Below are 225707 nucleotides of genomic sequence, written 5' to 3' on the forward strand. Positions count from 1 at the left end.
GGGATGCGCGAAGACAGGCGCGAGGACATTTCGCCCAGCCATTTCAGGTAGGCCAGGCGCTCGCCGCCCGAAGCAAAGACCGGTCGCGTGGGCCGGTCATCGGCGATGGCGGCGGCCAGTGCGCCGCGCACGGAATCGGCCAGGTCTTCTTCCTTCTGCGCGCCGGCCTGGACGGCCGTGGCGGCCAGCGCCAGCAGCAGCCCGCCGGCAAAGCGGCGGGCAACGGCCACGGGCTGGCGCCACGCGGGGCGTCGGCCGGCGTCGGTCATCCCCGGTGCGGCGCGCATGGAGGTCAGTTCGCCAGCTGGTTGCGCACGTGGCCGACCACGTCGGCCACGCTGACCGCGGTGGCCTGCGCGTCACGCCGGCCCTGGTACTCGACCTTGCCTTCCTTCAGGCCGCGGTCGCCCACCACCACGCGGTGCGGCACGCCGATCAGTTCCCAGTCGGCGAACATCACGCCGGGGCGCTCGCCGCGGTCGTCGATGATGACGTCCACGCCGGCCGCCAGCAGCTCGGCATGGATGCGGTCGGCCTCGGCCTTGACGGCTTCGGAGCGGTCGTAGCCCACCGGGCAGATCACCACCGCGAACGGCGCGATCGCTGCCGGCCAGATAATGCCGCGCTCGTCGAAGTTCTGCTCGATCGCGGCGCCCAGGATGCGGGTGACGCCGATGCCGTAGCAGCCCATCTGCATCGGCTGAGTCTTGCCGTTCTCATCCAGGAAGGTGGCGTTCATGGACTCGGAATAGCGCGTGCCCAGCATGAACACATGGCCCACCTCGATGCCGCGGCAGATTTCCAGCGTGCCCTGGCCGTCCGGCGAGGCGTCGCCGGCGACCACGTTGCGCAGGTCGGCGACGACCGGCTCGGGCAGGTCGCGGCCCCAGTTGACGCCGGTGTAGTGGTAGTCGCGATAGTTGGCGCCGCAGACGAAGTCGCTCATGTTGGCGACGGTGCGGTCGGCCACCACCTTGACCGGCTTCCTGGCGCCGATCGGGCCGAGGTAGCCCGGCGGCGAGCCGAAGGCATCGACGATCTCGTTCTCGGTGGCGAAGCGGAAGTCGGCCAGGCCCGGCACCTTGGAGGCCTTGACCTCGTTCAGTTCATGGTCGGCGCGGATCAGCAGCAGCCAGATTTCGGCGCCGGCTTCGGTATCCTTGGCCAGCACGATCGACTTGACGTTGCGCTCCAGCGGGATGCCCAGGAACTCGGCCACGTGCTCGCACTTGGTCTTTTCCGGGGTAAAGGTCTTGACCAGGTCTTCCTTGGGCGCGGCGCGCTCGGCCAGCAGCGGCAATGCCTCGGCGGCCTCCATGTTAGCCGCGTAGGCGGAGGTCGGGCAGTAGACGATGGCGTCTTCACCCGTCTCGGCGATGACGTGGAACTCATGCGAGCCCGAGCCGCCGATGGCGCCGTTGTCGGCCGCCACGGCGCGGAATTCCAGCCCGAAGCGGCGGAAGATGCGCACGTAGGTGTCGTACATGTTCTCGTACGACTTGCGCAAGCCGTCGGTATCGCGGTCGAAGGAATAGGCGTCCTTCATGGTGAACTCGCGCCCGCGCATGATGCCGAAGCGCGGCCGGCGCTCGTCGCGGAACTTGGTCTGGATCTGGTAGAAATTGACCGGCAGCTGCTTGTAGCTGCGGATTTCGCCGCGGGCGATATCGGTCACCACCTCTTCCGAGGTCGGTTGCACCGCGAAGTCGCGCTCGTGGCGGTCCTTCAGGCGCAGCAGCTCCGGGCCCATCTTGTCCCAGCGGCCGGTTTCCTGCCACAGCTCGGCCGGCTGGATCACGGGCATGGACAGTTCCACCGCGCCGGCGCGGTTCATCTCCTCGCGCACGATGTTCTCGACCTTGCGGATCACGCGCAGCCCGATCGGCATGTAGCTGTAGATGCCGGCGCCTAGCTTCTTGATCATGCCGGCGCGCATCATCAGTTTGTGCGACACGATTTCCGCGTCGGCGGGCGCTTCCTTGAGGGTGGAAATGAAGAATTGCGAGGCTTTCATCCGTTGTTTCTCTCGAGGCCGCCAGGAATCCCGGCAAATCCGGGGGAGCTGCGGCACTGATTTGTCGCGCACGCGCCTGAAACTGCCCTTCTGCTCGGGGAAAACCACCATCCCCCCTTCTGAGCCCGGCTGCGCGCTTCCTTTATAATCAGCGTAATTCTAAAGGATTCGAGGTGCAGTCATGCTCGATCGTGAAGGCTTTCGCCCGAACGTCGGCATCATCCTCCTCAACGCACGCAACGAGGTTTTCTGGGGCAAGCGAATCGGCGAACACTCCTGGCAGTTCCCGCAAGGCGGCATCAAGTACGGCGAAACGCCGGAACAGGCCATGTACCGCGAACTGCATGAGGAAATCGGCCTGCTTCCGGAGCACGTCAGGATCGTTGGTCGCACGCGCGACTGGCTGCGTTACGAGGTGCCGGACAAGTTCATCCGCCGCGAGATCCGCGGCCACTACAAGGGCCAGAAACAAATCTGGTTCCTGCTGCGCATGGCCGGCAGGGACTGCGATATCCACCTTCGCGCCACCGACCATCCGGAGTTTGACGCCTGGCGCTGGAGCCATTATTGGGTGCCGCTGGAGGCGGTGATCGAGTTCAAGCGCGATGTCTACCAGATGGCGCTGACGGAATTGTCGCGCTTTTTGAACCGGCACCCGCGCGTGCCGCTGAGCCCCTATGGCACGCACGGCGCCCATGGTGCGCATGGCATGCACGGGCGCTACGGCGGGCCGCGCAGCCAGATGCAGGGCCGAGGTGGCCAGCCGGGGCAGCCGGCGGTGGCCGGGGCCGACTGCGATGGCGCGGCGGAACCTGAGCCTGCCCCTGCGCCCGAGCCTGAAGCCCAGCCTGTATCTGTTTCGCCGGCCGCAGCGCCGGTATCCACCTCACGGAGCACTGATGACTAGTTTCACCGGCCCGGGCCGCCACCGCGGCGGCCTGCGCGCTGCCGGACTGCTGCTTGCCGCGGCCAGCCTTGCGCTGGCCGGCTGCAAGACCACTGGCAAGCAGATGGCAGAGGAAGAGAGCACGTGGCTCAACCCGTTCGCGCCCAAGACCTTCGAGGAGGCCAAGGCGATGCTGCCGCCGCTGCCGCAGGACGCCGACCTGATCCCGTTCTCGGTATCGGGCACCGGCAGCCTCTCGTTCGCGGTGGACAGCAAGTCGGTCTCGGTCGGCAAGGACAACGTGGTGCGCTATACCGTCGTCACCACCAGCCGGAGCGGCGCGCGCAACGTGACCTTCGAAGGCATGCGTTGCGACGCGTTCGAGCGCAAGCTCTACGCCACGCTGCCGGCCGGCGCCAAGGAATGGATTCCGAACCTGAGCGAATACGGCGAGAACTGGCACCGCATGGAAACCCGGGTGAGCAACGCCTATGCCGCGACGCTGGCGACCGATTTCTTCTGTGAAGGCCGCACGGTGGCCGGCAAGCCGGATGACATGGTGCGCGAGCTGAAGTCACGGGCGCCGAGCAATCGCTGACACCGGAAGCGTCGATACGAAAACGGCGAGACTGTCATCCAGTCCCGCCGTTTTTTCTTCTTCGCTTGTTGCCTGTGCCTCAGACCAGCACCAGGTTATCGCGATGGATCAGCTCAGGCTCGTTCAGGTGGCCGAGCACGGATTCGATCTCGGAAGAGGGCTTGCGTGCGATCAGCCGCGCCTCCGCGCTGGAATAGTTGGTGATGCCGCGCGCGACCTCGCGCCCCTGCATGTCGACGCAGGCGATCACCTCGCCGCGGGCGAACTCGCCCTGGACTTCCACCACGCCGATCGGCAGCAATGACTTGCCGCCACTGGTGAGCTTCTCGACCGCGCCGTTGTCGATCACCACGCGCCCGCGCAGCTGCAGGTGGTCGGCCATCCATTGCTTGCGCGCGGTCAGCCGGCCGGTTGGCGCCAGCAACTGGGTGCCGATGGCCTCGCCGGCGGCCAGGCGCTCCAGCACGTTGGCTTCGCGCCCGGAGGCGATGGTGGTGTGGGCACCCGACTTGGCCGCGCGCTTGGCCGCCAGGATCTTGGTCAGCATGCCGCCGCGGCCGATCGACGTGCCGGCGCCACCGGCCATCGCTTCCAGCTCGGGCGTGCCGGCCAGCGCCTCGTCCACGAACTCGGCGGCCGGGTCCTTGCGCGGGTCGGCGGTGTACAGGCCGCGCTGGTCGGTCAGGATCACCAGCGCGTCGCCTTCGATCAGGTTGGTCACCAGCGCGCCCAGCGTGTCGTTGTCGCCGAACTTGATTTCGTCGGTGACGACGGTGTCGTTCTCGTTGATGATCGGCACCACGCCCAGCGACAGCAGCGTCAGCAACGTGGAGCGCGCGTTCAGGTAGCGCTCGCGGTCGGCCAGGTCGGCGTGGGTCAGCAGCACCTGCGCGGTGCGGATGCCGTAGCGGCCGAACTGGCTTTCATAGACCTGCGCCAGGCCCATCTGGCCGACGGCGGCGGCGGCCTGCAACTCGTGGATTTCCTTCGGGCGGCGCACCCAGCCCAGGCGCTGCATGCCTTCGGCGATGGCGCCAGAGCTGACCAGCACCACTTCCTTGCCCGCCACGCGCAGCTTGGCGATCTGGGCAGCCCAGCGGGCGATGGCGTCGTGGTCCAGCCCCTTGCCATCGTTGGTGACCAGGCTGGAGCCGACTTTGACGACGATGCGCTTTGCCTGCGCGATGACCGATTGCATGGCGGGAATCCTGTCTCCCGGGCAGCCGGCGGCGGGCGCCGCGCCCGAATTGTCCGTATGTAGTGTGCTGCGGTGAGGCCAGCCGTCGGCGGCCCCTTGCTTATGCCTCGCGCTCGCCCTGGTCGACGTTGTGCAAGCGCTCGTCCAGGCGGATGTCCGGCTCGGCCAGCGCCGCGGCCTCTGCGGCCTTGATCGCCAGCAGGTGGTCCTTGATCGCGTAGATCAGGTCGCGACAGTTTTCGCCGGTCAGCGCCGAGATCTGGAACACCGGGCCCTTCCACTTGTAGCGCTTGAGGAAGTCCTTCACCTTCGTGACGCGCTCTTCCTCGGGCACCATGTCGAGCTTGTTCAGCACCAGCCAGCGTGGCTTGTCGTACAGGGTCTCGTCGTATTTCTTCAGTTCGTTGACGATGGCCTTGGCTTCAGCGACCGGGTCGACCGCCTCGTCGAACGGCGCCAGGTCGACGATATGCAGCAGCAGGCCGGTACGCTGCAGGTGGCGCAGGAACTGGTGGCCCAGGCCCGCCCCTTCTGCCGCGCCTTCGATCAGGCCGGGAATATCGGCGACCACGAACGACTGCTCATGGTCCACGCGCACCACGCCCAGGTTGGGGTGCAGGGTGGTGAACGGGTAGTCCGCCACCTTCGGGCGCGCATTGGAAATATGCGAGATAAAGGTCGACTTGCCGGCGTTGGGCATGCCCAGCAGGCCGACGTCGGCCAGCACCTTCAGCTCGAGCTTGAGCATGCGGCGCTCGCCCGGCTTGCCGTCCACCTGCTGGCGCGGCGCGCGGTTGGTACTGGACTTGAAATGGAGGTTGCCCCACCCGCCCATGCCGCCTTCGGCCAGGCACACGCGCTGGCCGTGCTCGGTCAGGTCGGCGATCACCTCGCCGGTGTCCATGTCCATAATCAGCGTGCCCACCGGCATGCGCAGGGTGACGTCTTCGCCAGCCGCGCCGTAGCAGTCGGAGCCGCGGCCGTTCTCGCCGTTGCGCGCCACGTGCTTCCTGGCGTAGCGGAAGTCGATCAGCGTATTGATATTGCGGTCCGCCACGGCGAACACGCTGCCGCCCCGGCCGCCATCGCCACCATCCGGGCCGCCGAAGGGCACAAACTTCTCGCGCCGGAACGAGGCGCTGCCATTGCCGCCGTTGCCGGCGATGGCTTCGATTCGGGCTTCGTCGATGAACTTCATGATGGGTTTTCCGTGATGGAGCGGCGGGCTGGCGGCCGGATGCCGCCTGCCCTGCCGGGCGCACCGCAAAAGGCGCTATCGAAACGAGCGAAACGAGCGAGGCGAACCTCAAGACCGCGCCAGCATCGTTTTGATAGTGCCTCTAATTGTGGCCAGAAAAGAAAAAGCCCCGCAAGCGTTGCGGGGCCTTCATCCTGCAAAGGCTGTTATCAGGCCGCCGGGACGACGCTGACGTGCTGCTTCTTGGCAGGGCCCTTGACGGCGAACTGCACGTGGCCGTCCACCAGGGCAAACAGCGTGTGGTCCTTGCCCACGCCGACGTTGTCGCCGGCATGCACGCGGGTACCGCGCTGGCGGATGATGATGCCGCCGGCGTTGATGGCCTGGCCACCAAACACCTTCACGCCCAGACGCTTCGATTCGGAATCACGGCCGTTCCGCGTGGAACCGCCGCCTTTTTTCTGTGCCATGTCTTACTCCTGTCGCTTTACCTGGTTACGCTCGATCGATCAGGCAACGATCGCTTCGATGCGCAGTTCGGTGTAATTCTGACGATGGCCCTGACGCTTCTGGTAGTGCTTGCGACGGCGCATCTTGAAGATCTTCACCTTGTCGTGACGACCTTGGGAGATAACGGTAGCTTTGACGGAAGCCCCGCTAACCAGCGGCGTACCAAACTTGATTTGGTCGCCGGCGCCCACTGCGAGCACCTGGTCGAGCGTGATTTCTGCGCCAATGTCTGCCGGTATCTGTTCTACTTTCAGTTTTTCGCCAGCAGCAACCTTGTATTGCTTGCCGCCGGTTTTTACGACCGCGTACATTGTCGAACCTCTCGGATGTGAATAAAACGCCGAATGCCGGCACTGGGCGCACCCTGCGCGGCCGGTCAATGCACGGCCTGGCGCGTGGGCGGGCTCACTGCGGCCCGGTTATCTCCCGCCGGTCAGCACCCGCAAAGCGAGCGTAGCAACCGGAGGAAACCGGGAATTGTAAACGAGGTTGGGGAAAAGCGCAAAGAAAACAGGCACATAGCCTGTGGGCGGCGGCATCGCCACAAAGCGAGGGCGCCCGGCTCAGGTCAGGTCGGCGAGCAGGAATCCCGCCAGTGCGGCAAACGCCACCCACAGGGCGGTGCGGCGCAAATGGCGGCGAGATACGGGCTTGTCCATGCCCGAATTATAGATGCGCGCCACGCGAACACCCTGCGCGCATACCCTGAGCGGCCATCTTTAGAATGCGCTGCATGCGTAGAACGGCGTGGGCTTCGCATATAATCGTCCGGTTTTGCGTAACGGTGATCATCTTGTCCCAGCCTTCCGCCACTGCCTTGCTTGCCCCGGTCGCTGCAGACATGCGCGCGGTCGATGCTGTCATCCGCCAGCGGCTGTCTTCTGAAGTCCCGCTGATCGAGCAGATCGGCGAATACATCATCGGTGCCGGCGGCAAGCGCCTGCGCCCGGTGATCCTGTTGCTGACGGCGCGCGCGCTGGGCTACGACGGCCACCGCCACCATGAGCTGGCCGCCGTCGTCGAATTCATCCACACCGCCACGCTGCTGCACGACGACGTGGTCGACGAGTCCGAACTGCGGCGCGGCCGCGATACCGCCAACGCGGTGTTCGGCAACGCCGCCAGCGTGCTGGTGGGCGACTTCCTTTACTCGCGCGCATTCCAGATGATGGTCGATGCTGGCAGCATGCGTATCATGGAAATCCTGTCCAACGCGACCAACGTGATCGCCGAGGGCGAGGTCCTGCAGCTGCTGAACATGCACGACCCGGATGTCACCATCGAGCGCTACCTGCAGGTGATCCGCTACAAGACCGCCAAGCTGTTCGAGGCCGCGGCCCAGTTGGGCGCGGTGCTGGCCGGCGCCGACGCGGAGATGGAAGAAGCCGCGGCCGAGTACGGCCGCCGCATCGGCACCGCCTTCCAGCTGATCGACGACATGCTCGACTACACCGCCAGCGCGGAGCAGATGGGCAAGAACGCCGGCGACGACCTGCGCGAAGGCAAGCCCACGCTGCCGCTGCTGCACCTGCTCGAGCACGGCACCGCCGAGCAGCGCCAGCTGGCGCGCGACGCCATCGTCCAGGGCGGCACCGAGCACTTTGACGCGGTGTTCGCCGCGATCCACGCCAGCGGCGCGCTGGAGGTCACCTTCGAAGCGGCACGGCGTGAGGCCGAGGCTGCGGAAAAAGCGGCGATGCAATTCCCCGCGTCGGAGTTGAAAGAGACCCTGATCCAGCTCTGCTCGTCCTCGCTGCAGCGACTGTCTTAACGGGAACGTGGCGCAGGCAACGGAAGCGGGACGAAGTGCGATTTTGCCTGCCCCTCTTCCCTTTCAAAAAAAACGCTGCTAAACTTGCCTTCTTTGCTGCTGACGACCAAACTTAACGGTTAAGCGTTAGCCAGCAAGACTAAATCGGGGTGTAGCTTAGCCTGGTAGAGCGCTACGTTCGGGACGTAGAGGCCGGAGGTTCGAATCCTCTCACCCCGACCAGATTTAAAGAGCCGAATCGACGTGAGTTGATTCGGCTCTTTGTCTTTGTGCCGGCCATTCGGGCCACGGCGTGTCCCCCACACGCCAGATCGGCTGCGCCGCTACCGTCCGATCAACCCTTGATCGCCTCGCGCTGACGCTTGAACGCCCTCAGGTCGGCTACGCAGAAAAGCTGCCTACGTCCCACTTCGACACGAGCATTCAGCTTGCCATCCCGCACCAGGCGGCGGAAGGTGGCGATCGAGACTTCCATGTATTCGGCGGCCTCGGCGGTGGTGAAATCACCCCTTCTCCCCGCGCAAGTAGGGTTGCGCTTGTGTCGCGCAAACGCCAACACCGCGCTGTCGTCGCCTTTACAAAAAGTGACCCCGGCGGCAAACTGCCCCGATCCGGGGACGTGGGACCGTCCCGCCCCCTCCGTGGCCAGCGGCCACCGTCCAACCGCACAGCGCACCTGCCATGACACTCGGTCTTGCCCTGGCCCAGAGCCGGCGTATCGCGCCCGCCCTGCTTGCTCAGCTGGAGCAGGCCGCGCGCGAAAAGCAGTCGCAGCTGATCGACGAAATCGTCGGCAGCGGCACCATGAGCGCGCACGACCTGGCGCTGTTCGCGGCGGACAAGTACCAGCTGCCGCTGCTGGACCTGGCGCAGTACAACCTCAACAAGGTGCCGCCGGCGCTGGCCGGCAACCGTGAGTTCCATGCGCACCGCCTGCTGCCGCTGGGCCGGCGCGAGAACCGGCTGGTGCTGGCAACATCCGACCCGTCCAACCAGGCCGGGCTGGATGCGATCAAGGAAAAGTACAAACTGCCGGTCGAAGCGGTGGTGGTTGAGCACGACAAGCTGATGAAGCACGTGCGCTCCGCCGGCGAGGCGCTGGGCACGCTGAAGAACATCTCGCCGGTACAGGTCGAGCGCAAGCTGATCGAGTACGACCCGGTAGCCGCCGCCAGCGCCCAGCGCAACCGCACTGCCGCCGAGGCCATCGACGACGCCCCGGTGGTGCGCTTCCTGCAGAAGCTGCTGACCGAGGCCTTCCATCGCGGTGCGTCCGACCTGCACTTCGAGCCGTTCGAAACCTTCTACCGTATCCGCTTTCGCGTGGACGGGGTGCTGCAGGAAGTCGCGCGCCCGCCGCTGGATATCCGCGACAAGATCGCTACCCGCATCAAGGTGCTGTCGCGGCTGGATATCTCTGAAAAGCGCGTGCCGCAGGATGGCCGCATGAAGCTGCTGCTCTCGCTACCCAAGGACAAGGACGCCAAGGAGACGGTCGAGAAGGCGGTGGACTTCCGCGTGTCGACGCTGCCGACGCTGTTCGGCGAGAAGATCGTGATGCGGATTCTCGAATCGTCATCCGACAAGCTCGACATCGACCAACTCGGCTACGAGCCGGAGCAGAAGGCACTGCTGCTGGACGTGATCAAGCGCCCCTACGGCATGGTGCTGGTGACCGGCCCGACCGGCAGCGGCAAGACAGTGTCGCTGTACACCTTTCTGAACCTGCTGAACCAGGGCGATATCAATATCTCCACTGCGGAGGACCCGGCCGAAATCCAGCTGCCCGGCATCAACCAGGTCAACGTCAATGACAAGGCCGGGCTGACCTTTGCCGCGGCGCTGCGCTCGTTCCTGCGCCAGGATCCGGACATCATCATGGTCGGCGAAATCCGTGACCTGGAAACCGCCGATATCTCGATCAAGGCCGCGCAGACCGGCCACCTGGTGCTGTCCACGCTGCACACCAACGACGCGCCGACCACGCTGACGCGGCTGATGAACATGGGCGTGGCGCCCTTCAACATCGCGTCAAGCGTGCTGATGATCACCGCGCAGCGGCTGGCACGCCGGCTGTGCACCTGCAAGCGCCAGGGCGATTTGCCACACCAGGCGCTGCTCGACGCCGGGTTCCGCGAGCAGGATATCGACGGCAGCTGGCAGCCCTTCCATCCGGTCGGATGCGAGCGCTGCAACGGCAGCGGCTACAAGGGCCGCTGCGGCATCTACCAGGTCATGCCGATCACGGAGGCCATGCAGCAGATCATCCTGTCGCACGGCACGGCCTTGCAAATCGCGGAGCAGGCGCGCAAGGACGGCGTGCTATCGTTGCGCGACGCGGGGCTGCTGAAGGTAAAGCAGGGCGTCACGTCACTCGAAGAAGTGCTGGCGACCACGAATATTTAGTCGGACACGTAGGGCACAACGTAAATACAAGACGTAGAACAAACGTCATTTACATCGGGGGTCAAAATCATGGCGACGCGCGCACCAGCGGCGGGCGCCCGGACGGCAGCGCCGTCACGGGCGAAATCAGGGAAGGGGCGCAAGGCACCCACCCAGTACATCTTTGAGTGGGAAGGCAAGGACCGCAAGGGCAAGACCTTCACCGGTGAGCTGCGCGCCGAGAACCAGGCCGAGGTCACCGCCACGCTGCGCAAGCAAGGCCTGACCATCGTCAAGCTGAAGAAGCGCAAGGCCGCGCGCGGGCGCAAGATTACCGAGAAGGACATCGCCTATTTCACGCGGCAGTTGTCGACCATGCTCAAGGCGGGTATCCCGTTGCTGCAGTCGATCGACATCATCGCGCGCGGGCATGTCAACCCCAACTTCACCCAGCTGCTGTCGGACATCCGTTCCGACATCGAAGCCGGCAGCAGCATGGCGGCGGCGTTCCGGCGCCATCCGAAGTACTTCGACACGCTCTACTGCAACCTGATCGATGCCGGCGAACAGGGCGGTATCCTCGATGCCCTGCTGGAGCGCCTGTCGCTCTACATGGAAAAGACCATCGCGCTGAAGAGCCAGATCAAGTCGGCGATGATCTACCCGATCGCGGTGCTGACCGTGGCCTTTGCCGTCACGGTGATCCTGATGCTGTTCGTGATCCCGGCGTTCAAGGGCGTGTTCTCGAGCTTCGGCGCCAATCTGCCGGCGCCGACGCTGGTGGTGATCGCGATCTCGGACTTCTTTGTCCAGTACTGGTATCTGGTGATCGGCGTACCCGTGGGCGGCATCATCTTCTACCTGCGCGCCCTGAAGAAATCCGAGAAAGTGCAGCGCGCCACCGACCGCGTGCTGCTGAAGCTGCCGATCTTCGGCAGCCTGTTCCGCAAGGCGGTGATCGCGCGCTGGACGCGCACGCTGGCGACCATGTTCGCCGCCGGCACGCCGCTGGTGGAATCGATGGAGTCCGTCGCCGGCGCCGCCGGCAACTGGCTCTACTACGACGCCACGCGCGAGATCGAGCAATCGGTGCGCATCGGCACCAGCCTGACCAATGCGATGCAGGCGACGCATGTGTTCGACAACATGGTGTTGCAGATGACGCAGATCGGCGAGGAGTCGGGTGCGCTCGACAATATGCTGCTGAAGGTCGCCGAGTTCTACGAGCGCGAGGTCGACGATGCCGTGGCCGCGATCTCCAGCCTGATCGAGCCGCTGATTATCGTGGTGCTGGGCGTGCTGATCGGGGGCATGGTGGTGGCGATGTACCTGCCAATCTTCAAGCTGGGACAGGTGGTGTAAGGGATGGCTTTGGCATTCTCCACCTCGCCTTTCCCGACCGGCAGCGGGCAGCTGCTGCACGCGCTGGCGGCGCTGCCGCCGGCCTTCATGGTCGCGGTGGCGGCCCTGCTGGGGCTGGTGGTCGGCAGCTTCCTCAACGTGGTCATCCACCGGCTGCCGCGCATGATGGAGCGCGACGAGGCCAACTATATCGCCGAACTGCGCGGCGACCCGCTGCCCTATCCCGCCCGCTACAACCTGATGGTGCCGCGCTCGGCCTGCCCGCATTGCGGGCACGCGATCGCGCCGTGGGAAAACGTGCCGGTGCTGAGCTGGTTGCTGCTGCGCGGGCGCTGCTCGGCCTGCAAGACGCCGATCAGCGTGCGCTATCCGCTGGTGGAGCTGGCCTGCGGCCTGCTGAGCGCGCTGCTGGCGTGGCGCTTCGGGCCGGGCTGGCAGACGTTGGCCGCGCTGGTGCTGGTGTGGTCGCTGCTGGCGCTGACCATGATCGATGCCGACACGCAGCTGCTGCCCGACCAGATCACGCTGCCGCTGCTGTGGCTGGGCCTGCTGCTGAACCTGGGTGGCCTGTTCGTGCCGCTGGCCGATGCGGTGATCGGCGCCGCCGCCGGCTACCTGGTGCTGTGGGTGGCGTACTGGCTGTTCCGGCTGGTGCGCGGCAAGGAAGGCATGGGCTTCGGCGACTTCAAGCTGATGGCCGCGCTGGGCGCGTGGTTCGGCTGGCAGGCGCTGCCGGCGCTGGTGCTGTTGTCGTCGGTCGCGGGCGTGGTGTTCGGGCTGGCCAGCATCGCGCTGCGCCGGCAGGAGCGTGATACACCCTTCCCCTTTGGCCCTTTCATCGCGCTGGCGGGCGTGGTGGTGCTGGGGTTCGGCCCGGGCGTGCTGCCGCTGGCGCTGCCATGAAGCCGGCGTGGTGACCGTCCGACGCGAACGCGTGAAGCTGGTATCGTGACGGCAACATCGCCATCGAACCCTTCACAGAATCCCACATGCTGGAAATCGGACTGACCGGCGGCATCGGCAGCGGCAAGACCCGCGTGGCCGACATGTTCGCAGCGCGCGGCGCAGCGATCATCGACACCGACCTGCTCGCGCACGAGATCACCGCCCCGGGCGGGCGCGCCATCCCGGCGCTGGTCGAGGCCTTCGGCCCCGGCTGCCTTCGCCCTGACGGCGCCATGGACCGCGACGCGATGCGCGGGCTGGTATTCGCCGACCCGGCCGCCAAGGCACGGCTCGAAGGCATTACGCATCCGCTGATCCGCGCTCTGACCAACGAACGCGCCCAGGCCGTGCGCGACGCCGGCGAACATCCCTATCTGATCTATGTGGTGCCGCTGCTGGTGGAGTCGGGCTCGTGGCGCGAACGGGTGGGTCGCGTGCTGGTGGTCGACTGCAGCGAGGCCACGCAGGTGGCGCGCGTAATGTCACGCAACGGCTTCAGCCGCGAGCAGGTCCAGGCCATCATGGCAAAGCAGGCCACGCGCGGCGCGCGCCTGGCATGTGCCGACGACGTCATCGACAACGACGGCCCGGTGGAGGCGCTGGTGGACCAGGTCGACCGGCTCGACCGCTACTACCGTGAACTGTCCGCGGCCGGCGAGGTCCATCCCGAGTCCGGCGTATAACAGCAAAGTCGGCGTGCCAGCGCACCGCATCATGCACATGACATTGTCCTCGGCCCTTGTCTCGCATAGAATCCGCTGGAACATGCCGGGAAATAGCCGCATACTGCACGGATCGACACATGATGCGCCACTCGATGCGACTCGAGGCGCCCCATGTTTGGCATCTCCCCGCGTTTCCCGGGCCACATTCTGCACCGGGCGAGCTCCTGCCACGGAGCTCGCCCGACGCCCTGCACGGACATAGCACTTGATTCTGTACGAATATCCTTTCAACGAACGCATCAGGACGCTCCTGCGCCTGGAGGACCTGTTCGATCGGCTGGATTACTTCCTCGCCCAGGATCATGCCCAGCAGCACCATGTCGCGCTGACCACGCTGTTCGAGATCATCGACGTAGCGGGCCGTGCCGATCTCAAGACCGACCTGATCAAGGAACTGGAACGGCAGCGCCAGGCGCTGGCGCCGCTGCGCGCCAATCCACAGATCCATCAGGAAACGCTGGACGCCGTGATCGGCGAGATCGAGCAGGGCATCGCCATGCTCAACCAGACCGTGGGCAAGGCCGGCCAGCTGCTGACCGACAACGAGTGGCTGACCAGCATCCGCAGCCGCGCCATCATCCCCGGCGGCACCTGCGAGTTCGACCTGCCGGCCTACTACGCCTGGCAGCACCGCCCCGCAGAAGACCGCCGCGCCGATATCCTCAAATGGGCGCGCCCGCTGGTGTCGCTGCGCATGGGCACCACCATCGTGCTGCGCCTGCTGCGCGAAGCCGGCCAGAGCGGCAAGGTGATCGCCACCGGCGGCAGCTACCAGCAGATGCTGTCCGGGCGCAGCTACCAGCTGATGCAGGTCTACCTGGATGATTCGCTGCTGGCGTTCATCCCGGAAATGAGCGCCAACAAGTACATGCTGTGGGTGCGCTTCACGCAGCAGGACGGCGACCTGCGGCCGCGCTCGGTCGATGCGGATATCCCGTTTCTGCTGAAACTCTGCAATTTCTGAAGTCGATTCCTGAAGCCTGCTTTTAGCGCTATGCCTGCCGTCGTCAAATGTCCCACCTGCGGCACCAATGTACCCTGGGTGCCCGACAACAAGTTCCGCCCCTTCTGTTCCGAACGCTGCAAGCAGATCGACCTCGGCGCGTGGGCGTCCGAGAAGTACGTGATCGGCAGCAAGCCGGGCGAAACGCCGTCCGCCGACCTGAGTGAGGAAGAGGACGACTGAGCGTCCCCTCTCACCGGCCAGACGCTTCAGTGCGCCGCCGCCAGCACGCGGCGGTAGAAGCCCACGCCTACCAGCACGAACACCGCCAGGCCCAGCTACTGCGCGGTCGCTTCAAACCCCGCCCCCACCAGCGCCAGCGGCGCATCCTTGCCCGACAGGCCGATCACCGCGGCCAGCATCACGCCGACCAGCTTTCCCCGACGATCAGGCCCGAGGCCAGCAGCGTGCCGCGCCGCTCGGCGTGCTCAAGCGCCAGCTTGACGTCGTCCCCGCGCGCGGTGGCGCGGCGGCGCTCGGCCCGCAGCAGCAGCCACGACAGCATCGCCCCGACCACCAGCGCCGAGCTGATGGTCGGCGGCAGGTAGATGCCGATCCCGACCGCCAGCACCGGCAGCCGCACCCCGTCGCCGCGGCGGACCTTCAGCCCCAGGTAGATGTTCGAGGGGGTGAACACGACCGTGATGAGCGCACCGGGGATAATGCCGCGCAGGGTCAGTTCAGGCAGGGAGATGTCGTCGGCGATACGGTCGACGCGAAGCATGCAGGTTCCTTTCCTTGGACTGGCGGCGCAGAAGCGGGCGCCGCGGCAATGGCAAGGTCAGTCGTTGCGCGCTTCCTCGGCCAGCCATTCCACCACCGGGATGGTGGCGGGCAGCAGCGGCCCGACTGTCACGGGCGTTTGCTGCCAGGAAAAGGCCTGGCCTTCGCGCCCGACGGGATCGCCCCGCCAGGCCGTGACCTTGCAGAAGTACAGCCGCACATAGGCGTGCGGGTAGTCATGTTCGAGGGTATGCCAGCGCTCGCATTGCGTTACGTCAAGGCCCAGCTCTTCATGGAGTTCTCTGGCCAGCGCGGCCTCTACCGACTCACCGGGCTCCAGCTTGCCACCGGGGAATTCCCAGTAGCCTTCGTAGGGCTTGCCCGCAGGGCGTTGCGCCAGCAGGAAGCGGCCGTCGGGCTGCACCATCACGCCCACGGCGACCTCGGTGACCTTGCGCGGAGGATTATCAGCCGTTTCTGCGGGGCTTTGCATGGACACGCTCATGCCTTGGCGTCGCCGTTCACGTCGGCGATAAAAGGCTTGCCATGCTTGCCGCCCCAGTCGCGCGCGAACTGCCAGGCCACCCGGCCCGAGCGCGAGCCGCGCTCCAGCGCCCACACCAGCGCATCGCCGCGCGCCGCGGCGATGTCCTCGTCGGTGCAGCCGAAGTGCTTGAGCCAGTGGCCGACGATGGTCAGGTACTCGTCCTGCTTGGGCGGGTAGAACGACAGCCACAGCCCGAAGCGCTCGGACAGCGAGATCTTCTCCTCGACCACTTCACCGGGGTGGATCTCGCCGTCGTCGGTGTGGCGGTAGGTCTCGTTGTCCTTCATGTACTCCGGCAGCAGGTGCCGGCGGTTGGAGGTGGCGTAGATCAGCACATTGTCCGACTGCGCCGCGACCGAGCCATCCAGCGCCGACTTGAGCGACTTGTAGCCCGACTCGCCCTCCTCGAACGACAGGTCGTCGCAGAAGATCACGAAACGCTCGGGGCGCTGCGAGACCAGCTCGACGATATCGCCGAGGTCGCCCAGGTCATCCTTGTCCACCTCGACCAGGCGCAGCCCGTCCTTGACGAAGGCGTTCAGGCAGGCCTTGATCAGCGACGACTTGCCGGTGCCGCGCGCGCCGGTCAGCAGCACGTTGTTGGCCGGCAGCTGGTTCACAAACTGGCGCGTGTTGGCGACGATGGCGTCCTTCTGGCGCTCGATATTCTTCAGGTCGTCCAGGTGGATCGGCGGCAGCTGGCGCACCGGCTGCAGGTAGCCGATATTGCCGAACAGGCTCTGGCGCTTGCGCCAGCGGAACGCTACCGCCTCCTGCCAGTCCGCATCGCTCAGTTGCGGCGGCAGCCATTGTTCGAGTCGGGCGAGGAAGTTGTCGAGGCGGGAGGTGAGGTCGGACATGGCGGCGTGACGGTGTCAGTAGTTGGGGAGAGGGGTGGATTTGCGGGGCATCGCGTATCCGGAAACGCCTGCCCTCTCCTCCGGCCCCTCTCCTGCATGCGGGAGAGGGGAGCAAACCCGGGGTGCTTAAGAGCGGTAGTCGGCGTTGATCGACACGTAATCGTGCGACAGGTCGCAGGTCCATACGGTGGCTTCGGCATTGCCGCGGCCGAGCGCAATGCGCACGGTGATCTCGGCCTGCTTCATCACGCGCTGGCCGTCTTCTTCGCGGTAGTCGGGGTTGCGGCCGCCGTTGCGGGCCACCCAGACATCGTCCAGCCACAGGTTGACGCGGCCGACATCGAGGTCATCGATGCCCGCATAGCCCACCGCGGCCAGGATGCGGCCCAGGTTGGGGTCCGACGCATAGAACGCGGTCTTGACCAGCGGCGAGTGCGCGACCGCGTAGGCGATCTGGCGGCACTCGGCAACGTCCTTGCCGCTTTCGACGCGGATGGTCATCAGCTTGGTCGCGCCTTCGCCGTCGCGCACGATCATCTGCGCCAGCTCCTGCGCCAGCGCGGTCACCGCGTCGCGCAGCGCCTCGAAGGCCGGGCCTTCGGCGCGGTCAACCACGGCACCGGACTTGCCGGTGGCGATCAGCACGAACGAGTCGTTGGTCGAGGTATCGCCGTCGATGGTGATGCTGTTGAACGAGTGGTCGGCGGCGTGCGACACCAGCGCCTGCAGCACCGGCTGGGCCACCGCGGCGTCCATGGCGATAAAGCCGAGCATGGTCGCCATGTTGGGGCGGATCATGCCGGCGCCCTTGCTGATGCCCGACAGCGTCACGGTCTTGCCGTCGATCTGCGCCGTGCGCGACGCGGCCTTGGGCTGCGTGTCGGTAGTCATGATCGACTCGGCGGCGGCCAGCCAGTTGTCGGCCTTGGCGTTGGCGATGGCGGCGGGCAGGCCGGCCACCAGGCGATCCACCGGCAGCGGTTCCAGGATCACGCCGGTCGAGAACGGCAGCACCTGCTCGGCGGCGATACCCAGTTGCGCGGCGAGTGCATCGCAGGTGGCGCGGGCATTGGCCAGGCCCGGCTCGCCGGTGCCGGCGTTGGCGTTGCCGGTGTTGACCACCAGCGCGCGGATGCCCTTGCCGGCAGCCAGGTGCTCACGGCACACCTGCACCGGTGCGGCGCAGAAGCGGTTGTTGGTGAAGACGCCGGCCACGGTGCTGCCCTCGGCCACGCGCACCACCAGCACGTCCTTGCGATTGGCCTTGCGGATGCCCGCCTCGGCCCAGCCGAGCTCCACGCCGGCGACGGATTTCAGGTTCTCTGCCTGGGGCAGCGGAAGATTGACGGGCATGTGGACTCCTCTATTCCTGCTTGCGCTTTCTGCTAGCGAATTGCTTGTCTCAGACAAACATGCCCGCGGAGGGCGGGCATGTCGTTTCCTATCGCGTCATTCCCCGAGCGGCGGGAACGACGTCATACCGGTGCGCGGCTCAGCTCAGCCTGCCGTGGCACTGCTTGAACTTCTTGCCCGAGCCGCACGGGCACGGATCGTTGCGGCCGACCTTGGGCATGCCCGCCAGCGCCAGTTCGGCAGCGGCCATGGCCGCGCCGGTGCGTGGCGACGGCACTTCCTCGACCGGCTCGCGCCCTTCGGCGAACTCGTCGTGCTTGTACTGCACGTTCTCCAGGTGCGACAGGCCTTCCTCGATCTGCTCAGAAGCTTGTTCTAGTTCTTCCGGCGACTGGATCTGCACGTTGAAGGTCACGCGCGTGACTTCGCTCTTGATCACGTCCAGCAGGCGCGCGAACAGTTCGAACGATTCGCGCTTGTATTCCTGCTTGGGATCCTTCTGCGCATAGCCGCGCAGGTGGATACCCTGGCGCAGGTGGTCCAGCGCCGCCAGGTGCTCGCGCCAGTGCGTGTCGATGCTCTGCAGCATGACCGAACGCTCGAAGCCGGCGAACGACTCGCGGCCGACCATCGCGACCTTGCTGTCGTAGCGCTCCTTGGCCGCCTGCATGATCAGGTTGAGCAGCTCTTCGTCCTCGATGCTCTGCGCGCCCTCGATAGTCTTCGCCAGCGGCACTTCCAGGCCCCAGTCTTCGCGCAGGCGCGTTTCCAGGCTGGCGATGTCCCACTGCTCTTCCATGGTGTCGGCCGGCACGTGGTCGCGGAACAGTTCCACCAGCACGCTCTGGCGCAGGTTGGCCACCATGTCGCCGACGTCCTGGGCTTCGAGCACGTCGTTGCGCAGCTTGTAGATTTCCTTGCGCTGGTCGTTGGCGACGTCGTCGTACTGCAGCAGTTGCTTGCGGATATCGAAGTTGCGGCCCTCGACCTTGCGCTGCGCCGATTCGATCGAGCGCGTGACGATGCCGGCTTCGATCGGCTCGCCCTCGGGCATCTTCAGGCGTTCCATGATGGCGCGCACGCGGTCGCCGGCGAAGATGCGCAGCAGCTGGTCGTCCAGCGACAGGTAGAAGCGCGACGAGCCCGGGTCGCCCTGGCGGCCGGCACGGCCTCGCAGCTGGTTGTCGATCCGGCGCGACTCATGGCGCTCGGTGCCGACGATATGCAGGCCGCCAGCGGCCTTGACCTGCTCGTGCAGTGAATGCCACTCGTCCTCGAGCTGCTTGATGCGCGCGGCCTTCTCGGCATCGGACAGGTTCGGATCCGCCTCGATAAAGCCCGACTGCTTCTCCACATTGCCGCCCAGCACGATATCGGTACCGCGACCGGCCATGTTGGTGGCGATGGTGATCATCTTGGGACGGCCCGCCTGCGCCACGATCTCGGCTTCGCGCGCGTGCTGCTTGGCGTTGAGCACCTGGTGCGGCAGCGTTTCCCGCTCGAGCAGGCCCGACAGGTATTCCGAGGTCTCGATCGAGGTGGTGCCGACCAGCACCGGCTGGCCACGCTCGTAGCAGTCGCGGATATCGCGCACCACGGCGTCGTAGCGCTCCTTGCCGGTCTTGTAGATCTGGTCCTGCTGGTCCTTGCGCTGGGCCGGGCGGTTGGTCGGGATCACCACCACTTCCAGGCCGTAGATCTCCTGGAATTCATACGCTTCAGTGTCGGCCGTGCCGGTCATGCCGGCCAGCTTGTTGTACATCCGGAAGTAGTTCTGGAAGGTAATGGTCGCCAGCGTCTGGTTTTCCTGCTGGACGGTGACGCCTTCCTTGGCTTCGACAGCCTGGTGCAGGCCGTCGGACCAGCGCCGTCCCGTCATCAGGCGGCCGGTGAATTCGTCGACGATCACGACTTCATCGTTCTGCACCACATAGTGCTGGTCGCGATGGAACAGGCTGTGCGCGCGCAGGGCGGCGTACAGGTGGTGCATCAGCGTGATGTTCTGCGGCGCGTACACCGACTCGCCTTCACCGATCAGGCCCTGCTGCGCCAGGATCTCTTCGGCCTTCTCGTGGCCGGCTTCGGTCAGGTAGACCTGGTGGCCCTTCTCGTCGACGTAGTAGTCGCCCGGCTTCTCGACGCCGGTGCCATCGGCCTTTTCCTCGCCGATCTGGCGCTCGAGGAGCTTGGGAATGCCGTTCATGCGCTGGTACAGGTCGGTCTGGTTCTCGGCCTGGCCGGAGATGATCAGCGGCGTGCGGGCCTCGTCGATCAGGATCGAGTCCACTTCATCGACGATGGCGTAGTTCATTGGCCGCTGGACCCGCTGCGACGGGTCGTAGACCATGTTGTCGCGCAGGTAGTCGAAGCCGAACTCGTTGTTGGTGCCATAGGTGATGTCGGCGTTGTACGCGGCCTGCTTCTCGTCATGCGGCATCTGCGACAGGTTCACACCCACCGACAGGCCCAGGAAGTTGTACAGGCGGCCCATCCACTCAGCATCGCGCTGCGCCAGGTAGTCGTTGACGGTCACCACGTGCACGCCCTTGCCGGTGATGGCATTGAGGTACACGGCCAGCGTCGCGGTCAGCGTCTTGCCTTCGCCGGTGCGCATTTCGGCGATCTTGTTGTCGTTCAGCACCATGCCGCCGATCAGCTGCACGTCGAAGTGGCGCATCTTCATGACCCGCTTGCTCGCCTCGCGGCACACGGCGAAAGCCTCGGGCAGCAGCGCTTCGAGCGACTCGCCGCCGGCGTGGCGCTGCCGGAAGGTCTCGGTCATGCCGCGCAGCTCGTCGTCCGAGAGCTGCTCGTACTTCGGCTCCAGCGCATTGATCTGCACCACCGTGCGGAGATATTGTTTGATCAGCCGCTCGTTGCGGCTGCCGAAGACTTTCTTGAGAAGGCCGGTGATCATCGATTGCTTTCACCTGCGCGGAACCGGGTGGCACCCCAGGGATGCGGGCTGCTCCGGCGGCCGGGCGAGGAATGGATAGATTGGCGCAAAACGCCGAGTTTATCATGTGCCGGGGTCACGGCCGGAACGCGCCGGGCCCCGTCCGGCAAGGGCGGGCAAGCCTGCCGAATGTCGACCACGCTTATCGCCCGCACGATTGCCCGCGCGCCCCACCAGCCGCAGTTTGGGGCGGCCGCCGCAGCTTCAATCCACAGTTGGGCAAGGCGGCCCCCGCGCCCCTTGCTAGAATGCATGCATGCGCCGCTTCACCCACCACGCCCTGCAGACCCCCGCCGCCAAGCCGCTCAACGACTGGCTGGCCAAGGCCGGCCCGGTTTCGACGCTGATGCAGACCGCGCGCCAGCTGTCGGTGCTGGAGGCCGAGGTGCTGGCGCTGCTGCCCGCCGGCATGCGCGACGGTTTGGCTGTGGCCGGGGTCAAGCGTGATGCAAGCGACCCCAACGCCCAGGTGCTGCTGTTGCTTGCCGCCCACGGCGCCGCCGCGGCCCGCGTGCGCCAGGTGGTACCCACGCTGCTCACGCGGCTGCAGCAGCGCGGCTCGCAGATCACCGCGATCCGGGTGCGGGTGCAGCCGGAGGTGTCGCGCCACGCGGACTGGGAGGTGGAGCCCGTGCAGCGCCAGCGCACCGGCGGCCGCATGACGCCCACGGGGCTCGCCAACCTGGACCAGCTGGCGCGCAGCCTGCCGGATTCGCCGCTGCGCGACGCGCTCAATACGCTGCTCGCCCACCATCGCCAGGCGCCGTCCCGGTAATTCGGAAAAAACAAGAAAGCCGACCCGAGGGTCGGCTTTTCGTTGTGCGGCCGGCAGGTTGCGTGACTCAGGCAAACGCTGGCTGTGCCTGCGGCAGGAAGGCCGCGGGAGCTTCCTCGACGCGGTCGAAGGTGACCAGCTCGTAGGCTTCCTGGTCGGCCAGCAGCGCGCGCAGCAGCTGGTTGTTCAGGCCGTGGCCCGACTTGTTTGCCACATAGGCGCCGATCAGCGGATGGCCCACCACATACAGGTCGCCGATCGCATCCAGGATCTTGTGGCGCACGAACTCGTCGCCGTAGCGCAGTTCCTCGTTGTTGAGCATGCGGTGCTCGTCCAGCACGATGGCGTTGTCCAGGCTGCCGCCACGGGCCAGGCCCATCTCGCGCAGCGCCTCCACCTCGTGGGCAAAGCCGAAGGTGCGGGCACGGGCGATTTCGCGCACGTAGCTGGTGTCGCCGAAGTCGATCTCGAAGGTCTGGCCGGTCTTGTCGACCGCCGGGTGGCGGAAGTCGATGGTGAACGACAGCTTGAAGCCGAAATACGGCTCCAGGCGCGCGAGCTTGTCGCCCTCGCGCACTTCGACCGCCTTCTTCACGCGGATAAAGGTCTTCAGCGCGTTCTGCTCTTCGATGCCTGCCGACTGCAGCAGGAATACGAAGGACGCGGCGCTGCCGTCCATGATCGGGATTTCCTCGGCATCGACGTCGACATAGAGGTTGTCGATGCCCAGGCCCGCGCACGCCGACATCAGGTGCTCGACGGTCGAAACGCGCGCGCCATCCTTCTGCAGCACCGATGCCAGGCGCGTGTCGCCGATGGCCGATGCGGCCACGGGAATCTCGACGGCCTCGGGCAGGTCGACGCGGGTAAAGACGATGCCGGTATCGGCCGGCGCGGGACGCAGGGTCAGCGTGACCTTGCGACCCGAGTGCAGGCCGATGCCAACCGTCTTCACCAGGGATTTGATCGTGCGCTGTTTGAGCATGACAGCCTCAACTATTATAAAAATCTATCGGGCGGTTTTTTTGATTAAGGGATTTTACCACCACCTCAGGGGCGCTGCAGCCGGGTTTTGTTTCCGGCTGGTAACACTGCCTTAACAAGTTGCGCATTGTCCACGTTTACCCGGATGACTGTGTCAGCCGCGCAACGCTGCCAGCACTGCCTCGGCGGTGCTGACGCGGAATTCGCCGGGCGCCTCCACCTCGAGCCGGGTCACCACGCCATCGTCGATCACCATCGCGTAGCGTTTCGAGCGTAGACCCAGGCCACGGGCGCTCAGGTCCTGCTCCAGGCCGAGCGCGCGCGTCCATTCCGCACTGCCGTCTGCCATCATGCGCACCGTGCCGGCGACCTGTTGTTCGCGGCCCCACGCACCCATCACAAAAGCATCGTTGACCGACACGCACCAGACCTCGTCGATGCCGGCGTCGCGCAGCGCCGCGGCATGCTGCACATAGCCGGGCACATGCTTGGCCGAGCAGGTAGGGGTGAAGGCGCCGGGCAGGCCGAACACCACGATCTTGCGGCCGCGCACGAGGTCGGCCACCTTGAAAGCGTTGGGTCCCAGTACGCAACCTTCGCTTTCCGTTTCAATGAATTCCTGCAGCGTGGCGTCCGGGACGCGGGATCCGACAGTGATCATGGCTCGTGGTCTTCCTGGGTTTTCTGAAGAATAGGACGGATGGGCCGGATGCATGCGCACACCCTTGCGGCGGGGAACCTCAAGATCATAGGCGCCCTGGCAGCGATGCCAAAGCCGGATCACATCCGGTGACATTCGCCATGAATTCGATACAACTAGCGATACAGCTTGCTACAAAGACGTCCGCGCGACGCACCTTGTGGGTGCGCCGCGCGGACGTCGATACATCCCGACCGGGAAGGCGGGAAACCAGTCCGGGGAGGCGGCCAGCGGCACGCCTTGCCCGGCGACGGGATGTGGGTGAAGCTCGCGACCAGCAGGCGGCGCGGCGCCGCCGGCTGCCTGCCGGGTCACGTCAGTCCATGCTAGGCACGCGCGGATGGGGAGCGCACGTGCTTCGCGACAAGGCGACGCGATCCGTCAGGCGGCCGGTGGAAGCACCGATGCCGCGCCGGTCCGGGCTCAGTCTGCCTGCTTGCGCAGGAAGGCCGGGATGTCGTACGTATCCACACCCTTTTCCTGCAGCGCCGCCACGTGAGCCGACGCCGACTCGCGCGAGCTGCGCCACACCGCCGGCGTGTCCAGCCCGCTGTAGTCCGGCGAGTGGTGCGTGGCCGCGGCCGCGGTCATGCCGCTCATCATCTGTACCGGCATGTTGTCGGTACCGGTCTTGAGCAGCGTCATCGGCTGTTGCTTCTTGGCCGAGCGGCCCAGGCCCGTGGCGACCACGGTCACGCGCAGCGCATCGCTCATCGAATCGTCGTACACCGTACCGAAGATCACGGTCGCATCTTCCGCGGCATAGCTGCGGATGGTGTTCATGACTTCCTTGGTTTCCGACAGCTTCAGCGAACGGCTGGCGGTGATGTTGACCAGCACGCCGCGCGCGCCGGACAGGTCCACGCCTTCCAGCAGCGGGCTGGCCACGGCCTGTTCGGCCGCCAGGCGGGCGCGATCCACGCCCGACACGGTGGCCGTCCCCATCATGGCCTTGCCCTGCTCGCCCATCACCGTCTTCACGTCTTCGAAGTCGACGTTCACCAGGCCGTCAACATTGATGATCTCAGCAATGCCGGCCACCGCGTTGTGCAGCACGTCGTCGGCGCACTGGAAGCACGCGTCCATCTCGGCGTCGTCGCCCATCACTTCGAACAGCTTCTCGTTGAGCACAACGATCAGCGAATCGACCGACGATTCCAGCTCGCTCGAACCATGTTCGGCCACCTTGGCGCGGCGTGCGCCTTCGAACTCGAACGGCTTGCTGACCACCCCTACGGTCAGGATGCCCATTTCCTTGGCAACCTGCGCCACGATCGGCGCGGCACCGGTACCGGTACCGCCGCCCATGCCGGCAGTGATGAAGACCATGTGCGCGCCGCGCAGGGCGTCGGCGATCTGCTCCCGCGCCTGATCCGCGCAGTTGCGGCCGACTTCCGGCTTGGCGCCGGCGCCCAGACCCGTGTTGCCGAGTTGCAGCACGCGCGAAGCGCTCGAGCGCTTGAGCGCCTGAGCATCGGTGTTCATGCAGATGAATTCGACGCCTTGCACGCCGCGGCTGATCATGTGCTGCACGGCGTTACCGCCCGCACCGCCCACGCCAACCACCTTGATGATGGTGCCGTCCTGCACTTCCGTTTCGATCATGTCAAAGTCCATCACTGCCTCCGAGAAGAATCAGTCCCCAGACGATGCAGCCTCCCCGCCGCAACCCCTGGTTCCTGAACAAGAAACCATTAAAAAGAAAAGAACCAGAAACCTTCCGCTCAACGCGCCACGGCCTGTCCGGTAGACAAGACCACTGGCGCGCCGTTGCATCGACTGGCCGTCAATTTCCCTGATGCTTAGAAATTGCCGACAAACCATTCCTTCATGCGGGCCCACACCTGCTTGACCGACCCGCTCTGCACCGCGACCTTGCGTCCGCGCATGCGTTGCACGCGACCTTCCAGCAGCAGGCCCATCACCGTTGCATAGCGCGGGCTCTTCACTACCTCGTGCAGGTTGCCGCGGTACTCCGGCACGCCCACGCGCACGGGCTTGAGAAAGATGTCTTCGCCCAGCTCGACCATGCCCGGCATCATCGCGGTCCCACCGGTGATGACCACGCCGGACGACAACAGTTCTTCATAGCCGGACTCGCGCACCACCTGGTGCACCAGCGAGTACAGCTCTTCGATGCGCGGCTCGATCACCGCTGCCAGTGCCTGGCGGCTGAGCGTGCGCGTGCCGCGGTCGCCCACGCCGGGGACTTCGATCATGTCTTCCGGGTCGGCGATCGCCTGCTTGGCGATGCCGTACTGGATCTTGATGTCCTCGGCGTCGGGCGTCGGCGTGCGCAGCGCCATCGCAATATCGTTGGTGATCTGGTCGCCGGCGATGGGGATCACGGCCGTATGGCGGATCGCGCCTTCGCTGAAGATGGCGATGTCGGTGGTGCCGCCGCCGATGTCGACCAGCACCACGCCCAGTTCCTTCTCGTCCTCGGTCAGCACCGCCAGGCTCGAGGCCAGCGGCTGCAGGATCAGGTCGTGCACTTCCAGGCCACAGCGGCGCACGCACTTGACGATGTTCTGCGCGGCGCTCACCGCGCCGGTGACGATATGCACCTTCACTTCCAGGCGGATGCCGCTCATGCCGATGGGCTCGCGCACGTCCTCCTGGCCGTCGATGATGAATTCCTGCGTCAGGATGTGCAGGATCTGCTGGTCGGTCGGGATATTGACCGCCTTGGCGGTCTCGATCACGCGCGCCACGTCGGTCTGCGTGACCTCCTTGTCCTTGATCGCCACCATGCCGCTGGAGTTGAAGCTGCGGATATGGCTGCCTGCAATGCCGGTAAAGACCTCCGAAATCTTGCAGTCGGCCATCAGCTCGGCCTCTTCCAGCGCCTTCTGGATCGACTGCACGGTGGCCTCGATATTGACCACGACCCCTTTCTTCAGACCCTTGGACTCTGACTGGCCCATCCCGATCACCTCGTAGCTGCCGTCGGGGCGCAGTTCTGCCACCACCGCCGCCACCTTCGAGGTGCCGATGTCCAGACCAACCAACAGGTCCTTGTATTCCTTGCTCATCGGGTTTTCTCCGCGTTCTTACTCTTCAGTCGCGTCGGATTGTTGTTGGAAGTACCAGAAGCCGCTGCTGCCGCCTTCGCTTTCTCCGCTTTTTCCGCCCTGGCCGCCGCCGCAACCTGCGCGTCGGTCAGGAAGCGGGCATTGGCGGCACGGATGGCAAAGCCGTTGGGATAACGCAGGTCGGCGTAGTCGATCTGCTTGCCCCACTGCTCGGTGACCTGAGGCCATGCCGCCACGAAACGCCTGACCCGCTGCTCCATGGCCGCGCGCTCGTCTTCGTTCTGCTCGCGGCCAAGCTCAACCACCATGCCGTTGGACAGCTTTGCCCGCCAGGCGTAGCGGCCCGACAGCGCCACTGCCAGCGGCTCGGCCTTGAGCGGCCTGAACCACTGGCGCATGACCTCGAGCTTCTCGATCACGTCGCCTTCGCTGCCCGGCGGCCCGTCCAGCGCCAGCAGCTGTGCATCCTCTTCCGCCTCGGCGGTGTTGGCGACGAACACCTCGCCATAGGTATTGACCAGGCGCCCGCTTTCCGGCGAGCCCCAGGTGCCGAGCGCCTCGTGTTCCTCGACCTCGACCGCCAGGCCGTTGGGCCACTCGCGCCGCACGCTCGCGCGCCGCACCCAAGGCACCGACTCGAACGCCTGCCGCGCCGCGTTCAGGTCCAGCGTGAAGAAGTTGCCCGAGAGCTTGCCCAGCGCGCTGCCACGCACGCTGGGGGCGTTCACGTGGCGCAGCGCACCACCGTCCATCGGCGCGATCTCCACATGGGTGATGGCAAACACCGGTCGCTGCGCCAGCCACAGCAGGCCCGCCGCGAGCGCCATCAGCGCCACCACCGCGTACAGCGTGGAAGCGATCAGGTTGAGCAGGCGTGCGTTATGCCACATGGTCCGGGGCAGTCCTATCGGTTGCGGTGTTATTCGGGTTTCCAGTGCTCGTTCGGATGCAGGTCCAGTGCCGCGGCGGCCACCACCTGCAGCACGAAGTCCTCGTAGCTGATGCCGGCCGCGCGCGCCGCCATCGGCACCAGCGAATGGCCGGTCATCCCGGGCGAGGTATTCATCTCGAGCAGGAAAGGCTTGCCGTCGGCGCGCAGCATGACGTCGGCGCGCGCCCAGCCGCGGCAGCCCAGTACGCGGTAGGCCTGCACCGTCAGCGCCTGGACTTCCCGTTCGACCTCGGGATCCAGACCTGACGGACACAAGTATTGGGTATCGTCAGTAAAGTACTTATTTTGATAGTCGTAGTTGGCTTCGGGCGCGACGATGCGGATCACCGGCAGCGCTTCGGCGGTTTCGCCCTCGCCCACCAGCGGGCAGGTCAGCTCGGCGCCGTCGATGAAAACCTCGGCGATGACGTCGTTATCGAGCGCGGCCGCCTTCTCGAAAGCCGCGCGCATCTGGTCGGCGGCGGTCACCTTGGTCAGGCCGATCGACGAGCCCTCGCGCGCCGGCTTGACGATCAGCGGCAGGCCCAGGTCGGCGGCCACGGCGTCAAAGTCGGTGTCCGCGTGCAGCATGGCAAAGCGCGGTGTGGCCAGGTCGTGGGTCATCCACAGGCGCTTGGTGGCCTGCTTGTCCATCGCCATGGCCGAGGCCAGCACGCCGCTGCCGGTATATGGCACGCCGAGCTGCTCGAGCAGGCCCTGCATGGTGCCGTCCTCGCCGTAGCGGCCGTGCAGCGCGATAAAGACGCGATCAAACTTGGCCGCGGCCAGTTCGGCCACACCCTGCAGGCCCGGGTCGAACGGGTGCGCATCGACGCCGCGCGAACGCAGCGCGGCCAGCACGCCGTTGCCCGACATCAGCGAGATCTCGCGCTCGGCCGAGCGGCCGCCCAGCAGCACGCCGACCTTGCCCAGCGACTTGGGATCGATAGTGGGATGGGCGACGAAGCTCATTGCTGGCCTCCCGCTTGCACCGATTGCTGGTGCGACACCAGTTGTCCCGGCACGGTCCCGATCGAGCCCGCGCCCATCGTCACGACCACATCGCCGGGCCGGACGGCATTCAGGATGGCCTGCGGCATTTCTTCCATCTGCTCCACGAAAACAGGTTCGACCTTGCCGGCCACGCGCAGCGCGCGGGTCAGCGCACGACCGTCGGCCGCCACGATCGGCGTCTCGCCGGCGGCGTAGACCTCGGACAGCAGCAGCGCATCGACAGTGCCCAGGACCTTGACGAAGTCCTCGAAACAATCCCGCGTACGGGTAAAGCGGTGCGGCTGGAACGCCAGCACCAGGCGGCGATCGGGGAACGCACCGCGCGCCGCGGCCAGCGTCGCGGCCATCTCCACCGGGTGGTGGCCGTAGTCGTCCACCAGCGTGAAGGTGCCGGCGCCGTCGGGCGTGGCGACCTCGCCGTAGCGCTGGAAGCGCCGGCCCACGCCGTGGAACTCGCGCAGCGCCTTGACGATGGCGGCGTCGGGCACTTCCAGCTCGGTGGCGATGGCGATCGCCGCCAGCGCGTTCTGCACGTTGTGCAGGCCGGGCAGGTTCAGCACGATCTCCAGCGGCGGCTCGGCATGGCCATTGAGCTGGCGCAGCACGGTGAAGTGCATCTGGCCGTCGACCGCGCGCGCCTCCACGGCACGGATCTGCGCGTCTTCGGCAAACCCGTAGCGCACCACCGGCTTGGACACGAACGGCAGGATCTCGCGCACGTTGGGATCGTCCACGCACAGCACGGCGATGCCGTAGAACGGCAGCCGCTGGGTGAATTCGATGAACGCCTGCTTGAGCCGGGCAAAGTCGTGCCCGTAGGTGTCCATATGGTCGGCATCGATATTGGTGATGACCTCGATGACCGGGAACAGGTTCAGGAACGACGCGTCGGACTCATCCGCCTCGGCCACGATGAAGTCGCCGGTGCCCAGGCGCGCATTAGCGCCGGCCGAGTTCAGGCGGCCGCCGATCACGAAGGTCGGATCGAGCCCGCCTTCGGCCAGCACCGATGCCACCAGGCTGGTGGTAGTGGTCTTGCCGTGCGTGCCGGCGATGGCCACGCCCTGCTTCAGGCGCATCAGTTCGGCCAGCATCACCGCGCGCGGCACCACCGGGATGCGCTTGCTTCGGGCAGCCAGCACTTCAGGGTTGTCGCCGCTGACCGCGGTCGATACCACCACGGCGTTTGCGCCGGTAACGTTGGCCGCGTCATGCCCGTGCATGACCGTGGCGCCCAGCGAGGCCAGGCGCCGCGTGGCGGCATTGCTGCCCACGTCCGAACCCGAGACCTTGTATCCCAGGTTCAGCAGGACCTCGGCGATGCCGCTCATGCCGGCCCCGCCGATGCCCACGAAGTGGATGTTCTTGACGATATGCTTCATTCGATTGCTGCTTAAATAGGCTTCAGTCCCTGGCCAGCTGACTGCAGATCTCGGCGACGCGCCGGGTTGCCTCAGGTTTGGCCAGTCCGCGCGCCAGGCGCGCCATGTCTTTCAGCTGCGGCCGGGTCAGGCTGGCGATGGTTTGCGCCAGCCCCTCGGCCGTCAGGTCTTTCTGCTGCACCAGCAGGGCCGCGCCCTGCTTCGACAAAAATTCCGCGTTGGTGGTCTGGTGGTCGTCCACCGCGTGCGGAAACGGCACGAACAGCGCCGCCACGCCCGCGGCGGCCACTTCCGACACCGTCATCGCGCCGGCGCGGCAGATCACCAGGTCCGCATCGGCATAGGCACGCGCCATGTCGTCGATAAACGGCAGGGTCTGCGCCGGCACCTGCGCGGCCGCGTAATTGGCGCGCAGCGTGTCGATCTGCTTCGCGCCCGCCTGGTGCGTGACCACCGGGCGCTCGCCCTCGGGCAGCAGCGCGACGGCCTTGGGTACCACCTCGTTCAGTGCCGCCGCGCCCAGGCTGCCGCCCACCACCAGGATGCGCAGCGGGCCGGGGCGCTGGTCGTAGCGCGCTTCCGGCGCATCGAGATGCGCCACTTCCTCGCGCACCGGGTTGCCGGTCCACTCGCCGCCGGGCAGCGTGTCCGGGAACGCGCACAGCACGCGGTCGGCCACCTTGGCCAGCACCTTGTTGGCCAGGCCGGCGATCGAGTTCTGCTCGTGCAGCACCAGCGGCCGCCCCAGCAGCGACGCCATCATGCCCGCCGGGAAGGTGATATAGCCGCCCATGCCCAGCACCACGCTCGGGCGCACCCGGCGCAGCGCGCCGATGCTTTGCCAGAACGCGCGCAGCAAGTTCAGCGGCAGCAGGAACTTGGTCACCAGGCCCTTGCCGCGCAGCCCGCCGAACTGGATGAACTCCATCGGGATGTCGTGCTTGGGCACCAGCGTGGCTTCCATGCCGGTGCGGTTGCCCAGCCAGACCACCTTCCAGCCTTGCTCGCGCAGCGCGTGCGCGACCGCCAGCCCCGGGAACACGTGTCCCCCGGTGCCGCCGGCCATCACGAGCAGGGTGCGCGGTGCGGTCATGCCCGGCCTCCGCGCGTCGGTACGCGATTGTGGCTGCGCGCGGCGCGCATGGCTTCACCCACACGCGGCATACCGGGCATCGAGGACTGACGCGTTGCCGTCATACCTTGCCTCCACGCATCAACACACGATTCTCGTAATCAATCCGCAGCAAGATCGCCAACGCCACGCAGTTCATCAAAATCCCCGAGCCGCCGTAGCTCACCAGCGGCAGCGTCAGCCCCTTGGTCGGCAGCAGGCCCAGGTTCACGCCCATATTGATAAAGGTCTGCCAGCCGATCCACACGCCGATGCCCTTGGCCACCAGGCCGGCAAAGGTGCGATCCAGCTGCAGCGCGGTGCGGCCGATATTGAAGGCGCGCCGTACCAGCCAGTAGAACAGCACGATCACCACCAGCACGCCGATAAAGCCGAATTCCTCGCCGATCACGGCGAGGATGAAGTCGGTATGCGCCTCGGGCAGGTAGTGAAGCTTTTCGATGCTGCCGCCCAGCCCCACCCCGGCCCACTCGCCGCGGCCGAAGGCGATCAGCGAGTGCGTGAGCTGGTAGGCCTTGCCCAGCGCATTGCTCTCTTCCCACGGGTTCAGGTAGGCGAAGATCCGCTCGCGCCGCCAGGGCGAGGCCGTGATCAGCAGCGCGAACGCGCCCACCGCCACGCCGACCAGCCCGGCGAACAGCTTGCCGTTGATGCCGCCCAGGAACAGGATGCCCATGGCCACCGCGGCGATCACCAGGAACGCACCCATGTCAGGCTCGAGCAGCAGCAGCATGCCCACCACCACCACCGCCACGCCCATCGGCAAAAAGCCCTTGGACAGGGTCTGCATCCACTCCTGCTTGCGCACCGTGTAGTTGGCCGCGTACAGCACCACCGCCAGCTTCATCAGTTCGGACGGCTGGAAGTTCATCACGCCCAGCGGGATCCAGCGGCGCGCGCCGTTCACGCCCTTGCCGACGAACGGGACCAGCACGATCACCAGCAGGATCAGCGCGAAGATAAAGAGCTTGGGCGCATAGCGGTCCCAGACCTTGACCGGAACCTGGAACGCCGCCAGCCCCACCGACAGCCCGATCAGCAGTGCGAACGCGTGGCGCAGCAGGAAGTGGCTCTCGCGGTAGTTGGCGTAGCGCGGCGAATCCGGCAGCGCGATCGAGGCCGAATAGACCATCACCAGGCCGAGCGCGAGCAGTACGATCGACACCCACAGCATGGGCTGGTCGTACTCCATCATGCGGGAGCGGGTCGGCTTGACGCCCGACACCGCATCGCGCAGGCCACCCCAGGCATTGCCGATGGTGGCGCCGATGAAACCGCTGCGCTTGACCTGCGTTTCGCTCATGGCAGGATCCCCCGGGACAGTGCCAGTTCTTCCACCGCGGCGCGGAACACTTCAGCGCGGTGCACGTAGTTGCGGAACATGTCGAGGCTAGCGCACGCCGGCGACAGCAGCACCACGTCGCCTGCTTCGGCCAGCTCGGTCGACTTGGCGACCGCCTCTTCCAGCGTCGGCGCGTCGACCAGGCTGGCGCCGCTGCCCTGCAGCGCGTCGCGCAGCTCAGCCGCGGCGCGTCCGATCAGCACCACCGCGCGCGCGTACTGCGCCACCGGCGCGGCCAGCGGCGAGAAGTCCTGGCCCTTGCCTTCGCCACCGGCAATCAGCACCACGCGCTTGTCCAGCCCGGACAGCGCGGCCACGGTCGCGCCGACATTGGTGCCCTTGCTGTCGTCGAAATACTCGACGTCATCGATGGTGGCGACCCACTCCACGCGATGCGGCTCGCCGCGGTACTCGCGCAGGCCGTGCAGCAGCGCGTTCATCGGCAGGTCGATGGCACGGCACAGAGCCAGCGCGGCCATTGCGTTGGTCGCGTTGTGCATGCCGCGGATATGCAGCGCATCGGCCGGCATCAGGCGCTTGTGGCGCACCGGCACGGCTTCCCGGACCAGCTCCGCGGCCTTGCGGCGGCGCGGCTTGCCCTCCCCTTCCGCCTCCGCATCGGGTTCGGCCAGCACCAGCCAGGGCATGCCGCCCTCGCGCAGGATGCCGAAGCTGCCCGGCACTTCGGGCAGGTCGGTGCCAAAGGTCACCGGTGTGCGGCCCGGGCGCGCCATGTCCAGCGTCAAGCGGTCATTGCGGTTGAGCACCTGCACGCAGGCGCTGTCCGCCGGCCCGAAGATACGGGCCTTGGAGGCGGCATAGGCCTCCATCGAACCGTGCCAGTCCAGGTGGTCCTGCGTCACGTTGAGCACGGTGGCCGCATGCGGCGCCAGCGTGTGCGTGGTTTCGAGCTGGAAGCTCGACAGCTCCAGCACCCAGACCTCCGGCAGCGTCGCCGAGGCGATGCAGGCCGACAGCTTGTCCAGCGCCGACGGGCTGATATTGCCCGCCACTGCCACGCTCTTGCCGGTGCGCTCGACCAGCCGGCCGGTCAGCGCGGTGGTGGTGGTCTTGCCGTTGGTGCCGGTGATCGCCAGGATCTTCGGGGCGTAGCCCGACTCGGCTTCGAGATGCTTCAGCGCCCGCACGAACAGCTCGATCTCACCCCACACGGGGACACCGCGTGCCTGCGCGGCAGCCAACAGCGCACCAGTACCGGCTTCCAGCGGCGACAGGCCCGGGCTGATCGCCACCAGGCCGATGCCGTCGAGCAGGCTGTCGGCGAACGGGCCGCCGACGAATTCGGCCGAAGTCAGCTCGGCCTGCAGGAAGACAAGGTTGGCGGGGGCCTCGCGCGTGTCGGCCACGCGCACCGCGCAGCCGTTCAGGCCACACCAGCGCGCCATGGCCAGGCCCGATTCGCCAAGGCCCAGTACCAGCACATGAGGTTTTTGCAGCTCGCCAAACACTTCGATTTCCTGCCTTTGGTTTCCTGTATCTATATAGAGAGCGCCGTCAGTCCCTGATCAGCGCAACTTCAGTGTCGACAACCCGATCAGCACCAGCAGCATGGTGATGATCCAGAAGCGCACCGTGACCTGCGTTTCCTTCCAGCCGCTCAGCTCGAAATGGTGGTGCAGCGGCGCCATCCGAAACAGCCGCCGGCCCTCACCATAACGGCGCTTGGTGATCTTGAACCACGTCACCTGCAGCATCACCGACAGCGTTTCCACCACGAAGATGCCGCCCATCACGAACAGCACGATTTCCTGGCGCACGATCACCGCCACCGTGCCGAGCGCGCCGCCCAGCGCCAGCGCGCCCACGTCGCCCATGAACACCTGCGCCGGATGCGCGTTGAACCAGAGGAAGGCCAGCCCCGCCCCGCCCAGCGCCGAGCAGAAGATCAGCAGCTCGCCCGCGCCCGGGATATGCGGGAACAGCAGGTACTTGCTGTAGACCGAGCTGCCCATCACATAGGCAAACACGCCCAGCCCGCTGCCGACCAGCACCACCGGCATGATCACGAGCCCGTCCAGCCCGTCGGTCAGGTTGACCGCGTTGCTCGAGCCGACGATCACCAGGTAGGTCAGCACGATGAAGCCGGCCACGCCCAGCGGGTAGCTGATTTCCTTGAAGAAGGGCACGATCAGGTTGGACTTGTACGGCATGTCCAGCGACAGCCCGCCCTCGACCCAGCTCAGGAACAGGTCCCACACCTTCACGTTGCTGCTTTCCGACACCGAGAACGCCAGGTAGACCGCGGCCACCAGGCCGATCAGCGTCTGCCAGAAAAACTTCTCGCGGCTCGACATGCCGCGTGGGTCGCGATAGACCACCTTGCGGTAGTCGTCGACCCAGCCGATCGCGCCATAGCCGAAGGTAACCAGCATCACCACCCAGATAAAACGGTTGCCCCAGTCGCACCACAGCAGCGTCGACACCGCGATGGACACCAGCACCAGCACGCCGCCCATGGTCGGCGTGCCGGCCTTGACCAGGTGCGTCTGCGGGCCGATGGTGCGTACCGCCTGGCCGACCTTCAGCTCGGTCAGCTTGCGGATCACCCACGGACCGAACGCCAGGCCGATCAGGAGCGCGGTGAGGTTGGCCATCACCGCGCGAAAGGTCAGGTAGTTGACGACCCGGAGGAAGCTGTAGTCGTTTTGCAGCCACTGGGCCAGAGCCAATAACATCGTGTTGTCTTATTTAATATGCGGAAGTGTCTGCGACCAGCGCAGCGACCATCCGTTCCATGCGCATGAAGCGCGATCCCTTCACCAGCACGGCGCCCGCTTGCGCCACCATGCCCCTGCTGTCTTCCTCCAGCGCCTTGGCCAGTGCCTCGGCGGTGCCAAAATGGCGGGCGCCCGCGCCGAACGCCTGCACGGCGTGCACGGCCAACTCACCGGTCGCCCACAGCGTGTCGATGCCTCGCGCCCGCGCGTAGGCACCGATTTCTTCGTGGAAGGCCGGGCCCTGGTCGCCCACTTCGCCCATGTCGCCGAGCACCAGCACGCGCGGCGCGGCGAAGCCGGCCAGCACGTCGATGGCGGCGCGCATGGAGTCGGGGTTGGCGTTATATGTATCGTCGATCAGCACCGTGCCGCCCGGCGTGTACTTGACCTGCAGCCGGCCCTTGATCGCCTTGAAGCCGGCCAGGCCCGCCTGGATCACCGGCACGCGCACGCCCGCGGCCAGCGCGCAGGCGATCGCGGCCAGCGCGTTGCGCACGTTGTGCTCGCCCAGCAGCGCGAGCCTGACTTCAAATGCATGGCCCGGTGCGCGCACCTGCATCACCTGCACGCCGTCGATGAGCGCCACGGTGGCATGCACATCGGCCCGCTGCGAGGTGCCGAACGACAGCGCGCGGCGCGCGCCGGCGGCTTCGCGCCACACCGGCGCGTAGACGCCGCCGCTTTCCGCGTCGAGCGGGTACACCGCCACGCCGCCGGCGGGCAGCGCCGCGATCGCGGCCGCGTGCTCGTGCGCCACGGCTTCCACGCTGACCATGAATTCCTGGTGCTCGCGCTGCGCGTTGGTGATCACCGCCACGGTGGGCTGGGCGATGCCGGCCAGGTAGACCGTCTCGCCCGGATGGTTCATGCCGAGCTCCAGCACCGCCAGCTTGTGGGTGGCGCGCAGGCGCAGCACCGTCAGCGGCAGGCCGATATCGTTATTCAGGTTGCCGCCGGTGGCCAGGCGTTGGCCCTCGCCCACCGCCGCGGCGAAGATGGCCGCGATCATTTCCTTGACCGTGGTCTTGCCGTTGCTGCCGGTCACCGCCACCGCCGGCAGCGTGAACTGGCGGCGCCAGCCCGCGCCCAGCTCGCCCAGCGCGATGCGGGTGTCGGGTGCAACGATGGCCGGCACGCCGCCATCGACCTCGCGGCTGACCAGTACCGCGGCGGCGCCGCGCGCGACCACGTCGGCGATAAAGTCGTGCGCGTCGAAGCGCTCGCCCTTGAGCGCGACGAACAGGTCGCCGGGCTCGACGGTACGGCTGTCGGTATGCACGCGCGAGAATGCCACGGCGCCGTCGCCGGAAATGCGCGCGCCGGCGATCCAGCCGGCGGCTTGCTGCAAGGTGGTCATGTTGGACTGGCTCATGCCGATACCCCCCGTGTGCCGAGGGTCAGGCGTACGTGTTCGCGGTCGGAGAACGGCCGCTTGCGGCCCTGGATCTCCTGCGTGGCCTCATGGCCCTTGCCGGCCACCAGCACCACGTCGGCCGGGGCCGCGTGCTTGATGGCATAAAGGATTGCGGCGGCGCGGTCTTCGATCTGGCGCCCACGCGCGCGGTCCGCCATGCCGTCGGCGATGGCGTCGAGGATCTCCTGCGGATCTTCGCTGCGCGGGTTGTCGCTGGTCAGGATGACTTCGTCGGCCAGGCGCTCGGCCACCGCGCCCATCAGCGGGCGCTTGATCGGGTCGCGGTCGCCACCGCAGCCGAACACGCACCACAGGCGGCCGTTGCGCGCCTGCGCCACCGGGCGCAGCGCGGCCAGGGTCTGTTCCAGCGCGTCGGGCGTATGGGCGTAGTCGACCACGGCCAGCGGCGCCAGTGTGGCATCGTGGCCACCGCTGGCGCCAAACAGCTCCATGCGTCCTTCAACCGGCGTCAGCGCGCGCAGCGCGGCAATGGCCGCGCTCCACCCCACGCCGTTGGCGAGCGCCGCGCCCAGCACCGCGAGCAGGTTGCTGACGTTGAAGGCACCGATCATCGGCGTGGCCATCTCGGCGCTGCCGAAGCTGCCGTCGATATGGAAGGCGGTACCGGTGGGCGTGGCGCGCACGTTGGTGGCGCGCAGCCACTCGCCGCGCGGGCCACGCACCGTGGCCGCGCCGGGGCCGTCGATGCCGTATTCGATCACGTGCGGCGCGCCGATGGCGGCGGCGTCCGCCGCCATCAGGCGCTGGCCCATGACGTCGTCGCGGTTGATCACCGCGGTGCGCAGGCCGTCCCAGCAGAACAGCCGCTCCTTGGCGGCCTCGTACTCGGCCATCGAGCCGTGATAGTCGAGGTGGTCCTGGGTCAGGTTGGTCAGCACCGCCACCGAGAAATGCGTGCCCGCCACGCGCTCCTGCTCCAGGCCGTGCGAGGAAACTTCCATCGCCACCGCGCGCGCGCCGGCGTCGTGCAGCGCAGCCAGGCTTGCCTGCAACTGCACCGCGTCGGGCGTGGTGAAGCCGGTCACCTGCAGCGCGCCGGGGAAGCCGGTGCCGAGCGTGCCGATCGTCGCGCACGGCGTGCCCGTGGCCTGCAGCAATCGCGCCAGCCACTGGCTGCACGAGGTCTTGCCGTTGGTGCCGGTGATGCCGGTCACGGCCAGGCCGCGCACCGGGTTGCCGTGCCAGCCGGCCGCGATCGGGCCGGCAAGCTGGTGCAGGTTGCTGACGGCAAGGTGCGGCACGGTGTCGCCGAACGGCCAGTCAAAGCCCTCCACCTCATAAACGATGGCGCCGGCGCCGGCGGCAATCGCCTGCTGGATATAAGGCCTGCCGTCGGTGGCAAGGCGATCGTTGCCGAGCACGTAGGCGAAGAACACATCGCCGCGCGCCAGCCGCCGGGTATCGCCGGTCAGCTGCGCGGAGGCGGCCACGTTGGTACGCAGCCAGGCCAGCGCGTTGCTGGCCTGGGCGGTGACCTCGAGCGGGAGCAGGACCTTGGGCGTCATTGCGTCGCACTCCACGGTTCGCTCTCCTGCACCTTGTCGCTGACCACCAGCTGGCGGATCGGCGAATCGGGCTGGACGTTCAGCGCGCGCAACGTGCCGCCGGTGATGGCCGCGAACGCCGGGCCAGCCACCAGGCCGCCGTAGTGGCTGCCGGCGGTGGGCTCGTCCACGCTGACGGCCACAATAATGCGCGGATTCGACATCGGCGCCAGGCCGATGAAGGAGGCGCGGTACTTGCTGCGGTTATAGCCGCGGCCTTCATGCTTGTACGCAGTGCCGGTCTTGCCGCCGACGCGGTAGCCCATCACCTGCGCCTCGGGCGCGGTGCCGCCGGGCGCGGTCACGGTCTCCATCATGGCGCGCACGTCGCGCGCCACCTGCGGCGACAGGATGCGCTCGCCGGTGGCCGGGCCATTGGTGCGGAACATCGACACCGGGATCAACTCGCCGTCATGCGCGAAGATGGTGTAGGCGTGAGCCATCTGGAACAGCGACACCGACAGGCCGTAGCCGTAAGACATGGTGGCCTGCTCGATCGGGCGCCAGCTCTTGAACGGGCGCACGCGGCCGGCCACGGCGCCGGGGAAGCCGATCTTGGGCGCCTGGCCGAGGCCAATGCTGGTGAACATGTCCCACATCTCCTGCGGCTTCATCATCATCGCGATCTTGGTCGTGCCGATGTTGGACGACTTCTGGATCACGCCGCTGACGGTCAGCGCGCCGTAGTTGTGGGTATCGCTGATGGTGGCGCCTTCGAACTGGTATTTGCCGGTGGTGGCGATCACCGTTGACGGCGTCACGCGCTTGAGCTGCAGCGCCAGGCCCACCGTGATCGGCTTCATCATCGAGCCGGGCTCGAAGGTGTCGGTCAGTACGCGGTTGCGCAGCTGCTCGCCCGAGAGCCGGGTGCGGTCGTTGGGGTTGTAGGTGGGCCAGTTGGCCAGCGCCAGCACCTCGCCGGTCTGGGCGTCGAGCACCACCGCGCTGGCAGCCTTGGCCTTGTGGCGCTCGACCACCGCCTTGAGTTCGTTGTAGGCCAGGTACTGGATCTTGGCGTCGATCGAGAGCTGGATATCCTCGCCGTCGCGCGGGGTCTTCAGGATGCCGACGTCCTCGACCACGCGCCCCAGACGGTCCTTGATCACCTGGCGCGCGCCGGGACGGCCGGCCAGTCCGGGCTCGCGCGCCAGTTCCACGCCTTCCTGGCCGCGGTCTTCCACGTTGGTGAAGCCGACGATGTGCGCCATCGCCTCCCCTTCCGGGTAGAAGCGCTTGTATTCGCGGGTCTGGTGGATGCCTTCGATCTTCAGTGCGGCGATCTTGTCGGCGATGTCGGGCAGCACCTGGCGCTTCAGGTAGACGAAGCCCTTGTCCTCGGACAGCTTCTTGCCCAAGTCCTTCTCGGACATGCCGAGCAGCCTGGCGAGCTGGCGGATCTTGTCCGCCTCGACCTGGTTGGGCACGTCTTCGGGCACCGCCCAGATCGCTTTGACCGGCAGGCTGGTGGCCAGCACCAGACCGTTGCGGTCCAGAATCTTGCCGCGCGTGGCCGGCAGCTCCAGCGTGCGCTGGAAGCGCTTCTTGCCCTCGGCCTCGTAGAACTGGTTGCCCGGCCCCTGGATCCAGGCGGCGCGCACCGCCAGCGCGGCGAAGGCCGCGAACATCAGGAACACCACCAGCTTGGAGCGCCACATCGGCAGGCGCAGGCCCAGCACCGGGCTGGCCGAGAACTGGCCGCTGCGCGGGCGCGAGGCGGTGCCGTTGCGGTCGCGGCGGGGCGGATTGGGACGGGCCATGCTCATCGCCGCGCCTCCGCGTCGCTGGCCGGCGCCGGCTGCGCGGGAGGCAGCACGATGCCGGACAGGTACTGGGTCCTGCCGGGGTTGACCGGCGACATCTTCAGTTGGGCGCGCGCCGCATCGGCGATGCGCGCGCTCTTGCCGAGCGCGCTCTGCTGGTACTGCAGGCGCGACCAGTCGATATCGAGCTGCCTTTCTTCCGCCTGGGCGCGCTCCAGCGCGACGAACAGCGTGCGCGCCTGGTGCTGCGCGCTCACCAGCGACAGCGCGCACAGGATCAGCGCGGCCAGCAGGAAGAAGGTCAGGCGGTTCATGCGCGCGCGCCTCCGCCGGCGGCAGGTGCCAGCTTTTCGGCCACGCGCATCACGGCCGAGCGCGCGCGCGGGTTGGCGGCCACCTCTTCGGCGCCGGGCTTGTAGCGGCCGAGCAGGCGCAGCGTCGGTTGCGGCAGGTCAGCCGCGCGCAGCGGCGCGCGGCGCAGGGCCGGGTCGGCATCCTGCTGGGGACGGGCGTGCGCCGCCATGAACCGCTTGACGATGCGGTCCTCCAGCGAGTGGAAGCTGATCACCACCAGGCGCCCTCCGACCTGCAGCAGTTCATACGCCGCCTTCAGCCCTCTTTCGAGGTCCTCAAGCTCTTGATTGACGTGAATCCGTAGAGCCTGAAAGGTGCGGGTCGCAGGGTCCTGACCCTTCTCGCGTGTTTTGACGGCTTTCGCCACGAGCGCGGCAAGGTCGGCAGTAGTGGCGATGGGTCCGCCATCGCCGGGTTCGCTCCGGCGAGCAACAATCGCCTTTGCAATCTGTACAGCAAACCGTTCTTCCCCATAGTCTCGTATCACCCTGGCAATGTCCTGCTCATCCGCCTGCGCCAGCCACTGGGCGGCGGTGAGGCCGCGCGTGGTGTCCATGCGCATGTCCAGCGGGCCCTCGAAACGAAAGGAAAACCCCCTCGCCGCCTCGTCGATCTGGGGCGAGCTGATCCCCAGGTCGAGCAGCACGCCAGCCACGTGGCCGCGCCCGGCCAGGCGCTCGGCCATGTCCGCAAAGCTCGCGTGCTCAATGGAGAAGCGGGCATCCCCGATGGTGCCCGCTTCTGCGATTGCTGCTGGGTCCTTGTCGAACGCGACGAGGGCCCCGTCTGGCCCTAGCCGGGCCAACACCGCCCGGCTGTGCCCTCCCCTGCCGAAGGTGCCGTCCACATAGATGCCGTCCGGGCGCCAGACCAGCGCATCGACGGCTTCGTCCAGCAGCACGGTGCGATGGCGCAGGGCGGGGGTTGCCGGCGTTCCGGTAGGACTCATGACCTCGTCAGAAAGAGAAATTTTTCAATGCTTCGGGCATGCCCTGCGCCATCGCCTGCTGTTCCTTGGCGGCGTAGGTCGCGGCATCCCACACTTCGAAATGGCTGCCCATGCCAAGCAGCATGACTTCCTTGTCGAGCATGGCGGCACTGCGCAGCTCCGGGGCGATCAGCACCCGGCCTGCGCCGTCCATTTCCACGTCGGCGGCGTTGCCCAGGAAGATGCGCTTCCACCAGTGCGCATCCATCGGCAGCGCTGCAATGCGCGTGCGAAAGTTTTCCCACTCGGGCCGGGGAAACAGCAACAGGCAGCCATCCGGGTGCTTGGTAAGCGTCACCCGGCCCTCGGCCTGCTGTTGCAGCGCCTCGCGGTGCCGGGACGGAATGGACATCCGCCCCTTGGCATCCAGCGAAAGCGCCGATGCTCCCTGAAACAAGCTCGCTCCCGGTCCATGCAGGCCCGTTTCCGGCCGACATGTGCGTGAATCGTTCCGTTCCGACTATGGCGAGATGATCCCACGGTCGGTGCCCTATTTCACACAAAAATACACTTCCTCACACTATTTCCCACTTTAGAGGAAGCCATATGGGCGGTCAAGGCTGGTTGCAGAGCAGCAAACAGAGAATTTGTGAATAAGAACAATGACTTAGCGCGCACACTTCACGCACCGAAAAAGTGAATCCTTAATGAAATGAAGATCTTAGGGAGGAATGCAGAGAAACCACCTGAGAACCGCCGGGGGAGAACTGCCGTTGCGGCGCGGGAAAGACCTGTCCCGCCGCGCGAGGAAAGGATACAACAAATGCCCGCCAGCCCCGGTGAATCAAGGGCCGGCGGGCCTGACCACGAAGCGCGCATTGGGGGACGCGCGCACGCGTTCAGATCCGGTAGGCAGCGGTGGTCATCACGCGCGAGGCGCCGCGCATCAGCGCACGCACCGGCGCGGGCAGCGGGATGCCTCCGGCATCGCGCGCGGCATCGCCGTGCCGGATCTCGTCGTCGCGCATCTGTTCGAGGATGGCGCGCGAGCGGCCGTCGGCCTCGGGCAAGCGGTCCAGGTGTCCGCCCAGATGATGTTCGACCTGGCGCTCGGTCTCGGCGACGAAGCCCAGGCTGACGCGGTCGCCGGCGCGGCCGGCCACCCAGCCGATGGCGAAGGCGCCCGCGTACCACAGCGGGTTGAGCAGGCTCGGGCGCGAACCCAGTTCGCGCAGGCGCTCGGCGCACCAGGCGAGGTGGTCTTCCTCTTCGCGCGCGGCCGCATCCATCTGCGCGCGCACGGTCGGGTTGCGCGCGGTCAGTTTCTGCGCCTGGTACAGGGCCTGGGCGCACACCTCGCCGACATGGTTGATGCGCATCAGGCCGGCCACGTGGCGGCGTTCGTCGGCGCTCATCTGCTCGGTGTCCGGTGCCAGCCGATCGGCCGGGTTGTCGCGCGCGGATCGGGTTGCGCCGGCGATGGCGCGCAATGCCACGTCGAATTCTTTGATCAGGGTGTCCATGTCGCAGAAGCGGTTGGTCTTCGTTCCCCCGGGCGCCCTTCCATGGTGGGGTGCGCGGCCGCAGCGCGGCACGCGAGGCATCCATCGGGATTACCCGCATTGTAGCTTGCCTCTAATCGGCGCCAGCCCGCATCACGCCTTGCATTGATGCGCCTGGCTACTCAAAAACCCTGAGTTGTTAAAAGCAGACAAGGGGGTTGCGACCGACTGGTGAACGAAACGTTGTTTGTTACAGTACTTCGCAACTTCCGAGGAAGTTTGACGTACGGGGGATGGAGACCAAAAGGAGGTTCCCCCGCAGCGTCACCAATAATTCTTACAGTGGAGATCAACGAGCATGAAGAAATCGCTTCTGGCGCTGGCAGCGCTTGGCGCATTTGCTGGGGCGGCGCAGGCCCAATCGAGCGTGACGCTCTACGGTGTGGTGGATGCCAACATCGAGTACGTGAGCAATATGTCGAGCGTCACGCCGTCAGCGGCCAACGGCTTCGCAACGGGCCCGTCGGAGAACCTCTTCCGCATGTCGTCCGGCGGCCTGTCCGGTTCGCGTTGGGGTCTGCGCGGCGTGGAAGACCTGGGCAGCGGCCTGAAGGCGCTGTTCGTGCTGGAAAGCGGTTTCGGCCTCGACAATGGCGGCATGCAGCAAGGTGGCCGTCTCTTCGGTCGTCAGGCTTACGTCGGCCTGGAAAGCGCCCAGGCGGGCCGCGTGACCTTCGGTCGTCAGTACACCTCGCTGTTCGACATGATGGCCAACTTTTCGCCGGCCGGCTATGCCACCCAGTACGAGCCGGTGGTCGCTCAACTGGGCCTGAACTTCCGTTCGGACAACACCGCCAAGTACACCGGCAAGTTCGGCCCGGTGACCGCGGTCGCGCATTGGTCGTTCGGCAATGGCATCACCGCAGCGAACACTGGCGAAGTCCCCGGCCAGTTCCGCCGCGACACCGGCTACGGTGCCGGCGTGTCGTGGGCAGCCGGCCCGTTCGGCATCAGCGGCGCCTATGACCAGTACAACCCGACCCTGAACGCCGCCGGCGGCACCGGCGAAGTCAAGAAGGCCGCGGTCGCTGCCAGCTATGCCTTTGGCCCGGCCAAGCTGATGGCCGGCTATCGCTGGGGCATGAGCAAGGCGCCGAACGACAATACGATCCTGAAGGACAACTACTATTGGGTCGGCGGCAACTACCAGGTCACGCCGGCACTGGGCCTGACGCTCGCGTACTACTACGACGACGTCAAGAACTTCAACCCGGCCGCCACCGGCGCCACCAACAACATCAAGAACCCCTGGCAGATCTCGTTCATCGCCGACTACAACCTGTCCAAGCGCACCGACGTGTACCTGACCACGGCCTTCTCGAAGAACGCCGGCCTGAACTTCGACACCTCGGCGATCAGCTTCGCCAATGGTTACTTCCTGGGTACCGGCGAAGACAAGATGATTGGCGCCGCCATCGGCATCCGCCACAAGTTCTGATCGCCCGGTCGACGCAAGTCGCAAGGCTGATCCTGAAAGGCACCTCCGGGTGCCTTTTTTCATGGGCGCCGCATAGGGCATTACCTCATCGGCGCTCCCACGGCCGCCGACTAGAATGCACTGACCAAAACCGCCACCCGACACACGAACGGCCCCCACCAGGAGACCCCCCATGCAAGCCACTCGCCGTCGCGCCGTCGCGCTGCTGCTGTCCGCCAGCCTTGCCGCGCTCGCCAGCCCGTCGGCGCTGGCGGCCGATCCCTATCCGGCCAAGCCGATCCGGCTGGTGGTCCCGTTCGCCGCCGGCGGCACCACCGATATCCTGGCGCGGGCCGTGGCCGCGGAGCTGGCCAAGCTGCCGGGCTGGAACGTGGTGGTCGACAACAAGCCCGGCGCCGGCGGCAATATCGGCGCCGACATCGTCGCCAAGGCCGCGCCCGACGGCTACACGCTGCTGATGGGTACCGTCGGCACGCATGGCATCAACCAGTCCCTGTACGGCAAGCTGCCGTTCGACCCGATCAAGGACTTCGCGCCGATCACCGAAGTGGCGGCCGTGCCCAACGTGCTGGTGATCAACCCGGCGTTCGCGCAGCAGAACAAGATCGACAGCGTCAAGGACCTGATCAGCTACGCGCGCGCCAATCCCGGCAAGCTCAACATGGCTTCCAGCGGCAACGGCACCTCGATCCACCTGGCGGGCGAACTGTTCAAGACCCAGACCAAAACCTTTATGGTCCACTTCCCGTACAAGGGCAGCGGGCCGGCGCTGACGGACCTGACCGGCGGCACCGTGCAGGTGATGTTCGACAACCTGCCGTCGTCGATGGCACTGATCAAGGGCGGCAAGCTCAAGGCGCTGGCCGTGACCAGCGCCAAGCCGTCGCCGGCGCTGCCGGGCGTGCCGACCGTCGCGCAGGCAGCCAACCTGCCGCAATACGAGGCCAGCTCGTGGTTCGGCATGCTGGCGCCGGCCGGCACGCCGCCGGACGTCATCCACCGCATCCAGCAGGAAGTGGCGAAAGCGCTCAGCGCGCCCGCGGTGCGCGAACGCCTGCAGGCGCAGGGCGCAGAGCCCATCGGCAACACGCCGGAGCAGTTCGCCGCGTTGATCCGGTCCGAGACCTCCAAGTGGGCGAAGGTGGTCAAGGACTCGGGCGCCAAGGTCGACTAAGCGCGACTTGATCGCCCCTTCCGGCGATCAAGGCGGCGGCGCGCATCACGCATATACTTGAGGCATCAAATGTCGCCGCCGGCCCCGCAGCCTGGCGGCCCCGGCCGCACACCCGCGCACCGTCGCCCTGAAGATGCCAAACCTTTCCCCTGCCGCCGGCGCCGAGAACGCGCCGGTCGACCTTGAAACCCGTGCCGACCAGACCGAGCACGAAGCCCTGCGGCTGTGGCTGCGGCTGCTGACCTGCACCAACCTGATCGAGGCCGATATCCGTTCGCGGCTGCGCCAGGAATTTGCCTGCACTCTGCCCCGCTTCGACCTGCTGGCGCAGCTCGACCGCCATCCCGAAGGCCTGAAGATGGGCGAGTTGTCGCGCCGCATGATGGTGACCGGCGGCAACGTCACCGGCATCACTGACCAGCTGCAGCAGGAAGGGCTGGTCTCGCGCGAGGCCCTGCCCACCGACCGCCGCGCCTACCTGATCCGCCTGACGCCGGCCGGGCGCGCCGCGTTCTCGCGCATGGCGCGCGCGCACGAGGACTGGATCGAGCAACTGTTCTCCGGCCTGGCCGAAACCGACCGGCGTGCCCTGTTCCGACTGCTTGGCCGGCTCAAGTCCGGCCTGATCTCGCCATGAAAACCCTGCCCTTCCTCACCTTGTGCGGCCTGGTGCCGGTGCTGGCCGCCTGCAGCAGCACGCCGCAGCCACCGCAGGTCACGCCGGTGAATGCCACCGTCAAGCTGGGCCGCGTGACCGAGAAGACCTTCCTGACGCGCATGGACGTGGCGCAGGTGCCTTCCTACTATGGCGGCGGCACCAGCGTCGGCGTGGGCGCCGCGGGCGGCGGCGGGGGTGGCGGTGTGGGCGTCGGTTTCGCCTTCGACCTGACCCGGCTCTTCAGCCGTCCTGCGCCGGTGCAGCAGGTCGACCTGTTCCAGTACAAGGTGCGGATGATGGACGGCGCGATTGCGGCGGTCAATGCGCCGGCGGCGCCTGGGCTGGAGCCGGGGGCGTGCGTGCGGGTGATTTATGTGGATGGCAGTACGGACGCGCGGCTGGCGCCGTCGAATGAGTGCTGAGGCGCGAGCCTGTGCATGCTGCTGGTTTGCTCCCCTCTCCCGCTTGCGGGAGAGGGGCCGGGGGAGAGGGCAGGAGTGTCAACGGCTGGCGGCCGTGGGTTTAAACCGTGGGTCCCGCTTGATGTGGTTCCTTGCTAGTCCACCCCTCTCCCCAACCCTCTCCCCCTGAGGGGTCTGAGGGGAGAGGGAGAACACCTTGCCAAGGCTAGCTCAAGCGGCTTGGGTGCACGCAAAACCGTTGGCTCCGTCGGCGTGCCCGCCTCACGCCGCCTTGCGGCTGTCGCGCAATTCGCGGCGCAGGATCTTGCCCACGTTGGTCTTGGGCAGCTCGGTGCGGAACTCCACGTACTTGGGCCGCTTGTAGCCGGTGAGCCGTTCCTTGCAGAACTCGATCACGTCGGCCTCGGTCAGCGCCGGGTCCTTCCTGACCACGAACAGCTTGACCACCTCGCCCGAGTGCGTGTCGGGCACGCCCACCGCGGCCACTTCCAGCACGCCCGGGCACTCGGCGACCACGCCCTCGACCTCGTTCGGGTACACGTTGAAGCCCGATACCAGGATCATGTCCTTCTTGCGGTCGACGATCTTGGTGTAGCCGCGGTCGTCCATCACGCCGATATCGCCGGTCTTGAAGAAGCCGTCCGCGGTCATGACCTTGGCCGTCTCGTCCGGGCGGTTCCAGTAGCCTGCCATCACCTGCGGGCCGCGGATGCAGATCTCGCCCGGCTGGCCGAGCGGCACATCCTTGCCGTCGTCATCGCGGATCACCACTTCGGTCGACGGCAGCGGCATGCCGATGGTGCCGGAGAACGCGTCGGTGTCGGTCGGGTTGCAGGTAGCCGAGGGCGAGGTCTCGGACAGGCCGTAGCCTTCGATGATCGGGCAGCCGGTCTTGGCCAGCCATTTCCTGGCCACTGCCTCCTGCACCGCCATGCCGCCGCCATTGGCCACGCGCAGGCCGGAGAAATCGACCTTGCCGATTTCCGGGTTGTTGAGCAGCGCGTTGTACAGCGTGTTGACCGCCGGGAACATATTGAACTTGTACTTCTGCAGTTCCTTGATGAAGCCCGGGATATCGCGCGGATTGGGAATCAGCACGCTCATGCCGCCGCTGCGCATGCCCAGCAGGCAGCAAACCGTCAGCGCGAAGATGTGGTACAGCGGCAGCGCGGTGATGGTGATCGGCTGGTCGATATGGGCGCCCTTGGCCAGCGCCGGCTGCATCCACGCCTCGGACTGCAGCACGTTGGCGACGACATTACGGTGCAGCAGCACCGCGCCCTTGGACACGCCGGTAGTGCCGCCGGTGTACTGCAGGAAGGCGATATCGTCCGGCCCAGTGGTGGCCGGCTGCAGCGTCAGCTTGCGGCCCTCGGCCAGCGCGCTGTTGAAGCGCACGCAGTTGGGCAGCTCCCACGCCGGCACCATCTTCTTGACGTTGCGCACAACGAAATTGACGATCGCCCCCTTCAGGCCGCCGAGCATGTCGCCCATGCTGGCCACCACCACGTGCTTGACCGGGGTCTTGGCCAGCACCTGCTGCAGCGTCGCGGCAAAGTTCTCCAGGATCACGATGGCTTCGGCGCCGCTGTCCTTGAGCTGGTGCTCCAACTCGCGCGGGGTGTAGAGCGGGTTGACGTTGACCACCACGAAGCCGGCGCGCAGCACCGCGGCCAGCACCACCGGGTACTGCAGCACGTTGGGCATCATGATCGCCACGCGCGCGCCCGGACGCAGCCCGCGCGACTGCAACCACGCGGCGAAGTCGGTCGAGAGCTGGTCCAGCTCGCCGTAGGTGATCGCCTTGTCCATGCAGACGAAAGCCTTGCGGTCGGCATAGGTGCGGAAAGACGCCTCGAGCAACGCGGCGAGCGAGCGGAACTGGCTGGCATCGATCTCGGCGGAGACGCCGGCCGGGTAGTGTTTCAGCCAAATTCTTTCCATAGCACCGTCTCCTGATTTTCTGAATGGTCGTTCGATTTTTCCGAGATGCTAAACGTGCGCCCCGGTTAAAACAACAACTTAGACGAAGTCCTCGGGGCAATTGCGCGCGCATGTGGCGCCCCTGCGGGCATTATGCGCCACCGGTTGGGCACCGGCAGGGGGATAACCCTTAGCCGGACGTGCGATCACCCACCGCTGGGCAGCACCAGCTTCATCATGTTGGTCGCAAGCTCCTGCGCCAGCACCTCCGCATCCATGCGGCCGGGCTCGTGCCAGGTGTACATGAAGCCGACCACGCTGCCGATCGCGTGCGCGGTCACGCGCGCATCGCCGAAGGCGAACACGCCCTCGCGCTTGCCCTCCTCCAGCAGCGCGTACAGGTCGCGGTAGAAATCGCGCGCCATGCTGTCGAGCCAGGCCACGGTTTCCGGGCGCAGGTACTGGTTGTCGCGGAAGCTCAGCGTCGCCGGCACATGGCAGGCCACGCAGCGGCGCGCCATTTCGAGCAGGCAGGCATGCAGCCGCTCGCGCACCGGCAGCGCCGGGTCGGCGGTCTCGCGGATGACCGGCAGGCACGTCTGCGCCGACTCGCGGCACAGGATGTCGAAGATCTCGTACTTGTCGGTGAAGTAGTAGTAGACGGCCGGCTTGGTCACGCCCAGGGCGCGGCACAGGTCGTTCATGGTCATGCCGGGGTAGCCCTTGGTGTAGAAGAGCTGCGCGGCGGTGTCCAGGATCTGGCGGCGCCGCGCCTCCTGGCGCTCGGCGATATGCGGGCGCGCAGCCTGGCCTTGCGGGGCGGCGTTCTGCGAAGGGTTGGACGCGGTCGTCAGCGACGGGGTCTGCGGGGCGGATGGGATTGCGGGTCTTGGAGCGATCGACATGATGCAATTCTCGCATGACGGCATGGTTGCGCCATCCCGGTGGACCCTTGCAGACACCACGCGTGGGCCGCAGGGGCTCGGGCCGATTGACGCGAACGGCCGATCCGCCTAGGATCCTACCGCCCGGTATAAATATACCAACGAGTAGCGCCTTACGAGTACAGCCAGCCGCAATGCTGCCTGACGCGCGCCGCCGCGTCCGTGCCAGCGATTGCGCTGAACACCGCGAGGAGACCGCACGGATGGACCAGACCGCATCGCATGCCGCGCCCGCGGGCGCGCCGATCAACGAGGCGAACTATCTTGCCGACCTGCACCGGTGCTGGCAGGCGGCGTGGCCGCCCGGCGCACCGCGCGCGCCGCAATACCCGCTGGGACGCATCCCGTTGTCGGAGATGCTCTGTCACTGGGGCCGCGCGCGCCCCGGCCAGCCGGCCGTGATCTTCTACGGCCACCAGACTACCTACGCCGAACTCGATGCGCAGAGCGACCGCTGCGCGGCGCTGTTGGCCGCCAGCGGCATCGGTCCCGGCGACCGCGTCGCGGTGCTGCTGCCCAACTGCCCGCAGTTCCACGTGGTGTTCTTCGGCATCCTGAAGCTGGGCGCGGTGTACATGCCGGTGAGCCCGCTGTCGCAGCGCGCCGAACTGCTGCACGCGCTGCGCGACGCCACGCCGCGCGCGCTGGTGGCGCTGGACCAGTTGCTGCCACTGGTGGCCGATACCCGCGAAGCACTCGGCGACGCCGACCCGCTCGAACTGTTGTTCGTCACCAGCTTTGCCGACGTCGTCCCTGACGAACCCACGCTGCCGCTGCCGCCGATGGTGCAGGCACCGCGCCACGCGCCCGAGCCCGAAGACCGCGCCATCGACCTGCTGCCGGCCATGGCCGCCTGCACCGCACCCGCGCCCGCCACCGTTCCCGCCATCGACGCCCCCGCCGCGCTCAACTACACCGGCGGCACCACTGGCCTGCCCAAGGGCTGCATCCACACCCAGGGCGACATGGTCGACATGGCCGCCGCGTTCGGCGCCGTGGCGCTGCCGGTGCGGGACGACACCGTGATGCTGGGCTTCTTCCCCGAGTTCTGGATCGCCGGCGAGAACCTGTGCCTGATCTTCCCGGCGTTCTTCGGCATCCCGCTGGTGCTGCTGGCGCGCTGGGACGCGCAGACCTTCATGGGCGCGGTGCAGCGCTATCGCGTGACCAATGCGTCGATGCTGGTCGACAGCGCGGTCGAGGTGATGGAACACCCGCGCGTGGGCGAATACGACCTGCGCTCGCTGCGCCATGTCGGCGTGTCGTCCTTCGTCAAGAAGCTGAACCTGGACTACCGCCGCCGCTGGCAGGCGCTGACCGGCTCGACCATCGCCGAAAGCGCCTGGGGCATGACCGAGACCCAGACCTGCAACACCTTCACCTACGGCATGCAGGACGACGACATGGACCTGCGCGCGCAGCCGGTCTTCGTCGGCCTGCCGGTGCCGGGTACCGAGTTCAAGGTTTGCGACTTCGGCACCGGCGCGCTGCTGCCGCCGGGCAGCGAGGGCGAGCTGTGCGTGCGCACGCCGACCCTGCTCAAGGGCTACTGGAACAAACCCGATGCCACGCGCGAATCGATGCGCGACGGCTGGTTCCATACCGGCGATATCGGGCTGATCGACGAGCACGGCTACATCCACTACCTCGGGCGCCGCAAGGAGATGCTCAAGGTCAACGGCATGAGCGTATTCCCGGCCGAGATCGAGGCCATGTTCGGCCAGCATCCGGCGATCCTGGGCTCGGCCGTGGTCGGGCGCAGCGATGAGGACCGCGGGCAGGTGCCGGTGGCTTTCATCATGCTCAAACCCGAGGCCGCGGGCTCGGTCGACGAAGCCGGCCTTGCGGCGTGGTGCCGCGCCAGCATGGCGGTCTACAAGGTGCCGGAGGTGCGCATCGTCGAGGCGCTGCCGCTGACGGCTACGGGGAAGGTGCGCAAGCAGGATCTGGTGGCGTTGGCTGAGCAGGCTGACTGACGACGTCTGCCTGCGACTCGCCTGCCCTCTCCCCCGGCCCCTCTCCCGCAAGCGGGAGAGGGGAGCAAACCAAGCCTTCGGCCAACGCCTCTGCATCATGACGCTCGACAAACTCCTGATCGCCAATCGCGGCGAAATCGCCATTCGCATCGCCCGTGCCGCAGCTGCAATGGGCATGCCCACTGTTGCCGTCTACAGCGAGGACGACCGCGACGCGCTGCATGTGCGCAAGGCCGACGCAGCCATCGCGCTGCCCGGCACCGGCCCGCGCGCCTATCTCGACATCGATGCCATGGTCGACGCCGCGCGCCGCGCCGGCTGCGGCATGGTGCACCCGGGCTACGGCTTCTTGTCGGAGAACGCCGACTTCGCGCAGTCCTGCCTCGACGCCGGACTGGTCTTCGCCGGCCCGGCGCCCGACGTGCTGCGCCTGTTCGGCGACAAGGCGCGGGCCCGTGCGCTGGCGCGCGAGCATGGCGTGCCGGTCGTGCCCGGCAGCACCGGCCCGACCACGCTGGCGCAGGCGCATGCCTTCTTCAGCAGCCTGCAGGACCGCGCCGGCATGATGATCAAGGCGCTCGCCGGTGGCGGCGGGCGGGGCATGCGCGCGGTGCGCCACGCGAATGAGATCGACGAAGCCTATGCGCGCTGCGTTTCCGAGGCGAAGGCCGCATTCGGCAATGGGGCCATCTATGTAGAGCGCATCGTCAACGCGCCCCGCCATATCGAGATCCAGGTGATCGCCGACGCCGACGGGCGCGTGCTGACGCTGGGCGAGCGCGAATGCAGCCTGCAGCGGCGCCACCAGAAGCTGGTCGAGGTCGCGCCCAGCCCGTCGCTCAACCATGCGCTGCGTGCGCGCTTGGCCGAAGCCGCCGCCACGCTGGCGCGCGCCGCGGCCTATCGCGGCCTGGGTACGTTCGAGTTCCTGGTGGAGGACAGCGGCGGCGCCGAACCGTCGTGCTGGTTCATGGAAGCCAATCCGCGCTTGCAGGTCGAGCACACGGTGACCGAGATGGTGACCGGCGTCGACCTGGTCCAGACCCAGTTGGCGATCGCCGCCGGCGCCAGCCTGGCCGACCTGGGGCTGGAGCAGGCGCCCGCCCCGCGCGGCGTCGCCGTGCAACTGCGCATCAATGCCGAACACCTCGATGCGCACGGTCAGCTGCGCCCCGCCAGCGGTACGCTGACAGCGTTCGAGCCGCCCAACGGTCCTGGCGTGCGCGTGGACAGCGCCGGCTTTGCCGGCATGACGGCCAACCCGCGCTTCGACTCGCTGCTGGCCAAGCTGATCGTGCACGAGCCCGGCGGCGACTATGCGCGCGCGCTGGCGATCGCCTACCGCGCGCTGTGCGAGTTCCGCATCGAAGGCATCGACACCAACCGCCGCCTGCTGCAGGACCTGCTGCAGCTGGACGATGTGCGCCGCAACGCGGTGCATACGCAGTACCTCGACACAACGCTGGCCGCACTGGCCGGCGCCGACGGCGACCACCCGGCGCTGCACGCGCCCCCGACGCTCGCCGCCGATACGCAAATCGACGACGACAACGCGCTGGCCGACATCCCCGACGACGCCGTCGCCGTGGCCGCGCCAATGGACGGCGCACTCGCCGCCCTCCACGTGCGCGAAGGCGACGCGGTGCGGCGCGGCCAGCCGCTGGCCATCATCGAGGCGATGAAGATGGAGCATCCGCTGGAAGCGCCCGCCGCCGGCACGGTGCTGCGCGTGCTGGCCGCGGCCGGTACGACGCTGCGCGCCGGCGCTCCAGTGGTGGTGCTGGCCCCCGGCGGCGACGCCGGCCATGCCACGGAAGCCACCGCCGCGGCCGACCTCGACCATATCCGCGCCGACCTGCGCGAGACGCTGGAACGCCATGCGCTCGGCCATGACGCCGCGCGGGCGCAGGCGGTGGCCAAGCGGCGCGCCCAGGGCGGCCGCACCGCGCGCGAGAATATCGCGCAGCTGTGCGACGCCGGCTCCTTCATCGAATACGGCGCGCTCGCCATCGCCGCGCAACGGCAGCGCCGCAGCGTCGACGACCTGGTCCGCGCGACGCCCGCCGACGGCATCGTCACCGGCATCGGCACCGTCAACGCGGCGCGCTTCCCGGGCGAGGACACGCGCTGCATGGTGCTGGCCTACGATTACACCGTGCTGGCCGGCACGCAGGGCTTCTACGGCCACAAGAAGCTGGACCGCATGCTGGCGCTGGCGCGCCAGTGGCAGGTGCCGGTGGTGCTGTTTGCCGAAGGCGGCGGCGGCCGGCCCGGCGATACCGACATGCCGGTGGTGGCCGGGCTGGACTGCACCTCGTTTATCCAGTTCGCGCGGCTGTCGGGCCAGGTGCCGCTGGTGGGCATCGTGTCGGGCCGCTGCTTTGCCGGCAACGCTGCGCTGCTGGGCTGTGCCGATGTCATCATCGCCACGCGCAGCGCCACCATCGGCATGGGCGGCCCGGCGATGATCGAAGGCGGTGGGCTGGGCGCCTACGCGCCTGAGGAAGTGGGACCGGCCAGCGTGCAGGGACCCAACGGCGTGATCGACGTGCTGGTCGACGACGAACAGGCGGCGGTCGACGCCGCGCAGCGCTACCTCTCCTACTTCCAGGGCGATGCGAAGGACTGGCATTCGGAAGACCCGCGCCACCTGCGCCACGCCATTCCCGAGAACCGCCTGCGCAGCTACGACATGCGCGCAGTGATGGCGGCGCTGGCCGATACCGGATCGGTGCTGGAGCTGCGCGCGGCGTTCGGCACCGGCATCATCACCGCTCTGATCCGCATCGATGGCCGCGCCTTCGGCTGTATCGCCAACAACCCGCGCCACCTCGGCGGCGCCATCGACAGCGCCGCCGCCGACAAGGCCGCGCGCTTCATGCAGTTGTGCGATGCGCACGGGCTGCCGATCGTGTCTCTGTGCGACACCCCTGGCTTTATGGTCGGGCCGCAGGCGGAGAAGACCGCAACGGTGCGGCATGTGTCGCGCCTGTTCGTCACCGCCGGCGCGCTGCGCGTGCCGTTCTTCACGGTGGTACTGCGCAAGGGCTACGGGCTGGGCGCGCAGGCGATGGCCGGCGGCAGCTTCGCCGCGCCCTTCTTCACTGCGGCGTGGCCCAGCGGCGAGTTTGGCGCGATGGGCATCGAAGGCTCGATCCGGCTCGGCTTCCGCAAGGAACTCGAAGCGGTGGCCGATCCCGACGAGCGCGAGGCACTGTTCGCGCGCATGGTCGATGCCGCCTACCAGCGCGGTCGCGCGCTCAACATGGCGAGCCACCTGGAGATCGACGCCGTGATCGACCCGGCCGACACGCGCCGCTGGCTACTGCGCGGGCTGGCCTCGGTACCGCCCGGCAGCGTCGGCCGCCGGCAGGAATCGCAGCGACGCTTCATCGACACCTGGTAAGCGGCGCGCACGACGCCGCCCGGGCTTGACCATTCGACCCAGCATCCGACACAGGAGGAGACACCTGATGCACAGCACCGCCACTGCCCTGCCCGCACGCGCCAAACCCGGCAAGGCCCGCAAGGTTCGTCCGCTGGCCACGCTCGCGACTGCCGCACTGATTGCCCTCGCACCTGCCGCGGCATCGGCGCAGGCCACCAGCGCGCCGATCAAGGTCGCCTTTATCGACCAGCTCTCGGGGCCGCTGGCCAACGTCGGCGAGATCTTCCAGGCCAACCTGAAGTTCGCGCTCGACGACGCCAACGCGCAGGGCGGCGTGCTGGGGCGCAAGTACGAGCTGATCAGCTACGACAACAAGCTCTCGGCGCAGGACAGCCTGTCGGCGCTGCAAAGCGCGATCGATGCCGGCGCGAAGATCGTGTTCACCGGCGGCTCGGGCTCATCGGTGGTGACGGCACTGGTCGAGGCCGCTACCCGTCACAACGAGCGCAACCCCGACAAGCGCATCCTGATCGTCAATTACGCCTCGATCGACCCGGACCTGACCGGCGCGCGCTGCAGCTTCTGGCACTTCGCCACCGAGGCCAATACCACGATGAAGATGCGCGCGCTGGCGGACTTCGCGCGCGAGCAAAAGGACATCCACAAGCTCTACCTGCTGAACCAGGATTATGCGCACGGCCGCGTGTGGGCGGCGCTCGGCCAGCAGATGATCACCAACGCGCGCCCCGACACCAGGATCGTCGGCGAGACGCTGCATCCGCTGGGCAAGGTGAAGGACTTCGCGCCCTATATCGGCAAGGTCAAGGCGAGCGGTGCCGATACCGTGGTCACCGGCAACTGGGGTCAGGACCTGAGCCTGCTGATCAAGGCTGCCGGCGATATGGGCTATGACGTGCGCTACCTGAACCACAGCGGCGGCGGCGCGCCGGGCACGGTACTGGCGGTGTCGCAGGCGAAGACCGGGCGGCTTACCTGGGTCTCGGAATGGCTGCCCAATGGCGATGACGCGGTGCTGGCGCCACTGGCCGCGCGCGTGAAGCAGACCGCCGCGGGCGAGTACTTTGCGCCGCGCGTGCTGGTGTCGGTGCAGATGGTCAGCGAGGCGATGCGCCGCGCCGGCACGGACGATCCCACCAAGGTCGCGCTGGCGCTGGAGGGCCTGCAGACCCGCACCGCGCTGGGCGAGGTGGTGATGCGCAAGAGCGATCACCAGTTGCTGCTGCCGCAGGTGGTGTCGACGGTGGCGCCGGTTGATGGCAAGACGGTGAAGGTGGGCGCGGAAGGCACGCAGTACGGCTTCCGCCTCGACAGCACCACGCCGGCCAAGGCGCTGGACCTGCCGTCGGCATGCCGGATGAAGCGACCGGTCGGCGCCTGAGCCAGGCGGCTAGTCGGCTTCAGCCGCCTTGCCGCTAGCGGTCAGCGTATCGACGCGCGTGGCCGGCGGGGCCAGCCGCTGCAGCGCGGCCTCGCGCTCGGCGGCGGGCAGCGCGCCGATGCGCCCCGCCTCCATATAGAAGCGGCGCCAGTCGCCGTCGCACTGCGCCAGCAGCGCCGTAAAGGCCGGCACCCACTGCTGGTATGTCGCCACCGCCGCCAGGTGCGCGTTGGTCAGCGGCTGGTCGAACCAGCGGTCGTAGCCGGTGTAGCCGCCCCACTCCGTCTTCAGCCGCGCGTACTGCGCGCGCAGGTCGGCAAAGATCGCCGCCTTGCCCTCGCGCTTGGCGTTCTCGTCCAGCGGTGTCAGGTAAAGCGCCGCCAACCGGTCGCGGGTGGCCAGCAGCAGCGCACGGAACTGCTGGCGCCGGGCGTCGTACTGGCGATAGCTGGCGCGCGCGTCCTCGGAGGCATCCTCGGCCAGCCAGCGCTCCACGCCGGCGCCTTCCACCGCGGTGGCAAAGGACTCGTTGAAGGCGGTGTCGTTGCGCACGTAGACCACCTGGTGCGCCAGCTCATGGAAGATCAGCCGCGCCAGTTCGCCTTCGGGCAGGTAGACGAAGGTATTGAGCAGCGGGTCGTCGAAATAGCCGAGCGTCGAATACGCGGGGATGCCGGCCACATAGGCCTCATACCCGTCGCGGCGCAGGCTTTGTGCGTACTGCTCGGCATCGGACTGCGCGTAGTAGCCGCGGTAGCTGATGCAGCCGACGATGGGGAAACACCACTTGTGCAGGTCCATCGACAGCTCGGGCGTGGCGAATACGCTCCACACCACATACGGCCGATGCAGGTTGGCGTAGCGGCGGTAGCTGCCGTTGTCGGGCAGCTTCAGTTCGCGCGAGGCATAGTCGCGGATGCGGCCCGCCAGGGCCAGCCGCTGCGCCAGGCGCGCGTCGTTGGCGTCGCGCGCGCTGGCGATGGCGTCGGTCAGCGGCTGCGCCTGCGCCATCACGCCCAGATGGCCGCCGATCGACTGCGCGTAATAGCCCACGGTCTCGCACCCGGCCGTCAGCAGGGCCAGTGCCACCAGGCCCGTCGCCGCCAGGAGTACCGCCCCGCGCCGGCGGCCGGGCCGCTGCTTCATGCCTGGATTGGGGTCGGTTCCGGGCAGGCCTCCACCTGCACCAGGCAGTCATAGAACACCGGCGCGCGGCCCAGGTCGGTCAGGCGCTGGCTGGTCAGCTCGTTGGCGTTCTTGCCGTCCGAGGCGAGCTTCTTCCACCAGATCGACAGCCCCACCACCAGCCCGCGCCGGGCGCGGTCGGTGACGCGGGCGCGCGCCACCATGCTGCCGCGGTCATTGAATGCGCGCACCATGGCGCCGTGCACGATGCCGCGCTCGGCGGCGTCGGCCGGGTGGATGTCCAGGTGCGGCTCGCCTTCGGTGGCGCGCAGACTGTCGACGTTGACGAAGGAGCTGTTGAGGAAGTTGCGCGCCGGCGGCGAGATCATCGCCAGCGGGTAGCGCGCGGCCAGGTCGGGCGCGGTCGACGGCGCTTCGTACTGCGGCACGTAGTCGGGCAGCGGGTCGAGACCGTCGTCCAGCATCGGCTCCGAATAGAACTGGCACTTGCCCGACGCCGTGGGAAAGCCGCCCTCGGCGAACGGCGCCGCCGGCAGCGCCAGCTTCTGCCAGCCCTGCGCCTTCAGCGATTCCCACGTTATGCCGGCGGCACGCGCATCGCCCGGGATGATCGCTTGCGCGGCGATGTCCTCGTCGCTGTCGGCGAAGCACGGGTCATTGAAGCCCATGCGCTGCGCCAGGCGGCGGAAGATCTCGGTGTTGGGGAGCGCCTCGCCCACCGGCGAGATCGCGGCATTGTTGGCCAGGAAATAGGTGTGGCCGTAGGCCTTGTGCACGTCGGTATGCTCGAGCTGCGTGGTGGCCGGGAGCAGGATGTCGGCGTAGTCGGCGGTGTCGGTGCGGAAGTGCTCCAGCACCACCGTGAACAGGTCTTCGCGGGCGAAGCCTTCGGCCACCTTGCCGGATTCGGGCGCGACGGCGACCGGGTTGCTGTTGTAGACCACCACCGCCTCGATGCGCGGCGCGCCGTCGGTGCCCGGGTCGAGCAGCGCATCGCCGATGGTGCTCATGTTGACGATGCGCGGCAGCGTCTTGGGCCACCCCGGCAACAGGTCCGGGCGTTGCAGTGCCGCTTCGTTGACCGGGAAGAAACCCGAGGTCGACAACTGCAGCCCGCCCGCGGCCTGGCGCCATGCACCCACCAGCGACGGCAGGCACGCCACCGCGCGCACCGCCTGCCCGCCGCCGTGCACGCGCTGCATGCCGTAGTTCAGGCGGATCGCCACCGGCTGGCGCTCGCGCACGGCCAGTTGGCCGTAGAGGCCTGCGAGCCACTCGATATCCTCCACGGGAATGCCGCAGATCTCGGCCGCACGCGCCGGGGTGAAGGCCTGCGCGCGCTCGCGCAGCGCCTCGAAGCCCACGGTGTGGCGTTCGATGTAGTTATGGTCGAGCAGGTCATCGCGGATCAGCACGTGGATCATCGCCAGCGCCAGCGCGCCGTCGGTGCCTGGCATCAGCGCGATATGGCGGTGGCACTTCTCGGCGGTCAGCGAGCGGTACGGGTCGATCGCCACCAGCGTGGCGCCGCGCCGCTTGGCCTCTTGCGCGCGTGTCCAGAAGTGCAGGTTGGAGGCGATCGGGTTGCCGCCCCAGATGATCACCAGCTTCGCATCGACCACATGCTCCATGTCCATGCCAACGCTGGCGCCGTAGGTATAGCGCAACGCGGTGGCGCCGGCGTTGGCGCAGATAGTGCGATCCAGCCGCGACGCGCCCAGCTTGTGGAAGAAGCGCGCGGCCATGCTTTCGCCCTGCACCAGTCCCATGGTGCCGGCGTAGCTGTATGGCACGATGGCCTGCGGATCACGCGTGGCGATACCCTGCAGGCGGTTGGCGATGGTGTCGAGCGCCTCGTCCCAGGAGATCGGGGCGAATTTCCCCTCACCCTTCTTGCCGACGCGCTTCATCGGCGTCAGCAGGCGGTCCGGGTGGTAGGTGCGCTCGGCATAGCGCGACACCTTGGTGCACAGCACGCCCTGGGTGCCGGGATGGTCGGGATCGCCCGCCACCTTGGTGGCGCGGCCGTCCTCGACGGTGACGAGCAAGGCACAGGTGTCGGGGCAGTCATGCGGGCAGGCGGCGCGGACGATGCGGGAAGCCATGGGGTCTCCGGGCGGGCGGTCGGTGATTTTTGTTCGATTGTACGGAACAGGTGGGACTGGCGCAGGCCCGCCTGGCAGGGGGGGCTTGCGCCGCGCCGGCGGGGCGGCGCGTCCCCGTCCGTGCGGGGCGATGGCGGGGAGTATCTCGGTCCGATTGTATTCGATTATGATGTGCCGGCGCGCCGCCGGCACAGTACCGCCGGCGCGCCCTGCCGCACCACGCCGGCGCAGACCGGCCAACAGCGGCGAACGGGTAACACGGGTAACCGAACCACAATTTCGCGGGGGTTTATGTCTTTCCGATCCGGGGTCAACGGCCGGCTTGCCGGCCTGCTGGTGGCGTGCGCCATCGGCGCGGGCGGCATGGTGGGCGCTAGCGGCGCTGCCATCGCATCCAATGCGGCCGGCGCTGCCGCCACTTCTGAAATCGGCGTCACCGCCGACACCATCCTGCTGGGACAATCCGCCGCGCTGACCGGGCCCGCTGCCTCGCTCGGCAAGCAGATGAACGCGGGCGCGCGGCTGTATTTCGATCACATCAACCAGCAGGGCGGCATCTACGGCCGCAAGATCCGCATCGAGGCGCTGGACGACTACTATGAGCCCGAGCCGGCCGCCAAGAACACCAGGAAACTGATCGAGGAAGACCGCGTCTTCGCCCTGTTCGGCTACGTCGGCACGCCCACCAGCCAGGCCGCGCTGCCGCTGGCGATCCAGGCGAAGGTGCCGTTCTTTGGCCCGTACACCGGCGCACGCTCGGTGCGCGAGCCGCGCAACCGCTACGTCTTCCACGTCCGCGCCGGCTACAACGACGAGGCCACGGCGATCCTGCGCCAGATCCAGACCACCGGCCTGAAACGCGTGGCCGTGGTCTACAACGATGATGCCTATGGCAAGGCCGAGCTCGAGGAGCTCGAGCGCGCGCTAAAGCCAGCGGCCGACAGCGGCGTGCAGCTGGTTGCGCGCGAGGCCGTGGTGCGCAATACGATGGAGATCGGCGACGCCATGCAGGGCGTGATCAAGGCGACGCCGGACGCCATCGTGATGATCAGCGCGTATCGCACGGCGGGCTCTTTCGTCAAGGAAGCGCTGCGCCGCGGCTACAACGGCCAGTTTTACAACGTCTCGTTCGTTGGCACGCAGGCGCTGGCCAACGAGGTCGGCGCCAAGGGCAGCGGCGTGATCATCTCGCAGGTGATGCCGCATCCGGGCAACGCCACGCTGCCGGTGGTGCGCGAATACCTGCGGCTGCTGCAGGCCGCCGGCCGGCCCAATGAGTTCGACTACGCCAGTATCGAGGGCTTCGTCGCCGCCAAGGCTTTTACCGAAGGCTTGCGCCGCGCTGGGAAGGACCTGACGCGCGAAAAGCTGGTGACGGCGCTGGAATCGATGCGCAGCCATGACCTGGGCGGGTTTATCGTCAACTTCACGCCGGAGAACCACGTGGGGTCGAAGTTCGTGGAGATGACGATTATTAATTCGAAGGGGCAGGTGATCCGCTGAGGCGCAGCTGCATCGCCAACGCAAAGGGGGCCCGAGGGCCCCCTTACCGTTTTGGGATCGCTGACCACCGCCCCTACTTCATGTCATTCAGGTGACACGCCGAAAACCGCAACGGCGCAATCTCCTTCAACATCGGCTGCTCCTCCCGGCAACGCGGCATCGCATAAGGGCAACGCGGGTGGAAGTGGCACCCCGGCGGCGGATTCAGCGGCGACGGGATCTCGCCGCGGATCGCCACGTAGGTTTTCTTGGCGACCTCCAGCTTGGGCGCCTCGGCCAGCAGTGCCTGCGTATACGGATGGTTTGGCGCGGCAAAGACATCCTCGGTCGGCGCCGACTCCACCACCCGCCCCAGGTACATGATCACCACGCGGTCGCTGATGTGCTTGACCACGCCCAGGTCATGGCTGATGAACAGGTAGGTCAGGTTCAGCTCTTCACGCAGCCGCATGAACAGGTTCAGTACCTGGGCCTGGATCGACACATCCAGCGCCGCCACCGACTCATCGCATACCAGGAATTCCGGCTTTACCGCCAGCGCCCGCGCAATGCCGATGCGCGCGCGCTGCCCGCCGGAGAACTGGTGCGGGAAGCGCCGCAGCACGGTCGGGTCCATGCCCACGCGAACCAGCATGTCTTCGACATAGGCCTTCTGCCCGCCGCGCTCGACCATGCCATGCACCACCGGCGCCTCGCCGACGATATCGAGCACGCGCAGCCGCGGATTGAGCGAGGCGTACGGATCCTGGAAGATCATCTGGATCGCGAGTTGCTTCTCGCGGCGCTTGTCCGGCGGCAGGTGGTCAAGGTTGGTGCCCCGCCAGAAGCGCTCGCCTTCGGTCAGCGTGTGCAGGCCCACGGCCATGCGGCCCAGCGTGGACTTGCCGCAGCCGGACTCGCCAACCAAGCCGACCACCTCGCCGGCACGGATGCTCAGGTCGACGCGGTCGACCGCATGCACCACCTCTTCGTGCGCATGGGCGCCGAACAGGTTGGCGATGCGCGCCGCGACATCGAGAGACTTGACGAAGCGCTTGGACACGCCGCGCAACTCCAGGATCGGCGCAGCTGGCGTGCCCCCATCGTCAGCGACAGTGTTCGTCATCGGTCGGGATTGCAGTTCGGTTGCGCTCATGCCGCCTCCTGGTTGGCCAGCACCGGATGGAAGCAGCGCAGGCGGCGGCCGTCGGCAGCGTTTTCCAGCGGCGGCTCGATCTTGCAGGCGGCAGTCGCGTACGGGCAGCGCTCGCGGAACGAACAGCCACCGGGCAGGTTAAGCAGCGACGGCGTCATGCCCGGGATCTGCCGCAGCGGAGTGCCGCGCGGATTGCGCGAGGGCGCCGAGCCGATCAGGCCGTGCGTGTACGGGTGCTCGGGATGCTCCAGCACCTGGCGCACGTCGCCCGCCTCGACGATCTTGCCGGCGTACATCACGCAGACCGTATCGGCCAGCCCCGCCACCACCGACAAGTCGTGGGTGATCCAGATCAGCGCGGTACCCGACTCGCGGCACAGTGTCTGCATCTCGTACAGGATCTGGCCCTGGATGGTGACATCCAGCGCGGTGGTGGGCTCGTCGGCAATGATCAGGTCGGGCTTGTTCAACAGCGCGATGGCGATCGCCACGCGCTGGCGCATGCCGCCCGAGAACTGGTGTGGGTAGGCCTGCAGGCGCTCGTCCGGCGACGGGATACCGACCCGCGCCAGCGCGTTGCGCGCGCGCTCGCGCGCCACCGCCTTGCCCACGTTCTCGTGCGCCAGCACCGCCTCGATCATCTGCGTGTCGATGCGCAGGACCGGGTTCAGCGTCATCATCGGGTCCTGGAAGATCATCGCGATGCGGTTGCCGCGCACGTCGCGCTGCTGCGCGGGCGTCAGCGCGCGCAGGTCGCGCGTGACGCCGTCGCGGCTGGTCAGTGCGATGCGGCCGTCGACGATCTTGCCGGGCGGGTCGATCAGTCCCATGATTGAATAGCCGGTCATGGACTTACCCGAGCCGGACTCGCCCACCAGCCCCATGATCTCGCCGCGGCCCACGGAGAAGGAAACGTCGTCGACGGCCTTGGCAATGCCGCCGCGCGTGTAGAAATGCGTTTTCAGGTGTTCGACCACCAGCGTCGGTTGTGCCATGTTCCGCTCCCCGTGTTTGCGTCCGTTATTGCGTCTGCAGACGCGGGTTGAGGACATCGCGCAACTGGTCGGCCACCAGGTTCATCGCCACGATGGTGACCACCAGCGCGATGCCCGGGAAGAAGCTGATCCAGTATTTGCCCGACAGCATGTACTGCTGGCCGTTGGAGATCAGCGAGCCCAGCGAGGGCTCGGTGACCGGCACGCCCAGCCCGAGGAAGGACAGCGTCGCCTCCAGCGTGATCGCCGAGGCCACCTGCAGCGCCGCGATCACGATCAGCGGCGGCAGGCAGTTGGGCAGCAGGTGGCGGAACATGATGCGCATCGGCGGCAGGCCCAGGCAGGTGGCCGCCTCGATATATTCCTTGCGCCGCTCCACCAGCGCCGCGCTGCGCGTGGTGCGCGCGTAGTAGGCCCACTGCACCGCCACCAGCGCGATCACGATATTGCCCAGCCCCGGGCGCAGGAACGCCAGCAGGATCAGCGCCAGCAGGATCGGCGGGAACGACAGCTGCAGGTCGGCCACGCGCATGATGAAGGCCTCGGTGCGCCCGCCCAGGAAACCGGCCAGCAGGCCGAGCGTGGCGCCCAGCAGCAGCGCGATCACGGTGCTGACCACGCCCACGCCGATGCTGATGCGCAGGCCGTACATCACCGCCGACAGGATGTCGCGGCCCTGCTCGTCCGAGCCCAGCAGGAAGGTCATGCCATCGCCGGCTTTCTCGCCCGGTGCCAGGCGCGCGTCGAGCACGTCCAGCGTGGCCAGGTCATATGGGTTTTGCGGTGCCAGCCACGGGGCCAGGATCGCGATCAGGATGATCGTGATCAGCGTCACCAGCCCGGCCACGGCGATCTTGCTGGAGAAGAACTCCGCCGCAAAGCGCCGCCACGGCGTTTGCTCACGCGCCGCGGCGGGTGCGCCGGGCAGCCCCGGCGCGTCCTTCGGCGTTTTGCCCTCTTGTTCCACGGATACGGCAGTCATGGCTCAGCCCTTGTTGTCGGCAATGCGCACGCGCGGATCGAGCATGCTGTAGACGATGTCCACCGCCAGGTTGATCAGGATAAACAGCGTTACGATCACCATCAGGTAGGCGACGATCACCGGCCGGTCGAGCAACTGGATCGAGTCGATGATCAGCTTGCCCATGCCGGGCCAGGCAAAGATCGATTCGGTCACGATCGCAAAGGCGATGATCGAGCCGAACTGCAGCGCGATCACGGTGACGATCGGGATCAGGATGTTCTTCAGCACGTGCACGCCGACGATGCGGGTGTTCGACAAGCCCTTGGCGCGCGCGAACTTGACGTAGTCCTGCAGCATCGCCTCCTGCGTGCCGGCGCGCGTGAGCCGGATCACCATGGCGATATTCAGCAGCGACAGCGTCACTGCCGGCAGGATCAGGTGGCGGATGCCGTCGACGGTCAGGAAGCTGAGCGGGATGCCGAGCACGCGCACGGTCTCGCCGCGCCCGTTGGACGGCAGCCAGCCGAGCTGCACCGCGAACACCATGATCAGCATCAGCCCGACCCAGAAGGTGGGCAGCGAGAAGCCCAGGATCGACACCGTCATGATCGACTTGCCGGCCACGCCGTTGGGCCGCAGCCCCGCCCACAGGCCGAGCGGGATGCCCAGCACGATGGCCAGCGTGATGGCGCAGATGGCCAGTTCCATGGTGGCAGGCATGCGCTCGAAGATGAGCTTGAGCGCCGGCGTGCCGTGCGCGAACGAGGTCCCCAAGTTGCCTTGCAGCGCGTTTTGCAGGAACACCCAGTATTGCTCCCACAGCGGCTTGTCCAGGCCCAGCGCCGCGATGGTGCGCTTGATGTCCTCCTGGTCGGCCTGCGGGTTGATCAGGATGTCGACGGGATTGCCGATGGCAAAGACGCCGAGGAAAACCAGCAGCGACATGACGAAGAGCACGACCACGCTCTGCATCAGGCGCCGGATGATAAAGACCAGCATGTTGGAACCACTATCCTTTCGCGCGCAAATGCGCGCCACCGCCGGGAAGCGCAAAAACGCTCCCGGGGGGCGGCGCGGCAGCCGTACGCGGCACCGCTAACTCGGCCAGCAGGTAATCCGCAGGCCGCGGTTCATGTAAGCGCTTCTTGGTGGCGCTTACTGGGGCTTGAAGTTATGCGCGTAGGTGCGCTCGTCGGTACGCGGCACGTAGACGATGCCCTTCTGCGTGGCCCAGGTGGTCACCTGCTGGTGGATCGGGATGATACCGCCATCGTTGATCGCGATCGCGGTGGCTTCTTGCAGCAGCTTGGAGCGCTCGCCATCGTCCACGGTGGACAGCGCCTTCTCCAGCACCACATCCATCTTGGGATTGCAGTACTCGCCCCAGTTGGTGGTGCCGAAGCCCTTCTTGCTGTCCTCGCACGCCAGCAGCGCGCGCAGCGGCGAGCTGACCTCGCCGGTCTGCGCGCCCCAGCCGAGCAGGCCGAACGACCATTCATGCTTGATGCCCTTGGACGAGTACGTCGCCATCGGCATGCCTTCCACCTTGGTGGCGATGCCGATGCGGGTCAGGTTCTGGGCGATGGTCTGCGCGATCTTCTCGTCGTTGACGTAGCGATTGTTGGGCGTATGCAGCGTCACGCCGAAGCCGTTGGGGTAGCCCGCCTCGGCCAGCAGCTTCTTGGCGCCCTCGGGGTCGTACTTTACGGTCTTCAGGTTGGGGTTGTAGCCGAACAGCGTGGGCGGCACCAGGTTGTTGGTCGGCTCGGACAGGCCTTCCATCAGCCGGTCCTTGATGCCCTGCCGGTTGATGGCCATGCTGATGGCGTTGCGCACGCGCGCGTCCTTCAGCGGGTTCTTGTCCATCGGCGCGCCTTCCTTGGTGGTGACGTAAGGCGACTTGTCGCGCTTGGCATCGAAGAACACGTAGATCACGCGGTGCGAGATCTTGGAGAAGAACGACAGCTTGGGATCCTGCCGCACCTTAGGCAGGTCAGGCGTGGGCACGTTCTCGATCGCCTGCACGTCGCCCGACAGCAGCGCCGCCAGGCGCGTGGCCGGGTTGGGGATAAAGCGCAGCGTCGCCTTGTCCCAGGCGGGCTTGGCGCCCCAGTAGTCGTTGTTGCGCACCAGTTCGACCCGGTCGTCGCGCGCATAGCTGACGAACTTGAAGGGGCCGGTGCCGATCATGCCCTTGCCCTGCGCGAAATCGTCGGAACTGAGCCCCTGCGTGGCCTTCTTCTGCACGATGAAGATCGACGTCAGGTCGTTCAGCATCAGCGGGTAAGGCTGGTTGGTAGTCAGCTGGATGGTGTACTTGTCGATCACCTTCTTGTTGACGATCGCCTTGGTGTAGACGTCGAACTTGCCCGGGCTGTTCTGGATGGTGGCCGGGCGGTCCAGCGACCAGACCACGTCCTCGGTAGTCAGCTCGGAGCCGTCGTGGAACTTCACGCCCTTGCGGATCTTGAATTCCCAGGTGAGGTTGTTGACCAGTTTCCAGGACTCGGCCAGGCCCGGGATGATGCGGCTGTCCGGGTCCATCTTGACCAGCGAGTCGAACACGTGCTCCGACACGTTGATATTGGAGAACAGGTTGTAGAAGTGCGGATCCATCGAGGTCGGCGGCGAACTCATGGCCAGTTTGAGGTCCGCGGCCTGGGCGTTGCCGGCGAATGCCAGGCCAAGGGCCCCGGTCACCGCGACCACACCAATTGCCTTCTTGAAAGTGCGAAGGGACATCGCGCAATTCTCCCTGTAGGAAGTGAAGCAGACGTAAGGATCGGCAATGCGCGCACACCACGGGTCACGCGGTGGCGCTGCGTTTTGGTGCGATAGCGCAACGCAAAGCAACGGATTTGCCGGCCGGGCACTTCAAGCATGAACTGTTCCAGCAGTGCACATGCCGCGGCAATGCGGGGAAACCCACCCGCGTGGCATATTGCACCGCGCCAAAACGGCGGCGGCGCATGTTTCGCCGCATTTTGGCGCTTTGCGGGCAGGCATCGTATGATCGGGGTATCCAACGCCTTGCGCTCCATGGCACAGGCCCCTTCCGCCCCAGACTCCGGCATCATGAAGCTCATACCCGAAATCCTGCAGGCGCAAGCCGAAATCCAGGCAATCCGACGCGACATCCACGCCCACCCGGAACTCTGCTTCGAGGAACAGCGCACCGCCGACGTGGTCGCGCGCAACCTGGAATCGTGGGGCATCGAAGTCCATCGTGGCCTGGGCACCACCGGCCTGGTCGGCGTGATCCGCAACGGCAGCAGCGGGCGCACCATCGGCCTGCGCGCCGACATGGACGCGCTGCCGCTGCAGGAAGCCAATACCTTCGGCCACCGCTCGCAGCACGCCGGCAAGATGCACGCCTGCGGCCACGATGGCCACACCGCGATGCTGCTCGGCGCGGCGCGCTACCTGGCGCAGCACAAGCCCTTTGATGGCACCGTGCACCTGATCTTCCAGCCGGCCGAGGAAGGCGGCGGCGGTGCGCGCGAGATGATCAACGACGGGCTGTTCGAACGCTTTCCGTGCGACGCGGTGTTCGGCCTGCACAACTGGCCGGGCATGCCGGTCGGTGCCTTCGGCACCCGCGCGGGCCCGCTGATGGCATCGAGCAACGAGTTCCGCATCGTCGTGCGCGGCAAGGGCGCGCATGCCGCGATGCCGCACAACGGCAACGACCCGGTCTTTACCGCCGCGCAGATCGTGTCGGCGCTGCAAGGCATCATCACCCGCAACAAGCGTCCGATCGACACCGCGGTGATCTCGGTCACGCAGTTCCATGCCGGCGACGCGACCAATATCGTGCCGGACCAGGCCTGGATCGGCGGCACGGTGCGCACGTTCACGGTGCCGGTGCTCGACCTGATCGAGCGGCGCATGGAAGAGGTCGCGCGCGCGGTGGCGACGGCGTTCGATTGCACCATCGAATACGAATTCCACCGCAACTATCCGCCGACGATCAACAGCGAAGCCGAGTCTGGCTTTGCCGCCACGGTGGCGGCCGAACTGGTCGGCGCGGCCAACGTGGACAGCGACGTCGAGCCCACCATGGGCGCCGAGGACTTCTCCTTCATGCTGCAGCACAAGCCCGGCTGCTACCTGTTCCTGGGCAACGGCGACGGCGCGCACCGCGAGTCCGGGCACGGCATCGGGCCCTGCATGCTGCACAACCCGAGCTACGACTTCAACGACGAACTGCTGCCGGTCGGCGCGACCTTCTTCGTGCGGCTGGTGGAGAAATGGCTGGCACCTGCGTGACGGCAGCACATCGACAATAACAGGGGGAGCTTCAGCGATGGGCCGCTCGGCGCTGGATCGCGAGACGGCGCGCAGCTTTGCGCGCGTGGCCATGGACAATGTCCTGCGCCGCTATCCGTACAAGGTGGATCACATGATGGCCGGCGCCGGCGACGTGGCGGAGCCGGCGACCTGGCATCCTGTGTTCTGCGGCAGCTATGACTGGCACTCCAGCGTGCACATGCACTGGCTGCTGGCGCGGATGCTGGCGCTGTTCCCTGACCTCGAGGACGCGCCGCGCATCCGCGAAACGCTGGACGCGCAGTTGCGGCCGCAGGGCATCGCGGTCGAACTGGACTATTTCCATCGGCCTGGTTCGCGGAACTTCGAACGCCCTTACGGTTGGGGCTGGATGCTGAAGCTGCAGGCGGAGTTGCTTGCCTTGTCGCAACAGGACGCGCAGGCGGCCGCCTGGGCTGCGGCGTGCGCGCCGCTGGCCTCCCATCTGGCGCGGCAACTGGCGGATTTCCTGGATGCGGCGGATTTCCCGGTGCGCACCGGTACTCACTACAACAGTGCTTTCGCACTGGTGATGGCGCTGTCCTATGCACGGACTCACCAGGATCTCGCCCTGCGCCGCGCCATCGTGCGGCGCGCGCACCGCTGGTTCGCGCATGATCGGAAATATCCGGCGCGCTATGAACCCGGCGGCGACGAGTTCCTGTCGGGCGGCATGACAGAGGCCGTGTTGATGCACGCCGTGATGGACGGCAGCGCTTTCGCGGAATGGTGGGAACTGTTCGTGCCGCCACAGGCGGAACTGGCCAACTGGCTGACGCCGGTCGAGGTCGGCAATCGCAGCGATCCCAAGACCTCGCACCTGGACGGGCTCAATCTGTCGCGCGCCTGGTGCTGGCGCTTGCTGGAACCGGCGCTGCCCGAGCCACTGCGGCCCCTGGCTATCCGTGCCTGGTCAGACCATATCGACGCTTCGCTGCCCCAGGCCGTCGAGGGCCAGTATGTGTCCACGCACTGGCTGGCGTCCTTTGCGGTGCTCGCCATGGCCGAGCCGATCGGCGGTTGAGCTTGCTTGCGTCAGCGCGCCGGCCATCAGTCCAGTGCGATATCCCCGTACCAGGATTCCGCCTTGCTCTTGGTGTTGTCGGTATCGGTCATGATGCCGACCGCAATGACGCGGCCCGGGTCCGTCCCGAACGCCTTGCGGTAGTCGGCGCGCAGGTCGCGTTCATGGCATCGCCACTCATTGGTGTGCTTCATACCGCTATCTACCACGATCATGCGCACACGGTCGGTATGGGGATTTGACAGCACGGTACCTTCCACACGCCTGCCGCCCCAGATGTACATCAGCGTGGCGTAAGGCATTTCGCGGCCGGTGGTAAGCCGGGCCATCTCGTACATCAACTGGTCTTTCAGCGGCAGGCCGCCCTTGTCGCCATCGAAGGCGACGAAAAGGCGCAGCGGCGAATCCTCGCGCGGGCCATGGCTGTTGTCGGCGTTGCGGATGATGCCGCTGGTCTTCCAGGTCCAGCGCAGCATGCCGGCATCGCGGTCGCGCAGCGGCACGTAGAGGCCGGAGGCCGAGCTTTCGGCCTGCGCATGAACGACCACGCGCTGGTCGACCTCGGCCATCGAATAGCGGGTGGGGACCTTGTTGCGGTTGATGGTCCAGGGCTGCCAGCCGATCGGCAGCTGATCGCGGCGCTCTGCGGCGGAGAACAACGGCAGCGTGGCGAGGATCGGGGGCGGTGCGGCGTCGTCGGGCTCACCGTCTTCACCGGATTCCGCCTCGACCGCGCGGGTATTGGCGGCGCTCAGCGGATTGTGCGACGACACGGCGCGCGCTTCGGCTACCGCCTGCGCCGCCGCGTGTGCGGACATGCGCCTGGCGAAAGCCTGGCAATCGATCGCGGAACTGGCGGCCGTGGGGGCCTTATCGCCTGAGGGAACCGCGGAAGTTGGAGGAGTGGAAGCGCATCCTGCCAGCAGCAGCGCGCCGGCGGCGCCGGTGAAAACCAGCCGAAACACCTTGGCCGTCATGTAACCCCTCGAATCCCGAAACCGGCCTTGCTTCCTGGGCGAAGGCCTGGCTATTGCTCACTGCTTGCTGCAAAACGCTGTTGCAAACGACTTCGTGCCGAGCGTGGGCACTTGGGTGTCGAACATAGCAGAAGGTCGGCGCCGCCGGAATGCTGGACGACCCGGCATGCAGCACGAAAACAACGACCGGCAACGGCCAGAGGGTCACATGGAAGGAGCATGAGATGCGCACGCCCCCAAAGCAAAAACCCCAGCCTGTTAGGGCTGGGGTTTTGCGGTATAAGAGCCTGGCGATGACCTACTTTCACACGGGTAATCCGCACTATCATCGGCGCGGAGTCGTTTCACGGACCTGTTCGGGATGGGAAGGGGTGGTTCCAACTCGCTATGGTCACCAGGCATAAGGGGTTGCAACGCTGGGGTTGAGGCCAACGCTGCGAATAGGGATGTAGTTGGGGTTGTGCGTCTTGTGTCAACTGTTTCGGCACAGTCGCGATCACACATACCAGGTAAAACACACTGGTTATAGGATCAAGCCTTACGGGCAATTAGTACTGGTTAGCTTAACGCATTACTGCGCTTCCACACCCAGCCTATCAACGTCCTGGTCTCGAACGACCCTTCAAGGAGGTCAAGCCTCCAGGGAATCCTCATCTTCAGGCGAGTTTCCCGCTTAGATGCTTTCAGCGGTTATCTCTTCCGTACATAGCTACCCTGCGATGCCTCTGGCGAGACAACAGGTACACCAGCGGTACGTCCACTCCGGTCCTCTCGTACTAGGAGCAGCCCCCGTCAAGATTCCAACGCCCACGGCAGATAGGGACCAAACTGTCTCACGACGTTTTAAACCCAGCTCACGTACCTCTTTAAATGGCGAACAGCCATACCCTTGGGACCGGCTACAGCCCCAGGATGAGATGAGCCGACATCGAGGTGCCAAACACCGCCGTCGATATGAACTCTTGGGCGGTATCAGCCTGTTATCCCCAGAGTACCTTTTATCCGTTGAGCGATGGCCCTTCCATTCAGAACCACCGGATCACTATGTCCTGCTTTCGCACCTGCTCGACTTGTCGGTCTCGCAGTTAAGCACGCTTTTGCCATTGCACTTTAGGTACGATGTCCGACCGTACCAAGCGTACCTTCGAACTCCTCCGTTACACTTTGGGAGGAGACCGCCCCAGTCAAACTGCCTACCATGCACTGTCCCCGACCCGGATTCACGGGCCAAGGTTAGAACCTCAAACAAACCAGGGTGGTATTTCAAGGACGGCTCCACGTGAACTAGCGTCCACGCTTCAAAGCCTCCCACCTATCCTACACAGATCGGTTCAAAGTCCAATGCAAAGCTACAGTAAAGGTTCATGGGGTCTTTCCGTCTAGCCGCGGGGAGATTGCATCATCACAAACACTTCAACTTCGCTGAGTCTCGGGAGGAGACAGTGTGGCCATCGTTACGCCATTCGTGCAGGTCGGAACTTACCCGACAAGGAATTTCGCTACCTTAGGACCGTTATAGTTACGGCCGCCGTTTACCGGGACTTCAATCAAGAGCTTGCACCCCATCATTTAATCTTCCGGCACCGGGCAGGCGTCACACCCTATACGTCCACTTTCGTGTTTGCAGAGTGCTGTGTTTTTATTAAACAGTCGCAGCCACCATTTTATTGCAACCCCGTCACCCTTCTGGCGCAGGCCAGTCAAGCTACCAGGGCGTACCTTATCCCGAAGTTACGGTACCAATTTGCCGAGTTCCTTCTCCCGAGTTCTCTCAAGCGCCTTAGAATACTCATCTCGCCCACCTGTGTCGGTTTGCGGTACGGTCTCGTATGACTGAAGCTTAGAGGCTTTTCTTGGAACCACTTCCAATTGCTTCGCAGCACTAGGCCGCTCGCCCCACATCCTTGAATTCCGCGCCCGGATTTGCCTGAGCGCCTTCTCCAATGCAGGGACCGGGACTTCCAACACCCGGACAACCTTCCGCGATCCGTCCCCCCATCGCATCATACGACGGTGCAGGAATATTAACCTGCTTCCCATCAGCTACGCATCTCTGCCTCGCCTTAGGGGCCGACTCACCCTACGCCGATGAACGTTGCGTAGGAAACCTTGGGCTTACGGCGAGGGGGCCTTTCACCCCCTTTATCGCTACTCATGTCAGCATTCGCACTTCTGATACCTCCAGCATCCTTTACAAGACACCTTCACAGGCTTACAGAACGCTCTCCTACCACGCACTTGCGTGCGTCCGCAGCTTCGGTGACTGGCTTAGCCCCGTTACATCTTCCGCGCAGGACGACTCGATCAGTGAGCTATTACGCTTTCTTTAAAGGGTGGCTGCTTCTAAGCCAACCTCCTGACTGTTTTAGCCTTCCCACTTCGTTTCCCACTTAGCCAATCTTGGGGACCTTAGCTGGCGGTCTGGGTTGTTTCCCTCTTGACACCGGACGTTAGCACCCGATGTCTGTCTCCCGTGATTGCACTCTTCGGTATTCGGAGTTTGCTATGGCGGGGTAATCAGCAATAGACCCCCCAACCATGACAGTGCTCTACCCCCGAAGGTGAGACACGAGGCACTACCTAAATAGTTTTCGGAGAGAACCAGCTATTTCCAGATTTGTTTAGCCTTTCACCCCTATCCACAGCTCATCCCCTAACTTTTCAACGTTAGTGGGTTCGGTCCTCCAGTACGTGTTACCGCACCTTCAACCTGGCCATGGATAGATCATCTGGTTTCGGGTCTACACCCAGCGACTCAACGCCCTGTTCGGACTCGCTTTCGCTACGCCTTCCCTAATCGGTTAAGCTTGCCACTGAATGTAAGTCGCTGACCCATTATACAAAAGGTACGCCGTCACCCCCGAAAGGGCTCCGACTGTTTGTATGCATGCGGTTTCAGGATCTATTTCACTCCCCTCCCGGGGTTCTTTTCGCCTTTCCCTCACGGTACTGGTTCACTATCGGTCGATCACGAGTATTTAGCCTTGGAGGATGGTCCCCCCATCTTCAGACAGGATTTCACGTGTCCCGCCCTACTTGTCGTACACCTAGTTCCACAACGCTGTTTTCGCATACAGGGCTATCACCTGCTAGGGCCGGGCTTTCCATCCCGTTCTGCTAACAATGCTGCTAAAGAGTACAAGGCTGTTCCCATTTCGTTCGCCACTACTCTGGGAATCTCGGTTGATTTCTGTTCCTGCAGCTACTTAGATGTTTCAGTTCGCCGCGTTCGCTTCCCACACCTATGAATTCAGTGTGGGATGACCCATACGGGCCGGGTTTCCCCATTCGGACATCTCCGGATCAAAGCTTGTTTGCCAGCTCCCCGAAGCTTTTCGCAGGCTACCGCGTCCTTCATCGCCTGTGATCGCCAAGGCATCCACCACATGCACTTGTTCGCTTGACCCTATAACGAGTGTGTCTCGATCGCTCGAAGACCTCGCTACAGGATGAGTTCTCGCATTTGTGCCGTATTCCAAGTCATCTTTCGATCACTTAAATACATTTTGGTTGATACAATCACAACCCGGTATCGCGTTGGTACTGCAGCGTCTCATCAACGCTCGCGCGACACCTTTACTACATCCCATATTGTTAAAGAACAGCCGATCGTTAGATCGCTTGGCAATGCCAAATGAAAACACTCGCAACCTCATCGTCGCGATGCGCTTTCATTTGACAACCAATCCAAGGTACCAGGTGATGGTGGAGGATGACGGGATCGAACCGACGACCCCCTGCTTGCAAAGCAGGTGCTCTCCCAGCTGAGCTAATCCCCCGCATGGATAACTTGGTGGGTCTGGTAGGACTTGAACCTACGACCCCCGCCTTATCAAGACGGTGCTCTAACCACCTGAGCTACAGACCCTTGGCTGTAACAGCAAACAAACCGATAAGTGTGAACGCTAGGCTTGAGACACAAGCCTCTGGAAAGGAGGTGATCCAGCCGCACCTTCCGATACGGCTACCTTGTTACGACTTCACCCCAGTCATGAACCCTGCCGTGGTAATCGCCCTCCTTGCGGTTAGGCTAACTACTTCTGGCAAAACCCACTCCCATGGTGTGACGGGCGGTGTGTACAAGACCCGGGAACGTATTCACCGCGGCATGCTGATCCGCGATTACTAGCGATTCCAGCTTCACGTAGTCGAGTTGCAGACTACGATCCGGACTACGATGCGTTTTCTGGGATTGGCTCCCCCTCGCGGGTTGGCAACCCTCTGTACGCACCATTGTATGACGTGTGAAGCCCTACCCATAAGGGCCATGAGGACTTGACGTCATCCCCACCTTCCTCCGGTTTGTCACCGGCAGTCTCTCTAGAGTGCTCTTGCGTAGCAACTAAAGACAAGGGTTGCGCTCGTTGCGGGACTTAACCCAACATCTCACGACACGAGCTGACGACAGCCATGCAGCACCTGTGTCCACTTTCCCTTTCGGGCACCTAATGCATCTCTGCTTCGTTAGTGGCATGTCAAGGGTAGGTAAGGTTTTTCGCGTTGCATCGAATTAATCCACATCATCCACCGCTTGTGCGGGTCCCCGTCAATTCCTTTGAGTTTTAATCTTGCGACCGTACTCCCCAGGCGGTCAACTTCACGCGTTAGCTACGTTACTGAAGAAATGAATCCCCAACAACTAGTTGACATCGTTTAGGGCGTGGACTACCAGGGTATCTAATCCTGTTTGCTCCCCACGCTTTCGTGCATGAGCGTCAGTGACGTCCCAGGGGGCTGCCTTCGCCATCGGTATTCCTCCACATCTCTACGCATTTCACTGCTACACGTGGAATTCTACCCCCCTCTGACATACTCTAGCCTTGCAGTCACAAGCGCCATTCCCAAGTTAAGCTCGGGGATTTCACGCCTGTCTTACAAAACCGCCTGCGCACGCTTTACGCCCAGTAATTCCGATTAACGCTCGCACCCTACGTATTACCGCGGCTGCTGGCACGTAGTTAGCCGGTGCTTATTCTTCCGGTACCGTCATCGACCCGGGGTATTATCCCAGGCCATTTCTTTCCGGACAAAAGTGCTTTACAACCCGAAGGCCTTCTTCACACACGCGGCATTGCTGGATCAGGGTTGCCCCCATTGTCCAAAATTCCCCACTGCTGCCTCCCGTAGGAGTCTGGGCCGTGTCTCAGTCCCAGTGTGGCTGATCGTCCTCTCAGACCAGCTACTGATCGTCGCCTTGGTAGGCTCTTACCCCACCAACTAGCTAATCAGACATCGGCCGCTCCTGTAGCGCGAGGCCTTGCGGTCCCCCGCTTTCACCCTCAGGTCGTATGCGGTATTAGCTAATCTTTCGACTAGTTATCCCCCACTACAGGGCACGTTCCGATGTATTACTCACCCGTTCGCCACTCGCCACCAGGCCGAAGCCCGTGCTGCCGTTCGACTTGCATGTGTAAGGCATGCCGCCAGCGTTCAATCTGAGCCAGGATCAAACTCTTCAGTTCAATCTCTGTGTGGACCCTCGCGGGCCCTCGCTCTTTCGAGCGGTCGCTCACTCTCAGAAAACTGACTGACCAGATCCGAAGATCCAGTCACGTTTTACTGTGCGAGCACTGATAACTTTTGAAGCAACACTGTCCGAAGACAGCGGCGTCCGCTACCCAGCGCCCACACTTATCGGTTGTTTGGTTGTTAAAGAACCCGGTCTTTCGACCTCGCCTCCGGCTTTGCCGTTTGCGTCGCTGCGTCAGCAGCAGAGAAAGAGATTATGCAGAGCTTTCTTCGTTTCGTCAACCGTTTCAGCAATCTTTTTTTGCTGCGGTCAGCGCTGCAAACCTCGCTGCGCCAACCTCCCGGCCGACCCCGCAACCCTTGCTGCGGCTGCTTTGCAGCGCTGCGTGTTGTGTTGCGAGGGGGCGAATAGTAGGCCGGATCCGCGCACCTTGCAACACCTTTGTCACAACGTTCGGTTAAAGGGTTCCGGGATTATCTGGTAACCCTTTGAGCAATAAAGGGAATCCCGAGATTTGCAGGTGCAGGCGCGTGTTAATACCCCCTCGCTGCCCTCGGGTATTCCCCTATCAAGTTCTCAGCGATGCTGGAAATTCGGGCTGCGCTTCTCGACGAAAGCGGCCATGCCCTCCTTCTGATCTTCACTGGCGAAGGTGGCATGGAACAGCCGGCGCTCGAAATGAACGCCTTCGGCCAGCGTGGTCTCATAGGCGGCGTTGACCGACTCCTTGATCATCATCACCACCGGCAGCGAGAAGCCGGCGATGGTTTCAGCGGCAGCCAGCACCTCGTCCAGCAGCTTATCGGCCGGGACCACGCGCGACACCAGGCCCGAGCGCTCGGCTTCGGCGGCATCCATCATGCGAGAGGTCAGGCACAGGTCCATGGCCTTGGCCTTGGACACCGCGCGCGGCAGGCGCTGGGTGCCGCCGGCGCCGGGCATGGTGCCGAGCTTCACTTCCGGCTGACCGAATTTAGCCGAGTCGGCCGCGATGATGATGTCGCACATCATCGCCAGTTCGCAGCCGCCGCCCAGCGCGTAGCCAGCCACGCCGGCAATCACCGGCTTGCGGATCTTGCGGATGGTTTCCCAGTTGCGGGTGATGTAGTCCCCCTTATAGACGTCCATGAAGGAGTACTTGGCCATCATGCCGATGTCGGCGCCGGCGGCGAAGGCGCGCTCGCTGCCGGTAATGACGATGGCGCCGATGCCCTCATCCTGGTCAAAGGCCGTCAGCGCGGCCCCCAGTTCGTCCATCAGCGCGTCGTTGAGCGCGTTCAGGGCCTTCGGGCGGTTCAGCGTGACCAGGCCAACACGGCCGCGCGTCTCAACCAGGATGTTTTCGTACGACATGTCTTCTCCTCTGTGCGTAAGTGAGTCAATTTCTTATCCAGCGAGACAATACGCGTGTCGCGTGCCACCTGTCTCGAGATCTGATCCTCGAAAAATCAATGACTTATGGCGTCTCTCGCCGTCTGATTTGCAGGCTATTCTGCCACCTAACTTGAGAGTCGATGGAATTCTTGCCAGACAAGGGTCGTAGGAAACCCCGACCCGACCCATATACTTTCCTCACCGGCATTCGAGCCCATTCAAGGGGCTCCAGTGTTTGACATAGGAGGGTAAGCCATGAAGATCGTCGTCATCGGCGGGTCCGGCCTGATCGGCTCGAAGACCGTCCCAATTCTGCGCCAGGCCGGCCACGAGGTCGTCGCCGCCTCGCCCAAAAGCGGTGTCAACAGCATCACCGGCGAGGGGCTCAAGGAAGCCATGGCCGGCGCGCAGGTGGTGATCGACCTCGCCAATTCGCCGTCGTTTGAAGACAAGGCGGTGCTGGAATTCTTCGAGACCTCCGGCCGAAACCTTCACGCGGCGGAGGCCGCAGCGGGCGTCCGGCACCATGTTGCGCTTTCCATCGTCGGAATCGACCGGACGCCCGACAATGGCTATTTCCGCGCCAAGGTCGCCCAAGAGAAACTGATCGAGACCTCCGGCATTCCCTACACCATCATCCGCTCGACCCAGTTCATGGAATTCCTCGGCGGCATCGCCGATTCAAGTGCGGATGGGAACATCGTCAGGCTTTCGCCCGGTCTGTTCCAGCCCATCGCGGCGGACGACGTTGCAGCCATCGTTGCCGATGTGGCGCTCGCAGCGCCGCTAAACGGCATCGTCGAGATCGCGGGTCCGGAACCAGCGCCATTCAACGAAATCGTCGCCCGCTATCTGAAGGCGGTCGGCGACCCGCGGGAGGTCGTGCGCGACCCCGAGGCCCGATACTTTGGCGGCCGGGTCGAGGAGCATTCGCTCGTGCCGTTGGGCGAGGCGCGCCTCGGCCGCATCGGCCTCGACGAATGGCTCCGCCTCTCACAGGCAGGACCCTGATACCGCATCGCCAACCTTCGCTTTGACTTGCCCGCCCGCGCGCCACGCAGGTGGCGCGCGACAACCCCCGCATGTAAATTAGTGCTACCATTTGCCGACCGACTGGTCGGTTTATTTTAGAGGCACCAGCCCGCGCCGACCACGAGCACATATAGGCAGGAGACAGCCCAATGCCCCCGATGTCCACGCCCGCTGGCCAGCCGGTCAGCGTAGATGTCGGCCCGGTCTTGCTGCAATGGCAAGGCCCGGTCGCCGTGATCACACTCAACCGCCCCGACAAGCTCAACAGCTTCACTCGCGAGATGCACAAGGCGCTGCAGCAGGCACTCGACCACGTCGAAGCCGGCGGCGCGCGCGCCCTGCTGCTGACCGGAGCCGGCCGCGGCTTCTGCGCCGGCCAGGACCTGGCCGACCTCGACTTCACGCCCGGCCACATGACCGACCTGGGCGAACTGATCGATACCTGGTTCAACCCGCTGATCCGCCGGCTGCAGGCCCTGCCGCTGCCGGTGGTGGCGGCGGTCAACGGCACCGCGGCCGGTGCCGGCGCCAACCTGGCGCTGGCCTGCGACATGGTGCTGGCGGCGCGCTCGGCCACCTTCATCCAGGCCTTCGTCAAGATCGGGCTGGTGCCGGATTCAGGTGGCACCTGGCTGCTGCCGCGGCGCATCGGCATGGCGCGGGCGCTCGGACTGGCTATGACCGGCGAGCGCCTCTCCGCAGAAGAAGCCGAGAAGTGGGGCTTGATCTGGGAAGCCATGGACGACCCGCTGCTGCCCGAACAGGCGTTGGCAATGGCCACGCACCTGGCCGGCCAGCCGACGCGGGCGCTCGCTGCGATCAAGCGCGCCATGTACGCCAGCACCACCGCCACGCTGGACGCCCAGCTCGATATGGAACGCGACCTGCAACGCGAACTCGGCCAGTCCGCCGACTATGCCGAAGGCGTCAACGCGTTCCTCGAAAAGCGCGCCGCGCACTTCACCGGCAAGTAGGTCGCCCACCCTGCACGATATAGGAGACACGCTTGAAACAGGACCCCCAGGCCCTCGCCGAAGCGGCCGCAACCGCCATGTACGAAGCCGATACCTGCAGCCGCTGGCTGGGGATCACGATCGAAGCCGTCCGGCCCGGCTACGCCCGGCTGACCATGCCGGTGCGCAAGGAATTCCTCAACGGACACGGCATCTGCCACGGCGGCCTGATGTTCACGCTGGCCGATTCGACCTTCGCCTTCGCCTGCAACAGCCACAACATCAATACCGTGGCGGCGGGCTGCAGCATCGAGTTCCTCAAACCCGTGCACGGCGGCGACGTGCTGACCGCCGAAGCGGTCGAGCAGATCCTGTCCGGCCGGCACGGCATCTACGACATCCGCGTGACCAACGCCGCAGGCCAGGTAGTGGCGATGTTCCGCGGCAAGTCTGCGCACATCAAGGGACATGTAGTGCCGCCACCAGACGGCGCCTGACCGAATCCCGCAGACACCTACGACAAACGCCCCCTGTGCAGGAGACGACATGAGCACGCGCCTGACAGATCTGCCCCTGGATCCGATCGAGTCCGCCAGCCGCGCCGAGTTGCAGGCGTTGCAGCTGGAAAGGCTGAAGTGGTCGCTCAACCACGCCTACAGCAACTCGCCGGTGTACCGCCGCAAGTTCGACGAAGCCGGCGTCCATCCCGACCAGTTGCGCTCCCTGGCCGACCTGGCGCGCTTCCCGTTCACCAGCAAGCAGGACCTGCGTGACAACTACCCGTTCGGCATGTTTGCCGTGCCGCAGGACCGCGTGGCGCGTGTCCATGCTTCGTCCGGCACCACCGGCAAGCCGACCGTGGTCGGCTACACGCTCAAGGACATCGATAACTGGGCCACGGTGATGGCGCGCTCGATCCGCGCCTCGGGCGCGCGGCGCGGCGACAAGGTGCATATCAGCTATGGCTACGGACTCTTCACCGGCGGGCTGGGCGCGCACTATGGGGTGGAAAAGGCTGGCCTGACCGCAATCCCCTTCGGCGGCGGCCAGACCGAGCGCCAGGTGCAACTGATCCTGGACTTCAAGCCCGAGGTGATCATGGTCACCCCGAGCTACATGCTGGCGATCGCCGACGAGTTCGAGCGCCAGGGCATCGACCCGGCCAGCAGTTCGCTGCAGGTGGGCATCTTCGGCGCCGAGCCGTGGACGCCGGAGATGCGGCTGGCGATCGAGAAGCGCATGGGCATCTCGGCGGTCGATATCTACGGCCTGTCAGAGGTGATGGGCCCGGGCGTGGCCAATGAGTGCGCCGAGACCAAGGACGGCCCGACCATCTGGGAGGACCATTTCTACCCGGAAGTCATCGACCCGGATACCGGCGAAGTGCTGCCCGACGGCGAGTTCGGCGAACTGGTGTTCACCTCGCTCACCAAGGAGGCGATGCCAGTGGTGCGCTACCGGACCCGCGACCTGACCCGGCTGCTGCCCGGCACGGCGCGTGCGGCATTCCGCCGCATGGAGAAGGTCACCGGCCGCACTGACGACATGATGATCGTGCGCGGGGTCAACGTGTTCCCGTCGCAGATCGAGGAACTGATCCTCAGGCACGCCGAGTTGGCGCCCCACTACCAGTGCGTGCTGAGCAAGGACGGCCGCATGGACGCGCTGACCGTGCGCGTGGAGTGCGCCCACGGCAGCCAGCCGGCGCTGGCGCATAAGGCGCGCGAGCGGCTGGCGCACGAGATCAAGGCCTATATCGGCGTGACCGCCGGCATCGAAGTGCTGCCCGAGGGCGGTATCGAGCGTTCGGTGGGCAAGGCGCGGCGTATCGTCGACCAGCGCCCGCGCTAGGCGCCGGCGACCGCGAAAAAAGGGCGCTCGATGGCGCCCTTTCGCGTTTCCGCCTGAAGCCGTCAGCTGCGCGGCATCAGCACCCACATGCGGCCGCCCTGCTTCATGCGGCCCGCGGTCTCGCCGGCCGCATCGCCTGCGCCCCAGAAGAAGTCCGCGCGCACCCCGCCCTTGATGGCGCTGCCGGTATCCTGCGCGAACATCAGCCGCTGGATCGGCTCGGTCGACAGCGGGCGCGTGGTCGACAGGAACACTGGCACGCCGAGCGGGATGGTGGCCGGATCGACCGCGATCGAGCGCTCCGCGGTCAGCGGCACGCCCAGCGCGCCCACCGGGCCGTCGTTGTTGGGCGGCAGTTCGCGGAAGAACACGAAGCGCGGGTTGATGTTCAACATCTCCTCGACGCGCCACGGGTTGGCACGCGCCCACGCCTTGATGCCCTGCATGGTGGCCTGCGCCGGGGTGATCTCGCCACGGTCCAGCAGCCACTTGCCGATCGAGCGGAACGGCTGGTCGTTGGTGCCGCCGAAGCCGACCCGCACCATGGTGCCATCGGCCATGCGGATGCGCCCCGAACCCTGGATCTGCAGGAAGGCGGCCTCAACCGGATCGTCCACCCACACCAGCTCATTGCCACGCATGGCCGGGTTCTGCAGCAGTTCGGCGCGGCCGGGCAGCGGGCGGTTGCCGAATTGCGCCGGCTTGCGGTACAGCGGCACCTGGTATCGCCCCTGGCGCGTGCGCGAGCCGTGCAGGATGGGTTCGTAGTAGCCGGTGATCAGGCCGCTGTCGGTGCCGTCGCCATTAACGACGCGGAACGGCTGGAAATTGGACTCAAAATAGGCGCGCATGGCGTCGAGGTCGCCGGCGTCCACCATCATGCCGGCGGCGCAGGCCCGGCTCCACTCGGCGCGCTTCTTCAGCGCCTGGCAGCTGGCCTGCAGCGCGGGCCAGGCGGCGCGCACGTCGTCCTGGGTCCAGCCGCCGATTTCGTTCCAGTTGGCCGCCTGCAGCCTGCCCTTCTGGGAGGAAGCCGTCGGTGGCGGAGTGGTGCCGGCCGGGCCAGTCTCGATACGCGGCGGCGGGCCGCTCATGCAACCGGCCAACAGCGCGGCGGCGCCGGCCAGGGCAAGCCAGGCGCGGGCGGGCGCGCCAAGGCGCGAGGAGGAACCAGGAGAAATCGAAAGGGAATCCGCGTATGCCATCTTGCTTATTGTTCAGTGTCCGCCGCCGTCGCTGCGCGGGCATGGATCGCCGGGCCGATTGCCCTACAATCACCAGTCATCCTTTACTGCCTGCGCCCCGCGGGCCTTAGCCGCATCCGCCATGAGCAAGTTCTTCGAAGCCCATCCCATGCTGCTGTTCGCCCTGGAAGCCGGCGTGGCGCTGTTCCTGCTGATCTTTATCGTGGTCTGGACCATGGGCACGGCCAAGAAGAACCCGCGTCCGACGCGCGCGCCCGACAACCATCCGTCCCGCCAGGCTTCGCAGGCACCCGAAGCGCCGGCGCAGGATCAGGACAGCGCCAAGCGCCAGTAGGTTCCCCGCACTTGCCAGACGCGCCACGCGCTCAATGCAGCATGCGCGGCAGTACCAGGGCGAATTCCGGGATCGGCACCTCGAAGCGATGGCCGTCCTCGGCCACGCAGAAGTAATCACCCTTCATCGAGCCGACCGGCGTCGAGATGGTGGCCCAGCTGGTGTATTCGAAATGCTCGCCCGGCTTGAGCAGCGGCTGGTGGCCGACCACGCCGAGGCCGGCGACTTCCTGCGTGCCGTTGTCGCTGTCGGTGATGATCCAGTGGCGCGAGATCAGCTGCGCCGCCACTTCGCCGATGTTGTGGATGGTGATGGTGTAGGCGAAGGCATGGCGCCCGCGCTCAGGATCTGACTGGTCCGGCAGGTACTGGGTGCGTACCGAGACGGAGAAGGCGTACTCGCTCATCTTGGGCAGGGCCGGCGGCAGGCGGCCGGCAAGGGGAAATGGGTAGCCGCATTGTGCGGGATGGGCGCGGCACGGGCAAGAGCACCCGCAAGAGCACGGGCCCGGCGGGGCAGCGGTAGAATATAGCCCTTTCACAGCCTGGCCGTCCCGGGCAGCGCCCCGGGGCGCACGCCACGGCCCGCCGGACGTGTCCCCTCCGCCGCCAGCCCCAGGCATCGCGGCAGAGGCGCAAACAGCATTCATCCCCATCCTCGCCGCCATCGCCACCATGAGCACGCCCACTTTCCGCATCGCCCCGTCCATCCTGTCCGCCGACTTTGCCCGCCTGGGCGAGGAAGTGCGCCGCGTGACCGAGGCCGGCGCCGACTGGATCCACTTCGACGTGATGGACAACCATTACGTGCCCAACCTGACCGTGGGTCCGCTGGTGTGCGAGGCGATCCGCCCGCACGTGACCGCGCCGATCGACGTGCATCTGATGGTGCGCCCGGTGGACCGGATCATCCCGGACTTTGCCAAGGCAGGCGCCAATATCATCACCTTCCACCCGGAAGCCAGCGAGCACGTCGACCGCTCGCTCGCGCTGATCCGCGACAACGGCTGCCAGGCCGGCCTGGTGTTCAACCCGGCCACGCCGCTGCACCACCTGGATCACGTGATGGACCGCCTGGACGTAATCCTGCTGATGTCGGTCAACCCGGGCTTCGGCGGCCAGTCGTTTATCCCCGAGACCCTCAACAAGCTGCGCGCCGTGCGCCAGCGCATCGATGAATACAAGGCCCGCACCGGCCGCACCATCCTGCTGGAAGTGGACGGCGGCGTGAAGGTCGACAACATCGTCGAGATCGCCGCGGCCGGCGCGGATACCTTCGTGGCGGGCTCGGCCGTGTTCGGCAAGCCGGATGCGGACGGCGGCTACCGCGGCATCCTCTCGGCGCTGCGCGGCGAGCTGGCGAAGGTCGGTCCGCAGGTCGCCCAATGACCGCGGGCGTGGTCCTGCGCCGCACCGACTGGCGCGGCATCGAAGGCGTGATCGTCGACCTGGACGGCACCATGGTCGACACCGCGGGCGACTTCCACGCGTCGATCAACGCCATGCTGCTGGCGCTGGGCCGCCAGCACCCCAACCTGGGCCCGGTGGCGCCGATGTCCGAGCAGGAAATCATCAGCTACGTCGGCAAGGGCTCCGAGAACCTGATCCGGCGCGTGCTCGACGCGCGCTTCGCGCCGCTGCACGCCAACGGCCTGTTCGCCGATGCCTACGCGCTGTACGACCGCGAGTACATCCGCATCAACGGCCAGTTCTCGCAAGTCTACCCGGGCGTGCGCGAGGGGCTGGCGGCGATGAAGGCCGCCGGTTTGCGGCTGGCCTGCGTGACCAACAAGCCCTACAGCTTCACCGAGCCGCTGCTGGCCAAGACCGGGCTGGCGCCGTATTTCGAGCTGGTGTACGGCGGCGACGCCTTCGCGCTGCGCAAGCCGGACCCGTTCCCGCTGCTCAAGGTGGCGGAGGCATTCCGGCTGGAGCCGACGGCGATGGCGGCGCTGGGCGACTCGGAAAACGACGCCCAGGCGGCCCGCGCGGCCGGCATGGGTGTGCTGCTGGTGCCCTATGGTTACAACCATGGCAACCCTGTACAAGCCGTCGAGGCCGATGGTATAGTCGACTCCATTGCCCTCGCCGCAGAGCTGTTTGCGGCACACCGGGCAGGTCATCGATAACCGTCGATCCAGACCGGAATCCCTGAACATTCAATGTTTCTCAACCGCAAACGCATCTCTTCTGGCAGTGATCGGCAGGCTTGGCCCTGGCGTCGCTGGCGCGCCTCCCAACAGGCGTAAAGTGCGTTCGCGAGTCTGCTGACGAGCCCTCGACCCGAGGGCCTCGGCACACCGGCCCAGCTGCCGGGCATTCCCACCAAAACCCGCCGCAAGCCAGCGTAGCCGCCATATTCGTGTGCTACGTTTAGCTCAAGAACGCGCCGCACGCCCTCTCTCCGGCCGTGTGCAGTCTTGTCCGCAAGCTTCTTGCACCACGGTCCGCCACCGGGGCGGGTATCCCATACGCTCCAGCTTTATCTGCCGACAAGCGGCGCCGCGCCTGACCACCCGACGCGCAGCGCGGGCCGCACAAGAGGACCGACATGACCGAACTGGAATTCAAATCGCTGGCCGACCAGGGCTACAACCGCATCCCGCTGATCACCGAGGCCTTTGCCGACCTGGAAACGCCGCTGTCGCTGTACCTGAAGCTGGCCCAGTCGCAGACCCGCGGCGTCAACACCTTCCTGCTCGAATCGGTGGTGGGCGGCGAGCGTTTCGGACGTTTTTCGTTCATCGGCCTGCATGCCCGCACGCTGCTGCGCGCCTTCGGCAACCGCACCGAGGTGGTGACCGACGGCAAGGTGGTGGAAACCCACGAAGGCAACCCGCTCGATTTCATCGCCGAGTTCGAAAAGCGCTTCAAGGTGGCGCTGCGCCCCGGACTGCCCCGCTTCTGCGGCGGCCTGGCCGGCTACTTCGGCTACGACGCGGTGCGCTATATCGAGAAGAAGCTCGCCGGCACGCAGAAGCCCGATGACCTGAACCTGCCCGATATCCAGTTGCTGCTGTGCGAGGAGCTGGCCGTCATCGACAACCTGTCGGGCAAGCTCTACCTGATCGTCTACGCCGACCCGACCACGCCCGAGGCCTACCCTCGCGCCCGCCAGCGCCTGCGCGAGCTGCGCATGAAGCTGCGCCAGCCGGTGGACGTGCCGGTCACCAGCCCGTCGGTGCAGACCGAGGTCTACCGCGAGTTCGCCAAGGCCGACTACCTGGCCGCGGTGCACAAGGCCAAGGAATACATCATGGCCGGCGACATGATGCAAGTGCAGATCGGCCAGCGCCTGGTCAAACCTTACCGTGATGCGCCGCTGTCGCTGTACCGCGCGCTGCGCTCGCTGAACCCGTCGCCGTACATGTACTTCTACAACTTCGGCGACTTCCAGGTGGTGGGCGCCTCGCCGGAGATCCTGGTGCGCCAGGAGGAACGCAAGGTCGGCACCAATGGGGACACCCGCAGCGAACACATCGTCACCATCCGCCCGCTGGCCGGCACGCGCCCGCGCGGCAATACGCCGGAGAAGGACGCCCAGCTCGCCACCGAGCTGCTGCAGGATCCCAAGGAGATCGCCGAGCACGTGATGCTGATCGACCTGGCGCGCAACGATATCGGCCGCATCGCCGAGACCGGCTCGGTCAAGGTCACCGACAAGATGGTGATCGAGAAATACTCGCACGTGCAGCATATCGTCAGCTCGGTCGAAGGCACGCTGCGTGAAGGGATCAGCAATCTGGACGTGCTGCGCGCGACCTTCCCGGCCGGCACGCTGTCGGGCGCGCCCAAGGTCCATGCGATGGAGATCATCGACGAGCTCGAGCCGCGCAAGCGCGGCATCTACGGCGGCGCGGTGGGCTACCTGTCGTTCGGCGGCGAGATGGACCTGGCGATCGCGATCCGCACCGGCATCATCAAGGACGGCAACCTCTACGTGCAGGCCGCCGCCGGCATCGTCGCCGATTCGGACCCCGAAGCCGAATGGAGGGAAACCGAGGCCAAGGCACGCGCCGTGATCCGTGCCGCCGAGCAGGTCCAGGATGGCCTGGACTCCGACATCTGAGAGAACAGGAGACAGACGCCATGCTGCTGATGATCGACAACTACGATTCGTTCACCTACAACCTGGTCCAATACTTTGGCGAACTGGGCGTGGAAGTACGCACCTACCGCAACGACGAGATCACCGTCGAGGAGATCGAGGCGCTCAAGCCCGACCACATCTGCGTCTCGCCCGGCCCATGCAGCCCGAAGGAAGCCGGCATCTCGGTGGCGACGCTGCAGCACTTTGCCGGCAAGATCCCGCTGCTGGGCGTATGCCTGGGCCACCAGGCCATCGCCGAGGCCTTCGGCGGCAAGGTGATCCGCGCCAAGCACGTCATGCACGGCAAGGTCAGCACCATCGAGACCACGCAGCAAGGCGTGTTCGCCGGGCTGCCCAAGCACTTCGACGTGACGCGCTATCATTCCCTGGCGATCGAGCGCGAGACCCTGCCCGATTGCCTGGAGATCACCGCCTGGACCCCGGACGGCGAGATCATGGGCGTGCGCCACAAGACGCTCGCCGTGGAAGGCGTGCAGTTCCATCCCGAGTCGATCCTGTCCGAGCACGGCCATGCAATGCTGGCCAACTTCGTCAAGGCGCCGCGATGAGACTGCTCGATTCCGCACCCGCCAGCACGCATCACGCCCCGCAGACTTCCGATATTGAGAACGCCATGTCCATCACGCCGCAAGAAGCCCTGACGCGCTGCATCGAACACCGCGAGATCTTCCATGACGAGATGCTGCACCTGATGCGGCAGATCATGCAGGCGCAGATCTCGCCGGTGATGGCCGCCGCGATCCTGACCGGCCTGCGCGTAAAGAAGGAAACCATCGGCGAGATCTCCGCCGCCGCGCAGGTGATGCGCGAGTTCGCCAACAAGGTCCCAGTCAAGGACCGCGACAACTTCGTCGATATCGTCGGCACCGGCGGCGACGGCTCGCACACCTTCAATATCTCGACGGCGTCGATGTTCGTCGCGGCCGCCGCCGGCGCGAAGATCGCCAAGCACGGCAACCGTGGCGTCAGTTCCAAGTCGGGCAGCGCCGACGTGCTGGAGGCGCTGGGCGTGAATATCATGCTCACACCCGAGCAGGTCGGGCAGTGCATCGAAGAAACGGGCATCGGCTTCATGTTCGCGCCCACGCACCACCCGGCGATGAAGAATGTCGCGCCGATCCGCAAGGAAATGGGCGTGCGCACCATCTTCAATATCCTGGGCCCGCTGACCAACCCGGCCGACGCGCCCAACATCCTGATGGGCGTCTTCCACCCTGACCTGGTCGGCATCCAGGTGCGCGTGATGCAGCGCCTGGGCGCGAAGCACGCCATCGTGGTCTACGGTAAGGATGGGATGGACGAGGTCTCGCTCGGCGCCGCCACCTTGGTAGGCGAGCTCAAGGACGGCGAAGTGCGCGAGTACGAAATCCACCCCGAGGACTTCGGCCTGCAGATGATCTCCAACCGCGGCCTGAAGGTGGCCGATGCGGCCGAATCGAAGGAAATGCTGCTGGAGGCGCTGTCCAACGTGCCGGGCACGCCGCGCGAGATCGTTTCGCTGAACGCGGGCACGGCGCTGTATGCCGCCAACGTGGCCGACTCGGTCGAGGACGGCATCCGCCGCGCGCGTGAAGCCATTGCCAGCGGCGCGGCGCGTGAGAAGCTCGACAGGTTCGTTCGCGCCACGCAGCAATTCAAGGCCTGATCCACATTTTTCTGGCGGAAAGCCATATGTCCGACATCTTGCAAAAAATCCTGGCCGTGAAGGCCGACGAAGTGTCCGCCGCGCGCAAGAAGCGCGAACTGCCCAGCCTGCGCGCCGAGGCCGAGAGCCTGCGCAGCGAGGCCGGCCTGGCGCCGCGCGGCTTTGAGCGCGCGCTGCGCGAGAGGATCGCCGCCGGCCACGCCGGCGTGATCGCCGAGGTCAAGAAGGCATCGCCGTCAAAGGGCGTGCTGCGCGAGAACTTCGTGCCAGAGGCGATCGCCGAAAGCTACGCCGGCCACGGCGCCGCCTGCCTGTCTGTGCTGACTGACGTGAACTTCTTCCAGGGCCATGCGGACTACCTGAAGCGCGCCCGCGGCGCCTGCCCATTGCCTGCCCTGCGCAAGGACTTCATGGTCGACCTGTACCAGGTGTATGAAGCACGCACCTGGGGCGCCGACTGCATCCTGCTGATCGTGGCCGCACTGGACCCGGGCCTGATGGCCGACCTGGAAGCCTGCGCGCTTGAGCTCGGCATGGATGTGCTGGTGGAAGTGCATGGTGACGATGAGCTCGATGCCGCCCTGCGCCTGAAGACCCCGCTGCTGGGTGTGAACAACCGCAACCTGCGCACCTTTGAGGTGTCACTGGACAACACGCTGGACCTGTTGCCGCATATGCCGGCTGACAAGCTGGTGGTGACGGAATCGGGCATCCTCGGCCAGGCGGACGTAAAGCGCATGCGCGATGCCAACGTGCATGCGTTCCTGGTAGGTGAGGCGTTCATGCGGGCGCCGGATCCGGGGGTGGAGCTGGCGCGGTTGTTTGCCTGAGCGATGGCCCAGGAAATTGAACTCAAGCTGGCCGTCCCCGACGCCGCCCTCGCCCCGCTGGCCGCCTGGCTCGACGCCAACGGCACGCCACAGGGCGAAGCCACCCTGCTCAACGTCTACCTCGATACGCCGGAACGCGACCTGGCGCAGGCGCGCGCCGCGCTGCGGCTGCGCCGCAAGGGCTCGCAGTGGCTGCAGACGCTGAAGACCGCCGGCAGCAGCCAGGCAGGCCTGGCCACGCGCCATGAATGGGAAACCGAGATCGCTGGCGAAGCCATCGAACTGGAGCGCTTCCCCGCCGAAGCGCAGGCCGTACTGGCACCGCTGATCGGCCGGCTGGCCCCCGTGTTCCGCACCGACTTCGTCCGCCGCACCTGGCTGGTCAGCCAGGACGGCGCACGCATCGAGGCAGCACTCGACACCGGCACAATCACCGCACCGGCCAGTGCCGCGCAGGAACGCATCCAGGAACTCGAACTGGAATGGCTCGACGGCGACGCCACCCAGGCGGCCGGCGCCCTGCGCGCCTTTGCCGCACGGCTGGCCGGCATTGCAACGCTGGCGCCGTCCGATCTCAGCAAGGCCGCACGCGGCTACCACCTGGCAGGCATCGTCGAAGGCAAGGCGTCATAATCGCGTTTTTCCTCGCCCCGCTTTCCCAACGCATGCAAGCCGATCTCTTCGCCACCGACACCCACGCCCCCGGCGAGCCCGCGCCGACCGCCAGCCTGCAGGCCCAGGCCGACGCCCTGCCCGCCGCCTGGCGCGCGCTGCTCGATCCGTGCATCCAGGTGCCGGCGTGGCTGGAGCTGGCCGCCTTTGTCGATGGCGAGCGCGCCGCCGGCAAGCCGGTGTTCCCGCACCACGTCTTCCATGCGCTGCACCTGACGCCGCCCGACGCGGTCAAGGTGGTGATCCTGGGCCAGGACCCGTACCACGGCACCGGCTCGGTCGGCGGCGTGGAGATGCCGCAGGCGCACGGGCTGGCGTTCTCGGTGCCGGAGGGCATCAAGGTGCCGCCCAGCCTGCGCAATATCTTCAAGGAAATCGCCGCCGAGTTCGGCGCGGACGGCAACGGCCCGCCGCGCACGTCCGGCAACCTGGAAGGCTGGGCGCGCCAGGGCGTGCTGCTACTCAACACCGTGCTGACGGTCGAGCAAGGCCAGGCGGCGAGCCACGCCCGGCGCGGCTGGGAGGCGGTCACCGACTGCCTGATCCAGCATCTGGCAGCCAGCCGCCCGAACCTGGTGTTCATGCTGTGGGGCAGCCACGCGCAGGCCAAGAAGCCGCTGCTGGGCGACGGCCATTGCGTGCTGGAAGCGCCGCACCCGTCGCCGCTGTCGGCGCACCGCGGCTTCCTCGGCTGTGGCCACTTCCGCGAAGCCAACTGCTGGCTGGAGGCGCACGGCCGCGCGCCGGTCGAATGGACCGTCGCCTGAGCGCGACTCCCCAGGCTAAATTGTCGGCCGGAACTCGAAGCCGGCAAACTCCCCTTCCCCAGGCCCGACCTCGACGAGCGTCACGCGCGCCTCCGGCGGGCCCGTTTCCATCCACGCTTGCATCGCTTCGAGCTGTTTGACCGTGCCGTGCGCCATCACCTCTACCGTGCCGTCGACCCGGTTGCGCACCCAGCCACCCAGGCCGAGCTCGTCCGCCGCGTCGGCACAGGCGGCGCGGTAGCCCACGCCCTGCACGCGCCCATGCGCGACCATGCGCCAGGTTGCTTTCTTCATGGCCTTTCCCTTTGAGCGCACGCCGGCGGCGTACGCGAAGTGTCATCCACACCAAGTAAACTAGACCGCCATGCCGGGCGTTACCAAGGGATGCGCGCCGCCCGGCGTGAAGCCGGCGGCATGCGGGCTTTGCCATCGTCCGCCGGGCCGCGAACCGGAGCCGGGCCACAAGCCCTGGCCTCAAGCCGAGAAAGCCCGAGAAGCGCCCATGATGCCACCCACCGACCGCCGCGCGGCCCAGCCCGCCCCCGGCTACGACAGCCAGCTGCTGCGCGCGCCGCCGAACCGCTTCGACCTGGCGCTGCTGCCGATCATCCTGGCCGTGATCGTGATGATCGCGTTCGCCGCGCAGCAGATGAGCGCGCCGTTCCAGCCCGACCAGCAGTTGGCGGTGCACCTGGAGGTCGCCTACCTGCCCTATTACCTGATGCGCACCAGCATCCGCATGCTCGCGGCGCTGGCGGCGTCGCTGCTGTTCTCGCTGGCATTTGCCGCGCTGGCGTCGAAGAGCCGCACCGCCGAAAAGGTGCTGGTGCCGGCACTGGATATCCTGCAGTCGATCCCGGTACTGGGCTTCCTGTCGATCACCGTGACCGGCTTTATCGCGCTCTTCCCCGGCAGCCTGGCCGGCGTGGAATGCGCGGCGATCTTTGCGATCTTCACCTCGCAGGCCTGGAACATGGCGTTCAGCCTGTACCAGTCGTTCCGCACCATCCCGGGCGATTTGCTCGAAGCCGCGGCCATGTTCCGCTTGTCGCCGTGGCAGCGCTTCTGGCGGCTGGAAGTGCCGTTCGCCATGCCGGGCCTGCTGTGGAACATGATGATGTCGATGTCCGGCGGCTGGTTCTTCGTGGTGGCGTCCGAGGCGATCTCGGTGTCGGGCCACGATATCCGCCTGCCCGGCATCGGCTCCTACATCGCGCTGGCGATCCAGCAGCAAAACCTGGCCGCGATCGGCTGGGCGATCCTGGCCATGCTGGTCGGCATCCTGCTGTATGACCAGCTGCTGTTCCGCCCGCTGGTGGCATGGGCCGACCGCTTCCGCTTCGAGACGCTGGCGCAGGACAAGCTGCCGCAGTCATGGCTGCTGGACCTGCTGCGCCGCTCGGCGTGGGTCGGCGCGCTGCTGGCGCAGATGGCAGCGCTGGCCGCGCGCACCCTCGCCTGGGGCGGCCGCCGCCGTTCGCGTGGCGCGGTGCAGCCTGCCAACGCGAGCCGCGCGCAGTGGCTCGCCCGCGTGCGCGATGCCGTGATCGTGCTGGTGGCTCTCGCCGCGCTGCTGCGCGTGGGGTACTTTGTCCATAGCGAGGTGGGCTGGGCCGAGGTCGGGCATGTGCTGTGGCTCGGCACGCTGACCATGGTGCGCGTGGTCGTGCTGATCGCGCTGGCCGCGCTGGTGTGGGTACCGATCGGCATCCGCATCGGCCTGAACCCGGACCTGGCCCGCATCGCCCAGCCGGTGGTGCAGTTCCTGGCGGCCTTCCCGGCCAACCTGATGTTCCCGCTGGCGGTGATGCTGATCGCACGCTTCGGGCTCAATCCGGAAATCTGGCTGAGCCCGCTGCTGATCTTCGGCACGCAGTGGTACATCCTGTTCAACGTGGTCGCGGGCGCCTGCGGCATCCCGACGGAACTCAAGCTCGCGGCGCGCAACTTCGGACTGCGCGGCTGGCTGCTGTGGAAGCGCTTCCTGATCCCGGCCGTGTTCCCCAGCCTGCTGACCGGGCTGGTCACCGCTGCCGGCGGCTCGTGGAATGCGAGCATCGTGTCCGAGTATGTAACCTGGGGCGACCGCACCATCGTCGCCACGGGACTCGGCAGCTATATCGCCGAGACCACCGCGCGCGGCGACTTCCCGCGCATCGCGCTGGGCATCGGCGTGATGGCGCTGTTCGTGGTCGGCTTCAACCGGCTGCTGTGGAATCGCCTGTATCAACTCGCGCAAGAGCGCACCCGCTTTTAAGGCTCCAATGGCCGAGAACTTCAACCCAACTGCCGCCGCCCCTGCCGTGATCGAACTGCACGGCGTCGGCAAGATCTTCCGCACCGCCAGCCAGAGCGACCGCGCGGTGCTCGAAGGCGTCGACCTGACGCTGCGCGAGGGCGAGATCGTCGCCATGCTGGGCAAGTCCGGCTCGGGGAAGTCCACGCTGTTGCGCATCATGGCCGGTCTGGTCGGTGCCGATCGCGGCGAGGTGCGCTTTCGCGGCGAGCGTCTGGCCGGCACCGCCGAAGGCATCGCCATGGTGTTCCAGTCGTTCGCGCTGTTCCCGTGGCTGACGGTGCAGCAGAACGTGGAGCTGGGGCTCGAGGCGCAGGGCGTGCCCAGGGCCGAGCGCGAGCGCCGTGCCGAAGCCGCGATCGACATGATCGGGCTGGCCGGCTTCAACAGCGCACTGCCGCGCGAGCTGTCTGGCGGCATGCGCCAGCGGGTGGGCATTGCGCGCGCGCTGGTGACCGAGCCGGACCTGCTGCTGATGGACGAGGCCTTCTCCGCGCTGGACGTGCTGACCGGCGAGACCCTGCGCGACGAGATGCTCGAGCTGTGGGAAAGCGGCCGCGCCAATATCCGCAGCATCCTGATCGTCTCGCACAACATCGAAGAGGCGGTGATGATGGCTGACCGCATCGTCATCCTGTCGAGCGACCCGGGCCGCATCCGCGCCGAGGTGCCGGTATCCTTGCCGCGCCCGCGCAACCGCGACAGCGCGCAGGTGCGCGCGCTGGTCGACGAGATCTACGCGCTGATGACCGCCCCCGCTGCCGAAGCCCGCCTGCCGGCGCAAGCGCCTGCGCGCCAGATCGGCTACCGCCTGCCCGACGCCGACATCAGCCAGATGGAAGCCATCCTCGACCTGCTGTGCGAGGCGCCCTTCGACGGCCGCGCCGACCTGCCGCACCTGGCCGACGAAGCCGGCCTGACCGACGACGAACTGCTGCCCGCCTGCGAAGCGCTGCAGCTGGTGCGGCTGGTGTCGATCGAGCGCGGCGACATCACCGCCACCGAGGCGGGCCGCGCTTACTACGCAGCCGAGCCTCAGCAACGCAAGGCAATGTTCGGCAAGCAGTTGCTGGGCAACGTGGCGCTGACCGCGCATATCCGCCGCGAACTGGAAGCGAGCGAGGCGGGCGAGATCGGCGAGAAACAGGTGCTGCGCGAGCTGGAGCAGTTCCTCAAGCCCGCAGAAGCCGAGCGCGTGCTGAGCGTGGCGATCGGCTGGGGCCGCTACGGCGAAATCTACGAGTACCGCTACAACAGCGGCATGCTGACGCTGCCCGAGGACGAGATGCCAGAAGCGCAGGCAAACGGCGGTTGAGCCGCGCCGGGGCTAACCGCCTGCGCGCATCGCACGCCCGATGGCCCCGGTACGCAGCGCAATCTTGGCCGCATCCTCACGCAACGCGCGCAGGCGGCGCTCCAGCACCGCGTTGGCCGGGCGGCCGGTGGAGCTGGAGGTAAGACCAGCCGCGTCGCTCGATTCGCCGGCCGCGGCCGCCTGCACCAGCCCTTCGGTACGGCGCTTGTCGGCCGAGTCGGCCAGGCGCGCGCGGCGCTCGGCAGCGGCGTCTTCGGCGGCTTCGGCAACTGCTCCTGGCTCGGCAGCGTCCGCTGCTGCTCCGCTTGCCCTTGCGTCCGCCTCCTCCGTCGTCGGGGCCGCCTGCCTACGCTCGCCCGGCGCTGCCCGATTGCGAATAAAGCCCGCACCTTTGCCACCGCCGCGGTCATCCGCATGCAGCCGGTCGACGGCCAGCTGCAGACTGTGGCTGGCTGCCTCGGTAGCTTGCTCGATCGCGGCCTCCGCAGCCGGAATATCGAGCTCGTCATAATGCTGCCGCACCTGGATGCGCGCCGCCGCCACGTGCGCCGCCACCAGGTAGTTCTGCACGATAAAGCGGTTCAGGTTGTCCACCGCGCGGTGCCGGCTCTTGGGCTCGTCCAGCATGCGCTGGAACGACGAGATCAGCGCCGACAGGTGGTCCATGAACTGCTTGCGCTGCACGCGGTAGGCAAAATCGTCCTTGGCCCGGCGCAGCAGCAGGTCGCGCGTGGCGGCGATATAGCGGCGGTTGGCCTGCAGCACGCCCTCCACCAGCTTGGGGATGGCGCGGTACTCCCAGCTCGGCAGCACAAAGCTGAACAGCGAGGCGATAATGCCGCCGATCACCGTATCGACCAGCCGCTCGCCCGCCACCGTCGGGCTGCCCGGCATCAGCAGGTTGATCTGGATCAGCACCTGGATGCACGCGGCAATCGCGGTATAGCGGTACTTGATGGTGACGAACGCGGCGCTGGCCACCAGCGCCAGGAACAGCACGCCCAGCAGCACCAGCGGCTGGTGCACCACCTTCAGGATCCCGACCGCGACCACGCAGCCGATCAGCGTGCCGATCACGCGGTCGTTGTAGCGCTGCTTGGTCATGCTGAAGTTGGGCTTCAGGATGACGATGATGGTCAGCAGGATCCAGTAGCTGTGCGAGACATAGGGAAGATGGTTGGTGATCCACAGCCCCAGCGCCACCGCCATCGAGATCCGCAGCGCGAAGCGGAATGCCGGCGAGCGCCAGTTCAGGTTCTCGCGCAGCACGCCGAATTCATACTTCTGGCGCGTCAGGAACGGCGTCATGTCGGAGCCCGGCAGCACCTTGGCCGGCTCCACCGGCGTGCGCGAGGCCTCGTGCAACTGGCCGATCAGCGTGATTGCACCGCGGATCATGTCCAGCGTCTCGGCCAGCGCGGTCATCGCCGCCGGGTTGATGTGGTGGTGGCGCAGCTGCGCGATCTCGGCCTCGACCGCGCGCAACCCCTCGCGGTACTCCACCGTGGGGTACGAGGGGCGGCCGCGCGTGACCTCGTAGGCGATCTCTTCCACGTCCTTGCACATCAGGATCACCAGCCCGCGCAGGTGGTCCAGCACCGGCGTGCCGGCGAAGGTCTGGCGCAGCAGCGGGTAGTCGGTGTTGGTCGACAGGATGTACTCGTACAGGTCCAGCATGCGCAGGTGCACCTGCACCAGCAGCCCGTCGTGCGGGGTGCGGTTGCCGCGCAGCACCAGGTCGCGCGCGGCCTGCTGGCGCTCCGCCACCACGATCTGCTGGCGCACCAGCTGGTTGAACTGCGCCTCGTAGTCGTTGCCGGCGTCGTAGAAGCCGGCCTTGATCTCGAGGTAGCCGGCCAGCTCGTAGAGCGATTCGGCCAGCACCTGCTGCCTGGTACGGCGCTCGGTGATCCAGCTCACCAGCATCGCATAGCCGAGATAGGCCACTGCGCCGATGCTGAACAGCGCCGCATGCACCAGCGCGCGCTCCACCACGAAGTCCTCGTTGATCGTGAGCGTCATCACGAACAGCGCCGAGAACTGCAGCGGCAGCGTCTTGTTGCCGTACACCGTCATCATGGCGGCCATGAAGGTCACCAGCACCAGCACGAACGGCATCACGCGCGGGAACGGCGTGGTCAGCGCCACCACCAGCGTCACCACGCTGCACAGCAGCACGCTCGCCAGCATCTCGTTGAACTTGTGGTTCAGCGGGCTGGGCAGATCCATCAGGCTGGTGCACAGCGCGCCCATCGACACCACCATGGCGGTGGGCAGGTCGGTGAACTGCAGCGCGATCAGCGTGGCACCGATCACACCGGTGGCCGAGCGCAGACCCCGGTAGACGTAGTGCGAATACAGGAAGGTGCGGGGATCGTGCGCGTATTGCATGCAGCGGGGGCGGTTGCCTGCGGTGGCGGGTATTGCGTCGGGGTGCTACGTCACTGGCCCAGCCAGCGCGAGCGTGCCGCGTGCCGACCGCTCTCCAGCTTCACCTTGAACTGCGCCGCCGGCTCGCGCGCCAGCGTCACCGGCAGCACCTGCAGCTCGTCGCGACGGAAAGCGTGCAGCTCGACCCGATCGCCAGTGCGGTAGCGCGCCAGCAGCTTGTCGATCTGGCCGGGCGCGACGCGCAGGCCGTCGATGCCCACCAGCAGGTCGCCGGCGGACAGGCCCGCGGCCTGCGCCGCGCCGCCGTCGAACACCTGCGCCACGCGCACCCAGCCCTCGTCGCTCTTGACCTTGATGCCCAGCGCCGCGGTGCGCGCCGGCTTCTGCGCCTCGGCCTTGATGCCGATCGCCTTGAACAGCGCCGGCAGCGGCAGCTCCCCGGTGCCTTCGGTCAGCGAACGCAGCAGCGCGCCCAGGCGCAGGCCGGTGACTTCATCGAACAGCGCATAGACCTCGGCCTCGGTGACGCCGCGCTGCACCGCGCCCGACGCATAGAAGCCGCGCCCGTAGCGGCGCCACAGCGCGCGCATGATGTCGTCCAGCGAACGGCGCCCGCGGGTCTTCTCGCGAATGGTCAGGTCCAGCGCCAGTGCCACCAGCGAACCCTTGGTGTAGTAGCTGACGATGGCGTTGGGCGCATTCTCGTCCTGGCGGTAGTACTTGGTCCAGGCGTCGAACGAGCTTTCGGCCACGCTCTGCTTGGTGCGGCCGTTGCCGCGCAGTACGCCGTTCCAGGTCTTGGCCAGCATCTCGACGTACTGCTCGTCGGTGATGCAGCCGGAGCGCACCAGCACCAGGTCGTCGTAGTAGCTGGTGAAGCCCTCGAACAGCCACAGCAGCGGAGTGTAGGTTTCCTCCACCAGCCGGTATGGCACGAACGCGGCCGGCTTGATGCGCTTGACGTTCCAGGTGTGGAAATACTCGTGGCTGCACAGCCCGAGGAAGGTGCGGTAGCCCTCGCTGGTTTCGCTGTCGCCGCGCACCGGCAGGTCATTGCGCGCGCACATCAGCGCGGTGCTGGCGCGGTGCTCCAGGCCGCCGTAGCCGTCGGTGGTGACCATCGTCATGAAGACGTAGCGGCGGTTGCTGTCGAGGAACGGCGCCTGCGCGGTCTTGGGCTCGAACAGCCGGATCTGCGTCTCGCAGATGCGCTTCAGGTCGCGGCATACGCGCTCGATATCGAGTTGCGGCACGCGGCCGGTGAAGACCACATCGTGCTGCGCGCCGCAGGCGCGGAAGGTGGCGAGCTGGAAGGTGCCCATCTCGACGGGGTGGTCGACCAGCTCGTCATAGTCGGCCACCTGGTAGCGGCCAAAGCCGTAGCGTTTGGCGCCCTCGCGCCCCGGCGCTTCCGGCATTGCGGTGGCGACGCGCCAGTTGCGGTAGGCCTCGCCCGCTGGCGCGTGGATATCGACGGTACATGGCCGCTCGGCCTGCCCTTCCACGCACAGGAATACCGAGCTGGCGTTGAAGAAGCCGTGCGTGCTGTCCAGGTGCGCGGCGCGCACCGACAGGTCCCAGGCATAGACCTCGTAGCTCAGTGTCAGCGGGCCGTCGGCAATGCTGACGGGCGCGGCCTGCCAGCTCTGCTTGTCGAGCTTGGTCAACTCGACTTCGCGGCCGCCCGCATCGGCGCGGATGCGCACGATATTGCGGGCGAAGTCGCGGATCATGTAGCTGCCCGGGATCCAGGCCGGTAGCGAGAAGCGCTGGCCGGCGGGATCGGGCTCGCTCACCGTGACGGTGACGGCAAAGAGATGGGCTTCAGGCTGAAGCGGGGCGATGGCGTAGCGGATCGGCGTCATGGGCAGGATTGTAACGTCGGCGCTTGCAGGCAACGCCGACGCTGTTAAGCAAGGCGGCGCCGATCAGGTGCGATTCACATCCACCACCACACGCCCGCGCATGCCGCCTTCGACGATCTTGCGGCCGGCTTCGATCGCATCGCCCAGGCCGATCTCGCGCGTGATCGCGTTCAGGCGATCCGGCTCGAGATCGCCGGCCAGCCGTTCCCATGCGCGCTCGCGCAGCGGCATCGCCGCCATCACGCTGTCGATGCCGTGCAGCGTGATGCCGCGCAGGATGAAGGGCGCCACCGAGGCCGGGAAGTCCAGGCCCTGCGCCAGCCCGCACGCCGTTACCACGCCGCCGTAGCGCACCTGGGCGCAGGCATTGACCAAGGTGTGCGAGCCGACTGAATCCACCACCGCGGCCCAGCGTTCCTTTTGCAGCGGCTTGCCGGGCGCCGACAGCTCGGCACGGTCGATCACCTCGTCGGCGCCGAGCGCCTTCAGGAAATCGGCCTCGCTGGTCTTGCCGGTCGACGCCACCACCTTGTAGCCGAGCTTGCTCAGCACCGAGATCGCCACCGAACCCACGCCGCCCGAAGCGCCGGTCACCAGCACCTCGCCGTCGCCCGGCCGCACCGGGCCGTTGACGCCGCCGCGCTCCAGCGCCAGCACAGACAGCATGGCGGTATAGCCCGCAGTGCCGATCGCCATGGCCTGGCGCGTGGTGAAGGCATCGGGCAGGCGCACCAGCCAGTCGCCCTTCAGGCGCGCGCGCTGTGCCAGGCAGCCCCAGTGCGTCTCGCCCACGCCATAGCCGTTGAGCACCACCTTGTCGCCGGCTTTCCAGCGCGGGTGCGAGGACTCCAGCACCGTGCCGGCGCCGTCGATGCCCGCCACCATCGGCCACTTGCGCACCACCGGTGAGCGGCCGGTGATGGCCAGCCCGTCCTTGAAGTTGATGGTGGAGTAGTCGATGGCGACCAGCACGTCGCCCTCGGCCGGCAGCTGCGCTTCTTCGAGCGTGGCGATATTCGCCTGCGTGGCGCCGTCGGTCTGGGTCAGCAGCAATGCCTGGAAGGTCATGGTGTCTCCTTGTCGCCTAGCGGCGATCGCTCGGGATGATGGGAAGGCGGAAAGCACAACGGCCGGACAAGCCGGCCGTCGATCGAGCCGGCGCAGGTCCGGCGCGGGGTTATTTCTTGATGCTGGCGAGCTTGCGTTCCAGCGTGGCGACGTCGGCCGCGCCCGGGATGCGCGTGCCGTCGGTGAAGAACACCGCCGGCGTGCCGGTCACGTTCATGCTGTGGCCCAGCGCCAGGTTTTCTTGCAGCGGCGTCTGGCAGCTGCCGTTGCCGGTCAGCGCCACCTGCTTGAGCATCCAGTCGCGCCATGCCTTGGTGCGGTCGGACGCGCACCAGACCTGCTTGGCCTTGGTTTCCGAATCCGGCGACAGCACCGGGTACAGGAAGGTGTACACGGTGATGTTGTCCATCTGCTGGAAGGTCTGCTCGATGCGCTTGCAGTAGCCACAGTTAGGATCCGAGAACACCGCGATCTGGCGGCTGCCGTCGCCCTTGGTCCACTTGATCGCGCGCGCCAGCGGCAGGTCGGACCACTTGATGCGGTTGATCTCCGCCATCCGCTCCTCGGTCAGGTTGGTGCCGGTGCGGGTGTCGATCAGCTCGCCGTTCAGGATGTAGCGGCCCGATGCGTCTGTATAGACCACCTGGCCGCCGATATTGGCCTCGAACAGGCCGGGCACCGGCGTCTTGCTCACGCTCTTCACTTCGGCGCGGCCGCCCAGCACCTTCTGCAGCGATTCCTTGATGCGGTCGGTGCCGGGTTCGCCCGCGGCCATGGCGTGCAGCGCAAAACCCGCCGCGGCCAGCCCGCCGGCAATGGCTGTGGTCCAGGCAGGGTGGCGACGCAGGAATTGGAACATGTGGACTCCAGAGTGTTCGGTAGAGAGATCGGGGCGCAGGTTTGACTTTCGTCAGCCTAGCGCGTGGCCGATCAGAAAGCGCTTGAGCAGCGACTGGCCGCCCACCGCGCGCATGCCGGTATTGCGCACCACGCGGGCCACGCCGCCGGGTAGTGAGAACAGGCGGTGCAGCCCGTCCGTGGCCGCCGTCAGTGACAACAGGTCCGTGGCGCGCGCGCGCTCGTAGCGGCGCAGCAGGCGCAGGTCGCCCTCGCTGCGGAAAGGTTCTTTGTCGGCCATCACGCGGCCAAGTTCCGCGACATCGCGCAGGCCCAGGTTCATGCCCTGGCCGGCGAGCGGATGCACCACGTGGGCGGCATCGCCCACCAGCGCCACGTGCGGCTGCACGAAGTGTTCGGCCCGCTGCAGCACCAGCGGAAAGCCCTGCGCCGGCGTCACGCAGCGCAGCGCGCCGAACTGCGCGCCAACCGCGCCGGTGGCGCCTTGCATTACCGTGGCGGCGAGCGCCTCCGGCGACAGTGCGAGCAGGTCGCGGGCATGGGCTTCGTCGGCCGACCAGACCATCGACACATGGTTGCCCGGCAACGGCAGCATCGCCAGCACTTCGCCGTTGGCGGGCTCCTCGTCGGCCATCAGCTTTTCCGGGGCGCCCAGGAACCACTGCCACGCGGTCTCATGGTGCGGGCGCTCGCAGGCAAAGTTGGCGACCACGCCGAGTTGCCGGTACTTGCGCGTCGTCACGCCGATATGGCACTGCTGGCGCAGCCAGGAGCGCGCGCCGTCGGCGCCGATCGCGCAGGCGGTGCGCAGCTTGGTCCCGTTGTCCAGCGTCAGCGTGACGCCGTCCGGATCGCGCTCGAATGCGGTGGCGGTGCCATCGTGCCAGGTCACCTGGTGCTGGAAGCCCAGCGCAGTGTCCAGCGCGCGCTCGACATGGCTGGATTCAATGATCCACGCCAGCTGCGGCACCGCGGCGGCATAGGCCGAGAAATGCAGGTCCCCGTCCAGGCTGGGCGTGGTCTCGGCGGCGCTGACGTCGCCGAACACGCGCATGTCGCGCACCGGCTGGATCCGCGCCGGGTCCAGCGCCTCCCACACGCGCATGCGCTCCAGCAGCGCCTGCGAACTGGCCGAGAAGGCATAGATGCGACTGTCCCAGTCGTCCGGCGCGGCCGCCGCGCGGCCGCTGGCCCTGGGCGGCTTCGGCGCGACCAGCGCCACGTCCATGCCCTGCTGGGCAAGCAACAGGGCGCAGGACTTGCCGACGATGCCGCCGCCGACGACGACAACCTGGAAAGCCAAGGCAGTTTGAGCGGAGGGGCGCGCTGCGGGGCGCGCGGACGCGTTGGATCGGGTCATGGCTGGATTATAGCCACGTCACTCCGGGCCTCGCCCTGCGCCGCGCAGCGCCGGTCAGGCCGGCCAACCCCGCCGATGGCGGGGCGCCCATCCGCTAGAATATGGGTTTTGCCATTTCCCGCCTGACACCATGAGCCTCCAATGCGGCATCGTCGGCCTGCCTAACGTCGGCAAGTCCACGCTGTTCAATGCCCTGACCAAGGCCGGCATCGCCGCCGAAAACTACCCGTTCTGCACGATCGAACCCAACGTGGGCGTGGTCGAAGTGCCGGATTCGAGGCTCGCCAAGCTGGCGGAGATCGTCAAACCCGAGCGCATCCTGCCGGCCACGGTCGAGTTCGTCGACATCGCCGGCCTGGTGGCGGGCGCCTCCAAGGGCGAAGGCCTGGGCAACCAGTTCCTCGCCAACATCCGTGAATGCGACGCCATCACCCACGTGGTGCGCTGCTTCGAGGATGACAACGTGATCCACGTGTCAGGCAGGGTGCATCCGCTGTCGGACATCGAAGTGATCAACACCGAACTCGCGCTGGCCGACCTCGCCACCGTGGAGAAGGCCCTGGCCCGCTACGTCAAGCCGGCCCGCGCCGGCGACAAGGAAGCCCAGCGCCTGGTCGCCGTGCTGGAAAAGGCGCAAGCCGTGCTTGACCAGGCCAAGGCCGTGCGCACGCTCGACCTGGCCCCGGAGGAGTGGGAGGCCATCCGCCCGTTCTGCCTGATCACCGCCAAGCCGACCATGTATGTGGCCAACGTGCGTGAAGACGGGTTCGAAAACAATCCACACCTGGACGCGGTGCGCGAGCACGCCAAGCAGACCGATTCGCCGGTGGTGGCGGTGTGTGCTGCCATCGAGGCCGAGATCGCTGATCTGGACGATGCTGATAAGGCCGAGTTCCTGGCGGACCTGGGCATGGAAGAACCCGGCCTGGACCGCGTGATTCGTGCGGGCTTCAAGCTGCTGGGGCTGCAAACCTACTTCACCGCTGGCGTGAAGGAAGTGCGCGCCTGGACGATCCATGTTGGCGACACGGCGCCCAAGGCAGCAGGCGTGATCCACACCGATTTTGAGCGCGGCTTCATTCGCGCCCAGACCATCGCCTACGACGACTACATTGCCTTCAAGGGCGAGACCGGCGCGAAGGAAGCCGGCAAGATGCGCGCCGAAGGCAAGGAGTACGTGGTGAAGGATGGGGATGTGATGAACTTCCTGTTCAACGTCTGATCTTCACCCGATCGCATGAAAAAGCCCGCAGCACTGCGGGCTTTTTCATTTTCAGTCTCCGGTGGGACGGCGTACCACTCACAATCTCTCCAGCCCCTTCCCCCGCAACCCCACCAGCAACGCCTGCCCATCCGCCCCCACGCGGAATTCCCCATACTCCGCCCGCGCAAAGCGCTCGCCCTGCCCCTCCTGGAAGAAATACGCGTCCGTCGACACCTGCACCTGCGTAGCGCCCCAGCGCGACCGGGCGATCTGGTAGCGAAGCAGCTGTTCCCCTGCCGCAAGCGCCTCGCCGTGATACACCCGCACGAAGCCGGCTACGCCCTGTGCATCGCGGCGGATCACCGCCACGCCGTCGCGTGGCGGTTGCTTGCCTTGCATCTGCACCGCGCGTATCTGGTTGCCGATATCAAAGTTCAGCGCCATGTAGTCGCCTTGCATCAGCGAGCGCGGGTCGACCGGGGCGAGCTTGAGGTAGACGGTGTCGCCACGCGCCAGCAGGCGTTCCTTGCCAGCGATGCCAACGGCGGCCAATGCCAGCGTCAGGGCCCAGGCAATTAATATCCATCGTTTCATGCGAACTCCCTGCCGGTGCGGCTGCGCATCAGCCAATAGCGGCCGGCCAGCAGCAGCACCCCAGCGGCGGCGAGCGTTGCGGATTTGGCCAGCAGCGTCCAGTGCAGCGACGTGTAGTACCAGACAAAGCCGATGGCGATGGTGGCGACACCCAGGCCGAGCCACGGCATCGACGCCCGGCGCAGCGCCAGGCCGAGCGCCAGCACGCCGGCCACGACCGCCGGCGCAGCCGCCATCAGCGCGCCGAAGGCCACCACGCCGACTAGCACGCCGCCCTGCATCGCGAGGGGGACCGCCAGCCGGCGGCATTCCGCCAGCGCAAATCCGGCCAGCACCAGCGTGGCCAGTCCGCCCGCGATCCAATGCGCCGCAGAAAGCCGCCCGGCTTCGGGGGCGGCGAGCCAGGCAAGCGGATGGCTCATCCCCGTCACCACCAAGGCGACGGCCAGCGCGAACAACAGCGTGGCATCGGCCAGCGGCTCCAGCAGGGTGTGCCGGCCCGCCGCGCACAGGCGCGCTTCGGCCAGCGTGAAACCGGTCGCCAGCGCACAGGCCACCGGCACCAGCCAGCCGAGCGACCACGTCAGCATCAGCCATTCATGCCGCGCGCCGCCGGACAGCACGATATGCACGGCGCCTGCGAGCCCGATCCATACGCCCAGCCCGGACAGCAGCCGATGCAGCCGGTTGGGCACCATCAAGGCCAGCAAAGCCTCGAACAGCGCCAGGCCCGCCCAGAAGCCGGCGGAATCCGCCACGCGCGTGAAGCTGAGCGCCTCGGCCACGCCGTAGACGGCCAGGCCCTGCCCACTCAGACTCACCGCCAGCGCAAACTGCCCGGCTGCAATGCCCCCGCGGCGCCAGTACAGTAGCGCGGCCAGCGCGATCATGGCGAGGCCCGTCACCACCATCGCAGCCGCGTTCTCGCGCGCGGCGACGAAGACCGTGCCGACCAGGAAGAGCTGGAAGAACAAGGCGCCGAGCCAGCCGGCCGCGCCCATCAGGCAGCGCACCGCCCAAGGCGTGTGGGTGTGCTGAGGCTGCTCGCCCTGCACTTCGCCGCGTGCGGCCAGTTCTTGCCAGAGCCGCCTTTCAGTCTGCAAAGCGGTGCTCATGCCTGCTCCAGTTGGGATCGATAGGCCCGCATCAGCCAGGCCGCCGCGCCGGCCGCGAGGCCGATGGTCACCAGCCCGAGCAGCAGGAAGGCGTCGAAGTCTGCCTTGCCTTCGAACAGCACCTTGCCGAGCGCGGCCACCGCCAGCACGATGCCGGTCAGGCAGGCCAGGCTCAGCACTACGATGTCGAAGACACGCTGGCGGTACCACCAGATCAGCGCGGCCAGCACCACCACGGCCAGCACAAACGATGCGCCATCGAAGCGGCTGCCCAGCAGGCTCGATAACCCCAGCCAGCCGGCATGCGTACATGCCAGCGCAGCCAGCATGCGGGCGCCGGTCTGGCCCCGGAAGCCCAGCGCCGGCGCCTTCGCGCACAGCAGATGCCACAACGCCATCTGCAGCAGCACCGCGCCCAGCAGCCACAGCGTGGCCGTGCGCACGAAGCGCGCATCGAACAGAAGCGCAAATATCCCATCCACGCCGAAGCGGATGCTGAAGTAGCGCAGCAGCGCCAGGTTGCCCACCACGATCACGAGCCACCAGTGCGGCGCCGCGCGCGCGGCCAGCGCCCACGGCACCGCCAGCAGCGCCCACAGTGCGAACAACTGCCAGGCATCGGCGCCAGTCTGGTAGGTCTGCCCGATCACGGCCAGCAGCACGCCGGCGACTACCTGCGCGCCGCCCAGCGCGGCCTGGCCCGCCTTGTCGCCGTCCGGGCGCAGCCAGGCGAAGCCGGCCAGCAGGCTGATGGCGGCGGCCAGCAGGGCGAATTTGGAGAACTTGTGGAGGTCCTGCCAGTTGAAGGCAAAGAAAACGATCAGGCCGGCGCACAGCAACGCCGTGCCCAGCGCCATCAAGGCCTGGTCGAGCCAGCGGCGCCAGTCGGCCGCGACCGGTTCGGTGCGCCCCCAGAGTCCGGCCACGCCCGCGGGGCCGAGCCGCCTCAGAGCACGCCAGTCGGCCAGTGCCCGGCGGATGGCGCGCCGTTCGCCGTTTGCCACGGTGGGTGTGACTTGCATGCTCGCCCTTGTGTACTGGGGATGTCGTGGGGACTTTAGCAAAGCGATGCCGGGACCGCACCTGTCCTGTGGGAGGGGGTCGCGGCGCACCAGGGGAGTCGCGCTTTGCCACGCTGCAACGGGCCGGTATGCTGTGTCTTTTCCTTCGCCACCCCGCTCCATGACCCTCGGAATCCTTGCCGCCATCCACGATGAAGTCGATGGCCTGGTGGCCGCCATGCGCCATGACGACAGCCGCGCCACGGTGCACACCATCGGCATGCGCGACTACTACGCCGGCCACCTGTACGGCCAGCCGTGCGTGCTGGTGCTGGCGCGCATGGGCAAGGTAGCGGCGTCGGCGACCACGGTCACGCTGATCCGCGAGTTCGGCGCAACCCAGATCGTCTTTACCGGGCTCGCGGGCGGCATCGCTGCACATACCGATGTGGGCGATATCGTCATCGCCGACCGCACCATCCAGCACGACCTGGACGCGCGACCGTTCTTTGGCCGCCATGAGGTGCCGCTGCTGGACCGCGCCGAGTTCCCGACCGACCCGGCGCTGACCGCCGAACTGCAAGCCGCCGCGGCGGACTTCCTGCGGCTGGACCTGCCGACCGAGGTGCCACACGATGTGCTGGAGCGCTTCGGGGTGGCGTCGCCGGCGTTGCACCGGGGCATGATCGCCAGCGGCGACCAGTTCATCGGCTCGCCGGCCGCGGTCGCGGAACTGCGCGAGCGCCTGCCCGGGCTGCTGGCGGTGGAGATGGAAGGCGCCGCGGTGGCGCAGGTTTGCCACGAATACGGCGTGCCTTATGCCGTGATGCGGACCATCTCGGACCGTGCCGACGACAGCGCGCATGTGGACTTCGCGGCATTCCTGAAGGATGTGGCAAGCCACTATTCCAGCGGCGTGCTGCGGCGCCTGCTGGCCGCAAGGGCGAAAGAGCAGACGTCGGGTGCTGCCTGACCGGGATCAAACAGCATGCAGATTGCGACCCGGCAGTCAGTTCTGTTTTTACCGTCCGCGCGGCCGGACCGCGCCCCAGAACCCAACCAGCAGCGCCGCGCCGGCAATCACCGCCAGCCAGCTGCTGAGCTGCCCGTCGATAAACAGATGCAGCGCCCGGCCGCCGTAGAAAGCGGCCGCCGCACCCGCCGCGCCCAGCACCAGCGCGGCCGGCAGCGTCACCACGCGCCCCGCCGGATGCAGCCGGCGCGCCGCCAGCCCCACCAGCAAACCCACGATCAAGGTGCCCAGCATCCCCATCTCCAGTGTTGTACGAATCACAGCCACAAGGGGCTGCGGCGTAACGATACTGCAATCGGCGGCCGCTGCCTGCCACGCGCTGAGGCGCCATGCCTGCAAATAGCGATGCCGGCGGTATAATGGCATCCGGTCCGGCCACGCTTCGGACCGCACCTGTCCCCAACAAATGCAACTGCTCGCGATCGGCATCAATCACACGACGGCACCTGTCTCGCTGCGCGAGCGGGTGGCGTTTCCGCTCGAGCAGATCAAACCCGCGCTCGGCGCGCTGCGCTCGCACCTGTCGGGGCGCAGCGGCACCGAAGCCGCCATCCTCTCCACCTGCAACCGCACCGAGATCTATTGCGCGACCGACGTCCTGACGCCGGGCACGGATGGATTCGAGCACACCTTGCGCTGGCTGTCGCAGCATCACAACGTGCCCGCCGGTGAACTGGCGCCGCACCTGTACGCGCTGCCGCAGTCGGAGGCCGTGCGCCATGCCTTCCGCGTGGCCAGCGGGCTGGATTCGATGGTGCTGGGCGAAACCCAGATCCTGGGCCAGCTCAAGGACGCCGTGCGCACCGCCGGCGAGGCGGGCTCGCTTGGGACGTACCTGAACCAGCTGTTCCAGCGCACCTTCGCGGTGGCCAAGGAAGTGCGCGGCCAGACCGAGATCGGCGCGCATTCGGTGTCGATGGCCGCAGCCGCGGTGCGGCTGGCGCAGCGTATCTTTGAAAGCGTCTCGACCCAGCGCGTGCTGTTTATCGGCGCGGGCGAGATGATCGAGCTGTGCGCGACGCACTTCGCCGCCCAGCAGCCGCGCCAGATCGTGGTGGCCAACCGCACCGTCGAGCGCGGCGAGAAGCTGGCCGAGCAGCTCTCCGGCCAGGGCCTGACCACGCAGGCGATCCGCCTGACGGACCTGGGCGAGCGCCTGCATGAGTTCGATATCGTGGTGTCCTGCACCGCCAGCTCGCTGCCGATCATCGGCCTGGGCGCGGTGGAGCGCGCGGTCAAGCGCCGCAAGCACCGCCCGATCATGATGGTCGACCTGGCCGTGCCGCGCGACGTCGAGCCCGAAGTCGCACGCCTGGATGACGTCTTCCTGTACACCGTCGACGATCTCGGCGCGATCGTGCGCGAGGGCAATGCCCAGCGCCAGGCCGCAGTCGCGCAGGCCGAGGCCATCATCGAAAGCCGGGTGCAGAACTTCATGCACTGGCTGGAAACCCGCAGCGTGGTGCCCGTCATCCGCGAACTGCAGACCAGTGGCGAGGCCATCCGCCAGGCCGAGCTGGAACGCGCGCGCCGCATGCTGGCGCGTGGCGACGATCCTGAAGCGGTGCTCGAGGCCCTGTCCGGCGCGCTGACCCGCAAGTTCCTGCACGGCCCCACCCACGCGCTGAACCACACCCAGGGCGAGGACCGCGAGGCGCTGCTGCGCCTGGTGCCGGGCCTGTTCCGCCACAGCAGCCACTCCGAGCGCTAGCCGCTCTGCCCTTGCGCCGCGCGCCCTGCCGCGCCGCACGCCGCCGCCCGTCCGCGGGCAGCCCCGGCCCTCCGGCCCACCTCTTTCCCCCGCACCCGATGAAAGCCAGCATGCTTGCCAAGCTCGACCAACTGGCCGAGCGACTCGACGAAGTCAACGCCCTGCTCGCGCGCGAAGACGCCACCGCCAAGATCGACCAGTACCGCAAGCTCAGCCGCGAGCATGCCGAGCTGTCGCCGGTGGCCGAGCAGTATGGCGAGTACCGCCAGGCGCAGGATGACCTGGCCACGGCGCAGGCGCTGCTGGACGATCCGGAGATGAAGGACTTTGCCGCCGACGAGATCGCCAGCGCCCGCGCGCGGCTCGAAGCGCTCGAAGCCAGCCTGCAGCGCCTGCTGCTGCCCAAGGATCCCAACGACGACCGCAACCTCCTGCTGGAAATCCGCGCCGGCACCGGCGGCGAGGAAAGCGCGCTGTTCGCCGCCGATCTGCTGCGGATGTACACGCGCTACGCCGAACGCCATCGCTGGCAGGTGGAGGTGATGAGCGAGTCCGAATCGGACCTGGGCGGCTACAAGGAGGTGATCGTGCGGATCGCCGGTGATGCGGCGTTTTCCAAGCTCAAGTTCGAGTCCGGCGGCCACCGCGTGCAGCGCGTGCCGGCCACCGAGGCGCAGGGCCGCATCCACACCTCGGCCTGCACCGTCGCGGTGATGCCTGAAGCCGATGAAGTCGGCGAGGTCGAAATCAACCCGGCGGACCTGCGCATCGACACCTTCCGTGCCTCGGGCGCGGGCGGCCAGCACGTCAACAAGACCGACTCGGCCGTGCGCCTGACCCACCTGCCGACCGGCATCGTGGTCGAGTGCCAGGACGACCGCAGCCAGCACCGCAACAAAGACAAGGCGATGAAGGTGCTGGCCGCGCGCATTAAGGACATGCAGACGCGCGCCGCACAGGCCAAGGAGGCCAGCACGCGGCGCAATCTGATCGGCTCGGGCGACCGCAGCGACCGCATCCGCACCTACAACTTCCCGCAGGGGCGCGTGACTGACCACCGCATCAACCTGACGTTGTACAAGATCGACATGGTCATGGACGGCGACCTCGACGAACTGCTGTCGGCGCTGTCGGCGGAGCACCAGGCCGACCAGTTGGCGGCGCTCGGAGGGGACGTTTAAGTCACCCGTGTAACTGTTCCGCCATCAACCGCGCGTAAAGTCGCCGATATAGTTGTATTTCTTGTAAATGCTTGAAACAGCACTAGCAGCGTAAAAGGCCCTGTCTATAATCGATTTCGACCGGCAAACGGAGAAGGTGCCGGGTGAATCTCTCCCGAAAACATACCCAAGGACGAAATCATGAAAAAGCTGCTCGCACTGTTGATGATCACCGCGGCGATGGCCGCTTGCAGCAAGAAGGAAGAAGCCCCGGCCGCCTCCAGCGCCGACAGCGCCATGCAAAGCGCGGCTGAATCCGCCAAGGCCGCCGCCAGCGACGCCGCCGCTGCAGCCAGCAGTGCCGCAGACGCCGCCAAGGCCGCTGCCAACGACGCCGCCTCCAGCGCTTCGGCCGCTGCCGAGAAGGCCAAGGTCGAAGCCGGCAACGCCATGGAGAACGCCAAGCAGGCTGCCAAGGACGCGGTCAACGCCAGCGCCGACAAGGCCAAGGACGCGGTCAATAAGTAATCGTCCCGGCGGGGGCTTCAGGCCGCCGCCGTCAATCTGGCGGTACACTTGGCGCCAAGCCGGAAGTCCCGCCACAAAGCCCCACCAGGCATTGCGCCGGTGGGGTTTTTTATGGCCGGCAACAGAACCGTCCCTGCCTCCAGATGTCCTCCCCCAACTCCGCCGCACTGCCGGCGACGCCGACGCTGCGCGAAGCCCAGACCCTGGCTGCCATGACCGGCCTGCCGGCGCTGGAAGCGCGCATGCTGCTGACGCACGTCACCGGGCTGAACCGCACCCAGCTGATCACGCGCGACACCGACACCCTCACCATCGCCCAGCGCGACGCCTTTGCCACGCTGCTGGCGCGGCGCCTGGCCGGCGAGCCGATGGCCTATCTGATCGGCGAGCGTGAATTCTTCGGCCGCAAGTTCCGCGTCACGCCCGATGTCCTGATCCCGCGGCCCGATACCGAGATCGCGGCGGAAGCGGCGCTGGCCCGGCTGGCCGACGTGCCGCACCCGCAGGTGCTGGACCTGGGCACGGGCTCGGGCATCCTGGCCGTCACGCTGGCGCGCGAGCGCCGCGATGCACAGGTGTGGGCCACCGATATCTCGCCCGGTGCGTTGATGGTGGCGCAGGACAACGCCAGCGCACTCGGCGCGGACCGCATCCACTTCCTGGTCTCGGACTGGTATGGGGCGCTGCCGCCGGGCCTGCGCTTTCACCTGATCATCAGCAACCCGCCCTATATCGCCGCGGGCGACCCGCACCTGGCCGAGGGCGACCTGCGCTTCGAGCCGATCGACGCGCTGACCGACCACGAGGACGGCCTGTCCGACCTGCGCGCCATCGTCGGCGGCGCCGGCGCGCGGCTGCTGCCCGGCGGCTGGCTGCTGATGGAACATGGCTTCGACCAGGCGCAGGCCACCCGCAAGCTGCTGGAAGCCGCCGGCTTCACCGAAGTCTTCACCGCGCGCGACCTGGCGGGGCAGGAACGCTGCACCGGCGGGCGCTGGCCCCGAACACCGGCCTGAGGCCGGCCTGAAGCGCGGCGGCGATTCCGGGTAAAATCTCCGGCAAAACAGATCTCCGCCGTGCGGCTGGCCGCGCGGCATCCCATTCTCCCCAGGCGGCGCCCGCGCAACGGTCCCGCCCAACCGAAAAGCAAACCATGAGCGACGTGCAGCAAAAGATCGACCAGATCGTCAAGGGCAACCCGGTGGTCCTGTTCATGAAGGGCACCGCGCAGTTCCCGATGTGCGGCTTCTCGGGCCGCGCCATCCAGATCCTGAAGGCCTGCGGCGTGGACGCGCCGACCACGGTCAACGTGCTGGACGATGAAGGCATCCGCCAGGGTATCAAGGAATACGCCAACTGGCCCACCATCCCGCAGCTCTACGTGAACGGCGAGTTCATCGGCGGCTCGGACATCATGATGGAGATGTACCAGAACGGCGAGCTGCAAACCCTGCTGAAGGGCTGAGCCCGCCATGCCCGTGACCGGCGCCCCGCCGCAGCGGCTGATCGTCGCCATCACGGGCGCCACCGGCGCCATCTACGGCGTGCGCCTGCTGCAGGTGCTGCGCGCGGCGCCGTCGGTGGAAACGCACCTGCTGATTTCTCCCGCGGGCGTGATGAACCTGCAGCACGAGCTGGATATCAGCCGTGCCGAGGTGGAAGCGCTCGCCGGCGTCGTGCACAACGTGCGCGATATCGGCGCCACCATCGCCAGCGGCTCGTTCCGCGCGCATGCGATGGTGGTGGCCCCCTGCTCGATGCGCACGCTCGCCGCGATCGCGCACGGCCTCTCCGACAACCTGATCACGCGCGCAGCCGACGTCACGCTCAAGGAGCGGCGCAAGCTGGTTTTGATGGTCAGGGAAACGCCGCTGAACCTGGCGCATCTGCGCAATATGACGGCGGTGACGGAAATGGGCGGGATCGTGTTCCCGCCGGTGCCGGGCTTCTACCAGAAGCCGCAAAGCATTGCCGAACTGGTCGATCATACGGTCGGCCGCGTGCTGGACCTGGTCGACCTGCCCGAGATCGGCCAGACGCTCACGCCCAGCTGGGGCGGACTGAATGCCCGTCCCGGTGACGCGGCAGGCGGCAACTGAACGCTGCTGCCGGGCTCCCTGCCGTTGCTTCAATCCACTGCTTCAAATCCTTCTACGCTGCTGCATACTCCGGCTAACCACTGTCATTACCAGCGACGATAGCCGCGGCCATAGTAGCCGTAGCCGCCGTAGTAGTACGGCCGGGGCGCGACGACCACTGGCGCGGGCGCGACATACACGGGCGCCGGGCCTAGCGCAGGGCCGGCGGGGGTGGGATAGACGGCGCAGCCGCCCAGCAGGGTGACTGACGCCGCCGCGGCGGCCAGTCCAATCGTCAGTATTTTCATGGTTTCGTCCTTGGGGTCGAATCGGGCATGTGCCTGCCCTGCTGACGTTATACGGGCTCGCCGCGTAATACGGCGTCAAAGGCATGTAAGGCTTGTTACCGTTCCCTACGGAAACGTCGTGGCGACCCCTGGACCCATTCAGATCTCGAACCTTACCCCCTGTGCCAGCGGCAACGAATCGCCATAGTTGACCGTATTGGTCGCCCTGCGCATATACCCCTTCCACGCATCCGACCCTGACTCGCGCCCGCCGCCGGTTGCCTTCTCGCCGCCGAACGCGCCACCGATCTCCGCCCCGCTGGTGCCGATGTTGACGTTGGCAATGCCGCAGTCGCTGCCCGCGGACGAGATGAAGCGTTCCGCCTCGCGCATCGATTCCGTGAAGATGCAAGACGATAGCCCGTGCGCCGCGGCATTATTCAGCGCGATCGCCTCGTCGAAGGTGGTGTACGGCATCAGGTACAGGATCGGCGCGAAGGTCTCGGTCAGCATGGTGTCGTGCTGTTCGTCGGTCATCACCAGCGCGGGTCGCACGTAGCACGCGTGCGGAAAGCGGTCGGCCAGCAGCCGTTCGCCACCGGTGACGATATTGCCCTGCGCGCGGCACGCGGCCAACGCATTGGCCATGGCCTCTCCGGCGGTATTGTCGATCAGCGGGCCAAGCAGCGTGCCGTCCTCGAGCGGGTCGCCGACGGGCAGGCGATCGAACACGGTGATCAGCCGGCTGGCCATGGTGTCCATCAGGTCGGCGTGGATAAAGCAGCGGCGCAGCGTGGTACACCGCTGGCCTGCCGTGCCCGCCGCCGCGAAGGTGATCGCGCGCACGGCCAGTTCAATGTCGGCGGACGGTGCCACGATGGCCGCGTTGTTGCCGCCCAGCTCCAGGATGCTGCGCTTGAACTGCCCGGCGCAGGCGATGCCGACCTCGCGCCCCATCCGGGTCGAGCCGGTGGCGCTGACCAGCCGCACCGCCGGGTGCGATACCAGGTGATTACCCAGCATCCGCCCGCCCGGCAGCACCACCGAGATGCCGCTGTGCTGCGGCGCCACCGCCGCCAGCACGCGGTCGAGCAGCCCCTGCGCAGCCAGCGCGCACAGCGTGGCCTTCTCCGAGGGCTTCCAGATAACGCCGTTGCCGCACACCAGCGCCAGCGCCGAGTTCCACGCCCATACCGCCACCGGGAAGTTGAAGGCCGAGATCACGCCGCACAGCCCGTAGGGGTGCCAGGTCTCGCGCATCGCGTGCTGCGGGCGCTCGGAAGCGATGGTCAGCCCGTGCAACTGGCGCGACAGCCCGACCGCGAAGTCGCAGATATCGATCATCTCCTGCACCTCGCCCAGCCCTTCCTGCAGGATCTTGCCCGTCTCGAGCGACACCAGCCGGCCCAGCGCCTGCTTGTGTTCGCGCAGCACCTCGCCGAAGCGCCGCACGATCTCGCCGCGCGCCGGCGCGGGCAGCAGCGCCCAGGTGCTCTGCGCCGCGTGGGCGCGCGCGATCAGCGCATCGGCCTGTGCCGGCGTGCAGGCGGGCACATGGCCGATGGCCTCGCCGTCCACCGGCGAGCGCACGGTCACGGTGCCGGCCGGCGTGCCCTCCTGCCAGGGCCGCGGCAGGCCGATCGAATCCCAGCTGGCAGCGAACTGTTGCGCTTTCATACATGCATCTCCTGTAGCGGGTGCTGCGTGTAGTGGCGGCCGAAGCGGTTGGCCAGGAAGGCGTCGAGCGGCATCTGCTCCTGCCGGACGAAGCCGGACTGCGGCAGTGCGCCGGTCGCCACCATGTCCAGCGCGGTGCAGATGCCCGCAGCGGTGGTCAGCTGGATCGCGTTGACATGCCCGCCCTTGCCGTCCACCCCGCCGATGCGCGCCGAGAACGAAGCCTGCGTCAGCGGCCCGCGCCCCCGTTCGCCGCCGGCCGGATAGCCGGTGGCGGTGGCGAACACGATCACCACGTCCTGCTCGGTGACCGGGATGGCGCGGTCGAAGATATCGCGCAGCCATTCGCGGCGTTCGCGCAGGCGCAGGTCGTTGAGCAGCAGCTTCATCAGCGTGCAGTGGCCGGGATAGCGGATGGACTTGTAGTCGACATTGCGTGCGCGCCCGGCCAGCGTTTCGGGCAGCGTGCCGAGGCCGCCTGATGTATTAAAGGCCTCATATTCGATACCGTCCAGCGCGAAACTCTCCAGCCCCTCCAGCGCCGGCAACTCCACGCGGCGGCCGTCGACGATGGCCTCGCAGGGGTTGCAATACTCGTTGATCAGTCCCTCGGTGCTCCAGGTCAGGTTGTACTTGAGCGCGTTGCTGGGGTAGCGCGGCAGCGCGCCGACACGCATCTGCAGGTCGAGCAAGCCGCCGCCGCCGCGCAGGAAGCGCTGCGCCAGGTCGTGCCCGACCACGCCGATAAAGCCGGGCGCCAGCCCGCACTGCGGCATCAGCACCGAGCGCGCGCCCTGCGCCAGCGCGCGGATGGCCTGGGTGGCGGCCACATCCTCGGTCAGGTCGAAGTAATGCACGCCCAGGCGCGCCGCGACCGAGGCCACGCTGATGGCGGCATGGAACGGCAGCGCGTTGAGTACGGCATCGGCGCCGGCCAGCAGCGCGGCGCAGGTGCCCGGCTCGGTGGGGTCGCCGGCGCGCGCCAGCACGCCGCGCGGCAGGCCGTCCAGCCGGCGCGCGTCATGGTCAACCATGCTGACGCGGTAGTCGCCGCTGTCATGCAGCATCGCCGCGATGGTGCGGCCGATCTTGCCCGCGCCCAGCACCGTCACGTGCAGCGGGCGGGTCGCCTTGGGCAGGTCGCGCGGGCCCTGCCGGCCCAGGTTCGAGGGTTGCATGGTGTCTCCGTCCACAAGAAAAGTTGGTCCCGTTGACTGGAGTATGGATAGCCCATGAGACGGAATGAAGGCCCAAGAACGACGAAAAACCGCCATAATCGAACGAAACGACGAGACCTACCGACGTAATGACAGAACTCGACGCCACGGACCGCCACCTGCTGTCACGCTTGCAGGCCAATGCGCGCGAAAGCGCCGCCAACCTCGCCCGGCACCTGGGTATCGCCCGCACCACCGTGGTCGCGCGCATCGCGCGGCTGGAGCGCTCGGGGGTGATCGCCGGCTACGGCGTGCGGCTGGGTCAGAAGATGGAAGACAACGCGATCCTGGCCTACTGCGGCCTGTCGGTGCAGCCCAAGGCCGCGCCTGCGATCCTGCGTGCGCTGCAGCGGCTGCCAGAGATCGAGGAGGTCAATTCCGTCAGCGGGCCGGTCGACTACCTGGTGGCGATCCGCTGCGACACACATGACCGCCTCGATCGGCTGCTGGACGAGATCGGCATGCTCGACGGCGTCAACCACACCACCACCTCGATCGTGCTGGCGCGCAAGCTCGACCGCCGGCGCGCTGCCGGCTGAAGCGGTATGCTGCCTACCCGATCAAGCCATTGCGGAGAACACAACATGAACAATCCGATCCGTGTCGCCGTGGGCGGCGTGACCGGCTGGGCCGGCGGCGAACTGGCGCGCGGCGTGGCGCACGCGGCGGACATGACGCTGGTGGCCGGCCTGTCGCGCGGCGCCGCCGGGCAGCCGCTGGCGCAGCTGACCGGCCATGCCGATACCCCGGGCGTGGCCGCCGCCAGCATCGAGGCACTGGGCGAGACACCCTATGACGTCTACGTCGAATACACCAAGCCGGCGATCGCCAAGCACAACATTTTGCAAGCGCTGGCGCATGGTGCGCACGTGGTGGTGGGCACCTCCGGGCTGACCGACGAGGACTATGCCGAGATCGACGCAGCCGCGCGCAAGGCCGACCGCGGCGTGCTCGCCTGCGGCAATTTCGCCATCACGGTGGTGCTGCTGCAGAAGTTTGCCGAGATGGCGGCGCGCCACCTGGAGCACTGGGAGATCATCGACTACGCCAAGGCCGGCAAGGTCGACGTGCCTTCGGGCACGGTGCGCGAGCTGGCCTACCGGCTCGGCCAGGTCAAGACCGCGGCGCAGGTGGTGCCGGTCGACCAAGTCAACGGTCCGATGGAAACCCGCGGCGCCACCATGTCCGGCACGCAGGTACATGCGGTGCGACTGCCGGGCTACCAGCTTGGCGTGGAGGTGATCTTCGGCGCCGACGGGCAGCGCCTGCACCTGAAGCACGAGGCTGGCGACGGCTCCACGCCCTATGTCGCCGGCGCGCTGCTGGCGATCCGCAAGGTCCATACCGTGCGCGGCGTGGTGCGGGGGCTGGACAAGGTGATGGAAGGTCTCTGAGGCAAACGCATTGACTGGCGGGCGGCGCTGCCGCCCACCGCGGTCTTACCAGCTGCCCGGCTTCTCCGGCTTGGCGGCCGGCTTGGGCGCCGGCTTGGCAGGCTTAGCGGCCGGCGCGGAAGCCGGCGCCGGATTGAGTTTATTGTCGATCTCAGCGTCCTTCTCCGCCATCAGAACGCGCGCCTGCGGCAGCAGCATCTCGATGGTGCCGGTGTTGGGATCTTCCGGCATCGCGTACAGCTCCACGGTCAGCGGCTTCTGCATCCAGCCCGCGTGCAGCGTCTTGACGGTCTTGCCGCCCTTGTCGCGCATGTCGACCTGTTCCTGGCGGAACGGCTTGCCATACAGCGCCGTGACGCTGTCGGCCGCGGCCTGCTGCGAGTTGGCGCCGGCGGTCGGCACGATCAGACCGACCAGCGCGTTGCGGTCGACAAAGGCCACCACATGCGGGCCATCCATGAAGGCGGGGCGCTTGTCGCGCGGCACGCCGACCTGGCGCATCAGGCCGTCGCCCTTCAGTTCGACGCAAAACCCGGTGACATCGCGGCCGTCGGGCGTGCGCTTGTCGGCGCAATCTGGCAAGGCCGGCAGCGGGTTGCCGATTTCCAGCATGCCGAGCATTGGCGCCAGCGCGCTGGTTTCGGACTGGGCCGCAGACTTGGCCGATGACGGAGAAGCAGGCTTGGCGGCAGCCGCGGAAGCAGGTGCGGCGATGGCGCCAGTGGCGGCGCCCAGCAGGCCGGCAAGCGCCAGCCCGGCAACGGGGAATTTCAAATCGGACTCCTGGATGAACCTGGACAAACCTGGATAAAGGGCTCCGGGTTGGAGCAAGCCCTGGCCCGGATGTTCCGGGCGGATCGCGGTCGCGCGGGGCAAAACCGGCACACGGCGGTGACGACAAAGTCACTGCGACCGGTTCGATACGGGGCGACCGTCAGCTTAACCGATCGCCAAGGCGGCTCCGGCACTTGTGGCGGCGCTCAGCCGTGCATGCGCAGGAAGGCCTGGACGAAGGTGGCGATCATCACCAGCACCAGTCCCCACGCCAGCAGGCGCGGCACCCGGCTGGGCGGCAGCTGCCGGCGCGGCGTGCGCCGGACTCCCGGCAGCGGCGCGCGCAGGCGCGAAGGCGTCTGCAGGCCGCGGGTATGCCAGATGGTTTCCGGGCCCGCATCCTGCAGGTGGGTGCTTTCCTTGCTCGGAGGCCGGGTCTTGCCGGCCGGACGTTGCGAAGCCATCTGTGCTCCCCGGAACATTGCCCATGGCATGCCGGCGTCCTGTCATTGGTGTGTGTGCCGCCGGTGCACGCGCGGCCCGCTCAGTTTCACTGTGGGATCGCGCGGCGCCATGGTAGGGCAAAGCCGGGCGGCGCGCCATGGGACCGATGCGCCGACGCGCCGGCGCAACGCTGCCCGCACTGCCCGCGACCACCCCGCTCAGCCCGCCGGCGCCTTGCGTACCAGCATCAGCGCTTCGCGCCGGAACGCACGGCCGGCGCGATGGTAGAACGGGTGCGGCGAGAACTGCCGCGAGATAAACGAAGCAAGCAACGCCGCCGCCAGCAGGAACACCGTCAGGTCCTGCGTGCGCGTCATCTCCATCACGATCACGCTGGCGGTGATCGGCGCCTGCGTGGCCGCGGCCAGGAACGCTGCCATCGACACCAGTGCCAGCACGCGCGGCTCGGCCATGCCGGTGACAAAGTGCGCCACGTTCTCGCCGATGCCGGCGCCGATGGCCACCGCCGGCGTGAAGATGCCGCCCGGGATGCCGGCAAAGTAGGACACCACAGTCGCCACCAGCTTGGCGACGCCGAACCACTGCGTGGCATGCGATTCCCCGTTGATCAGCGCCGAGGCCTGCTCGTAGCCGGTGCCGAAGGTCGCGCCCGCGGTGGCCACGCCGAGCACCGCCACCACCAGCCCGCAGCCGAACGCCACCCACACCGGATGCTGCGTCGGCCAGGCGCGCCAGTGCGCGGGCAGCAGTCCGGGCACGCCGCCGATCAGCGCCTTGGCGAACAGCCCGCCCAGCACGCCGTTGATCAGCGCGCACAGCAACACCGGGCCCCACGCGTCATGCAGCACCAGCATCGGCACCTTGACCACGAAATACGGGTTGTTGCCCAGCAGCGCCAGCGACACGAAGCCGGCGGTCAGCACGCCGGACAGCACCAGCCGGTCCCAGCGCACCGCGGTGCCGCGGCCGAGTTCCTCGATGGCGAACACCACGCCCGCGAGCGGCGTGTTAAAGGCCGCGGCCAGCCCGCCCGCCGCGCCGGCGACGATCAGCGCGTTGGGATGGAAGCCGATGCGAAAGCGCAGCTTCTCCTGGCACCAGCGGCCCCAGGCCAGCATGGCCGCCGCCCCAACTTGCACCGAAGGCCCCTCGCGCCCGACCGAGGCGCCCGCCAGCAGCGCCAGCGCGGTCAGCACCACCTTCCACATCGATTGCCGCAATGACACCAGCACGGTCTGTGCGGCGCCCGCGGGCGGCAACGTGACCGCTGCGATCACTTGCGGGATGCCACTGCCGCGCGCCTGCGGCGCCAGGCGGATCGTCAGCCAGCGCAAGGCGGCCAGCCCGAACGGCAGCATCACGAATGCCAGCCACGGGGTCGCCTGGGTCAGTTGTTGGTTCCAGCGCAGCGCGACTTCGGCGATCCAGGCAAACACCAGCGAAAACAACCCCACGCAGCCGGCGCCGAACATGAACACCGTGTAGCGCAGCGTGGTGCGCGAGATGCGCCCCGCCTGGCGCGACTTGCGCCTGGCCGCCACGCGGGCGCGGCGGCTGAGCTTGTGCAGCAGGCGGGGATCGGGGGGCAGGGGGCTGGCGTCGGAACTGGCGTCGGGGCGCGCCTGCGGATCCGGGCGGTTGGCGGGATCCGGGGAAGCGGGATCGGCGGAATTCGGATCTTTGGGATCGGTGGGCTCGCGCTCGGTCATGACAGAGGGGCGTTACGTAGGCATCCGGTGCGGCGCCTGGCGGAGCCGGGATGACATCGAACTATACGCCCATCATGGCGGCGTCTGGCGCGTTGTGGCCGGCGATCGACGGCTGGATGCGGCATTCCGGCATGTCGTGGTGTGGACGCGCCTGCCCGCTTCCCCGGCTCCTCTCCCGCGGGCGGGAGAGGGGAGCAAGCCAGCGGCGCGCGAAACGCCGTCGCACCGACGATTACGCTCAGTCCAGCGTGATGTTGTTGGCCCTGATCACCTTGCCCCAGTGCTCACGATCCGCCTCGATATAACGGTCGATTTCCGCCTGCGAGCGCGGCGGCTGCACGATCAGCCCCAGCGCGTTGAAGGTCGAACGGAACTGCGGGTCCTTCAGCACGTGCGAAGCCGCAGCCTGCAGCCTGGCCACCGCATCGGCCGGCGTCTGCGCCGGCACCGCCAGGCCGAACCACGTCGCAGCCTGGAAATTCGGATAACCGCTCTCGGCCACCGTCGGCACGTTCGGCAACACATCCAGTCGCGTGCGGCCGGTGACCGCCAGCGCCTTGAGCTTGCCACCCTTGATATGCGGCAGCGAGGTGCTGACCACGTCGACCATCAGCTGCACATCATTGGCCAGCAACGCCGCCAGCGCCGGCGCGCTGCCGTTGTAGGGGACGTGCGTGACATGGATGCCCAGCTCGGTCTTGAGCATCTCGGTTGCCAGCTGCAGCGCGTTGCCCAGACCCACCGAGGCATAGTTAAGCTTGCCGCCCGCCGACTTGGCGTAGGCCGCGAACTCGCGGATGTTGCTGGCCGGCACCTGGGTGTTGGTCACCACCACCAGCGGCACCTCGGCGCCGATGGTGAAGATTTTGAAGTCCTTGGGCGGATCGTAGGTGATCTTCTTGTACAGCATCGGGTTGAGCACCATGCTGCCGTTGGTGGCCAGCACCATGGTGTAGCCGTCGGCGGGCGCGCGCGCCACGCTGTTGGTGCCGATCATGGTGGCGGCGCCCGGGCGGTTCTCCACCACCACGGTCTGGCCGAGCTGGCGCGACATGCCATCGGCCAGGGCGCGTCCGAACTGGTCGGTCGAGCCGCCGGGCGTGTACGGCACCACCAGCTTGATCGGCCGGTCGGGATAGGCGGCCTGCGCCGCGCCGCCCCACAAGGCCAACGCACATCCCGCGCCCGCCGCCGTGGCGGCGAGCCATGTGCGCCATCCGCTTCTGCTGCTGTGCATCGCGTCTCCTCCTGTCATTGTCTTTATCTCGCGCTGGCGCTCAGACGCGGCGCTGGCGGCCTTCCCAGTATCGGTCACGCAACCGGCGCTTGGCGAGCTTGCCGGTCTCGTCGCGCGGCAGCTGCGCCTCGATCACGATGCTGCGCGGCACCTTGAAGCCCGACAGCCGCTGGCGCAGCCATTCGATCACCTCGGCCTCGCGGATTTCCACGCCGGGCATCGGCTGCACCATGCCCAGCAGGCGCTCGCCGTATTCGTCGTCGGGGATGCCGAACACCACGCAGTCGGCCACGCCGGGATAGCGCACCAGTTCGTGCTCGATCTCGGCCGGGTAGATGTTCACGCCGCCGGAGATCACCATGTCGGAGGCGCGGTCGCAGATAAACAGGTAGCCGTCGGCATCGACAAAGCCCATGTCGCCCAGCGTCACCAGCCCATCGCGGTCGATGGCAGCGCGCGCGGCGTCGTTGTTGCGGTAGCTGAAGTCGGGATAGGCGGGCTGGCGCACGTAGACCAGGCCGACCTCGCCCGGCGCGCACTGGCGGCCGTCCTCGTCGAGGATGCGCAGCTGCGCGGCGTCGACGGGCTTGCCGGCGGTGCCGGGACGCTCGGCGGCATCGGCCGGGGTGGCGACGGTAATCATGCCGGCTTCGCTGGAGGCGTAGGTTTCGTGGATCACCGGGCCCAGCCAATCGAGCATGGCGCGCTTCACGTCCGGCGAACACGGCGAGCCGGTCGAGGCGACAAAGCGCAGCGACGACAGGTCGTACTTCGCCCGTACCTCGGGCGGCAGCTTGAGCAGGCGCACGTACATGATCGGCACCAGGTAGATCACGTCGATGCGGTGCTTTTCGATCAGCGCCAGCACCTGCTCGGCATCAAAGCGCGGCGTGAGCACCAGCCGCTCGGCCATCTGCAGCGCGTTCTGGATAAACGAGCCCGGCGCGCTGTGGTACAGCGGCGCCGACATCAGCGCACGGCAGCCCGGCTCGAGGCCGTAGGTCTGCCGCACCACGGAGCGCATGCGCGCAAGCTGGCTTTCCAGCTGATCGAGCGGCACCGGCTGGCGCACCACGCCCTTGGGCCGGCCGGTGGTGCCGGAGGTGTAGGCCATATGGCCGCGCGGGGCCACGCGCGGGCCGTCGTAGGCGGGCTGTTGCGCCAGCCAGCTTTCGTATTCGATGGCGCCGCCGCCGGTACCGCCGCTGCCGCCCACGGCCAGCACCGTCATGCCGGCCGGCACGGCCTCGCGCACCGCGGGCAGCAGGTCGGCTTGCACCAGCAGTACCTTGGCGCCGCTGTCGGTCAGCAGGAAGCGCACTTCCTCCGTGGTGAAGTGCCAGTTGATCGGGCAGTAGTAGCAGCCGGCCGTGCGGCAGGCGTGGACCACGTCGGCGTAGGCAGGGTCGTTGCGCAGCAGTACCGCGACCACGTCGCCCTCCTGCACGCCCAGCGTGCGCAGGCCGCCGGCCAGTTGCGCGCCGCGCGCCACCTGCTCGTCGCCGGTGCGATGCATGTCTTCAAACCAGAGGTCCGTGGCCATCCGTTGTCTCCTGTATTGCTGTGCGTTCTGCGGAATCGGGCGCCGGTCCGCGGTGCGGCCGGCAGTTAATCACTGTATCGGTGCTGCCGTGCATCGACAATCACGCGCATCGGAATCACAATGTTGCGCCATAGGTGACAATTCTTCAGGCAATCCCGGATGGACCTCAACCTGATCCAGGCTTTCGTCGACATCGTCGACGCCGGCAACCTGGCCGAGGCGGGCCGGCGGCGCGGCGTCACGCGCTCGCAGGTCAGCCGCCAGCTGCGCGAGCTGGAGCACCAGGCCGGCGCGCAACTGCTGCGCCGGACCACGCGCCGGCTGGAGCTGACCGAGCCCGGCCACGCGCTGTACCAGCACGGTGTGCGCATCCTGCAGGAGGTGGCGTCGGCGCAGGCGGAGATCGACAGCCTGGGCAAGACGCTGCGCGGCCATGTGCGCGTGAGCGTGCCCACTGGGCTGGGCGACGCCTATATCGCGCCGCTGCTGCTGCAGTTCGCGCAGAAGCACCCCGGCATCACGCTGCGCGTGTTCTTTGCCAACCGCGTCAACGACCTGATCGCCGCCGAGATCGATGTGGCGCTGAAGGTCACTTCTGCGCCGCCGCTTGACCACGTGGCGCGCGAAATCTGCGACATCCGCTGGCAACTGTATGCATCGCCGGACTATCTTGCCAGCATTCCGCCGGTACGCGTGCCGCCCGACCTGGCCGGCTGCCAGTTCCTGTGCCCGCCCTACCCTCCGCGCCAGTTCGCGCTGTCGCTGTACCGCGACGGCCAACGCGTGGACGTGGCGCTGACGCCGACGCTGCAATCCGAACACTTCCTGTTCCTCGCGCGGGCCGTGCGCGAGGGCCATGGCATCGGCCTGCTGCCGGTCTATATCGGCTGGGAGGAAGTGCGCGCCGGGCACCTGGTGCCGGTGCTGCCCGACTGGCGCCCGGAGGGGCTGGGCAACAAGCTCTTCATCATCACCACGCCCAACCTGCATCCGTCGATGGCGACCCGGGCTCTCATCGGGTTCATGCGCGAGGAGCTGGGCAAGCTGGAGGTCTTCCGGGACGCCGCGGCCTGAGCGGCGGCGGCGGCACACTGGCCGGTGAGCGAACGGCATCTACGCCGGGCCGGCGCAAACTTTCAATTTGCAAGCTATGATTCAGCAAACTTGCAAATTGAAAGCAAGCCGACGACATCCCAGGCGCCCCCATGACCCCCACCGATTTCGCTTCCATGCCCTGCCCCGTCGCCCGTTCCATGGCGGTGCTGGGCGAACGCTGGGCAATTCTCGTGCTGCGCGAGGCCTTCTACGGCAGCACGCGCTTCGACGAGTTCGAAAGCAACCTGGGCATCGCTCCCAACATCCTCAGCGCGCGCCTGAAGACGCTTGTGGCGCACGACCTGTTGGCGCGCGTCACGCCAGAGGGCGGTGGCCGCCACGTCTACCAGCTGACCGACAAGGGGCGCGATTTCTTCCCCGTCTTTGTCGCGCTCAAGGCCTGGGCCGACTGCTGGATGACCGATGAAAAGGGTCCGCTGACCGTGCTGCAGGACCGCCGCACCGGCAAGGAAATCGCCGCGGCGGAGCTGATGCGCGCCGATGGCAGCCAGATCACGCTGGACGAGGTGCGCGTGCTGCCCGGGCCGGGCGCGGGGCGCTTCCTGCGGCGTCGCTTCGGCGACGCCGAAGCTGTCAGCGAGCAGGAGAGCCGCCATGACTGATACCAGCGCGCTGCGCGCCTGCGCCGCCCCGGCCGAAGCGGTGCCCGCCAGCGAACTGGCCCGCCGCATCGGCAAGCTGGCCGGCCCGACCGCGCTGATCGCGCTGCTGCAGGCCGTGGCCCAGCTGATCGAAACCTGGCTGGCCGCGCGCCAGGGCACGGCGGCGCTGGCCGGCTGGGCCGTGGTGCTGCCGTTTGCGCTGCTGCTGCAGCAGATGTCGACCGGCGCGATGGGCGGGGGCGTGGTCGCGGCGATCGCGCGCGCGCTCGGCGCCAACAGGCGCGAGGAAGCGTCGTCGCTGGTCGTGCACGCGCTGCTGATCGCGGTGACCGCGGGACTGGCCTTTGCCGTGGTGCTGGCGGGATTTCCGCGTGGCGTGCTGGGCGCGGTGGGCGGCGACACCGCGGCCGAGGCGGCTGCCACCTATGCGATCTGGTTGTTCGGCGCCGGCGCCATACCGGCGTGGCTGGCCAACACGCTGGCCTCGGTGCTGCGCGGCGGCGGCCGCCATGCGCTGGCCGCGCGCGTGCTCACGCTGATGTGGATCGCCTTCCCGCCGCTGTCGTGGCTGCTGGCCGAGCCCGCCGGCATGGGGCTGGCCGGTATTGGCGCGGCGCTGGCGGCGGTGTCGTGGGCCGCGGCGCTGGCGATGGCGGTCGTGGTGGCGCGCGGCGGCGCGGGCTTCGTGCCGGTGTTGCGGTTGCGGCCGTCGTGGGAACTGTTCGCGCGCATCCTGTCGGTGGGGCTGGTGGCGTGCGCGCTGGCGGCGGTGGGCAACCTGACCACCATCCTGGTCACCGCGCAACTGCGCCATCATGGCACCGCGGCGGTGGCGGCCTATGGCATCTCGGCGCGGCTGGAATTCCTGATGATCCCGCTCGCCTTCGGCGTGGGCTCGGCGCTGACGGCGCTGGTCGGCCGCGCCGTGGGTGCCGGCGACTGGCACACCGCGCGCCGCACCGCATGGGTGGGTGCGTTCCTGGCGCTGGCCATTGCCGGCATGGCTGGCGCCGCGGTGGGCCTGGCACCGGTGCGGTTTGCCAGCCTGTTCACCAATGACGCGGAAGTGATCGACATCGCGGCGCGCGCGCTGTCATGGGTGGGGCCGGCCTTCGGCGGCTTCGGGCTCGGCATGGCGCTGTACTTTGCGTCGATGGGGGCGGGGCGCATGCGTTGGCCGGTGGCCGCCGGGCTGTGCCGGATCGCGCTGGCCGTGGGCGGCGGGTGGATGCTGGCCAATGTGTTCGGCATGGGGCTGGACGGGCATTTCCTGGGGGTGGCGCTGGGGATCACGGCCTATGGCGTGGTCACTGCGATGGGGGTCAGGCAGGGAGAGTGGTCGGCGCGATAAGCATTGCGGCGTTGGCGCAAGCCGCGACCGGTGGCGTGCTCCCCTACCGCGTCAACACCTTCGCATCCCCCTGCATCCCCGCATCGCGTACATCCTGCGGCACCGACGGCCAGCCGCCGCCGAGCGACTTGTACAGCGCCGCGGTGCTGGTCAGCACATCCACCTGCCCCTGCACCGCTGAAAGCTGCGCGGCGAACAACTTCTCCTGCGCCGTGGTCACCTCCAGGTAGCTGGAATATCCGCCCTCGTAGCGCGCGCTCGACTGGTCGGCATACACCACCAGGCTCTTCTCCTGCTGGCGCAGGCTCACCAGCCGGTTGCGGGTCTCGATGCCGCTGGACAGGGCGCTGTTGACGTCGGCCAGCGCCGCCAACACGGTGCCCTGGTAGGCCAGCATGGCCTGGTCGCGCTGCGCCGATGCGGTCTGCACCTGGCCCCGGATGGCGCCCCCCTGGAAAATCGGCTGGGTCAGCCCGGCGCCGATGCCCCACACTTGCGAGGCGCTGTGCCACAGGCCCGCCGGCGAAGTGGCGATGGCGCCGAACAGGCCGCTCAGGTTGACCGCTGGCAAGTACAGCGCCTGCGCCGCGCCCAGCTGAGCGTTGGCGGCGATGGCGGTTTGCTCGGCCTGCAACACGTCAGGCCGGCGCGACAGCAGCGCGGCCGGCAGGTCGGCGCCGACCGGCGGCGGCTGCAGTTCGTTGACCGGCTTGCCGCGCTCGATCGGGCCGGGCTCGCGGCCCAGCAGGACCGACAGCGCGTTCTCGGTCTGCGCGATGCCGCTGCGCAGCACCGGGATCGTCGCCTCGGTCACGTAAAAATCGTTCTCCGCTTGCGACAGCTCCACCTGCGAGATCACGCCGCCCTCATAGCGCTGCCGGAAGATATCCAGCCCCTGCCCGCGCGCCTGCAGCGTCTGCTGCGCGATCTCCAGCTGCGCGTCGAGCCCGCGCAGCGTGGCATAGCCCTGCACCACCGACGCTGCCAGCGACAGCACCACGCCACGGCGGGCGTACTCGGCGTTCCACAGGCTGGCCTCGGCCGCCTCGACCTGCCGGCGGATGCGGCCCCACAGGTCGATCTCCCAGCTGGCATTGGCCAATAGCTGGTAGGAATTGCGCGGGCCGTCGAGCGACGCGAACGGCGTGCCGGTGAAAGTGCCGGCGCGCTGGCGAGTAGCCGACGCCGTCAGGTTGACCTGCGGGAAGAAGCCGGCGCGCACCACCATCAGCTGGCCACGGAATTCATCGATGCGGGCCGCGGCGATGCGCACGTCGTAGCTGTTGCGCAGCGCCGTCTCGACCAGCGAGTTAAGCACCGGGTCGCCGAAGCTGTCCCACCAGGCGCTGTCCGCGGCAACGGACAGCACGCCGGTGTCGATGCGGTACTGCGCCGGATCCGCCGTGGCCGGGCGCTCGTAGTTGGGGCCGATGGCGCAGCCGCCCAGCGCCGCGGCCAGGCAGGCGCCGGCCAGCCGGCGGCGCGCGCTCATGACGGTTCTCCGGCCGGTGGCGTGGTGGGTGCAGCGCCGACCTTGGGCTTCGGCTTGCGCTCGGACATCACCTCCAGCCCCCAGAAGAACATCGGGATGAAAAACAGCGCAATGACCGTGGCGCCGAGCATCCCGCCGATCACGCCGGTGCCCAGCGACTGTCGGCTGGCCGCCGACGCGCCGCTTGCGATCGCCAGCGGCACGCAGCCGAGGATGAAGGCGAGCGAGGTCATGATGATCGGGCGCAGGCGCAGCTTGGCCGCATGCAAGGCGGCATCGTAGGCACTGAGGCCTTCCTTGTGCCGTATTTCCACCGCGAACTCGAAGATCAGGATGGCATTCTTCGCCGCCAACGCAATCAGCACCGTCAGCCCGATCTGGAAGTAGACGTCGTTCTGCATGCCGCGCAACAGGATGGCAACCAGAGCACCGAACAGCGCGAACGGTACCGCCAGCAGAACACCGAACGGCAGCGTCCATTTTTCGTACTGCGCAGCGAGGATCAGGAACACCATCAGCAAGGCAAAGGCAAAGACCATTGCTGCCGTCGATCCGGCGGTCTTCTCCTCGTATGCCTGGCCGCTCCAGGCATAACTGTAGCCCGGGCCAAGCACTTCCCGCGCCACGTCCTCCATGGCCGCAAGCGCCTGGCCAGAGCTGTAGCCCGGCGCGGCATCGCCCATGATCTTGGCGGCCGGGAAATTGTTGAAGCGGGTCATGATATCCGCGCCTGGGACATACCGGGATGTCGTCACCGCCTTGATCGGCACCATTTCGCCAGTGCGGTTGCGCACGTAGACCTTGTCGAGATCCTCCGGACGCGAGCGGTAGTCAGGTTCGGCCTGCAGGATCACCTGGAACAGCCGGCTGTTCTTGGGGAACTGGCTGACGAAGAGCGAACCGAACATGGTCTGCAGCGCGGAATAGACCTGCTCGACGGGCACGCCCTGGGTTTCGGAGCGTTCGCGATCCACCTCCACCAGCAACTGGCGCGAGCGCGTGTTGATGGTGGAATTGATCCCCGTCAGCTCTGGCCGGTGCCGGGCCTTGGCGATAAAGGCATGCACCCGCTCCTCCAGCTGCTGGTAGGTGCCGTCCGCCGTGCTCTGGAGCCAGAACTCAAAACCACCGGTCGTTCCCAGGCCCGGGATCGAGGGCGGGTTGATCGGAATTGTCACACCGTCCTGGTAGCTCGCAAACTCCTTCTTCGCTTTGGCGATCAGGTCCGCCGCGCTCTCGCCTTCCTTGCGGTCATGGAAGCCCTTCAGCGTGATGAACAAGGTAGAAGCATTGGCCTTGTTCTGCGAATCGATCAGGCTGTACCCGTCCACAGACGCCACCGAGCTGACGCCGGCCTGCTTGGCGTACCAGGCCTCGGCACGGGAGGAGAGGTTGCCGGTGCGGTCCAGGCTGGCCGCATCCGGCATGACCACGGCACCGAACAGATAGCCCTGGTCCTCCACCGGCAGGAACGACGACGGTATCCGCACGAACATCAGCACGCTCACCCCGATCATGACAAGGATGATGATGATGGAGATCACCGTCCGCCTGATCACAACCTGCAGCGACTTGTCGTACCCCTGTATCAGTCGATCGAACGAATTGTTGAACCACTGGAAGAAGCGGTTCTTCTTATGCTCGCCGGGCTTGAGCAGGATTGCCGCAAGCGCCGGCGATAGTGTCAGTGCCACCACCCCGGATAGCACCACCGACACCGCGATGGTGACGGCAAACTGCTTGTAGAGCTGGCCGGTAATGCCGGACAGGAACGCCACCGGGATGAATACCGCCAGCAGCACCAGCACGATCGCAACCACGGGGCCGCTCACCTCGTCCATGGCACGCTTGGCCGCCTCCTTTGGTGGCAGCTTGAACTCCACCATGTTGCGCTCGACGTTCTCGATCACCACGATTGCGTCGTCAACCACAATGCCGATGGCCAGCACCATCCCGAACAAGGTCAGCATGTTGACCGAGAAGCCGAACATGCTCATGCCGACGAAGGCGCCGATGATGGACACCGGCACGGCAAGGATCGGCACGATCGTTGCGCGCAGGCTCTGCAGGAACAGGTAGACGACCAGGATCACGAGAATCACCGCATCGCGCAGCGTGTGCACCACCTCGTTGATCGATTCGTTCACAAACTCCGTGGTGTCGAGCGCGACCTCATATTCCAGCCCCGGCGGGAACGACTTTTTCAGTTCCGCCAGCGTGCTGCGGACCTGCTTGGCCACGTCCAGCGCATTAGCGCCCGGCTGCTGGTAGACCGCCAGCAGCGTGGCGGTCTTGCCCTTGTAGCGGCTGCGCAGCGAATAGTCCTTGACACCGAGCTCGGCCCTGCCGATGTCCTTGAGCCGCACCAGCGCGGCGTCGCCCGACTGCGCGCGCAGGATCATGTTCTCGAACTCGGCGGGCTCGGTCATCTGGCCCTTGGTCGCAATCGGGAACGTCTGCAGGACCGTGCCCGTGGTCGGCGACTGTCCGATACGGCCGGCCGAGAACTGCTGGTTCTGCGCGCTGACAGCGTTCTTGACGTCCTCCGTGGTAATGCCCAGCGACGCCATCCGGTCCGGCCGCAGCCAGATCCGCATGGCGTAGTCCGGATTGCCGAAGATCGCCGACTGGTTGGCGCCGGGAATGCGCTTGAGCGCATCCAGCACATAGATGTTGGCGTAGTTGCCGACAAAGGTCTGGTCGTAGCTGTTGTCCGGCGAAAAGATGGCAATCACCATCATGAACGCAGAAGAGCGCTTCTGCACGGAAACGCCCTGGGCCGTGACAGCTTCAGGCAGGGTCGGCAGCGCCAGGTTGACCCGGTTCTGCACGTCCACCTGCGCCAGTTGCGGATCGGTCCCGATCTCGAAATACACCGTCAGGGTCAGGTCACCCGTCGAGGAACTCGTCGAGTTCATGTACATCATCCGGTCCGCGCCGTTGACCTGCTGCTCGATCGGCGCCGCGACGTTCTGCGCGACCACTTCCGCGCTGGCTCCCGGGTATCGCGTCGTCACCGTGATCGACGGCGGCGTAACGTCCGGGAACTGGGCAATCGGCAGTTTGGTCAGCGCGACCAGGCCACCCACCACGATGATGATCGACAGGACCGACGCAAAGATGGGCCGGTCGATAAAGAAGTGGGCAAGCTTCATGGCTTGCTCCCTGCGCTCTCCGTGCCCTTGGCCTGGGCGGGCGATGACGCGCCTGGCGCACCTGGCGCGCTGGCGGCCGCCGCACCCGCCGGGGGCTTCTGTCCGGGAACAGCCTCGACGGCCTTGACCGGTGCGTCGGGCGCCAACCGCAGCCCGCCGCTGATGACCACGCGCTCGCCGGCCTTCAGGCCAGAGCGCACCACCCAGTTGTCACCGGTCCACTGGCCGACCTCCACCACGCGCTGCTGGGCCTTGTTGTCCTGGCCCACCACCCAGACCAGTTGCCCGCGCGGCCCCTGGATGATGGCTTCCTGCGGCACCGCAATGGCCTTCGTGCGCTCGGCGCCATGCAGCTTGACCCGCACGAACTGCCCTGGCCGCAGCGTGCCCTCGGGGTTGGAGACCTCGGCCCGGATCATGTAGGTGCCGGTCTCGGCGCTGAACGCCGCATCGGCGAAGGTGATCTTGCCGTGGTACGGGAACTGGCTGCCATCGGCCAGCACGATCACCACGTCGAAGGCGCCCTTGGCCGGGAACTTGAGCGCGCCCGATTCCTGCTCCGCGCGCGACGACAGCACCTCGTTTTCCGACAGGCTGAAGTTGACCCACATCGGGTCGAGCTTGGCGACGTAGGTCAGCAGGCTGTTGGACGGGTCGATATAGCTGCCGGCCTGCTTTTTGGCAAAGCTCGACACGCCCGTGACCGGCGACTTGATCGTGGTATAGCCCAGGTTCAGCCTGGCATTGGTGACATTGGCCCGGGCCGCCTCGACCGAGGCCGCGGCGGCCTGTTGCTTGCCGGTAGCATCATCCAGGTCGCGCTGGCTCAGGGCGTTGCGTTCGGCCAGCGGGCGCACCCGCGCCAGGTCGGCATTGGCGGTCTTGAGCCGCGCCACCTGCTGCGCCAGTTCGGCATTGGCGGCATCCAGCGCCGCGGCAAACGGCTTGGGATCCATCAGGAACATGGTCTCGCCGGCCTTGACCACCGCACCCTCGGTATAGACGCGCCGGTCCAGGAAACCATTGACGCGCGCGCGGATCTCTACTTGCTGCGAGCTCTGGGTCTGGCCGACGAAGTCATAGACGATCGGCACATCCCGCAGCGCCACCGTCATCACGCCGACCTCCGCCGCGGGCGGTGCCACGGCCGCCGGTTTTTCCTTGCTGCAGGCCGCCAGCACTACGCAGGCCAGGCACAGCATGCTGCGCCAGTGGATAGCAGTGTTCACGGGTCCTCCTCCCGCCATGGTGTTGCACGCGATCGCGTGCACGCGGCGCCCAGGCGGACGCTGCGTGCAGCAGGCGGCAGCCATGCGCGTGCCTTATCCGGCAGGGTAAGGCCGGTGCCGGCACGCGCCAATTCAATTCTTTTCGATTGCGTATTAACTGCTTTCGAGAACGGACGTCGTCTTCAGCATCCGCTGAAATCGTCCGCCCTCAACGGCGAAAACCGCCATGGAAGCCGCCGCCACGGAAACCGCTGCCGCGCCCGCCAAAGCCGCCACCCGCGCCGCCACCGAAGCCCCGCGCCTGCCATTGCCGCGACGCGCCGTCCAGGCGCTGCTGCGCCACGTCGCGGGCCTGGCGCTGCTGGTCGAGCCGGTTGGTCACTTCGTTGTTAGGCTGCACCGGCTCCCAGCCGCCGGGCGTGTGCTTCTGCCAGCCGTCGTCGGTGTGCTGGTAGACCGAACCGTCGTGGCCCGCATAGACGTTGCCGTTGTTCCACGCCACGGCGTTGTCCTTGCCCGGGTTGGCCACAAAGCCGCGGCTGCCGGCGGTGTGCTCGCCGGTCTGCGTGTTGCCGGCAATGCCGGCCTCGCCCGCGGCGACGCGCCCGGTCTGCGCGTTGTAGCCCGCTGCCTGGCGCCCGGCCGCATAGTTGCCGGTATAAGTATTGCCGGCCACACCGCCGCGCGCCGCGCCCTCGCGCCCGGTGGACGGGTTGGCGAACGAGCCCTGGCGGCCAGCCGCGTAGTTGCCGGAATAGGGATTGAACGCCGCGCCGCGGCTGCCCTGGTAGCGCGCGCCGGTGGCCGGGTTGAAGCCCGACGCCGCGGTACCGCGCCATTCGGTGCCGGTCCAGGCGTTCCAGCCCTGGGCGTGCGTCACGGTACCCTGGCCCCAGCGGCCGTAGAAGTTGGCCTGGTTCACGTTGACGTAATTCCAGTTGTACGGGGCGCCCCACCAGTACGGTCCCCAGTAAGGCGATGCCGCGCCCCAGAACGCGCCTGCGGCGAAGCCGAAGGCAAAGCCCTCCGCCATCCCGATGCCGAAGCCGGCGCCATAGCCGTACGTGACCGGGTAGCCGTAGTAGGCCGCGCCCACGTAGGGCGGATAGACGTAGCCTGTGCCGTACACCACCGTGCCGTCCGCGCTGACCACCACGCCCATGTAGCCGGGGGTATAGCCGACCACCACGGTCTCGGGGGTGACCGTGTAGATGCGCACGTAGGTCACGTAGTACACCGGCGAGGTCGGCGGGATGGTGTAGATGGCCGACGGCACCTCGGTGGCCACGCGCCACGGGCCGGACGGCGCCGGCGCGGTGAACCAGACGCCGTTGGCGACCACATAATAGTGGCTGGCATCGACCTCGATCACCGGCGTGCCGGTGTTGACGGCATAGCTGAGCGAGGTGCCGGTGATCGGCGTAAAGCGCGGCGCGCCGTCATAGGCCACGCTCAGGCTGGCCTTGCTGCGCGATACCGTTGCCGTTTGGGGAATGGTGGCGGCGATCTCGGCCTCGCGCGCCTGCGGCGTGCCGGGCACGGACACCAGCACATTGGCCTTGGGATCGGTCGGCGGGATCCTGGCAAAGTCGGCCGGCAGTTCGCGGCCGGGCACGAACTCCCACGGGCCGGTCAGCATCGGCGCGCGGAACCAGCGGCCGGAGACCAGCACGTAATACTGGTTGGTCGCCGGATCGACGAAGATGGCGTGATCGGCATTGGAAACCGTGAGCAGGCTGACGCCGCTGACCGGCGTCATCTGCGGGGCGCCGCTGGTGATGACCAACTCGGTCGGCTGCTCGGCGAAGACAATGGCCGGCGCCCCGGCCGGGCGCTTGCCATCGGCCGGCAGCATCGCATCCGGCTTCATGCCAGTGGCGGCCTTGGCGGCGGCGTTCTCCAGCGCCTTGGGCGCGGACGTCATCACTTCCCACGCGCCGCCGGCGGATTCGGAGCGGTACCAGTAGCCGGCGGCCTTCAGGTACAGCTCGCCGCCGGCCTCGCGCAGCAACAGGGCGCGGCTATTGAGCGCACGTTCATATGCCGTGCCGTGCACCGCGCGCCAGACCGGCTCGCCGTCAACCAGCACCAGCAGCGTCGGCGTGGTGGCAAACAGGATCTGCGGCGCATCGTTGCGGACCGCCACGCGGCCGGCCCGGGCCAGTTGCTGCGATACCGCATAGCTGGCCTGCAGCTGGTCAAGCGGCACGGTCAGGCCATCGGCCGGCAGCCGCGACACCAGCGCCTGGCGCACCTGGTCGGCGGCGTCGGGCCGGGTCGGGACTTCCACGCTTTCGATCCGCAACGAAGTCAGCTGCACCAGCCGCGAAGGCTTGTCGATATCGGCCGTCGCCGAGAAATGCACCACGCCATAGGTCGGCGCGCCGCCCTTCTCGCCCACCGCCACCGCGGCGCGGCCCGACAACCGGGTGCCGTCCCAGGTCTCGACCTGCGGCTGGTACAGCTCGACATGGTCGGTGGCGGCGTCGAAATTGCGCGGCCAGGCCAGCGCCGCGGTCGCCGGTTGCGGCGGCGTGGCGGCTTGCGGACCGAGAGGTGCCAGGGCAAGCCACGCCGCTGCGATCAGGATGCAGGTCTGCTTCAGGCGAAATGGCATGGGTTTCTCCGGGAATGCTGCTTGTGACTCGCAAGGCTGCTGCGGCACGGCAACACGGCCGTCTGGTGGCATGGAGGCGCACGATGCTGCACAGCAAGCGGCCCATGCTGCGAATCTAAATTAGGGCGGACAGGCGAACAATCTCATTTAAAAACATTCAGGGCCGGCGCAAAAAAAGACAGATCAGGCTCGTACGAGGCGGGTTTCGCTGCGTCCTCGGGGGTATGAAGAACTGAGGCCGCGGTACGGCACCATCAAGCCGCAATGCGCCGTTGCGCCTGCCAGCGGCGGCGCGGGTGTGCATCTTGCTTGGCTTGGCGCGAGGCGTACGCCGCGCCAAGCCCTTGAAGGGCGCGCGCCGCGGCCTCATCTCTCCATACCACCCTGGCTCCGCCCCCGCCCCAATGCCCCCTCGCACCACGATCCTGACCGCCGCCATCGTGACGGCCCTGCTGCACGGCTATATCGGGCTGCGCCTGCTGCCGGCGATGCCCGTGCCGATGCTGGTCAAGACGCTCGCCGTCCTGTGGCTCGCCATGTCGTGTGCTCTGCTGCCCGCTGGCCTGCTGGCGCGTCGCTTCAGCCAGCCGTGGTCTGACCGGATTTCCTGGATCGGCATGCTGGCCATGGGATTTTTCTCATCTTTGCTGGTGCTGACGCTGGCGCGCGACATCGCACTGGCCACCGCCTGGCTGGCCGGCAAGCTGCTCGGCTGGCAGATGCCCGGGCTGACGGCAGGCAGCGCCCTGGCGGTGCCGCTGCTGGCCGTGCTGGTCACGCTGGCCGGCTACATCAATGCCCGCCGCCTGGCGCGCGTGGTCGAGGTGGACGTGCCGGTCGCCGGCCTGCCCGAGGCGCTACATGGATTCACCATCGCCCAGATCAGCGACATCCACGTCGGCCCCACCATCAAGCGGCCCTACCTCGACCGCATCGTTGACCGCGTCAACAGCCTGCAGCCCGACGCGGTTGCCATCACCGGCGACCTGGTCGACGGCACCGTGCGCGAACTGTCCGCCCACACCGCGCCGCTGGCGCGCCTGCAGGCGCGCCACGGCACCTACTTCGTCACCGGCAACCACGAGTATTACGCCGGAGCGCAGCCGTGGATCGACGAACTGCGCCGGCTCGGCCTGCGCGTGCTGATGAACGAGCACGTGGTGCTGCAGCACGGCGGCCACCCGCTGGTGCTGGCCGGCGTGACCGACTACTCCGCCGGCCGCTTTCACGAAAGCCACCGCAGCGACCCGCACCGCGCCATCGCCGGCGCACCGGCGCAGGCCGGCGTACGCGTGCTGCTGGCGCACCAGCCGCGCACGGCCACGGTGGCGGCGGAAGCTGGTTTCGACCTCCAGCTGTCAGGGCATACCCATGGCGGGCAGTTCTGGCCGTGGAACCTGTTCGTGCCGATGCAGCAGCCGTACACCGCGGGGCTGGTGCGGCATGGGGCGATGTGGATCTATGTGAGCCGGGGGACGGGGTATTGGGGGCCACCCAAGCGGTTTGGGGCGCCGTCGGAGATTACGCGGTTGCGGTTGGTGCGGGCAGCTGACTAACGCAATGCGGCGGTTTGCTCCCTTCTCCCGCGTGCGAGAGAGGGGAGCGTTCACGAGGGGTGGCAGCTCGCCCATACACTCGCGAGCTTCACAGCCATAAAAAAACCAGGCCCGCAGGCCTGGTTTCTCTTATCGCACTCCGCAGCAAATCACCGCGCAATCGGCTTATAGCGAATCCGCTTCGGCTTGGCCCCTTCCTCACCCAGCCGGCGCTTCTTGTCGGCCTCATATTCCTGGTAGTTGCCCGGGAAGAACTCCACATGCGAGTCCCCTTCAAACGCCAGGATATGCGTCGCGATCCGGTCCAGGAACCAGCGATCGTGCGAGATCACCATCACGCAGCCGGCAAACTCCAGCAGCGCATCTTCCAGCGCCCGCAGCGTTTCCACGTCAAGGTCGTTCGACGGCTCATCCAGCAGCAGCACGTTGCCGCCGGCAATCAGCGTCTTGGCCATGTGCAGGCGGCCGCGTTCGCCACCCGACAGCGTGCCGACCTGCTTCTGCTGGTCGCCCCCCTTGAAGTTGAAGCGGCCGATATAGGCGCGCGACGGCGTCTCGTACCTGCCCACCGTCAGGACATCGGCGCCGCCCGAGATTTCTTCGAATACGGTCTTGGTGCCGTCCAGCGCATCGCGGCTCTGGTCGACAAACGCCATCTTCACGGTCGGCCCGATCTTGATCTCGCCGCTGTCCGGCTGTTCCTTGCCGGTCAGCATGCGGAAGAAGGTTGACTTGCCGGCGCCGTTCGGGCCGATGATGCCGACGATGGCGCCCGGCGGCACCTTGAAGCTGAGGTTGTCGATCAGCAGGCGGTCGCCATAGCCCTTGCTCACACCGTCGAACTCGATCACTTCGTTGCCCAGGCGCTCACCCACCGGGATGAAAATTTCCTGGGTTTCGTTGCGCTTCTGGTATTCCTGGCTGTTCAGCTCGTCAAAGCGCGCCAGACGCGCCTTGGACTTGGCCTGGCGGCCCTTGGGGTTCTGGCGCACCCACTCCAGCTCCTTGTGCAGCGCCTTCTGGCGGGCCGATTCGCTGGCCTCTTCCTGCTTCAGGCGCGCTTCCTTCTGGTCCAGCCACGAGCTGTAGTTGCCCTTCCAGGGGATGCCCTGGCCGCGGTCCAGTTCCAGGATCCACTCGGCGGCGTTGTCGAGGAAGTAGCGATCGTGGGTCACGGCCACGACGGTGCCCGGGAAGCGGGTCAGGAACTGCTCCAGCCAGTCCACCGACTCGGCGTCCAGGTGGTTGGTCGGTTCGTCGAGCAGCAGCATGTCGGGGCGCGACAGCAGCAGGCGGCACAGCGCCACGCGGCGCTTTTCACCACCAGACAGGTTCGCGATCTTTGCGTCCCACGGCGGCAGGCGCAGCGCGTCGGCGGCGATTTCCAGCTGCAGCTCGACGTTGTTGCCGTCGCTGGCAGCCAGGATCGCCTCGTACTTGGCCTGGTCGGCGGCCAGCGCGTCGAAGTCCGCGTCCGGCTCGGCATAGGCCGCGTAGATCTCGTCGAGCTTCTTGCGCGCTTCGAATACGCCGCCGAGCGCCTCTTCCACCGACTCGCGCACGGTCTGCTCGGGATTGAGCTGCGGTTCCTGCTGCAGGTAGCCGATGTTCAGGTTCGGCATCGGCGTGGCCTCGCCCTCGATTTCCTTGTCGAGGCCGGCCATGATCTTGAGCAGCGTGGACTTGCCCGAGCCGTTCAGGCCCAGCACGCCGATCTTGGCGCCGGGGAAGAACGACAGCGAGATGTCCTTCAGGATGTGACGCTTGGGCGGGACGATCTTGCCCACGCGGTTCATGGTGAAAACGTACTGTGCCATGGGTGCGTGTTGGAGGGTTGTTCGGGAATGGCGGGAGTGTATCAGGCGCGATCAGGCAGATAGGGCACGCTCAGCCGCCTCCGGCCGGATTCCGTCCTCGCCGGTACAATGTCAGGTTCGACTTTCCGCCGATTTTTCAAGCGACCGCCATGAGCAAACCCGCCCTGACCCTGAAGTTCAAGTGCAAGAAGTGCACCAAACCCGTCACGCTGTACCTGCAGAAGACGTCCGCGTGCTCGCACATCACGCCGTACCAGGGCTTCTGCAAGTGCGGCGAGATGATGCGCCATGCCACCGGCGACAAGGACGCGGTCGAGTCGTTCGTCAACTCGCTGGACAACAGCTGGATGCACCACCATCACCACCACCACTGAGCAGGCCGCTGCAGTGACTGAAACCTGGCGCCCCGCCGGCAAGGACCCGATGCGCTTCCTGGGCGGCTACCCGCCCGGCGTGCTCGACCAGGTGCGTGAGCTGATCGCCGCCGGCCGCCTGGGCGACCATATCGCGCGCCGCTACCCCGGCCGCCACACCGTACAGACCGACCGCGCGCTGTACGAGTACACCGCCGCCATCAAGCAGGAATACCTGCGCAGCGCGCCGCCGCTGCACAAGGTCGGCTTCGACGCACGACTCGATTCCGCCCAGCGCGCGCTAGGCCTGCATACCGCGATCTCGCGCGTGCAGGGTGGCAAGCTCAAGGCCAAGAAGGAAATCCGCGTGGCCTCGCTGTTCAAGGAAGCGCCGCCGGAATTTCTGCGCATGATCGTCGTGCACGAGCTCGCCCACCTGAAAGAGAGCGAGCACAACAAAGCCTTCTACCGGCTCTGCGGACACATGGAGCCGCGCTACCACCAGTTGGAGTTCGATACGCGGCTCTACCTGGCGTGGCGGGAACTGGAAAGCAGCGCTCCCGCCAGCGCAGGCGATCAGGCGTCGCAGGCGTAGCGGTACGCGCCGTTGAGCTTCTGCGGCAGCACCACCGTGCGCAGGTTGGCAGCCTGCGCCGCTGCACACAGCGGTGCGCGCGTGGCGGCGTCCTTGTACTTGGTCGCATACTCGATCTGGAACACCGGCTTGCCCTGCCCGGTGAACGCGGTGTAGACGCCGCACTCCTTGTACTTGAAGCACTGTTCGTTGATCGCGAAGTCGAATTCCGCCGCGAGCACGTCCACCTGTGCGATATCGTTCTTCAGTCCCACCGCCAGTCCGCGTGCATGCGCCTCGGCCGCGAGGAAGCGGTTGTAGTCGAGTTGGGTCTCGGCCGTCAGCGGCAGGCCGGGGCTGTTGGTGTAGGCGTCAACGTTGTCCGGATCGACCGCATCGCAGCCCTTGCTGACCGCCAGGTCCATGCGCGCCTGCATGATCTGGCGCACGTTGGCCGAGCGCGTATCGAGCCAGCTTTCGCCCGCCCAGCCTGCCAGCGGCGCGCCCATGTCGGCGGCGGTGAACTGGCTGTAGTCCGGGCGCCAGTCTTCGGCGCTGCCGGCGGAGAAGTAGCAGATCACGCGACGGCCCTGCGACTTGAGCGTTGCGATGGTGGCCGTGGGCGTGTCGAACAGGTCGATGTCGTAGGCGACCACCGCGTAGCTGGTATTGAGTCGGCCGGTGAACTGGATCTGAAACGTATCGGTGATGGCCGGCGCCCAGCGCGTGGTGGCGCTGGTGGTGGTTGCCGTGACAGCGTACTTTGGTGTCGTGGCTGCCATCGTCGACGCCGATGGCGACACCATCTCGGTCTGTTCCCCGTCCCCGCCGCAGCCGCCCAGTACGACGGACAGCATGACCCCGGCAAGCGCAGCATATTTGCTTTTCATGTTCTTCTACCCTTCCCTGTTGTGAAGCCCGAGCAAAATCGACGGCCTGTGTTGTCTCTGCTCCGTACCCGTTGGCCTGCCGATACGGTTCAAGCACTTTAGCGGATTCCCGTGATGGTTTGCCATGTCCAATCGGATGGCACGGCGCCACTGTTCGCGAGGCGCAACACAGGCAAATGGGCTACGGCATCTGGATGGTTCAGATGTAGCCGGGCCGTTTTGTCGGTTGGTTCGTCAATAGCTCGCGCTGAGGTGTGGAGAACAGCGTCAAAGCGATTGAGCACTATGTGAAGGAACTCGACGCCCTCGGGCGGGGGCTACACCGATTGGGTCAACACCCACCTTCAAATGTTCCAGTACCTGCTCAAGGCCTGGTATGGGAGTGGCGGGAATCGACAGATTGGCAGCGTGGATGGCGGGAAAATCGGCGCAGATCGACTGATAACCCGCCGCCGGTGCCGCCGCCTCGCCAGAATCGTCGCCCCTCAAATCGACAAAACTACCAAAACAGCCACCGTTACCGTTTTGTGCCTACAATTGCCGCATAAGAAACCTGCCTGACCGCCGTCGCACCGGTCCGCGACACAAGACGTGGTTAGCGCAGATCCTGAACGGGCAATAAGAAGAGCAACAAGGCATGGCCACGCTGATTCCCGCGCTGGGTTCGGTCACTTCGCGCATGACCAGTGGAGAGAGACGCTTCGCCGAGCGTCTGGAGGCAAAGCTGGAAGACGACTACCTGTGCTGGTATGACGTCGCCATCGGTGAAAAAACCAGGCATCCCGATTTCATCGTCTTCCATCCCAGCCGCGGTCTGCTGGTGCTGGAGGTAAAGGACTGGCGGCTGGATACGATACGGGAGATCGATCAACGCGATGTCACGCTGCTGACGGATCGTGGGCTGGTGCGGGAGATGAATCCCCTGGAGCAAGCCCGGCAGTACATGTTCTATGTCACCAACCTGCTGCAGCGCGACCCGCAGCTGGTCTGGCCCAGCGGCTCACTGAAGGGCAAACCCTTCTTCCCCTACGGCTGCGGCGTCGTCCTGTCCAACATCACGCGCGCCCAGTTCGACAAGACCGACCTCGGTGACGTCCTGCCGTCGCACCTGGTGATCTGCCAGGACGAGATGTATGAGACGGTCGACGCAGAACACTTCCAGCAGCGCCTGTGGGAGATGTTCCCGGTCAAATTCACCTTCAAGCTTTCCCTGCCGCAGATCGAGCGAATTCGCTGGCATCTGTTCCCGCAGATCCGCATGCCAGAGCAGCGCACGCTCTTTCCGGAGGACGCCGCCGGACCACTGGATATGCCGGACATCCTGAGTGTCATGGATCTCCAGCAGGAGCAACTGGCACGCAGCCTCGGCGAGGGCCACCGCGTTATTCATGGCGTCGCCGGCTCTGGCAAGACGATGATCCTCGGCTACCGGGCGGAGCATCTGGCAAAGATCGTCACACGGCCGGTCCTCGTGCTTTGCTACAACAAGACCCTCGCCGCCAAGCTGGCGGCGACGATAATCGAGAAAGGCATCGAAGAGAAGGTCCACGTCTACAACTTCCATGCGTGGTGCTCGCGGCAGCTGGAGACGTACAACATCGACCGTCCGAAAGGCCGGCCCAGCGATGCGCTTTTCGAGGAAATGGTGAATCGGGTCATCCAGGGCGTGGACCGGAAGGCAATCCCGGCGGGCCAGTACGATGCCGTGCTGATCGACGAAGGCCATGACTTCCGGCCAGAGTGGTTCAAGCTGGTGGTCCAGATGGTCAATCTGGAGAGCAATTCGCTGTTGGTGCTTTATGACGACGCGCAGTCCATTTATGGCGGCGCCAAGAAGCGCGGGATGACCTTCGCCAGCGTCGGCATCCAGGCCCGGGGCCGAACCACCATCCTCAAGCTGAACTACCGCAATTCCCAGGAAATCCTGGCCGTCGCGCGTAGTTTTGCGGATGAATTGCTCCGGCCAACGGAGGGTGCCGACGACGAGGCTCCGACTGTACAACCTGTCGGCGCCGGTCGCCGCGGCAACAAGCCGCTGTTGATCGAACTGCCAACTGTGGAAGCAGAGGCTGAACGCATCGCCCAGATCCTGACCGACGAAAACCGCGCCGGGACGCCGTGGTCAGAGATGGCGGTGCTGTATCGCCATTGGGACACTGCCGGCCATGTCACGAGTGCGCTGACGCGCAGGGGCATTCCATTCGAATGTCCTCAAGTCAGCAACAAGCGATTCACGCCCGGCGCAGACAGCGTCAAGGTGATCACCATGCATAGCAGCAAGGGGTTGGAGTTTCCGCTGGTATGCATTCCCGCCACCGGGATGCCGCATAAGCATGATGAGGCGGAGGAGAACGAGGCGCGGCTGATGTATGTGGCGATGACGCGAGCTACGCGGCAGCTAGTGATGACGTTCGGGCTGGAATCGCGGTTCGCTGGGAGGCTGAGGGACGCGGTCGGGCGACTGCAGCAGTAGCTTACTGGCCCGATCCGCCTGTGGCGAACATCGTTACCATCGCCAGAAGCTTTATGTCGGCCAGCGCTTGGTGGTAACGCCAAAAACAAAACGGCCTCCCGTATCGGGAGGCCGCCTGAATTCTGGTGCCGGCTGCAGGACTCGAACCCGCCACCTGATGATTACAAATCAACTGCTCTACCTGATGAGCTAAGCCGGCATGTCTGGTGCAGACCGCGATTCTACTGCATTGCGGCCCGCTTTGGGATGACTTACTTCACCACCTTCAACGCAGGCTTCTTGCCGCCTATGCGGGGCACCGGAGGCGGCGTGTCATCGTCGCCGGGGCCGGTGTCGGCGGTCGTTGCCTGGCTTTCGGCTTCGACCGGCGCCAGCTTGGGCGGCGGATTGTTTTCACGCTCGGTGGCGGCCTGTGTTTCCGGCACGCTGCGCTCGACCGGGAAGGCCATTCCCTGCCCGTTCTCACGGGCGTAGATGGCCAGCACGTTTTCGACGGGCACGTCGATCTTGCGCGAAACACCCCCGAAGCGAGCGCTGAAGGTGATCCACTCATTGCCCATGTCCAGGCCGCTGGTGGCGTCGAAGCTTACGTTGAGCACGATCTCGTTGTTTTTGACGAACTCGCGCGGCACGTTGGTGTTGGCGTCGACGAAGACGGCGACATACGGCGTGAAGCCGTTGTCCGTGCACCATTCGTAGATGGCGCGGATCAGGTAGGGCTTGGTGGAGGTTTCAGGCATTGTGCTTCCAGTGGCGCCGTGGTGGCCCGATGGCGGATGCCTTCGGGCCGGTGCCGGTTAGCGGCGCATCACCTTTTCGGACGGGGTGAGCGCTTCGATGTACGCGGGACGGCTGAAAATGCGCTCAGCATACTTCAGCAGCGGCGCGGCGTTCTTCGACAGCTCGATGCCGTAGTGGTCCAGGCGCCACAGCAGCGGCGCGATGGCGACGTCGAGCATGGAGAACTCTTCGCCCAGCATGTACTTGTTCTTGACGAAGATCGGCGCGAGCTGCGTCAGGCGGTCGCGGATCGCGGCGCGGGCGCGTTCGTGGTTCTTTTCCGCGGCCTTGCCCTTTTCGTTTTCCAGCACGTAGACGTGCGTGAACAGTTCCTTTTCGAAGTTGAACAGGAACAGGCGGGCGCGGGCGCGCTGCACCGGGTCGGCCGGCATCAGCTGCGGGTGCGGGAAGCGCTCGTCGATGTATTCGTTGATGATGTTCGACTCATACAGAATGAGGTCGCGCTCGACCAGGATGGGTACCTGGCCGTACGGGTTCATCACCGAAATATCTTCGGGCTTGTTGAACAGATCGACGTCGCGGATTTCAAAATCCATGCCCTTTTCAAACAGGACAAGGCGGCAACGTTGGGAAAACGGGCAAGTCGTACCCGAATACAACACCATCATGGTTGGATTCCTTGGGCTTAGCCGAAGCAGGGTCGGACGATAAGGTCAGCCATTCTGCCAAAATCGGACACCGAAAAGCAAATAAGTTGCAAACAGCGCACTTTTTCGGTGCGCTTCCTGCATATTTCCAAAGAGAAAAGGCCAGAACGGTGCTGCCTTCGCAACATCCGCATCTGGCCTTTTCCTTGACGACTGCTGCGCCAGCTTACTTCACGTCCTTCCAGTAAGCGGCATTCAGGCGCCAGGCGAAGACCGTGAACACGCCCAGGAACAGCAGCACCCAGACGCCCAGGCGCTTGCGGTGATTCTGCGCGGGCTCTGCCATCCAGTCCAGGAAGCCGACCAGGTCGGCGGTGGCCTGGTCGTACTCGACCTTGCTCAACTTGCCCTGGCTCAGTTGCTCGAAGCCGGCGAACTTGTGGACCTTCTCGCCGTGCTCTTCCACTTCCGTGAACTTGGCGGCGCGCTGGCCCTGCAGTTCCCACAGCACGTGTGGCATGCCGACACTCGGGAACACCAGGTTGTTCCAGCCGGTGGCGCGGCTGTCGTCACGGTAGAACGTGCGCAGGTAGGTGTAGAGCCAGTCGTCGCCGCGGGCGCGGGCGATCACCGACAGGTCGGGCGGCTGCGCACCGAAGAAGGCCTTGGCTTCCTTCGGCTGCATGGCGATGGTCATGGTCTCGCCAACCTTGTCAGCGGTGAACAGCAGGTTTTCGCGGATCTGGTCATCGGTCAGGCCGATGTCCTTGAGCCGGTTGTAGCGCATCATCGATGCGCCGTGGCAGTTCAGGCAGTAGTTGACGAACAGCTTGGCGCCGCGCTGCAGCGACGACAGGTCGGCGGTGTTCACCGGAGCCGGCTCCAGGGGGAAGCCCCCTTCGCTGGCCATGGCGGGCGCGGCGGCAAAGCAGGCGCCGGCCAGCGCGATGATGGAAAGCAGCTTTTTCATCTTGTGTCCTTGTGCTCTTGTCGGGGTTCGCTGCGCTCAGTGCGGGTGGAACGTGACACGCTCCGGGACCGGCTTGAACTCGCCGACACGGCTCCACAGCGGCATGGTCAGGAAGAAGGCGAAGTACAGCAGCGTACCGAGCTGCGACACCTTCTCACCCACCGGCGACGGCGGTTGCACGCCGAGGTAGCCGAGAACCAGGAACACCACCACGAAGACGGTCAGGATGGTCTTGTGGAAAGCGGGACGATAGCGGATGGACTTGACCGGCGAGTGGTCCAGCCACGGCAGGAAGACCAGGATCACGACCGAGCCGCCCATCACCAGCACGCCCCAGAACTTGGCGTCGATGAAGTAGAAGCCCACGGCCAGGATCACCGCGACGGCGATGGCGCCGATCTTCACGCGTGCATCCTTGCTGCGCAGGAACACCAGGCCGAGCAGCAGCGCGAAGAACACCCACAGGATCGGCAGGAAGTTCGACGTCGTCGCGCGCAGCATCGAGTAGAACGGCGTGAAGTACCAGACCGGCGCGATATGCGGCGGGGTCTTCAGCGGGTCGGCCGGGAGGAAGTTGTTGTGTTCCAGGAAATAGCCGCCCACTTCCGGGAAGAAGAAGATCACGGCCGAGAAGATGAGCAGGAAGCCGGCAACGCCCAGCGTGTCGTGCACCGAGTAGTACGGGTGAAACGGGATGCCGTCCAGCGGGATGCCGTTCTCGTCCTTCTTGGCCTTGATCTCGACGCCGTCCGGGTTGTTCGAACCCACTTCGTGCAGCGCGATGATGTGGGCGATGACCAGCGCCAGCAGCACCAGCGGCACGGCGATGACGTGGAACGAGAAGAAGCGGTTCAGCGTCGCGTCGCTCACCACGTAGTCACCGCGGATGAACAGCGACAGGTCCTGGCCGATCACGGGAATCGCCGAGAACAGGTTCACGATCACCTGGGCGCCCCAGTACGACATCTGGCCCCACGGCAGCAGGTAGCCCATGAAGGCTTCGGCCATCAGGCACAGGAAGATCAGGCAGCCGAAGATCCAGACCAGCTCGCGCGGCTTGCGGTACGAACCGTACAGCAGGCCCCGGAACATATGCAGGTAGACCACGACGAAGAAGGCCGAGGCGCCGGTCGAGTGCATGTAGCGCACCAGCCAGCCCCAGGGGACTTCGCGCATGATGTATTCCACGCTGGCGAAGGCCACGGGAATGCCGGCGGCGTTCAGCGTGGCGTCGGGCTTGTAGTTCATCACCAGGAAGATGCCGGTGACGATCTGGATCACCAGCACCAGCAGTGCCAGCGAACCGAAGAAGTACCAGAAGTTGAAGTTCTTCGGCGCGTAGTACTTGGAGAGGTGGTCTTCCCAGAGCTGAGTTGCGGGGAAGCGGGCGTCGATCCAGCCGAGCAGGCCGGTGGTCTTGACTTGTTTTTCGGCCGCCATGATCAGGCTTCTCCTTTCTCGTCCTTGCCGATCACGATCTTGGTATCGGTCAGGAACTGGTAGGGGGGAACATCGAGATTCTGCGGAGCCGGCTTGTTCTTGAAGACGCGCCCGGCGAGGTCGAAGGTCGAACCATGGCAGGGGCAAAGGAAACCGGGATCAGCGCCGAGTTGAGGATTGGCGCCAGGGCCGAAGGGGCCGGAAGGCGAGCACCCAAGGTGGGAACAGATACCCACCACGACCAGGACGTCCTTGTGCTCCGGGCGCGAACGGGTTTCGTTCTTGCAGTACTCGGGCGTCGGCATGGTGAATGGAATATCGGAAGTGGGATCGGCCACTTCGCCGTCAGTCTTCTTCAGCGACGCAAGCTGTTCGTCCGTACGCCGCATGATCCAGACCGGTTTGCCGCGCCACTCGACAGTCATCATCTCGCCGGGCTTGAGCGCGCCGATATCTGCCTCGACTGGCGCACCCGCGGCCTTGGCCTTCTCCGATGGTGCAAACGTACTGACGAAAGGAACCGCTACCGCTACGCCTCCGACGCCGCCAGCGACGGATGTCGCGATCAACCAATTGCGGCGACCTTTATCCACGCTCTTCACGTCTTGCTGGTCACTCATTCCAAACCCCAGGGGAAGTCAATTTAGATTTTGCGTCAACCATAAAGTGTACCTTAGACACCTGCGCGCTAGATAGGCAGAAATTGCCACGGGCCCGTACGATTATCGGACGTGCTTGCCGGAAATCCGCTTGTGTGCTTGCTTTCCGGGCAGTGATGCGGCAGGCTTTGGCTTGAAACCGTTCATCGCTAGCAACAAGAAGGAGAACCCCAATGGGCATGATCTCGGAATTCAGAACCTTCGCCGTTCGCGGCAATGTGATCGACCTGGCGGTCGGCGTGATCATCGGCGCTGCCTTCGGAAAGATCGTGGATTCAGTGGTCAACGACCTGATCATGCCGCTGGTGGGCCGCGTTATCGGCAAGCTGGACTTCTCCAATCTGTTCGTCACATTGTCCGATCCCCCACCCGGGACGCCCATGACGCTGGATGCGCTGAAGAAGGCCGGCGTGCCCGTGTTTGCCTACGGCAATTTCCTGACCATCGCGGTCAACTTTCTCATTCTTGCCTTTATCATCTTCATGATGGTGCGCGCGTTCAACAGGATGCGCGAGAAGGAACCGCCTCCGCCGCCCGCAGCGCCGCCCGAAGAAGTGGTGCTGCTGCGTGAGATCCGCGACAGCCTCAAGACGCGTTGAGCGGAAACCGGCCGTGCGCTGCATTGCGCGCTGACCCGGGAAGATAAAACGGCCCCGATGGGGCCGTTTTGTTTTGCGTCAGACAGGATTCGGAATATCGATGAATGTATGGCGCAGGCCGAAGCGCTGGGCCACATGTTCCCCGAGCGAGCGGATGCCGTAGCGCTCGGTGGCGTGGTGGCCTGCAGCGAGATAGGCCACACCGCTCTCGCGCGCCAGGTGCGTGGTCTGCTCCGAAACCTCGCCACTGAGATAAGCATCGACGCCCGCGGCGACCGCTGCGTCGAAATAGCCTTGCGCGCCGCCCGTGCACCAGCCAATGGTGCGGATCATCTGCTCCGGTTCGCCGATGACCAGCGGCTCGCGCCCGAGCACCCCGCCCACATGCGCGGACAGCGCGGCGAGCGGCATCGGCGCGGGCAGCGTGCCGGTCCAGCCGAGCTGGTCGTCGCTGAAGCGGCCGGTCGGCGTGAAGCCGAGCTGCAGCCCAAGCTGGGCGTTGTTCCCGAACTCAGGATGGTTATCCAGCGGGAGGTGGAAGGCAAACAGGTTGACGTCCGCACCCAGCAGCCGCTTCAGGCGCGCATGCTTCTGTCCCACCACGCGCGCATCCTCGTTTTTCCAGAAGTAGCCGTGATGGACGAGGATGGCATCGGCGCCAGCCTCGATCGCGGCATCGACCAATGCCAGGCTTGCCGTCACCCCCGTCACCACGTGAGTGACTTCCGGGCGACCTTGCACTTGCAGCCCGTTGGGACAATAGTCCTTGTAACGGGGAACTTCCAACAGGTCGTTCAAGTACAATTCAAGCTCTTTTGTTTTCATTTTCTGCTCAAAACTCCAATATGTTGCGGCGCTTTTGGCTGTTCTTTGCCCAGGCTGTCACCGTCGTGCTGGCGGTCTGGTTCGTCGTGGCCACACTGAAGCCTGACTGGCTGCAGCGGGGGCGCGTGGCGGTGCAGTCCGGTTCGCCGATTGTGGCGCTCAAGGAAGTGGTGCCCAACGTGTCGGGCCCGTCTGCCGAGGGGTCCTATAGCGAAGCCGCGCGGGAGGCGATGCCGGCGGTGGTCAATATCTTTACCAGCAAGAACGGTTCAAAGCGCTCGCCCAACCCGCAGGCCGAGGATCCGTGGTTCCGCTTCTTCTTCGGCGACCGGCTGCCGGAACGGCAGGAGCCGGTCTCCAGCCTGGGCTCTGGCGTCATTGTCAGTGCCGAGGGTTATATTCTAACCAACCACCACGTGGTGGACGGGGCCGACGAGATTGAGGTGGCGCTGACCGACGGCCGCAAGGCCGACGCCAAGGTGGTGGGTTCGGATCCGGAAACCGACCTGGCGGTGCTGAAGGTGACGCTCAAGGAGCTGCCCGCGATCACGCTGGGCCGGCTCGAGAACGTGAAGGTCGGCGACGTGGTGCTGGCGATCGGCAACCCGTTCGGCGTCGGCCAGACCGTGACCATGGGCATCGTGTCGGCACTGGGCCGCAGCCACTTGGGCATCAACACCTTCGAGAACTTCATCCAGACGGACGCTGCCATCAACCCGGGCAACTCGGGCGGCGCGCTGGTGGATGCGCAGGGCAACTTGCTGGGCATCAACACTGCGATCTACTCGCGCTCGGGCGGCTCGCTGGGTATCGGCTTCGCGATTCCCGTGTCGACCGCCAAGCAAGTGATGGAGTCGATCATCTCCACCGGCAGCGTGACGCGCGGCTGGATCGGCGTCGAACCGCAGGACATGACGCCGGAGATTGCCGAGTCGTTCGGGCTCGATGCGAAGGAAGGTGCACTGATCGCCGCGGTGGTCCAGGGCGGCCCGGCCGACAAGGCGGGCGTGAAGCCGGGCGATGTACTAGCCAAGGTGGACGGCCAGGCGATCACCGACACGACCGCTCTGCTCAACGCGATTGCCCAGCTCAAGCCGGGCGTGGACATCAAGATGACCGTGATCCGCCGCGGCAAGCCAACTGACCTGACGGTAACGATTGGCAAACGGCCCCCGCCGCCGCGCCGGGCGCTGCCGTTTGAAGAGGAAGAGTGAGTCCCGGCACTATGCCCCTGACGAAAAACCCCGCCTTGGACGGCGGGGTTTTTTTGTGCCTGGCGGTCCGATTGACCGTCGCATCGCGGTGGAGCGGCGACGGCCGCGCGCGCGGGCGACAGTTCAGGCGTTCCGGGAGACCAAGGCGTCGAGCGAAAAGCTCACCGCCGCCCTCGATGACATACGGATCGAGGAGGGCCGACTGCTGCACTGTGCTGGCCATGGCAGCACTCACTATCGAACGGTCACGGGTAGGCGCAATGACTCCGCACGTCATCGGCGTGCAAGCGGCGTCGGCAACACAGCGCCCGATCCACGGCACGGCGCAGCAGCAGGCATGCAGGCCGCGCGCCGATTCTCCGGCCGCCCTTCGATGTGCAGCATGACAGATACAGCGCGGTAACAGTGCAACAGCCTGTCCCACCATCTGGCCCCGCACAAGACAAAAGGCCGGCATCCTTGCGGATGCCGGCCTCTTGCTTCAAGCCAATCTTAAGCGAGCTTACGCCCGCGTCAGATTAGAACTTGTGGCGCAGACCAACCACAGCACCGAACTGATCCTTGTTCGGCTGAACGTTCGTGGTCGTGGCGGTGTTGAAGCCGTTCACGCCCAGGGCCGAGCCCTTGTCGTTCAGGGTGTACGACAGCGAGGTGTACACGTCGGTACGCTTCGACAGCGCGTAGTCGGCCGTGATCACGAACTGCCACGGATCTGCGTCGCTCTTGCGGAAGTCCTGGTAGTACGCAGCGCCCGACAGCGAGAACGCCGGGGTCAGCTGGTAGCCCAGACCCAGCCAGTACAGGTTCGACGCCGTAGCCGTGGTCAGGATACCATTGTCAACCGTCGTGCCGCCCGTCAGCGGGGCGCCGTCGAAGGCCTTGGCCCAGCGATAGCCGGCATAGACCTTGGCCGGACCGAAGGCGTAGTTGGCGCCGACGGAAGCGCGACGAGTGCGCTGGCCGCTTTGGTCAACACCAGCAGCCGACACGGTGCCGTGGATTTCGTCATAAGCAGCACCAACTGCGAACGGGCCAGCTGCGTAGCTCAGCAGCGCGCCGTACTGTTGGCCGCGGCGGAATTGGCCGGCGGTCTCCTGGCCGTTGTTGTTGAAGCTGTAGAAAGCCGAAGCGGTCAGGCCACCGAAGGTGCCGATGTACTTGACAGTGTTGTCAGCGCGTGCAGCAAACTGGGCGTCCTGAGCCAGGATACCGTAGCGCGACGAGATGGCCATCGGATCGTAGATCAGGCCGAAGTCATAGAACGACGTTTGTTGACGGCCCAGCAGCAGCGAACCGTATTGGCTTTGCAGACCGACGTAGGCTTGACGACCGAACAGACGACCGCCTTGGGCCGACGTGCCGTTGTCGAGGTCGAAACCGCTTTCCAGGACGAACACGCCCTTCAGGCCGCCGCCCAGATCTTCCACACCACGCAGACCCCAGCGCGAACCGGATTGGTTGCCCGACGACATGCGGAACAGATCGTCACCGGCGGCGTTAGCGTTGCTAACGTACTCGAGACCGACATCAGCCACGCCGTACAGGGTTACGCTCGATTGGGCATACGCGCCACCAGCGGCCAGAGCGGCGACGGCAGCAGCAAACAGTTTCATCTTCATATCGACACTTTCCTTGTCAACTGATTGGGAAATCTTGGTTGCCCAAGTACTTGGGCGACGTATTTACATTCACGTCTGCTGCGTATTATGTGCCAGCCCCCCCGGCCGTCAGAAGGCTTTTTCGGCGTAAACCACGCTTTGCGACGGTTTATGTTGTGATCGAACAACAGGATTGCCGAAAAAAATCCCCGTTTTGGTGCAAAAACGGGGATTGGCGGGATCAGAATGTCTACCTCAGCGGGATTAGTCCGGCTGCGTTTCCCCTGAAGCGGCGGACTCGGTGGTCGGTTTGCCGATGAAACGCGCCAGGATCAGCCCCAGTTCATAGAGCAGCACCAGCGGCACCGCCAGCAGTAGCTGCGACAGCACATCGGGCGGGGTCACGATGGCGGCAATGATGAAGGCGCCGACGATCACATAGGGGCGAATCTGCTTGAGCTTTTCCAGCTCCACCACGCCGAAGCGCACCAGCACGATCACCACCACCGGTACCTCGAAGGTGATGCCGAAGGCCAGGAAGGTGGTCATGGCAAAGCTCAGGTATTTGTCGATGTCGGTCGACATCTCCGCCCCGAGCGGCGCGTTGTAGTGCGCCATGAACTGGAACACCGTCGGGAACACCAGGAAATACGCGAACGCCACGCCGCACAGGAACAGGAAGTAGCTGCTCGACACCAGCGGCAGGATCAGCCGCTTCTCATGCTGGTACAGGCCGGGCGCGACAAACTGCCAGACCTGGTACAGCACCCAGGGCAGCGCGATCAGGAAGGCCACCAGCAGCGTGACCTTCATTGGCACGAAGAACGAGCCGGTGACGTCGGTCACGATCATCTTGCCGCCCTTGGGCAACGACTCCATCAGCGGCGCGGCAAACAGGTTGAAAATCACCGGGGCCCAGTAGACCAGGCTGACGAAGACTAGGATGATCCCGGCCACCGCCTTGACCAGGCGCTGACGCAGCTCGATCAGATGGGAAATGAAAGTTTCCTGCTGCGATTCGTCTTGGGGATCGGGGGACGGGGTGTCGCTCATGGCGTGAACCGCTCAGCCGCGCTGGCTGGCAAGGTGGAATCGATCTGCACGGCGCGGCGCGCTTGCGCGGGCACGACGGCGGCAGCCGGAACGCAGGCCGGCAAGGTATCGCCGCGGGCCATGCTTACTCGAAGAAGGAACGGGACGGCCGGGTGGCCGGGCGGTGACGCTTCACTCGCGCGGCCCCCGACTGCACCCAGACCCGGACATTGTGCTGGCGCTTGAACCACAGCGGACGCGCTCCCTGCTTCACGCGCCAGCTCTTGCGCCCGTTGTGCGCCTTGTGCGCCGCGTCCCAGCTGGGCACGAAGCCGTCGCCACTGCCGGAGCCCACGCTGCTGGTACCGATGCCAGACTCGGCACCGCCCAGCGCCTCGTTCACCGCCTGGGTCTGCTCGCTGACTTCCTTGTGGATGGTGCGCTCGACATCGCGCGCCGCATCCTCGAATTCAGTGCGCATCTTGCGCAGCTCTTCCAGCTCGACCTCGCGGCTGACTTCGGCCTTGACGTCGTTGATATAGCGCTGCGCGCGCCCTACCAGCGCGCCCACCGTACGGGCAACCTTGGGCAGGCGCTCGGGACCGATCACGATCAGTGCCACGGCGCCGATCAGAGCCAGCTTGGAAATGCCGAGATCAATCATGCGGACACGTCATGCGGACAACATGCGAAGAACAGCGGATGCGCGCATGCGCAGGCAGCCACGATTGCGGGAAGGGGATGGCACACCGCCGGCTTACTGCTGCTGGCGGGACTTTTCCTTGGCGTCGACGTCGATGGTGGTGGTATCGCGCAGTTCCTTGGCCTGGGCCGGCTGGCCAGCCTGTGCCGACTTGTCTTCGCCGTCCTTCATGCCGTCCTTGAAGCCCTTGACCGCGCCGCCCAGGTCCTGGCCCATATTGCGCAGCTTCTTGGTGCCGAACACGAGCATGACGATCACCAGCACGATAAGCCAGTGCCAAATGCTAAACGAACCCATTTTTTGCTCCTGATGAAGCCTCGGGCGCAATCATTGATGCCCGGACCCGTTGTTCCGTCCCGTTATGGCCGCGCCGGGCGACGGTTGCCGGCGCAGCTTCCGCCCGGGCGTTGCCGCCGCAGGCGCTCCCATGCCAAGCCGCCCGATCAGGGCAGCGTTCCCTTCCACTCGTGACGCGGCCCACCCAGCACATGGAGGTGCAGGTGGTAGATCACCTGGCCGCCGTCCGGGCCGGTGTTGATCACCGTCCGGAAACCGTTGGTGCAGCCAGCCGCGCGCGCGAGTTCAGGCACCTTAAGTAGCATTCTAGCAAGCACCTCCCCTTCGCTGGCGCCGCAATCGGCCAGCGAGTCGACATGCGACTTGGGAACGACCAGCAAGTGTACCGGGGCCTTGGGATGGATATCGTGGAAGGCCACCATGTCGTCGTCTTCGTAGACTTTTCGCGACGTTAGCTGGCCGGCCACGATCTTGCAGAAGATGCAATTATCCTGAGCGTTCATGAAGTTTTCATTGCGACGGCCACGACACCCCGGCATCACCTTCGGGCGCCTAGCCTGACCGGCATCAGAACTGCTGATCCGGGTACATCGGCTTGCTGTCGTTCAGGTACAGCCAGCCCTTGACGATACGATACAGCATCCACAGCGACAACACGGCCCAGACGGCAAAGGCAAGCGGTATCAGCACCACCGTGGCGAACAATACGCCGCCGAGCGCGCCCCACACCACCGACCACCAGAACGAGCGGATCTGCCAGGCGAAGTGCGACGCATACAGTGAGCCGCGCGCATCGTCGCGCTTGACGTAGTCGATCACGATGGCGATCAACGCGGTGATTCCGCCGGTCAGCCAGAAGATGGCATACAGCGCATACAGGATATGCAGCAGCTTGCGCAGGCTGCTCAGCTGTTCGCCGCTGGGAGTGGTCACTTGCCCGGTGTAGTCGTTGGCCATGTTCGCCCTTGTTGTCGGAGGCCTGCCCTTTTCCAGGTGGAAAGGCAGGCGGGAAGCTGGCCGGCGCTATGCAGATCCTTGCCGGTCAGCCCTCGTCCTTGCGTCGGGCCTTTTCTTCCAGGCCGGACAATCCCTCGCGCCGTGCCAGTTCATTGACCACGTCGGCCGGCGTCAGGCCGAAGTTTGCCAGCAATACCATGCTGTGGAACCAAAGGTCCGCCACTTCATAGACCACCTTGGCGGCGTCGGCGCCACTCTGGCCGGCCGCGCGCGCGTCCTTGGCGGCCATCACGGTCTCGGTGGCTTCCTCGCCGATCTTCTTCAGGATGGCGTCGTCGCCCTTGCTGAACAGGCGCGCCACATAGGACTTGTCGGGATCGCCGCCGTTGGCGGGCTTGCGCGATTCCAGCACTTCGGCCAGGCGCGCCAGCACATCGTTGCTGCTGAGTTGGGTGTCGCTCATGGCTTGGTGTAGATCTGCGCAGGGTCCTTCAGCACCGGCTCGACCGTGTGCCAGTCGCCGGATTCGGCGTCGCCGTCGAACTTCTGGAAGAAGCAGGAATGACGCCCGGTATGGCAGGCGATACTGTCGACCTGCGTGACCTTGAGCAGCACCACGTCCTCGTCGCAGTCCAGCCGGATCTCATGCACCTTCTGCACGTGGCCGGACTCTTCGCCCTTGTGCCACAGGCGCTTGCGCGAGCGCGACCAGAACACGGCCTCGCCCAGCTCGACGGTGCGCTGCAGCGCGTCGCGGTTCATGAACGCGAACATCAGCACGTCGTTCGAGCCGACTTCCTGCACGATCACCGGCACCAGCCCGTTATCGTCCCACTTGACCTTGTTGAGCCATTTCTTTGCCATGATCAGATCCGCACGGGAATGCCCTCGCGGGCCATGAATGCCTTGGCTTCGCCCACGGTATGCTGGCCGTAGTGGAAGATGCTGGCGGCCAGCACCGCGTCGGCGTGGCCCTGGGTGATGCCGTCGGCCAAGTCCTGCAGGCCGCCGACGCCGCCCGAGGCGATCACCGGCACCGGTACCGCGTCGCTGACGGCGCGGGTCAGTTCCAGGTCGAAGCCGCTCTTGGTGCCGTCGCGGTCCATGCTGGTCAGCAGGATCTCGCCGGCGCCGCGCGCGGCCATTTCACGGGCCCATTCGACCGCGTCCAGTCCCGTCGCCTTGCGCCCGCCGTGGGTGAAGACCTCCCAGCGCGGGGCTTCGCCCGGGGCGGAACTGCGCTTGGCGTCGATCGCCACCACGATGCACTGCGAGCCGTACTTGGCGGTCGCGTCCGACACCAGCTGCGGATTGGCGATGGCCGACGAGTTCACGCTGATCTTGTCCGCGCCCGCATTGAGCAGGCGCCGCACGTCTTCGACCGTACGCACGCCGCCACCCACCGTCAGCGGGATAAAGACCTGCGAGGCCACATCCTCGATGATGTGCAGCATCAGGTCGCGTCCGTCGCTGGTCGCGGTGATGTCCAGGAATGTGATTTCATCGGCGCCCTGCTCGTCGTAGCGGCGCGCGATTTCCACGGGATCGCCCGCATCGCGCAGCTCAACGAAGTTGACGCCCTTGACCACCCGCCCGTTGGTAACGTCCAGGCAGGGGATGATACGTTTGGCTAGCATGAGATTCCTTGTCCGCCGCCGCTTCCGACGAAACGGCGGGCCCGGCGGCGGCTGCGCTCGCGGCGCGTTGGCTTACTGCCCGTCGCGCAGCTTGTCGGCCAGCGCCTGAGCAGCGGCAAAGTTGAGGTCCCCGGAGTAGATCGCGCGGCCGCAGATGACGCCTTCGACACCTTCGCCCTCGACCGCGCACAGGTTGTCGATATCGGCCAGGTTGGACAGCCCGCCGCTGGCGATCACCGGGATCGACATCGACTGCGCCAGTTTGACGGTGGCGTCGATATTGATCCCCTGGAGCATGCCGTCGCGGCCGATATCGGTGTAGATGATGGCCTCCACGCCGTAGTCTTCGTACTTGCGCGCCAGGTCCGCCACTTCATGGCCGGTCAGCTTGCTCCAGCCGTCGGTGGCCACCTTGCCATCCTTGGCGTCCAGGCCAACGATGATATGGCCGCCGAAGGCCGAGCAGGCGTCCTTCAGGAAACCGGGGTTCTTGACCGCGGCCGTGCCGATGATGACGTACGACAGGCCGTCATCCAGCCATCGTTCGATGGTGTTCAGGTCGCGGATACCGCCGCCCAGCTGCACCGGGATCTCGTCGCCAACCTCGGCGATGATGGCCTTGATGGCGGCCTCGTTGCGGGGCTTGCCGACGAATGCGCCGTTCAGGTCCACCAGGTGCAGGCGCCGCGCGCCCTGCTCCACCCAGTGACGTGCCATGGCGGCGGGATCTTCGGAAAAGACGGTGGCCTGGTCCATGTCGCCTTGTTTGAGGCGTACACACTGACCGTCCTTCAGGTCGATGGCCGGAATGAGCAACATATGCGTGACGAGCGTGGTTGAGTAAGGGAAGTTGAGCGAGACCGGCGCTGCCGGTCAGGTCTGGGGTCGATAATCGATCGGAAACTTGGTCGAATGAACGGGTCGAGTCAGCGGTCGATAGATCGGTAAAAAAACGATTCGGGTGCCTGGTCGTGCCTGGATCGCGCCGCGGTGCCGTGTCGGCGCCTCAGGGGTTCCAGTGGACGAAGTTCCGGTACAGCTGCAGGCCCAGGGCCGCGCTCTTCTCGGGGTGGAACTGCGTCGCAAAAATATTATCGCGCGCTACCGCGCTGGTAAATACGACTCCATACTCCGTTTCGCCGGCGATATGGGCCGGGTCCTGCGCCTGCACATAGTAGCTGTGGACGAAATAGAACCAGCTGTCGTCCGGGATACCGTCCCACAGCGGGTGCGGCTTCGCCTGGCGCACCCGGTTCCAACCCATCTGCGGCACCTTGTAGCGCGAGCCGTCGGGCTGCGTCATGCCGTCCAGCGCAAAGCGCACCACCTGGCCGGGCATCAGGCCCAGCGCCGGTGTGCGCTGCGCACCAGCACGACTTTCGGTGCTGAACTCGAACAGCATCTGTTCGCCAACACACACACCCAGCATCGGCTTGCTGCCGGCGGCCTCGATCACCGCCTGCTGCAGCCCGGACGCGCCCAGCGCCGACATGCAGTCCGGCATCGCGCCTTGGCCCGGCAGCACCACGCGGTCCGCGCTCCGGATGCCTTCGGGGGCATCCACCACCCGCACGTCCGCTTCCGGCGCCGCGGCACGCAGCGCCTGCGCCACCGAGCGCAGGTTGCCCATGCCGTAATCCACAATTGCTATGGTAGTCATGATTTCAAAACAGGCAACAATGTCTTCAGCCCGTCCACAATGAATTCCACGGCCAGCGCCGACAGGATCAGCCCCATCAGGCGCGTGCCGATATTGATGCCGGTGCGGCCGATCACCCGGGCAATCGGGTCGGCCGCGCGGAACACCATGTACACCACCGCCCCGATCACCACGCCCAGGCCGACCAGGATCAGCAACTGATACCAGTGCTGCGTCTTGCCGGCATAAACGATCACCGTGCTGATCGAGCCAGGCCCGGTCAGCAGCGGCAGCGCCAGCGGCACCACCGCGATGCTGGACTTTACCTCGGCCTCGTCCTCTTCTTCCGGCGTGGCCCTGGTGCGGCTGGTCTGCGCGTTCAGCATGTTCATGGCCATCATGATCATGATGAGCCCGCCACCCACCTGCAGCGACGCCACCGAGATATTGAAGAACTCGATGATCTGCTGCCCCAGCAGCGCCGACACCGCCACCACGATCGCCACCGAGATCGACGCGATCTTGATGGTACGCAGCTTTTCCGCTTCAGTCTGCTGGCTGGTCAGGCTGATGAAGAACGGGATCGCCCCGATCGGGTTGATCAGCGCCAGCAGCGAAATAAACGACTTGAGCGTATCCATCGGTTGCGGGTCGCCAGCGGCGCTGGCGGATTCAGCCTGGGGGCCTGGAAAAGGTCAGCGGGCGCCGCAACCAGCCGGCACGCCTACGGTTGTTCGAAGTGGTCGATGCGTTGTCGATGCGTTGGCAGGCGCCTCAGAGCGTACCCTTGGTCGACGGGATCGTGTTCGCCGCGCGCGGGTCCAGCTCCACCGCCATGCGCAGGGCCCGGCCAAAGGCCTTGAACACGGTTTCGCACTGGTGGTGGGCATTGATGCCGCGCAGGTTGTCGATATGCAGGGTCACGCCCGCATGGTTGACGAAGCCGCGGAAGAACTCGATGGTCAGGTCGACGTCGAAGCTGCCCACGCGCGCACGCGTGAACGGCACGTGGAATTCCAGGCCGGGGCGGCCGGAGAAGTCGATCACCACGCGCGACAGGCATTCATCCAGCGGCACATAGCTGTGGCCGTAGCGGGTGATGCCCTTCTTGTCGCCGATGGCCCGGGCCACGGCCTGGCCAAGCGTGATGCCAACGTCTTCCACCGTGTGGTGGTCGTCGATATGCGTGTCGCCGGTGGCTTCGACCTCCAGGTCGAACATGCCGTGCCGGGCGATCTGATCCAGCATGTGGTCGAGGAACGGCACGCCGGACGCCAGTTTCTGGCGGCCGGTGCCGTCGAGATTCAGGGAAACGCGGATTTGCGTTTCCGAAGTATTGCGGGTGACCTCTGCAACACGCATGGTGTTAATCCTGCAGCGACGCTGCGAATGCCTCAAGGAACTGCGCGTTTTCTTCGGGCGTGCTGACCGTGACGCGCAGACAATTGGCCAGCAACGGGTGCATTTTACTCACGTTCTTGATCAACACCTTGCGCGCCAGCAGCCGGTCGAACGTCTGTGCGGCATCCGGCACGCGCGCGAGCAGGAAGTTGGCGGCGCTGGGGAACACCGTCACCCCCGCTTGCGCGGCCATGCCGTCGGCCACGCGGGTGCGTTCGGCGCGCAGTTGTGCGGCCTGTTCGTCCAGCACCAACACATGCTCCAGCGCGAACAGCGCGGTGGCTTCGGTCAGCACGTTGACGTTGTACGGGGGACGCACCTTGTCGATTTGCGCCAGCCATTCCGGCGCGCCGGCCAGGTAGCCCAGGCGGATGCCGGCCAGGCCCAGCTTGGATACGGTGCGCATCACCAGCAGGTTGCCGAAATCCGTCAGGCGCGGCATCCAGCTGTGCTGCGCGAACGGCTGGTAGGCCTCGTCCACCACCACCAGGCTGTTGCAGATCTCGCCCTGGGCGGCGCGCACGATGGCCTCCATGTCGGCGGCATCGAACAGGTTGCCGGTTGGGTTGTTCGGGTAGGCCAGGTAAATGATGGCGGGCTGCTGCTCGGCCATCGCGGCCAACATGGCGGCGCGATCGAGCGTGAAGTCCGCGCGCAGCGGCACGCCGACGAACTGCAGGCCGGCAAACTGCGCCGACATCGCGTACATCACGAAGCCCGGCACCGGCGCCATCACCTTCGCGCCCGGCTTGGCCGCGGCCAGCGCCAGCATGCTGATGATCTCGTCCGAGCCGTTGCCGAGCAGAACGTCCATGCCGGCGGGCACCTGCATCACGGTCTTCAGCTTCGCGCGCAGGGCTTCGCTGCTGGGCACCGGGTAGCGGTTCAACGCGACCTCGCCCAGGCGCTCGGCCAGTTCGCGGCGCAGCTCGGGCGGCAGCCGGTACGGGTTCTCCATCGCGTCGAGCTTGACCAGACCGTGCGAATCCGGCACGTGGTAGGCGCCCATGGCGCGTACGTCGTCACGGATGATGCGTTCGATCAGGGAGGGCTCTACGGCTGACATGGAAACTCCAAAGTTGGCTGCTTTATCAGGCAGCGTGGGTCAGTAAATCAATTGCGTTTGAAACGATATTCCGCGCTGCGCGCGTGGGCCTGCAGGCCTTCGCCGTACGCGAGTTCGGCGGCGATCTGGCCGAGCATCTTCGCCCCGCCCTCGCTCACTTCGATCAGGCTCGAACGCTTCTGGAAGTCATAGACCCCCAGCGGCGACGAGAAGCGCGCGGTGCGCGAGGTCGGCAGCACGTGGTTGGGACCGGCGCAGTAGTCACCCAGCGATTCGCTGGTATAGCGGCCGAGGAAAATGGCGCCGGCGTGGCGGATCTTCTCGCTCCACTGGCGCGGGTTCTCGGCGGAGATTTCCAGGTGCTCGGGCGCGATCGCATTGGCGATCTCGCAGGCTTCTTCCATGTCGCGCACCTTGATCAGCGCGCCGCGGCCGGAGATCGACGCGGCGATCACGTCGCGGCGCGGCATGGTGCCGAGCTGGCGCTGGATGCTGGCTTCGACGCGGGCGATATATTCCGAGTCCGGGCACAGCAGGATCGACTGCGCCAGCTCGTCGTGCTCGGCCTGCGAGAACAGGTCCATCGCCACCCAGTCGGGGTCGGTGGTGCCGTCACAGATCACCAGGATCTCGGACGGACCGGCGATCATGTCGATGCCGACGGTGCCGAACACGCGCCGCTTGGCCGCGGCCACGTAGGCATTGCCCGGGCCAACGATCTTGTCGACCTGCGGCAGCGTGGCGGTGCCGTAGGCCAGCGCGCCAACAGCCTGCGCACCGCCGATGGTGAACACGCGGTCCACGCCGGCGATCTGCGCGGCCGCCAGCACCAGCTCGTTGCGCACGCCGCCCGGCGTGGGCACGACCATGATGATTTCCTTGACGCCCGCGACGCGCGCCGGGATCGCATTCATCAGCACCGACGACGGATACGCGGCCTTGCCGCCCGGCACATAGATGCCGACGCGGTCCAGCGGGGTCACCTTCTGGCCCAGCATGGTGCCGTCGGCCTCGGTGTATTCCCAACTGTGGCTGCCGCACTCGATCTTCTGCTTCTCGTGGTAGGCACGCACACGCGCGGCGGCGGCCTCCAGCGCGGCGCGGCGCTTAGGCTCGAGGTCCTCGAGCGCGGCTTCCAACTGCTGCTGCGACACTTCCAGCGCGCCCATCGACGACGCTTCCACGCGGTCGAAACGCTTGGTGTATTCCAGCACTGCGGCATCCCCGCGCGCCTTCACGTCTGCCAGGATCTGCGCCGCGGCGCGGTCGATGGCCTCGTCCTCGCCGGCCTCGAAGGCCAGCACCTGGCGCAGCGCCTCGGCAAAGCCGGGCTCGCTGGAATCAAGCCGGCGGATCGGCAGGTTTTCCATTTCGGTTGCGTTCATGACTTCTTTCCTCTCAGGCGGCCCGGCCTCAGGCCAGCGCCGCCGAAGCGCGTTCGAATGCGTCGAGGATCGGCGCCAGCCGCTCGCGCTTCAGTTTGAGCGCGGCCTGGTTCACCACCAGCCGCGACGAGATCTGCACGATCTCCTCCACCTCGACCAGGTTGTTGGCGCGCAGCGTGCTGCCGGTGCTGACCAGGTCGACGATGGCATCGGACAGGCCCACCAGCGGGCCCAGCTCCATGGAACCGTACAGCTTGATCAGGTCGACGTGAACGCCCTTTTTCGCAAAATGCTCGCGCGCGGTCTGCACGTACTTGGTGGCCACCGCCAGGCGCGCGCCCTGGCGCACCGCGTTGGCATAGTCAAACCCGGCGGGCACCGCCACCGACATGCGGCAGCGCGCGATGTTCAGGTCGATCGGCGCGTACAGGCCGGCCATGCCGTTTTCCATCAGCACGTCCTTGCCGGCCACACCGAAATCGGCGGCGCCGTACTGCACGTAGGTGGGCACGTCCGAGGCGCGCACGATCACCACGCGCACGGCCGGATCGGAGGTGGGCAGGATCAGCTTGCGCGAGGTTTCCGGGTCTTCGGTGACGCGGATACCGGCAGCCTCAAGCAGCGGCAGCGTCTCGGTGAAGATGCGGCCCTTGGACAGCGCCAGCGTAAGCTGGTTGGGCGAAGCGTTGAAAGTGGGGCTCATCGGGCGTCAGTCCTCGGTGCTCAAGCCATGCGGCGGATCTTGGCGCCCACTGCAGACAGCTTGTCTTCCATGCGGTCGTAGCCGCGGTCCAGGTGGTAGATGCGGTCGATCACGGTCTCGCCGTCGGCGACCAGGCCGGCGATCACCAGGCTGGCCGAAGCGCGCAGATCGGTCGCCATCACGTTGGCACCGGACAGGCGCGCCACGCCGTTGACCACCGCGGTATTGCCTTCGACCGCGATGTCGGCGCCCAGGCGGTTCAGTTCCTGGACGTGCATGAAGCGGTTTTCGAAGATGGTCTCGGTCACGCGCGCTGTGCCTTCGGCCACGGCATTGAGCGCCATGAACTGGGCCTGCATGTCGGTCGGGAAGGCCGGGTATTCCGAGGTGCGGAAACTGACGGCCTTGGCACGGTGCGGCATGGCCAGTCGGATCCAGTCGGCGCCGGTCTCGATGCGGGCGCCGGCTTCGCGCAGCTTGTCGAGCACGGTGTCAAGGATGTCAGTCTGCACGCCGCGCAGCACCAGGTCGCCCAGCGTCGCGGCCGCGGCGCACAGGAAGGTGCCGGCTTCGATGCGGTCGGCGATCACGCTGTGGCTGGCGCCGTGCAGGCGCTCGACGCCGTGCACTACCAGGCGGTCCGTGCCGATGCCTTCGATCTTGGCACCCATCTTGACCAGCAGGTGGGCCAGATCGGTCACCTCGGGCTCGCGCGCGGCGTTTTCCAGCACGGTCTCGCCTTCGGCCAGGGTGGCGGCCATCAGCAGGTTCTCGGTGCCGGTCACGGTGATCATGTCAGTGACCACGCGCGTGCCCTTCAGCCGTTTGGCGCGGGCATGGATAAAGCCGTGTTCGATGGTGATCTCGGCGCCCATCGCCTGCAGGCCCTTGATGTGCTGGTCGACCGGGCGCGCGCCGATGCCGCAGCCGCCGGGCAACGACACGCGGGCCTCGCCGAAGCGGGCCACCAGCGGACCGAGCACCAGGATCGAGGCGCGCATGGTCTTCACCATCTCGTACGGCGCTTCGTAGGAATTGACGCCGGCGCCGTTCAGGCTCACGCGGGCACCGTCGAGCTCGGCCTGCATGCCCATCTGGCGCAGCAGCTTGAGCGTGGTGCGCACGTCCTGCAGGTTGGGCACGTTATCGAGCGAAATGGTATCGGCCGTCAGCAGGCCGGCACACAGGATCGGCAACGCGGCGTTCTTGGCACCCGAAACGCGGATTTCGCCCTTCAGCGGGCCGTTGCCGTGGATCTGGAATTTGTCCATGTTCTGTCGTTCTGGCCGGGCACACGCCCGGCGTCATTGTTCTGGGGCCGCGCATGCGGCGCGGCGCGATGTTGCCGACGAGGCCTATTTGCCCTCGCCGGCCTGCCATTCAGCGGGCGTCAGCGTCTTCATCGACAGCGCATGGATTTCGGCGCGCATCCGGTCGCCCAGCGCCGCATACACGCGCTGGTGGCGCTGGATCAGCCGCTTGCCTTCAAACTCGGCGCTGACGATGGTGGCAAAGAAGTGCTGGCCGTCGCCCTCGACTTGCAGATGTTCGCAGGGCAATCCTTGGGCAATGTAATCCCTGACTTGTTCCGGTGTTGGCAGCATGGGGTTCTCTTCAGCGTATTCAGTAGGGCCGGCCGACGTTCAGTGGCGCAGCTTGTATCCGGACTTCAGCAGCCGCAGCGCCAGCGCGGCAAGCACCACGAAGGCCGATCCGACTACCGCCAGGCTGAACAGCGGCGACACGTCCGAGACGCCGAAGAAGCCATAGCGGAAGCCGTCGATCATGTAGAAGAACGGATTGGCATGGGACACCGCCTGCCAGAAGGCGGGCAGCGAGTGGATCGAATAGAACACACCGGACAGGAAGGTCGCCGGCATGATCAGGAAGTTCTGGAACGCGGCGAGCTGGTCGAACTTCTCGGCCCAGATGCCGGCGATCAGGCCCAGCGTGCCGAGGATGCCCGCGCCCAGCAGCGCAAAGACGAGGATCCAGCCCACATTGGCGAAATGCAGGTTGGCGAACCACGCCGTCACCAGCAGCACGCCCAGCCCCACGGTCAGCCCGCGGATCACCGAGGCCACCACGTAGGCGCCGAACATCTCCCAGTGCGACAGCGGCGGCAGCAGCACGAACACCAGGTTGCCGGTGATCTTGGACTGGATCAGTGACGACGAGCTGTTGGCGAACGCGTTCTGCAGCACGCTCATCATAACCAGGCCGGGCACCAGGAAGGCGGTGTAGCTGATCTGGTCGTAGACCTTGACGCGGTCTTCCAGCACATGGCCGAAGATCAGCAGGTACAGCACCGCGGTCAGCACGGGCGCGGCCACGGTCTGGAAGCTGACCTTCCAGAAGCGCAGCACTTCCTTGTACAGCAGGGTGCGGAAGCCCACCAGGCCGCCCACCGCCATCGGCGCGAGGCGGGCGTCGTCCAGGATCTCGATGTCGCCGGGTTGCTTCATGCCGCAGCCTCCATGGCGGGATCGGGCAGCGCGCCGGGCATATGCCCCTCGCGGCGCATGATCTGGACAAACACGTCTTCGAGGTCGGCCTTGTTGATTTCCATGTCTTCGATGTCACAGCCTGCTTCGCGGCAGGCTGCCAGGATCGGTTCCACCGCCTGGTAGCCCGACAGCCGCAGACGCACCGCGCGCTCGCCGGGGATGGCCGGCATGCGCAGCGGCTCCAGCGCCGGCGGCAGGCCGCCGTGCGCGAAGGTCAGCACCAACTGCAGCCCGGCAAACTGCGTCAGCAGGTTGCTGGTGCGGTCCAGCGCCACCACTTCGCCGAACTTGAGCATGGCGATGCGGTCGCACAGCGCCTCGGCCTCTTCCAGGTAATGCGTGGTCAGGATGATGGTGTGGCCTTCCCGGTTCAGGCGCGAGATGAACTTCCACAGCGTCTGGCGCAGTTCCACGTCGACACCGGCGGTCGGTTCGTCCAGCACGATAACCGGCGGGCGGTGCACCAGCGCCTGCGCCACCAGCACGCGCCGCTTCATGCCGCCGGAGAGCTGGCGCATATTGGCATCGGCCTTCCCGGTCAGGTCCAGGTTGGCCATGATCTCGTCGATCCAGTCGTCATTGCGCGTGAGGCCGAAGTAGCCGGACTGCAGCCGCAGCGTTTCGCGCACCGTGAAGAACGGGTCGAACACCAGTTCCTGCGGGACCACGCCCAGCATACGCCGCGCCATCCGGTAGTCGGACACCACATCGTGGCCCAGCACACTGACGCGGCCGGAATCGGCGCGGTTCAGGCCGGCGAGGATCGAGATCAGCGTGGTCTTGCCGGCGCCGTTGGGCCCGAGCAGCCCGAAGAATTCGCCGCGTTCGACGGTGAAGCTGACGCCCTTGAGCGCCTGCAGGTTGCGGTAGCGCTTGCGAACGTCGTGGATTTCAATGGCTTTCATGGCCGATTGTTTGTGGCGGGAGCGCCTTTTGGGGGGCGACCGCCTGGAAATGGGGAGCAACTGCGTGCCCTGGCTACCCTGGCCCGGCAGGCACGAACCGGGGGTGGGCGGGGGGATGGGCGAACAACCCGGAATTATAGGGGATGCGGGGTGAGTCCCGCTTGATCCGCCCCTGAGCCGTCCTGCCCCCGCTCTGTGGCGCGGCGACCGCGCCAGGCAGCCGCCGGGGCATCGCTGGTGGCCGCCGTGATGGCGGGCCGGCGATGCCGGATCAATGTCGGTGGTGGTGTTCCAGTTGGGAACCTGCCGGGGAGAAGGCCAGTTCGGCTTCCGGCGCAACGTCGCGCGCAGCCGCGGGCACCAGGCCCAGAAGGCCGTCCACGCCGTACAGGCTTGCCAGTTGCGACAGTCCGGCCGGCACGCCGCGCAGCGAAAGCGCCAGGTTGCGTGCCGCGGCGGCGCGATGCCAGGCCAGCAGTACGGCGACAGCGGCGGAGTCGACCTGCGTGAGGCCGGTGCAGTCCACTTGCACATCCCCCTGCGCGACGCGCGCCAGCCCGTCGCGCAGCACGGTGGCGGCGTTCTGGTTGGTCAGCGAGGTACCCAGCGAAAGCATGGATGCGTGTAGTGGCCTGGAGGGAAGAAAGCGAAAGCCGCGGCAGAAACGACGGCTCCCGCACTTTGGCGGGAGCCGGTGCCGCGAACGGCTATTGTAGAGGAGATCGGCGCACCTTGCTGCATCGCAGCGGCGCGCCGGGGCAGCCGCGTCAGCTCTTGGCGTTGGCGAGCTGGCGGTTGCGGTCCTGCAGCGTCTTGATCACGCCCTCGACGCCCTGCTGGCCGACGATGGTGTTGAAACTGCCCTTGTAGGCCTCGGTCAGCCACGCGCCCAGCACGTTGATGTCATAGAGCCTCCAGCCTTGTGCGGTCTTCTCCAGGCGGTAGTCCATCTGGATTGGCTCGCCCTTGTTGATCACCTGGGTGCGGATGGTCGCGTCGGTATCTTCAGGCGTGCCGCGGTACGGGCGGTACTGCACGGTCTGGTCGCGGATCTGGGCGATGGCGCCGGCGTAGGTGCGGATCAGCAGGGTCTTGAACTCATCGGTGATCTGCTTCTGCTGCTCGGGCGTGGCCTTGGACCAATTGCGGCCCATCGCGATCTGCGTGGTCTTCTGGAAGTTCGCGTTGGGTATGATCTTCTGCTCGACCAGCGCGGTGATCTTGGCGATATTGCCGGCCTGCATGTCCTTGTCGGCCTTGACGGTCGACATCACGTCGTTGACCAGTGCCTTGACCAGCCCGTCCGGGGTGGCCGCGTCCGGGGACACCTGGGCGTGGGCCGCGCCTGCGAAGGCAACTACGGTAAGGAAGGGGACCAACAGTCGCTTTATCATGGATTTTCCTTCTTCATCTGAGACGTTTCTCGCCGATGGGGGCGAATTAGCCAGCGTCGCTGGTGGCGCGCGGCCTTGCGGTGATTGGAACACAAGCCCGGCCGGCTGGTGGCGGGTCGCCGGGCATTTCCCGCCACTTCCAAACAAATTGTTTCAGCCCTCACAGGGCATTCACAGCCTGGGCGCAGGCCTGTTGCGTGCCCGCGCCACAATGGTTTCAGCGTATGCGGATGACGCCCGGCACGATCCGCTGCATCGGCTCCACCGCTGGCACCGGCAGGCTCTGGCTTTCCGGCTGGATATTGCCGGAGGGCGCCGTTTGCTGCGGGGCTGATGCCGGATCAGGAGCCGGAGCCGGAGGCGCGGCTGAAGCGTCAGCCGGCGCCGGAGCGGGAGCCGGCTCGGCGGGCGCCGCGGGCTTCTCGCCCTCGGGCGCGGCCGGGGCTGCCGGCGCCGACTCATCGCTGTCGGCATCCGCTTCGGCTTCCGGCGGGTTGCCGTCGTAGACCAGGTACTGGCGGCGCTGCAGGTAGGAATCGCGCAGGAACGAGTACTTGTCCAAGGCCGCCTGCTCGAGCAGGTTGCTTGCCCCCAGCAGTTGCGCCCGGCCGGCCACGATGCGCACGCCGGTCAGCGAATTGCGCAGCGACACCGGGTACAGATAGGCCGACGGGTCGAACTGGCGATCCACCAGCATGCCGCCGGTGTCGCGCACCGTGCTCGGCCCGAACAGCGGCAGCACCAGGTACGGCCCCTGCGGCACGCCCCACACGCCCAGGGTCTGGCCGAAGTCTTCCTTGTACTTGGGCAGGCCGGCCGGGGTGGCGATATCGATCAGGCCGCCGATGCCCAGAACGCTGTTCATCGCCACGCGCATGGAGTCTTCCGCCGCGCGCGTGGGCTTGCCCTGCAGCAGGTTATTCACCGCCGAGTAGACATCGCTCACGTTGGAGAAGAAGTTCTCCACCGCGCGCTGCACTGGCGTGGGCATGTAGTCGGCGTAGACCTCGGCGACCGGGCGCAGGATGCCCTTGTCGAAGTCCTCGTTGATCTTCGCGACCTCGCGGTTGAACGGCTCCAGCGGATCCCTGGGGTTGGCGTTCGGACCGGTGGCGCAGCCGGCCAGCACGGCGGCGGCTAGCGCTGCCAGCAGCCTGGCCGCCGGGCGGCGCGCGGCGCTGCCCCGATAGACGGATGGCGCAGCGCTCATTTGAGCTCTCCGCCGGGCGCCGGCGCGCTGGCGCCGGTAGCCGAGCCACCGCTGCTGCCGCCGGCATCGGCCGCCTTGTTGTACAGGAACTGGCCGATCAGGTTTTCCAGCACCACCGCCGACTGCGTCATGGTGATGCGCGCGCCGTCGGCCAGCATGGCGGTGTCGCCGCCGGCTTCGAGGCCGATGTACTGCTCACCCAGAAGGCCCGAGGTCAGGATCTTGGCCGAGGTGTCCTTGGGGAACTCGTAGCGCTTCTCCAGGCTCATCTCGACAGTGGCCTGGTAGGTCTTGTCGTCGAAGCGGATCGCCGCCACGCGGCCGACCACCACGCCAGCGCTCTTGACCGGCGCGCGCGGCTTGAGCCCGCCGATATTGTCGAAGCGCGCCTGCACGCTGTAGGTTTCCTGGAAGGAGAAGGCGCTCATGTTCCCCGCCTTGAGGGCCAGGAACAGCAGGGCCACGAACCCCGCCACCACGAACAGGCCCACCCAGAAATCGAGTGTGTTCTTTTTCATTGGAATCTCTTTCTTCAACCCCGTTCTATGTCTTGTCGCTGTCTTGTTGTCACTGCGGCCCGCGTCAGTTGCTGAACATCAGCGCGGTCAGCAGGAAATCCAGCCCCAGCACGGCCAGCGACGCGATCACCACGGTGCGGGTGGTCGCGCGCGAGACGCCTTCGGGCGTGGGCTTGGCCTCGAAGCCCTGGTACAGGGCAATAAATGTCACAGCAATGCCAAAGATAAAGCTCTTGATCACGCCGTTGAGCACGTCGGCACGCACGTCGACGCCGCCCTGCATCTGCGACCAGAAAGCGCCCGCGTCCACGCCGATCAGCTGCACGCCGACCACGTAGCCGCCCAGGATGCCCACTGCGCTGAAGATCGCCGCCAGCACCGGCATGGCGATCACGCCCGCCCAGAAGCGCGGCGCGATCACGCGCTGCAGCGGGTTCACTGCCATCATTTCCATCGCCGTGAGTTGCTCGCCGGCTTTCATCAGGCCGATCTCCGCAGTGAGCGAGGTGCCGGCGCGGCCGGCGAACAGCAGCGCGGTCACCACCGGCCCCAGCTCGCGCACCAGTGACAGCGCCACCAGCAGCCCGAGCGCCTGCTCGGAACCGTAGCGGTTCAGCGTGTAGTAGCCCTGCAGGCCCAGCACGAAGCCGACAAAGAGGCCCGACACGGCAATGATTACCAGCGACAGGTTGCCGACGAAGAAGACCTGGTCGGTCACCAGCCGGAAGCGGCGCAGCAGCGCCGGCGACAGGCCCATCAGCGCCAGGAACATGCGCGTGGCATGGCCCACGCCCGAGACATTGCGGCGCACTGCCGCGCCGATGGTGGTGAAGAAACCGATCACCGCGCACCTCCGGCAAAGTCCTCGGCCAGCGACGGCCCCGGATAGTGGAACGGCACCGGGCCATCGGCCTCGGCATGGACGAACTGGTGCACGAACGGGTCGGTGGAGGCGCGCAACGCCTCGGGCTCGCCCTGCGCCGCGATGCGCCCGTCGGCAATGAAGTAGACGTAGTCGGCGATCTGGAATGTCTCGTGCACGTCGTGCGAGACGATGATCGTGGTCGCGCCGAGCGCGTCATTTAGGCTGCGGATCAGGCGCGCAGTCAGGCCGAGCGAGATCGGGTCCAGCCCGGCGAAGGGCTCGTCATACATCAGCAGCGCCGGATCCAGCGCGATCGCACGCGCCAGCGCCACGCGCCGCGCCATGCCGCCCGAAATCTGCGACGGCATCAGCGCGCGCGCGCCGCGCAGGCCGACCGCATTGAGCTTCATCAGCACCAGGTCGCGGATCATCGACTCGGGCAGGTCGGTGTGCTCGCGTAGCGGGAAGGCCACATTATCGAACACCGACAAGTCGGTAAACAGCGCGCCGAACTGGAACAGCATGCCCATCTGGCGTCGCACCGCGTACAGGCCGCGCATATCCACCGTGTGGATATCGGTGCCGGCAAAGCGCACCGCGCCCGCCTGTGGACGCACCTGGCCGCCGATCAGGCGCAACACCGTCGTCTTGCCGCAACCCGAGCCGCCCATCACCGCAATCACCTTGCCACGCGGGAATTGCATGGTCAGGCCGGACAGGATCGGCTTGCCGTGGTCCGCATAAGCGAAATCCACCGCGTTCAGTTCGACGAGGTTTTGAGCAGAATCGGTCACGTTAGCACCGGTCGGGACAGTCGCGCATTATAAGGTCTACTACCTAGGCGCGCTGTACCGTGTGTCACACGCTACGTTGACCGGATTGGAACAATCGCTCCCGGGCCCTGCACAACGACCGGGACGGCGGCTCTCTGGCGTGCGGCTCAGTGCTCGTGCCTCACGGCGCCTGCGTATGCGCGACGTCCTTGAGGATGACCTGCCACTGGATCGATTCCGAGCGGATCGCGGTGGCGAACGCCTCCGGCGAGTCGCGCAAGGGCGTCAGTCCCGCCGCCATCAGGCGCGAACGCACCTCGCGCTCGGCCATCACGCCGTCGAGTTCGCCCGCCAGCCGCGCCACGATCGCGCGCGGGGTCTTGGCCGGCGCCATCACGCCGAACCACGCCACCGCGGCATAGCCCTCCATGCCCGACTCCTGCAGTGTCGGCACCAGCGGCGCCAGCGTCGAGCGCGCCACGCCGGTGACGCCGATCAGCCGCAGCGCTCCACTCTTGACTTGGCTCTGCACTGCGGCGAAGGAACAGAAGCAGGCACTGATGCGGCCGGCCAACATCTCCTGCACCACCGCGGCCTCGCCCTTGGCGATGACCAGCGGCACGCTGTTGGGGATGCCGCGCACCGCGTATTCGGCATAGAGGTGCGATGGGCTGCCGGGCTGGCCGTAGCCGTAGCTGTACGAACCGGGGTTGGACCTCACCGCCGTCATCCATTGCTCTGGCGTGCGCATCGGCAGCCGGGCGTCGATCACCAGGAACATCGGCGTGGTGGCAACGCGCGCCACCGGCGTGAAGTCGCGCACGACGTCATAGGGCACCGGCTCCAGCCCGGGCTGGATCAGCATATTTGCCTGGTGGAACAGCAGTGTATGGCCATCGGAACTGGCCTTGGCGACCACATCGCCGGCGGTGGTGCCGGCCGCGCCGGGGCGATTGTCAACCTCCATCGGCACGCCTAGGCGCGCGGACAAGCGCTCGGCCAGCATGCGCGCAACGGCGTCGGCCACGCCGCCCGCCGGGAACGGCACGATCAGGCGCATTGGGCGATCCGGGAACGAAATGGCGCGCACCAGTTGCGGACCGGCAAGCGCGGGCATGGCAGGTACCGCTAGCGCGAGCGTGGTACACCCCAGCGCGTACAAGTACAGGAAAGGTTGCAGCCAGCGGCAGAGCCGCGCCAAAGCGCCGCGCTCCGTCGCGAACTTCGCTTTACCTCGCCAAAGCTGCGACAAATTGCGCACTTCGGGCATCAATTTCCTCCGGACGATCTCCTGAGAAGACCGCGAGCGGGTTCTGGGGAAAAAGGATTTTCGAGGCGGTTTCCGTTAATGGTTTTTTAAAAATTGTAGGGACATTACCGAGGCCACTACAGGCACGTAAACCATAGCCGGGAGAACCCTGAAGGCCTTGTACAGCCTTGCCAAACCTGCCATCAGGCGCCAGCGCAGAGGGGCCCGGCAGGGGTCGCCGGCTATAATCGCGCGATGACGATTTTCACGCTGCGGCCGATGGTGGCCGCGGACCTGCCGGCCGTGCTGGCGGTGCAGGCCAGCTGTTACACGGAGGTGCTGCTCGAAAGCGAGCAGGCACTGGCCAGCAGGCTCGCGCTGTCCCCTGCCACCTGCTGGGTCGCACCAGACCCACGCGACCCGGGCGCCCTCGCCGCCTACCTGTTCACGCATCCCTGGCTCGAAGCCAGCCTGCCGCCGCTGGATGGCGTGCTGGACGACGGCTGGCGCGGTGCGTCCGCGCCGGAGTCGCTGACGTGGTTCGTCCATGACATGGCCGTGGCGCCCGCCGGGCGCGGCGCTGGGCTGGCGCCAAGACTGTATGCGGCGGCGCTGGCGGCAGCACGCTCGACCGGGCTCGGGCGTTCGCGGCTGATTGCGGTGCAATCGGCCGCGTCATGGTGGCGCAGGCTTGGGTACGCGCCGGTGGCCGCTGGGACAGCGTCGCGGCATGCCGCCAAGCTGGCCGACTATGGCGCGAACGCGGTGCTGATGGAACGCGCGCTGGCGGACTGAGCGCCGAGCCTGCACCAAGAGAAAAAGCCCGCCGGCTTGCGCCAGGCGGGCTTTCTCTTGCGGCCGAAGCCTGTGGATCAGCGCGGCAGGTCGCTGTGGCCCATCAGGAAGGCGTCGACCGAACGCGCGGCCTGGCGGCCTTCGCGAATGGCCCACACCACCAGCGACTGGCCACGGCGCACGTCGCCGGCGGCGAACACCTTGGGCACGTTGGTGTGGTAGGCGCGCTCGCCCTCCGTGGCGGCCTTGGCGTTCTTGCGCGCGTCGGTGTCCACGCCGAACGCTTCCAGCATCGAGCCCACCGGGTTGGTGAAGCCCATCGCCAGCAGCACCAGGTCGGCCGGCAGGATGAACTCGCTGCCTTCGACTTCCTGCATGCGGCCATTCTTCCATTCGACGCGGCAGGCCTTCAGAGCCGTGACCTTGCCGTTCTCGCCAATGAATTCCTTGGTGGCGACCGACCAGTCGCGCTCGCAGCCTTCGTCGTGCGAGGACGAGGTGCGCAGCTTGATCGGCCAGTACGGCCACACCAGCGGCTTGTTCTCTTCTTCCGGCGGCTGCGGCAGCAGCTCGAACTGTGTCACCGAGGTGGCGCCGTGGCGGTTGGACGTGCCCACGCAGTCGGAGCCGGTATCGCCGCCGCCGATCACGATCACGTTCTTGCCTTCGGCACGGATCTCGTTCTCGCCGTCGCCAGCCACTTCCTTGTTCTGCGGAATCAGGAATTCAAGCGCGTAGTGGATGCCGGCCAGGTCGCGGCCCGGCACGGGCAGGTCGCGCGGCACTTCCGAGCCGCCCGCCAGCACCACGGCGTCGAACTGCTCCATCAGGGCCTGGGCCGAGATGGTTTCCCGCGCGTAGTTCTTGATGCCGGCAGGCAGCTCGCCGTCGGTCACCATCACGCCGGCGCGGAAGGTCACGCCTTCGGCCTGCATCTGCTCCATGCGGCGGTCGATCAGCGTCTTCTCCATCTTGAAGTCGGGGATGCCGTAGCGCAGCAGGCCGCCGATGCGGTCGTTCTTCTCGAACACGGTCACGTCATGGCCGGCACGTGCCAGCTGCTGCGCGGCGGCCATGCCGGCGGGGCCGGAACCGACCACGGCCACGGTCTTGCCGGTCCTGTGCTTGGGCGCCTGCGGCGCGACCCAGCCTTCTTCCCAGGCCTTGTCGATGATGGCGTGCTCGATCGACTTGATGCCGACCGGCAGCTCGTTGATGCCCAGCGTGCAGGCGGCTTCGCACGGTGCCGGGCAGATGCGGCCGGTGAACTCGGGGAAGTTGTTGGTCTGGTGCAGCACCTCGATCGCCGACTTCCAGTCCTGGCGGTACACCAGGTCGTTGAAGTCGGGAATGATGTTGTTGACCGGGCAGCCGTTGTTGCAGAACGGGATGCCACAGTCCATGCAGCGCGCACCCTGGAGCTTCGCTTCGCTGTCGGACAGCGCGAACACGAATTCCTTGTAGTGCTTCACGCGCTTGACTACCGGTTCGTAGCCCTCATTCTGGCGCGGAAATTCGAGAAAGCCAGTCGCCTTACCCATGTTGCGTCCTTGGTCATGCTGCGCGGGACCGGCGGCATCGCCGGCCCTGCGGTGGGGTCAGTATCTTGTCGGGGGCCGCGGCGGCTGCCGCGCCCCGTCGCTACGTTGGTTTGCTGTGCTTCAGGCCGCGATGGCTTCGCGGTCGCTGTCGCGGGCGGCCTGTTCCTTGGCGTACATCTCGCCCAGCGCGCGCTTGTACTCGGTCGGGAAGACCTTGACGAACTTGCGGCGCGCCGTGGTCCAGTCAGCCAGCAGCGCCTTGGCGCGCTCGGAACCGGTGTAACGGAAATGCTGCTCGATCAGGTTGCGCAGGATGATTTCATCCAGTTGGCGCTTGCCGTCGACCTTGTGCCACGAAGCCTGCGGCTGGCCCTTCTCCTGGTCGGCCGAGGCCAGCACCGCTTCCAGTGCCACCATCGAGGTGTTGCAGCGCTTGTCGAACAGGCCGTCCTCGTCGTAGACGTAGGCCACGCCACCCGACATGCCGGCAGCGAAGTTACGGCCGGTGCCGCCCAGCACCACCACCGTGCCGCCGGTCATGTACTCGCAACCGTGGTCGCCGGTGCCTTCCACCACGGCCGCCGCGCCGGAGTTGCGCACCGCGAAGCGCTCGCCGGCCACGCCGTTGAAGAACGCTTCACCGGCGATGGCACCGTACAGCACGGTGTTCCCGACGATGATGTTGCGGGTCGGATCGCCACGGAATTCATGCGGAGCGCGCACGATCACGCGGCCGCCCGACAGGCCCTTGCCGACGTAGTCGTTGCCGTCGCCCACCAGGTCCAGCGTGATGCCGTGCGCCAGGAACGCGCCGAACGACTGGCCGGCGGTGCCTTGCAGCTGGATGTGGATGGTGTCGTCGGGCAGGCCTTCATGGCCGTGCTGCTTGGCGACCACGCCGGACAGCATCGCGCCCACCGTACGGTTGACGTTCTTGACCGGCTGGATGAACGAGACACGCTCGCCCTTCTCGATCGCCGGACGCGCCTTGGCGATCAGCACGTGGTCCAGCGCCTTGCCGGCTTCCGCCGACAGCCCATGGTCCTGCACGTCGGTGTGGTACAGCGGCACGTCCGCGCCCAGCGACACCTGGTGGAAGATGCGGCTGAAGTCCAGGCCGCGCGCCTTCCAGTGCTCGATGCCCGCCTTGGTGTCGAGCAGGTCGGCGCGGCCGATCAGCTCGTCGAAGGTGCGGATGCCCAGCTGGGCCATGATCTCGCGGGCCTCTTCTGCAACGAAGAAGAAGAAGTTCACCACGTGTTCCGGCTTGCCCTGGAATTTCTTGCGCAGCTGCGGATCCTGCGTGGCCACGCCCACCGGGCAGGTGTTCAGGTGGCACTTGCGCATCATGATGCAGCCTTCCGCAACCAGCGGCGCGGTGGCGAAGCCGAACTCGTCGGCGCCCAGCAGCGCGCCGATGACGACGTCGCGGCCGGTCTTCATCTGGCCGTCGGCCTGCACGCGGATGCGGTTGCGCAGCCCGTTGAGCAGCAGCGTCTGCTGCGTCTCGGCCAGGCCCAGCTCCCACGGCGTGCCGGCGTGCTTGATCGACGACCACGGCGAGGCGCCGGTGCCGCCGTCATGGCCGGCGATCACCACGTGGTCGGCCTTGGCCTTGGACACGCCCGCGGCCACCGTGCCGACGCCCACTTCGGACACCAGCTTGACCGAGATGTCCGACGACGGGTTGACGTTCTTCAGGTCGTGGATCAGCTGTGCGAGGTCCTCGATCGAGTAGATGTCATGGTGCGGGGGCGGCGAGATCAGGCCCACGCCCGGCACCGAGTAACGCAGCTTGCCGATGTAGTCCGAGACCTTGTGGCCCGGCAGCTGGCCGCCTTCACCGGGCTTCGCGCCCTGCGCCATCTTGATCTGGATCTGGTCGGCCGAAGCCAGGTACTCGGCGGTCACGCCGAAACGGCCCGACGCCACCTGCTTGATCTTGGAGCGCAGCGAGTCGCCGTCGCGCAGTTCCAGGTCCTTCTCGATCACGCCGTCGCCCAGCAGGCCCTTGAGGGTATCGCCCTGCTTGATGGGGATGCCGCGCAGCTCGTTGCGGTAGCGCTTCTCGTCCTCGCCACCTTCACCGGTGTTGGACTTGCCGCCGATGCGGTTCATCGCCAGCGCCAGCGTGGTGTGGGCTTCGGTCGAGATCGAGCCCAGCGACATCGCGCCGGTGGCGAAGCGCCGCACGATTTCCTTGGCGGGCTCGACTTCTTCCAGCGGAATCGCCTTGGCCGGATCGACCTTGAACTCGAACAGACCACGCAGCGTCATGTGGCGCTTGCTCTGGTCGTTGATGATGTTGGCGTATTCCTTGTACGTCTGGTAGGCGCCCTTGCCGTCGTCAGCGCGCACCGAGTGCTGCAGCTTGGCGATCGAGTCCGGGGTCCACATATGCTCTTCGCCGCGGATGCGGAAGGCGTACTCGCCGCCGGCGTCGAGCATGCTTTCCAGCACCGGGTTGTTGCCAAAAGCATCCTTGTGCAGGCGCAGCGCTTCCTCGGCCACCTCGAAGATGCCGATGCCCTCGACATTCGACGGCGTGCCGTGGAAGTACTTCTGCACCAGTTCGCGCGACAGGCCGATGGCTTCGAAGATCTGCGCGCCGGTGTACGACATGTACGTGGAGATGCCCATCTTGGACATCACCTTGAACAGGCCCTTGCCGACCGCCTTGACGAAGTTCTTGACCGCCTTCTCGGGCGACAGGTCGCCCGACAGGCCGCTGGCCATGTCGGCCAGGGTTTCCATCGCCAGGTACGGGTGCACGGCTTCGGCGCCGTAGCCGGCCAGCAGCGCGAAGTGATGCACTTCACGCGCGGTGCCGGTCTCGACCACCAGGCCGGTCGACGTACGCAGGCCCTTTTCCACCAGGTGGTGGTGGATCGCGGACGTGGCCAGCAGCGCGGGGATCGCGACATGGTCGGCATCCACCGGGCGGTCGGTCACGATCAGGATGTTGTAGCCCGAACGCACCGCATCCACGGCTTCGGCGCACAGCGACGCCAGGCGCGCTTCAATGCCTTCCTTGCCCCAGGCGGTCGGGTAGCAGATGTTCAGTTCGTAAGCACGGAACTTGCCGCCGGTGTAGTGCTCGATGTTGCGGATCTTGGCGATGTCCTTGAAGTCCAGCACGGGCTGGGACACTTCGAGACGCATCGGCGGGTTGATGTTGTTCAGCTCCAGCAGGTTCGGCTTCGGGCCGATGAACGACACCAGCGACATCACCATGTTCTCGCGGATCGGGTCGATCGGCGGGTTGGTGACCTGGGCGAACAGCTGCTTGAAGTAGTGATACAGCGTCTTGTTCTTGGACGACAGGATGGCCAGGGGCGAGTCGTTGCCCATCGAGCCGGTGGCTTCCTCGCCGGCCAGCGCCATCGGCGCCATCAGGAACTTGACGTCTTCCTGGGTGTAGCCGAAGGCCTGCTGGCGGTCCAGCAGCTTGGCCACGGGCTTCTTCTCGGCGGCAACGTCTTCCGGCTTGGCGTCGATCTCGTCCAGCTTGATGCGGACGGCGTCGATCCAGCTCTTGTACGGCTTGGCGTTGGCCAGGTTGTCCTTGAGTTCCTTGTCGTCGATGATGCGGCCCTGCTCCATGTCGATCAGGAACATCTTGCCCGGCTGCAGGCGCCACTTCTCAACGATGCGCGACTCGGGGAACGGCAGCACGCCGGCTTCGGACGCCAGCACCACGACGTCGTCCTCGGTCACGTAGAAACGCGCCGGGCGCAGGCCGTTGCGGTCCAGCGTGGCGCCGATCTGGCGGCCATCGGTGAAGCAGATCGCGGCCGGGCCGTCCCACGGCTCCATCATGGCGGCGTGGTACTCGTAGAAGGCGCGACGGTTGTCGTCCATCAGCGTGTGCTGTTCCCAGGCTTCCGGGATCATCATCATCATCGCGTGGACGAGCGGGTAGCCGGCCATCGTCAGCAGTTCGAGGCAGTTGTCGAACGATGCCGTGTCGGACTGGCCCGGATAGATCAGCGGCCACAGCTTGGGCAGGTCGTCGCCCAGCACCGGCGACGAGATTGCGCCGGTACGCGCGTTGATCCAGTTGACGTTGCCCTTGACTGTGTTGATTTCGCCGTTGTGGGCGACCATGCGGTACGGGTGGGCCAGTTCCCAGGCCGGGAAAGTGTTGGTCGAGAAGCGCTGGTGCACCAGGGCCAGGGCCGAGACGGCGCGCGGGTCCTGCAGGTCCAGGTAGTACTCGCCAACCTGGTTGGCCAGCAGCAGGCCCTTGTACACCACGGTACGGGCCGACATCGACGGCACGAAGTATTCCTTGCCGTGCTTGAGCTTGAGCGCCTGGATGGCGTGGCTGGCGGTCTTGCGGATGACGTAGAGCTTACGCTCCAGCGCGTCCGTGGTCATGATGTCGCGGCCGCGACCGATGAAGATCTGGCGGATCACCGGCTCGGTCTTGCGCACCGTCGGCGACATCGGCATGTTGCAGTCGACCGGCACGTCGCGCCAGCCCAGCACGACCTGGCCTTCCAGGCGGACCGTGCGCTCCAGTTCCTGTTCGCAGGCCAGGCGCGAGGCGTGTTCCTTCGGCAGGAAGATCATGCCCACGCCGTATTCGCCGGCGGGCGGCAGGCTCACGCCCTGTGCGGCCATTTCCTCGCGATAGAACTGGTCGGGGATCTGGACCAGGATACCGGCACCGTCGCCCATCAGCGCGTCCGCGCCGACGGCACCCCGGTGGTCCAGGTTCTCCAGGATCTTCAGGCCCTGGGAGATGATCTCGTGGGACTTCTTGCCCTTGATATGCGCGACCATGCCGACGCCGCAGGCGTCGTGCTCGTTGCTGGGGTCGTACATGCCTTGCGCCTGGGGGCGCAAGTCGAGGGCGGATTCGGATCCGCTGATTTGCTCGCTGGTCTGCGCTTGGGCCGAAAGATTTTTCGTTTGGTCCACGGGCTGGATTCCGGTGAAGGCTGCGCGAATTGCTGGACTACCGGAACGGGGACCGCGCGCTTTCTTGATATCCACCCAAACCGGTGGACCGGCGGGAAGGGAAATGGGGACGAAGCTGTCTGCGGGCCGCAGCGGCGTACACGAGCGTGACGCGCCGCACAATTACTGTGGGTGGAGCAACTATATGGGAATCTTATTCGGCTCGCAAAATTTTTAAATAGGGTCAGAACACATTAATATTCGCACCGTTTCGGTGATCGGATTAAATGGGGACACGTTATTTTTGCGTCGACTGGGCCACGTCTTCCGTGGGTGCTTGCACCTTTTTGGGGCGCCCTTTCGGGAGCGGCTGAACGCGCCGGGTCGCATGGCGTTCGAGTTGCGCCAGGAATGCTTCGCCGCCAAGAGGCCAGCCGCTATGCGCGTGACTGCGCAGCGTGGCCAGCGTTTTGGTCGACAGGCCTTCGGCAGTCAGCGAACGATAGTTGGACTGGCGCTCGAACGGCGTATTGCCCAGTTCCCAGTAAGCAGAGTGGTCGCTTACAAACGGGCTGGCCTCGATGCCGGCGTGATGGCGGTAGCTGCTCCAGCGGTCGGCCTCCGGCGTGCTCACCTCCCCGGCGCGCAGCGCGTTCGCTTCGACATAAAGCATGGCCGGCAGCATCCACTGGGCCGGGTCGAACACCGCCGAGCGGAAGCGCCCTTCCCACAGCGTGCCAGTGCGCTCGGCCACACGGTTGAAATAGCGTGCGTAGCGACGGCCGACCGCCTGCATGGTCAGGCTCAGTGAATCCGGCCCCTTGGGCGTGGCCACCAGGTGCACGTGGTTGGGCCGCAGCGTGTAGGCGTGGAGCGCAAGGTCATGCTCGCGCGCGGCCATGCGCAGGCAGTCGAGGTAGTGCAGGTAGTCGTCGGGACCGAGGAAGACGTCCTGGCGGTTGTTGCCGCGTTGCAACACCAGGGCGGGAAGACCGGCGGGAGAGAAACGGGGAAGGCGGGCCATGACAGGTCATGCGAGCATCGATGCCCGCATGATAGCCTGATCCGTCCCCAATTATGCGCAGGCGCGCCGCTGTCAGTTGCCCTCGCTCACGGCAAAGATGCGGCGATGCTCGCGGATCGCGTAGCGGTCGGTCATGCCGGCGATGTAATGCGCGATCAGCCGCGGCTGCTCGGTGCCGTGGCCGGCCTGGTACTGTGGCGGCAGCAGGCGTGGATCGGACATAAAGGCCTGGAACAGGTCGCCGACGATGCGCTGCGCCTTGGCCGACATGCGCATCACCAGGTAGTGCCGGTACAGGTGCCGGAACAGGAAGCGCTTGAGCGCCGCGGCTTCCTCGTGGATCTGCGGGCTGAAGCCGACCAGCGGGCCGGCGGCGCGAACCGCGTCGATATTGCGCGGGTTGACCGCGGCGATATTGCTGCTGGTGGTCTCGATCAGGTCGACGATCAGCGTGTTGATCATGCGCCGGACCGTCTCGTTGATGGCGCGGCGGCCGTTGATGCCGGGGAAGGCATCAGCCACCTCGGCACGGTGGCGCTCCCACATCGGTACTTCGTCGAGCTGTTCCAGCGTCAGCAGGCCGGAGCGCAGGCCGTCATCAATATCGTGGTTGTTGTAGGCAATCTCGTCGGCCAGGTTGGCCAGTTGCGCCTCCAGCGACGGCTGCGTGCCTTCCAGGAAGCGCCGGCCCAGCTCGCCCAGCGCCGCGGCATTGACGCGCGAGCAATGCTTGAGGATGCCCTCGCGCGTCTCGAAGGTCAGGTTCAGCCCGTTGAAGCCGCCGTAGCGCTCTTCCAGCTCGTCCACCACCAGCAGGCTCTGCAGGTTGTGCTCGAAGCCGCCGTGATTCTTCATGCAGGTGTTGAGCGCATCCTGCCCGGCGTGGCCAAAGGGCGTATGGCCCAGGTCGTGCGCCAGCGAGATGGCCTCGACCAGGTCTTCGTTGAGGCGCAGGTTGCGCGCGATCGAGCGGGCGATCTGCGCCACCTCCAGGCTATGGGTCAGGCGGGTGCGGAACAGGTCTCCCTCATGGTTGACGAAGACCTGGGTCTTGTACTCGAGCCGCCGGAACGCCGTGCTGTGGATGACCCGGTCGCGGTCGCGCTGGAATTCGCTGCGCGACAGCGACGCGGGTTCGGCATGCACCCGCCCGCGCGTCTGCGCGGAGCGGGCGGCGTACGGGGCGAGATGGCTTTCAAAGTCGGTCATGCGGCAATCCGGTGAGCTGGGTCAGGGTTGCGAGGCATAACCGATCGATCACGCGACCGTGGCCTCGGTGGGAGGTTTAAGAACGGCGTGCTGCAGCGTGGCACGCAGGTCGGCATCGGGCACGGTGGTAATGAACGCCTCGCCGAGCTTCTTCAGCAGGATGAACTTGATGCTGCCGGCCTCGGCCTTCTTGTCGACCTTCATCAGTTCGATATAGCGATCGGTGCCCAGTTCCGGCGCCACCACCGGCAGCATGGCCGCCTGGGTCAGCGTGCGGATGCGCGCGAGCGTCTCGATATCGATAAATCCAAGCCGGTGCGACAGGTCGGCGGCCATCACCATGCCGCAGCCCACCGCCTCGCCGTGCAGCCATGCGCCGTAGCCCATGCCCGCCTCGATCGCGTGGCCGAAGGTGTGGCCGAAATTGAGGATGGCGCGCAGGCCGCCCTCGCGCTCGTCCTGCGCCACCACGCCGGCCTTGATCTCGCACGAGCGCTGCACGGCCACCGCCATCAGTTCCGGGGCGCAGTCGTTCAGCGCCTTGATATTGCGCTCGATCCAGCCAAAGTACTCCGCATCGGCGATGGCGCCATGCTTGATCACCTCGGCCATGCCAGCGGCCAGCTCGCGCGGGGGCAGCGTGCGCAGCGTGTCGATGTCGGCGATCACCGCGTTGGGCTGGTGGAACGCGCCGATCATGTTCTTGCCGAGCGGATGGTTGATCCCGGTCTTGCCGCCCACCGACGAATCGACCTGCGCCAGCAGCGTGGTTGGCATCTGGATGAAGGGCACGCCGCGCATGTAGCAAGCGGCCGCAAACCCGGTCATGTCGCCCACCACGCCGCCGCCCAGCGCGACCAGCGTGGTCTTGCGGTCGGCGCCGGCCCGCAGCAGCGCGTCGAAGATCAGGTTCAACGTTTCCCAGTGCTTGAAGGCTTCTCCGTCGGGCAGCGTCACGGTGCGCACGGTCTTGCCCAGCGCCTTCAGGCTGGCTTCCACCCGCGCCGCGTACAGCGGCCCCACGGTTTCATTGGTGACGATGACGGCGTGTTGCCCGCGCACGTGCGGGCGCAGCAGCTCGGCGTTGTCGAGCAGGCCGGTGCCAATATGGATGGGGTAGCTTCGCGCTCCCAGGTCAACTTCAAGCGTAATCATGGATTGGGGTCCTGCGCCGGCTGCCCGGGCTGGCCGGACTGCTCGGCGGCCGGCTGCGGGGGATCGATCGGGAAACCGGCCATTTCGAGTTGCATCAACACCATATTAGCAAGCTGCGCCACCGAGGGCTTGCCGGTTTCGATGATGAAGTCCGCCACCTCGCGGTAAAGCGGGTCGCGCTCGGCGTACAGCGCCTCGAGCTTGCCCTTGGGATCCTCGGTCTGCAGCAGCGGGCGGTTGCGGTCGTGGCGGGTGCGCAGCCACAGGTCGTGTGGGCTGGCGCGCAGGTACACGACCGTGCCGCGAGCCTTCAGCACCTCGCGGTTCTCGGCACGCAGCACGGCGCCGCCGCCGGTGGCCAGCACGATGCCCTGGCGCTCGGCCAGCTCGCGGATCATGGCGGCTTCGCGGTCGCGGAAGCCCGCCTCGCCCTCGTGTTCGAAGATCACCGGGATGCGCACGCCGCAGTGCGCCTCGAGCTCGTGATCGGAATCGAAGAACGGATAGTGCAGGCGCCGCGCCACCGTGCGGCCCACGGTGGTCTTGCCGGCGCCCATCAGGCCGACGAAAAAGAGGTTCGGTCGATCGGATTCCGGTAGATCGGAGTCGCGTCGATCCGGAGCGGGGCGCTGTGCCGCCGGCCCTGTCGCTGAGGCTGTCACTGGACTGTCGTTCGGGAGCGCGGCATGCGGGCCGTCCTCCCCGGTTGGGAACTGCATCATCTTCTTATGTTGTGGCGCGCCCGGCAAGTGGCGGATGCAGCATGGGCCACATGCCGGGATCCGACCCGTCCTCCCAGGGCCGTCTCCTCGCCCGGACGGCCGCGGTGCGCAAAAAAAAATGGCCGCATCGGTCGATGCGGCCTGTCAGTCTACTGTATCCCGCCCGATGCGCGGACCACCGCCGGCTTCCGCCTACCTCAGCGACACGCTGTCGTTCAGGATCCGCGGCGTCAGGAACACCAGCAGCTCGGTGCGGTTGCGCACCTTGGCGTTGCTCTTGAACAGGTAGCCCAGCACCGGGATATCGCCCAGCAGCGGCACCTTGTCGGTGTCGTTGGACTCCGTCTGGGTGTAGATGCCGCCGATCACCACCGTGCCGCCGTTCTCCACCAGCACCTGGGTCTGCACGTGCTTGGTGTCGATGGCAAAGCCCGAGGTGGTCTGGATGCCCACGCTGTCCTTGTTCACGTCCACGTCCAGCAGGACATTGCCTTCGGGCGTGATCTGCGGCGTCACCTCCAGCTTCAGGTTGGCCTTGCGGAACTGCACCGAGGTAGCACCGCTGGAGGTCGCCGCCTGGTACGGCAGCTCGGTACCCTGCTCGATCAGCGCCTTGATGTTGTTGGCCGTGACCACGCGCGGGCTGGAGATGATCTTGCCCTTGCCGTCCGCTTCCAGCGCCGACAACTCCAGTGCCAGGAATTTGGTGGCGGCGCTGTTGAACAGGCTGACCGCGACATTGGCGGGGTTGGTGCCGTTGATGGCGCCGGCCGGCAGGCTCAGGAACGGGCCGTTGTCGGAAGTCGCCCCGGGCAGCACGTTGTTGTACGTGTTGCCGACGCGGGCGTTGTTGTACTGCCCGGCAAAGCCCAGCTTCACACCCAGGTTGCGGCTGAAGGAATCGGTGGCCTCGACGATGCGCGCCTCGATGATCACCTGGCGCACCGGGATATCGATCTTGCCGACAAAGCTCTGCACCTCTTCCAGCTTGCTGGCGATATCCGACACGAACAACTGGTTGGTACGCGCATCGGCCGTCAGCGAACCGCGCTTGGACAGCATGCGCGCACTGGCGCCCGCCGCTCCCGCCGCACCGACCGCGGGCACGGCACTGCCGCCGCCGCCGGCGTTCATGCCCAGCAGCATCCGGCGCACGTCCTCGGCGCGCTGGTAGTTGAGCTGGAACACCTGGCTGCGGATCGGCTCGAGATCATTGATCTGCTGTTGCGACTCCAGTTCGAGCTTTTCCTTGGTCTGCAGCTCGGCCTTGGGCGCCACCCACAGCACATTGCCATTGCGGCGCGACGCCAGCCCCTTGGCATCCATCACGATCTGCAGCGCCTGGTCCCACGGCACGTCCTTCAGACGCAGCGTCAGGTTGCCCTGCACGCTTTCGCTGGTGATGATGTTCAGGTTGGTGAAATCGGCAAACACCTGCAGCAGCGAGCGGATGTCGATGTTCTGGAAGTTCAGCGACAGGCGCTCGCCGCGGTAGCCCGGGCCGCTGATCAGCTTGGTCGGGTCCTCCTTGACCGGACGCACTTCGACCACGAACTGGGTGTCGGTCTGGTAAGAGCTGTACTCCCAGTTGCCGTTCGGCTCGATGGTCAGGCGCGCGTTGCCGTTGGCATCGTTGGCGCGCAGGCTCTGCACCGGCGTGCCGAAGTCGCTGACGTCGTAGCGACGGCGCAGGTTGTCGGGCAGCGTGGTGCCGAGGAAGTCGACCACCACGTGCTTGCCCTGCTGCGCGATATTGATGCCCGAGTCGCGCGATGACAGGTCCACCACCACGCGCCCGGCACCGTCGGCACCGCGACGGAAGTCGATATTGCGCACCGACGGCCGCGCCGCAGCGGCCACCGGCGTCACTGTCGCGGCCGGCGCAAACGTTGGCGCGGCGCTCTTGACCGCGGGCGCCACATTATCCAGCGCCACCACGAAGTAGTTGCCGCGCACCTCGGTGCGATAGGTGGCGGTGCGCGTGAGGTCGACGATCACGCGGGTGCGGTCGCCTATCTGCACTACGTTGGCAGTCTTGACCAGCTTGCCGCCGTAGTCATACTGCGCGCGCCGGTTGGCAAAGCCGGTATCAAAGAAATCGATCGCCAGCCGTGCCGGGTTCTGCGTGGTGAAGTCCACCGGCTTCTGCGCCGGCGGCCGTTCGAGCTCGATCGTCAACACGGTCTGCTCGCCGACCACGCTGGCGTCCACCGACTTGACCCGGTTGCTTTGTGCCAGCGCGGCCGGAGCGGCCAGCACCAGCGTCGTCATCACGGCGCCCGCGAGCGCACGGTACCAGCGCGCGAGGGTCATGCCGCCACCTCCAGCTTCAGGCTGGTCATTTTCTCTTTCCACTCTGATACCCCCTCCCGGACCAATTCACGCAACACGATCTCCTGATCGGTGATGCGGACCACCCGGCCATAGCTCTGGCCGAGATACTGACCCACCTTGATGTGGTGGATCTTGTTATCAACTCTTACGATGCCGAAGGTTTCCCCGTTCTTCTTCATCATCCCGAGCATCTTGAAGTTCTCGAGCGGGTAGTCTTCCAGCGGCTCGCGGCGCCGCCCGGCCTCGGGCGAATCCGGCAGCGTCTTGTTCAGCTCGCCGATCTTGGCCTGCGCGAACGGCTCGGGCGCGTTGGCCACGGCGTACTCGCGCGGCACGTAGGGGCGGGCCTCCGGCAGCGGCTCAGGCGGTTTGGCGCGGGCGTTGCGGGTGGCGTCCATCCACTGTCGCAGCGCGGCTTCGTCGCTGGCGCCGCAGGCGCCCAGCAGGCCGACCGCGAGCGCTGCAACCGCGACCGTACGCGGCGCTGCGGCCCATGCCAGGCTACGGATACGGACGGTGCGGCTCATTTGGCACCTCCCTGCTTGGCGGCGGCGGCGGCCGCGGCGGCCTTGCGCTGCGCGGCCTGTTCTTCGGGATCGAGCGCGCGGTAGGCCATCGCCACTGCCTCCATCGATAGCCCGCCGTCCTTGGTATTGGCCAGTTGCAGGTTCTGCATCGACACGATGCGCGACAGCGCGGCCACGTCGGCATTGAACTGCGCCACCTCGTGGTAGCGGCCGGTCACGCGCAGGTTCACCGGGATCTCGGCAAAGTAAGGCTTGATCACCGCCGCCTGCGGCTTGAACAGCTCGAACTGCAGGCCGCGCGCGACGCCGGCGTGGTTGACGTCAGCCAGCAGCGCGTCCATTTCGGTCTTGTTGGGGAGCTGGCGCTCGAGCAGCGCCACGCGCTGCTCCACCTGCTTCTTCTGCTCGCGCAGCGCGTCGAGGTTGGCCACCTGCGTCACCTTGGACTGGTACGCCTGCCTGAGGCTTTCCTGCTCCTGGCGCTGGCGGTCGAGTTCGTCGAATTTGGCGCTCCAGTAGAACTGCCAGCCCAGCAGCAGCACCAGCGCCGCGGCCATTACCGCGAACAGCACGCGCGGCGCGGCCGGCCAGGTTTCCGGCTCGTTCAGGTTGAGCCCGCGGAACTGGCTGGTGAGGTCAGCCAGGTTGATTTCGGTATTGAGCGCCATGGTCAGGCCTTTCCGGCTGCGGGGGCTGCTGCGGATGCGGGTGTCGGTACGGCTGGTGCGGAAGCTGCCGGCGCGGCCTTCTTGCCGTCCGCGCCCTGCGGCGTTCCCGGCGCGCGGTAGGCAAAGCGCATCGAGAAGTCGAACAGGCGGCGCTGCTCGCGCAGGTTGTTGGTCATGGTGACCGCCTTGGACTCGACCAGCTCGGCCTTGTCCAGCCAGGCCACGCCGCTCAGGTTGCGCAGCAGTTCGGAAATGCGCTCGTTGGACTGCGCCACCCCCGCGATGGTGAAGGACTCTCCGGTCTGCTTGAGGCTGGTCAGGTAGACGCCTTCCGGCACCTGCCGCACCAGTTCCTCGAGCAGTTGCACCGGGCGGTTGCGCTCGGTCTGCAGGCTTTCCACCGCCTTCTGCCGTTGCAGCAGCGCGTCGATATCTTTCTTGAGGCTGTTGACCTCGCGGATCTGCCCGTCCAGTTTGGCGTTCTCGGCACTCAGCACCTGGTTGAGCGCGACCTCGGAATCAATGCGCCCGTCGATATAGAGCCCGCCCAGCAGCACCACCGCCGCGCCGCCGGCCGCGGCGGCGCCCAGCATCGAATAGACCTTCTTGCGGCGAGCCGCCTTGCGGGCTTCGTGGTAGGGCAGCAGGTTGACCGAAGGCAGCGTGTTCGTAGACATTCGAATGCCTCCGGTGCGTTATTGCAGGCCGCGCAATGCGAGGCCGGCACTGACGATATACGCCGGAAGGTCGCGCTGCAGGTAGCGCTCGTTGACCTTGGCGTTGGTCGCCATGTTGGCGAACGGGTTCGCCAGCGTGGTGGTGATCTTGGTCTGCTGCTGGATCGCCGCCTGCACGCCGAGCAGCGAAGCATGGCCGCCCGACAGCAGGATCTCGTCGACCCGCCCCAGGCTGGAGCTGGAGATGAAGTTGCCGATCGCGGCCTGCACTTCCATCGCCAGCGCGTCCAGCGACGGCTTGAGCAGTTGCCCGCGCCAGGCTTCAGGCAGCGTGTTCTTGCGTTTCTTGATCTCGGCCTTGAGCGCGTCGAGCGTGAACATGCGCGCGGCGCTCTGCGTGAGCTGGTCGCCGTAGCTGTTCAGCGGCTGTTCGTACAGCTCTTTCCAGCCCTGGTAGAAGATCGCCTTGGAGCGGCTGCCGCCCAGGTGGACCACCGCCACCACCGGTAGCGCGCGGGCATCGGCCTCGGACATTTCCTGCGGCACGCCCAGCATCTGCACGATCGAGCGCTGCACCGCGTATTCCTCGACGTCCATCACCTGGGGCTTGAGCCCGGCCATCTCCGCCGCGGTCACGCGCTCCTGCACGCGGTCGCTGTTGGCCGCGGTGACGCGCACGCCGATGCCGCCCTCGGTTTCGCTCGGACCGATCACGGCAAAGTCGAAGTTGACCGCCTGCGACGGCGGATAGAGCCGGTGCGCCTCGGATTCGACCTGGGAGTAAAGCTCGTCTTCGGACAGGTTGTCCGGCAGGCTGACCGTCTGCGATTCGGTCAGCATGGATGGCACGCCCAGCACCACGTCTTTCGAGCGGATGCCAGCCTTGCCGAGCGCGCGCTTGAGCGCGATCCCGACTGCCTCGATATTGATGACGTTGCCATCGGCAACGGCGTTGCGGTCCAGCAGTTCGCTGGCGCATTTTTCCAGCCGATAGTCCTGCCTGCTGCCCCCTACGGACAGCTCGACTACCTTGACACTGGACGACCCGATATCTACGCCGACCGTAGTCCGGCGCAGAAGCCCCGACAAAATGCCCCGTCGCAAGGTGACCCCCTGACATTTGAACTCGCCCCTGGCGTCAACGCTCTAATCGGGCGAGCCGTGTTTCTTGAATGAAACCTTTGCTCTTTTATGTTGGCCGATTCTCACAAAAACCAGCACCGGTGGCAATGTGCCGAACTGACCACGACTACTTTTTCAGAAGCCTCGTGCCATTTCGTTGCCAAAACCCCACGGTCGTCGGGTTCCCTTCCGCAGCCGGCTGTTGCAGGCAACTTCGGCTTGCTAGCTGGTATCCGTCGTATTACATCTTGTAACAGCGCGATAGCGGCGCCCGGGGCACTGGGCGCGCGGATGGCCCGATCCCGGAAGATATAATCCCGGGCACCCCTGACTAGGTATTTCCCTTATGGCCACCGCACAACACAAGCCGTCCCACCCTGCCCGCCGCTCGATCTGGGCGCGGCTCATGTTCGGGGCGGTCGGACTGCTTGTCGCCGGCGCCGTCGTAATCGCGCTGCTGCTTGGCTACGCGCTGCTGGTGGCCGCGCCCAACCTGCCGTCGCTGGACACCATCACCGACTACCGGCCCAAGATCCCGCTGCGCATCTACACCGCGGACAACGTGCTGATCGGGGAATTCGGAGAAGAGCGGCGCAACTTCGTGCCCATCGCCGAAATCCCGGACGTGATGAAAAAGGCGGTTCTGGCGATCGAGGACGACCGCTTCTACGAACACGGCGGCGTCGACTTCGTCGGCGTAATGCGCGCCGGGCTGGCCAATCTGCGCGGCGGGCTCTCGCAGGGCGCCTCCACCATCACCATGCAGGTGGCGCGCAACTTCTTCCTGTCCAGCGAGAAGACCTATACCCGCAAGATCTACGAGATGCTGCTGGCGTACAAGATCGAGGCCAACCTGAACAAGGACCAGATCCTCGAGCTGTACATGAACCAGATCTACCTGGGGCAGCGCGCCTACGGCTTTGACAGCGCCGCGCGCGTGTACTTCGGCAAGTCGGTGCGCGAGGTGACGCCGGCCGAGGCCGCCATGCTGGCCGGCCTGCCCAAGGCGCCGTCGGCCTACAACCCGGTGGTCAACCCGCGCCGCGCCAAGGTGCGCCAGGAATACATCCTGCAGCGCATGCGCGACCTGCGCTACATCACGCCCGAGCAGTACGACGAGGCCGTGCGCTCAGAGCTGAAGGTGCGCACCGAGGGCAACGAGTTCTCCACCCACGCCGAGTACGTCGCGGAAATCGTGCGCCAGCTGATGTACGCGCAGTACCGTGAAGAGACCTACACGCGCGGCCTGACGGTCTACACCACGCTGACCAAGCCCGACCAGGACGCCGCCTACGAGTCCGTGCGCAGCGGCATCATGAACTACGAGCGCAAGCACGGCTACCGCGGCCCCGAGGCCTTTATCGACCTGCCTTCCGATCCGGCCGAGCGCGAGCAGGCCATTGACGATGCGCTGGTCGAGCACCCGGGCAGCGGCGACCTGCGCTCGGCCGTGGTCACCAGCGTGTCGGGCAAGCAAGTGAAGGCGACGCTGCTGTCCGGCGAGGTGGCGACTATCGAAGGCTCGGCGCTGCGCTTTATCTCGCCGTCGCTGTCGGCCAACGCGCAGCCGAAGATGAAGATGCGCCCGGGCGCGATCATCCGCGTGACCCAGGATGAGAAAGGCAACTGGTCGGTCACGCAGCTGCCGGAAGTGTCCGCCGCGTTCGTGTCGATCAATCCGCAGGACGGCGAAATCCGTTCGATGGTGGGCGGCTTCGACTTCAACCGCAACAAGTTCAACCACGTGACCCAGGCCTGGCGCCAGCCGGGCTCCAGCTTCAAGCCGTTCATCTACTCGGCGGCGCTGGAAAAGGGGTTCTCGCCTGCCACGGTGATCAACGACGCGCCGCTGACGATCGGCCCTGATACCGGCGGCCAGGTGTGGGAGCCGAAGAACTATGACGGCCGCTTCGAAGGCCCGATGACCATGCGCCGCGCGCTGGCCAAGTCCAAGAACCTGGTCTCGGTGCGGATCCTGCGCGCGATCGGCACGCAGTACGCGCAGGACTACATCACGCGCTTCGGCTTCGAGGCCGACAAGCACCCCGCCTACCTGCCGATGGCGCTGGGCTCGGGCGCCGTGACGCCGCTGCAGATGGCGGGCGCGTACTCGGTGTTCGCCAACGGCGGCTACCGCGTCAACCCGTACCTGATCCAGAAGGTGGTGGACGCGCGCGGCAACGTGATCTCCGAAACCCATCCGCAGCGCGCCGGCAGCGACGCGGTGCGCGTGCTGGACGCGCGCACGGCCTTTATCGCCGACACCATGCTGCGCGACGTGGTGCGCTACGGCACCGCCAACAGCGCCAAGCAGCGCCTGGGCCGCAATGACCTGGCCGGCAAGACCGGCACCACCAACGACGCGGTCGATGCCTGGTTCGCCGGCTACACGCCGAACCTGGTGGCGATCGCCTGGATGGGCTACGACCAGCCCAAGAGCCTGGGCGTGCGCGAAACCGGTGGCGGCCTGGCGCTGCCGATCTGGGTCGGCTACATGAGCAAGGCGCTCAAGGGCGTGCCGGAATCGCCCGAGCGGCCGGCGCCGGAAGGCGTGCTGATGGTGGGCGGCGACTGGACCTTCGAGGAGAACGCCGGCGGCGCCGGGGTGGCTTCGGTGGGCCTGGGCGATCCGTGGCCGGGCAAGCCGGAGGAGTCGACCACCCCGCAGGCCGATACGGAGCAGGAGAAGCGGAAGATCCTGGAGATGTTTGGCGGGGCGTGATGGCTGCCGCCAGACAGCAGAAAGCCGGCCACGTGGCCTAGGCGGTCGCTTAAAGTGTTGATGTAATTCTCAATGGCCATCTCTGGACTAGCAGAGATGGCCATTCTCTTAGGCAAAATTTCTTCCACAAGAGAACACGGCGACAAAACGCAGTTTTCACTGCGCCGCTCGAGGTCCTAGAGGTCTCGAGCTGAAAACCACACTTCTATCCCGTTGGCAATGACGCCACATCAGGCTCGCAGACGGTCTGCGGGGAAGGGGTTTCGACCTGGCAGAGGAACCAATTGCGGAGGTTTTCACCCCATCGCTTCCGGTTCTTGCCTAGAGCCCGAGCGACATCTCTCCATTGAGCCCCTGCCAGGGCCGTCTTGCTCTGCTTCGGGGTGGCTGGCAGGTGCGAAAAGACGAGTCGCTCGTTGTGCCTCTTGACGAAGCACTGGGCACCCACTGTCTTCCAGGGGATACCGTACAAAGCTTGCCGGCCCAACCAAAGAGAGGCGGACTCATCCGCGCCGATTCGATTGGGACGGCCATATTTGGTGAAGCCTCCGACCGAACTGTACGAAGGGTTCACCAAATAGAGCCGAACATGAGCTTTTTCACAGGCACGGGTCATCAGCTCTGCGAACTGTGAGCTTGCAAACGAGCTTAGCATCTCGTTGTATCGCTTGTTGACGCCGCCGGCGCGCAAGCCGGCCTTCTTCGTCGCGAAATCCAGGTTCTCGATGGCCACTGCGAGGCCTAGGCGCTTGCCCAGGCGGGCAAGCTCTGCAACGGTTGTTCCGATGACTTGCTTGCGTACAGCGTCGGAAAGGCCTTTTAGGTCCCAGCCGAGAAAGCCGCTCTGCGGATGACCCTCCCGCAACCGGTTCCCATCGGGCTTCACCACAGCCCAGGCAACGCCCCGGGCATTCAAATCCAGTCCAAGGACACCAGCCTCTCTAGTGCGAGCGGTCTCTGGGTTGAAACCGGTGGGAACGTCAACGCTCGCTTGCAGATACCAAATGCGCTCGCCGGCCGGTGATAGCCTTTGCAAGAGCCGCATTGTGACAGGCCGCTTTCCAAACGCGTCAATCAGCGCTGCGCGGGCCGCGCCCCGATGCGAGGCAAAGTCGACCCCGTCAATCACAATGAATCGGCATTTCATGCGAAGGGGCATCACCTTTTGCGGCCCTCCGCTGCGAGGAATGCCCAAAGCGTCCATGCGTTCATGCGCAAGCTTGTCCGTCAACCGGACGCGCAACTGGTTGGTATCCGGCAGCCACTGTAGTTCGCTATTGCCGCTGGGCTTAGCCGTATGTCCTATCGACCAGACCTGACCGTTTCGGGCTGTGTCCCAGGCCTCGTGCCAATCCTCGACAGAGGCGAATGGAGTGGTCTCGGTGTTGTGTTCGCCGGGCCGCTGCTGAAGCAGCTTCTTCGAGCCAAAACAGAGACTGTAGCGGCCTTCATCAATAGCTTTAAGCAGCGCGGACAGCTTGCCGCGCTTGGCAGTAAGAACGCGTTCTTTTTGTGCAACCCAGTTGCGGCAAAATTCGAGTTCGGTATCGACTTCCCGTAGGCGGGCTAGCGTCGTAAGGTAGCGGTTTGAACGGGCTTTCCCCGGCTTCGGTGCTACTTTATCGCGTTGAGCGCGTAGCTTGGCTTGCCGTTTTGACAGGGCCTGAATTTTCTTGCCTTTGTCGGCTAGTGCGCATTCGTCGCTGAATGGCCAGCTCAAGCTGACCTCGTTCGTACTTTTTGAGTTCGACCAAGCCTGCATGGCGCATTTCAGCTTGCCTCAGCATGGAATCGACTTGATGCGAGGTAAAGCCTTCCCTCGTTAAGGTGGCGTAGGCGGTCGTTCGAGTGAGGTTTTGTCGATACAGAAGACTCCAAGCCTTACGCGCGCCCCACGACCAGCGTTCCGAGTTAGCCGCCAACAAGGCGGCTAACTCGGGGGTCAGATTGAGGCGGGCTTCAAAGGTGTGGAGCAAAGGCCTACCTAGAGCACTGTATGGATATACAGCACTCTATGCTTCTCTCGTTACCCCCGTCAACACTTTAAGCGACCCCCCTTGCCACGTGGTTCTTTCCATCGCGCGGTGCAGTTCAGCCCAGCTTGAGGGCCGTGCCCGCCTGCTCGCTCAGGTAGCCCGACAGCGCCGCATAGAGTTCGCCGCCATTGCGCGTATCGACCCAACGCTCGCCGTCGCGGCGGAAGTGGAAGCCGCCGGCGCGCGCTGCCACCCACAGTTCCTGCATCGGTGCCTGGCTGTTGATGATGATCTTGGTGCCGTTCTCGAACTCCAGCTCCATCACGTTGCCGGTGCGGCTGATTTCGATATCGGCGCCGGCCGCGTCGGCGGCCGCCTCGACCGCGGCTTCGATGCGGTCCAGCTCCTGCGTGGCCAGGGCCAGGAACTCGCTTTCGCTCAAGGGGGGCATGCTAAACTCCGAGACCGCCGTTGCCGCCGCTGCCCGGACCGGGCGTACGTGGCGCGAACGGCGTTTTTTGTTAAGAAGTACTTGTAGAGAATTCTGCGGATGCCTCGGCCGCTGCGTCGGGCAATCCAATGCCTTGCCAACAGCCTAAAGGACGACCCGATGCTACGTCGTGTTGCGATTGTATCGGCGTTTGCCGCCACCCTTGCGATGCCCCTTCTGGGCGGATGCGGCATCCGCGGGCCGCTGACCATGCCCAAAGTGCCACCCGAGCCGACCGCGCCGACCGCGCCCGATCCTGGCCTGGGCCGTGCGGACGCCGTGCCGGCTGCACCGGCCACGCCTGCCGCGCAGCCCGCATCGTCCCCCGCCGCCCCCACCACCCGATAACCATGACCGCATTTTTCCATCGCCAGGACGGCGCGCTTGCCGTCGAGCAGGTGCCGCTGGCGCGTATCGCCGCTGAATTCGGTACGCCCACCTACGTGTATTCGCGTGCCGCGCTGACCGCCGCCTACCAGGCCTACGCCGCCGCCTGCAAGGGCCGCAACGCGCAGGTGCAGTACGCCATGAAGGCGAACTCCAACCTGGCCGTGCTGCAGGTGTTCGCCAAGCTGGGCGCGGGCTTCGACATCGTCTCGGGCGGCGAACTCAAGCGCGTGCTGGCCGCCGGCGGCGACGCGCGCAAGGTGGTGTTCTCCGGCGTGGGCAAGAGCGCGGCGGAAATGGAGCTGGCGCTGGCGCACGACGTGCGCTGCTTCAACGTGGAGTCGATCCCCGAGCTGGACCGCCTGAATGAAGTGGCCGGCCGCGTGGGCAAGCGTGCACGCGTTTCGCTGCGCATCAACCCGGACGTCGACGCCAAGACCCATCCGTATATCTCCACCGGCCTGAAAGGCAACAAGTTCGGCATCGCCTTCGAGGACGTGCTGCCGACCTACCGCGCCGCGGCCGCGCTGCCGCACCTGGAAGTGACCGGCATCGACTGCCATATCGGCTCGCAGATCACTGAGGTCGAGCCCTACCTGGAAGCGCTGGACAAGGTGCTGGACGTGGTCGAGGCGCTCGAGCGAGAAGGCATCCGCCTGGAACACATCGACGTGGGTGGCGGCCTCGGCATCACCTATACCGACGAAACCCCGCCGGACATCACCGGCTTTGCCACTACGCTGCTGGAGCGCGTGGCCGCGCGTGGCCATGGCCACCGCGAGGTGCTGTTCGAGCCGGGCCGCTCGCTGGTAGGCAACGCCGGCGTGCTGCTGACGCAGGTGGAGTTCCTGAAGCCCGGCGCGGCCAAGAATTTCTGCATCGTCGATGCCGCCATGAACGACCTGGCGCGTCCTGCCATGTACGAGGCCTATCACCGCATCGAGCCGGTGGCGCTGCGCGACGCGCAGCCGGTGACCTACGACATCGTTGGCCCGGTGTGCGAGTCGGGCGACTGGCTCGGCCGCGACCGCGCGCTGGCGCTGGAACCGGGCGACCTGCTGGCGGTGATGTCGGCCGGCGCCTACGGCTTCACCATGAGCTCCAACTACAACACCCGTCCGCGCGCCGCCGAAGTGATGGTGGACGGTGCCAACGTGCACCTGGTACGCGAGCGCGAACTGGTCGAGGACCTGTTCCGCGACGAGCGCCTGCTGCAGGACTGATCCCCTGGCGCAGCCCGCCTACGCGGCGGGCTGCCGCGCCCCACTGGCCGGCGTGCGCGCCCGCCACCACACCCGCATCCCCAGCAGGACAAACACCACCGCGGCATAGATCGACACTTCACTGAAGTCGTTCTTGCCCGCCTTGTGCCACCAGTAGTGCAGGATCGCCAGCACGGCGATCGCATAAACCAGCCGGTGCAACGCCTGCCAGCGCTTGCCGCCCAGGCGCCGCACCATGCCGTTGGTCGAGGTCAGCGCCAGCGGGATCATCAGCACGAAGGCGCTGAAGCCCATCGTGATAAAGGGCCGCTTGTACACGTCCTTGACCATGTAGGCGAGGTCAAACCCGCGGTCCACGCCGATCCACAGCAGGAAGTGCTGCAGCCCGTAGAAGAACGCAAACAGACCCAGCATGCGCCGCAGCCTGATCAGCCAGTTCCAGCCCGTGAGCCGGCGCAGCGGCGTGATGGTCAGCGTCAGGCACAGCATAACCAGCGTCCAGGTGCCGGTCGAACGCGTGACGAATTCGAGCGGGTTGGCACCGTACTGCTCGGTGGCGCCCAGGTACAGCAGCCGCACGAACGGCAGCAGCGCCAGCAGCCAGACCGCGATCTTGACCGCACGCACGCGCTGCGGCGTAAGCGCGGCCAGGCGTGCGAGGCCGCCCGGTTTGCGTGCGGCCGCAGTGGCCGCGCCTGTGGAGAGAAGAGCCATGCGTTGCCTTGCCTCAGAAGAACTTCTTCAGGTCCATGCCCTGGTACAGCGCGGCCACTTGCTGGCCGTACCCGTTGAACGGCAGGGTCTTGCGCTTGGGCGCGAACAGCGCGCCAAAGCCGCTGCCGCGGTCCTCGCCGATGCGGCGCTCGGTGGCCTGGCTCCAGCGCGGGTGGTCCACGTCCGGGTTCACGTTCGAGTAGAAGCCATACTCCTGCGGAGCGGCCAGGTTCCAGCTGGTCGGCGGCTGCTTGTCGACAAAGCGGATCTTCACGATCGACTTGGCGCTCTTGAAGCCGTACTTCCACGGCACCACCATGCGCACCGGCGCGCCGTTCTGGTTGGGCAGCACCTCGCCGTACAGGCCGAAGGTCAGCAGCGCCAGCGGGTGCATGGCCTCGTCCATGCGCAGGCCCTCGCTGTAGGGCCAGTCGAGCACGCCGCTGCTGACGCCGGGCATCTGCTTCTTGTCGGCCAGCGTGATGAACTGCACGTACCTGGCACCGGGCAGGGGCTCGACGCGCCGGATCAGCTCGGCCAGCGGATAGCCGGTCCACGGGATCACCATCGACCAGCCCTCCACGCAACGCAGGCGATAGACGCGCTCTTCCAGCGCGGCAAGCTTCATCAGCTCGTCCAGATCATAGACCTTGGGCTTCTTCACCAGCCCCTCCACCGAGACCTGCCAGGGGCGCGGGCGCAGCGTGCCGGCGTTGCGCGCCGGGTCGGACTTGTCGGTGCCGAACTCGTAGAAGTTGTTGTAGGTGGTCACGTCCTCGTAAGGCGTGCGCTTTTCCGTGATGACGTAGGTGTTGTTAGCGGTAGCGGGCAGCTTGGGGCCGTGGCGCCCGGCCTGCGCGTGCGCTTCGCGCATCAGCCAGGGCGCCAGTGCCGAGCCGGCGGCCCCGGCCGCGGCCAGGCCGAGCAGGCGGCGGCGCGAGGCAAAGACATCGCGGGGCGTGATCTCGCTGCCGGCAATATCTTCGCCACGCAGCCACTTGGGGGACGGAATCAGCATGTTGTGCCTCGTTGCGCATACGGGCGCGCGCACCATGCGCTGGCTCGTATGCAGGTTTTGACCAGCCGCGCGGGCCGATAGTGCTGGCCCGGCGCGGCTGGCCAGCGGCCTGCGTCGCTTTGTCGCACCGCGTGCGAGCGGGCTGCGGGCCGCATGGCTAGCCTCCCTGGTACTGGCGATACACCGCCTGCGCCAGCGTCAGCAGCCGTGCCCGTTCAATCGGGGCGGCCAGCGCAAAGCCCATGCCGCGGTCGATCCAGTAGAACGCCATCGGGTCGCCGCCGGAAGCCACCCGCGCGCGGCGCTCGCGCGGCATGTGCTCGACGCGGAAGCCGGTGTCGGGCGTGCCCTGCGCCATGCGCCGCAGCTGCAGCGACAGGCGCGTGCCGTCGTCCGACTCGTACATCAGGATCGCCGACGGGCCGCCCTCGGCCACGCCGAGCCGCCCGCCGATCAGGTGGAAGCCCTGCGCGCGCAGGTCTGGCACCTGCAGCGACATGCCTAGCCGCTTCGACAGCCAGGCGATCAGGTGGGCTTCGTCGTTCGCCGGCACTTCGACCGGGTGGCGCATCTCGGGCGCGTAGACCGCGTGCGTGGCCAGCGCCTCGCGCGCAAAGCGCTCGCCCGGTGCCATCGCCACCGTGCTGCCTTCAAGGCGCGCGTGCGCCATCCAGCCAAGCGCGCCGCCGACGGCCACCAGCAGCACCGAGGCGCAGGTGGCCGCGAGCGCCATCGGCCAGCGCGGCCACTGCAGGCGCATGGCCTCGCGGCGGCGGCCATCGCCATGCAGCCCGGGCGGCAGCGCCGCAAGCGGCACGGGCTCGTTCAGTACCGGGTCCAGCGCGCCGTGCAGCGCATCCGTCTGTCGGCGCCAGGCGGCCACCTGCGCCGCCGCCTCGGGGTGCTGCGCCAAGTACGCTTCCACGGCCGCGCGGCGCGCGCCGGTGAGCTGGCCGTCGGCGTAGGCGTGGAGGTCCGCTTCGTGGATGCCGGACATCATTTCACCCGCTGCAGGGAATTGCCGGAGGGGTTCACGGCGGCCGCCTGCACAGAAACGTTGGTGCCGTCGAGCAGCCGGCGCATCTGCTCGCGCGCACGCGCCAGGCGCGACATCACCGTACCCAGCGGGATGTCGAGCACGCGCGCGGCCTCGGCATAGGTCAGTTGTTCCAGGCTCACCAGCAGCAGCACCGCGCGCTGCGGCTCCGGCAGTTGCGCCAGCGCCTGGACCAGGTCGCGGCGCAGGCCGGGGTCTTCCGCAGGAGCGCTGACCTCGGGCAGGGTCTCGGTTGCCACCACCAGCTCCTTCCGGCGCAGCGTATTGAGCCGCAGCCGGTGCATCAACGTCAGCAGCCACGGCAGCAGGCCGTCGCCACCGTCGCCCCACCATGCGCCGGGGCGCAGGCGGAAGCGCCAGCGGTAGCGCAGCGCACGCTCGAGCGTGTCCTGCACCAGGTCGTCGGCCAGCGCCGCGTCGCCGGTGAGGCCGCGCGCATGGCGCCGCAGCCGCGGCGCCAGCGCGACGAGCTGGCCGTCAAATCCTTCCATGGCGTGGCTGCCGCGGCGCTCGCCTTGCCGTCAGGGCTTGGCGATATGCCAGACGTTGTTGAGGTTGTCGCCAGTCCGGTCGCCCGGCTTGGCGTCCTTGGCGAAACGGTACAGCGGCATGCCGCGGTAGGCCCACTGCTTGCTGCCGTCATCGCGCGTGATGATGGTGTACTGGCCAGTCGGGCTGGTGCCCGGCGCGGCCATCAGCGGCGGCCAGTTGGTGGCGCACGGGCCGTTGCAGGCGCTCTTGCCGCTGCCGGCGGTGTCGCGGTCGAAGGTATACAGCGTCAGGCCCTGCGGGTCGGTCAGCACGCCACTGGTCACCTTCACCGTGGGCGGCAAGTTGCCGGCGCCACCGCCACCGCCCATGCCCATGCCGGAACAGCCGGCGAGCAGGACAGCCGCACAGCCGAGCGCGAGCGCGGCGGGACGAAGGAGGGATGCTGCAGAGGTTAGACGCACACGTGCCATGATCTTGTTCTCCATGCAAATCGGTGCCGCCAGCCGGCACCGCTCCTCAAGTAAACACCCGATGTGATGCCTTTATTCCGTCACGTCACAAAAAAATTCGAAAAAAAACCTGCCCGAAGGCAGGTTTTTGCATCGCACCATGGCGCGTCATCAGAGTTCGCCGTAGCTGTGCAGCCCCGACAGGAACATATTGACGCCCAGGAACGCGAAGGTCGTCACCAGCAGGCCGACCAGCGCCCACCAGGCCGCCACCGTGCCGCGCAGGCCCTTCATCAGCCGCATATGCAGCCACGCCGCGTAGTTCAGCCACACGATCAGCGCCCAGGTTTCCTTGGGATCCCAACTCCAGTACCCACCCCAAGCCTCGGCCGCCCACAGCGCGCCCAGGATCGTGGCGATCGTGAAGAAGGCGAAGCCGACCGCGATGGCCTTGTACATCACGTCGTCGAGCAGCTCCAGCGACGGCAGCCGCTCGGCCAGGATGCCACGCTGCTTGAGCAGGTAAGCGACAGATACCATCGCCGCCAGTGCGAAGGTGCCGTAGCCGATAAAGTTTGCCGGCACATGGATCTTCATCCACCAGCTCTGCAGCGCCGGCACCAGCGGCTGGATCTCCTGCGCATTGCGGCTGACCGTGTACCACAGCAGGAAGCCCACCGCGGCCGACACCACCAGCATCACGAACGGGCCCAGCGCGCGCGTGGCGTAGTGGCCTTCGTAGTAGAGGTAGAACAGCGAAGTAATCAGCGTGAACAGCACGAACACTTCATACAGGTTGGAGACGGGGATATGGCCGATGTCGGTGCCGATCAGGTACGACTCAAACCAGCGCACCAGCATGCCGGTGAAGCCCAGCACGATCGCGCCCCAGCACAGCTTGCTGCCGATGCTGTAGCCGGTGTCCGAGCGCGTGGCCAGCCCGACCCAGTAGAACAGCGTGGACAGGAACACCAGCGCGCTCATCCACAGGATGGCCGACTGGCTCGACAGGAAGTACTTGAGGAAGAAGGCCTGGTCCGCGCGCGCGAGCTGCCCCTGGTAGAGCTGGATCGCAAACAGCGACAGCACCGCCAGCACCAGCATCAGCGGGCGCACCGGCTTCCAGTGCCAGCCAAGCAGCGCAAAGGTCGGCACGGCGCCGATCAGCACCGCCTTATCGTAGCCGTCCATCCACTTCCCGTATTGCGACAGCGCCACGCCGGCGCCGGCGGCCAGCGCCAAGGCGAAGAGCCAGTCCACCCAGCTGAGGCGGCGCAGGAAGGAAGGTTCGAGATAGGCCTCGTCGGCGGCCCCGGTTTCGGCGCGCGTGGTGTTGGCCTGGTTCACATTTGAAGACATAGCGTACCTGCTCGTTACTTCGCTGGTTACTTGCGCGGGTCAGGCGCGTGGGGCGGCGCGGCGGTGGCCGGTGCGCCGTGCGCGGACGAATCCGGCGCATCGCCGCTGCCACCCGAGGCGCGGCCGATATCGTCCCGCAGTGCGGTGAATTCCTTCTCGAAATCCATGGTGCGCCGCTGGGTCGACATTGCCATCAGCACGTGGCTGCCCGGCTCCGTGACGTCGCCTTCGGCGGGCTTGTCCTTGATCCAGACCCAGACGCGGCGCTCGCGGATATAGAACATCGCGAACACGCCCAGCACCAGCAGCAAGCACCCAAGATACACGATGTTCTTGCCCGGCGCACGGGTCATCTGGAACACGCTGGCCTTGATCTCCTTGAAGTCATCAAGCTGCAGGAACACCGGCGCGCCGTAGAAGAAACTGTCCGACAGCGCGTTGATCGCCTGCTGCAGGAAGGTGCCGCTCTGTGCGCTGTTGGCCACCACCGGCACCTTGTCCTGCGCGCGCGCCAGCTGCCACAGCTCCCACATCGAGCCGTTCAGGATCTTCAGCAGCACGTCGGCCGCTTTCTGCTGCTCAGCCGGCGGCACGGACTTTTCCAGGAACGCGGCGATCGCGGTGAAGCCGCCCGGCGGCGAGTCAGGCGTGGGCCGCACGGCGCCGGCGAACAGGTCGAGCGCGCGCAGCGCGCTTTCGGCCAGTTGGCGGCGCAGGTCGGCTTTGTCGTCGCCAGGCATCGACGCCAGCGCGAAGCGGCGCGCCGCCTCGCCGCGCAGGCCGCGGTCCTGCAGCGCGGCGCGCAGCCGCATCCAGTCGGCCACGCTGCCCTGGTCGTCGGCCGGGATGCGCAGGTAGCGGAACTGTTCGCTGGGCGATTCACGCATGCCGGCCAGGAACACCGACTGGCCGTCCATCTGCACCGGCACCATGTAGTTGTTGAATTCGCGCGCCTGGCCGTTGCGGTCGCGCAGCTTGTATTGCACCGAAGGACCGACGTTGCGCAGCGTCTTGGCGCGGTCGGTGCTGGCGGCGGCGCCGAGGTGTTTTTCCAGCGTGTCGTTGAACGACTTGCGTGCCACCCCGCGCGCATCGGGCTTGCCCGAGGCATCGGTGACGTTCTCGATATTCATCAGCCGGAAATCGCTGAACTCGACCGTCATGCCTTCGCTGTCCGCGCTGGTGCCCGTGCCCGCCAGCGGCTTGTTGCCGCCCACCGCGCCGTCGATGGCGAAGGTGGCGTGGCCGCTCCCCTGCATCGGGTAGCCGACGAACTTAAGGCGCGAGCCGCCGTCCTCGAAACTGGACTGGTAGATGGCGATGCCGTCGACGATCAGCGGCTCGTTGACCTTGATGGTGGCCTCGGTCTGCTTGCCGGTGGCGCGGTCGGTCACGATCACGTCCGAGGCGAACAGCTTGGGCATGCCGGTCTCGTAGAAGTCGATCTTGAACTTCTTGAGCGTGAGGGCAAACGGCAGGTCCTGCACCAGCGCGCCGTCCGAGATATTCAGGATGGCGGTGGACACGGTGGCGCCCTCGGGCACGAAGGCGTTGCCGCGAAAACCCGGGTTGCTGGCCGGCAGCCGGTGCTGAGGCGGGATCTCGCTGATTACGGCGTTGCCCCTGATCGTCGTCTTGCCGCCGAACCACATCTGCGCGCGGATCAGCATGTCGCCGTCCAGCAGGCCGCCGATGCAGATCACCACGATGGCCGTGTGCGCCAGGATATAGCCGGCCTTGTTGGCGGCGCCGGCCTTGGCAGCCAGCAGCGTGGCGCCGTCATGCTCGACCGCCTTGAGGCGGTAGCCGCGGTTGCGCAGCAGCGCCGACAGCCGGGTCACCGCCTCGGCGCGCGGGCGCGCGCCGTCGAACTCGCCGCGGTGATGGAAGGCGCGCAGGCTGCGCTCGCGCACATGGTCCTTCCAGGAACGCATGTCGGCCACCATCTTGGGCGCGTTTCGCACCAGGCAGAGCGAGGTCGATGTCACCAGGAAGGCCAGGATCAGCAGGAACCACCAGGAGCCATAGACCTTCTGCAGCGACAGCGCGTGGAAAATATCGGCCCAGAACGGCCCGAACTGGTTGACGTAGTTGGAATACGGCTCGTTCTGCTTGAGCACGGTGCCGACCACGCTGGCGATGGCGATCACGGTCAGCAGCGCGATCGCGAAGCGCATCGAGGACAACAATTCGACCGCGTCGCGCAGCACGCGGTGAGAGGTCTTCAGGTGCAGCCCTGAAGTGGAGGCGGTCGACATGTGAAGGGAAACCTAAAACAAGCCTGCAGCTATGAAATAAAAAAGGGCGGACATGCTTGAACAAGCAGGCCACCCTTTTCGATTGTGACGGTCGCGTTCGGTTGCATGCCGGGGCATGCCAACCAGGGCGCCGGCGCCTGGCGGCGCCAGCGGGAGTCGTCAGCCGTAGTCCTTAGCGGACCCCGGCGACGTAGTCCGCCACCGCCTTGATCTCGGCATCCGACATCTTGGCGGCGATAGTCGTCATGACCGGGTTGTTCTTGCGGGTGCCCTGGCGGAACGCCACCAGTTGTGCCTCGGTATATTCCGACCACTGGCCGGCGATACGCGGGTACTGGGCCGGGATGCCGGCGCCGGTGGGGCCGTGGCAGGCAGCACAGGCGGGCACGCCCTTGGCCGCGATGCCGCCACGGTAGATCTTCTGGCCGGCTTCGATGGTGTCCTTGTTCTTGGCAGTGGCCGGCTTGAGCGACTGCTTGGCCAGGTAGGCGCCGATGTTCCGCATTTCCTCGTCGGACAGAACGGACGCCATCGGCACCATGATCGCGTTGTTGCGCGCCTTGGACTTGAAGTCAGCCAACTGCTTGTGGACGTACTCAGGATGCTGGGCGGCCAGCTTGGGGTTGGCAGCGGCAGCGCTGTTGCCGGCGGCGCCGTGGCAGCTCAGGCAGGCGGGCACATTGCGATCAGGGGCACCTTGCGTGTACAGCGTTTCACCCTTGGCTGGGTCAGCCTTCGCGGCGGCCTGCTCGGCGGCAGATGCCAGTCCGGAAAGGGCGGCGGCAGGAACGGCCAGAGCCAGGACACCCAGAATCTTCGCAATGCGGTTCATTCGCACACCTTCTCTGAATTGTTTTGGATACCGTAATGCGTGCCGGCCGGCGTTCTGCTGGCGGTGAGGACGCGCCGGTGCAGAAGCCTGACATCGTGGCGTGGCGCGCGGCTGGCCTGTCCCCCGACCGATCCGCGACGTCACCGCCGGCGGCAGACCCCGCCGCCCGGCCCCGCACCGGATCCGCTGCGGCAACGCCGCTACGCGCAATACGGAAACAAGGCACTACCCACGATGGAACGACACACTAGGCTTCCCGCCCGGACAACGGCAGCCGAGGCACGCAGCCAGGGATGCCACGCGTCACCCGCTCAGGAGACCGTAAACCGGCGTATTGTACAATAAGATATGTGCCGGATTGATGCCTTGCGCCCCGCTGAGCCCCGATGAACTTCCTCCGGGCTGCGCCAGATCAACCCCCGGACGGCGGCCATGGCCGTCTGCCATCCCACCCTGGCGGGACCCCGGCCACCGCACGCGCCATGCGCGCCGCCGCGGCGCCCCGCCCCACCGCTCGAGCGCATGTCCCTCCTTCACCAGGCCCGCTTTTTCATCACCGTCAATCACCTGCGCGACCTGCCTGCCACGGCCGTGCCGGAGGTGGCGTTCGCCGGCCGCTCCAACGCCGGCAAGTCCACTGCCATCAACATCCTGTGCAATCAGAAAAGGCTGGCGTTCTCGTCGCGCACGCCCGGGCGCACGCAGCACATCAACTACTTTTCGGTGGCGCCGGTGAAGGCGCCCGATCCGCTCGCCTTCCTGGTTGACCTGCCCGGCTACGGCTATGCGGAAGTGTCAGGCTCGGCCAAGTACCACTGGCAGGGCCTGCTGAGCGACTACGTGCAGAGCCGGCCGCAGTTGTCGGGCCTGATCCTGATGATGGATGCGCGCCGCCCGTTCACCGATCTCGATTGCCAGATGGTGGAGTGGTTCCTGCCGACGGGACGGCCTATCCATGTGCTGCTGACCAAGGCCGACAAGCTGACCAACAGCGACAACGCCAAGGCGCTGCGCGAGACGCGCAAGATGCTGCAAGGCTATGCGGAGCAACTGGAAACGCCGGTGCCGCTGACGGCGCAGCTGTTCTCCAGCCTGAAGCGACGCGGCATCGAAGAAGCTCAGGGTGTGATCGCGGGTTGGCTGAACCTGCCGGAAGCGCAGAAGGCCGCGGAGAAGGGAGCGGAGAAAGGCGCGCAGAAGGCTGCACAGCAGGGCGAAGCTTCCGCACCATCCGAAAAGCCCGAGCCGCCCGCCGCTGATCCCGCGGCGTGAGCGCGACGCGCGCTCGGCCATGTTGCGGCGAGCGCGCAAAAAAAAGCCCCGTTGCAAGCAACGGGGACGAACTTTCCCGCCGCGTGGGCGGGACCCGCTCAGGGAGGAGTAGCGGGGGACACCGCGCCACGCAGGGCGCAACGCAAAGTGTCCGCGAGTATGATAGCGAGCACGTTCAAAAGTTTAGTTTTTCTTCAGCCGGCATCTTTGCGCCGCGCGCGCAGTGCCTGCCGGCTCGCAATCGGGACCCATCGGGATGCAGTAACGCTCTTTCGGGCGACAAGCATTCCGGCCCGTCTTCTTGTCCAGCTCTTCGCCAACAAGCCTGCCATGTCCACCTTCCCCGAGTACCGCCCCCGCCGCATGCGCCGCGACGATTTCTCCCGCCGCATGATGCGCGAGCATCGCCTGTCACCGGACAACCTGATCTACCCGGTGTTTATCCTCGACGGCGAGAACCAGCGCCAGTCGGTGGCGTCAATGCCGGGCGTCGAGCGCGTATCCGTCGATTTGCTGATGCCGGTGGCGGAAGACTGCGTGAAGCTCGGCATCCCCGTGATCGCGCTGTTCCCCGTGATCGACCCGTCGCTGAAGACGCCGGACGGCATCGAGGCGACCAATCCCGAAGGGCTGGTGCCGCGCGCCGTGCGCGCGCTGAAGGACCGCTTCCCTGAACTCGGCGTGCTGTGCGACGTGGCGCTCGACCCGTACACCAGCCACGGTCAGGATGGCGTGCTGGACGACAACGGTTACGTCATCAACGACGTGACAGTCGAGATCCTGGTGCGCCAGGCGCTCTCCCAGGCCGACGCCGGCGTGGATATCGTGGCGCCGTCGGACATGATGGACGGCCGCATCGGCGCGGTGCGCACGGCGCTGGAAGACAACGGCCACATCCATACGCGCATCATGGCGTACTCGGCCAAGTACGCATCGGCGTTCTACGGTCCCTTCCGCGACGCGGTGGGCTCGGCCGCCAGCCTGGGCAAGGGCAACAAGATGACCTACCAGATGGACCCGGCCAACACCGACGAGGCCCTGCGCGAAGTGGCGCAGGACATCCTGGAAGGCGCCGACATGGTGATGGTCAAGCCTGGCATGCCATACCTGGATATCGTGCGCCGCGTGAAGGACGAGTTCCGCTTCCCAACCTACGTGTATCAGGTGAGCGGCGAGTACGCGATGCTGAAAGCCGCCGCGCAGAACGGCTGGCTCGACCACGACAAGGTCATGATGGAATCGCTGCTGGCCTTCCGCCGTGCCGGTGCCGACGGCATCCTGACCTATTTCGCGCGCGACGCCGCGCGCCTGCTGACGGCCTGATCTCGCGCCTATGGAACTGCTCGGCTTCTCGGCCAGCCAGGTACATCGGCTCGCCTCGCTCACCGAGGCGGCCAGCTTCCTCGGCGGCAATGCCGCCTCGCTCTTCGTCTGGGCGGATTTCTCCACCGAGGAAGTCACCGCCGCCCCCGATGCCTGGCGCGAGAGCGTGCGGCAGCTTGCCGGCGCACCGATCCTGGACCTGCACCTGGCCGACGCCACCAATGCTGCGCATCCGTCGTATTTCGACACGACCATTGCGTATGACATGGTGATCTTCCGCAAACTCACCTTCGAGACCAGCCGCGCGATCGCTGAGGCGGAGCCGCAGGAGGCTGCGCCCGCGGGCGGCCCCAAGTCAAAGGCTGACGGCGCGCCGCGGCCCAGGCGTCATCCGCCCGGCTTCCTGCCCGCGCTCGCCAGGATCGACACCCAGCCGGTCACGTTCTTCGTCTTCGACACGGTGCTGGTGACGGTGCGCTCCGGGCCCTCGCGCACCGTCGACCAAGTGCGCCAGCGCCTGCTCGAGCTGTGCCAGGCGCCGCGCCCGCAGGCCGCGCCCGCGCGCGGTAACGGCCAGCCGCTGTTGCACGGCGTGCGCCCGCCGAGCCGGCCCGAGGACCTGATGCTGCGCCTGCTCAATGCGATGGTCGACCGCTACCTGGAGCTGCGCGCGCCACTGACGCGCCAGCTCGACCGCTGGCAGCGTGCGCTGCTCAATTCGCGCCGCAGCTTTTCCAGTTGGGAAGGATTGCTGGATGCCCGCATCCAGCTGCGCAAGCTCGAGCACCTGAGCGAGGAGCAGCGCGATGCGCTGCAGGAATTCCGCGACAGCCTGCTCGACAACCGCTACAGCAGCGACCAGCCAGGCGCGCCGGCCAATGCGCCGGGGCGCGACGAAGTACTGCTGGTGCGCATCAACGACGTGATGGAGCATATCCAGCGCGTGCTGGCGCATGCCAGGCGGCTGGAGGATTCGATCGAGTCGGCGGTGCAGATCCACTTCTCGGCGGTGGCACACCGGACCAACCGCACCATGCGCACGCTGACGCTGATCACGGCGCTGTTCATGCCGCTGACGCTGATCACCGGCATCTTCGGCATGAACTTCGACCGCATGCCGTGGCTGCGCGAGCCGCAAGGGTTCTGGTGGTCGATCGGCCTGATGGGAGCAGTGGCGGTGGTGCTGGCCGCGCTGTGGGGGCTGGGGCGGCAGATCGAGCGCTAGCGCGCCCGCAGCCGCAGGTACGCCTCAGGTACTGGTGCGCGTGCCGAACGCCCGTTCCAGGCTTTCCAGGAAGCGGTTGGCCGACTGGTAGCCGATCACGCGCACGGGCCGCTCGCGGCCGTCCGCGCCAAACAGGATGATGCCGGGCGGCCCGAACAGGCCGAAGCGCTTGAGCAGCGCCTTGTCGTCGGCATTGTTGGCGGTCACGTCGGCCTGCAGCAGCACGATCTCCGACAGCCGCGCGCGCACGCGCGGATCGACGAAGGTGAGGCGCTCCATCTCCTTGCAGCTGACACACCAGTCGGCATAGAAATCGAGCAGCACGGGCTTGCCCGCCGCGGCCGCCTGCGCCACGCGGGCGTCGAGCTCGGCCACGCTGCGCACGCGTTCGAAGCGCACGGCCTGGGCGCCGCCCCCTGCTTCTGCGCCGCTGCGCGCCACGCTCAGGTGCGACAGCGGCTGCAACGCATCGCGCCCGCCCGAGGCCACGCCGATCAGCACGATCGCCGCGGTGATCGCGAACAACACGCCCACGCCCTTGCCTACGCGCGCCAGGTTGCGCGGCTCCGGGCCCAGCCCGTCGAAGGCGCCGAGGAACACCGCCGCCACCAGCAGCAGCGCCGCCAGCAACAGCATCGTGGCCCAGGCCGGCAGCACCGGCCCCAGCATCCACAGCGCCACGCCCAGCAGCAGGAAACCGAAGAAGCGCTTGGTCACTTCCATCCACCGCCCGGCGCGCGGCAGCAGGTTGCCCGCGCCCACGCCCACCAGCACCAGTGGCACGCCCATGCCGATCGCCATCGCGAACAGCGCCGCGCCGCCGATCACGGCATCGCGAGTCTGCGCGATATACGCCAGCGCCCCCGCCAGCGGCGCCGTGACGCATGGCCCGACGATCAGCGCCGAGATCGCACCCATCGCCGCCGCACCCGCCACCTGGCCGCCCTGGCGGCGGTTGGAGGATTCGGTCAGCCGGGTCTGCCAGCGCTGCGGCAGTTGCAGCTCATACAGCCCGAACATCGACAGCGACAGCGCCACCATCAGCGCCGCAAACACGCCCAGCACCCAGGGCGTCTGCAGCGCGGCCGACAGGCCCTCACCGAGCAGCCCGGCGGCCACGCCGACGGCGGTGTAGACCACGGCCATGCCCAGCACGTAGGCCAGCGACACCAATAGCGCGCGACCGCGGGTGACGTGCTCGCCCACCACGATCGACGACAGGATCGGCACCATCGGCAGCACGCATGGCGTGAAGGTCAGCAACAGGCCCAGGCCGAAGAAAAGCGCCGCGATCACGCCCAGGTTGCGGCTCGCCAGCGCACCAGCGATGCGGTCGCTGTCGTCGGCGCGCAGCCCCGCCGGTGCGGCTGGCGTGGCAGGCGCCGGAGCCGGCGCGACCGTGGGCGCATCGGAGCTGCGGCGCTTGCCGAACAGGTCGGACAGGCCACCGCCGCCGACCTTGTACACGCTCTCCATCGGCGGGTAGCACAGGCCCTTGTCGGCGCAGCCCTGCGAGGTGACCGTCAGCGACCACTTGCCGTCGGCCGGGGCAGATTCGACCGGCACGCGGATGACGACGCTGTCGCGGTACGTCTCCATCTCCTTGCCGAAGGTGTCGTCGAACTTGACCTTGCCGTGCGGGTAGGCCGGCGTGCCCAGCTTCACACTGGCAGGTTGCGCGGCGAAGGCGAAGCGCTCGCGGTACATGTAGTAGCCGGGCGCGACCTCGAAGCGCACCTCCACGGTCTTGTCGTCGAGCTGGCTTGCGGCGAAGCGGAAGGCCTGCTCCGGCGGCAGGAAGTCGTCTTCCGTGGCGGCATGCGCCGTACCTGCCAGGCACAACCAGGCCAATGCCACCAGCAAGGCTGCGGCAATATGCCGCGCCCAGTTCCGACCGCCTGCTCGCTCCGGAAGTGCCAAACCGATGTTCATGAAGCTGTTTCCTGTCTGTCTTGATCAGCGCACGCTGCCGTACCTACTGCTGCGCTGCGGGCGCATGGCGCCTATTTCGCCGGCTGGCCGGCGCTATCTGTCTCGCTCCGGACCCACTCCAGGTACGGCGCGAAACCCGCCACAACGGGCCAGGCGATGATTTCCGGCACGTCGTAGGGGTGATGTTGCCGGATCACGGCCTCCAGTGCAGCGTAGCGTGCGCGCGTGGTCTTGATCAGCAGCGGCCACTCCTGCGCGCGCTCCAGGTTGCCCTGCCACCAATACTCGGATTCCACCGGCGCCAGTCGGTTCACGCAGGCCGCTGCGCGGGCTTGCAGCACGGCCTGGGACAGGTGTGCCGCGGTCTCTGCATCGGGAGTATTGGTGATCACCACGATCACCTCGGCCGGGTCGGTATGGCTTTGCATCGACACTCTCCTTGCGGCGGGCGGCCGCCCAAAACAAAAGAGCCAGGCGGTAGCCTGGCTCGATTGTAAAGCGGTGTGCCCGGACCCGCCGGAACGGCGGGCGGAAACTACCTTACTCCGCGGCTTCTTCGGCCGGGGCTTCGGTGATTTCCGGACGATCCACCAGTTCGACCAGCGCCATCGGCGCGTTGTCGCCCTGACGGAAACCGAACTTCAGGATGCGGGTGTAGCCGCCCGGACGGGTGGCGTAGCGCGGGCCCAGTTCGGTGAACAGCTTGGTGACCATGTCGCGGTCGCGCAGACGGGCGAAAGCCAGGCGGCGGTTGGCAACGGTGTCCTTCTTGGCCAGCGTGATCAGCGGCTCGACGACCTTGCGCAGTTCCTTGGCCTTGGGCACGGTGGTCTTGATCAGCTCGTGCTGGAACAGCGAGTTGGACATGTTGCGCAGCATCGCGAGACGGTGCGACGAGGTGCGGTTCAGTTTCCGCAGACCATGACGGTGACGCATGATGATTCCTTTCAGTTAAGTGTTTGACCAGCTCTTCTATCGTCCGATGCGGCTGGACGCGGGCCGGTAGTCATACGAGCCCCGGCATGAAGCCAGGGCGGTTACCGCGGTGCGAGGCCAACATGCAAAAACCGGCCCCGCCCCACAATTACTTCTCCAGACCTGCGGGCGGCCAGTTCTCGAGCTTCATGCCGAGGGTCAGGCCACGCGAGGCGAGGACTTCCTTGATCTCGTTGAGCGACTTGCGACCCAGGTTCGGGGTCTTGAGCAGTTCGTTCTCGGTACGCTGGATCAGGTCGCCGATGTAGTAGATGTTCTCGGCCTTCAGGCAGTTGGCCGAACGCACCGTCAGTTCCAGGTCGTCGACCGGGCGCAGCAGGATCGGGTCGATCTGCGGCGTGCGGCTCGAAGCAGCTTCCGCTGCCGACTCGGTGCCTTCCAGCGCGGCGAACACGGACAGCTGGTCGACCAGGATGCGGGCCGACTGGCGGATCGCTTCCTCGGGCGAGATCACGCCGTCGGTTTCGATGTTCATCACCAGCTTGTCCAGGTCGGTACGCTGTTCCACGCGAGCGGATTCAACCGCGTACGACACGCGGCGCACCGGCGAGAACGAGGCGTCCAGCACGATGCGGCCGATGACCTTGCCCGACTCGTCGCCGAACTTGCGCACGTTGCCCGGCACATAGCCGCGGCCCTGCTCGACCTTGATCTGCATGTCCAGCTTGCCGCCGGCGGACAGATGGGCGATCACGTGGTTCGGGTTGATGATCTCGACGTCGTGCGGCAGCTCGATATCGGCAGCCGTGACCACGCCTTCGCCATCCTTGCGCAGCGACACCGTGACTTCGTCGCGGTTGTGCAGCTTGAACACCACGCCCTTCAGGTTGAGCAGCAGGTTGACGACGTCTTCCTGCACGCCGTCGATGGTGGAATACTCGTGGACCACCCCAGCGATCGTGACTTCGGTCGGCGCATAACCGACCATCGACGACAGCAGCACGCGACGCAGGGCGTTACCGAGCGTATGGCCGTAGCCGCGCTCGAACGGCTCCATCACGACTTTGGCGTGATGGTCGCCCAGAGGCTCGACGGCGATGATTTTTGGCTTGAGGAGTGCTGTTTGCATTAGGTTGTCCTTTTCAATACCCTCGGCTCGTTACACCGATAAGGCTGACGTTTGGAACCTGAAAATCCCATCGCACGATGGGCAATAAGCCCGACCGCGCATAGCGCGCGTCGGGCTGAAAGAGAAGCTTTGCGGCGAACGCAAGCTCTGGGATCGTTCTGCTCGGTTGATTAACGCGAGTACAGTTCGACGATCAGGCTTTCGTTGATGTCACCAGCGATATCGGCACGATCCGGCGCTTGCTTGAAGGTGCCTTCGAACTTCTTGGCATCCACAGCGACCCAGGTCGGGAAGCCCGACTGCTCGGCCAGCGACAGCGCTTCGGCGATACGGACTTGCTTCTTCGACTGCTCGCGGATGGTGATGGTGTCGCCCGACTTGATCTGGGCCGACGGCACGTTCAGGGTCTGGCCGTTCACCAGGATCGCCTTGTGCGACACCAGCTGGCGCGCTTCAGCGCGGGTCGAGCCGAAGCCCATGCGGTACACCACGTTGTCCAGGCGCGATTCCAGCAGTTGCAGCAGGTTCTCGCCGGTGTTGCCCTTGCGGCGGTCGGCTTCGGCGAAGTAGCGACGGAACTGGCGCTCGAGCACACCGTAGATGCGCTTGACCTTCTGCTTTTCACGCAGCTGGTTGCCGTAGTCGGAAGTGCGGGCACCCGAGGTACGGCCGTGCTGGCCGGGCTTGCTGTCCAGCTTGCACTTGTCGGCGAGCGAACGGCGGGCGCTCTTCAGGAACAGGTCGGTGCCTTCACGGCGGGAAAGTTTGGCCTTCGGGCCGGTATAACGTGCCACGTTGTCTTCCTTTGATCGATCACGGCGCCTGTGTGGACGCGCCGCGAGTCCGTCAACGCTGTGCTACCCGGTATTTCGGGAGACCGTGACGGACGGTGGGCTTATTGAGCGTGCCCCATTGCCGGGTACGACGCTGAAAGCAATAACCAGTGCATCGGGCAAATGTGCTGCAAGAGACATTCACTCGAAGCAAAACGAAAACCTGCCGCATCGAAATGCAGCAGGTCAACGCGCGATACTACCATATCCGAAACCGGCAGGTAAACCCGCCGGTCCGGACACGCCAGCGCCTTAGATGCGGCGGCGCTTCGGCGGACGGCAGCCGTTGTGCGGAATCGGCGTGACGTCTTCGATGATCGCGATCTTGATGCCCAGCGCGTTCAGCGCGCGGACAGCCGATTCACGACCCGGGCCCGGGCCCTTGATGCGCACTTCCAGGTTCTTGATACCCTGGTCTTGCGCCACACGGCCGGCGTTCTCGGCAGCAACCTGGGCAGCGAACGGGGTCGACTTGCGCGAACCCTTGAAGCCCTGGCCACCGGCGGTCGCCCACGACAGGGCGTTGCCCTGGCGGTCGGTGATCGTGATGATGGTGTTGTTGAACGAGGCGTGGACGTGCGCAATGCCGTCGGCAACGTTCTTCTTGACCTTTTTACGCGCGCGTGCGGCGTTATTCGGACCTTTTGCCATTAGTTTCTTCCTCTGCCTTCGGCTTTACTTCTTCAGAGCCACGCCGGCCTTGCGCGGACCCTTGCGGGTGCGGGCGTTGGTCCGGGTACGCTGGCCGCGCATGGGCAGGCCCTTGCGGTGACGCATGCCACGATAGCAACCAAGGTCCATCAGACGCTTGATGTTCATCGTGGTTTCACGACGCAGGTCACCCTCGACCGTGACCTTGCCCACTTCGTCACGAAGCTTTTCCAGGTCGGCGTCGGTCAGATCCTTGACCTTCTTGTCAAACGGTACACCGGTGGCCTCGCAAATCTTGCGAGCGCGCGAGCGGCCGACACCATAAATGGCCGTCAGGCCGATTTCGGTGTGCTTGTGGTTCGGGATGTTAACCCCTGCGATACGTGCCATTCGTCAATCCTCTTTCCGATTAGCCTTGGCGTTGCTTGTGGCGGGGATCCGACGAGCAGATCACGCGCACGACACCGTTGCGCTTGATGATTTTGCAGTTGCGGCAAATGCGCTTAACAGAAGCCAGCACTTTCATGATTTTTCCTCTTCCTTCAATTCCTGTTCGCTCACTTCGTCCGGAAGACGATTCGTGCGCGCGACAGATCATATGGGGTTAGCTCGACCGTCACCTTGTCACCCGGAAGAATCCGGATGTAGTTCATTCGCATCTTGCCGGAGATATGGCCCAGTACTACATGGCCATTTTCCAGCTTGACCCGGAACGTCGCATTGGGAAGGTTTTCCAGGACCTCCCCCTGCATCTGGATGACGTCGTCTTTTGCCATACCTAGCCTGTACCGATCCGAAGTCAGCGCAAGGTCAGATTGCCCTTGAAATTCGCCTTCTTCAGCAGCGACTCATATTGCTGCGACATCACGTAAGACTGAACCTGAGCCATGAAGTCCATCGTGACGACCACGATGATCAGCAGCGAGGTTCCGCCAAAGTAGAACGGAACGTTCCACCGCAGCACCAGGAATTCCGGCAACAGGCAGACCAGTGTGATATAGACCGCACCAGCCAGCGTCAGGCGCACTAGAATCTTGTCGATATAGCGCGTCGTCTGCTCGCCCGGACGAATGCCCGGAATGAAGGCACCGCTTTTCTTCAGGTTGTCTGCCACTTCACGGCTGTTGTACACCAGCGCCGTATAGAAGAAGCAGAAAAATACAATCGCAGCAGCGTACAGCAGGATGTAGACCGGCTGGCCCGGCGACAGCGTGGCAGCCAGGTCCTTGATGAACCCGCCAACCATGCCCGTCGAGTCAGACGTGAACCAGCCCGCGATCGTCGCCGGGAACAGGATGATCGACGATGCGAAGATCGGCGGGATCACCCCTGCCATGTTCAGCTTCAGCGGCAGGTGCGACGACTGGCCGCCGTACACCTTGTTGCCGACCTGACGCTTGGCATAGTTCACCAGGATCTTGCGCTGGCCCCGCTCGACAAACACCACGGCGAAGGTCACACCGATCACGATCGCCACGATGAAAATCGCCGCGATGATGCTCATGGAACCCGTGCGGACCAGTTCGAACAGTCCGCCGATCGCGTTGGGCAGGCCCGCCGCGATACCGCCGAAAATGATGATCGAGATGCCGTTGCCCAGACCACGCTCGGTGATCTGCTCACCCAGCCACATCAGGAACATCGTGCCGGTCACCAGCGTGATCACCGCCGTGGCCCGGAACATCAGGCCCGGATCCAGCACCAGCCCAGGCTGCGACTCCAGCGCCACCGCAATCGACAGCGCCTGGAACGTGGCCAGGACCACCGTGCCGTAGCGCGTGTACTGCGTGATCTTGCGCTGCCCTGCCTGCCCTTCCTTCTTCAACGTTTCCAGCTGCGGCAGCACGATCGTCAGCAATTGCATGATGATCGACGCCGAGATGTACGGCATGATGCCGAGCGCGAAGACGGTAAAGCGCGACAGCGCCCCGCCCGAGAACAGGTTGAACATCCCGAGGATGCCACCCGACTGACTCTGGAAAAGCTTCGCAAGCTGCTCCGGATCGATACCGGGCACCGGAATATGAGCGCCGATGCGGTACACGATCAGGGCCAGCACCAGGAACATCAGCCGGCGCTTGAGGTCGCCGTACTTCGCCGTGTTCCTGGCTTGCGCGCTTGCATTGGGTTTCGCCGTGGCCAAACGATGCTCCGACTATGACTGCCTATGCTGCGATAAATGCCTGTCAGGCTGCGATCTGGCCGCCGGCGGCTTCGATCGCGGCCTTGGCGCCAGCGGTGGCGCCCAGACCCTTGATCGTCACCTTGCGGGTCAGTTCGCCAGCCTTGATGACCTTGGCGCTCTTGACCAGCTCGCCCACCAGGCCAGCTTGCTTCAGGACCAGCAGGTCGACTTCGGCCGCTTCCAGGCGCTCGATGTCACGCAGCGTGACTTCGGCGGTGAACGCCTTGGTCAGCGAGGTGAAGCCGCGCTTCGGCAGACGACGATACAGCGGCATTTGACCGCCTTCGAAGCCCACCTTGTGGAAGCCGCCCGAACGCGACTTCTGACCCTTGTGACCGCGACCGGCAGTCTTGCCCAGGCCGGAGCCGATACCGCGGCCGACGCGACGCTTGGCGTGCTTCGAACCGGCGGCCGGTTTCAGGTTGTTCAGTTGCATGTTGCTCTCCGAGTTCCCGGTATCAGGCCAGAACCTTGACCAGGTACGAGACCTTGTTGATCATGCCGCGCACGGCGGGCGTGTCCTGCAGCTCCGACACCGAGTTGATGCGGCGCAGGCCCAGGCCACGAACGGTGGCGCGATGATCCTCGCGCGTGCCGATCAGGCTGCGCACGAGTTGCACTTTTACGGTTTTCTGCGACATTGCGTTCACCTTAACCCAGGATGTCTTCGACCGACTTGCCACGCTTGGCGGCGATTTCGCCCGGCGTGCTCATCTTCTGAAGGCCGTCCAGCGTGGCGCGAACCATGTTGTACGGGTTGGTGGAGCCGTGCGACTTGGTCACCACGTTGGTGACGCCCATCACTTCGAAGATCGCGCGCATCGGGCCGCCGGCGATCACGCCGGTACCTTCCTTGGCGGGCATCATCAGCACCTTGGCGGCGCCGTGCTTGCCAACGACTTCATGTTGTAGCGTGCCGTTCTTCAGCGAGACCTTGACCATCTTGCGACGGGCTTCGTCCATTGCCTTCTGAACGGCGACGGGCACTTCCTTGGCCTTGCCCTTGCCCATGCCGATGCGGCCATCGCCGTCACCAACCACGGTCAGCGCAGCGAAACCGAGAATCCGGCCGCCCTTCACCACCTTGGTGACGCGGTTGACCGAGATCATCTTCTCGCGGAGGCCGTCGTCGCGTTCGTCCTGCTGGACTTTTGCTTGCATCTTTGCCATGACGTATCTCTCTTTGTGCGCTTAGAACTTGAGGCCGGCTTCGCGGGCAGCGTCAGCCAATGCCTTCACGCGACCGTGGAAGCGGAAGCCGGCGCGATCGAACGCGACGGTTTCCACGCCGGCAGCCTTCGCCTTTTCGGCGATGCGCTTGCCGACCGCGGTCGCGGCAGCGGTGGTAGCACCATTGCCGGTCAGTTCCTTGCGGACGTCTGCCTCTGCGGTCGAAGCCGAAGCCAGCACCTTGGTGCCGCACTCCGAGAAGACCTGGGCGTAAATATGCGAATTCGTACGGAACACGGTCAGACGATTGACTTTCATCTCCGCGATCTTGGCGCGGGTCTGACGTGCACGGCGCAAACGAGCGTCTTTCTTGTTCATCATTGCACCCCTTACTTCTTCTTGGTTTCCTTCAGGATGACGCGCTCGTTCGAGTAGCGTACACCCTTGCCCTTGTAGGGCTCGGGCGGACGGTACGCGCGAACTTCCGCGGCAACCTGACCGACTTTCTGCTTGTCCGCACCCTTGATGATGATCTCGGTCTGCGTCGGCGTTTCCGCCTTCACGCCTTCCGGCATCTCATGGATCACGTCGTGCGAGAAACCAAGCTGGAGCTTCAGCGCAGCGCCTTGCAGCTGGGCACGATAGCCCACGCCGACGAGGTTCAGCTTGCGCTCGAAACCGGTGGTTACGCCCTTGACCATGTTGGCCACCAGAGCACGCATGGTGCCCTGCAGAGCGTTTGCTTCACGCGAATCGTCAACCGGGCTGAAGGTCAGCGTGTCGTTCTCGACATTGACCTTGACCAGGCTGTGAATCGGCTGCGACAGCGTACCGAGCGGGCCCTTCACGGAGAGCACGCCAGCCGCCACGTTCACTTCCGCGCCCTTGGGGAGCGCGATGGGAGCCTTACCTACACGGGACATGGTTCTCTCCTTAAGCGACGTAGCAGAGAACTTCGCCGCCCACGCCAGTGGCGCGAGCCTTGCGGTCGGTCATCAGACCCTGCGGGGTCGAAATGATCGCCACACCCAGGCCGTTCATCACTTGCGGGATGTCGCTGCGGCCCTTGTACACGCGCAGACCGGGCTTCGAGACGCGCTCGATGCGCTCGATCACCGGACGGCCGGCGTAGTACTTCAGGCCGATGCTCAGTTGTGCCTTGCCGCCATCTTCCTGGACGGCGTAGTCGTCGATATAGCCTTCGTCCTTCAGGACCTTGGCGATTGCCACTTTCAGCTTCGACGACGGCATGACAACCGACGCCTTCTGCACGCCCTGGGCGTTGCGGATGCGCGTCAGCATATCGGCGATAGGATCGCTCATGCTCATACTGTTTCTCCTGTAGCCTGTGCGTAATTACCAGCTGGCTTTCGTCAGACCCGGGATTTCGCCCTTGAAGGCGATTTCGCGGATCTTGTTACGCGCCAGGCCAAACTTGCGGAAGGTACCGCGGGGACGACCGGTGATCGCGCAGCGGTTACGCTGGCGAGTCGGGTTCGCGTTGCGCGGGAGCTGTTGCAGCTCGAGACGCGCGCTGTAACGCTCTTCTTCCGACTTCTCTTGGTCGTCAATAATGGCCTTGAGGTTGGCGCGCTTGGCGGCATACTTCGCCACCAGCTTGGCGCGCTTCTTCTCACGTTCAATCAGAGCCAGTTTAGCCACGGTTACCCCTTAATTGCGGAACGGGAACTTGAACGCACCGAGGAGTGCCTTGGCTTCCTCGTCGTTCTTTGCCGTCGTCGTGATGCTGATGTTCAGACCACGCAGTGCGTCGATCTTGTCGTACTCGATTTCGGGGAAAATGATCTGCTCTTTCACACCGATGTTGTAGTTGCCACGACCGTCGAACGAACGGCCCGACACACCACGGAAGTCACGCACGCGCGGCAGGGCCACGGTGACGAAACGATCGAGGAATTCGAACATGCGCTCGCCGCGCAGGGTCACCATCGCACCGATGGGGTAGCCCTGGCGGATCTTGAAGCCGGCGATGGCCTTCTTGGCCTTCGTCACGACCGGCTTCTGACCGGCGATCTTGGTCAGGTCGCCGACGGCGTTTTCAATGATCTTCTTGTCATTGATCGCTTCGCCAAGGCCCATGTTCAGGGTGATCTTGGTGATGCGCGGCACTTCCATGACCGACTTGTAGCCGAACTGCTCGATCAGCTTCGGCACAACCTGTTCTTTGTAAAACTCTTGCAGACGTGCTGCCATGCTCAACTCCTATACGTGCCCAGAATCAAGCTGCCACGACGGCGCCAGTGGTCTTCAGCACGCGCACGCGCTTGCCGTCTTCCACCTTGATGCCGACGCGCGACGGCTTGCCATTGGCATCCACGAGCGCAACGTTGGAAATATGCAGGGGCATGACCTTGTCGACCACGCCACCGGTAGTGCCCAGCATCGGGTTCGGGCGGGCATGCTTCTTGGCGATGTTCACGCCTTGCACCGCAACCTTGTCGCCGAGGACGGCTTGCACGGTACCGCGCTTGCCCTTGTCCTTGCCGGTCAGCACGATGACTTCGTCGCCTTTGCGAATCTTGTTCATGGCGGCTCCTTACAGCACTTCCGGAGCGAGCGACACGATCTTCATGAAGCGCTCGGTACGGAGTTCACGAGTCACCGGCCCGAAGATACGGGTGCCGATCGGCTCGAGCTTGTTGTTCAGCAGGACGGCGGCGTTGCCGTCGAACTTGATCAGCGAACCGTCAGCCCGGCGCACGCCCTTGGCGGTACGCACGACGACGGCGTTGTAGATGTCGCCCTTCTTCACGCGACCGCGCGGCGCTGCGTCCTTGACGGTCACCTTGATGATGTCGCCAACGCTTGCGTAGCGGCGCTTGGAGCCACCCAGCACCTTGATGCACAGCACTTCGCGCGCACCAGTGTTATCGGCCACTTCGAGCCGGCTTTCTGTCTGAATCATGGTGTTTGTCTTCCCAACTTAATCCGCCAGGTGCGATAGCGCCCGTCGGTCAGTCTTGGTCCCGTCGGCTCCGGCCTTGCGCCAGCACCGTCTGGGTTGATCAACTTTGAAGTCGGTAGGAACCTGGCAATCCCGACAGATCGTCGAGGCCGCCTGGCCCTGGCTCGCTCAACAGGCCCGCCCGGGTGGTACAGCTAAGGCGAACGCAATAAAGCGGAAGTCCAGGATTATAGCTACATAACCCTGGACTTGCAAGTCAAGCTAAGAACGTGTTGTTCTTAGATGACGCGTGCAGCCTCTACCAGCCGGGAAACCACCCAGGACTTGGTCCGCGACAGCGGACGGCCTTCCTGGATTTCGACCTTGTCGCCTTCCTTGTACTGGTTGGCTTCGTCGTGTGCGTGGTACTTCTTGGAACGCAGCACGTACTTGCCGTACAGGGGATGCTTGACGCGGTTTTCCACCAAGACCGTAACGGTCTTGTCCATCTTGTCGCTCACGACACGGCCGACCAGGGTACGGCGAAGCGACTTTTCCGTTTGTGCAGCTTCAGTCATTTCGCGTTTGCCTTTTGAGTCAGCACGGTTTGCACGCGCGCGATGTCCTTGCGGACCTTCTTCAGCTGGCTGGTGTTCTGCAGCTGTTGGGTCGCCTTTTGCATGCGCAGGCTAAATTGGGCCTTCAGCAGCTCGGAGAGCTCCTGGTTCAGCCCGGCGGCGTCCTTGCCGCGAAGTTCGGATGCTTTCATTCCTGCTCTCCTTACGTCCCGACCTGGCGCACCACGAAATTGGTGGCGATCGGCAGCTTGGCGGCCGCGAGGCGGAACGCCTCACGCGCCAGCTCTTCGCTCACGCCATCCATTTCATACAGCATCTTGCCCGGCTGGATTTCAGCCACGTAGTATTCCGGATTGCCCTTGCCGTTACCCATACGGACTTCGGCGGGCTTCTTCGAGATCGGCTTGTCCGGGAAGATCCGGATCCAGATGCGGCCGCCACGCTTGATGTGGCGGGTCATCGCACGACGTGCCGACTCGATCTGACGAGCCGTCAGACGGCCACGGCCCATGGCCTTCAGGCCGAATTCGCCGAAAGACACGGCGTTACCACGGGTAGCCTTACCCGTGTTGCGGCCTTTCTGCTCCTTGCGGTATTTTCTGCGCTTAGGTTGCAGCATCGTTATTCTCCACTCTTCGCATCGCCAGGCGCACCGCGGCGACCGGCACCTGCACCGGCGCCACCGCGACGGTTGCCACCCGGGCGGCCTTCGCCTTCACGGCGGCGGCCTTCCGGACGACCCGGGCGACGACGGCGATCGTCTTGCGGCTCTTCCACCACCGGCGCTTCGTTGCGGCCGAGGTGATCACCCTTGTAGACCCACACCTTGACACCGATGATGCCGTAGGTGGTTTCTGCTTCGGAGAAGCCGTAGTCGATGTCGGCGCGCAGGGTGTGCAGGGGCACACGGCCTTCGCGGTACCACTCGGTACGTGCGATTTCGATACCGTTCAGACGGCCGGCGCTCATGATCTTGATACCCTGGGCGCCCAGGCGCATCGCGTTCTGCATGGCGCGCTTCATGGCGCGGCGGAACATGATGCGGCGCTCGAGCTGCTGGGTGATCGAATCGGCGATCAGCTGAGCATCGGTTTCCGGCTTGCGGATTTCCTCGATGTTCACGTGCACGGGCACGCCCATGCGACGCTGCAGTTCGGCCTTCAGCAGTTCGATGTCCTCACCCTTCTTGCCGATCACCACGCCCGGACGCGAGCTGTAAATGGTGATGCGGGCATTGCGGGCGGGGCGCTCGATCACGACGCGGCCAACCGATGCGTTCTTCAGCTTCTTCTTCAGGAAGTCCCGAACTTCGATGTCTTCCTTCAGCATGCCGGCGAACTTCGTGTTGCTGGCGTACCAGCGCGAAGCCCAGTTACGGCTGACAGCCAGGCGGAAGCCAGTCGGATGAATCTTCTGTCCCATCGTGACTCCTTAGTTGCCGAGCGTCACAGTGATGTGACAGGTTTGTTTCTCGATGCGGTTGCCGCGGCCCTTCGCCCGTGCGGTGAAGCGCTTGAGCGAGGTCGCCTTGTCGACGTAGATCGATTTGACCTTGAGCTCGTCGATGTCGGCGCCTTCGTTGTGCTCAGCGTTGGCGATGGCCGATTCGACCACCTTCTTCACGATCCCGGCAGCCTTTTTCGGGCTGAACGTCAGGACATTGAGCGCGCGCTCGATCGGCAGACCACGGATCTGGTCAGCGACCAGGCGCGTCTTCTGGGCGGAGATGCGGGCACCGCGATGAATCGCTTTCACTTCCATGATGGCACCTTACCTCTTCGCTTTCTTGTCAGCCGCGTGGCCCTTGAACGTGCGGGTAATCGCAAATTCACCGAGCTTGTGGCCAACCATGTTTTCCGTAACGTACACCGGCACGTGTTGACGGCCGTTGTGAACGGCGATCGTCAGGCCAATGAACTCCGGCAGAATGGTCGAGCGACGCGACCAAGTCTTGATGGGCTTCTTGTCCTTGCCGCTCGATGCGACTTCCACCTTCTTCAGCAGGTGGGCGTCGCAGAACGGACCCTTTTTAGCGGAACGAGTCATATCTTTAGCTCCTACCTACCGATTAACGCTTGTGGCGCTTCTGGACGATCATGCTGTCCGTGCGCTTGTTGCTGCGGGTACGGTAACCCTTGGCCGGGGTACCCCACGGCGAAACCGGATCGCGACCAGCGGCGGTCTTGCCTTCACCACCACCGTGCGGGTGGTCGACCGGGTTCATCACGACACCACGGACCGTCGGGCGGATACCGCGCCAGCGGGTCGCGCCGGCCTTGCCGATGACGCGCAGGCTGTGCTCTTCGTTGCCCACTTCACCGATGGTGGCGCGGCACTCGATGTGCACGCGGCGCACTTCACCGGAGCGCAGGCGAACCTGAGCGTACAGGCCTTCACGAGCCAGCAGCACGGCGGAACCGCCGGCGGCACGCGCGATCTGCGAACCCTTGCCCGGCAGCATTTCCACGTTGTTGATCGTGGTACCGACCGGAATGTTGCGGATCGGCAGGTTGTTACCGGCCTTGATCGGCGCTTCCGAACCGTTCAGCAGTTGCTGACCGGCAACCATGCCCTTGGTGGCGATGATGTAGCGGCGCTCGCCGTCGGCGAACACGATCAGCGCGATGTTGGCGCTGCGGTTCGGATCGTATTCCAGGCGCTCGACCTTGGCGGGGATGCCGTCCTTGTCGTTGCGCTTGAAGTCGACCACGCGGTAGTGGTGCTTATGACCACCGCCCTTGTGGCGGGTGGTGATATGACCATTGTTGTTACGGCCCGACTTCTGGAATTGCTTTTCCAGCAGCGGCGCGTACGGGGTGCCCTTGTGAAGGTCCTTGTTGACCACCTTCACCATCGAGCGACGACCCGGGGAAGTCGGCTTGGTCTTGACGAGTGCCATGATTACTTGGCCTCCGCTTCAAAATTGATTTCCTGACCCGGCTTCAGCGACACGTAAGCTTTCTTCACGTGGTTGCGACGGCCCATGAAACGGCCGAAGCGCTTCTGCTTGCCCTTCTGGTTCAGGATCTGAACGGACTGCACCTCGACCTTGAACAGCAGTTCGACGGCGGCCTTCACTTCTGCCTTGTTGGCATCGCGGGCCACTTCGAACACGACTTGTTCATTCTTGTCGGCGACCAGGGTTGCCTTTTCGGAAACCACCGGCGCGAGCAGCACCTGCATCAAACGATGATCGTTCTTGGCTACTTGCGTCATTTCAGCAACTCCTCGATCTGCGCGACGGCCGCCTTGGTCACCAGCACCTTCTTGTAGTGCACGAGCGACAGCGGATCAGCCTGGCGCGGCTCCACGACTGCCACGTGCGGCAGGTTGCGCGAAGCCAGGTAGAGGTTTTCGTCGAGGCTGTCGGTGATGATCAGCACCGAGTCCAGGCCCATGGCCTTGAACTTGTCGGCCAAGAGCTTGGTCTTGGGCGCGTCGACGGTGAAACCGTCCACCACGTTGATACGACCTTCGCGTGCGAGCTGCGAGTAAATCGAGCGCATGCCGGCACGGAACATCTTCTTGTTGACCTTCTGGCTGAAGTTCTCTTCCGGCGAATTCGGGAAGATACGGCCGCCCCCGCGCCACAGCGGCGAGGAAGACATACCGGCACGGGCGCGACCCGTACCCTTCTGGCGCCACGGCTTCTTGGTCGTGTGCTTGACCTCTTCACGATCCTTCTGCTTACGGTTACCGCTGCGAGCGTTGGCCTGGTAAGCGACGACGATCTGGTGAACGAGGGCTTCGTTGTAGTCACGGCCGAACACTTCGGGCGAAGCGTCAACGCCTGCGCCGATCTGGCCATTGTCCTGGAGGAGCTTGAGTTCCATTACATGCGCTCCTTAAGCTTTGGCTTTGGCCTTGACGGCCGGGGTGACGATGACCTTGCCGCCCTTGGAGCCGGGGATGGCGCCCTTGACCAGCAGCAGCTTGCGCTCTGCGTCGATCTTGGCGATCTCCAGGTTCTGCACGGTGCGGGTGACATCGCCCAGGTGACCGGTCATGCGCTTGCCCGGGAACACACGGCCCGGATCCTGCGCCATACCGATCGAGCCCGGCACATTGTGCGAGCGCGAGTTACCGTGGGTGGCACGGCCGGAGGCGAAGTGGTAGCGCTTGATGGTACCGGCGTAGCCCTTACCGATGCTCACGCCCTGCACGTCGATCTTCTGACCGACTTCGAACAGGTCGACCGACAGCGAACCGCCAGCTTGCAGTTCGGCAGCCTTGGCTGCATCGATACGGAATTCGCGGATGATTTCGCCGGCTTCCACGCCGGCTTTGGCGAGATGACCCGCCAGCGGCTTGGTAACGCGGCTTGCGCGTCGTGCGCCGAAGGTGACTTGAACGGCGGTATAACCGTCGGTCTCGTCCGTCTTGATTTGCGTCACGCGGTTGTCGCCGACCTCGACCACGGTAACGGGAATCGAATCACCGTCGTCCGTGAAAATACGGGTCATGCCAACCTTGCGACCTACAAGGCCAAGGCTCATGGTTTGCTCCATTCCCAGCTGCGATTGGCCGGGGCTGATTGATACACGAAAACTGTGTTTGCGCATTTGCGCGGATGGGCTGCGCCAAAAGGACTGCGCGAGGCCAAAACGGCCAACCCACTACCCGGAGACACGGGTAGCCTTACACTATAACGTGCTCCCTTTGGAAGTGCAATATGCAATTGCGATTTGCCGCTGGGTGTTGTAGGCAGGATTCACGCAGATGTGCACAAAAGACGGCTTGAAGGCGGCGCGTCGCGATTAACGCGCCGGCTCCCTGACGCCTACTTGTTCGCACTCTCCTGCCAGCGCTCCATCAGCGTGTTCGATGGCAGCGCCTCGTCCAGCAGCTTGCGCGCCGTCTCGACACCCGCCACCGGCAAACCCGCCGGGTCGAGCTTGCCGATCTGCACCAGCACGCTCGCCTGGTCCCAGTAGATGTGCTCGTGGTAGAGCTTGTCGCCGCGGAACTTGACGATGGCGATCAGCGGGATCTCCACGCGCTTGCCGGTCGGCGGCACGCCGGGCAGCATCCAGTCGATCTCGCAGGTATGCGTGAAGCAGAAAAGCATCTCATCGACGATCTGGGTCGCGCCGACCGTGCGCGACAGCGGGATCAGCATGGTGTCGGGCGGGTTGCTGTGCACGAAGTGGTGCTGGTAGAAGCGCCGCAACTGCGCGTAGCCGACGCCGCCGGTCATGGTCGGGATATGGTTCACATAGGGCTGCGGCACCATCGTGGCCATGGTGGCATCGACGTCGCGCGTGGCGAATTCATACTCGCAATGCTTGTCCCACAGTGCCGAGAAGTCATAGTGCGGGCCCATCTCGCGGCGCAGCGCGGCGATCGAGCGCTGGTGCGCCATCAGCGCCGAGGGCTTGTCGAAGTGCTGGCCGCCGACGCGTGCAAAGGCATGGTCGACGCCGGGGTAGACGTACACCTCGATGTTCTCGCGCCCGGCCAGCGCTGCCCGGATCGCGGCCTGCGCCTGCGGCGGGCAGAAGCCGTCGCGCTCTGCAATATGCAACACCAACCGGCCGCGCACGTTGTCGGCCTCGCCCAGCGCATGCTCGATGCCGACGCCGTAGTACGCCACCGCGCAGGCCACGTCAGGCAACCGGCAGGCCGCCAGGTAGGCCAGCTTGCCGCCCAGGCAGAAGCCCAGCACGCCGGTCTGGCCGACGCATTCCGGCCGGGCCCGCAACGCCTCGAGCGCCGCACCCACGTCCTGCACGCCCTTGGCTTCGTCGAACTGCTGGTACAGGCCGAGCGCGCGCTGGAAATCCTCGCCACGGTCAGTCAGCTCGATGCCCGGCGCGATGCGCCAGAACAAGTCCGGCACCAGCACCGTGTAGCCCTCCTCCGCGTAGTAGTCGGCTACCTCGCGCATGGTGGCGTTGACGCCGAAGATCTCCTGGCACAGCACGATGCCCGGGCCCTTGCCTGTCGCCGGGATGGCGAGATAGCCACTGAAACCGCCTTCGGGGGTCTGGATCTGGATGGTCTGGCCCATTGCCTGCTCTCCTTGTCGTTCTGTATCTCGGTCGGGTGATACCGCTGGGCGCAGCGGCTATCCGATTAGTGCAGGAAACGGCGGGCTCGGTCAACGCCCCAGTGCGGGCCGGCCAGCTGGCGGCACAAAACAAAAACGGCGAACCATCGGTTCGCCGTTCTGCTGCAGCAGGCCGCGTGCGCGGCCCGAAGCATGATTACACCTTGATCTCGACGTCCACGCCTGCCGGCAGGTCGAGCTTCATCAGCGCGTCAACGGTCTTGTCGGTCGGATCGACGATGTCCATCAGGCGCTGGTGAGTGCGGATCTCGAACTGATCGCGGCTGGTCTTGTTGACGTGCGGCGAACGCAGGATGTCAAAGCGCTGGATGCGGGTCGGCAGGGGCACCGGGCCCTTGACGATCGCGCCGGTACGCTTGGCGGTATCCACGATTTCGGCGGCCGACTGGTCGATCAGGCGATAGTCGAAAGCCTTCAGGCGGATACGGATCTTCTGGTTCTGCATGATATTTCCTTAAAAGAGCGATTGGGCAACGTGCCCAGTTAAATGGGGACATGCCCGCGGGCATGTCCCAGGAAGTGCTTAGTCGAGGATCTTTGCCACGACGCCGGCGCCGACGGTACGGCCGCCTTCACGGATAGCGAAGCGCAGGCCTTCTTCCATGGCGATCGGGGCGATCAGCTTGACGGTGATCGACACGTTGTCACCCGGCATCACCATTTCCTTGTCCGCCGGCAGCTCGATCGAGCCGGTCACGTCGGTGGTACGGAAGTAGAACTGCGGGCGGTAGTTGTTGAAGAACGGGGTGTGACGGCCGCCTTCGTCCTTCGACAGGATGTACACCTCGCCGGTGAAGTGGGTGTGCGGCTTGATCGAACCCGGCTTGCACAGCACTTGGCCGCGCTCGACGTCTTCACGCTTGGTACCGCGCAGCAGCAGGCCGACGTTGTCGCCAGCTTGACCCTGGTCCAGCAGCTTGCGGAACATTTCCACGCCGGTGCAGGTGGTCTTCACGGTCGGGCGGATACCGACGATTTCGATTTCTTCGCCGACCTTGATCACGCCACGCTCGATACGGCCGGTCACCACGGTGCCGCGACCCGAGATCGAGAACACGTCTTCCACCGGCATCAGGAAGGTACCGTCAACGGCACGCTCCGGCGTCGGGATGTAGTTGTCCAGGGCGTCGGCCAGGTTCATGATGGCCACTTCGCCCAGCTCGCCCTTGTCGCCTTCCAGCGCCAGCTTGGCCGAACCCTTGATGATCGGGGTGTCGTCGCCGGGGAACTCGTACTTCGACAGCAGCTCGCGAACTTCCATCTCGACCAGCTCGAGCAGTTCAGCGTCGTCCACCATGTCGCACTTGTTCAGGAACACGATGATGTAAGGCACGCCAACCTGGCGGGCCAGCAGGATGTGCTCACGCGTTTGCGGCATCGGGCCGTCAGCGGCCGAGCACACCAGGATTGCGCCGTCCATCTGGGCAGCAC

At 66.0% G+C, this 225707-nt stretch carries 215 protein-coding genes, 4 tRNA genes and 3 rRNA genes (2 of these 222 running past the window's edge); 62 read left to right on the top strand and 160 right to left on the bottom strand.

What is annotated here, in order from left to right; genetic code table 11:
• Together ABNX08_RS18710 and ABNX08_RS18715 are read right to left on the bottom strand one after the other, a co-directional pair.
• A protein-coding gene (locus ABNX08_RS18710; protein WP_374063625.1) for a lytic transglycosylase domain-containing protein crosses the window boundary here: on the bottom strand, positions 1-287 show its beginning. It extends 499 nt beyond the left edge of the window; 287 of the gene's 786 nt are visible here — the first part of the coding sequence; its start codon is at positions 285-287; the stop codon falls past the left edge of the window.
• Positions 288-292: 5 nt separating this feature from the next.
• The gene (locus tag ABNX08_RS18715) at positions 293-2014 is read right to left on the bottom strand and encodes a proline--tRNA ligase (protein ID WP_349607167.1); all 1722 of its coding nucleotides are present in this window, start codon (positions 2012-2014) and stop codon (positions 293-295) included.
• Positions 2015-2195: 181 nt separating this feature from the next.
• Between ABNX08_RS18715 and ABNX08_RS18720 the strand changes: the two genes are divergently transcribed.
• Positions 2196-2921 (top strand): RNA pyrophosphohydrolase, encoded by a 726-nt coding sequence (locus ABNX08_RS18720; protein WP_022536656.1) that lies wholly within the window; start codon positions 2196-2198, stop codon positions 2919-2921.
• A complete protein-coding gene (locus ABNX08_RS18725) occupies positions 2914-3498 on the top strand; it encodes a CNP1-like family protein (protein WP_349607168.1) in 585 nt (194 codons plus the stop codon). Before ABNX08_RS18720 ends, ABNX08_RS18725 begins: the two co-directional genes overlap by 8 nt.
• A gap of 79 nt (positions 3499-3577) precedes the next feature.
• Here the strand turns inward: ABNX08_RS18725 and proB are convergent, their stop codons facing one another.
• From proB to rplU, 4 genes are all read right to left on the bottom strand, one after another.
• The gene (gene proB / locus ABNX08_RS18730) at positions 3578-4696 is read right to left on the bottom strand and encodes a glutamate 5-kinase (RefSeq protein WP_022536658.1); all 1119 of its coding nucleotides are present in this window, start codon (positions 4694-4696) and stop codon (positions 3578-3580) included.
• Positions 4697-4796: 100 nt separating this feature from the next.
• Entirely contained in the window at positions 4797-5894 is a 1098-nt protein-coding gene (gene obgE / locus ABNX08_RS18735; protein WP_022536659.1) for a GTPase ObgE, read from the bottom strand.
• 209 nt (positions 5895-6103) lie between these two features.
• Positions 6104-6364, bottom strand: coding sequence for a 50S ribosomal protein L27 (gene rpmA, locus ABNX08_RS18740; RefSeq protein WP_011299102.1), 261 nt, complete (start codon positions 6362-6364; stop codon positions 6104-6106).
• A 39-nt stretch (positions 6365-6403) separates the two neighbouring features.
• Positions 6404-6715: a 50S ribosomal protein L21 gene (gene rplU, locus ABNX08_RS18745; protein WP_006576525.1), complete on the bottom strand. Its 312-nt coding sequence runs from the start codon at positions 6713-6715 to the stop codon at positions 6404-6406.
• Positions 6716-7245: 530 nt separating this feature from the next.
• Between rplU and ispB the strand changes: the two genes are divergently transcribed.
• Both ispB and ABNX08_RS18755 read left to right on the top strand, forming a co-directional pair.
• The gene (ispB, locus tag ABNX08_RS18750) at positions 7246-8175 is read left to right on the top strand and encodes an octaprenyl diphosphate synthase (protein ID WP_051369817.1); all 930 of its coding nucleotides are present in this window, start codon (positions 7246-7248) and stop codon (positions 8173-8175) included.
• A 145-nt stretch (positions 8176-8320) separates the two neighbouring features.
• Positions 8321-8397, top strand: a tRNA-Pro gene (locus ABNX08_RS18755).
• A gap of 112 nt (positions 8398-8509) precedes the next feature.
• Here ABNX08_RS18755 and ABNX08_RS18760 read toward each other — a convergent pair.
• Positions 8510-8650 (bottom strand): hypothetical protein, encoded by a 141-nt coding sequence (locus tag ABNX08_RS18760; RefSeq protein WP_374063626.1) that lies wholly within the window; start codon positions 8648-8650, stop codon positions 8510-8512.
• A 206-nt stretch (positions 8651-8856) separates the two neighbouring features.
• Between ABNX08_RS18760 and pilB the strand changes: the two genes are divergently transcribed.
• The 6 genes from pilB (at position 8857) to ABNX08_RS18790 (ending at position 14778) form a co-directional block, all read left to right on the top strand.
• On the top strand, positions 8857-10581 hold the full coding sequence (gene pilB, locus ABNX08_RS18765; RefSeq protein WP_349607170.1) for a type IV-A pilus assembly ATPase PilB: 1725 nt from the start codon (positions 8857-8859) through the stop codon (positions 10579-10581).
• 69 nt (positions 10582-10650) lie between these two features.
• Positions 10651-11922: a type II secretion system F family protein gene (locus ABNX08_RS18770; protein WP_022536664.1), complete on the top strand. Its 1272-nt coding sequence runs from the start codon at positions 10651-10653 to the stop codon at positions 11920-11922.
• Positions 11923-11925: 3 nt separating this feature from the next.
• A complete protein-coding gene (locus tag ABNX08_RS18775) occupies positions 11926-12825 on the top strand; it encodes an A24 family peptidase (protein ID WP_022536665.1) in 900 nt (299 codons plus the stop codon).
• Positions 12826-12911: 86 nt separating this feature from the next.
• A complete protein-coding gene (gene coaE, locus ABNX08_RS18780; protein ID WP_022536666.1) occupies positions 12912-13550 on the top strand; it encodes a dephospho-CoA kinase in 639 nt (212 codons plus the stop codon).
• A 247-nt stretch (positions 13551-13797) separates the two neighbouring features.
• Complete coding sequence (gene zapD / locus ABNX08_RS18785; protein ID WP_022536667.1) at positions 13798-14556, top strand: cell division protein ZapD; 759 nt, start codon at positions 13798-13800, stop codon at positions 14554-14556.
• Positions 14557-14586: 30 nt separating this feature from the next.
• Positions 14587-14778: a DNA gyrase inhibitor YacG gene (locus tag ABNX08_RS18790; protein ID WP_022536668.1), complete on the top strand. Its 192-nt coding sequence runs from the start codon at positions 14587-14589 to the stop codon at positions 14776-14778.
• 178 nt (positions 14779-14956) lie between these two features.
• Here ABNX08_RS18790 and ABNX08_RS18795 read toward each other — a convergent pair whose 3' ends face one another.
• The 5 genes from ABNX08_RS18795 to secA all read right to left on the bottom strand — a co-directional run bounded on the left by ABNX08_RS18795 (position 14957) and on the right by secA (position 20995).
• Positions 14957-15319, bottom strand: coding sequence for an OPT/YSL family transporter (locus ABNX08_RS18795; RefSeq protein WP_022536669.1), 363 nt, complete (start codon positions 15317-15319; stop codon positions 14957-14959).
• A gap of 57 nt (positions 15320-15376) precedes the next feature.
• Complete coding sequence (locus ABNX08_RS18800; RefSeq protein WP_022536670.1) at positions 15377-15823, bottom strand: NUDIX domain-containing protein; 447 nt, start codon at positions 15821-15823, stop codon at positions 15377-15379.
• On the bottom strand, positions 15820-16725 hold the full coding sequence (locus ABNX08_RS18805; RefSeq protein ID WP_022536671.1) for an ATP-binding protein: 906 nt from the start codon (positions 16723-16725) through the stop codon (positions 15820-15822). Before ABNX08_RS18805 ends, ABNX08_RS18800 begins: the two co-directional genes overlap by 4 nt.
• A 126-nt stretch (positions 16726-16851) precedes the next feature.
• The gene (gene argJ / locus ABNX08_RS18810; protein ID WP_022536672.1) at positions 16852-18078 is read right to left on the bottom strand and encodes a bifunctional glutamate N-acetyltransferase/amino-acid acetyltransferase ArgJ; all 1227 of its coding nucleotides are present in this window, start codon (positions 18076-18078) and stop codon (positions 16852-16854) included.
• Between the two features lie 139 nt (positions 18079-18217).
• Entirely contained in the window at positions 18218-20995 is a 2778-nt protein-coding gene (gene secA, locus ABNX08_RS18815) for a preprotein translocase subunit SecA (RefSeq protein WP_349607171.1), read from the bottom strand.
• Between the two features lie 295 nt (positions 20996-21290).
• Between secA and ABNX08_RS18820 the strand changes: the two genes are divergently transcribed.
• Positions 21291-21809: a hypothetical protein gene (locus tag ABNX08_RS18820; protein ID WP_022536674.1), complete on the top strand. Its 519-nt coding sequence runs from the start codon at positions 21291-21293 to the stop codon at positions 21807-21809.
• Positions 21810-21876: 67 nt separating this feature from the next.
• Here the strand turns inward: ABNX08_RS18820 and lpxC are convergent, their stop codons facing one another.
• The 18 genes from lpxC to coq7 form a co-directional block, all read right to left on the bottom strand.
• Complete coding sequence (gene lpxC / locus ABNX08_RS18825; protein WP_022536675.1) at positions 21877-22794, bottom strand: UDP-3-O-acyl-N-acetylglucosamine deacetylase; 918 nt, start codon at positions 22792-22794, stop codon at positions 21877-21879.
• A gap of 153 nt (positions 22795-22947) precedes the next feature.
• Positions 22948-23454 carry a peroxiredoxin gene (locus ABNX08_RS18830; RefSeq protein ID WP_349607172.1) on the bottom strand — a complete coding sequence of 169 codons (507 nt, stop codon included), beginning with the start codon at positions 23452-23454 and terminating at the stop codon, positions 22948-22950.
• Positions 23455-23916: 462 nt separating this feature from the next.
• Positions 23917-25110: a cell division protein FtsZ gene (gene ftsZ, locus ABNX08_RS18835; protein ID WP_022536677.1), complete on the bottom strand. Its 1194-nt coding sequence runs from the start codon at positions 25108-25110 to the stop codon at positions 23917-23919.
• Positions 25111-25295: 185 nt separating this feature from the next.
• Complete coding sequence (ftsA, locus tag ABNX08_RS18840) at positions 25296-26528, bottom strand: cell division protein FtsA (protein ID WP_022536678.1); 1233 nt, start codon at positions 26526-26528, stop codon at positions 25296-25298.
• Positions 26525-27418, bottom strand: a complete 894-nt coding sequence (locus ABNX08_RS18845) for a cell division protein FtsQ/DivIB (RefSeq protein WP_022536679.1) — start codon at positions 27416-27418, stop codon at positions 26525-26527. The genes ftsA and ABNX08_RS18845 overlap by 4 nt, the downstream gene beginning before the upstream one ends.
• A 29-nt stretch (positions 27419-27447) precedes the next feature.
• Positions 27448-28431 carry a D-alanine--D-alanine ligase gene (locus ABNX08_RS18850; RefSeq protein WP_349607173.1) on the bottom strand — a complete coding sequence of 328 codons (984 nt, stop codon included), beginning with the start codon at positions 28429-28431 and terminating at the stop codon, positions 27448-27450.
• Positions 28428-29855, bottom strand: coding sequence for a UDP-N-acetylmuramate--L-alanine ligase (gene murC, locus ABNX08_RS18855; RefSeq protein ID WP_022536681.1), 1428 nt, complete (start codon positions 29853-29855; stop codon positions 28428-28430). The genes ABNX08_RS18850 and murC overlap by 4 nt, the downstream gene beginning before the upstream one ends.
• A gap of 22 nt (positions 29856-29877) precedes the next feature.
• Positions 29878-30948, bottom strand: a complete 1071-nt coding sequence (gene murG, locus ABNX08_RS18860; RefSeq protein ID WP_022536682.1) for an undecaprenyldiphospho-muramoylpentapeptide beta-N-acetylglucosaminyltransferase — start codon at positions 30946-30948, stop codon at positions 29878-29880.
• A 100-nt stretch (positions 30949-31048) separates the two neighbouring features.
• Complete coding sequence (ftsW, locus tag ABNX08_RS18865) at positions 31049-32290, bottom strand: putative lipid II flippase FtsW (RefSeq protein WP_022536683.1); 1242 nt, start codon at positions 32288-32290, stop codon at positions 31049-31051.
• Entirely contained in the window at positions 32287-33798 is a 1512-nt protein-coding gene (gene murD, locus ABNX08_RS18870) for a UDP-N-acetylmuramoyl-L-alanine--D-glutamate ligase (protein ID WP_022536684.1), read from the bottom strand. Before murD ends, ftsW begins: the two co-directional genes overlap by 4 nt.
• Positions 33799-33855: 57 nt before the next feature.
• Positions 33856-35025, bottom strand: a complete 1170-nt coding sequence (gene mraY / locus ABNX08_RS18875) for a phospho-N-acetylmuramoyl-pentapeptide-transferase (protein WP_022536685.1) — start codon at positions 35023-35025, stop codon at positions 33856-33858.
• 13 nt (positions 35026-35038) lie between these two features.
• Positions 35039-36439, bottom strand: a complete 1401-nt coding sequence (gene murF, locus ABNX08_RS18880; protein ID WP_022536686.1) for a UDP-N-acetylmuramoyl-tripeptide--D-alanyl-D-alanine ligase — start codon at positions 36437-36439, stop codon at positions 35039-35041.
• A complete protein-coding gene (locus tag ABNX08_RS18885; protein ID WP_022536687.1) occupies positions 36436-38007 on the bottom strand; it encodes a UDP-N-acetylmuramoyl-L-alanyl-D-glutamate--2,6-diaminopimelate ligase in 1572 nt (523 codons plus the stop codon). Before ABNX08_RS18885 ends, murF begins: the two co-directional genes overlap by 4 nt.
• Entirely contained in the window at positions 38004-39809 is a 1806-nt protein-coding gene (locus ABNX08_RS18890) for a penicillin-binding protein 2 (RefSeq protein WP_022536688.1), read from the bottom strand. The genes ABNX08_RS18885 and ABNX08_RS18890 overlap by 4 nt, the downstream gene beginning before the upstream one ends.
• A complete protein-coding gene (gene ftsL, locus ABNX08_RS18895) occupies positions 39806-40120 on the bottom strand; it encodes a cell division protein FtsL (RefSeq protein WP_022536689.1) in 315 nt (104 codons plus the stop codon). Before ftsL ends, ABNX08_RS18890 begins: the two co-directional genes overlap by 4 nt.
• On the bottom strand, positions 40117-41109 hold the full coding sequence (gene rsmH, locus ABNX08_RS18900) for a 16S rRNA (cytosine(1402)-N(4))-methyltransferase RsmH (protein ID WP_022536690.1): 993 nt from the start codon (positions 41107-41109) through the stop codon (positions 40117-40119). The genes ftsL and rsmH overlap by 4 nt, the downstream gene beginning before the upstream one ends.
• A 7-nt stretch (positions 41110-41116) precedes the next feature.
• Positions 41117-41545 carry a division/cell wall cluster transcriptional repressor MraZ gene (gene mraZ, locus ABNX08_RS18905; RefSeq protein WP_018006227.1) on the bottom strand — a complete coding sequence of 143 codons (429 nt, stop codon included), beginning with the start codon at positions 41543-41545 and terminating at the stop codon, positions 41117-41119.
• 442 nt (positions 41546-41987) lie between these two features.
• Entirely contained in the window at positions 41988-42611 is a 624-nt protein-coding gene (coq7, locus tag ABNX08_RS18910) for a 2-polyprenyl-3-methyl-6-methoxy-1,4-benzoquinone monooxygenase (RefSeq protein WP_022536691.1), read from the bottom strand.
• Positions 42612-42948: 337 nt separating this feature from the next.
• On the opposite strand from coq7, the gene ABNX08_RS18915 reads away from it, so the two are divergent.
• The 4 genes from ABNX08_RS18915 to ABNX08_RS18930 all read left to right on the top strand — a co-directional run bounded on the left by ABNX08_RS18915 (position 42949) and on the right by ABNX08_RS18930 (position 46342).
• Positions 42949-44088, top strand: coding sequence for a porin (locus ABNX08_RS18915; protein WP_022536692.1), 1140 nt, complete (start codon positions 42949-42951; stop codon positions 44086-44088).
• Positions 44089-44260: 172 nt separating this feature from the next.
• A complete protein-coding gene (locus tag ABNX08_RS18920; protein ID WP_349607174.1) occupies positions 44261-45262 on the top strand; it encodes a tripartite tricarboxylate transporter substrate binding protein in 1002 nt (333 codons plus the stop codon).
• Between the two features lie 133 nt (positions 45263-45395).
• The gene (locus ABNX08_RS18925) at positions 45396-45899 is read left to right on the top strand and encodes a MarR family winged helix-turn-helix transcriptional regulator (RefSeq protein ID WP_022536694.1); all 504 of its coding nucleotides are present in this window, start codon (positions 45396-45398) and stop codon (positions 45897-45899) included.
• Positions 45896-46342: a hypothetical protein gene (locus ABNX08_RS18930; protein ID WP_022536695.1), complete on the top strand. Its 447-nt coding sequence runs from the start codon at positions 45896-45898 to the stop codon at positions 46340-46342. The genes ABNX08_RS18925 and ABNX08_RS18930 overlap by 4 nt, the downstream gene beginning before the upstream one ends.
• 261 nt (positions 46343-46603) lie before the next feature.
• Here ABNX08_RS18930 and ABNX08_RS18935 read toward each other — a convergent pair whose 3' ends face one another.
• Both ABNX08_RS18935 and ABNX08_RS18940 read right to left on the bottom strand, forming a co-directional pair.
• A complete protein-coding gene (locus ABNX08_RS18935; protein ID WP_349607175.1) occupies positions 46604-48286 on the bottom strand; it encodes a long-chain fatty acid--CoA ligase in 1683 nt (560 codons plus the stop codon).
• A gap of 185 nt (positions 48287-48471) precedes the next feature.
• Positions 48472-49170, bottom strand: a complete 699-nt coding sequence (locus ABNX08_RS18940) for a TetR/AcrR family transcriptional regulator (protein WP_022536697.1) — start codon at positions 49168-49170, stop codon at positions 48472-48474.
• A 242-nt stretch (positions 49171-49412) separates the two neighbouring features.
• Here ABNX08_RS18940 and ABNX08_RS18945 point away from each other — a divergent pair, with 242 nt between their 5' ends.
• The 3 genes from ABNX08_RS18945 (at position 49413) to ABNX08_RS18955 (ending at position 55972) form a co-directional block, all read left to right on the top strand.
• The gene (locus ABNX08_RS18945; RefSeq protein ID WP_022536698.1) at positions 49413-51185 is read left to right on the top strand and encodes an AMP-binding protein; all 1773 of its coding nucleotides are present in this window, start codon (positions 49413-49415) and stop codon (positions 51183-51185) included.
• Positions 51186-51282: 97 nt separating this feature from the next.
• Positions 51283-54591 (top strand): carboxyl transferase domain-containing protein, encoded by a 3309-nt coding sequence (locus ABNX08_RS18950; protein WP_022536699.1) that lies wholly within the window; start codon positions 51283-51285, stop codon positions 54589-54591.
• 67 nt (positions 54592-54658) lie between these two features.
• Positions 54659-55972, top strand: a complete 1314-nt coding sequence (locus tag ABNX08_RS18955) for a branched-chain amino acid ABC transporter substrate-binding protein (RefSeq protein ID WP_022536700.1) — start codon at positions 54659-54661, stop codon at positions 55970-55972.
• 9 nt (positions 55973-55981) lie between these two features.
• Here ABNX08_RS18955 and ABNX08_RS18960 read toward each other — a convergent pair whose 3' ends face one another.
• Positions 55982-57118 carry an aminopeptidase gene (locus tag ABNX08_RS18960; RefSeq protein WP_022536701.1) on the bottom strand — a complete coding sequence of 379 codons (1137 nt, stop codon included), beginning with the start codon at positions 57116-57118 and terminating at the stop codon, positions 55982-55984.
• Positions 57115-59223 carry a molybdopterin-dependent oxidoreductase gene (locus tag ABNX08_RS18965; protein ID WP_022536702.1) on the bottom strand — a complete coding sequence of 703 codons (2109 nt, stop codon included), beginning with the start codon at positions 59221-59223 and terminating at the stop codon, positions 57115-57117. Before ABNX08_RS18965 ends, ABNX08_RS18960 begins: the two co-directional genes overlap by 4 nt.
• Positions 59224-59514: 291 nt before the next feature.
• Here ABNX08_RS18965 and ABNX08_RS18970 point away from each other — a divergent pair, with 291 nt between their 5' ends.
• Complete coding sequence (locus tag ABNX08_RS18970) at positions 59515-60726, top strand: ABC transporter substrate-binding protein (protein WP_022536703.1); 1212 nt, start codon at positions 59515-59517, stop codon at positions 60724-60726.
• Positions 60727-60799: 73 nt separating this feature from the next.
• On the opposite strand, the gene ABNX08_RS18975 is transcribed toward ABNX08_RS18970, so the two are convergent.
• From ABNX08_RS18975 to ABNX08_RS18995, 5 genes are all read right to left on the bottom strand, one after another.
• Entirely contained in the window at positions 60800-61831 is a 1032-nt protein-coding gene (locus ABNX08_RS18975) for an ABC transporter ATP-binding protein (protein WP_041681614.1), read from the bottom strand.
• Between the two features lie 26 nt (positions 61832-61857).
• Positions 61858-62856 carry an ABC transporter ATP-binding protein gene (locus ABNX08_RS18980; RefSeq protein WP_022536705.1) on the bottom strand — a complete coding sequence of 333 codons (999 nt, stop codon included), beginning with the start codon at positions 62854-62856 and terminating at the stop codon, positions 61858-61860.
• Between the two features lie 25 nt (positions 62857-62881).
• Entirely contained in the window at positions 62882-63838 is a 957-nt protein-coding gene (locus tag ABNX08_RS18985; protein WP_022536706.1) for an ABC transporter permease, read from the bottom strand.
• A 3-nt stretch (positions 63839-63841) separates the two neighbouring features.
• Entirely contained in the window at positions 63842-64819 is a 978-nt protein-coding gene (locus tag ABNX08_RS18990; protein ID WP_022536707.1) for an ABC transporter permease, read from the bottom strand.
• Between the two features lie 156 nt (positions 64820-64975).
• Positions 64976-66562: an ABC transporter substrate-binding protein gene (locus ABNX08_RS18995; RefSeq protein WP_022536708.1), complete on the bottom strand. Its 1587-nt coding sequence runs from the start codon at positions 66560-66562 to the stop codon at positions 64976-64978.
• A 333-nt stretch (positions 66563-66895) separates the two neighbouring features.
• Here ABNX08_RS18995 and ABNX08_RS19000 point away from each other — a divergent pair, with 333 nt between their 5' ends.
• Together ABNX08_RS19000 and ABNX08_RS19005 are read left to right on the top strand one after the other, a co-directional pair.
• Entirely contained in the window at positions 66896-68089 is a 1194-nt protein-coding gene (locus ABNX08_RS19000; protein ID WP_022536709.1) for a M20 aminoacylase family protein, read from the top strand.
• A gap of 37 nt (positions 68090-68126) precedes the next feature.
• The gene (locus tag ABNX08_RS19005; protein WP_022536710.1) at positions 68127-69152 is read left to right on the top strand and encodes a DUF2891 domain-containing protein; all 1026 of its coding nucleotides are present in this window, start codon (positions 68127-68129) and stop codon (positions 69150-69152) included.
• Between the two features lie 26 nt (positions 69153-69178).
• Here ABNX08_RS19005 and ABNX08_RS19010 read toward each other — a convergent pair whose 3' ends face one another.
• From ABNX08_RS19010 to ABNX08_RS19040, 7 genes are all read right to left on the bottom strand, one after another.
• Positions 69179-70129 (bottom strand): DUF3047 domain-containing protein, encoded by a 951-nt coding sequence (locus ABNX08_RS19010; protein WP_022536711.1) that lies wholly within the window; start codon positions 70127-70129, stop codon positions 69179-69181.
• A gap of 285 nt (positions 70130-70414) precedes the next feature.
• Positions 70415-70528, bottom strand: a 5S ribosomal RNA gene (rrf, locus tag ABNX08_RS19015).
• Between the two features lie 128 nt (positions 70529-70656).
• Positions 70657-73535, bottom strand: a 23S ribosomal RNA gene (locus ABNX08_RS19020).
• Between the two features lie 297 nt (positions 73536-73832).
• Positions 73833-73908 (bottom strand) — tRNA-Ala (locus ABNX08_RS19025).
• A 12-nt stretch (positions 73909-73920) separates the two neighbouring features.
• A tRNA-Ile gene (locus tag ABNX08_RS19030) sits at positions 73921-73997 on the bottom strand.
• Positions 73998-74059: 62 nt separating this feature from the next.
• Positions 74060-75591, bottom strand: a 16S ribosomal RNA gene (locus ABNX08_RS19035).
• Together the 16S, 23S and 5S rRNA genes with 2 tRNA genes alongside form the textbook arrangement of a ribosomal RNA operon.
• 584 nt (positions 75592-76175) lie before the next feature.
• On the bottom strand, positions 76176-76952 hold the full coding sequence (locus ABNX08_RS19040) for an enoyl-CoA hydratase (RefSeq protein WP_022536712.1): 777 nt from the start codon (positions 76950-76952) through the stop codon (positions 76176-76178).
• A gap of 276 nt (positions 76953-77228) precedes the next feature.
• On the opposite strand from ABNX08_RS19040, the gene ABNX08_RS19045 reads away from it, so the two are divergent.
• The 4 genes from ABNX08_RS19045 to paaK all read left to right on the top strand — a co-directional run bounded on the left by ABNX08_RS19045 (position 77229) and on the right by paaK (position 80809).
• Positions 77229-77984 (top strand): SDR family oxidoreductase, encoded by a 756-nt coding sequence (locus tag ABNX08_RS19045; protein ID WP_022536713.1) that lies wholly within the window; start codon positions 77229-77231, stop codon positions 77982-77984.
• A 170-nt stretch (positions 77985-78154) separates the two neighbouring features.
• On the top strand, positions 78155-78979 hold the full coding sequence (gene paaG / locus ABNX08_RS19050; RefSeq protein WP_022536714.1) for a 2-(1,2-epoxy-1,2-dihydrophenyl)acetyl-CoA isomerase PaaG: 825 nt from the start codon (positions 78155-78157) through the stop codon (positions 78977-78979).
• Between the two features lie 32 nt (positions 78980-79011).
• Positions 79012-79455 carry a hydroxyphenylacetyl-CoA thioesterase PaaI gene (gene paaI, locus ABNX08_RS19055; RefSeq protein WP_022536715.1) on the top strand — a complete coding sequence of 148 codons (444 nt, stop codon included), beginning with the start codon at positions 79012-79014 and terminating at the stop codon, positions 79453-79455.
• A 49-nt stretch (positions 79456-79504) separates the two neighbouring features.
• Entirely contained in the window at positions 79505-80809 is a 1305-nt protein-coding gene (gene paaK, locus ABNX08_RS19060; protein ID WP_022536716.1) for a phenylacetate--CoA ligase PaaK, read from the top strand.
• A 62-nt stretch (positions 80810-80871) separates the two neighbouring features.
• Here paaK and ABNX08_RS19065 read toward each other — a convergent pair whose 3' ends face one another.
• Positions 80872-82014, bottom strand: coding sequence for a murein transglycosylase A (locus ABNX08_RS19065; RefSeq protein WP_022536717.1), 1143 nt, complete (start codon positions 82012-82014; stop codon positions 80872-80874).
• Positions 82015-82135: 121 nt separating this feature from the next.
• Here ABNX08_RS19065 and ABNX08_RS19070 point away from each other — a divergent pair, with 121 nt between their 5' ends.
• On the top strand, positions 82136-82348 hold the full coding sequence (locus ABNX08_RS19070) for a hypothetical protein (RefSeq protein WP_022536718.1): 213 nt from the start codon (positions 82136-82138) through the stop codon (positions 82346-82348).
• A gap of 31 nt (positions 82349-82379) precedes the next feature.
• On the opposite strand, the gene apaG is transcribed toward ABNX08_RS19070, so the two are convergent.
• The gene (gene apaG / locus ABNX08_RS19075; RefSeq protein ID WP_022536719.1) at positions 82380-82754 is read right to left on the bottom strand and encodes a Co2+/Mg2+ efflux protein ApaG; all 375 of its coding nucleotides are present in this window, start codon (positions 82752-82754) and stop codon (positions 82380-82382) included.
• 268 nt (positions 82755-83022) lie between these two features.
• On the opposite strand from apaG, the gene rpe reads away from it, so the two are divergent.
• The 8 genes from rpe (at position 83023) to ABNX08_RS19115 (ending at position 90372) form a co-directional block, all read left to right on the top strand.
• Positions 83023-83736, top strand: a complete 714-nt coding sequence (rpe, locus tag ABNX08_RS19080; protein WP_022536720.1) for a ribulose-phosphate 3-epimerase — start codon at positions 83023-83025, stop codon at positions 83734-83736.
• Entirely contained in the window at positions 83733-84476 is a 744-nt protein-coding gene (gene gph / locus ABNX08_RS19085; RefSeq protein WP_022536721.1) for a phosphoglycolate phosphatase, read from the top strand. Before rpe ends, gph begins: the two co-directional genes overlap by 4 nt.
• 422 nt (positions 84477-84898) lie before the next feature.
• Entirely contained in the window at positions 84899-86416 is a 1518-nt protein-coding gene (gene trpE / locus ABNX08_RS19090; protein WP_022536722.1) for an anthranilate synthase component I, read from the top strand.
• 20 nt (positions 86417-86436) lie between these two features.
• Positions 86437-87006, top strand: coding sequence for an aminodeoxychorismate/anthranilate synthase component II (locus tag ABNX08_RS19095; RefSeq protein ID WP_022536723.1), 570 nt, complete (start codon positions 86437-86439; stop codon positions 87004-87006).
• 65 nt (positions 87007-87071) lie between these two features.
• Positions 87072-88103 (top strand): anthranilate phosphoribosyltransferase, encoded by a 1032-nt coding sequence (gene trpD, locus ABNX08_RS19100; protein ID WP_041681159.1) that lies wholly within the window; start codon positions 87072-87074, stop codon positions 88101-88103.
• Between the two features lie 26 nt (positions 88104-88129).
• Positions 88130-88933, top strand: coding sequence for an indole-3-glycerol phosphate synthase TrpC (trpC, locus tag ABNX08_RS19105; protein WP_022536725.1), 804 nt, complete (start codon positions 88130-88132; stop codon positions 88931-88933).
• Between the two features lie 3 nt (positions 88934-88936).
• Positions 88937-89566 (top strand): CYTH domain-containing protein, encoded by a 630-nt coding sequence (locus ABNX08_RS19110; RefSeq protein WP_349605158.1) that lies wholly within the window; start codon positions 88937-88939, stop codon positions 89564-89566.
• Between the two features lie 32 nt (positions 89567-89598).
• Positions 89599-90372, top strand: a complete 774-nt coding sequence (locus ABNX08_RS19115) for a uracil-DNA glycosylase (protein ID WP_349605157.1) — start codon at positions 89599-89601, stop codon at positions 90370-90372.
• 15 nt (positions 90373-90387) lie between these two features.
• Here ABNX08_RS19115 and ABNX08_RS19120 read toward each other — a convergent pair whose 3' ends face one another.
• Positions 90388-90666 (bottom strand): acylphosphatase, encoded by a 279-nt coding sequence (locus tag ABNX08_RS19120; protein WP_022536728.1) that lies wholly within the window; start codon positions 90664-90666, stop codon positions 90388-90390.
• A gap of 208 nt (positions 90667-90874) precedes the next feature.
• Here ABNX08_RS19120 and ABNX08_RS19125 point away from each other — a divergent pair, with 208 nt between their 5' ends.
• Entirely contained in the window at positions 90875-92629 is a 1755-nt protein-coding gene (locus tag ABNX08_RS19125) for an ABC transporter permease subunit (protein WP_022536729.1), read from the top strand.
• 7 nt (positions 92630-92636) lie between these two features.
• A complete protein-coding gene (locus tag ABNX08_RS19130; RefSeq protein ID WP_349605154.1) occupies positions 92637-93983 on the top strand; it encodes an AAA-associated domain-containing protein in 1347 nt (448 codons plus the stop codon).
• A gap of 12 nt (positions 93984-93995) precedes the next feature.
• Here the strand turns inward: ABNX08_RS19130 and ABNX08_RS19135 are convergent, their stop codons facing one another.
• From ABNX08_RS19135 to ABNX08_RS19155, 5 genes are all read right to left on the bottom strand, one after another.
• The gene (locus tag ABNX08_RS19135) at positions 93996-96374 is read right to left on the bottom strand and encodes an FUSC family protein (protein WP_022536731.1); all 2379 of its coding nucleotides are present in this window, start codon (positions 96372-96374) and stop codon (positions 93996-93998) included.
• Positions 96375-96424: 50 nt separating this feature from the next.
• Entirely contained in the window at positions 96425-98239 is a 1815-nt protein-coding gene (locus ABNX08_RS19140) for a M61 family metallopeptidase (RefSeq protein ID WP_022536732.1), read from the bottom strand.
• A gap of 63 nt (positions 98240-98302) precedes the next feature.
• Positions 98303-99307 carry an MDR family oxidoreductase gene (locus ABNX08_RS19145; protein ID WP_022536733.1) on the bottom strand — a complete coding sequence of 335 codons (1005 nt, stop codon included), beginning with the start codon at positions 99305-99307 and terminating at the stop codon, positions 98303-98305.
• A 109-nt stretch (positions 99308-99416) separates the two neighbouring features.
• Positions 99417-100166 carry a DsbC family protein gene (locus ABNX08_RS19150; protein WP_022536734.1) on the bottom strand — a complete coding sequence of 250 codons (750 nt, stop codon included), beginning with the start codon at positions 100164-100166 and terminating at the stop codon, positions 99417-99419.
• Positions 100167-100217: 51 nt separating this feature from the next.
• Positions 100218-101525 carry a UbiH/UbiF family hydroxylase gene (locus ABNX08_RS19155; RefSeq protein WP_022536735.1) on the bottom strand — a complete coding sequence of 436 codons (1308 nt, stop codon included), beginning with the start codon at positions 101523-101525 and terminating at the stop codon, positions 100218-100220.
• 130 nt (positions 101526-101655) lie between these two features.
• On the opposite strand from ABNX08_RS19155, the gene ychF reads away from it, so the two are divergent.
• Positions 101656-102747 (top strand): redox-regulated ATPase YchF, encoded by a 1092-nt coding sequence (ychF, locus tag ABNX08_RS19160; protein WP_022536736.1) that lies wholly within the window; start codon positions 101656-101658, stop codon positions 102745-102747.
• Between the two features lie 78 nt (positions 102748-102825).
• Here the strand turns inward: ychF and ABNX08_RS19165 are convergent, their stop codons facing one another.
• The 3 genes from ABNX08_RS19165 to ABNX08_RS19175 are packed head-to-tail and all read right to left on the bottom strand — an operon-like array spanning position 102826 to position 105460.
• Positions 102826-103323, bottom strand: coding sequence for a GDYXXLXY domain-containing protein (locus tag ABNX08_RS19165; RefSeq protein ID WP_022536755.1), 498 nt, complete (start codon positions 103321-103323; stop codon positions 102826-102828).
• The gene (locus tag ABNX08_RS19170) at positions 103320-104438 is read right to left on the bottom strand and encodes a DUF4401 domain-containing protein (protein WP_022536756.1); all 1119 of its coding nucleotides are present in this window, start codon (positions 104436-104438) and stop codon (positions 103320-103322) included. The genes ABNX08_RS19165 and ABNX08_RS19170 overlap by 4 nt, the downstream gene beginning before the upstream one ends.
• Positions 104435-105460 (bottom strand): DUF2157 domain-containing protein, encoded by a 1026-nt coding sequence (locus ABNX08_RS19175; protein WP_022536757.1) that lies wholly within the window; start codon positions 105458-105460, stop codon positions 104435-104437. The genes ABNX08_RS19170 and ABNX08_RS19175 overlap by 4 nt, the downstream gene beginning before the upstream one ends.
• A 160-nt stretch (positions 105461-105620) precedes the next feature.
• Between ABNX08_RS19175 and ABNX08_RS19180 the strand changes: the two genes are divergently transcribed.
• Entirely contained in the window at positions 105621-106412 is a 792-nt protein-coding gene (locus ABNX08_RS19180; protein WP_022536758.1) for a 5'-methylthioadenosine/adenosylhomocysteine nucleosidase, read from the top strand.
• 48 nt (positions 106413-106460) lie between these two features.
• On the opposite strand, the gene ABNX08_RS19185 is transcribed toward ABNX08_RS19180, so the two are convergent.
• Positions 106461-106706: a hypothetical protein gene (locus ABNX08_RS19185; protein WP_051369823.1), complete on the bottom strand. Its 246-nt coding sequence runs from the start codon at positions 106704-106706 to the stop codon at positions 106461-106463.
• Between the two features lie 172 nt (positions 106707-106878).
• Here ABNX08_RS19185 and hemA point away from each other — a divergent pair, with 172 nt between their 5' ends.
• From hemA to ABNX08_RS19215, 6 genes are all read left to right on the top strand, one after another.
• On the top strand, positions 106879-108183 hold the full coding sequence (gene hemA / locus ABNX08_RS19190) for a glutamyl-tRNA reductase (RefSeq protein ID WP_022536759.1): 1305 nt from the start codon (positions 106879-106881) through the stop codon (positions 108181-108183).
• A 98-nt stretch (positions 108184-108281) separates the two neighbouring features.
• Positions 108282-109364, top strand: a complete 1083-nt coding sequence (prfA, locus tag ABNX08_RS19195; protein WP_022536760.1) for a peptide chain release factor 1 — start codon at positions 108282-108284, stop codon at positions 109362-109364.
• 180 nt (positions 109365-109544) lie between these two features.
• Positions 109545-109871, top strand: coding sequence for a hypothetical protein (locus tag ABNX08_RS19200; RefSeq protein WP_022536761.1), 327 nt, complete (start codon positions 109545-109547; stop codon positions 109869-109871).
• Positions 109872-110014: 143 nt separating this feature from the next.
• Positions 110015-110887, top strand: coding sequence for a peptide chain release factor N(5)-glutamine methyltransferase (prmC, locus tag ABNX08_RS19205; RefSeq protein WP_022536762.1), 873 nt, complete (start codon positions 110015-110017; stop codon positions 110885-110887).
• 137 nt (positions 110888-111024) lie between these two features.
• Positions 111025-111336 carry a Grx4 family monothiol glutaredoxin gene (gene grxD, locus ABNX08_RS19210; RefSeq protein ID WP_010809878.1) on the top strand — a complete coding sequence of 104 codons (312 nt, stop codon included), beginning with the start codon at positions 111025-111027 and terminating at the stop codon, positions 111334-111336.
• Between the two features lie 7 nt (positions 111337-111343).
• Positions 111344-111970: a UbiX family flavin prenyltransferase gene (locus ABNX08_RS19215; protein ID WP_022536763.1), complete on the top strand. Its 627-nt coding sequence runs from the start codon at positions 111344-111346 to the stop codon at positions 111968-111970.
• A gap of 86 nt (positions 111971-112056) precedes the next feature.
• Here the strand turns inward: ABNX08_RS19215 and ABNX08_RS19220 are convergent, their stop codons facing one another.
• From ABNX08_RS19220 to ABNX08_RS19230, 3 genes are all read right to left on the bottom strand, one after another.
• Entirely contained in the window at positions 112057-112251 is a 195-nt protein-coding gene (locus tag ABNX08_RS19220) for a hypothetical protein (RefSeq protein ID WP_041681622.1), read from the bottom strand.
• 144 nt (positions 112252-112395) lie between these two features.
• Positions 112396-113913 carry an aldehyde dehydrogenase family protein gene (locus ABNX08_RS19225; RefSeq protein WP_022536765.1) on the bottom strand — a complete coding sequence of 506 codons (1518 nt, stop codon included), beginning with the start codon at positions 113911-113913 and terminating at the stop codon, positions 112396-112398.
• Entirely contained in the window at positions 113910-115091 is a 1182-nt protein-coding gene (locus tag ABNX08_RS19230) for a saccharopine dehydrogenase C-terminal domain-containing protein (RefSeq protein WP_349605150.1), read from the bottom strand. The genes ABNX08_RS19225 and ABNX08_RS19230 overlap by 4 nt, the downstream gene beginning before the upstream one ends.
• Before the next feature lie 128 nt (positions 115092-115219).
• On the opposite strand from ABNX08_RS19230, the gene ABNX08_RS19235 reads away from it, so the two are divergent.
• Together ABNX08_RS19235 and dapB are read left to right on the top strand one after the other, a co-directional pair.
• Positions 115220-115669: an Lrp/AsnC family transcriptional regulator gene (locus tag ABNX08_RS19235; protein ID WP_022536767.1), complete on the top strand. Its 450-nt coding sequence runs from the start codon at positions 115220-115222 to the stop codon at positions 115667-115669.
• 45 nt (positions 115670-115714) lie between these two features.
• Positions 115715-116524: a 4-hydroxy-tetrahydrodipicolinate reductase gene (gene dapB / locus ABNX08_RS19240; RefSeq protein ID WP_022536768.1), complete on the top strand. Its 810-nt coding sequence runs from the start codon at positions 115715-115717 to the stop codon at positions 116522-116524.
• 45 nt (positions 116525-116569) lie between these two features.
• On the opposite strand, the gene ABNX08_RS19245 is transcribed toward dapB, so the two are convergent.
• The 5 genes from ABNX08_RS19245 to ABNX08_RS19265 all read right to left on the bottom strand — a co-directional run bounded on the left by ABNX08_RS19245 (position 116570) and on the right by ABNX08_RS19265 (position 122252).
• A complete protein-coding gene (locus ABNX08_RS19245) occupies positions 116570-117298 on the bottom strand; it encodes a hypothetical protein (protein WP_022536769.1) in 729 nt (242 codons plus the stop codon).
• Between the two features lie 206 nt (positions 117299-117504).
• A complete protein-coding gene (locus tag ABNX08_RS19250) occupies positions 117505-117762 on the bottom strand; it encodes a hypothetical protein (protein ID WP_051369825.1) in 258 nt (85 codons plus the stop codon).
• A gap of 198 nt (positions 117763-117960) precedes the next feature.
• Entirely contained in the window at positions 117961-119472 is a 1512-nt protein-coding gene (locus ABNX08_RS19255) for a chloride channel protein (protein WP_022536771.1), read from the bottom strand.
• A 238-nt stretch (positions 119473-119710) separates the two neighbouring features.
• Positions 119711-120709, bottom strand: a complete 999-nt coding sequence (locus ABNX08_RS19260) for a tripartite tricarboxylate transporter substrate binding protein (protein WP_022536772.1) — start codon at positions 120707-120709, stop codon at positions 119711-119713.
• Positions 120710-120749: 40 nt separating this feature from the next.
• Positions 120750-122252, bottom strand: coding sequence for an acyl-CoA synthetase (locus ABNX08_RS19265; RefSeq protein ID WP_022536773.1), 1503 nt, complete (start codon positions 122250-122252; stop codon positions 120750-120752).
• A gap of 159 nt (positions 122253-122411) precedes the next feature.
• Here ABNX08_RS19265 and ABNX08_RS19270 point away from each other — a divergent pair, with 159 nt between their 5' ends.
• From ABNX08_RS19270 to ABNX08_RS19280, 3 genes are all read left to right on the top strand, one after another.
• A complete protein-coding gene (locus ABNX08_RS19270; RefSeq protein ID WP_022536774.1) occupies positions 122412-123326 on the top strand; it encodes a LysR family transcriptional regulator in 915 nt (304 codons plus the stop codon).
• Positions 123327-123457: 131 nt separating this feature from the next.
• Positions 123458-123970 (top strand): helix-turn-helix domain-containing protein, encoded by a 513-nt coding sequence (locus ABNX08_RS19275; RefSeq protein WP_022536775.1) that lies wholly within the window; start codon positions 123458-123460, stop codon positions 123968-123970.
• Entirely contained in the window at positions 123963-125321 is a 1359-nt protein-coding gene (locus ABNX08_RS19280) for an MATE family efflux transporter (RefSeq protein ID WP_022536776.1), read from the top strand. Before ABNX08_RS19275 ends, ABNX08_RS19280 begins: the two co-directional genes overlap by 8 nt.
• A gap of 43 nt (positions 125322-125364) precedes the next feature.
• Here the strand turns inward: ABNX08_RS19280 and ABNX08_RS19285 are convergent, their stop codons facing one another.
• The 4 genes from ABNX08_RS19285 to ABNX08_RS19300 form a co-directional block, all read right to left on the bottom strand.
• A complete protein-coding gene (locus ABNX08_RS19285) occupies positions 125365-126813 on the bottom strand; it encodes an efflux transporter outer membrane subunit (protein WP_022536777.1) in 1449 nt (482 codons plus the stop codon).
• Positions 126810-129968 (bottom strand): efflux RND transporter permease subunit, encoded by a 3159-nt coding sequence (locus ABNX08_RS19290; RefSeq protein WP_022536778.1) that lies wholly within the window; start codon positions 129966-129968, stop codon positions 126810-126812. The genes ABNX08_RS19285 and ABNX08_RS19290 overlap by 4 nt, the downstream gene beginning before the upstream one ends.
• The gene (locus ABNX08_RS19295; protein ID WP_022536779.1) at positions 129965-131197 is read right to left on the bottom strand and encodes an efflux RND transporter periplasmic adaptor subunit; all 1233 of its coding nucleotides are present in this window, start codon (positions 131195-131197) and stop codon (positions 129965-129967) included. Before ABNX08_RS19295 ends, ABNX08_RS19290 begins: the two co-directional genes overlap by 4 nt.
• 208 nt (positions 131198-131405) lie before the next feature.
• Positions 131406-133814: a carbohydrate-binding protein gene (locus ABNX08_RS19300; protein WP_022536780.1), complete on the bottom strand. Its 2409-nt coding sequence runs from the start codon at positions 133812-133814 to the stop codon at positions 131406-131408.
• A gap of 404 nt (positions 133815-134218) precedes the next feature.
• Here ABNX08_RS19300 and ABNX08_RS19305 point away from each other — a divergent pair, with 404 nt between their 5' ends.
• Positions 134219-135370, top strand: coding sequence for a metallophosphoesterase (locus ABNX08_RS19305; protein WP_022536781.1), 1152 nt, complete (start codon positions 134219-134221; stop codon positions 135368-135370).
• Between the two features lie 149 nt (positions 135371-135519).
• Here ABNX08_RS19305 and ettA read toward each other — a convergent pair whose 3' ends face one another.
• On the bottom strand, positions 135520-137187 hold the full coding sequence (ettA, locus tag ABNX08_RS19310) for an energy-dependent translational throttle protein EttA (protein WP_349605148.1): 1668 nt from the start codon (positions 137185-137187) through the stop codon (positions 135520-135522).
• A gap of 149 nt (positions 137188-137336) precedes the next feature.
• Between ettA and ABNX08_RS19315 the strand changes: the two genes are divergently transcribed.
• Positions 137337-137561, top strand: coding sequence for a hypothetical protein (locus tag ABNX08_RS19315; RefSeq protein ID WP_010812270.1), 225 nt, complete (start codon positions 137337-137339; stop codon positions 137559-137561).
• Between the two features lie 49 nt (positions 137562-137610).
• Positions 137611-138135: a M48 family metallopeptidase gene (locus ABNX08_RS19320; protein ID WP_349605163.1), complete on the top strand. Its 525-nt coding sequence runs from the start codon at positions 137611-137613 to the stop codon at positions 138133-138135.
• Here ABNX08_RS19320 and ABNX08_RS19325 read toward each other — a convergent pair.
• A complete protein-coding gene (locus ABNX08_RS19325; protein WP_349605146.1) occupies positions 138117-139004 on the bottom strand; it encodes an endo alpha-1,4 polygalactosaminidase in 888 nt (295 codons plus the stop codon). The two genes, ABNX08_RS19320 and ABNX08_RS19325, sit on opposite strands and share 19 nt — an antisense overlap.
• A gap of 637 nt (positions 139005-139641) precedes the next feature.
• Here ABNX08_RS19325 and ABNX08_RS19330 point away from each other — a divergent pair.
• On the top strand, positions 139642-141477 hold the full coding sequence (locus ABNX08_RS19330; protein WP_349605144.1) for a 3'-5' exonuclease: 1836 nt from the start codon (positions 139642-139644) through the stop codon (positions 141475-141477).
• A gap of 123 nt (positions 141478-141600) precedes the next feature.
• Here the strand turns inward: ABNX08_RS19330 and ABNX08_RS19335 are convergent.
• The 6 genes from ABNX08_RS19335 to petA form a co-directional block, all read right to left on the bottom strand.
• Positions 141601-141676 (bottom strand) — tRNA-Thr (locus ABNX08_RS19335).
• Between the two features lie 52 nt (positions 141677-141728).
• Positions 141729-142217, bottom strand: a complete 489-nt coding sequence (locus tag ABNX08_RS19340) for a ClpXP protease specificity-enhancing factor (RefSeq protein WP_022536794.1) — start codon at positions 142215-142217, stop codon at positions 141729-141731.
• A gap of 57 nt (positions 142218-142274) precedes the next feature.
• Entirely contained in the window at positions 142275-142886 is a 612-nt protein-coding gene (locus ABNX08_RS19345) for a glutathione S-transferase N-terminal domain-containing protein (protein WP_008643086.1), read from the bottom strand.
• A 205-nt stretch (positions 142887-143091) separates the two neighbouring features.
• Complete coding sequence (locus ABNX08_RS19350) at positions 143092-143835, bottom strand: cytochrome c1 (RefSeq protein ID WP_022536795.1); 744 nt, start codon at positions 143833-143835, stop codon at positions 143092-143094.
• Positions 143836-143871: 36 nt separating this feature from the next.
• The gene (locus ABNX08_RS19355) at positions 143872-145275 is read right to left on the bottom strand and encodes a cytochrome bc complex cytochrome b subunit (protein WP_022536796.1); all 1404 of its coding nucleotides are present in this window, start codon (positions 145273-145275) and stop codon (positions 143872-143874) included.
• A gap of 2 nt (positions 145276-145277) precedes the next feature.
• A complete protein-coding gene (gene petA / locus ABNX08_RS19360; protein WP_022536797.1) occupies positions 145278-145895 on the bottom strand; it encodes a ubiquinol-cytochrome c reductase iron-sulfur subunit in 618 nt (205 codons plus the stop codon).
• Positions 145896-146107: 212 nt separating this feature from the next.
• Between petA and mscL the strand changes: the two genes are divergently transcribed.
• Complete coding sequence (mscL, locus tag ABNX08_RS19365; protein WP_022536798.1) at positions 146108-146533, top strand: large conductance mechanosensitive channel protein MscL; 426 nt, start codon at positions 146108-146110, stop codon at positions 146531-146533.
• A 78-nt stretch (positions 146534-146611) separates the two neighbouring features.
• Here mscL and ABNX08_RS19370 read toward each other — a convergent pair whose 3' ends face one another.
• On the bottom strand, positions 146612-147358 hold the full coding sequence (locus tag ABNX08_RS19370; RefSeq protein ID WP_022536799.1) for a Nif3-like dinuclear metal center hexameric protein: 747 nt from the start codon (positions 147356-147358) through the stop codon (positions 146612-146614).
• 20 nt (positions 147359-147378) lie between these two features.
• Here ABNX08_RS19370 and ABNX08_RS19375 point away from each other — a divergent pair, with 20 nt between their 5' ends.
• Positions 147379-148572 (top strand): Do family serine endopeptidase, encoded by a 1194-nt coding sequence (locus ABNX08_RS19375; RefSeq protein ID WP_022536800.1) that lies wholly within the window; start codon positions 147379-147381, stop codon positions 148570-148572.
• Positions 148573-149090: 518 nt separating this feature from the next.
• Here ABNX08_RS19375 and ABNX08_RS19380 read toward each other — a convergent pair.
• From ABNX08_RS19380 to ABNX08_RS19510, 27 genes are all read right to left on the bottom strand, one after another.
• Positions 149091-150191, bottom strand: a complete 1101-nt coding sequence (locus ABNX08_RS19380) for a porin (protein WP_022536801.1) — start codon at positions 150189-150191, stop codon at positions 149091-149093.
• A 243-nt stretch (positions 150192-150434) separates the two neighbouring features.
• Positions 150435-151223 (bottom strand): twin-arginine translocase subunit TatC, encoded by a 789-nt coding sequence (tatC, locus tag ABNX08_RS19385; RefSeq protein ID WP_022536802.1) that lies wholly within the window; start codon positions 151221-151223, stop codon positions 150435-150437.
• Positions 151224-151347: 124 nt separating this feature from the next.
• Complete coding sequence (gene tatB / locus ABNX08_RS19390; RefSeq protein WP_022536803.1) at positions 151348-151866, bottom strand: Sec-independent protein translocase protein TatB; 519 nt, start codon at positions 151864-151866, stop codon at positions 151348-151350.
• A gap of 93 nt (positions 151867-151959) precedes the next feature.
• A complete protein-coding gene (gene tatA / locus ABNX08_RS19395; RefSeq protein ID WP_022536804.1) occupies positions 151960-152202 on the bottom strand; it encodes a Sec-independent protein translocase subunit TatA in 243 nt (80 codons plus the stop codon).
• 146 nt (positions 152203-152348) lie between these two features.
• Entirely contained in the window at positions 152349-152705 is a 357-nt protein-coding gene (locus ABNX08_RS19400) for a histidine triad nucleotide-binding protein (RefSeq protein ID WP_022536805.1), read from the bottom strand.
• A 64-nt stretch (positions 152706-152769) separates the two neighbouring features.
• Positions 152770-153159: a membrane protein gene (locus tag ABNX08_RS19405; protein WP_022536806.1), complete on the bottom strand. Its 390-nt coding sequence runs from the start codon at positions 153157-153159 to the stop codon at positions 152770-152772.
• 85 nt (positions 153160-153244) lie between these two features.
• On the bottom strand, positions 153245-153622 hold the full coding sequence (locus ABNX08_RS19410) for a phosphoribosyl-ATP diphosphatase (RefSeq protein WP_022536807.1): 378 nt from the start codon (positions 153620-153622) through the stop codon (positions 153245-153247).
• The gene (gene hisI, locus ABNX08_RS19415) at positions 153619-154023 is read right to left on the bottom strand and encodes a phosphoribosyl-AMP cyclohydrolase (protein WP_022536808.1); all 405 of its coding nucleotides are present in this window, start codon (positions 154021-154023) and stop codon (positions 153619-153621) included. The genes ABNX08_RS19410 and hisI overlap by 4 nt, the downstream gene beginning before the upstream one ends.
• Positions 154024-154025: 2 nt before the next feature.
• The gene (gene hisF, locus ABNX08_RS19420) at positions 154026-154796 is read right to left on the bottom strand and encodes an imidazole glycerol phosphate synthase subunit HisF (RefSeq protein WP_349605140.1); all 771 of its coding nucleotides are present in this window, start codon (positions 154794-154796) and stop codon (positions 154026-154028) included.
• A gap of 72 nt (positions 154797-154868) precedes the next feature.
• Entirely contained in the window at positions 154869-155615 is a 747-nt protein-coding gene (gene hisA / locus ABNX08_RS19425; RefSeq protein WP_022536810.1) for a 1-(5-phosphoribosyl)-5-[(5-phosphoribosylamino)methylideneamino]imidazole-4-carboxamide isomerase, read from the bottom strand.
• A gap of 187 nt (positions 155616-155802) precedes the next feature.
• A complete protein-coding gene (hisH, locus tag ABNX08_RS19430; RefSeq protein WP_022536811.1) occupies positions 155803-156456 on the bottom strand; it encodes an imidazole glycerol phosphate synthase subunit HisH in 654 nt (217 codons plus the stop codon).
• On the bottom strand, positions 156453-157076 hold the full coding sequence (locus ABNX08_RS19435) for a YchE family NAAT transporter (RefSeq protein ID WP_022536812.1): 624 nt from the start codon (positions 157074-157076) through the stop codon (positions 156453-156455). The genes hisH and ABNX08_RS19435 overlap by 4 nt, the downstream gene beginning before the upstream one ends.
• Positions 157077-157209: 133 nt before the next feature.
• Positions 157210-157797: an imidazoleglycerol-phosphate dehydratase HisB gene (hisB, locus tag ABNX08_RS19440; protein WP_019451384.1), complete on the bottom strand. Its 588-nt coding sequence runs from the start codon at positions 157795-157797 to the stop codon at positions 157210-157212.
• Positions 157798-157801: 4 nt separating this feature from the next.
• Entirely contained in the window at positions 157802-158902 is a 1101-nt protein-coding gene (gene hisC / locus ABNX08_RS19445) for a histidinol-phosphate transaminase (protein ID WP_349605137.1), read from the bottom strand.
• A 47-nt stretch (positions 158903-158949) separates the two neighbouring features.
• Positions 158950-160287 (bottom strand): histidinol dehydrogenase, encoded by a 1338-nt coding sequence (gene hisD, locus ABNX08_RS19450; RefSeq protein ID WP_022536814.1) that lies wholly within the window; start codon positions 160285-160287, stop codon positions 158950-158952.
• Positions 160288-160315: 28 nt separating this feature from the next.
• Positions 160316-160990 carry an ATP phosphoribosyltransferase gene (gene hisG / locus ABNX08_RS19455; protein WP_022536815.1) on the bottom strand — a complete coding sequence of 225 codons (675 nt, stop codon included), beginning with the start codon at positions 160988-160990 and terminating at the stop codon, positions 160316-160318.
• Between the two features lie 20 nt (positions 160991-161010).
• On the bottom strand, positions 161011-162261 hold the full coding sequence (gene murA / locus ABNX08_RS19460; RefSeq protein ID WP_022536816.1) for a UDP-N-acetylglucosamine 1-carboxyvinyltransferase: 1251 nt from the start codon (positions 162259-162261) through the stop codon (positions 161011-161013).
• 84 nt (positions 162262-162345) lie between these two features.
• Positions 162346-162594 carry a BolA family protein gene (locus tag ABNX08_RS19465; protein WP_010812335.1) on the bottom strand — a complete coding sequence of 83 codons (249 nt, stop codon included), beginning with the start codon at positions 162592-162594 and terminating at the stop codon, positions 162346-162348.
• Between the two features lie 39 nt (positions 162595-162633).
• Complete coding sequence (locus ABNX08_RS19470) at positions 162634-163455, bottom strand: ABC transporter permease (RefSeq protein ID WP_022536817.1); 822 nt, start codon at positions 163453-163455, stop codon at positions 162634-162636.
• A complete protein-coding gene (locus tag ABNX08_RS19475; protein WP_022536818.1) occupies positions 163452-164402 on the bottom strand; it encodes an ABC transporter ATP-binding protein in 951 nt (316 codons plus the stop codon). The genes ABNX08_RS19470 and ABNX08_RS19475 overlap by 4 nt, the downstream gene beginning before the upstream one ends.
• Before the next feature lie 271 nt (positions 164403-164673).
• Complete coding sequence (locus tag ABNX08_RS19480; RefSeq protein WP_022536819.1) at positions 164674-165018, bottom strand: lipid asymmetry maintenance protein MlaB; 345 nt, start codon at positions 165016-165018, stop codon at positions 164674-164676.
• Positions 165019-165169: 151 nt separating this feature from the next.
• The gene (locus ABNX08_RS19485; protein ID WP_022536820.1) at positions 165170-165796 is read right to left on the bottom strand and encodes a phospholipid-binding protein MlaC; all 627 of its coding nucleotides are present in this window, start codon (positions 165794-165796) and stop codon (positions 165170-165172) included.
• 217 nt (positions 165797-166013) lie between these two features.
• Positions 166014-167006 carry a VacJ family lipoprotein gene (locus ABNX08_RS19490; RefSeq protein ID WP_022536821.1) on the bottom strand — a complete coding sequence of 331 codons (993 nt, stop codon included), beginning with the start codon at positions 167004-167006 and terminating at the stop codon, positions 166014-166016.
• Positions 167003-167524 (bottom strand): outer membrane lipid asymmetry maintenance protein MlaD, encoded by a 522-nt coding sequence (gene mlaD / locus ABNX08_RS19495; protein ID WP_022536822.1) that lies wholly within the window; start codon positions 167522-167524, stop codon positions 167003-167005. Before mlaD ends, ABNX08_RS19490 begins: the two co-directional genes overlap by 4 nt.
• A 64-nt stretch (positions 167525-167588) precedes the next feature.
• Positions 167589-168368, bottom strand: a complete 780-nt coding sequence (gene mlaE, locus ABNX08_RS19500) for a lipid asymmetry maintenance ABC transporter permease subunit MlaE (RefSeq protein ID WP_022536823.1) — start codon at positions 168366-168368, stop codon at positions 167589-167591.
• On the bottom strand, positions 168365-169183 hold the full coding sequence (locus tag ABNX08_RS19505; RefSeq protein WP_022536824.1) for an ABC transporter ATP-binding protein: 819 nt from the start codon (positions 169181-169183) through the stop codon (positions 168365-168367). The genes mlaE and ABNX08_RS19505 overlap by 4 nt, the downstream gene beginning before the upstream one ends.
• A 160-nt stretch (positions 169184-169343) precedes the next feature.
• Positions 169344-170432 carry a tripartite tricarboxylate transporter substrate binding protein gene (locus ABNX08_RS19510; RefSeq protein ID WP_022536825.1) on the bottom strand — a complete coding sequence of 363 codons (1089 nt, stop codon included), beginning with the start codon at positions 170430-170432 and terminating at the stop codon, positions 169344-169346.
• A 234-nt stretch (positions 170433-170666) separates the two neighbouring features.
• Between ABNX08_RS19510 and ABNX08_RS19515 the strand changes: the two genes are divergently transcribed.
• Entirely contained in the window at positions 170667-171206 is a 540-nt protein-coding gene (locus tag ABNX08_RS19515) for a GNAT family N-acetyltransferase (RefSeq protein WP_022536826.1), read from the top strand.
• Between the two features lie 77 nt (positions 171207-171283).
• Here the strand turns inward: ABNX08_RS19515 and ABNX08_RS19520 are convergent, their stop codons facing one another.
• From ABNX08_RS19520 to pilM, 11 genes are all read right to left on the bottom strand, one after another.
• Positions 171284-172747: a glutamate synthase subunit beta gene (locus ABNX08_RS19520; RefSeq protein ID WP_022536827.1), complete on the bottom strand. Its 1464-nt coding sequence runs from the start codon at positions 172745-172747 to the stop codon at positions 171284-171286.
• A gap of 120 nt (positions 172748-172867) precedes the next feature.
• Entirely contained in the window at positions 172868-177577 is a 4710-nt protein-coding gene (locus tag ABNX08_RS19525) for a glutamate synthase-related protein (RefSeq protein WP_349605133.1), read from the bottom strand.
• Between the two features lie 373 nt (positions 177578-177950).
• Positions 177951-178676 (bottom strand): transposase, encoded by a 726-nt coding sequence (locus ABNX08_RS19530; RefSeq protein WP_022536829.1) that lies wholly within the window; start codon positions 178674-178676, stop codon positions 177951-177953.
• A 72-nt stretch (positions 178677-178748) separates the two neighbouring features.
• Entirely contained in the window at positions 178749-179885 is a 1137-nt protein-coding gene (locus ABNX08_RS19535) for a deoxyguanosinetriphosphate triphosphohydrolase (RefSeq protein ID WP_022536830.1), read from the bottom strand.
• 48 nt (positions 179886-179933) lie between these two features.
• A complete protein-coding gene (gene aroB, locus ABNX08_RS19540) occupies positions 179934-181040 on the bottom strand; it encodes a 3-dehydroquinate synthase (protein WP_022536831.1) in 1107 nt (368 codons plus the stop codon).
• A complete protein-coding gene (locus tag ABNX08_RS19545; RefSeq protein ID WP_041681165.1) occupies positions 181037-181597 on the bottom strand; it encodes a shikimate kinase in 561 nt (186 codons plus the stop codon). Before ABNX08_RS19545 ends, aroB begins: the two co-directional genes overlap by 4 nt.
• A 357-nt stretch (positions 181598-181954) precedes the next feature.
• The gene (gene pilQ, locus ABNX08_RS19550; protein WP_022536833.1) at positions 181955-184075 is read right to left on the bottom strand and encodes a type IV pilus secretin PilQ; all 2121 of its coding nucleotides are present in this window, start codon (positions 184073-184075) and stop codon (positions 181955-181957) included.
• Positions 184072-184623, bottom strand: a complete 552-nt coding sequence (locus ABNX08_RS19555) for a pilus assembly protein PilP (RefSeq protein WP_022536834.1) — start codon at positions 184621-184623, stop codon at positions 184072-184074. Before ABNX08_RS19555 ends, pilQ begins: the two co-directional genes overlap by 4 nt.
• Positions 184620-185291 (bottom strand): type 4a pilus biogenesis protein PilO, encoded by a 672-nt coding sequence (locus ABNX08_RS19560; protein WP_022536835.1) that lies wholly within the window; start codon positions 185289-185291, stop codon positions 184620-184622. The genes ABNX08_RS19555 and ABNX08_RS19560 overlap by 4 nt, the downstream gene beginning before the upstream one ends.
• Before the next feature lie 2 nt (positions 185292-185293).
• Positions 185294-185968: a PilN domain-containing protein gene (locus ABNX08_RS19565; RefSeq protein WP_022536836.1), complete on the bottom strand. Its 675-nt coding sequence runs from the start codon at positions 185966-185968 to the stop codon at positions 185294-185296.
• 18 nt (positions 185969-185986) lie between these two features.
• Positions 185987-187057 carry a type IV pilus assembly protein PilM gene (gene pilM / locus ABNX08_RS19570; protein WP_349605161.1) on the bottom strand — a complete coding sequence of 357 codons (1071 nt, stop codon included), beginning with the start codon at positions 187055-187057 and terminating at the stop codon, positions 185987-185989.
• Between the two features lie 379 nt (positions 187058-187436).
• On the opposite strand from pilM, the gene ABNX08_RS19575 reads away from it, so the two are divergent.
• Complete coding sequence (locus ABNX08_RS19575) at positions 187437-189812, top strand: penicillin-binding protein 1A (RefSeq protein WP_022536838.1); 2376 nt, start codon at positions 187437-187439, stop codon at positions 189810-189812.
• A 205-nt stretch (positions 189813-190017) separates the two neighbouring features.
• Here ABNX08_RS19575 and ABNX08_RS19580 read toward each other — a convergent pair whose 3' ends face one another.
• Positions 190018-191532, bottom strand: coding sequence for a hypothetical protein (locus tag ABNX08_RS19580; protein ID WP_374063627.1), 1515 nt, complete (start codon positions 191530-191532; stop codon positions 190018-190020).
• A 371-nt stretch (positions 191533-191903) separates the two neighbouring features.
• Positions 191904-192239: an iron donor protein CyaY gene (gene cyaY / locus ABNX08_RS19585; RefSeq protein WP_022536840.1), complete on the bottom strand. Its 336-nt coding sequence runs from the start codon at positions 192237-192239 to the stop codon at positions 191904-191906.
• A 159-nt stretch (positions 192240-192398) separates the two neighbouring features.
• On the opposite strand from cyaY, the gene ABNX08_RS19590 reads away from it, so the two are divergent.
• Together ABNX08_RS19590 and lysA are read left to right on the top strand one after the other, a co-directional pair.
• Positions 192399-192626, top strand: coding sequence for a hypothetical protein (locus ABNX08_RS19590; protein ID WP_374063628.1), 228 nt, complete (start codon positions 192399-192401; stop codon positions 192624-192626).
• A gap of 2 nt (positions 192627-192628) precedes the next feature.
• Complete coding sequence (gene lysA, locus ABNX08_RS19595) at positions 192629-193888, top strand: diaminopimelate decarboxylase (protein ID WP_022536842.1); 1260 nt, start codon at positions 192629-192631, stop codon at positions 193886-193888.
• An 18-nt stretch (positions 193889-193906) separates the two neighbouring features.
• Here lysA and msrQ read toward each other — a convergent pair whose 3' ends face one another.
• From msrQ to ABNX08_RS19635, 8 genes are all read right to left on the bottom strand, one after another.
• Complete coding sequence (msrQ, locus tag ABNX08_RS19600) at positions 193907-194602, bottom strand: protein-methionine-sulfoxide reductase heme-binding subunit MsrQ (protein WP_022536843.1); 696 nt, start codon at positions 194600-194602, stop codon at positions 193907-193909.
• A gap of 13 nt (positions 194603-194615) precedes the next feature.
• A complete protein-coding gene (gene msrP, locus ABNX08_RS19605) occupies positions 194616-195620 on the bottom strand; it encodes a protein-methionine-sulfoxide reductase catalytic subunit MsrP (protein ID WP_022536844.1) in 1005 nt (334 codons plus the stop codon).
• Between the two features lie 157 nt (positions 195621-195777).
• On the bottom strand, positions 195778-196620 hold the full coding sequence (locus tag ABNX08_RS19610; RefSeq protein WP_349606685.1) for an anti-sigma factor: 843 nt from the start codon (positions 196618-196620) through the stop codon (positions 195778-195780).
• A complete protein-coding gene (locus ABNX08_RS19615) occupies positions 196617-197168 on the bottom strand; it encodes an RNA polymerase sigma factor (protein WP_022536846.1) in 552 nt (183 codons plus the stop codon). Before ABNX08_RS19615 ends, ABNX08_RS19610 begins: the two co-directional genes overlap by 4 nt.
• Positions 197169-197198: 30 nt before the next feature.
• Positions 197199-197639, bottom strand: a complete 441-nt coding sequence (locus ABNX08_RS19620) for an ATP/GTP-binding protein (protein ID WP_022536847.1) — start codon at positions 197637-197639, stop codon at positions 197199-197201.
• Positions 197640-197789: 150 nt separating this feature from the next.
• Positions 197790-198977, bottom strand: coding sequence for a c-type cytochrome biogenesis protein CcsB (gene ccsB, locus ABNX08_RS19625; RefSeq protein ID WP_022536848.1), 1188 nt, complete (start codon positions 198975-198977; stop codon positions 197790-197792).
• A 26-nt stretch (positions 198978-199003) separates the two neighbouring features.
• Positions 199004-201235, bottom strand: coding sequence for a cytochrome c biogenesis protein ResB (locus tag ABNX08_RS19630; RefSeq protein ID WP_022536849.1), 2232 nt, complete (start codon positions 201233-201235; stop codon positions 199004-199006).
• 172 nt (positions 201236-201407) lie between these two features.
• Positions 201408-202067 (bottom strand): c-type cytochrome, encoded by a 660-nt coding sequence (locus ABNX08_RS19635; RefSeq protein ID WP_022536850.1) that lies wholly within the window; start codon positions 202065-202067, stop codon positions 201408-201410.
• Positions 202068-202589: 522 nt separating this feature from the next.
• Between ABNX08_RS19635 and yihA the strand changes: the two genes are divergently transcribed.
• From yihA to ABNX08_RS19650, 3 genes are all read left to right on the top strand, one after another.
• A complete protein-coding gene (gene yihA, locus ABNX08_RS19640) occupies positions 202590-203339 on the top strand; it encodes a ribosome biogenesis GTP-binding protein YihA/YsxC (RefSeq protein ID WP_022536851.1) in 750 nt (249 codons plus the stop codon).
• Positions 203340-203669: 330 nt separating this feature from the next.
• Positions 203670-204662 carry a porphobilinogen synthase gene (gene hemB, locus ABNX08_RS19645; protein ID WP_022536852.1) on the top strand — a complete coding sequence of 331 codons (993 nt, stop codon included), beginning with the start codon at positions 203670-203672 and terminating at the stop codon, positions 204660-204662.
• A gap of 10 nt (positions 204663-204672) precedes the next feature.
• Positions 204673-205887 carry a magnesium transporter CorA family protein gene (locus ABNX08_RS19650; protein ID WP_022536853.1) on the top strand — a complete coding sequence of 405 codons (1215 nt, stop codon included), beginning with the start codon at positions 204673-204675 and terminating at the stop codon, positions 205885-205887.
• Between the two features lie 24 nt (positions 205888-205911).
• Here the strand turns inward: ABNX08_RS19650 and dsbD are convergent, their stop codons facing one another.
• The 33 genes from dsbD to tuf form a co-directional block, all read right to left on the bottom strand.
• The gene (dsbD, locus tag ABNX08_RS19655; RefSeq protein ID WP_022536854.1) at positions 205912-207819 is read right to left on the bottom strand and encodes a protein-disulfide reductase DsbD; all 1908 of its coding nucleotides are present in this window, start codon (positions 207817-207819) and stop codon (positions 205912-205914) included.
• Between the two features lie 71 nt (positions 207820-207890).
• Positions 207891-208247 carry a divalent-cation tolerance protein CutA gene (cutA, locus tag ABNX08_RS19660; RefSeq protein WP_022536855.1) on the bottom strand — a complete coding sequence of 119 codons (357 nt, stop codon included), beginning with the start codon at positions 208245-208247 and terminating at the stop codon, positions 207891-207893.
• A 112-nt stretch (positions 208248-208359) separates the two neighbouring features.
• On the bottom strand, positions 208360-208755 hold the full coding sequence (gene rplQ, locus ABNX08_RS19665) for a 50S ribosomal protein L17 (RefSeq protein WP_010812373.1): 396 nt from the start codon (positions 208753-208755) through the stop codon (positions 208360-208362).
• 148 nt (positions 208756-208903) lie between these two features.
• Positions 208904-209884: a DNA-directed RNA polymerase subunit alpha gene (locus ABNX08_RS19670; RefSeq protein WP_010812374.1), complete on the bottom strand. Its 981-nt coding sequence runs from the start codon at positions 209882-209884 to the stop codon at positions 208904-208906.
• A gap of 170 nt (positions 209885-210054) precedes the next feature.
• Complete coding sequence (gene rpsD / locus ABNX08_RS19675) at positions 210055-210678, bottom strand: 30S ribosomal protein S4 (protein WP_022536856.1); 624 nt, start codon at positions 210676-210678, stop codon at positions 210055-210057.
• Positions 210679-210969: 291 nt separating this feature from the next.
• Positions 210970-211368 carry a 30S ribosomal protein S11 gene (gene rpsK, locus ABNX08_RS19680; RefSeq protein WP_010812376.1) on the bottom strand — a complete coding sequence of 133 codons (399 nt, stop codon included), beginning with the start codon at positions 211366-211368 and terminating at the stop codon, positions 210970-210972.
• A gap of 24 nt (positions 211369-211392) precedes the next feature.
• Positions 211393-211758, bottom strand: coding sequence for a 30S ribosomal protein S13 (gene rpsM / locus ABNX08_RS19685; protein WP_010812377.1), 366 nt, complete (start codon positions 211756-211758; stop codon positions 211393-211395).
• A 19-nt stretch (positions 211759-211777) separates the two neighbouring features.
• The gene (gene rpmJ, locus ABNX08_RS19690) at positions 211778-211894 is read right to left on the bottom strand and encodes a 50S ribosomal protein L36 (RefSeq protein ID WP_008642959.1); all 117 of its coding nucleotides are present in this window, start codon (positions 211892-211894) and stop codon (positions 211778-211780) included.
• A gap of 31 nt (positions 211895-211925) precedes the next feature.
• Complete coding sequence (gene infA, locus ABNX08_RS19695) at positions 211926-212144, bottom strand: translation initiation factor IF-1 (RefSeq protein WP_010812378.1); 219 nt, start codon at positions 212142-212144, stop codon at positions 211926-211928.
• Between the two features lie 23 nt (positions 212145-212167).
• Positions 212168-213511 (bottom strand): preprotein translocase subunit SecY, encoded by a 1344-nt coding sequence (gene secY / locus ABNX08_RS19700; RefSeq protein WP_022536857.1) that lies wholly within the window; start codon positions 213509-213511, stop codon positions 212168-212170.
• Between the two features lie 43 nt (positions 213512-213554).
• A complete protein-coding gene (rplO, locus tag ABNX08_RS19705; RefSeq protein WP_022536858.1) occupies positions 213555-213989 on the bottom strand; it encodes a 50S ribosomal protein L15 in 435 nt (144 codons plus the stop codon).
• A 22-nt stretch (positions 213990-214011) separates the two neighbouring features.
• Positions 214012-214194, bottom strand: a complete 183-nt coding sequence (rpmD, locus tag ABNX08_RS19710) for a 50S ribosomal protein L30 (protein ID WP_010812381.1) — start codon at positions 214192-214194, stop codon at positions 214012-214014.
• 10 nt (positions 214195-214204) lie between these two features.
• The gene (rpsE, locus tag ABNX08_RS19715) at positions 214205-214723 is read right to left on the bottom strand and encodes a 30S ribosomal protein S5 (RefSeq protein ID WP_006160449.1); all 519 of its coding nucleotides are present in this window, start codon (positions 214721-214723) and stop codon (positions 214205-214207) included.
• A 21-nt stretch (positions 214724-214744) separates the two neighbouring features.
• Positions 214745-215101 carry a 50S ribosomal protein L18 gene (gene rplR / locus ABNX08_RS19720; protein ID WP_026201241.1) on the bottom strand — a complete coding sequence of 119 codons (357 nt, stop codon included), beginning with the start codon at positions 215099-215101 and terminating at the stop codon, positions 214745-214747.
• 11 nt (positions 215102-215112) lie between these two features.
• Positions 215113-215646, bottom strand: a complete 534-nt coding sequence (gene rplF / locus ABNX08_RS19725; protein ID WP_022536859.1) for a 50S ribosomal protein L6 — start codon at positions 215644-215646, stop codon at positions 215113-215115.
• A 10-nt stretch (positions 215647-215656) separates the two neighbouring features.
• Positions 215657-216052 (bottom strand): 30S ribosomal protein S8, encoded by a 396-nt coding sequence (gene rpsH, locus ABNX08_RS19730; RefSeq protein WP_010812384.1) that lies wholly within the window; start codon positions 216050-216052, stop codon positions 215657-215659.
• Positions 216053-216079: 27 nt separating this feature from the next.
• A complete protein-coding gene (gene rpsN / locus ABNX08_RS19735; protein WP_010812385.1) occupies positions 216080-216385 on the bottom strand; it encodes a 30S ribosomal protein S14 in 306 nt (101 codons plus the stop codon).
• A 9-nt stretch (positions 216386-216394) separates the two neighbouring features.
• Positions 216395-216937, bottom strand: a complete 543-nt coding sequence (gene rplE / locus ABNX08_RS19740; protein WP_010812386.1) for a 50S ribosomal protein L5 — start codon at positions 216935-216937, stop codon at positions 216395-216397.
• A 25-nt stretch (positions 216938-216962) separates the two neighbouring features.
• Positions 216963-217271: a 50S ribosomal protein L24 gene (gene rplX, locus ABNX08_RS19745; protein WP_010812387.1), complete on the bottom strand. Its 309-nt coding sequence runs from the start codon at positions 217269-217271 to the stop codon at positions 216963-216965.
• A 9-nt stretch (positions 217272-217280) separates the two neighbouring features.
• Entirely contained in the window at positions 217281-217649 is a 369-nt protein-coding gene (gene rplN / locus ABNX08_RS19750) for a 50S ribosomal protein L14 (protein ID WP_010812388.1), read from the bottom strand.
• Positions 217650-217927: 278 nt separating this feature from the next.
• Positions 217928-218206: a 30S ribosomal protein S17 gene (gene rpsQ / locus ABNX08_RS19755; RefSeq protein ID WP_010812389.1), complete on the bottom strand. Its 279-nt coding sequence runs from the start codon at positions 218204-218206 to the stop codon at positions 217928-217930.
• Positions 218203-218397 (bottom strand): 50S ribosomal protein L29, encoded by a 195-nt coding sequence (gene rpmC, locus ABNX08_RS19760; protein WP_010812390.1) that lies wholly within the window; start codon positions 218395-218397, stop codon positions 218203-218205. The genes rpsQ and rpmC overlap by 4 nt, the downstream gene beginning before the upstream one ends.
• An 11-nt stretch (positions 218398-218408) precedes the next feature.
• A complete protein-coding gene (gene rplP, locus ABNX08_RS19765) occupies positions 218409-218825 on the bottom strand; it encodes a 50S ribosomal protein L16 (protein WP_006576240.1) in 417 nt (138 codons plus the stop codon).
• 2 nt (positions 218826-218827) lie between these two features.
• Complete coding sequence (gene rpsC / locus ABNX08_RS19770) at positions 218828-219628, bottom strand: 30S ribosomal protein S3 (protein ID WP_022536860.1); 801 nt, start codon at positions 219626-219628, stop codon at positions 218828-218830.
• Positions 219629-219637: 9 nt separating this feature from the next.
• Entirely contained in the window at positions 219638-219967 is a 330-nt protein-coding gene (gene rplV / locus ABNX08_RS19775) for a 50S ribosomal protein L22 (RefSeq protein WP_003271370.1), read from the bottom strand.
• A gap of 9 nt (positions 219968-219976) precedes the next feature.
• Positions 219977-220252, bottom strand: coding sequence for a 30S ribosomal protein S19 (rpsS, locus tag ABNX08_RS19780; protein WP_010812394.1), 276 nt, complete (start codon positions 220250-220252; stop codon positions 219977-219979).
• A gap of 22 nt (positions 220253-220274) precedes the next feature.
• A complete protein-coding gene (gene rplB / locus ABNX08_RS19785) occupies positions 220275-221105 on the bottom strand; it encodes a 50S ribosomal protein L2 (RefSeq protein WP_022536861.1) in 831 nt (276 codons plus the stop codon).
• 2 nt (positions 221106-221107) lie between these two features.
• Positions 221108-221422 (bottom strand): 50S ribosomal protein L23, encoded by a 315-nt coding sequence (rplW, locus tag ABNX08_RS19790; protein ID WP_006576245.1) that lies wholly within the window; start codon positions 221420-221422, stop codon positions 221108-221110.
• Positions 221419-222039: a 50S ribosomal protein L4 gene (gene rplD, locus ABNX08_RS19795; protein WP_022536862.1), complete on the bottom strand. Its 621-nt coding sequence runs from the start codon at positions 222037-222039 to the stop codon at positions 221419-221421. Before rplD ends, rplW begins: the two co-directional genes overlap by 4 nt.
• 12 nt (positions 222040-222051) lie before the next feature.
• Positions 222052-222702, bottom strand: a complete 651-nt coding sequence (rplC, locus tag ABNX08_RS19800; RefSeq protein WP_013958246.1) for a 50S ribosomal protein L3 — start codon at positions 222700-222702, stop codon at positions 222052-222054.
• A 284-nt stretch (positions 222703-222986) separates the two neighbouring features.
• A complete protein-coding gene (locus tag ABNX08_RS19805; RefSeq protein ID WP_022536863.1) occupies positions 222987-224216 on the bottom strand; it encodes a dienelactone hydrolase family protein in 1230 nt (409 codons plus the stop codon).
• Positions 224217-224412: 196 nt separating this feature from the next.
• Positions 224413-224721: a 30S ribosomal protein S10 gene (gene rpsJ, locus ABNX08_RS19810; protein ID WP_006160488.1), complete on the bottom strand. Its 309-nt coding sequence runs from the start codon at positions 224719-224721 to the stop codon at positions 224413-224415.
• Positions 224722-224799: 78 nt separating this feature from the next.
• Positions 224800-225707, bottom strand: partial view of an elongation factor Tu gene (gene tuf / locus ABNX08_RS19815; protein ID WP_022536864.1) — the 3' portion only. 283 nt of this gene lie beyond the right edge of the window; the window shows 908 of its 1191 coding nt (coding positions 284-1191); the start codon falls outside the window, past its right edge; it ends in the stop codon at positions 224800-224802.

Source organism: Cupriavidus sp. DF5525 (assembly GCF_040149425.2).
GTDB lineage: Bacteria > Pseudomonadota > Gammaproteobacteria > Burkholderiales > Burkholderiaceae > Cupriavidus > Cupriavidus pickettii_A.

Coding starts and splice junctions, on each gene's coding strand:
- ABNX08_RS18715 (WP_349607167.1), bottom strand. CDS start 2,014: ATGAAAGCCTCGCAATTCTTCATTTCCACCCTCAAGGAAGCGCCCGCC.
- ABNX08_RS18720 (WP_022536656.1), top strand. CDS start 2,196: ATGCTCGATCGTGAAGGCTTTCGCCCGAACGTCGGCATCATCCTCCTC.
- ABNX08_RS18725 (WP_349607168.1), top strand. CDS start 2,914: ATGACTAGTTTCACCGGCCCGGGCCGCCACCGCGGCGGCCTGCGCGCT.
- proB (WP_022536658.1), bottom strand. CDS start 4,696: ATGCAATCGGTCATCGCGCAGGCAAAGCGCATCGTCGTCAAAGTCGGC.
- obgE (WP_022536659.1), bottom strand. CDS start 5,894: ATGAAGTTCATCGACGAAGCCCGAATCGAAGCCATCGCCGGCAACGGC.
- rpmA (WP_011299102.1), bottom strand. CDS start 6,364: ATGGCACAGAAAAAAGGCGGCGGTTCCACGCGGAACGGCCGTGATTCC.
- rplU (WP_006576525.1), bottom strand. CDS start 6,715: ATGTACGCGGTCGTAAAAACCGGCGGCAAGCAATACAAGGTTGCTGCT.
- ispB (WP_051369817.1), top strand. CDS start 7,246: ATGCGCGCGGTCGATGCTGTCATCCGCCAGCGGCTGTCTTCTGAAGTC.
- ABNX08_RS18760 (WP_374063626.1), bottom strand. CDS start 8,650: ATGGAAGTCTCGATCGCCACCTTCCGCCGCCTGGTGCGGGATGGCAAG.
- pilB (WP_349607170.1), top strand. CDS start 8,857: ATGACACTCGGTCTTGCCCTGGCCCAGAGCCGGCGTATCGCGCCCGCC.
- ABNX08_RS18770 (WP_022536664.1), top strand. CDS start 10,651: ATGGCGACGCGCGCACCAGCGGCGGGCGCCCGGACGGCAGCGCCGTCA.
- ABNX08_RS18775 (WP_022536665.1), top strand. CDS start 11,926: ATGGCTTTGGCATTCTCCACCTCGCCTTTCCCGACCGGCAGCGGGCAG.
- coaE (WP_022536666.1), top strand. CDS start 12,912: ATGCTGGAAATCGGACTGACCGGCGGCATCGGCAGCGGCAAGACCCGC.
- ABNX08_RS18790 (WP_022536668.1), top strand. CDS start 14,587: ATGCCTGCCGTCGTCAAATGTCCCACCTGCGGCACCAATGTACCCTGG.
- ABNX08_RS18795 (WP_022536669.1), bottom strand. CDS start 15,319: ATGCTTCGCGTCGACCGTATCGCCGACGACATCTCCCTGCCTGAACTG.
- ABNX08_RS18800 (WP_022536670.1), bottom strand. CDS start 15,823: ATGAGCGTGTCCATGCAAAGCCCCGCAGAAACGGCTGATAATCCTCCG.
- ABNX08_RS18805 (WP_022536671.1), bottom strand. CDS start 16,725: ATGTCCGACCTCACCTCCCGCCTCGACAACTTCCTCGCCCGACTCGAA.
- argJ (WP_022536672.1), bottom strand. CDS start 18,078: ATGCCCGTCAATCTTCCGCTGCCCCAGGCAGAGAACCTGAAATCCGTC.
- secA (WP_349607171.1), bottom strand. CDS start 20,995: ATGATCACCGGCCTTCTCAAGAAAGTCTTCGGCAGCCGCAACGAGCGG.
- ABNX08_RS18820 (WP_022536674.1), top strand. CDS start 21,291: ATGCGCCGCTTCACCCACCACGCCCTGCAGACCCCCGCCGCCAAGCCG.
- lpxC (WP_022536675.1), bottom strand. CDS start 22,794: ATGCTCAAACAGCGCACGATCAAATCCCTGGTGAAGACGGTTGGCATC.
- ABNX08_RS18830 (WP_349607172.1), bottom strand. CDS start 23,454: ATGATCACTGTCGGATCCCGCGTCCCGGACGCCACGCTGCAGGAATTC.
- ftsZ (WP_022536677.1), bottom strand. CDS start 25,110: ATGGACTTTGACATGATCGAAACGGAAGTGCAGGACGGCACCATCATC.
- ftsA (WP_022536678.1), bottom strand. CDS start 26,528: ATGAGCAAGGAATACAAGGACCTGTTGGTTGGTCTGGACATCGGCACC.
- ABNX08_RS18845 (WP_022536679.1), bottom strand. CDS start 27,418: ATGTGGCATAACGCACGCCTGCTCAACCTGATCGCTTCCACGCTGTAC.
- ABNX08_RS18850 (WP_349607173.1), bottom strand. CDS start 28,431: ATGAGCTTCGTCGCCCATCCCACTATCGATCCCAAGTCGCTGGGCAAG.
- murC (WP_022536681.1), bottom strand. CDS start 29,855: ATGAAGCATATCGTCAAGAACATCCACTTCGTGGGCATCGGCGGGGCC.
- murG (WP_022536682.1), bottom strand. CDS start 30,948: ATGACCGCACCGCGCACCCTGCTCGTGATGGCCGGCGGCACCGGGGGA.
- ftsW (WP_022536683.1), bottom strand. CDS start 32,290: ATGAGCGAAACGCAGGTCAAGCGCAGCGGTTTCATCGGCGCCACCATC.
- mraY (WP_022536685.1), bottom strand. CDS start 35,025: ATGTTATTGGCTCTGGCCCAGTGGCTGCAAAACGACTACAGCTTCCTC.
- murF (WP_022536686.1), bottom strand. CDS start 36,439: ATGAGCCAGTCCAACATGACCACCTTGCAGCAAGCCGCCGGCTGGATC.
- ABNX08_RS18885 (WP_022536687.1), bottom strand. CDS start 38,007: ATGACGCCCAAGGTCCTGCTCCCGCTCGAGGTCACCGCCCAGGCCAGC.
- ABNX08_RS18890 (WP_022536688.1), bottom strand. CDS start 39,809: ATGAGCATGGCCCGTCCCAATCCGCCCCGCCGCGACCGCAACGGCACC.
- ftsL (WP_022536689.1), bottom strand. CDS start 40,120: ATGAACCGCCTGACCTTCTTCCTGCTGGCCGCGCTGATCCTGTGCGCG.
- rsmH (WP_022536690.1), bottom strand. CDS start 41,109: ATGAGTCCTACCGGAACGCCGGCAACCCCCGCCCTGCGCCATCGCACC.
- coq7 (WP_022536691.1), bottom strand. CDS start 42,611: ATGGACACCCTGATCAAAGAATTCGACGTGGCATTGCGCGCCATCGCC.
- ABNX08_RS18915 (WP_022536692.1), top strand. CDS start 42,949: ATGAAGAAATCGCTTCTGGCGCTGGCAGCGCTTGGCGCATTTGCTGGG.
- ABNX08_RS18920 (WP_349607174.1), top strand. CDS start 44,261: ATGCAAGCCACTCGCCGTCGCGCCGTCGCGCTGCTGCTGTCCGCCAGC.
- ABNX08_RS18925 (WP_022536694.1), top strand. CDS start 45,396: ATGCCAAACCTTTCCCCTGCCGCCGGCGCCGAGAACGCGCCGGTCGAC.
- ABNX08_RS18930 (WP_022536695.1), top strand. CDS start 45,896: ATGAAAACCCTGCCCTTCCTCACCTTGTGCGGCCTGGTGCCGGTGCTG.
- ABNX08_RS18935 (WP_349607175.1), bottom strand. CDS start 48,286: ATGGAAAGAATTTGGCTGAAACACTACCCGGCCGGCGTCTCCGCCGAG.
- ABNX08_RS18940 (WP_022536697.1), bottom strand. CDS start 49,170: ATGTCGATCGCTCCAAGACCCGCAATCCCATCCGCCCCGCAGACCCCG.
- ABNX08_RS18945 (WP_022536698.1), top strand. CDS start 49,413: ATGGACCAGACCGCATCGCATGCCGCGCCCGCGGGCGCGCCGATCAAC.
- ABNX08_RS18950 (WP_022536699.1), top strand. CDS start 51,283: ATGACGCTCGACAAACTCCTGATCGCCAATCGCGGCGAAATCGCCATT.
- ABNX08_RS18955 (WP_022536700.1), top strand. CDS start 54,659: ATGCACAGCACCGCCACTGCCCTGCCCGCACGCGCCAAACCCGGCAAG.
- ABNX08_RS18960 (WP_022536701.1), bottom strand. CDS start 57,118: ATGAAGCAGCGGCCCGGCCGCCGGCGCGGGGCGGTACTCCTGGCGGCG.
- ABNX08_RS18965 (WP_022536702.1), bottom strand. CDS start 59,223: ATGGCTTCCCGCATCGTCCGCGCCGCCTGCCCGCATGACTGCCCCGAC.
- ABNX08_RS18970 (WP_022536703.1), top strand. CDS start 59,515: ATGTCTTTCCGATCCGGGGTCAACGGCCGGCTTGCCGGCCTGCTGGTG.
- ABNX08_RS18975 (WP_041681614.1), bottom strand. CDS start 61,831: ATGACGAACACTGTCGCTGACGATGGGGGCACGCCAGCTGCGCCGATC.
- ABNX08_RS18980 (WP_022536705.1), bottom strand. CDS start 62,856: ATGGCACAACCGACGCTGGTGGTCGAACACCTGAAAACGCATTTCTAC.
- ABNX08_RS18985 (WP_022536706.1), bottom strand. CDS start 63,838: ATGACTGCCGTATCCGTGGAACAAGAGGGCAAAACGCCGAAGGACGCG.
- ABNX08_RS18990 (WP_022536707.1), bottom strand. CDS start 64,819: ATGCTGGTCTTTATCATCCGGCGCCTGATGCAGAGCGTGGTCGTGCTC.
- ABNX08_RS18995 (WP_022536708.1), bottom strand. CDS start 66,562: ATGTCCCTTCGCACTTTCAAGAAGGCAATTGGTGTGGTCGCGGTGACC.
- ABNX08_RS19000 (WP_022536709.1), top strand. CDS start 66,896: ATGAAGCTCATACCCGAAATCCTGCAGGCGCAAGCCGAAATCCAGGCA.
- ABNX08_RS19005 (WP_022536710.1), top strand. CDS start 68,127: ATGGGCCGCTCGGCGCTGGATCGCGAGACGGCGCGCAGCTTTGCGCGC.
- ABNX08_RS19010 (WP_022536711.1), bottom strand. CDS start 70,129: ATGACGGCCAAGGTGTTTCGGCTGGTTTTCACCGGCGCCGCCGGCGCG.
- ABNX08_RS19040 (WP_022536712.1), bottom strand. CDS start 76,952: ATGTCGTACGAAAACATCCTGGTTGAGACGCGCGGCCGTGTTGGCCTG.
- ABNX08_RS19045 (WP_022536713.1), top strand. CDS start 77,229: ATGAAGATCGTCGTCATCGGCGGGTCCGGCCTGATCGGCTCGAAGACC.
- paaG (WP_022536714.1), top strand. CDS start 78,155: ATGCCCCCGATGTCCACGCCCGCTGGCCAGCCGGTCAGCGTAGATGTC.
- paaK (WP_022536716.1), top strand. CDS start 79,505: ATGAGCACGCGCCTGACAGATCTGCCCCTGGATCCGATCGAGTCCGCC.
- ABNX08_RS19065 (WP_022536717.1), bottom strand. CDS start 82,014: ATGGCATACGCGGATTCCCTTTCGATTTCTCCTGGTTCCTCCTCGCGC.
- ABNX08_RS19070 (WP_022536718.1), top strand. CDS start 82,136: ATGAGCAAGTTCTTCGAAGCCCATCCCATGCTGCTGTTCGCCCTGGAA.
- apaG (WP_022536719.1), bottom strand. CDS start 82,754: ATGAGCGAGTACGCCTTCTCCGTCTCGGTACGCACCCAGTACCTGCCG.
- rpe (WP_022536720.1), top strand. CDS start 83,023: ATGAGCACGCCCACTTTCCGCATCGCCCCGTCCATCCTGTCCGCCGAC.
- gph (WP_022536721.1), top strand. CDS start 83,733: ATGACCGCGGGCGTGGTCCTGCGCCGCACCGACTGGCGCGGCATCGAA.
- trpE (WP_022536722.1), top strand. CDS start 84,899: ATGACCGAACTGGAATTCAAATCGCTGGCCGACCAGGGCTACAACCGC.
- ABNX08_RS19095 (WP_022536723.1), top strand. CDS start 86,437: ATGCTGCTGATGATCGACAACTACGATTCGTTCACCTACAACCTGGTC.
- trpD (WP_041681159.1), top strand. CDS start 87,072: ATGTCCATCACGCCGCAAGAAGCCCTGACGCGCTGCATCGAACACCGC.
- trpC (WP_022536725.1), top strand. CDS start 88,130: ATGTCCGACATCTTGCAAAAAATCCTGGCCGTGAAGGCCGACGAAGTG.
- ABNX08_RS19110 (WP_349605158.1), top strand. CDS start 88,937: ATGGCCCAGGAAATTGAACTCAAGCTGGCCGTCCCCGACGCCGCCCTC.
- ABNX08_RS19115 (WP_349605157.1), top strand. CDS start 89,599: ATGCAAGCCGATCTCTTCGCCACCGACACCCACGCCCCCGGCGAGCCC.
- ABNX08_RS19120 (WP_022536728.1), bottom strand. CDS start 90,666: ATGAAGAAAGCAACCTGGCGCATGGTCGCGCATGGGCGCGTGCAGGGC.
- ABNX08_RS19125 (WP_022536729.1), top strand. CDS start 90,875: ATGATGCCACCCACCGACCGCCGCGCGGCCCAGCCCGCCCCCGGCTAC.
- ABNX08_RS19130 (WP_349605154.1), top strand. CDS start 92,637: ATGGCCGAGAACTTCAACCCAACTGCCGCCGCCCCTGCCGTGATCGAA.
- ABNX08_RS19135 (WP_022536731.1), bottom strand. CDS start 96,374: ATGCAATACGCGCACGATCCCCGCACCTTCCTGTATTCGCACTACGTC.
- ABNX08_RS19140 (WP_022536732.1), bottom strand. CDS start 98,239: ATGACGCCGATCCGCTACGCCATCGCCCCGCTTCAGCCTGAAGCCCAT.
- ABNX08_RS19145 (WP_022536733.1), bottom strand. CDS start 99,307: ATGACCTTCCAGGCATTGCTGCTGACCCAGACCGACGGCGCCACGCAG.
- ABNX08_RS19150 (WP_022536734.1), bottom strand. CDS start 100,166: ATGTTCCAATTCCTGCGTCGCCACCCTGCCTGGACCACAGCCATTGCC.
- ABNX08_RS19155 (WP_022536735.1), bottom strand. CDS start 101,525: ATGACCCGATCCAACGCGTCCGCGCGCCCCGCAGCGCGCCCCTCCGCT.
- ychF (WP_022536736.1), top strand. CDS start 101,656: ATGAGCCTCCAATGCGGCATCGTCGGCCTGCCTAACGTCGGCAAGTCC.
- ABNX08_RS19165 (WP_022536755.1), bottom strand. CDS start 103,323: ATGAAACGATGGATATTAATTGCCTGGGCCCTGACGCTGGCATTGGCC.
- ABNX08_RS19170 (WP_022536756.1), bottom strand. CDS start 104,438: ATGAGCACCGCTTTGCAGACTGAAAGGCGGCTCTGGCAAGAACTGGCC.
- ABNX08_RS19175 (WP_022536757.1), bottom strand. CDS start 105,460: ATGCAAGTCACACCCACCGTGGCAAACGGCGAACGGCGCGCCATCCGC.
- ABNX08_RS19180 (WP_022536758.1), top strand. CDS start 105,621: ATGACCCTCGGAATCCTTGCCGCCATCCACGATGAAGTCGATGGCCTG.
- ABNX08_RS19185 (WP_051369823.1), bottom strand. CDS start 106,706: ATGCTGGGCACCTTGATCGTGGGTTTGCTGGTGGGGCTGGCGGCGCGC.
- hemA (WP_022536759.1), top strand. CDS start 106,879: ATGCAACTGCTCGCGATCGGCATCAATCACACGACGGCACCTGTCTCG.
- prfA (WP_022536760.1), top strand. CDS start 108,282: ATGAAAGCCAGCATGCTTGCCAAGCTCGACCAACTGGCCGAGCGACTC.
- ABNX08_RS19200 (WP_022536761.1), top strand. CDS start 109,545: ATGAAAAAGCTGCTCGCACTGTTGATGATCACCGCGGCGATGGCCGCT.
- prmC (WP_022536762.1), top strand. CDS start 110,015: ATGTCCTCCCCCAACTCCGCCGCACTGCCGGCGACGCCGACGCTGCGC.
- grxD (WP_010809878.1), top strand. CDS start 111,025: ATGAGCGACGTGCAGCAAAAGATCGACCAGATCGTCAAGGGCAACCCG.
- ABNX08_RS19215 (WP_022536763.1), top strand. CDS start 111,344: ATGCCCGTGACCGGCGCCCCGCCGCAGCGGCTGATCGTCGCCATCACG.
- ABNX08_RS19225 (WP_022536765.1), bottom strand. CDS start 113,913: ATGAAAGCGCAACAGTTCGCTGCCAGCTGGGATTCGATCGGCCTGCCG.
- ABNX08_RS19230 (WP_349605150.1), bottom strand. CDS start 115,091: ATGCAACCCTCGAACCTGGGCCGGCAGGGCCCGCGCGACCTGCCCAAG.
- ABNX08_RS19235 (WP_022536767.1), top strand. CDS start 115,220: ATGACAGAACTCGACGCCACGGACCGCCACCTGCTGTCACGCTTGCAG.
- dapB (WP_022536768.1), top strand. CDS start 115,715: ATGAACAATCCGATCCGTGTCGCCGTGGGCGGCGTGACCGGCTGGGCC.
- ABNX08_RS19250 (WP_051369825.1), bottom strand. CDS start 117,762: ATGGCTTCGCAACGTCCGGCCGGCAAGACCCGGCCTCCGAGCAAGGAA.
- ABNX08_RS19255 (WP_022536771.1), bottom strand. CDS start 119,472: ATGACCGAGCGCGAGCCCACCGATCCCAAAGATCCGAATTCCGCCGAT.
- ABNX08_RS19260 (WP_022536772.1), bottom strand. CDS start 120,709: ATGCACAGCAGCAGAAGCGGATGGCGCACATGGCTCGCCGCCACGGCG.
- ABNX08_RS19265 (WP_022536773.1), bottom strand. CDS start 122,252: ATGGCCACGGACCTCTGGTTTGAAGACATGCATCGCACCGGCGACGAG.
- ABNX08_RS19270 (WP_022536774.1), top strand. CDS start 122,412: ATGGACCTCAACCTGATCCAGGCTTTCGTCGACATCGTCGACGCCGGC.
- ABNX08_RS19275 (WP_022536775.1), top strand. CDS start 123,458: ATGACCCCCACCGATTTCGCTTCCATGCCCTGCCCCGTCGCCCGTTCC.
- ABNX08_RS19280 (WP_022536776.1), top strand. CDS start 123,963: ATGACTGATACCAGCGCGCTGCGCGCCTGCGCCGCCCCGGCCGAAGCG.
- ABNX08_RS19285 (WP_022536777.1), bottom strand. CDS start 126,813: ATGAGCGCGCGCCGCCGGCTGGCCGGCGCCTGCCTGGCCGCGGCGCTG.
- ABNX08_RS19290 (WP_022536778.1), bottom strand. CDS start 129,968: ATGAAGCTTGCCCACTTCTTTATCGACCGGCCCATCTTTGCGTCGGTC.
- ABNX08_RS19300 (WP_022536780.1), bottom strand. CDS start 133,814: ATGCCATTTCGCCTGAAGCAGACCTGCATCCTGATCGCAGCGGCGTGG.
- ABNX08_RS19305 (WP_022536781.1), top strand. CDS start 134,219: ATGCCCCCTCGCACCACGATCCTGACCGCCGCCATCGTGACGGCCCTG.
- ettA (WP_349605148.1), bottom strand. CDS start 137,187: ATGGCACAGTACGTTTTCACCATGAACCGCGTGGGCAAGATCGTCCCG.
- ABNX08_RS19315 (WP_010812270.1), top strand. CDS start 137,337: ATGAGCAAACCCGCCCTGACCCTGAAGTTCAAGTGCAAGAAGTGCACC.
- ABNX08_RS19320 (WP_349605163.1), top strand. CDS start 137,611: ATGCGCTTCCTGGGCGGCTACCCGCCCGGCGTGCTCGACCAGGTGCGT.
- ABNX08_RS19325 (WP_349605146.1), bottom strand. CDS start 139,004: ATGAAAAGCAAATATGCTGCGCTTGCCGGGGTCATGCTGTCCGTCGTA.
- ABNX08_RS19330 (WP_349605144.1), top strand. CDS start 139,642: ATGGCCACGCTGATTCCCGCGCTGGGTTCGGTCACTTCGCGCATGACC.
- ABNX08_RS19340 (WP_022536794.1), bottom strand. CDS start 142,217: ATGCCTGAAACCTCCACCAAGCCCTACCTGATCCGCGCCATCTACGAA.
- ABNX08_RS19345 (WP_008643086.1), bottom strand. CDS start 142,886: ATGATGGTGTTGTATTCGGGTACGACTTGCCCGTTTTCCCAACGTTGC.
- ABNX08_RS19350 (WP_022536795.1), bottom strand. CDS start 143,835: ATGAAAAAGCTGCTTTCCATCATCGCGCTGGCCGGCGCCTGCTTTGCC.
- ABNX08_RS19355 (WP_022536796.1), bottom strand. CDS start 145,275: ATGGCGGCCGAAAAACAAGTCAAGACCACCGGCCTGCTCGGCTGGATC.
- petA (WP_022536797.1), bottom strand. CDS start 145,895: ATGAGTGACCAGCAAGACGTGAAGAGCGTGGATAAAGGTCGCCGCAAT.
- mscL (WP_022536798.1), top strand. CDS start 146,108: ATGGGCATGATCTCGGAATTCAGAACCTTCGCCGTTCGCGGCAATGTG.
- ABNX08_RS19370 (WP_022536799.1), bottom strand. CDS start 147,358: ATGAAAACAAAAGAGCTTGAATTGTACTTGAACGACCTGTTGGAAGTT.
- ABNX08_RS19375 (WP_022536800.1), top strand. CDS start 147,379: ATGTTGCGGCGCTTTTGGCTGTTCTTTGCCCAGGCTGTCACCGTCGTG.
- ABNX08_RS19380 (WP_022536801.1), bottom strand. CDS start 150,191: ATGAAGATGAAACTGTTTGCTGCTGCCGTCGCCGCTCTGGCCGCTGGT.
- tatC (WP_022536802.1), bottom strand. CDS start 151,223: ATGAGCGACACCCCGTCCCCCGATCCCCAAGACGAATCGCAGCAGGAA.
- tatB (WP_022536803.1), bottom strand. CDS start 151,866: ATGATTGATCTCGGCATTTCCAAGCTGGCTCTGATCGGCGCCGTGGCA.
- tatA (WP_022536804.1), bottom strand. CDS start 152,202: ATGGGTTCGTTTAGCATTTGGCACTGGCTTATCGTGCTGGTGATCGTC.
- ABNX08_RS19400 (WP_022536805.1), bottom strand. CDS start 152,705: ATGAACGCTCAGGATAATTGCATCTTCTGCAAGATCGTGGCCGGCCAG.
- ABNX08_RS19405 (WP_022536806.1), bottom strand. CDS start 153,159: ATGGCCAACGACTACACCGGGCAAGTGACCACTCCCAGCGGCGAACAG.
- ABNX08_RS19410 (WP_022536807.1), bottom strand. CDS start 153,622: ATGAGCGACACCCAACTCAGCAGCAACGATGTGCTGGCGCGCCTGGCC.
- hisI (WP_022536808.1), bottom strand. CDS start 154,023: ATGGCAAAGAAATGGCTCAACAAGGTCAAGTGGGACGATAACGGGCTG.
- hisF (WP_349605140.1), bottom strand. CDS start 154,796: ATGCTAGCCAAACGTATCATCCCCTGCCTGGACGTTACCAACGGGCGG.
- hisA (WP_022536810.1), bottom strand. CDS start 155,615: ATGTTGCTCATTCCGGCCATCGACCTGAAGGACGGTCAGTGTGTACGC.
- hisH (WP_022536811.1), bottom strand. CDS start 156,456: ATGACTACCATAGCAATTGTGGATTACGGCATGGGCAACCTGCGCTCG.
- ABNX08_RS19435 (WP_022536812.1), bottom strand. CDS start 157,076: ATGGATACGCTCAAGTCGTTTATTTCGCTGCTGGCGCTGATCAACCCG.
- hisB (WP_019451384.1), bottom strand. CDS start 157,797: ATGCGTGTTGCAGAGGTCACCCGCAATACTTCGGAAACGCAAATCCGC.
- hisC (WP_349605137.1), bottom strand. CDS start 158,902: ATGTCAGCCGTAGAGCCCTCCCTGATCGAACGCATCATCCGTGACGAC.
- hisD (WP_022536814.1), bottom strand. CDS start 160,287: ATGAACGCAACCGAAATGGAAAACCTGCCGATCCGCCGGCTTGATTCC.
- hisG (WP_022536815.1), bottom strand. CDS start 160,990: ATGAGCCCCACTTTCAACGCTTCGCCCAACCAGCTTACGCTGGCGCTG.
- murA (WP_022536816.1), bottom strand. CDS start 162,261: ATGGACAAATTCCAGATCCACGGCAACGGCCCGCTGAAGGGCGAAATC.
- ABNX08_RS19465 (WP_010812335.1), bottom strand. CDS start 162,594: ATGCTGCCAACACCGGAACAAGTCAGGGATTACATTGCCCAAGGATTG.
- ABNX08_RS19470 (WP_022536817.1), bottom strand. CDS start 163,455: ATGAAGCAACCCGGCGACATCGAGATCCTGGACGACGCCCGCCTCGCG.
- ABNX08_RS19475 (WP_022536818.1), bottom strand. CDS start 164,402: ATGAAAGCCATTGAAATCCACGACGTTCGCAAGCGCTACCGCAACCTG.
- ABNX08_RS19480 (WP_022536819.1), bottom strand. CDS start 165,018: ATGCTTTCGCTGGGTACCTCGCTGACCAACCAGAACGCCGCCACCGTG.
- ABNX08_RS19485 (WP_022536820.1), bottom strand. CDS start 165,796: ATGATAAAGCGACTGTTGGTCCCCTTCCTTACCGTAGTTGCCTTCGCA.
- ABNX08_RS19490 (WP_022536821.1), bottom strand. CDS start 167,006: ATGAGCGCTGCGCCATCCGTCTATCGGGGCAGCGCCGCGCGCCGCCCG.
- mlaD (WP_022536822.1), bottom strand. CDS start 167,524: ATGAAAAAGAACACACTCGATTTCTGGGTGGGCCTGTTCGTGGTGGCG.
- ABNX08_RS19510 (WP_022536825.1), bottom strand. CDS start 170,432: ATGCCCGAAGTGCGCAATTTGTCGCAGCTTTGGCGAGGTAAAGCGAAG.
- ABNX08_RS19515 (WP_022536826.1), top strand. CDS start 170,667: ATGACGATTTTCACGCTGCGGCCGATGGTGGCCGCGGACCTGCCGGCC.
- ABNX08_RS19520 (WP_022536827.1), bottom strand. CDS start 172,747: ATGGGTAAGGCGACTGGCTTTCTCGAATTTCCGCGCCAGAATGAGGGC.
- ABNX08_RS19525 (WP_349605133.1), bottom strand. CDS start 177,577: ATGTACGACCCCAGCAACGAGCACGACGCCTGCGGCGTCGGCATGGTC.
- ABNX08_RS19530 (WP_022536829.1), bottom strand. CDS start 178,676: ATGGCCCGCCTTCCCCGTTTCTCTCCCGCCGGTCTTCCCGCCCTGGTG.
- ABNX08_RS19535 (WP_022536830.1), bottom strand. CDS start 179,885: ATGACCGACTTTGAAAGCCATCTCGCCCCGTACGCCGCCCGCTCCGCG.
- aroB (WP_022536831.1), bottom strand. CDS start 181,040: ATGATTACGCTTGAAGTTGACCTGGGAGCGCGAAGCTACCCCATCCAT.
- ABNX08_RS19545 (WP_041681165.1), bottom strand. CDS start 181,597: ATGGGCGCCGGCAAGACCACCGTGGGCCGCACGGTGGCGCGGCGCCTG.
- pilQ (WP_022536833.1), bottom strand. CDS start 184,075: ATGACCCTCGCGCGCTGGTACCGTGCGCTCGCGGGCGCCGTGATGACG.
- ABNX08_RS19555 (WP_022536834.1), bottom strand. CDS start 184,623: ATGAGCCGCACCGTCCGTATCCGTAGCCTGGCATGGGCCGCAGCGCCG.
- ABNX08_RS19560 (WP_022536835.1), bottom strand. CDS start 185,291: ATGGCGCTCAATACCGAAATCAACCTGGCTGACCTCACCAGCCAGTTC.
- ABNX08_RS19565 (WP_022536836.1), bottom strand. CDS start 185,968: ATGTCTACGAACACGCTGCCTTCGGTCAACCTGCTGCCCTACCACGAA.
- ABNX08_RS19575 (WP_022536838.1), top strand. CDS start 187,437: ATGGCCACCGCACAACACAAGCCGTCCCACCCTGCCCGCCGCTCGATC.
- cyaY (WP_022536840.1), bottom strand. CDS start 192,239: ATGCCCCCCTTGAGCGAAAGCGAGTTCCTGGCCCTGGCCACGCAGGAG.
- ABNX08_RS19590 (WP_374063628.1), top strand. CDS start 192,399: ATGCTACGTCGTGTTGCGATTGTATCGGCGTTTGCCGCCACCCTTGCG.
- lysA (WP_022536842.1), top strand. CDS start 192,629: ATGACCGCATTTTTCCATCGCCAGGACGGCGCGCTTGCCGTCGAGCAG.
- msrQ (WP_022536843.1), bottom strand. CDS start 194,602: ATGGCTCTTCTCTCCACAGGCGCGGCCACTGCGGCCGCACGCAAACCG.
- msrP (WP_022536844.1), bottom strand. CDS start 195,620: ATGCTGATTCCGTCCCCCAAGTGGCTGCGTGGCGAAGATATTGCCGGC.
- ABNX08_RS19610 (WP_349606685.1), bottom strand. CDS start 196,620: ATGATGTCCGGCATCCACGAAGCGGACCTCCACGCCTACGCCGACGGC.
- ABNX08_RS19615 (WP_022536846.1), bottom strand. CDS start 197,168: ATGGAAGGATTTGACGGCCAGCTCGTCGCGCTGGCGCCGCGGCTGCGG.
- ABNX08_RS19620 (WP_022536847.1), bottom strand. CDS start 197,639: ATGGCACGTGTGCGTCTAACCTCTGCAGCATCCCTCCTTCGTCCCGCC.
- ccsB (WP_022536848.1), bottom strand. CDS start 198,977: ATGTCTTCAAATGTGAACCAGGCCAACACCACGCGCGCCGAAACCGGG.
- ABNX08_RS19630 (WP_022536849.1), bottom strand. CDS start 201,235: ATGTCGACCGCCTCCACTTCAGGGCTGCACCTGAAGACCTCTCACCGC.
- ABNX08_RS19635 (WP_022536850.1), bottom strand. CDS start 202,067: ATGAACCGCATTGCGAAGATTCTGGGTGTCCTGGCTCTGGCCGTTCCT.
- yihA (WP_022536851.1), top strand. CDS start 202,590: ATGTCCCTCCTTCACCAGGCCCGCTTTTTCATCACCGTCAATCACCTG.
- hemB (WP_022536852.1), top strand. CDS start 203,670: ATGTCCACCTTCCCCGAGTACCGCCCCCGCCGCATGCGCCGCGACGAT.
- ABNX08_RS19650 (WP_022536853.1), top strand. CDS start 204,673: ATGGAACTGCTCGGCTTCTCGGCCAGCCAGGTACATCGGCTCGCCTCG.
- dsbD (WP_022536854.1), bottom strand. CDS start 207,819: ATGAACATCGGTTTGGCACTTCCGGAGCGAGCAGGCGGTCGGAACTGG.
- cutA (WP_022536855.1), bottom strand. CDS start 208,247: ATGCAAAGCCATACCGACCCGGCCGAGGTGATCGTGGTGATCACCAAT.
- rplQ (WP_010812373.1), bottom strand. CDS start 208,755: ATGCGTCACCGTCATGGTCTGCGGAAACTGAACCGCACCTCGTCGCAC.
- ABNX08_RS19670 (WP_010812374.1), bottom strand. CDS start 209,884: ATGCAAACAGCACTCCTCAAGCCAAAAATCATCGCCGTCGAGCCTCTG.
- rpsK (WP_010812376.1), bottom strand. CDS start 211,368: ATGGCAAAAGGTCCGAATAACGCCGCACGCGCGCGTAAAAAGGTCAAG.
- rpsM (WP_010812377.1), bottom strand. CDS start 211,758: ATGGCACGTATCGCAGGGGTTAACATCCCGAACCACAAGCACACCGAA.
- rpmJ (WP_008642959.1), bottom strand. CDS start 211,894: ATGAAAGTGCTGGCTTCTGTTAAGCGCATTTGCCGCAACTGCAAAATC.
- infA (WP_010812378.1), bottom strand. CDS start 212,144: ATGGCAAAAGACGACGTCATCCAGATGCAGGGGGAGGTCCTGGAAAAC.
- rplO (WP_022536858.1), bottom strand. CDS start 213,989: ATGCAACTGAACAACCTGAAACCGGCCGCCGGTTCGAAGCACGCCAAG.
- rpmD (WP_010812381.1), bottom strand. CDS start 214,194: ATGTCGCAGAAAACCGTAAAAGTGCAACTCGTGCGCAGCCTGATCGGC.
- rpsE (WP_006160449.1), bottom strand. CDS start 214,723: ATGGCAAAGATGCAAGCAAAAGTCCAGCAGGACGAACGCGACGACGGC.
- rplR (WP_026201241.1), bottom strand. CDS start 215,101: ATGAACAAGAAAGACGCTCGTTTGCGCCGTGCACGTCAGACCCGCGCC.
- rplF (WP_022536859.1), bottom strand. CDS start 215,646: ATGTCCCGTGTAGGTAAGGCTCCCATCGCGCTCCCCAAGGGCGCGGAA.
- rpsH (WP_010812384.1), bottom strand. CDS start 216,052: ATGAGCATGAGCGATCCTATCGCCGATATGCTGACGCGCATCCGCAAC.
- rplE (WP_010812386.1), bottom strand. CDS start 216,937: ATGGCAGCACGTCTGCAAGAGTTTTACAAAGAACAGGTTGTGCCGAAG.
- rplX (WP_010812387.1), bottom strand. CDS start 217,271: ATGAACAAGATTCGCAAAGGCGACGAAGTCATCGTGCTGACCGGCAAG.
- rplN (WP_010812388.1), bottom strand. CDS start 217,649: ATGATTCAGACAGAAAGCCGGCTCGAAGTGGCCGATAACACTGGTGCG.
- rpsQ (WP_010812389.1), bottom strand. CDS start 218,206: ATGACTGAAGCTGCACAAACGGAAAAGTCGCTTCGCCGTACCCTGGTC.
- rpmC (WP_010812390.1), bottom strand. CDS start 218,397: ATGAAAGCATCCGAACTTCGCGGCAAGGACGCCGCCGGGCTGAACCAG.
- rplP (WP_006576240.1), bottom strand. CDS start 218,825: ATGCTGCAACCTAAGCGCAGAAAATACCGCAAGGAGCAGAAAGGCCGC.
- rpsC (WP_022536860.1), bottom strand. CDS start 219,628: ATGGGACAGAAGATTCATCCGACTGGCTTCCGCCTGGCTGTCAGCCGT.
- rplV (WP_003271370.1), bottom strand. CDS start 219,967: ATGGAAGTGAAAGCGATTCATCGCGGTGCCCGCATCTCCGCCCAGAAG.
- rpsS (WP_010812394.1), bottom strand. CDS start 220,252: ATGACTCGTTCCGCTAAAAAGGGTCCGTTCTGCGACGCCCACCTGCTG.
- rplB (WP_022536861.1), bottom strand. CDS start 221,105: ATGGCACTCGTCAAGACCAAGCCGACTTCCCCGGGTCGTCGCTCGATG.
- rplW (WP_006576245.1), bottom strand. CDS start 221,422: ATGACGCAAGTAGCCAAGAACGATCATCGTTTGATGCAGGTGCTGCTC.
- rplD (WP_022536862.1), bottom strand. CDS start 222,039: ATGGAACTCAAGCTCCTCCAGGACAATGGCCAGATCGGCGCAGGCGTT.
- rplC (WP_013958246.1), bottom strand. CDS start 222,702: ATGAGCCTTGGCCTTGTAGGTCGCAAGGTTGGCATGACCCGTATTTTC.
- ABNX08_RS19805 (WP_022536863.1), bottom strand. CDS start 224,216: ATGGGCCAGACCATCCAGATCCAGACCCCCGAAGGCGGTTTCAGTGGC.
- rpsJ (WP_006160488.1), bottom strand. CDS start 224,721: ATGCAGAACCAGAAGATCCGTATCCGCCTGAAGGCTTTCGACTATCGC.